Here is a 221576-nt window from a genome sequence, read left to right as displayed (position 1 = left end):
CCCCGACCTGCCGCTGCTCCCGATTCGGGAGTCGCGGACGGTTCGGGTCGAATAGAAAACCGCGGCGGCAGCCGCTTTTCGGTCGTTTTTGGTCGCGTTTCGCCTACTCTTCGCCCAACAGCGCCGCCCGCAACTCCGCCGGTCCAGTCACGATTTCGTCCGCCCGCGAGAGGTCGAGGTCGGCGTTCTGCCCGCCGCGATAGGCGATGGTGTACGCGCCGGACCGCACGGCGGCCTCGATGCCGTTTATCGAGTCTTCGATGACGACGCACTCCTCGGGGTCGACGCCGAACTCGGCGGCGGCGTGCTCGTAGATGTGGGGTTCGGGCTTACCGGGGTCGTCGATGTCGTCGGCCGAGACCACGAGGTCGAGCGGGTCGAGGCCGAACCGCTCGCGGACGGTCGAAATCCAGTCCCGCGGGGCCGACGAGACGATGGCTACCTGCTTGCCCGCCGCGCGGAGGTCCGAAAACAGTTCTTCCGCGCCGTCCATCAGGACGACGTGCTCGCCGTAGACGCTCTCTGAGTTCTCGTGGTACGCCGCGATGAACTCGTCTTTCGTGACGGTCGTCCCGTACTCCGCGTCGAGGTAGTCGTATATCTCGCGGAAGTTCATTCCCGTGATTTCCTCGTGGTCGGGGTCGCCGGACTCGATGGCGTCGACGAACACCCACTCGTCCTCGAAAGCGTGCCAGTACTGCTCGGAATCGACCAACACTCCGTCCATGTCGAACAGCACGACGTTCGCGTCCATGATTCGCCCTCGGCCGCGCCCGACCAAAGAGCTTCGTGCCGCGGCATGCCCGGTGAACCCTCGCACGTAGGTTCAAATCGGAACCGGCGACCACCCCGCCGCATGGATTCGATACGCGTCTTCGCCGGCGACTGCACCGTCAGCTTCGAAGGCTCCCGCGACCGCACCCAGCGGGGCCGGGTCGTCGTCGTGGCCAAGCCCGACAGAACCGTCCTCGTCCACGACGCCGGGGGCTACCAGCCCGTCGCGTGGCTGACCCGCGCCGACTCGCTGACCGTCGAGTCCGGACCGGGGTCGTTCGGCCTCGTGGCCCGCGCGGGCGACCAGACCCTCACCGTCGACTCGAACGACGTGACCGGCCGCGCCGAGTACCCCGCGAGCGACGCGGGCGTCCCGGTCGGCTCGCATCCCGACACCGGCGACCCGCTCGTCAGGACCAACGGTTCCGTCGTCGCCCTCGACTCGGGAACCGAGTACCGCCTGCCGGCGGGTGCGACCGTCCTCGACGAGACGTGCGACGACTGCGGGCTGCCTTTGATGCGCGTCGAGCGCGGCGCGCCGTTCGAGGTGTGCATCGACCGCCGGTGCGACCCGCTGGACGACCGCGTGAAAGCCCGGTTCGACGGCGAGTGGTCGTGTCCGGACTGCGGGTCGCCCCTCCGAATCATCCGGCGGAGCGGTCGCCTGCTCGCCGGCTGTGACGCCTATCCCGACTGCGAGACGGCCTTCTCGCTCCCCGCAGGCGTCGTCGGAGACGACTGCGACTGCGGCCTGCCGATATTCGAGACGGGTCGCGGCCGGCGGTGTCTCGACTCGACCTGCGAGGGCCGATGAATCGAGACGAGGGGCGACGGGCGTGGCCCCGTCGCTGGCGTCACGGCCGGCCGCGAGGGGTACGTCCGGGGTCGGGGCCGCGACCGCGACGAACCGGTGGCGGCGACGGCGGCCGCTCCGACACCCCCGCGGGCCGCGCCGCCGGCATCGCAGCCCCTTTGTCGTCGCCGCGCCCCGATTCGGGTATGCAAGGACGCCTCGAAGACGGCGTCGTCCACCTCCCGGGCGACGCTCGACAGCGGTTCCACGACTCCCGCGGCTACGGGAGACCCACCGGCGGCGACGACTTGGAGGTCGCGCCCGTCGAGGCCGCCCACCTGCTCTCGCGGGACGACATCGACGGCGTGGACGGGATGGGCCTGCGCGAACTCCTCGCGCGCACCGGGACCACCCTCGATTTCGTCGTCTACAAAGACCTCCGCGACCGCGGGTTCTACCTCTCGCCCGCCCGCGAGGGGTGGCCCGGCGTCGCGGACGCCGCGGGCGCGGACTTCCTCGTCTACCCCCGCGGGAAAGGACCGTGGGATGGCGAGGTCGAACACCGCGTCCGCGTCGTCGGCGAGCGCGAGTCCATCCCCGTCTCGTCGCTCGGAGACGTGGTGCTCGCCATCGTGGACGAGGACGGCGACCTGACCTACTTCGACACCGAAGGCTACGCCCCCGAGGGGACGGCCGCGGAGGACCTCCCCGGCGACCTCGACGCGGAACTCCTCTCGGACCGCGCGCTCGTCTGGGACGGCGTCGACCGCCTCTACCAGCGCGGCTTCTTCGGCCAGCGCCTGTACGGCAGAAACGCCGACAGCGGCCCGCTCCAGTTGTCGCTCCTCGAAGCCGCGTACCTCGCCCGCGCCGACGCGCTCGCCATCGACGAGAGCGACGTGGTCTCCCGCGGCCGCGACGTAGAGGGCGACCGATTCGACCGCCGGCTCGCGGTCTACGCCGCGCTCCGGGGGGCCAAGACGGTCCCCAAGAGCGGCTTCAAGTTCGGTTCGGACTTCCGCGTCTACACGGAGTTCGAGTCGGTCGACGACCTCTCGCACTCCGAGTTCCTCGTGCGCGTGGTCGCACCCGACCACACGTTCGTCCCGCGGGACCTCTCGCTCGACGTGCGCCTCGCCGGCGGTGTCCGCAAGCGAATGGTTTTTGCGCTGACCGACGACAACGGAGAGATAGACTGGCTTTCGGTCAGTCGGCTCACGCCATGACAGACGACGAACCCGCGGAGCGCATCCGCACCGATGGAGGCACAGCAGAGGGAGCAGATGACGTCGCCCTCGACCCGTGGGGCTCGTCGACCGTCTCCGACTACCGGAAGCTGTTCGAGGAGTTCGGCATCGAGGAGTTCGACGAGGTGCTCGACGAGGTGCCGAACCCGCACTACCTGATGCGCCGCGGGGTCATCTTCGGCCACCGCGACTACCGGCCGGTGCTCGACGCCATGCGCAACGGCGACGACTTCGCCGTCCTCTCGGGGTTCATGCCGACGGGCGACCCCCACATCGGCCACAAGCTCGTCTTCGACGAGATAATCTGGCATCAACAGCAGGGCGGCGACGCCTACGGCCTCATCGCGGACATGGAGGCGCACTCCGCCCGCGGCATCCCGTGGGACGAAATCAACGAGCACAGCCGCGACTACCTGCTGTCGCTCATCGCGCTCGGGTTCGACCCCGAGGCGGGCGAACTCTACCGACAGTCGGACAACGACCGCCTCCAGCGGCTCGCGTTCGAACTCGGCGGGAAGGCCAACTTCTCGGAGTTCCAGTCCATCTACGGCTTCGACGGCGAGACCAACGTCTCGCACATGCAGTCGGTCGTCACGCAGATGGCCGACATCCTCTACCCGCAGTTGGACGACCCCAAGCCGACGGTCATCCCGGTCGGGCCCGACCAGGACCCCCACGTCCGGTTCGCCCGCGACCTCGCCACCCGGATGCGATTCTTCAAGGTGACGGAGGCGTTCGCGAGCTTCGAACTCGACGACGCCGAGCGCCCGCTCGTCGCGGCCGCCCACGACGCCCGCGAGGAGTACGCCGAGGACGCCGACACGCCGCGGTGCGGTGAGGCGGCCGACTGGCTCGACGACGCCGACCTCGACGCGGCGGGCGTGCTCGTCTCCGAGTCGGTCCGCGACTCTGCGGTCGAGAAGCTCGAAAACGCCGGGATGGAACCGCTCCGCCCGCGGATTCGCTTCTTCGCCCGACAGGCGACCGACGAGGCGTTCGAGGCGCTCATCGAGGATATCGAGGGCGAAAAGCGCCGGTACGACCAGCACATCGACGCGTTCGATATCGGCGTCGACGAGGCCGAAGAGCTCGCCCGCGAGGTCGAGGCCCACCACGGCGGCTACGGCTTCATCCCGCCGTCGTCCATCTACCACCGCTTCATGACCGGCCTCACCGGCGGCAAGATGTCGTCGTCGATTCCGGCGAGCCACATCTCGCTGCTCGACGCGCCCGAGGAGGGCTACGACAAGGTCAAATCCGCCACGACCGGCGGCCGCGACACGGCCGAACAGCAGCGGGAACTCGGCGGCGAGGCCGACAAATGTCCGGTGTACGAGCTGTACGCCTACCTGCTGACGGGCGACGACGACGAACTCGCAAAGGAGGTCTACGACGAGTGCGTCGGCGGCGAGCGCCTCTGCGGCGGCTGTAAGGAGCAGGCGGCGACGATGATGCGCGAGTTCCTCGAAGACCACCACGAAAAGCGCGAGGAGGCCGAGGAGGTCCTCGACTCGCTGGACATCGACTTAGAGACGGAGCGGCGAGGGGTTGCCGCCGAGCACTAGCGAGGCGGCAACACTACCGACCGCTCACAACCCCACTTCTTCTCCCACGCCGCGCGCGCTCGACTTCTCGTAGAGGTACTCGGCGGTCGCGGCGTCGAGCACCGCCGACCCGACGCTCTCGACCACCAGAATCTCGTCGTCGCTCTCGCGGCCGGCGTCGCCCTCGAAGACGGCCGAGAGCGGAAGCAGGTCAGATTCGTCGAGGTCGGCCCCGCGAACGTCACCGATGTCGGCCACTTCCTCGGGCACGTCGGCGAACACCCGCGCGGCTCGCTCGAACGTCTCGGCGTCGAGTTCGCGCGCCTCGGGCGTGAAGGCTCCGACGGCGACGACGAGCGTTCCGGGGTCGAGCCACGAGCCGTCGAAGACGGGCGTCTCGCTGGTCGTCGCGGTGACGACGACGTTCGCGTCGGAGACGGCCGCTTCGGGGGAATCGACGGCCTCGGCGGGGATGCCGTCTTCGCGGAGGGCGGCGGCGCACGCCTCGCGGGAGTCGCTCGGGGAGTAGACGCGGACCGATTCCACCGCGGAACCGACGGCGATAGCGCGGCTCTGCCAGCGAGCCTGCGCACCCGCGCCGAGGACGCCGAGTCGGACCGGGTCGGTCCCGAGGGACTCCGCGGCCAGCCCGCCGATACAGCCCGTCCGGGCGCTGGTAATCGTCGTCCCGTCGAGGAGCGCGAGCGGGAGACCGGTCGTCGCGTCGGTGAGGACGACCTGCGCGTTCACCGTCGGAAGGCCGTGAGCGCAGTTTTCCGGGTGGACAGCCGCGAGTTTCGTCGCGTACACCTCGCGGCCGTGGATGTACGCCGGCATGGTGAGGCCGGTGCCGAGCGGGCCGTCCTGCTCCGTCGGTTCCGAACCCGAGCGCGTTTCCGTTCCCGCGCCCGCGACGCCGTTTCCGTTCGTCCCGTCCCGGACTCTGTCGATGTCGATACCCACCGGAAAGTGCGGCCGTGGCGGGCGTTCGACCTCGCCGCGGCCCTGCTTGACGAACGCCTCCTCGACGACCGGGAACAGCTCCGCGAGCGAGAGTAACCCGCCGACGGCGTCGGCGGAGAGAATACGGACCATACCCGAACTACTCTCCGCGGTCGTGTGAAAACATTGCGCCTCGCTAGTGTGTGACAGACAAACTCATGTCGGTGGAGAATCAGACACGACTATGCACGTCCTCATCGTCGGCGGCGGGGTCGTCGGGCTCGCGTGCGCCCACGCGCTGGCCGACCGCGGGGCCGAGGTCACCGTCTGTGAGGCGGGAACGCTCGGCGGCGGCAGTACGGGTCGCGCGGCGGGCGGCATCCGAACGCAGTTCTCGACCCGCGTGAACGTCGAACTCTCGCTCGCCAGCGTCCCGGTCTGGGAGTCCTTCGCGGACGAGTTCGGCGTCGATATCGACTACCGGCGGTCGGGCTACCTCTTTCTCGCCCGGACCGAGGAGACCGCCGCGGCGTTCAGAGAAAACGTCGCCATGCAGACCGACGCGGGCGCGCCGAGTCGCGTCCTCTCGCCCGCGGAGGCCGCCGAGTACCTCCCGGAACTCCGAACCGAGTCGTTCGTCGCGGCGACCTTCTCGGCGGCCGACGGCGTCGCAGACCCGCACTCCGCGGTGCAGGGCTACTCGGACGCGATTCGCGCCGCCGGCGTCGACGTTCGGACGAAGACGCCCGTGACCGACCTCGCTCGCGTCGGTGACGGCGGTGGCTCGGTCGATGCGGGAGCCACTCCCGACGCCGGCGGCTGGCGCGCCGAGACGCCGGACGGCCCCATCGACGCCGACGCCGTGGTCGTCGCGGCGGGCGCGTGGTCGGACCGGGTCGCGGCGCTCGCCGGCGTCGACCTCCCACTCGCGCCGCGCCGCCGACAGATAGCCGTCGTCGAACCCGAAGGCGACCTCCCCGCGGACGCCCCGCTGACCATCGACCTCGACACGGGGGCGTACTTCCGCCCGGAGCGGGAGGGGACCGCCATCGTCGGCGGGCACTTCTCTGAGACGGACCCCGACGTGGACCCCGACCGGTTCGACGAGTCGATGGACGTGGAGTGGGCGGTCGAGGCGACCGAGCGGGCCGACGACGCCGCGGCCTACTTCGGCCCGGAGACGCGGATTCGGAACGGTTGGGCCGGGCTGTACGCCGTGACGCCCGACCACCACGCGATTCTGGACGAGGCGGCCCCCGGTCTCGTCGTCGCCGCGGGCTTTTCGGGCCACGGCTTCCAGCACGCGCCCGCGACCGGCGAGGCCGTCGCCGACCTGTGTCTCGGCGAGGACGCCTGCGAGGTAGACGTGTCGGCGCTGTCGCTCGACCGGTTCGAATCGGGCGAGACGCTCCGCGAGCGGAACGTCGCGTAGGAGGGCTCGTCGGGCGGCGCGGCGCCGACGCGGAACGTTTTTACTCGGCACTCACAATCGGTCGCATATGGTATCCGAACCCAAGCGCGGGGCGCGAGCGAGCGAACCGACCACCGACGGGTTCGGAGTTTTCTTTCTGACCGCCTGAGGTCGGCGGACTCCGGCCGGGCGTCACCGCGCCCGCCGGACGAAACCGACCCCGCCGGTCAGCCCCGCCAGCGCGGCGAGGCTTCGAAACTGCTAACCGACCACCAGACGGCTAACGCCACAACGAACCAGATGCGACTTCCGGAATCACAGGTCGCGGTGTTGAACGCCGCGAGCGCCACGGACGAACGAACGATTGCACAGCTCGCGGAGGCGACGGACCAGAAGCCCGAGACGGTGACGGGCGCGGTCTTCGACCTCCGCGACGAGGGACTCGTCTCGGTCACGGAGACCACGGCGGAGTCCGTCGAACTGACCGACGAGGGCGCGGAATACGCCGATGAGGGCCTCCCCGAGGTCCGGCTCTACCGCGCCGCGCTCGACGTGGGCGGCGGCGACGCGGTCCCGATGGGGCAGGTCATCGGCGCGTCCTCCCTCGGCGGCCCGCAGGTCGATATCGCGCTGTCGAACTTCGCGCGTAAGGGCTACGGACACATCGACTCGGGCGAACTCGCGCCCGACGCGGCCGCCGACCCCGACGCCGACGAGGAGGCCGCCGCGCTCGCGGCCCTCTCTGCGGGCGAGTCCGTCGACGGCGACGTGCTCGACCAGCTCGAATCGCGGAACCTCGTGGTCCGCCACGAGCGCACCATCCGCGCCGTCACCCTCACCGACGAGGGCGTCACGGCGCTGATGGAGGGCGTCGAGGCGGCCGAGACGGTCGACCGCCTCACCCCCGAGATGCTCACCTCCGGCGAGTGGGAGGACGTGGAGTTCACGGAGTACAACGTCGAGGCCGACGCGCCCGAGGCCCGCGGCGGCAAGAAGCACATCCTCCGGCAGACCGCCGACCGCGTGAAGGACGTGCTCACCGGGATGGGCTTCGCCGAGATGGAAGGCCCGCACGCCGACGCGGACTTCTGGATCAACGACTGTCTGTTCATGCCGCAGGACCACCCGGCGCGCACCCATTGGGACCGCTTCGCCCTCGACGTGCCGCCGATGGAGGACATCCCCGAAGACCTCATCGACAACGTCCGCGACGCCCACTTAGAGGGCGTCGGCGACGACGGCGACGGCTACCACTCGCCGTGGTCCGAGGACTTCGCGCGGGCCATCGCGCTCCGCGGCCACACCACGTCGCTGTCGATGCGCTACCTTTCCGGCCACGAGGTCGGGGAGTTAGAGCCGCCCCAGCGGTACTTCTCGGTCGAAAAGGTGTACCGCAACGACACGCTCGACCCGACGCACCTCCTGGAGTTCTACCAAATCGAGGGCTGGGTGATGGCCGAGGACCTCTCGGTGCGCGACCTGATGGGTACGTTCGAGGAGTTCTACTCCCACTTCGGCATCACGGACATCCAGTTCAAGCCGCACTACAACCCCTACACGGAGCCGTCGTTCGAGCTGTTCGGCCGACACCCCGAGACGGGCGAACTCATCGAAATCGGTAACTCCGGCATGTTCCGCGAGGAAGTGCTTCGGCCGCTCGGCGTCGACTGCGACGTGATGGCGTGGGGCCTCGCCCTCGAACGCCTCTTGATGCTCATGTACGGCTTCGACGACATCCGCGACGTGCACGGAACGCTGTGTGACCTCGACCTGCTCCGCGAGACGGAGGTGCTCAAGTAATGCCCGTAGTCGACGTTCAACCCGACGAACTGCGCCGCCTGACCGGCCACGAAGACAAGTCCGACGAGGAGTTCAAAGACGACCTGTTCGCGCTCGGACTGGAGTTCGAGGGCGTCACCGACGACGGGGCGTTCCAACTGGAGTTCGGCCCCGACCGCCTCGACCGCCTGTCGGTCGAGGGCGTCGCCCGCTCGCTTCGCTACCAGTACGGCGACGCCCGCGGCGTCTCCGTGCCGAACACGAACGACCCCGACTGGACCTTCGTCGTCGATGACGACGTGCCCGACGAGCGCCCCTACGTCACGGGCGCGGTCGTCCGCGGGGTCGACTTGGACGACGCGGCGCTCGACTCGCTCATCCAGTTGCAGGAGAAACTCCACGCGACGATGGGCCGCAAGCGCGCCAAGGGAGCCATCGGCATCCACGACCTGACGATGCTGAAAGGCGACATGCTCTCGGAGAACGCCTCCGGCAACTCCATCACGTACACGGGCATCGAACCCGACGGCGACACCTTCGTCGCGCTCGACTCCAACGACGAACTCACGCCCGCCGAGGTGCTCGAACAGCACGACACCGGGCGGAAGTACGCCGACCTCGTGAGCGAGTACGACCGCTACCCGGCCATCTACGACGAAATCGGCCTGTTTTCGTTCCCGCCGGTCATCAACGGCCGCCGGACCGAGGTGTCGACGGACTCCCGCGACCTGCTCGTCGAACTCACCGGGACCGACCAGTGGACCATCGACCGGATGTGCAACATCATCTGCTACGCGCTGGCCGCCCGCGGGGCGACCATCGAGGATGTCGAGGTCCAGTACGAGGAGGGAACCGTCACGAAGCCCGACTTCGAAGTCGAGACGAAACGCGTCTCCCACGACCGCATCGAGACGGTCCTCGGCGTCGAGTTGGAGCTGGACGAAGTCATCGACCTGTTCGAGCGCTCCGGCCTCGACGCGGACGCCGAGTTGGGCGAGGAGACCGTCTACGAGGTCTCCATTCCGCCGTACCGCGTGGACGTGCTCCACCCGCTCGACCTCGTGGACGACGTGGGCCGCGCCTACGGCTTCAACGAACTCGAACCGCGCTACCCCGACGTGGGGACGGTCGGCCAGCGTCACGAGCGCTCCCGACTCGAAGACGCCGTCCGCACCTCGCTCGTCGGCCTCGGCTTCGAGGACCTGCTCAACTTCCACATGATTTCGGAGGAGGAGAACTACGAGCGCATGGACGTCGAGGTCGGTTCAGACTACCTCGGCGGCGGCGAACCCGCCTCCATCACCGAACCGTACAGCGAGGACTACACCATGCTCCGGACGTGGGTGTTGCCCTCGCTGACGATGGTGCTGGAGAACAACACCCACCGGGCGTACCCGCAGGACCTCGCGGAAATCGGCCACGTGGCCCACCGCGACGACGACGAGAACACCCGCGTCGCCGAGGCCCGCCACGTCGCGGCCGTCCTCGCCCGTCACGACGCGACCTACGAGGACGCGAAAGCCCGCCTCACGGCGCTCTGCCGTGACTTCGACGCGGAACTGGAGACGCCCGCGACCGACCACCCGTCGTTCATCGACGGCCGCACCGCCGCGGTGGTCATCGACGGCGAGGAAGTCGGCGTCGTCGGGGAACTCCACCCGAAGGTCATCGTCGACCACGACCTCGAACTGCCGGTCGCGGCGTTCGAGTTCGACCTGTCGGCGCTGGCGTAGGGGTTCAGGCGGTTGTTTTTGGTCCAGATTTTTGCGCGACGAGCGGTGCGAGTCGCGGAAAAAGGTGGGAGTATCGACCTGTCGGCGCTGGCGTAGGGGTTCAGGCGGTCGTTTTTGGTCCAGATTTTTGCGCGACGAGCGGTGCGAGTCGCGGAAAAAGGTGGGAGCATCGACCTGTCGGCGCTGGCGTAGGAGTTCAGGCGGTTGTTTTTGGTCCAGATTTTTGAGGGTCCACGAACCGAATCTGAATAACCTCGGGTAATTTCGCACCGCCAGTAATTCTTTTCATGCATTCTATCAGAACCCGATAGAAACCTTTAGGACGCGAGTCGTCGCGTTTCTTGTATGAACGATAATGAAGTACGCCGCGAGACGCTGGCGGTGACCCACGGCGAGCGGGGGCAGGCCCCGGCCCCGGGCGTCGAGGACGTCGTCGTTCCGGTCCACCTCTCGTCGACCTACGCGGTGCCGAGCATCGACCCCGACGCGGACTTGGAGACGCTCGACCCCGACGCGGGTGAGTACCTCTACTCGCGCCTGTCGAATCCGACGCGGAACGCGCTGGAACACCGGCTCGCGGCGCTCGAAGGGGCCGACCACGCGCTGGCGTTCGTCTCCGGCACGGCGGCCATCGCGGCGACGATGACCGCGGTGGTCCGGCCGGGCGACCACATCGTCGCGTTCGAGGACCTCTACGGCGGGACGAAGACGATGCTCAACCGGCTGTTCGCCGACCGGCTGAACGTGGACGTGTCGTTCGTCGACGCCACCGACCCCGAGAACGTCGCGGCCGCGATGCGCGAGGAGACGGCGCTCGTCTGGATGGAGACGCCGACGAACCCGCTCATGCACCTCTGCGACATCGAGGCCATCGCGGCCATTGCCGACGAGGGTGACGCGGTCTTCGGCGTGGACAACACGTTCCTCAGCCCGCAGTTCCAGAATCCGCTGTCGCTCGGGGCCGACGTGGTCGTCCACAGCACCACGAAATACCTCAACGGCCATTCGGACTCCATCGGCGGTGCGGTCGTCACCGACCGCGACGATGTCCTGGAGGAGCTCACGTTCCTCCAGCGCGTCGGCATGGGGTCGATGCTCTCGCCGTTCGACTCCTACCTGACGCTTCGGGGCATCAAGACGCTCCCCCTGCGGATGCGCCAGCACGAGGCCAACGCGATGGAAATCGCCGAATTCCTCGACTCCCACGAGGCGGTGACGCGGGTGCTGTATCCGGGACTGGAGTCCCATCCGCAGCACGACCTCGCAGCCCGCCAGCAGTCCGGCTTCGGCGGCGTGTTGTCGTTCGAACTCGACACCGACCTCGACGGGACCGCCGAGTTCCTCGGCGCACTCCGAGAGTTCCCGCTGGCGGTCAGCCTCGGCGGCGTCGAGAGCCTCATCGAGCACCCGGCGACGATGACGCACTCGCCGCTCTCGCAGACCGAACGCGACGCGCTCGGCATCTCCGATTCGCTGTTGCGGCTGTCGGTGGGCGTCGAGCACGTCGACGACCTGCGCTCGGACCTCGCGTCGGCGCTGTCGGTCCTCTGAGGAGTCCGGGGCTCGCACGGCCGAATTCCGTCCCCTCGGGCACTTAACCGAGGCGTTTAACAGTCCGCCCGGTTGTAGGTACGCCAACGCAATGCCGAGCGGAGAATACGACCCGGAAACCGTCGAGGCGAAGTGGCAAGAGAGGTGGGTCGACGAAGACCTGTACGCGTACCCGGAGCGTGCGGTAGACCCCGACACCGTCTTCTCTATCGACTCACCGCCGCCGACGGTGTCCGGAAGCTTGCATTGGGGCCACGTCTACGGCTTCACCCTCCAGGACTTCGTCGCCCGGTTCAACCGGATGCGCGGCGACGAGGTGTACTTCCCGTTCGGTTACGACGACAACGGCATCGCGTCGGAGCTCCTGACCGAAGACGAACTCGGCATCAAACACCAGGACTACGAGCGACGCGAGTTCCAGAAGCTCTGCCGCGAGGTCACGGCGGAGTACGAAGGCGAGTTCACGGAGAAGATGCAGAACCTCGGCATCTCCATCGACTGGGACCAGACGTACCAGACGATTTCGCCCGAGGTCCAGCGCGTCTCTCAGCTCTCCTTCGTCGATCTCTACGAGAAGGGCCGGCAGTACCGCCAGCGCGCGCCCGCCATCTGGTGTCCCGAGTGCGAGACCGCCATCTCGCAGGTCGAGACCGAAGACGACGAGCAGGGGTCGCACTTCCACGACATCGAGTTCGGCGTGGCCGATTCCGAGGAGTCGTTCGTCATCTCCACGACGCGCCCCGAACTGCTCCCCGCCTGCGTCGCCGTCTTCGTCCACCCCGACGACGACGACAACGCGCACCTCGTCGGCCAGGAAGCCGAGATTCCGCTGTTCGGACAGCGGGTTCCCATCCTCGAAGACGAGCGCGTCGACCTCGAAACGGGTACGGGCCTCGTCATGTGCTGTACCTTCGGTGACCAGACCGACATCGAGTGGTATCAGGCCCACGACCTGCCGCTCCGCGTCGCCATCGACGAGTCCGGCACGATGACCGAGGAGGCCGACGACTACGCCGGGCTCTCCGCCGACGAGGCGCGGGAGGCCATCGTCTCCGACCTCGACGACGCCGGGGCGCTCCTCGACAAGCGCGCCATCACCCACACGGTCAACGTCCACGAGCGCTGCGGCACGAGCGTCGAGTTCCTCGTCAAGGACCAGTGGTACATCAAACTGCTCGACAAGCGCGAGGAGTACCTCGAAGCCGGCGAGCAGATGGACTGGTACCCCGAGAAGATGTTCACGCGGTACAAAAACTGGATTGAGGGGCTCCAGTGGGACTGGGCCATCTCGCGGCAGCGCTCCTCGGGGATTCCGTTCCCGGTCTGGTACTGCGAGGACTGCGAGCACGTCGTCGTGGCCGACCGCGAGGACCTGCCGGTCGACCCGCTTTCGGACGACCCGCCGGTCGAGTCCTGTCCCGAGTGCGGCCACGACGAGTTCGCCGCCGAGGACGACGTGTTCGACACGTGGGCCACCTCGTCGCTCACGCCGCTCATCAACGGCGGCTGGGACTGGAACCCCGAGACGGAGACGATGGAACTCGAACGGCCCGAACTCTACCCGTTCGACATGCGCCCGCAGGGCCACGACATCATCTCCTTTTGGCTGTTCCACACGGTCGTCAAGTGCTACGAACACACCGGCGAGGTCCCGTTCGACAGCGTCATGATAAACGGGATGGTCCTCGACGAGAACCGCGAGAAGATGTCGAAGTCCGTCGGCAACGTCGTCTCGCCCGACGAGGTCTTAGAGAAGTTCCCGGTCGACGCCGCCCGCTACTGGGCCGCCGGGAGCGCCGTCGGCGACGACCTGCCGTACCAGGAGAAGGGACTCGTCGCGGGCGAAAAGCTCATGCGGAAGCTCTGGAACGCCTCGAAACTCGTCGAGAGCCTCACCGAGGACGCGCCCGCCGAGTTCGACCACGACGACCTGAAGGCCATCGACCGGTGGCTGCTCGCGTCGCTCGACCGCGAACTCGAGTTCGTCACGGAGAAACTGGAGAACCGCGAGTTCTCGAAGGCCCGCGACCGCCTGCGCAGTTTCTTCTGGCACACGTTCTGCGACGACTACCTCGAAATCGCCAAACAGCGCGTCCGCGAGGGCGACGACCCCTCGGCGGCGTACACGCTCCAGACCGCCCACAAGCGGTTCCTGGCCTGCTTCGCGCCCATCCTCGCGCACGTCACGGAAGAGCTCTGGCGCGACATGTACGACGAGGCGAGCGTCCACGACCAGTCGTGGCCCGAACCGCTCGGCCTCGACGCCGACGTGGCGGCCGGCGAGACGGCGATGGCCGTCGTCGGCGCGCTCCGCAAGTACAAAAGCGACAACCAGCTCTCGATGAACGCCCCGGTCGACCTCGTGGAAGTATACGGCGACATCCGCGGCTTCGAGGAGGACGTGAGCGGCGTGATGCACATCGAGAAACTCGAACTCCTCGACGAGGAGCCCGAAATCGAGTCGGTCGTGACCGGCGTCGATCTCGACTACTCGCTCGTCGGCCCCGAGTACGGCGCGCAGGTCCCGGACATCGAGTCCGCGCTCGAAGGCGACGACTACGAGGTCGAAGACGGCGTGATGCACGTCGCGGGCGTCGAACTCGACCCCGAGATGTTCACTATCGAGGAGTCTCGTGAGTACGTCGGCGACGGCGACATGCTCGAAGCCGGCGACGCCATCGTCATCGTCCAGCACGCCGACTGAGGCGGTCGTTCGGTCGGCTTCGTTCGCTCTCTTCTCGGTACCCGGTCGCCCAGCCCGCGGCTCGTCAGCCGTCGCGGCTCGGAACCGGTGTCTCGGTCTCAGATTCCGTCTCCGTCTCCGACTCAGCTTCAGCCTCGGTTTCGCCGCCACCATCGAAGGCGGCCAACACCGCGGCCGCGTCTTGGACGTGGGGAACCGTCATCGGGTGGTTCGCGTTCGCGTCGTCGGTGCGAGCCTCCTCGGGGTCGGGAACGGTGAGTCCCACGTCCGGTGTCGTGTCCACGCCGGTCTCGAACCGTATCGTCGCCGTGCCGAACAGGCGGTCGACGGCGTCGGTGGACACGCCGACCTCGGTGACCGCGTCGCGTTCGAGGCGGGCTTGCGGCTCGTCTAACAGCGCGTCGTGGGCGACGAGTACGTCGCCGTAGCACCGGAACTCGACGGGACCGGTTTCGAGATAGCGGGAGACCCCCCGGAGGGTTCCGAACGCGGCGGCGAGGGCGAGCGGCGCGAGCGCGAACGTCCACGCGCCGAAGAAGACGAGCGCGGCGGCGACGCCGTAGCACCACAGCACGCCGCTGGTGACCGTGTACCGGAGACTCTGGTAGGCCGCATCGGTGAGGGCGACCGCGCGGGCGGGCGCGGTTCGATAAGTCGGCGCTCCCGTCGGCTCCTCGACCGGAACCGGTTCTATCTCGGTCTCTTCGCTCCCGTAGAGGCGGTAGAAGACGCCCCGCGTTTCGCTCCGTTCGAGCTGGAGCGCGCGGAGGTCGTAGAGGAGTTTCAGGCCGACGAGAACCACGAGGAACACGTCGTTTTCGAGTTCGACCGCGAACGGCCCGAAGACGAACATCAGCAGTCCGGCGGCGAACAGGAGCTTGAACGGGGGAAGCAACACCGACCGCGCGGAGTGCTCGCGGTAGCCGCCCGCGGCGAAGTATTTGGTAACCGTTTCGACGCCCCGCCCGACGAACACACCCGCGCCGCCCAGCAGGATTTGTCCGGCGACCTCGTCGGTGACGACCGGGTCGGTCAGGCCGAACGCGACGAAGGCGACGGCGAGTTCGAGCGGGACGAGCAGGAACGCCGCGATGAGGAGCGTTGGGACGTTCCGCGGATAGAACTGCGGCAGGGGGCCGGGGAGCGAAACTGACCCTCGTTTGGCCTGCAACGGGCCGAACAGCCGGTCCCCGTCGCCGATGGCGTTGTTGGGGCGCTTGGCCGCGAAGGGTATCTTCACGAGCGTCCACCACAGCACGGCGGCGATTTCGGCGACGAACACGCCGAAGAGCGCGGCCGGTGCCCAACCGAGAAACAGGACGCCGAGCGGCGCGACGGCGTTCGAGACGAGAACCGCGAGCACGCCGGAGTCACGAGTGGAGGGCGGGCGCACGATTTGTCAAGCGACCGGGCGGAAAATCAGTCTTCGGTTCGGCACCGAGACGCGGGCGGTCGGTTCTCGCGGTGAGCGGTCGTCGCGGGCGACGTTACAGCCCCGACCCGACGGCGTCTGCCACGTCGTCGAAGCCGTCGCGGTCGAGCAGGTCGAGGAGGCCGCGGTTGATGTCGCGGGCGATAGACGGCCCCTCGTACACCAGACCCGTGTAGAGTTGGACCATCTCGGCCCCGGCGCGAATCTTCCGATAGGCGCTTTCGGCGTCCGAAACGCCGCCGACGCCCACGACGGGCACGTCGGTCCGCTCGGCGATGAAGCGAATCATGTTCGTGGCCTCGGCCTCGATGGGTTTCCCGGAGAGGCCGCCGCGTTCTGCTCGGTTCGGGTTCCGAAGAGTGTCGGGCCGCGAAGTGGTCGTGTTGCTGGCGATAACGCCGTCGAGTCCGAGGTCGTCGACGACTTCGAGCGCGTCCTCCACGGCGGGGTCCGGGAGGTCCGGCGAGAGTTTCACGAGCAGCGGGTCGGCACCGGCGTCGACGAGCCTCCCGAGAATCGCTTCGAGGGAGTCGCGGTTCTGCAAGTCGCGGAACCCTTCGCTGTTGGGACACGAGACGTTGACGACGAAGTAGTCCGCGCCGTCGGCAACGCGCTCGTAGGTGTAGCGGTAGTCCTCGGGGGCCTCCTCGGTGGGCGTCACCTCCGAGAGCGCGAGGTTGACGCCGACGGGGATGTCCGGGTGGGGTCCGGCGGCGAGGCGCTCTCCGACCGCGTCCGCGCCCTCGTTGTTGAGGCCCATACGGTTGATAAGCGCCTCGTCTTCGGGGAGGCGGAACATCCGTGGGCGCGGGTTTCCGGGCTGCGGCTCCGCGGTGACGCCGCCGACCTCGACGTGGCCGAAGCCGAGCGCCGAGAGGACGGTGGGTATCTCGGCGTTCTTGTCGAAGCCGGCCGCGACGCCGACCGGGTTCGGGAAGTCGAGGCCGAACGCGCGCGTGGCGAGTCGGGTGTCGTCGACGCGGTAGCGCCGCTCCAAGAGCGGTTCGGCGGGCGTACCGCGCGCGGCTGCGAGCAGGCCGTGAATGGTCCGGTGGGCGGTCTCGGGCGGGAGCGAAAACAGGAGCGGTTTGGCGAGTCGGTAGGTGTTCATTGCTGTCTGTCGGGCCGTCCGCTGGGGACGAGTCGGTTCGAGACGATACGGGTCACGCGCTTAGAAGTCGTGTTCGACCTGGTCTGGGTCCGCTTTCTGGATGATGATTTTGCCGTCCCGAACGCGGACGAACACCTCGTCTCCGATCTCCATCCCGGCGACCGCGAGTTCGTCTTCGTGGAGGTTGACGTGGACGTTGTGGTACTCGCCGTTCTCGTCTTTGGCGCCACTCGGACTGAGCTTCTTTTTCCGGACCATCTGGGGGTCTATCCGTTGGTTCGCCGCAGGGGATACATAAGTGTTGTCTCCGTCTCTCCGTGGAGTGGTGATTTTCGCCGCAACCGGACCGTCTCGCATCGAAACTCGTCGCCACCTCGGTGGGGTCGGCGGCCGGCAAATCGGTCGAGTTTATAAGTAACACGGCGTCGTCGGTCGAAATCCGGCGATATATTTATCATGTGCCATGTGGTTCATTGCCATAGAGGTGGAAAATCATGGTACGCGAGGACGGTAAGCGAAACTTCGTGCTCCGAGAGGAGGACGGTACAGAGACGAGTGTGTTTTCGGGCAGCATGCCGAGACAGGCGGCACTCAAGGCGGCCCGACGACTCGACCCCGCCGGCTCCGAGGACGACGCGAAGTCGGACGCGGTCGAGATTCGACTCCGGGAGAAAGGGACTGATAAAGTCCACATCTTCGACGCGTGGGCGTGGAACAGCAGCGCCCCCGAGGACAAGCCCGGCTGGATGGAGGGGAAGATTACCAAGGGGAACGTCTCAAAGAAGGGGATCGAACACCTCGACGAGTAATCCGACCGACGTTCACATTCTTACCGTGCGTACGCACGCGTAGCAACAAACGGGAGAGCAGTCGATACGCCTTTCAGATAGCGCCGCCAGCGTCTGCTTGCGCGACCGACACCCGGTCAGACCGCACGTGCGACGCGGGGGATGACCGACCGGCCTCCAGTCGCGCGATATCTATCTCTTCGAGAGGCATCGGTCGCCACGAGAGTCTGTCATCATCTTATGAGCAATCCCGCCATGAAACCGCATGACGAAGCGCCATCGGTTCGACGGCCTTTTATGTATCCCGGGCATTCGGATTAATGCGAAGAAGCGCACGGGGGTACTCCCCCCGACGGCTTCCACCGAACGCCCCTGACCCCAAGGTCGTCAGGCGCCCACCGGGATGACACACCGTCCCGGGGGTCGCCACGATACGACGGCCTTAAGTGGTCCAAGGCATTTCGGATGAATGCGAACGACACACCGCGATTGCAGGGCGATTCAACGCGTCCTGCCTCACCGGACCCGAACCGAACGAGGTTCGAAGGGTTTATACCCTCGAATCACTTCGATTCAGGTCCGAAGGAAATGAGGATTCCGCCCCTGCGGTACGCCGCAAGACGGTATCTGATGTTAGCCCTAGTAGTTCGGTGACATCCGAACGGATGTCACGCGAACTCGGACCTTTGAACGGTGATTTGACAGCATACCGCTGCCATTCACCCGCCAACACCCCGCGACCAGGTTTAAATGGTCGCGACCCATTCCGGTTGATCCTGCCGGAGGTCATTGCTATTGGGGTCCGATTTAGCCATGCTAGTTGCACGAGTTTAGACTCGTTGCGGAAAGCTCAGTAACACGTGGACAAACTACCCTACGGAGAACGATAACCTCGGGAAACTGAGGCTAATAGTTCATAGGGGAGTCGCGCTGGAAATGCCGACTCCCCCAAACGCTCCGGCGCCGTAGGATGTGTCTGCGGCCGATTAGGTAGACGGTGGGGTAACGGCCCACCGTGCCGATAATCGGTACGGGTTGTGAGAGCAAGAGCCCGGAGACGGAATCTGAGACAAGATTCCGGGCCCTACGGGGCGCAGCAGGCGCGAAACCTTTACACTGCACGCAAGTGCGATAAGGGGACCCCAAGTGCGAGGGCATATAGTCCTCGCTTTTCACGACTGTAAGGCGGTCGTGGAATAAGAGCTGGGCAAGACCGGTGCCAGCCGCCGCGGTAATACCGGCAGCTCAAGTGATGACCGATATTATTGGGCCTAAAGCGTCCGTAGCCGGCCACGAAGGTTCATCGGGAAATCCGCCAGCTCAACTGGCGGGCGTCCGGTGAAAACCACGTGGCTTGGGACCGGAAGGCTCGAGGGGTACGTCCGGGGTAGGAGTGAAATCCCGTAATCCTGGACGGACCACCGATGGCGAAAGCACCTCGAGAAGACGGATCCGACGGTGAGGGACGAAAGCTAGGGTCTCGAACCGGATTAGATACCCGGGTAGTCCTAGCTGTAAACGATGCTCGCTAGGTGTGACACAGGCTACGAGCCTGTGTTGTGCCGTAGGGAAGCCGAGAAGCGAGCCGCCTGGGAAGTACGTCCGCAAGGATGAAACTTAAAGGAATTGGCGGGGGAGCACTACAACCGGAGGAGCCTGCGGTTTAATTGGACTCAACGCCGGACATCTCACCAGCTCCGACTACAGTGATGACGATCAGGTTGATGACCTTATCACGACGCTGTAGAGAGGAGGTGCATGGCCGCCGTCAGCTCGTACCGTGAGGCGTCCTGTTAAGTCAGGCAACGAGCGAGACCCGCACTTCTAATTGCCAGCAGCAGTTTCGACTGGCTGGGTACATTAGAAGGACTGCCGCTGCTAAAGCGGAGGAAGGAACGGGCAACGGTAGGTCAGTATGCCCCGAATGAGCTGGGCTACACGCGGGCTACAATGGTCGAGACAATGGGTTGCTATCTCGAAAGAGAACGCTAATCTCCTAAACTCGATCGTAGTTCGGATTGAGGGCTGAAACTCGCCCTCATGAAGCTGGATTCGGTAGTAATCGCATTTCAATAGAGTGCGGTGAATACGTCCCTGCTCCTTGCACACACCGCCCGTCAAAGCACCCGAGTGAGGTCCGGATGAGGCCACCACACGGTGGTCGAATCTGGGCTTCGCAAGGGGGCTTAAGTCGTAACAAGGTAGCCGTAGGGGAATCTGCGGCTGGATCACCTCCTAACAACCGAGACCACCCCGACGGGGTGGCTCACACGCGATCTTCCGAGTTCACCAATGACACCCGTTCGGACACCTTAGAACTACTAGGGCTAACACGGGCCCATAGCTCAGTGGTAGAGTGCCTCCTTTGCAAGGAGGATGCCCAGGGTTCGAATCCCTGTGGGTCCATGGTAAGCGGTTCCCAACTCCGAAACAATCGTGCCCCTTAAGTGTGGCAAGACGTTTCGGATGAATGGAAACCGACGACAGATGCACCATCCCGCGCAAGCGAGGTTGGGAAGGGTCGAAAATTCGCCTCGGGTCGTCACCGAGGGGATTTGATGAAACCGTGTGTACGTGCAATCCAGGCGTCCACTGGACCCGTTCTCCGGGTCACAGTGACTATATCAACTGGCTACTGTGCCAGCTGGTGGATAGCTCGGCTCGAGAGCCGATGACGGACGTGCCAAGCTGCGATAAGCCTCAGGGACCCGCATGGAGGGAAAGAACTGAGGATCTCCGAATGGGAATCCCCACGCAATTGCCTCGCGCAATGGGGAACGTTCCGAATTGAAACATCTTAGTAGGAACAGGAAAAGAAAGCAATCCGCGATGTCGTTAGTAACGGCGAGTGAACGCGATACAGTCCAAACCGAAGCCTTCGGGCAATGTGGTGTACGGACTACCCATAACGGACCTGGATCTTATGTGAAGTCTCCTGGAACGGAGCGTGATACAGGGTGAAAACCCCGTAACATAAGAACCAGATCCCGGGGTTGTTCCAGAATAGCGGGGGTTGGATATCCCTCGTGAATTTTGCAGGCATCAACTGCGAAGACTAAACACTCCTCGAGACCGATAGCGAACAAGTAGCGTGAGCGAACGCTGAAAAGCACCCCGAACAGGGCGGTGCAATAGGGCTTGAAATCAGTTGGCGATAGAGCGACGTGGCATACAAGGTCACTCGACGAATGAACTGGGAGCGATCCCGTAGTAAGACTCGAGTGAAGCCGATGTTACGTCGTGCGTTTTGAAAAACGAACCATGGAGTGCATCTGACTGGCGAGTCTAAGGGGTGAACCCCCGGAGGCATAGGGAAACCGATACGGCCGCAGTCTTTGACCAGGGCCACCGTCTTCAAGGGCGGGGAGCCAACCGGATGCGACCCGAAACCAAGTGATCTACGCCGGAGCAGGGCGAAGCGTGGCGAAAGCTGCGTGGAGGCCCGTTAGAGTTGGTGTCCTACAATACCCTCTCGTGACTCTGGTGTAGGGGTGAAAGGCCCATCGAACTTGGCAACAGCTGGTTCCAACCGAAACATGTCGAAGCATGACCTCTGATGAGATAGTTCGTGAGGTAGAGCGACCGATTGGGAATCCGGACTCCGAGAGGAGTTCGCTTCCCTGTCAAACTCCGAACTTACGAACGTCGTAGACTCAGGGAGTCCGGTGTGCGGGGTAAGCTTGTGCACCGTGAGGGAGACAACCCAGAGCCAGGTTAAGGACCCAAAGTGTGGATTAAGTGTGATTGAAGATTGTCTCGAGCCCTAAACAGCCGGGAGGTGAGCTTAGAAGCAGCTACCCTCTAAGAATAGCGTAACAGCTTACCGGCCGAGGTTCGAGGCGTCGAAAATGATCGGGACTCAAATCCACCTCCGAGACCTGGCGGCGTGTCGTATGACACGATTCCGTAGGTTGGCATACTGCATGGGTGGAAGCACGGGAGAGATCTCGTGTGGACCGTGCAGCAACGAAAATCATGGTCTCAGTAGCAGCGAGAGTCGGGTGTGAACCCCGACGGCCTTACGCGCAAGGGTTCCTCGGCACTGTCAATCAGCCGAGGGTTAGTCGATCCTAAGTCTAACCGTAATTCGAATTAGATGAAAGGGAAACTGGTTAATATTCCAGTACCTTCTTGCACCAAACGTCGACGCTTTAGGAAACACCGAGCGGGGCCTTCGCCCCGTCGAATCACCGAAATTCGTGGAAGCCGTAACGGCACGAAGCGAACGAATGGTGAGACAGGGAAACTCGGCGGTACCTAGAGCCCGTGAAAAGACAAGCAAGAAGCTCGTACCGAGATCCGACACAGGTGCGCTGGCAGAGCAAGCCAAGGCCTGTCGGGATCAACCGACGTTAGGGAATTCGGCAAGTTAGTCCCGTAAGTTCGCGATAAGGGATGCCTGCTCTTGACCGAGCAGGTCGCAGTGACTCGGACGCTCCGACTGTCTAGTAACAACATAGGTGACCGCAAATCCGCAAGGACTCGTACGGTCACTGAATCCTGCCCAGTGCGGGTATCTGAACACCTAGTACAATAGGACGAAGGACCCGTCAACGGCGGGGGTAACTATGACCCTCTTAAGGTAGCGTAGTACCTTGCCGCTTCAGTAGCGGCTTGCATGAATGGATCAACGAGAGCGTCACTGTCCCAACGTTGGGCCCGGTGAACAGTACGTTCCAGTGCGGAGTCTGGAGACCCCCAAGGGGAAGCGAAGACCCTATAGAGCTTTACTGCAGGCTGTCGCTGAGACGTGGTCGCTAATGTGCAGCATAGGTAGGAGCCGTTACACAGGTACCCGCGCCAGCGGGCCACCGAGGCAGCATTGAAATACTACCCGTTAGTGACTGCGACTCTCACTCCTGGCGGAGGACACCGGTAGCCGGGCAGTTTGACTGGGGCGGTACGCGCTCGAAAAGATATCGAGCGCGCCCAAAGATTTCCTCACGCGAGTCGGGAACTCGTGGAAGAGCGCAAGAGCAAACGGAAGTCTGACAGTGACATTCCCAACGAGTGTCGCTGACGCGAAAGCGTGGTCTAGCGAACCTACGAGGTTCATTCATGGGACCCGTAGATGACAGAAAAGCTACCTTAGGGATAACAGAGTCGTCACCGGCAAGAGCACATATCGACCCGGTGGCTTGCTACCTCGATGTCGGTTCCCTCCATCCTGCCTGTGCAGAAGCAGGCAAGGGTGAGGTTGTTCGCCTATTAAAGGAGGTCGTGAGCTGGGTTTAGACCGTCGTGAGACAGGTCGGCTGCTATCTATTGGGGGTGTTAAGGAACTTGACGTGAACGTTCGTATAGTACGAGAGGAACTACGAATGGGTGCCACTGGTGTACCGGTTGTCCGAGAGGGCAGATGCCGGGCAGCTACGCACCACGGGGTAAGAGCTGAACGCATCTAAGCTCGAAACCCACACGGAAAAGAAGTTCCACTGAGGTCACTCGTAGAAGACGAGTTCGATAGACTCGGGGTGTACGCAACGAGGCAACGAGTTGTTAAGCCCGCGAGCACTAACAGACCAAGCCACATTCATACGCACTGAGACCCGAGAACGGGTCCAGGCGCAAACTGGATTGCACGAACACATTGGTAAGACGGCCCGACCGATATTGGTATGGCAACGGTTCGATTCCGTTGATCGGTATTAAGGCGGCCAGAGCGGTGAGGTTCCACCCGTACCCATCCCGAACACGGAAGTTAAGCTCACCTGCGTTCTGGTCAGTACTGGAGTGAGCGATCCTCTGGGAAATCCAGTTCGCCGCCCCCACTCATACTTCACAAAGCCCACTGGACGCGATGTCCAGTGGGCTTTGTTCATTTTATGCAGAGCGGCACGCACGGTCGCTCGCACACGCATACACAGAGCGACTGCGTCGGGCAGAGTCTCGAAAACGCCCGACTCAGGTCGCACACCGTCAGGCTTAAGCACAAGACCGGGATACCAGTAACTGCGCCAAGGTGGCAGAGTTCGGCCCAACGCATCCGCCTGCAGAGCGGAACCCCCGCCGGTTCAAATCCGGCCCTTGGCTTTTCCTTTCGGACGTTACGCCCGCGAGCGACGCGTCCCGGCATCGAATCAGTGAGTGGCGATGCTATCGCACGGGTCGTGTTTCGAGGGCGTGCGTCATCGTCGCCCAGTTCGCGTACGACCTCAAGGGCGTCGAGTGCCGTTTCCCGCGCTCGAACCCCCCGCTTTGACGGAGCAAAAGACCGTCGTGGCGCGCCGGGGTTAGGCGAGCGCCTCGGTTGCGTTCCCGACTCCGCGGAGTGACCCGGCGTGCTGTCGGTGACATCGACCTTCGAGCACCGCCGTCGGTACGGACTCGGCTGCCGTCGTGAGATACGAGCGTCCGTCGTCGGTTTTCCCGACTGCACGTACACGTCTCTGAGAGTCATCTTCGTGAATCCTTCTGCTCATCACCGTGTCGCCGCTCGTTCGCGGGTCGTCAAACATTTCTTGAGCATGTCGGCGGCAGCATCGCGGGCGGTTCGGAACGGGGAGACGAACCGTCGCCCCGTCAGCGGCGTGGTGTAGTCGCAGCCATCGAGACGAGGACTGCGGCGGTCAGGTCACGTTGTCGGGACGCGCGCCGTCGAGCGCGTCAAGGAAGTCGAACCGGAGACGAACGCCCCCGCTCTATCGCGTAGTCTCCTCGCGCGTCGCGGCCTCCCCCCGGTTCGGCGTCGCCGGACGGCTGATCCGTAATTCGTGACACGCCCGTTCGGCCGACAGATTCAAAAAGTCGCGTCAATCGGCGGCCGCGAGTGCCCGCCGGCCCACTGTATTGAGGGTGAGAGTCGCCGCCGGCGGTCGCGCGACGCGGTGACACGCTCCGAGGAAAAGTAATCGTTATACGCCGCGTGGCCCATGCCGAAACCATGCAACGACGCGCCGCGGTCATCTCCGTCGTGTTCTTCCTGGTCATCGGTGCCGGTGCATACTCGCTCATCGCGACTGCATCGACGCCGTCGGTCAGTTTCGAGAACCCAGAGTACTCGCTGGCACAGGGAGACGAGTTCTCCGTCCCCGGTAGCGACCAGACGTACACAGTGTCGTCGATAACCGAAGAGGAGGAGTCGGGCGGCCACGGTGGTGGGACCACGCTGGTCCGCTCCGGTGAACTCACGTACGTGAACGATTCGGCCCGGTACACGGAGACGTGGGACAACGAGAGCACCGTCACGCTTGACGGCACGGACTACCGTGTCGAAATCGCCAACGTCTCGGACCCCAGCGAGGCGACGCTGGTCGAACTGTACAACGAGACTGCAATCCTCCAGGCGGACTCGAACGCCGACAACGAGACCGTCACCCGTAACGGCGAGCGCTACGTCGTCGTCAACGACTCGACGCTCGTCTCGGTCGACGAGTACTTCCCGGCCAACGAGACGCGCACCGTCGCCGAGGGTGATTCCTTCGACTACAACAACCAGTCTGTCACCGTCGCCGCCGTCGAGACCTCCGGCGTGACCATCGAGTGGTTCGCCCCCGAGGAGAACACGGTCGCCGTCGACAACGAGGCGAACGTGACGATTTCGGACCAGCAGTACCTCGCGTACTTCCCGGACGGCGAGACGCTCGTCCTGACGCAGAACTACGACAGCTACCAGACGCAGCTGTCAGAAATCGACCACTTCCACGAGACCGAAAACGGCCTCTGGGGCGTCACTATCGTCTCGTTCACCACGGTGGTGCTCCTCACCGGTATGGCGTTCCTCCCGTCGCGGTACTGAACGCCACGTCCGTCACCGTTTTTCGCGCGCCCCGCTCGCTTCGAGCCACGCGACTCCGACTCCGACGGCGATAGCCGACAGCGACCCGAGTATCTGGAACGCCGCGACGACGACAACCGACTCGCTGGCGGCGTAGCGCCACGGGGCTCCCACGAGCGTTCCGAGACCGACGAGGACGAGGAACGCACCGACGGCCAGCGGGAGCCACGACGCCGTCCACGCGAGGGCTCGACGACTCATCATCCGAGAGAATCGATGCGCGAGGGGAAAAGCCAGACGGCGAACCGACGGCACGGAATGAGGCGGCGGGACAGTTCGGAACTGTGGGGCGAGGCGGACGGGGTTGGGACGGTCGTACGCGTCGAACGAGTCCTGACCTACCGCCGCAGGAAGTCGAGGAAGCGGTAGTCGTGGTCCGGCGTGTAGCTCCGAAACAGGAGGCTGTTCGTGAGAACGGACACCGACGACAGCGCCATCGCGCCCGCGGCGAACACCGGCTGGAGGAGGCCGAGCGACGCGAGCGGAATCATCGCGGTGTTGTAGCCGAGCGCCCAAAACAGGTTCTGCTTGATTTTGGCGAGCGTCCCCGCGGAGATACGGATGGCTTTCACCACGTCGAGCGGGTCGTCGCGCATGAGCGTCACGTCGGCGGCCTCGATAGCCACGTCGGTGCCGGAGCCGAGCGCCGTGCCGACGTACGCGGCGGCGAGCGCGGGCGCGTCGTTGACGCCGTCACCGACCATCATGACTCTCGTGCCGTCGGCCTGCAGGGACTCGACGGCGTCGGCCTTGTCTTCGGGGAGGACGCCGGCGCTGACGTTCTCGGGGTCGATACCGACCTGTTCAGCGACGGCGCGGGCGGTCCGCTCGTTGTCGCCGGTAATCATGTGGACGGTCGCGCCGCGGTCGCGGAGCGAGGCGACGGCGTCGGCGGCCGACGCCTTAATTTCGTCCGCGTCGGCGACGACGCCCGCGAGGTCGCCGTCGACCGCGACGAGCATCGCGGTTTTGCCGTCGCTTTCGAGGGTGCGGAGCGCGTCCTCGGCCGGCGTGGGGTCGACGCCCGCGTCCGAGAGGAGTTTGCGGTTGCCGACGAGGACGGGTTTCCCGTCGACGGTCGCGCGAACCCCGTGGCCGGGGACGTTCTCGAAGTCGTCCGGCTCCGCGAGGTCGAGGCCGCGGTCTTCCGCGCCGGCGACGATGGCGCGGGCAAGCGGGTGTTCGCTGTTGCGCTCGGCCGAGGCGGCGTACCGGAGCACGGCGTCTTCGTCGAGCGTCTCGTCGTCGGCGGTGACGACGCCGGAGCCGTCGGCGGCGGGGCCGACGGCGACCACGTCGGTCAGCGTCATCTCGCCGTTGGTGAGCGTGCCGGTCTTGTCGAAGACGACGGTCTCCACGTCTTTGACGCGTTCGAGCACGTCGCCGCCCTTGAACAGGACGCCGTTTTGCGCGCCGATTGCCGTCCCGACCATCGTCGCGGCCGGGGTGGCGAGGCCGAGCGCGCAGGGGCAAGCGATGAGCACGGCCGAGGCGAAGACGACGACGGCGAACTCGAACGTCGAGACCGCGCCGCCCGCGGCGACGGGGCCGCCCGCGACGAGTCCCCAGACGGGGAGCGACCGGATGACGTCCGCGAGCGCCTCGGGGAAGAGGAACCAGACGACGCCCCACAGGAGGGCGTTGGCGATGACCGCGGGCACGAAGTACGCCGAGATGCGGTCGGCGAGGTTCTGAATCTCGGGCTGGCGGCCCTGCGCCTCCTTGACGAGCGAGACTATCTGCTGGATTGCCGTCTCGGAGCCGACCTTGGTCGCTTCGACCACGAGGACGCCGTTTTGGTTCACCGTCGAGCCGACCACCTCGTCGCCTTCGGCCTTCGAGACGGGAACGGACTCACCGGTGACCATGGACTCGTCGACCGCGGAGTCGCCGTCGACGACGACGCCGTCGGTCGGAATCTTCTCGCCGGGGCGGACCTTCATGCGGTCGCCGACCTCGACCTCGTCGAGTGGAATCTCGCGTTCGGTCCCGTCGTCGTCGACGAGCGTCGCGGTGTCGGCTTCGAGTTCGAGAAGGGTCCGGAGCGCCTCCGACGCCTGTCCCTTCGAGCGCGCTTCGAGGTAGTTCCCGAGCGTGATGAACACCAAGATGAGCGCCGCGGTGTCGAAGTAGAGACTACCGGCGAGCAGTCCCACGAGGACGGCGACGGAGTAGACGTACGCGGTGGACGACCCCATGGCGATGAGCACGTCCATGTTGGCGGTGCGGTTCCGGACGAGCGCCGTGTAGGAGTTCTCGTAGAACTCGCGGCCGAGGTAGACCTGTACCGGCGTGGCGAACGCGAAGCCGACCCAGCCGACGGGGACGCCCGTGCCGGGAATCGTCTCGGGAAGGCCGCCGCCGAACAGTTCGACTGCGAGCATCGCGAGAAGCGGGAGCGACAGCGCCGCGCCGAACAGCGTCAGGCGCTTCTGCCGGCGAATCTCCTCGTTGCGGGCGGCGTCGCGGGCGTCCTCCGCGTCTCCCTCGTCGTCGCCGTCGTCCTCGCGGACGGGCGTGTAGCCGGCGTCTTCGACCGCCCGGTACATGTCGTCGAGGCTCGCGTCGGTGGGGTTGTAGGTGACGTGCGCCTCGTCGGTGGCGAAGTTGACCTCGGCGGCGACGACGCCCGGGACCGACTCCAGCGACTTTTGGTTGGCGTCGGCGCAGTTCGCACAGCTCATCCCGGTGATACCGATGGTTCGGGTCTCCGAGAGCGCCTCGTAGCCGGCGTCCTCGATGGCGTCGTATAGCTCGCCGAGCGATACTTCCTCGGGGTCGTACTCCACCGACCCCTCGTCGGTGGCGAAGTTGACGCTGGCGCTCGCCACGCCGTCGAGCGCCTCCAACGCCTCGCTGACGGTGCGCGAGCAGTTCGCGCAGCTCATCCCGCGGATGTCTAAGTGGGCCGTTCGGCTACTCATCTCACCTAGACGTACGTGCCCCTTGCTTACCTCGATTTCCCCTTCAGAACCGAACGTCGGAGCGGGGCGGAACTTTGGATTCGAAGCCGCCGATTCCGATACTCAGTCGCCGCCAGCGTCACCCGACCGCCGCCCGCCCGGTCAGTCGTCGTTCGCGCCGGCTTCGAGGCGGTCGTATCGGTCTTCGAACCGGCCGAGACAGGACGAACAGCAGAAGTGGTAGAGTGACCCGCCGATGCGGGCGCTCTCGCCCTCGCTCGTCACTGTGTTGCCGCACTCGGCGCATTCGAGGGCGAAGCCGGTCCCGTTGACCGTTGGCGTCCACTCGGCGGACTCCACGAGGCTCACCTCGTAGTCGCGGACCCGCGAGAGGTCGACGAGCTCGTCCAACTGGGCGCGGACGGACCCCCCGTCGAGTCGGGCGTGGGTGGTCACCTCTCCGTCCGCTGCGACGAACAGGTGTTGGACCGGGTCGGCCGCGCGGAGGGCGTCGCGGACCTCGTCGACGAACTCCGGGCGGACGGAGAGTCTGACGAGGACGGGCGTCCCGCCCGAGAGCGTCGACTGGTCGAGGTCGACGGTGAAGCGGCGGATGATGCCCTCTTCGCGGAGGCGGTCGATGCGGTCGGAGACCGCCGGCGCGGAGAGACCGACTTCGGCGGAGATGTCGCTGAACGGGCGACGGGCGTCTTCGGCGAGGAGTTCGAGGATATGGAGGTCGGTTTCGTCGAGCGCGCGCATGCATCCCGATAGGGACCACGATGTCATAGGTGTTCCTCGCGCTCGACTTTCGATTCGAAAGTCGAATCGGAACGGTAATCGAACTCTCGAAAGGACAATCCACTAAATCGAGAAGCCCCTACGTCGAACCGTATGTCGACTACGCTCACCGTCACCGGAATGACCTGCGAACACTGCGAACAGCGCGTCGCCGACGCCCTCGCCGGCGTCGATGGCGTCGAAGACGCGACCGCCGACCGCGAGGCGGAGCGCGCGACCGTCGAGGGGGACGCCGACACCGACGCCCTCGTCGCGGCCGTCGAAGACGCGGGCTACGACGCGAGCGCCTGAACCCGGACGAGTTGGGCCGGCCCGCGCGAGCGGAACCGACGACTCGAACGACCGGACGGCGCGACCGACGAGTCGGTTCGACGCGCCGACCTGAACCGTTTTAGCCGGCGACCCGCTACGCTCGACCATGCACGCGCGGTCGTGGGCGACCGTCCTGTTCGCGCTCGCCATCGGACTCCTCCTCGCGCTCGGCGTCGTTCGACTCGCCGCCGGCGATACCGGCGACTTCGCGCGGAACGCCGGTATCGCCGCCCTGCTGACCGTCTTCGCCGTCGCGCTGGTCAGAGACTGGGAGACGAACGCGGACTGAGCGCCTCGGACGGCGACCACCGTCCGCGTCGGTTGCGAAACATGTCAGTCAGTTATCCCTCGCTTCGGGTGCAGACGGTTACAAGAGGCCGCGGTTCTAACCCCGCCTGTGTCTCCCCCGAGCGACGACGACTTCCGCACGCACTCCCCGACGGACCCGATAGACGACACGCCCACCGTCTCGTGTTCGCGGTGCGGCGAGGAGTGGGACCTCTCTTACGAACTCGACGAGCTACAACTGGGAAACCAGTCGGTCGAGCAGTTCGCGCTCGACCACCGCCGCCACACTGGACACTTCCCGGACGACGTTTCGCCGTGGGTCGTCAGCTGTCGACAGTGTCCCGACGGCGAACAGTTCCTCTCCGAGGCCAGCGCCCGCCGGTGGGCCCGCACGCACGCCCGCCACACGCGACACGAGGTGTCGATGGACCACGCCGACGAGGACGGCGTCGTCATCGCGCCCGAGTGAGGTTCGCCGGGAGTCCGGTCACCTTCGATTTCCGGTGCCGGTCGTCGGCCGTGCGGCCGGCGGGACCGGTGGCGTCAGGTCGAGACGCATCTTCGTGTCTGCGCCGTCCGAGCTGACCGTCTCGAACCCGAGTTCGCGGTAGACGTGGACGGCCCGCTGATTCTCGGGAGCGACGTGGAGGACGAGCGCCTCGCGCCCGGCGTCGGCGGCGTCCGCGACGACGTGGCGACACAGTTCGGTTCCGATGCCGCGGTCGTGGCTGTCCTGGTGGACGAACACCGCGAGCTCCGGCTCCGGGTCGTCGCTCGCCACGTACGCGGCGTGGCCGACGATACCTCGGTCGGCGACGGCGACGAAGTTGCGGCCGCGGTCGACGAGGGCCGCGAGCCACTCGGCGATGCGCGGCCCCTCCGCCGGCGGCAGCCCCATCGACCGGGCGCCGGGGTCGTAGTCGCGGTACATCTCAGCGAGGGCGTCTCGGTCGGCGTCGTCGTACGGGCGGACGACGAGGCCACGACCGTCTTTGCTGACGAACCGCGGGCACCGAGGGGGACACTCCGGTGTCCCGACGCACCGACTCGCGTCCCAGAAGCCGTCGGAACCACTCGCGCCGTTCGGCCGGTCAACGTCCGTCTCTCCCATACGGGAACGGCGCGAGCGCGACCCTTGAGGGCGGCCGCCGATTCCCAGTTTCCGAGGATTCGAAAACCGGTCCGGATTTATAACGTTCCGGCGGTCCACGCTTCACATGTGAGGTGACAGACGATGGCCGCAACCGGCGAAATCGAGATGCTGGGGAACCGGATGGAGTTCGACTACGCCGAGGGCGTCACCGGCTACGTGCTCGTGTTCGCCCGTCTCGTCACGGGGTACTGGTTCCTCCACGCGGGGGTGACGAAGTACCTCGCCGCTGAGCCGTTTAACGCGGCCGGCTGGCTCGTCAACGGCACCACGGGCGCGCCCGGCCCGGTCCACGCGTTCCTCGCGTGGGTCGGCCAGACGCCGGTGCTGCTCGAATTCACGAACGTCATGGTCCCGTTGGGCGAGACGCTCATCGGCCTCGGGCTCGTCGTCGGGGCCGCGGTCCGCCTCGCCGCCGCCGGGGGCGCGTTCCTCATGACGTTCTTCTACCTCGGCAACGCCGAGTGGGGTCACGGCCTCGTCAACGGCGACCTGCTGGGGCTCGTGATGTTCCTCGTGGTCGGCGCGCTCGCGACGGGCCGCATCCTCGGCCTCGACGCGTACCTCGAAGAGATGGAGTTCGTCCGCCAGCGACCGAAGCTCCGGTACCTCCTCGGCTGAGGGGTCGTTCCGGCCGCGCTCGGCTACCGTTTCTCTCGGACAGTGTTTCCGAAGATTCCCGCGTCTCAGGCCTCTTCGAACCGGTTTTCGAGTGTCGGTGGATTTAGGAGTACCTAAAATCCGAAAGTGGTTTATTGTATTAGGGACGCCTAAAACGTATGAACGAAGACGGAGCCGACTTCGACCACGTCGCTCGCGGGTTGTTCTCACGGGGGCGGTCTGCGCCGTGACCGACCAAGGCACTGAACTCGACTCGGCGGACGTGGTGGTCGTCGGCGGCGGTCCCTCGGGATGCGCCGCGGCCGTCTTCACCGCGCGGTACGGCCTCGACACCGTCGTGTTCGACCGGGGGAACGCCGCCTTGCGTCGGTGTGCGTACCTCGAAAACTACCTCGGCTTCCCCGCCGGCATCGGCGTGGACACGTTCACCGCGCTCATACACGAACACCTCGCCGAGGTCGGCGCGGACTACGTCGCCGACATGGTCGTCTCGGTCGAGCGACCGGGCGACGAGAGTGAAGTCGCGGCCGCGAGCGAGGGCGAGTCGGACGTGTTCGACGCCGACGCTCGGCGCTTCGTCGTCCGCACGCAGGAGGGCCGCCGGGTCGAGGCCGACTACGTCGTCGCCGCCGCGTGGTACGACGGCGACTACCTCCGCGGCCTCGACGACGACGACGCGATGTTCGAGGAGCACGACCACCACGGTGAGGTCCACGAGCAGTTCGATTCCGACTACGCTGACGGCGACGGGCGGACTCCCGTCGACGGACTGTACGTCGCCGCGCCCTCGGGCGACCGGAACGCGCAGGTCGGCATCGCCGCCGGACAGGGCGGTCACGTCGCCCGGTGTCTCATCGAGGACCGCCGGCGCGAGCGCGGCTTCCCCGGCGACCTCGCGGCCCACTACGACTGGCTCCGCGCCGACACCGAGTTCCACGGCGAGTGGGGCGACCGCGACCGCTGGCGCGAGTGGTTCGACGGCGAGGTCCCGGACGACGCCGACCTCGACGACGAGCGCCTCGCGGAACTCCGCGAGTCCTACATCGACCGGGCGTTCGACACCCGCCGGACCGACCACGAGGTCGAGGCCGCGGAACCCCGCGGCATCCGGCGACTCGTCGAGACCATCGGCACCGAACGCGTCCTCGACGCGCTTCCCGACGAGGTGCTCGCTGACTACCTCGACGGGCGCGAACTCGGAGGTGTCGAGCAGTGAGCGGGACGACGCCGACCGAACAGTCTTCCGGGTCGGTGCTGACCCGGCTGTTCGGCTGGATCGACGGCTCGCTCCTGTCGCTTTGCCTCGCCAGCCTCGTCGTCGTCGTGGCCGGCGGCCTCGTGCAGGTCAGCTTCGGCGCGTTCTCGATGACCATCGGCGAGGCGTGGCGCGCCGTCTTCGACCCGGCGGTCATCTTCGACCCGCAGGTCTGGCAGGTGTTCCTCCTCGGCGGCGAACTGCCGGAACTCGGCCGCCGGACGCTCATCGTCTGGAACATCCGGCTCCCGCGGGTGTTCGTCGCCATCCTCGTCGGCGCGAACCTCGCGATTTCCGGCGCGATTTTCCAGGCGGTCACCCGGAACGAACTGGCGAGTCCGTTCATCCTCGGCGTCTCGTCGGGGGCCGGGCTGCTCATTCTCCTCACGCTCGTCGTCTTCTCGGGACTCGCGGCGTATCTCCCGCTTCTGGCGGCGCTCGGCGGGATGTTCGCGTTCGTCCTCGTCTACCTCATCGCGTGGAAAAACGGCACCTCGCCGGTCAGGCTCGTCCTCGCGGGCGTCATCGTCGGCACCGTCTTCCAGAGCCTCCAGACGGGGCTGTTCTTCTTCGTCGACGATATCGGCGTCGTCCAGTCCGCTATCGCGTGGACGACCGGCTCCCTCACCGGCACCGACTGGGAGCAGGTCCGCATGGCTCTCCCGTGGTCCATCATCGCCGTCGCGCTCGCGCTCGGTAGCTCCCGCCAGCTCAACGTCCTGCTTCTCGGCGAGCAGACCGCCCGCTCGCTCGGGATGTCCATCGAGAAGGTCAGATTCGCCCTCTCGGGCGTCGCGGTCCTCGCGGCCGCGGCGAGCATCGCCGTCGCCGGCATCGTCGGCTTCGTCGGCCTCGTCGTCCCGCACCTCGTGCGGAACGTGGTCGGCAGCGACTACAAGCGTCTCGTCGTCGGCTGTCTGTTCGCCGGCCCGGCGTTGATGGTCGCCGCCGACGTGGGCGCGCGCCTCGCGCTCAACCCGATTCAGCTCCCGGTCGGCGTCGTCACGGGCCTCGTCGGCGGGCCGTACTTCCTCTACCTCATGCGCAAACAGCAGAACATCGGTGAAGTGTGATGTCGAACCAGCAACCAGAGAACCCCCAACAGATGGCACAGCACGGCGAAACAGACGCGAATACGAGCGGAAACGAGCGCGTCGAAAGCGACTCCGACCGCGAGAGCGCGCTCGCCGGCGACGCGCTCGAACTCTCGTATCCGACGAGCGAGGAGCCGGTCGTCGAGTGCGACCGCATCGACATCCCCCGCGGCGAAATTACGGCGCTCGTCGGACCGAACGGCTCCGGCAAGAGCACGCTTCTGAAGTCGCTCGCCAAACAGCTCTCGCCCGACAGCGGCAGCGTCTACCTCGACGGGAAATCCATCAGCGAGTACGACGACAAGGCGTTCGCCCGCGAGTTGGGGATGCTCTCCCAACAGCACGACTCGCCCACGTCGCTCACTGTCGAGGACCTCGTCTACCACGGCCGGTACCCCCACCGGAGCTTCTTCGAGCAGGTCAGCGACGACGACCACGAGGCGGTCGAGCGCGCCATCGACCTCGCCGGCGTCGAGCACATCCGCGACAAGCAGATTGGCAACCTCTCGGGCGGCCAGAGCCAACTTGCGTGGATTGCGATGGTGCTCGCACAGGACACCGACGTGCTCCTCCTCGACGAGCCGACGACGTACCTCGACTTACACCACCAGCTCCGCGTGCTGGAGACGGTCCGCCAACTCAACGAAGAACGCGGCGTGACGGTCGCGGTCGTCCTCCACGACATCGCGCAGGCCGCGCGGTTCGCGGACTACCTCGTCGCCATGCAGGACGGCGAACTGTACGACTGGGGGCCGCCGCGCGAGGTCGTCACCGAGGAACTCCTCGCCGACGTGTTCCGGGTCGAGGCCGCGGTCAACTACTCGCCCGACCCGGAAATCGTCCCGAAGCGCTCGCTGTAACGGTTCGACGCGTTTCGGTCCGTGCCGTTGTGCGGCCTTCCGGCCGAACCGACTCCACACCCCTGAGTGCCTACTGGACGGCGACGATTTCGATGTCGAAGACGAGCGTCTTCCCCGCGAGTTCGTGGTTGAAGTCGACTTCGACCTCGTCGTCGCGGACGGCGGTCACGTCGCCGTGAAGCCCGTTTTCGGCGTGGACGTGCAGGCCGACCTCGGGCGTCTCACCGACCATCCCCTCGAACGTCTCGGGGTCGTAGGTTCGGATTCGGTCGGGGTCGAACTCGCCGTAGGCGTCTTCCGGCGGGACGGTCACGGTCGCTTCCTCGCCGGCCGACATCCCGACGACGGCCTCGTCCAGCCCCGGAATAATCTGGCCCGCGCCGACGACGAACGTCTGGGGGGCGTAGTCGTCGCGGTCCTTTTCTTGGGCCTCGAACAGGCCGTGTTCGACCGCCACCTCGTACCGCGAGGTGTTGAAGACGGTCCCGTCTTCGAAGCGTCCGACGTACGCGAGCGCGACGCGGTCTCCCGACTCGATTGCCATAGCGGGGGTCGGCGGAGGACGCGCATAAAAGTCGTCATCGAGGCATCCCACCGGGGGTTCGCGTCAGTCCCCCGGACTCATCTTCCGGGCGTGCTGCGGAGGGAGCCGAAGCTCGTCGAGGCCAGGGAGGTGTTCGATGTTGTAGACGACTTGCAGGTCGTCGGTCACCGGGAGGCTGATACACGACAGCCGGACGCCTTGGTCCAGCATCTCCTCGGAGAGGATGTGGTTCGAGGGCATCTTCACCTCGCCTGCGACGACCGCCACCGCGCAGTTCGCACACGCCCCGCCGCGGCAGGCGAACGGCCAACTGTGGCCGGCGTCCTCGGCGGCCTTCAGGAGGTTGGTCCGCGGCTCGACGAACACCTCGCCGTAGGCGTCGCCGTCGAGGCCGCTTTCGGCGGCTTTCTCGAAGAGGTCGTCGTCGGTGAGCGACCAGCCGCGCTCGGTGACCACGTCGTAATCGAGGAACTCGACTCGCGCCCCACGCCGTTCGGGTTCTGGCTCCGGGTCGGCGTCGCCGCCAGCGCCCTCGCCGCCGGTCTCGGCCCCGCTTCCGGCGTGGTCGTTCCGAGCGGTATCGGCGTCGTGCTGTCCATTTCGGGTCGCCCCCTCGTCGGTCGGTCGGCGGCCGTCCGTGTCGACGGGTTCGAGTTCGTCGCCGGGTTCGTAGCCGCCCCGAATCGCCTCGTATGCCGTCCGAACCGCCTGAAACTCCTCCGCCGACCCGCCGTGGTCGGGGTGGGCCGACTTCACCCGCCGACGGTACGCGTCGACGAGTTCGTCCTCGTCTGCGTCCGGGTCGATGCCGAGCGTTTCGAACGGGGAGTCCACATCGGGGCTAGTAGGAACTCGCGAGCATAAATCCACGGCCACCGGCCGTCTCGTCGTGGTTTAGTCCTCGAATCGGCGCGTGACGGGGACGACCGAGCGCGGCCGCGAGCCGCGGCGGTTTTGTAGCGGGCCTCGCTTGCTTCGGGTGTGAGACGCGGGGTTCGGTTCGTCGTCGGCGCGGGACTCGGCACCGGAGCGCTTGCGGCGTACCTCTGGTACGTCGGCCCGGAGGAAGTTGGCTCGCGCGTCGCGGCCGTCGCCCCGTGGGCCGTCGCCGCCGTCTGCGTTCTGATGCTCGCCGAGGCGACCGTCGACGGCCTCGGCGTCTGGGCGTCGGTGCGGCCCTTCCGAGGCGGGCTCTCGGCGCGGGCGAGCGTCCGGTTCGCGTTCGCCGGCGACTTCTTCGACGTGCTCAGCCCCGCCGGGCCGGTGAGTTCGGAGCCTATCATGGCGCAGTTCTTCGGCGTCGCGACCGAGACGAGTTACAGCGAGGCTCTCGGCGTCCGCGGCGTCGCCAAGTACGTCAAATCCGCCGCACAGCTCCTCCTATCGGTCGCGCTCGTCGGCGTCCTCTTTCTCGACGCGCCGGCGTCCCGGTTCGTCCTCGTGACGCTTGCCGGCGCGGTCGCCGCGCTGGTGGTCGTCGGCGCGGCGCTCGTCTGGGCGCGGGGCGTGCTGTCGCTGGTCGTCGTCGCGGCTCTGACCCCGGTCGTTCGCGTCGTCACTGGCGTCACCCGCCGAACCCCGCTCGGCCGCGACGCCGTCGCCGGCGCGGTCGAACGCTTCTGGGAGCGCGTCGTCCAGTTCCGAGACGCGCCGGAACTCCTCGGCGTCATCGCGCTCAGCGGCGTCTTCGAGCAACTGCTCACGTCGCTCGCGCTCTGGGTCGCGCTCGCCGGCACCGGCACGACGGTGGCGCTCATCCCCATCGTCGCCGTCATCCCGCTCCCGCAGGCGGCGAGCGTCGTCCCCGTTCCCGGGAGTCTCGGCGCCTACGACGTGCTCCTCGCGGGCGCGCTCAGCCTCACGACGGGCGCGCCGGCCGCGGCGGCGGCCGCGGCGGTGCTCGTCGTGCGGACGTTCGAACTCCTCGTCTCGCTCGGCTGCGGCGGCGTCGCGACCGGGTTCCTCCGCGGCGTCCGGGCCTGAGGCGCACTGACCGGCCCCCGGCTCCCCGTCGCGGCGGCGTGAGACGAGAGGAGAGGTGAGGAGAGAAAAACGAGTCAGTCGGCGGCGTGCTCGTGGATGGGGACGCTCGCCAGCCCGACCGCGCTCGACGCGGAGGACACCGACAGCGTCGCGTGCCAGCCGCCCTCGGCTGACGTGACGTGCAGGGAGACGGGCCTCCACGACGACGTCCGGCGGTAGAGTTCGAGGACGACCGGGAGCACCGGGAGCCGCCCCTCGCGCGCCGAGAGCGCGTAGCCTTCGAGGGTCAGTTCCGCGGCCCTCGTCGTCGCGTCCGGGCCGGACCGCCACGCAGAACAGGTGTACGATTCGACGAGGTCGAGCCGTTCCATCTCCGCTAGCGTCGCCGTCAGCGTCTTCGTCGCGTCGGGCCGCGACGCGAGGTTCGAGGCGGCGCGCTCCAGCACGTCCGCCTGTTCGGCCGACGCGAGGTGGACGTGGAGCGCGGTCGCCATGCTCTCCAACAGGCGCAGACAGAGGTCGTCCGCGCTGGACATCGTCTCCGCGAGGTCGAAGTACGCGTCCATCACCGCGGTCTCGACCGCCCGGTGGTCGGCGTCCACGAGCGCCTCGAACACCGCCGCCGCGACGCGGTGACAGAACTCGACCCGTTCGGAGCGGTCTCCATCGGCCGCACACTCCGTTCGGCCGCCCGCGTCGGTTTCGAGGTCGCAGGGTGGCTCGGGGAGCCCGGGCGTCGCCCCGGCGGTCGCCCAGCCCTCCGCGGTCGCGGTCGCGCCGCCGAAGCCGGGGTGGCTGTCGCGCTCCGAGACGATGAGGTCGTAGTACGGGACGTTCGGGTCGTACCGCCGGAGCGCGGAGCGATACTTCCTCGCCGCGCGTGCGGCGGCCTCGGCGGTCTCGCGGTCCTCGAACCGGAGGCCGTCGACCGGAACGGGTCGCTCTCCGGTCCGTCCGCAGACGAGCTCGTACGTCCCGTCGTCGCTCGCGAGCGATTCGATGTGGGTCCGAATCTGGGTGAGTGTCGTGCCGACCATGATGTCTCAGTGCGTTGGTTCGCGGGCCGTCGCCGCCCCGCGGTCCGTTCGTCGCTTGCTCGACACATTGTTTAGGCAGGCCTAAAACGTATTGGTTCGGGCGGTCTGCGGAGCGGCGATTCGCGTCGCCCGCCGCCGCGTCCGGCTCCGCTTTGCGAACCGTCTCGCCCCGTGCCTGTCCCTTCCCGTGACGCGGTCTCTGTCGGCGTCCCCCGTTCGGCCGGGGTCGGTGTCGCTCGCTGTCACCCTCGAATTTGGGTCTAATTTGTGCCTCTCTCGGGGGCAACTCTGCGTCGAGTTTGGCGAATCGTTATCCGCCGCTCCGCGAGTAGCTTCGATAGATGACGCACTCGACGAACTGCGGGACGAACACGCCCTCGATGGTCGGCCGCGGGACGACCGCGCCGGTCGCACGGACATGACGAACCACGCCACGAGAACGCAGGCGCTCCGGCAGACGACGACAGATGCACGTCACGAACACCGGCGGAGCAAGACGGGAACCCAGATGAGGCAGCTGCTGTGGTGGCTCGTCGGCGGGACTCGCGGCGGGAAAAACCGCCTCAGAATCATCCGCGCGCTGCACGAGCGTCCGATGAACACGAACCAGCTCTCGAACGAACTCGACCTGAACTACAAGACCGTCCAGCACCACCTGGAGATGCTCACGGAAAACGGGGTTCTCACCACCAGCGGCGAGGAGTACGGTAAGCTGTTCTTTCTGACGCCGGCGATGGACGACAATCTCGACCTCCTGGACGACATCGCGGAGCAGACCGAACTCGGAGACGAAGACGCCTGAACCCGTCTCCCGTCGCAGGCGCTCTCGCAGCGCAACGTCGGTGAGAGTTGTGCCTCATCTGGTCCCGAATTGGCCGTAAGTTCGGAAACCGAATTTTATCCCACGGCCCGCACCCCGAACTATGAGTTCTGATAGTGCACCCTCCAAGCGGGACCGACTCGAACAGTACCTCTCGACGCGCGCCTCGGAGGGCGCGTTCTACTTCAAGAGCAGACACATCACCGACGAGGTCGGACTGTCTTCGAAGGAAATCGGGTCGCTCGTCGAGTTGCTCCAGCGCGAGGCGGAGACGCTCCACATCTCGCGGTGGGGGTACGCCCGCAGTACGTCGTGGTACGTCGAGCCCGCCGACTGAGTTGCGAGGCGCTTGACTGGCGGCGGCGCAAAAGAATATTGGTGGGATTCCGGCCCGGTGTGGCAGGGCAACCGGGTCCGAGGCGGTGCGGAGGTCCGGGCCGGTAGGGGAGACGGGGAACGCGGCGGCCGACGACCGGCCGAGCGACCGAGGGGGAAGTGCTCGGCGGACGCGGCGCGCCGGCGACGGGGTCCGTTCCGTCACAGGGCGGGGAGTTCTGTTCCCCGTCTATTGCATGAGCTAACGGTGACATAGCGCTTTTCCGAACTTCGGGACAACACCGACCGAACTCCGGCCGAACTCCGTTCGGATTACACCCGATTCTCGAACGCGGTGGCCCGCGACTCGGTCACGACGCGTCGGGTGCCTCTTCGCCCGGCCGGTAGAACGTCCGGTGGAACATCTTGTACGAGTCGGTGATGGGGACGACGGTGTAGCTGTCGGCAACGTCGCTGTCTTGGAGGAGTTCGCGGACGTAGCTGTTGATGCTGCTCAAAGAAGACTGCCAGACGCGAATCAGCAGGTCGTACTCACCGATACATTCGGCGACCTCGTACACCAGCCCCTCGTCGAGGAGTCGTTCGATGAACGCCGTGATTTCGTCGTTCGTGGCGTGGTTATCGTAGGAGATGTGGACTTCCGCGTAGGGATAGTTGGCCGCCCGAAAGACCAACAGCGCGAAGATTTCGAGAATGCCGTCTTCTTGGAGCATCTTGCGCCGCCGCCGCGCGGCCGTCCGCGAGAGCCCGACGCGGTCGGCCAGTTCCGTGTCCGAGATTCGCCCGTCTTTGTTTAGCTCGCGGAAGATGAGAACGTCCTTTTTGTCCATCCGGTCTTCGAGAAGCTCGACAACGCGCGGGTCCTCCATCCACTCCTGCGAATCGGGCATTGCTAGTTTCACGGTTATATCGCTTAGCTTCATATATATGAATGTTTCTTCGAAATCTCCAAATCGGATACTAGGTTTGAACGAATCGTTTACTAAGTCCGGGGCGGCGGGCGACCGAAATCGCAGGCCGTCGAGAGAACGCGCGTTTCGGCCCCCAAACACTTTTACTCCGCGTTCACCGAGGGTGACGACATGGTTCGCGGAAAAATCAATCGAACGAACAAGGCTCTCGCGGATTGGGCCGACATCCTCACTGAAATCGACGAGCTCTCGGCGGAACTCGAAGAGTCCGGCTGGGAGGTGCTCGTCCTTCACCCAGGGGATGTTTCCACGACGGACGCGGCGGCGGCCGCCGATTCCGGATTTCGGCTCCTCGTTCCGGATTCCGAACTCGAAGCGCTCGAATCGACCGTTTCAGGGGCTGATACGTCGTTCGACCAGTTCGAAGTCTACCGCGCCCGCGACACGAACGTTCGCATCTTCGTCGTCATCGTGAAATCCGAGGAGACGATGGAAGCGGTCCTCTATCCCGTGTTTTACGACGCTAATACTGACTCTTCGTTCGTCGAAACGCTCCGGACCGAATCCGAGATTCAAACGACGGTGAGCGACCTCGGAAACAGTCGCCGCTGTTCGTTCCGACACCCCGAACCCGACCTGTTTCTCCCGCAGTAACTGCCCGCGGGGTCGCTGATTCCGCCCCGGTCTCGACCGCGCTCGCCGCGACGTTCTCGCGATTGGCACGCCGACTTCTGTCCACTAATATAATAACTAGCTGTGTGTCTATGTGCTCTATTGGGAGGGAATAGACTAAATTAGTACCTATCTCTGACTGATATGCCCATACGTCTATGTATCTGTGTTCTCGGCACTCTCCACAATTATTACGAATATATAATTAGATGAATCAACTTTATTTATCGACGATATATTTAATCACTAGGAAAGGTTTATACGAATGGGCTATCCACAACCCTCCATGCCAACCGGCAACATAGAACGCAGAAAACTGCTGAAGCTCATCGGCGCGGGAGCGACGAGCGTCGCCCTCGCTGGCTGTCAGGGGGCACAGCAGACCGAGACGACCGACGGGAGTTCCGGGAGCGACTCGACCGCGACCGAACAGACGAGCGACGGCGGAAGCGGTGGGAGCGGCGGCAACGACTTCCACTTCATCGCCGGGCAGGTGTTCGGGACGCTCGACCCCGCAGAGCAGGTCGACTACACGCAGGGGCTCGCGGCGCAGAACCTCTACGACGAACTCATCACGGTCGACGCCGAGACGCTCCAGCCGACCGCCCACATCGCGGAGAGTTGGGACACCGAAGACGAGGGGCAGACCTGGGTGTTCACGATTCGCGACGACGTGACGTTCTCCGACGGCACGCCGCTGACCGCCGACGACGTGGCGTACTCGCTCACCCGGATGCTGGAACTCCAGCGCGGCTACTCGTCGTTCTGGCTCGACTACCTCGACCCCTCGAACATCACCGTCCGCGACGAACAGACCGTCGCCTTCGAGTTCAATCAGGCGTACGGGCCGGCGCTGGCGACGTTCGTCCAGTTCTACATCGTCAACAGCGCCGTCGTCCAGGAGAACGAAACCGACGGCGACTACGGGAACACCTACCTCCAGAGCAACTCCGCCGGGTCGGGCGCGTACGTCCTCGACAACTGGGAGCAGGGCAACTCCATCGAGGCGTCGGCCTACGAGGACTACTGGAAGGGCTGGAGCGAGGACAGCTTCGACACGTTCCGCTCGACGGTCATCACCGAGGAGTCCACCATCAAGACGACGATGCAGCAGGGCGAAGGCGACATGACCGACCAGTACATGGGCACGCAGGCGTACGCCGAGATGGACTCGTACGACAACGTCCGCGTCCCCGAGGTGCCGCAGTTGCAGCTGTTCCACTTCCCGCTGAACTGCCGGAAGGCACCCACCGACGACATCAACGTCCGGAAGGCCATCGCCTACGCCTTCGACTACGACAGCGCCGTCAACGACATCATCGGCGGCGGCGGTATCGCGGCCGGGCCGGTTCCCCGCGAGATGGCGGGCCACAACGACGACCTCGCCCCGATGGAACAGGACCTCGACAAGGCCAAGGAGTTCCTCGACAAGGCGGACTACTCCGTCGACGAAATCAACGAAATCGGCCTCGAACACGTCGTCGTCGCCGGGACCGAACTCCAGCGCCAGATGGGGCTTCTCAACCAGGCCGGGCTGAACGAACTCGGTATCGACCTCGAAATCAACCCGCTTCAGTGGGCCCGCCTCACCGACCGCGCGACGAGCGCCGAGTCGACCGCCCACATGACGAACATCTTCCACACGGCGAAGATGCCGTCGCCGGACAGCCACACCTACCTGATGTACCACCCCTCCTCGTTCGGGTCGTACATCTCCCAGTCGTGGTACTCCACCGACGAAATCGCGGCCACCCTCGAAGAAGCGCGCAAGTCTACCGACCTCCAGTCGCGGCTGGAGAAATACGAGGAGGCGCAGGCGCTCATCGTCGAGGGCATGCCCAGCGTCTACATCGCCAACCCGCCGTACCGCATCGGCATCAACGAGAACGTCGAGGGCTGGCAGTACCGCGGCGTGATGTCGTTCGACTGGGACGTTCACTCGATGACTCGCAGCGGCGAGGGTCGCGCGGAGTAACCGTCTCCAGGCGGTTTCCGACGCCCCGATTCGGGGCGTCGACCTAACTCACCAATGTCATACGTAGATTACCTCGTTCGGCGCGCTATCCACTCGGTCCCCGTCATCTTCGGGCTATCAGTGCTCATCTTCCTGATATCCCGCGTGATTCCGGGCGACCCCGTTCGGTTGGCGCTCGGACCGGAAGCAACGCAACAGCAAGTCGCGGCGCTGCGGGCCGAGATGGGGCTTGACCAGCCCCTGCCGATGCAGTACGTCGACTGGCTCGTCGGCGTCGTGCAGGGCGACTGGGGGATGTCGCTGCGGACGAACAACAACGTCTTTTCCGACATCGTCGCTCGCCTGCCCGCGACGCTCGAACTCACCGTCGTCACGCTGTTTTGTGCCGTCCTGCTGGCGATTCCGTTCGGCGTCGTCGCCGGCACCAACAAGGACCGCTGGCAGGACCACCTCTCGCGCATCACCGCCCTGTTCGGCGTGTCGATGCCGCGGTTCTGGGTCGCTATCGTCCTCCAAATCGTCTTCGTCGTCAGCCTCGGGCTGTTGCCCCTCTCGGGGCGGCTCAGCGACGGCGTGGCTCCCCCGCCGGCGGTCACGCGCCTGTATCTGGTCGACAGCCTCATCGCCGGCCAGTTCGGGACGTTCCTCGACGCGGCCACGCACCTCGTGTTGCCGACCGTCGCGCTCGGCCTCGCCACGCTGGCGCAGGTGATGCGGCTCATCCGCTCGGACATGATTGACGAGCAGCGCAAGGACTACGTCCTCGCCGCGCGGGCCTACGGCCTTCCGAACACCCTCATCGAATACAAGTACATGCTGCAAAACGCCTTTACGAGTTCACTCACGGTGGTCGGCCTCGCGTTCGGTTTCCTCCTCGGGAACGCGTTCCTCGTGGAAATCGTCTTCGCGTGGCCGGGGATGGCGCGCTACGGCGTGCAGGCCATCCTCTATCAGGACTTCAACGCCATCGTCGGCGTCACCATCGTGGTCGGTATCGGCTTCGTGACCGCCAACTTCGTGGTCGACCTGCTGTACGGCTACCTCGACCCGCGGGTGCGGCTGGAGGAGGGATAGCCGTGTCCACGAAGACCTCCATCCCGTTTCTCGACACCGAGAGCGCCGCCCGAAAAGAGCGGCTTCGACAGCTCAAACGCGGCTTTCGGACCTTCGCGGGCAACAAGCTCTCGCTCGTCGGACTGGCGATGATTCTGACGCTCGTCGTCGCGGCGCTCCTCGCGCCGTACATCGCGCCGTTCCCCGAACACGCCGGCGCGGGCGTCTACTTCGACCAGGCGAGCGAGCCGCCGAGCGCGACGCACCTGATGGGCACCGACACGACCGGCCGCGACATCTTCAGCCGCGTCCTGTTCGGGGCGCGCCTGTCGCTCCTGATGAGCGGTATCGTCCTCTCTATCGCCATCTCCATCGGCGTGACGCTCGGCCTCATCGCGGGCTACCTCGGCGGCACGACGAACACCGTCATCATGCGGGTGACGGACATCTTCCTCGCCATCCCGCCCACGCTCCTCGCCATGGCGGTGGTCGCCGCGACCGGCGCGTCGCTGTTCAACGTCATGGTCGCCATCGCCTTCTCGTGGTGGTCGTGGTACGCCCGCCTCGTGCAGGGCGAGGTGCTCTCGATAAAGGAAGACGAGTTCATCGAGTCGAGCCGGGCGCTCGGGTCGGGGTGGGTGCGAACGACGTTCAAGGAGATTCTCCCGAACGTCGTCAGCCCCATCACGGTCAAGGCGACCCTGGACATGGGCTTCGTCATCCTCGTCGGCGCGGGCCTGTCGTTCCTCGGCCTCGGCGCGCAGCCGCCGACGCCGACGTGGGGCGCGATGATTGCACAGGGCCGCAACTACGTCACGAGCTTCTGGTGGATTGCCGTGTTCCCCGGGTTGGCGATTTCCTTCGCCGTCCTCGGGTTCAACTTCATCGGCGACGGCCTGCGCGACGTGCTCGACGTGGAGGTGGACTGAGATGGCGGACCCCATCTTGGAGGTGAAGAACCTCCACGTCCACTTCGAGACCCACGACGGGACGGCCGAAGTGATAAACGGTATCGATTTCACCATCGACCGCGGCGAGACCGCGGCGCTCGTCGGCGAGACGGGCTGCGGCAAGAGCGTTACCGTGAAGTCCATCATGGGCCTGCTCCCCGCGGCGACCATCCCCGAGGGCGAGATTCGCTACAAGGGCGAGGACGTGCTCTCGCTCTCCGACGCCGAGCGCCACTCGCGGCGCGGCAAGGAGATGAGCATGATAATGCAGGACCCGATGACGAGTCTCAACCCCGTCCTGACGGTCGGCGAGCAGATGATGGACGTGCTGAAGTGGCAGGGGCGGCCGCGCCTGTCGCTGTCGAAGCTCGTCCGCGACGCGCTGTCCACCGGTTCGAAGGCCGACCACAGGAAGCGGGCCATCGAGATGCTCGGCGAGGTCGAAATCTCGGCCCCCGAGCGCGTCTTCGAGAGCTACCCGGTCGAACTCTCCGGCGGGATGCGCCAGCGCGTCCTCATCGCCATCGCGCTCCTGTCGGAGCCGGACCTGCTCATCGCCGACGAACCGGGCACCGCCCTCGACGTGACGACCGAGGCGAAGGTGCTCGACCTCCTCGACGAACTCGTCGAAGAGCGCGACACGAGCGTCCTCTACATCACCCACGACCTCGGCGTCGCCCGCGAGGTCAGCGACCGCATCAACGTGATGTACGCGGGCGAAATCGTCGAGCAAGCGCCGACCGCCGACCTGTTTGCGAACCCCCAGCACCCCTACACCCGCGGGCTGCTGGAGAGCATCCCGACGCTCTCGACCGGCATCGGTGACGGCATCGAAGGGCACCTGCCCGACTACACGGACCCGCCGGCCGGCTGTCGGTTCGCTGACCGCTGTCCCCACGCGGAACCGGCCTGCCACGAGGCGTACCCGTACCCGCGGCAGACCGGCTCCGACCACGCCACCGCGTGCCACCTGTTCGGCGGCCGCCCGGCCCGCGAGCGCCACGAATCGCTCGCCGCCGACCCGGTCGATATCGGCACCGCGCCGTGGCTGGCCGCCGGCGGCGACGCCCCGAGCGGCGACGCGCCCGGCGATATCTCCGCCGACGGAGGGACGGACCAATGAACGACTCAGCGTACACGACCGACCCGACCGCAGGGGTACAGCGCGACCGCGACCTCGACGACCCGATGGTCACGGTCGAGAACCTCAAGAAACACTTCCCGCTTTTCGAGGGCATCCTCCAGAAGAAGGCGGGGGAGGTCCGCGCCGTCGACGGCGTGAGCTTCTCCATCGCGGAGGGCGAGACGTTCGGCCTCGTCGGCGAGTCGGGGTCCGGCAAGACGACCACCGGCCGGTCGATGCTCCGCCTGACGGAGCCGACGAGCGGGCGGGTCGAAATCGACGGCCAGAACGTCGTCGATCTCTCCGACGGCGAGCTCAAGCGGTTCCGTCGGAACATGCAAATCGTCCACCAAGACCCGTCGTCGAGCCTCAACCCTCGCCACCGCGTCAAGTCGATTATCGAGGCACCCCTGAAGATTCACGACTACGGCGACTCCGAGGCCCGGCTCGAACGGGTCGAGGAACTCTTGGACATGGTGGACCTCCCCCGGGAGTTCATGTACCGCTACCCCGGCCAGCTCTCGGGCGGGCAGAAACAGCGCGTCGGCATCGCCCGCGCCGTGGCGCTCAACCCGAAGTTCGTCGTCCTCGACGAGCCGACGAGCGCGCTCGACGTGAGCGTGCAGGCCCGCATCATCAACATCCTCGAGGAGATACAGGAGGAGTTCGGCATCACCTACCTGTTTATCACCCACGACCTATCGCTCCTGAAGAACGTCGCCGACCGAATCGGCGTCATGTACCTCGGACGGCTCGTGGAGGTCGGCGACGTGGACTCGGTGTTCGGGTCGCCGCAACACCCGTACAGCCGGGCGCTCCTCTCCGCCATCTCGACCATCAGCGAGGAGGACGAACTGGCGAAGCCCGACCGAATCACGCTCGACGGCGAGGTACCGGACCCGCGGGAGAAGCCGAGCGGCTGTGCGTTCCGGTCGCGCTGCGCCCACGAGTTCGACGCCTGCGCGGTCGAGGAGCCCGAACTGTACGAGCGCGGTCCGGACCAGGTCGCGCGGTGTTTCCTCCACGACGACCGATTCGAGGAGGGCGCGGAGTGGGAATGACCGGGGAACGCACAGACCGTCTCGCCGCCCTCCGGCGGGCGCGACGGAACCACCCGTGGACCGACGAACTGCTCCGGTCGTGCGCGTCGGACCCGGCGGCGTTCAAGGCCGCCCAGCCGGCGTGTTCGGCCTGTGACCGGCCGTGCCGCGACGACGAGGTCTGCGCCACGGCGGTGGCCAAATCCGACGGGCTGTTCGAATCGATGGGCCGCGACCAGACGTACCACCTGCTCGCGGCGGGCATGAAGCGACTCCGGGCGCGGGGGACCGCGACGCTTCGCGACGCCGACAGACAGCGGCCGAACGCCTTCCTCAGCGTGACGGCCGACGACGCAGACTCCCCCGAGGCACCCCAATGACGACAGACGACACGCATCCGGACGGCGCGCAGCCCGCGCCGACAGACGACGCACAGAGCCCGAAACCGGACGACACACGTCCCGCGCCGACCGACGGCGGGCGGGCGATAACGACCGACTGGGTCGAAGATATCGCGGTCGGCGGCGCGGTCCTCGGCGGCGGGGGCGGCGGCTCGCTTTCGAAAGGTATCGAGTTCGGTGAACTCGCCGTCGAGTACGGTCGGCCGACCATCGTCTCGGTCGCGGACCTCGACCCGACGGACGTGGTGTTGACCGTCAGCGGCGTGGGCGCGCCCGCCGCAACGGAGAGCCACGTCGACCCCGCGGACTACGTGCGCGCGGTCGAACTGTTGGTGGACAGACTCGCGGCCGACGGGACGACCGTCGGCGCGCTGATGACGAACGAGATGGGCGGGTTCGCCACCGTCAACGGCCTGCTCCAGTCGGCCGTGACGGGCCTCCCGCTCGTCGATGCCGCCTGCAACGGGCGGGCGCACCCGACCGGGCCGATGGGTTCTATCGGGCTGTCGCAGGACGCCGAGTCGGTGCAGGCGGCGGTCGGCGGCGTGCCGGGCACCGCCAGCCGATTGGAGACGGTCGTCGAGGCGGAACTCGGCACGGCGGCGTCGCTCGTGCGACACGCGGCCGAAGACGCCGGCGGCCTCGTCGCCGTCGCCCGCAACCCGGTCTCGGCGAGCTACGCCGAGGCGAACGCGGCGCTCGACACCTACGACCAGGCCGAGGCGGTCGGTCGCGCGGTCAGGTTCGCGGACGACGGCCGCGACGCCGCGGAACGCGTCGCCGACGTGCTCGGCGGCGAGGTGTCGCTCGTCGGTCCCGTCGAGTCGTTCGCGCTCGAAACGACCGGCGGCTTCGACGTGGGCGAGGTCGAAATCGAGGGGCGCGAACTCACCTTCTGGAACGAGTACATGACGCTCGAACTCGACGGCGAGCGCCTCGCGACGTTCCCGGACCTCATCACGACGCTCGACGCCGAGACGGGGATGCCCGTCTCGACGGCGGAACTCGCGGAGGGGCGGTCGGTTGCGGTCGTCGTCGCGCCCGCGGCGAACCTCTCTCTGGGCGCGGGGATGGCCGACCCGGCGCTCTTCGACCCGGTGGAACAGGCGGTCGGAAAAGCGGTCAAATCACACGTATTCAACTAACGACACTCATGTTCGACAAGATTCAGCAAGCCTACGACATCCTCAGCCGTCCCGACGCGGACGGCGAACTGGTACGCGACGCGCTCGAAACGTACGGCCTCGACACCGAGGTGACGACCATCTCGACCGACGAGGGGTCGACCGACTTCGTCAAGACGGTCGTCCCCGGTCGCGACCCGGACGCGCCGACGCTCGGCGTCGTCGGTCGCCTCGGCGGGGTCGCCGCGCGGCCGGCCGAACTCGGCCCGGTCTCCGACGCCGACGGGGCAATCGTCGCCCTCGCGGTCGCGCTCCACCTCGGTGAGATGCGCGAGCGCGGCGACGTGCTCGCCGGCGACGTTCGCATCGCCACGCACGTCTGTCCCGACGCGCCGACCTCCCCGCACGACCCGGTGCCCTTCATGGGAAGTCCGGTCGATACGCGTACTATGAACGAACACGAGGTGGACGAGGAGATGGACGCCGTCGTCTCCGTCGACGCCACGAAGGGCAACCGCGTCCACTGCGAGCGCGGCTTCGCCATCACGCCCACGGTCAAGGAGGGCTGGGTGCTGAAGGTGAGCGACAGCCTCCTCGACATCCAAGAGCGGGCGACCGGCCGCCCGCCGAGCACGCTCACGCTCACGATGCAGGACATCACCCCCTACGGCAACGACGTGCACCACATCAACAGCATCCTCCAGCCGGCGACGGCGACCGACGCGCCCGTCGTGGGCGTGGCGACGACGAGCGTCTCGCCCGTCCCCGGCTGCGGGACCGGCGCGAACTACCTCACCGACCTGCTCGACGCGACCGGGTTCGTCGTCGAGACGGCCAAGGACTTCACCCGCGGCCGCGCGTCGTTCTACGACGAGGCCGAGTACGACCGACTCACGTCGCTGTACGGTTCGATGGGTCGCCTCCAGACGTTGGGCGAGGGCGTCTGAGATGTCGACGCTCGGACTCGTGACCATCGGGCAGGCCCCCCGGACCGACGTGACGCCTGACATCGCGGCGGCGCTCCCGCCCGAGGTGGACATCGTTGAGGTCGGCGCGCTCGACCGGTTCGACTCGGCGGCCGAGGTCGAGGCCGCGGTCGGCCCGCGCGATGGACAGCCGGTGTACGTCTCGCGGCTGGCCGACGGCACGGCCGTCACCGTCGACCGCGAGTCGGTCGTCGAACTCCTCGGAGAGCGCATCCGCGACCTCGAATCCGAGGTGACGGCCATCGGCGTCCTCTGTACGGGTCACTTCCCGCGGTTCGACGTCAGCGTGCCCGTCTTCGAGCCGAGCGACCTGCTTTCGGCGTGGGTCTCGACCATCCTCGACGGGGGGACCCTCGGCGTCATCATGCCCAAGGAGGAACAGGAGGCCATGACGTTCGAGAAGTGGGCCGACTACGACCTCGTCACCGCCGCCGGGTCGCCGTACGCCGACGAAGACGAGGTGTCCGCCGCCGCCGCCGAAATCGGCACCGACGCCGACCTCATCGTGATGGACTGCATGGGCTACACGCCCGAGATGAAAGCGACCGTCCGCGAGATTACGGGCACGGGCGTCCTGCTCGGGCGGTCGGTGCTGGCGAAGACCGCCGAGGAGGTGCTCTGAATGGCCGACCATCGCGAGGTGGCGACGCGACTCCTCACCGAGAACATGAACGCCGCCCCCGGTGAGACGCTCCTCGTCGTGACCGACACCGACACGAACCACATCGGCCGGGCGCTGTTCGAGGCGGGGGTCGACCTCGGCTTGGAGTCCGGCCTGTTCGAGATTCCGCCGATGGAGCGAAACGGGATGGAGCCGCCGGCGTCGGTCGCCCGAGCGATGGAGTCGGCCGACGTCGTCGTCTGTCCGACCAGCGCGTCGCTGACCCACACGCGGGCGAGAGAGGCCGCGACCGAGGCCGGCGCTCGCGTCGCCACGATGCCCGGCATCACGGACCAGATGTTCAGCGCGGGCGCGATTACGGCCGACTACGAGGAGGTCGAACGCCTGACGGCGGCGCTCACGGAGAAGCTCACCGCGGCCGACGAGGCCCGCATCGAGGCCGGCGGCGCGTCGGCGACGATGTCGCTTTCGGGTCGCGACGGGATTCCGAGCGACGGCATCATTGCCGACCCCGGCGACTCCGGCAACCTCCCGTCCGGCGAGAGCTACGTCGCGCCGGTCGAGGGGACGGCCACCGGCACGCTCGTCTTCGACGGCGGCCTCGCGGGCGTCGGCGTCCTCGACGACCCGCTGACGGTCGAACTCGACGCGGGGCGTATCGCGTCCGTCGAGGGCGCGGCCGCCGACGAGTTCCTCGATGCGACGAGCGGCGACGACTGCGCCCGACGGGTGTGCGAACTCGGCCTCGGGACGAACCCCGCGGCGAGCATCATCGGGACCGTCCTCGAAGACGAGAAGGTGTACGGCACCTGCCACGTCGCCTTCGGGGACAACCTCGGCTTCGGCGGGACCATCGACTGCGACTCGCATCTCGACGGCGTCATCCTCGAACCGACGGTTTCGCTCGACGGCGACGTCGTCGTCGCCGACGGCGAGGTGCGCGTGTGAGCGACCTGGACCGGACGCCCTCGGTCGGTGACCGCGAGGGCACGGACCGCACGGAGCGCGCAGGCCACACAGACCACGCGGACCGACCCGCCCTCGCCGCGGCGGCCGACGAGGTTCCGGACCTCGCGCCGTGGTTGGCGCGCCGCGCCACGGTCCGCCAGTTCGACGCCGACGCCGAGATACCCGACGACGAGGTCCGCGCGATGGTCGACGCCGGGCGTAAGGCCCCGACGAGCGGGACGACCCAGATGTACTGTTTCGTCTGGATACGCGACTCCGACCGTCGCGAGCGGATTCACGAACTGTGTAGCCGCGGCACCGTGCAGGTCGAGGAGGCGAGCCACTTCCTTCTCGTCTGCATCGACCTCCGCCGGATTCGACTGTTGTTGGAACACCGCGACCGCGAGTTCCGGACGACGCCCGCAATGGGGCTGTTGGAGGGGTCGATAGACGCCTCGCTGGCCGCGATGGGCGTGATGCTGGCCGCCGAGAGCCGCGGCTACGGCGTCTGTCCCATCGGCAACATCCTGAACAACCTCACCGAAGTCGCCGCGACGGCCGACCTTCCGTCGGGCGTCCTGCCGATTTTCGGGCTCTGTCTCGGCGTCCCGCGTCACGGCGAGGCGACCGAGAACGCTCCGCGGGTCCCGCTCGACACGGTGCTCCACGAGGGCGGCTACCGCGACGCCACCGACGACCAACTCGACGCCTGCTACGACGCGATGAACGAGATGTACGGCGACAGCGTCTACGGCGACGACCGCCGCGAGTGGCAGGAGACGCTCGAACGCTACTGGGGGCCGAACGGCTTCATGAACCGCCGCGAGGGCGAACTGCTCGACGCGCTCCGCCAGCAGGGGTTCTTCGAGGCCCGCGGCATCGACGAGCCGGCGGACGCGGACGCGTTGGACGCGGAGTCGGATGCGCCGGACCCGGACGCCGACCGGAACGGCGGGGGTGCCGACTGATGGCCGAACTCGGCGTCCTCCGCGTGCTCACGCTGGACGACCCGGAGGAGATCGCCCGCCACGGGCGACTCGTCGAGCAGCAGTACCCGCACGTCTCGACGCTGTCGCGGTGTATTCCCGATCACCCCGAGGGGATTCCGAACGCGGCCGCCGAGGTCGACGCGCTCCCGTACATCGAGGCGCTCGGCCGCGAGATGGCGGCCGAAGTCGATGCGCTCTGTATCAGTTGCGCGCTCGACCCCGGCGTGGAGGCGCTCGGTGAAACGCTCGACATCCCAGTCGTCGGCGCGGGCGCGAGCGTGGCGGCCGTCGCGTCCGCCCGCGGCGAGCGCGTCGGGACGCTCGGCCTCGAAAACGGGGCCGGGTCGAGCATCCGACACCTACTCGGCGACCGACTCGCGGCCGAGGCAGTCGTCGAGGGCGCGGCGACGACGACCCACCTCACGACCGACGACGGGCGGGCGGCGATTCGCGCGGCGGTCGACCGCCTCGTCGACGCCGGCTGCGACGTCGTCGCGCCGAGCTGTACCGGCATCTCCTCGTCGGGCGCGATTCCCGACGCGCGGGCCGACGCTCCGATACCCATCGTCGACCCTGTCGTGGCGATGGGCGCGGTGGCGACGACCGCGGTCGCGCCGCCGCGTCCACCACGGCAGTAAGCTGCCGGACCACCCCGATGGCATTCCGCGCCGCTCGCGCCGCGCTCGGGGTCACGCGCGAGCGATTTTCTCGACAGTCGTCGGTCGATTGTACCGAGCCGCAGTAACGAGGTTCCGACTTCGAACGCTTCCGTCTCCGTGTTTCGAACCGCCCAAAGAGTCGGCCGGCCCCCGTCTCAGTCGTCGAGGTCGTCGTTTTCGAGCCGCCACGTGAATATCGCCCGGAGCACCGCGACGAGGCTGTTCGTCTCGCCGGCTCCCCAAATCGCCGTCTCCGAGCGGGGCTCCGACGGAGCCGCGTCTCTGCCGTTGACGAGCACGCTCACGATCGCGTCTCGACGGGCACGGCGAAGCAACTCAGCGAGATTACCGACGTACCGCGGACTCGCGTGTACGACGCGGTTCGCGTGCTGGAGGCGCAGGGGCTCGTCGAAGTCCAGCACTCGAGTCCGCAGCGGTTTCGGGCCGTTCCGCTCGCGGAGGCGACCGAGACGCTCCGTGCGCAGTATCAAAACCGAATCGACCGGCTCACGAACGCGCTGGAGCGGACCGACAGAATCGACTCGGACAAACAGGGCTCGGTTCAGGAAGTCTGGGCGATGTCCGGGGCCGAGGCCATCGCGAACCGAACGCACAAGCTCATCGACGACGCGGACGACGAAATCGTGCTCGTTCTCGGTGACGACTCGCTTCTGACCGACCGGTTCGTCGATGACCTGAACGCCCGAGCCGAGGCTGTGGACGTGCTCATCGGGGCGGCGACCGAATCCCTGCGACAGCAGGTGCGGGCGGCCGTCCCGAGCGCGACGACGTTCGTCTCCGGCCTTGAGTGGCTCCGCGGCGAGAAAACCGCCGAGAACCTCGCTATCGGCCGGCTCTTACTCGTCGACCGCTCGTCGATTCTCGTCAGCACCATCGTCCCCGCCACCGGCGAAGAACACGCGATTTTCGGCAGTGGGTTCCAGAACGGCCTCATCGTCATCTCGCGTCGGTTGCTGTCCCAGGGATTGCTCGGCCGCGACTCGGATTAATCCGCTCACGACGCTGCCGTTCGTTCGCACGTCGGTTCGCTCGACGACGCCTACAGTACGTCGTCCGGCAGTTTTTTTTTCGGTGGTCGTCGATGACGCGCAACAGCGGTTCGATATCGTCGAAGCGCGGACCTCTGCGGATATCGTACCAGTTCCCGCTCGGCTCGATGAGGCCCATCCGTTCGAGCTTCGGGAGGTGCACGTGGTACATCTCCAGTTTCAGTTCCCGCGCGTCGGTTCCTGGAAGTGTGTGGTCAGCGTCGAACGTGTTGTCGGGGCCCGCTCTGAGAAGCGCGAGAAGCAGTAGACGTCGTTCGACGTGTTGAATAGCCGTAAGTTGCGTGTCAAACGAGAGTGCCGTTGCTTCATCGTCCATGGTGCACGCGAATACGGCGGCAGTATTGTTCAATGCCACACAAATTCACGTAGTGGGTCTTTTTGATTATCCGAGTGAGGTGCGGGTATCTCAGTACGGTTGGACTCCTTTCGAGGACCCGAAACCGGCCGTTTCCGACTTCCCACCCGTTTTCACCTCCGATTCGGCGGCCGGGTGGCGGAAGGTGGACGCGCCGAGCGCCACAACCTATCACCCGCCTTTCTAGTTGTGATTTACTGATAGACTACCTACTAATAGTGAGCCATACCGAGAATTATTCATAAAGTAAAAAGATTGCTTTGTCTATAACCAAGAGTTAATTCAAAATCAGTCAATTTTATCACCCAAAAGCGGTAACCGTTGGTGTATGAGTGGCTCTGACCATAACTGGTGGCCAAACCAGTTAGACCTCGAAATTCTCGACCAGAACGCACAACAGACCGACCCGATGGGCGAGGAGTTCGACTACGCCGAGGAGTTCCAGAAGCTCGACTACGAGCAGGTGAAAGCCGACCTCGAAGAGCTGATGACCGACTCGCAGGACTGGTGGCCGGCGGACTACGGCCACTACGGTCCCCTCTTTATCCGGATGGCGTGGCACAGCGCCGGGACGTACCGCGCCCACGACGGCCGCGGCGGCGCGTCCGGCGGACACCAGCGTCTCCCGCCGATTAGCAGTTGGCCGGACAACGTGAACCTCGACAAGGCGCGCCGACTCCTCTGGCCCGTCAAGAAGAAGTACGGGAACCAGCTCTCGTGGGGCGACCTCATCGTCCTCGCCGGCAACGTAGCCCTCGAATCGATGGGCTTCGAGACGTTCGGCTTCGCGGGCGGCCGCGCCGACGACTATGTCGGCGACAAGGCCCCCAGTTGGGGTCCGGAAGACGAGTGGGAGACGACCTCTCCCGACCGCTTCGATGAGGACGGCAACCTCAAGGAGCCGCTCGGGAACACCGTGATGGGTCTCATCTACGTCAACCCCGAGGGTCCCAACGGCGAACCCGACCTCGAAGGCTCCGCGAAGAACATCCGCCAGACGTTCAGCGGCATGGCGATGAACGACAAGGAGACCGTCGCGCTCATCGCCGGCGGCCACACCTTCGGGAAGGTTCACGGCGCGGACTCCGGCGACAACCTCGAAGCCGAGCCCGAGGCGGCTCCCGTCGAGGAACAGGGCCTCGGCTGGAAGAACAACCACGGCTCCGGAAAGGGCCCCGACACCATCACCAGCGGCATTGAGGGCCCGTGGACCAGCGCGCCCACCCAGTGGGACATGGGCTACGTCGCCAACCTGCTCGACTACGAGTGGGAGGCCCACAAGGGCCCCGGCGGTGCGTGGCAGTGGCGGCCGGCCGACGAGTCGCCCGCGGACAAGATTCCGGACGCGGCTCCGGACGCGCACCTCCCCGACCAGTTCGTCGACCCGATGATGCTCACCACCGACATCGCGCTGAAGAAGGACCCCGACTTCCGCGCGGTGCTCGAGGAGTTCCGAGAGGACCCCGCGGAGTTCCAGGAGTCGTTCGCCAAGGCGTGGTACAAACTCCTCCACCGCGACATGGGCCCGCCGTCCCGGCTCTACGGTCCCGAGGTCCCGGACGAAGCGATGCTGTGGCAGGACCCCATCCCGGACGCCGACTACGACCTCATCGACGACGAGGACGCCGAGGAGCTCAAAGCCGAGCTTCTCGATTCAGGGCTCTCTGTCTCCCAGTTGGTCAAGACGGCGTGGGCCTCGGCGTCCACCTACCGCGACAGCGACAAGCGCGGCGGCGCGAACGGCGCGCGCATCCGCCTCGAACCCCAGCGTAGCTGGGAAGTCAACGAGCCCGACCAGCTCGCCGACGTGCTCGGCACCCTCGAAGAGATTCAGGAGTCGTTCAACGGCGCGCGGTCCGACGACACCCGCGTCTCGCTCGCGGACCTCATCGTGCTGGGCGGCGCTGCGGCCATCGAGGAGGCGGCGGCCGACGCCGGCTACGACGTCGAAGTGCCGTTCGAGCCCGGCCGGACCGACGCGTCGCAGGAACAGACCGACGTCGAGTCCTTCGAGATGCTCAAGCCCGACGCCGACGGCTTCCGCAACTACATCGCGGACGACGTCGACGAGCGCCCCGAGGACCTGCTCGTCGACAAGGCTGACCTGCTCGACCTCTCGGCGCACGAGATGACCGTCCTCGTCGGCGGCATGCGCGCGCTGGGCGCGAACTACCAGGACTCCGACCTCGGCGTCCTCACCGACGAGCCCGAGACGCTCACGAACGACTTCTTCGAGAACCTGCTCGACATGGACTACGAGTGGGAGCCGGTCTCGGACGACCAGTACCTGTACGAAGTCCGCGACCGCGAGACGGGCGAGGTCGAGTGGGAGGCCACCCGCTTCGACCTCATCTTCGGCTCGAACTCCCGCCTGCGCGCCATCGCGGAAGTGTACGGCGGCGACGACGGCGAAGCAGAGTTCGTCGAGGACTTCGTCGCGACGTGGCACAAGGTCATGAGCCACGACCGCTTCGACCTCGAATAACTGCGCTCCCCGCCGCGTTCGGTCGCGGTTGCGGCGCGCGAAATCGGTTCCCGCCGCGGCGTCTGCGGTCGCGGTCGCCGTTGCGGGCTGACGGCTGACTTTTTCGCTCGCTTTTTTCGCTCTCACTCGGTCCCCGAGCGACTGCCGGCGAGTCAGTCGTCGGCCGGAACCTCGCAGTCGAACGTTTCGAGCCGTGCTTGCAGGCCGCCGGTCTGGTCCCTGAGTTCGTCGAGTTGTTCCCGAACCCCCGAAATCGTCGCCGCTCTGGACTCGGCTTGGCTCGCCAGCGCGTCGCTCTGTTCTGCGATATCCCGCGAGCGGTCGGCGACGCCGATGATTGCGTCGACCACCTCTTCGGTCGTCCGCGCGCCGTCGTCGGTCGCCGTGGCGACCTCGTCGACCGACATATCGACGCTCTCGACGATGTCCGAGACCGCCGCGAACGCTTCTGCGGCGTCGGTCGTCGTCGATCGGCCCGTTTCGAGCTGCGCCTTCGTCTGTTTCATCTCCGTCTGTACGCGCGCCACGTCTTCGATTGTCTCGGTTATCGTCCGCTCGATGGCCGCCGAGTGGTCCTGAGTCTCGTCGGCGAGGGATTTCACCTCCTCTGCGACGACCGCGAACCCCTCGCTGCCGTCCGAGGCGCGGGCGGCCTCGATGTTGGCGTTGAGCGCGAGCGTGTTCGTCTGCTCGGCGATCGACTCGATGAGGTCGGTGCTCTTCGAGACGTCGTCCATCCGGTCGTCGAGCGACTCGACCAGCGACGCGAGTTCTTCGACGCTCCGTTCGACGCTCTCGATTGCCTCGATAGCCGCCGCCGCAGTTCCCGTGCCCGCCTCGGCGGCCTCCGCAGCGTCGCTCGCCTCGCCCGAGACCTGGTCGGCGTTCGCGGCGATTTCCTCGATTGTCGCCGACAGACTGCTCAGCTCGTCGGTCGTGGATTCGAGGTCGTGAGCCTGCTCGCGCACCTCCGTGGCGAACGACCCCACGTCGGCCGCGAGCTGTCGTTGCGTCCGTTCGAGCGTTTCGGCGTCGTCGTGAACCGACCGCGTCGTCCGCTCGACGGTCGCCGCGAACGCTCGGAGATCGACGATAGTCGACGAGAGGTCGCGCTTCATCGCCGTGAACGCGTCGCTGATGGCTTCGATGGCCTCGATATCCGACCCTTCGGGCGGGTTCGCGGTGAAATCCCCCTCCGAGACGGCGTCCATGGCCGCAGCGAGTTCGTCGGCCTGCACCATCAACTGCTCGTTCAGGCGCTCGACTTCGGCTTTCGCCTTCTCGCTGTCTTCGAGGCTCTGCATCCTCTGTCTGGTCTCCTCGCGGGAGCGCTCGACAGAGAACCAGTTCGTGACTAACGCCGACGCGAGCATGAGGATGAACACCGCGTGGACGAGCCCCCAGCCCATCGGGTTCGCGATGGCGTCGGGGTGGTTGTACACCGCTTCCGGGTGGTCCATGCCGAAGACGCCGTGCTGGATGGCGACGTACAGGATGCCGACGACGAACGGGAGCCAGTCCTCATAGACCGCGAGGACGGCCACGATGACGAAAAAGTGGAAGTGCGCCTCGATGTAGCCGCCCGAGAAGTAGACGAGCAGAGCCGAACACGTCAGCAACCCGATTGATGCGAAACCGCTCCGCATCCGGCGCGGGAGCCACGGGAGCCACGCGAACAGCGCCAACCCCACGACCGCTCCGACGCCAAGCAAGACGTGCTCGGCGGGCGCGGCGGCGAGCGTCGCACCCGTGACGTACGGCTCCGACCCGGTGAAGTTCCCGAGAAAGTACAAAAGCGGCGCGTGCGCCACGAGGAAGACGAGGATGTTTCGGTGACGCGCCCGCCACGACTCGCTCGGGATCGAGTCCCCCTGCGGGACGTATCTCACTGCGTCTCGGAGCCGCTGTCGCCACCGCCCCACACCGCGTCGAGGGTTCTGCGTGTCCGCTGTCGGCGTTCCCATACCCCTCCCCTTCGACTTCGGGGTGAAATGAATTGCCGCTCGTTTATCAGCGTTGATTCTGCTACCGGGAGAATTTCTCTCTAAAACCGATATATTGTGGTATTTGTAGGATTTCGACAGCCAATTATTTAACTTCCGACACGTTTCCGTGTGGTCGACGGAACCCGTCGTTTGATGGCTATCGGCGGGGGTAGCGTGCAGTGAGCATCCGACCAGAGTTGGGTGGTTCGGTACAAGGTGAGCCCTCTCGTTCACACGAAACGGCACAAAACGGACCCGACGGGATTCCCGCGAGCGAAGCGAGCGGGAAGTCGTCGGGGGAGTGAGGCCGAAGGCCGAACGGACCCGACGGGCTTTCGTACGGTGAATGGACGGAGTCTAGATTTCAGTGGATTGAGGGTCTGTACGGCGCATTTTTCAGCGTGGTCAACAAGTCTCATTTTTGGCTTCATTCCGTTCGAAATCTGAACGTCGGCATTTATCTCCCGGACAGAACGATTCGTTGTCAAACCGTCTCCTTGCTAGTAGACAACGGTGACTCGAACACGTTTTCTTGTTCAGTAGTTTAAATAGTAGTTTCACAAAATCTGGGATCACTGACTACTATTCCAAATTCTCCGGGTTGCTCTGTACATGCTGCGTCTCGTTTCCCAATCTTGTTCAATTGGTATATCCGTAGTTATACATGCTGGCGCCCAGTATTGGATGAAAATGCGGACGAAGAAGCTCCCAAAGGAGGTACCGGGGAAATACGTCGAGTACCATCCGCGTCCGTACTACTCACTAGACCCGCTTCCTCCAGAGCCGAAAATCGAACTCCCCGACGAGACACACGACCTCGTCGCCGACGCAGCCTACCAGATTGGCCGTGTCGATGGCATCAGTTCGACGGTCGATTTCGCTGCCGTCCTCTATACGACGCTCATCCGAATCGAGGCAGTCGAGTCGGCCCGAATCGAGGGCGCAGAAGTCGATTATCAGGACGTCGCCGCGTTCCACACGAAACACGAAGACAGCGCCGATGCAGAGGAACAAAGCAAGGACTTGCGTGAGGCCCTGAACTACGAGGAGGCGCTTCTGTACGGTATCGACCACGTCGAAGGCGGGGGCGAACTCACGCTCGATTTGATTACACATCTTCACGAGATGCTTCTCGATGGTGTCCGTAACGAGGGCGATGTCGTCGGAGAGTTCCGTGACCACATGGTCCGGCTCGATAGTCCAAACCCAGCCAAAGACCCGTTTATTCCTCCGTCGGCGTCGTCTCTCGATGACCTCATGTCTTCGCTCGTCGAGTACGTCGAGTCGGACGGTGAGTACCACTCACTCGTCGACGCCGCGATTATCCACTACTTCTTCGAGACGGTCCACCCGTTTTCGGATGGGAACGGTCGTCTCGGCAGACTCGTCATCATCCTCTATCTGGTTGACCAAGGCTACATCGAGAGTCCGTACATCTATCCGAGTGCCTACTTCAACCGGAACAAGGTCGAGTACGTCGAGAAGATGCGCGCCGTGAGCGAGCAGGGTGAATGGGTCGAGTGGATCGACTTCTTCCTCGAAGCGCTCCGGTCGCAGGCCGAAGAGTCGTACGACCGCACGTGGGCACTCAAAGAACTGCAGTCGAGGTACGAGACGGACTACGCCGGAAACACGTCGACAGACCAGTTCGCCCGCAAATTGCTCGAAATCCCGTACTTCACGGCGAACGACATCGTCCGGGAACTCGACGTATCACGTGGAACTGCGTACAACGTCATCGAGAACCTCGAAGACGCCGGTCTCATCGAAGAAGTGACCGGGGCCGAGTGGGGCCGAGAGTACAAGGCGGTCGACGTGTTCGACGTGTTCGAGTAGGCCGCTTCGGCGCGAAGGTTTAAGTCATAAACCGGGACCATCCCGGTTTATGAACCGTCGAACGTTCCTCACCTCGCTCGCACTCGCATCGACTGCCGGTTGTACGACGACGAAGTCTGATTCGGCCGTTGCATCGTCCGGGGAGGACACATCTCCATCCTCCGAGGCGACGACGAGTGGACCAGTACAACGCCCGGTTGGGGAGTCGTACTCACGGCCCGATGGTGCTACCATTGTGGTTGCATCCGCTCGGTTCACTGGAGCAGCACGGTTGGTCGACGGAACCACAATCAGCCCAGAGGAGGGTAACGCTTTGATCTTAGCTGACGCCCGGGCAACGAATACGGGTGAATCGGTCGTCGACCTCCCTTCTCGTGACTCCCTGGCACTTATCACCGGTGGGAGCCAGTACCGACCTCTCAAACCGAAGGGGAAACCGGGCGGGGAACCGACGCTGTCGTTCCCGTTCGGTGGGGCACTTTATGAAACAGTCGAAGACGCCCATCCTAACGCCACCGCGCTGGGCTGGGTTTTCTTCGAGGTCCCGGCTGACTCGACGGATTTCCGTCTATCACTCTCCGATTCACGTTCGTCTACCGTGGAAGCATATTGGGAAGGGTCGGTTGACCCGAGTTCACTCCCGGACATGGAGGTCACGTCGCTCGACGCCCCGGAAGAACACGTCAACGGTGGCGAAATAGAGTTCTCTGTGTCGGTGACTAATACAGGCGGAAGCCCTGGGCTGTTCAATCAACGGTTCTCTGTCGTGCGGAGCAACGTGCCGAACGCACCGGGCGGCATACTCGATGCGACGGTCGAACCCGGAGAGACGGTGACGATCAAAAAAACGCTTCCAGCAAAAGGGGTTCAAGACGTAACAATCGCAGTGCCTCCCGCGTTCGAGAAAACGACTCACGTCGTTCCCACGAAGGCACAGTTTGGAAGCTCTCACGAGCTACCGAACGGTGTCAAACTTCGGGTAGACAAACCGATAGTCAGTGATACGGTTTGGGTCGAGGAAAACGGAGGTGGCTTCGAGAACCGTTCGATCGACAGACGCTCGTTCGCTGTCTTCGAGATAACTGCGTGGAACCCGACGGATTCGACCATCTCAGAACCCGACAAGGACTGGTTCGAAGTCGAAGGCAACGGGTTCGTCGATTCGAATTCGAATCGTGGGTTCGCCCGTGGACTACGTGAACCAGTCGAGATGCCATACTTTCGTGGTTCGCGTGAGATTGCCCCCGGAGAAACGACGAATGGTGTCCTCTACTTCGACGTTCCAAAGAACACGAGTACTGGCGACATCGCTTGTCGAGTGAAATGGCCGGTGACGGAACGTGCGAACATGGTCTGTGAATGGAAGATGGGCGAATAACCCAGACGCACAGTTGCATCTCCCGATGAAAATTTGGACGAGACGTATTCGAATACCTTCTAGTTCGCTAAATGGTGTGCCTGAGCACCGAATGAAATCGCGGACAGCTCGTTCGTTGGATTGGTGAGTGGCTTTCTGGAGTCTCTGAGCACCAAATATACAGTTTTAGGAAATGATGGACTCGACGGAATGTAAGTAGTATGTACTGCTGGCATCCCAAATTCCGGAGACATCCTATTACCGCACCTCCCGAAGAACGCGACGACGAACCTCCATCCGCTCACGGTGCGTGCGCTTGTCGTAGTGCTTGTCAAGCACGTCCACAGACATGTTCATCCGCTCACTCACGATCTCGACCGGGACGCCGTCGTTCAGCGACTCGGTGATCGCACCGCGGCGAACGTCGTGCGGCGAGACCGTCGAAGGACAACGAGACGCTTTATCACGCCTATCGGCGGGCCTGCTGTTCCAGCAGTGAGGTCCGCTTCTGCGAAACCTATCGAACAGCGATAGGTGTGCGTAGGTGCTTCCGTATCCACACCAATAGAGTATAGTTACATGATTGTAACGGTGTGTTTGTTTTTCGAACCAGATAGTGTTTGGTAGAGCCTAAATCGCCTGAATTTTGTATTCTAGTGCGCGTTGTTAGAACCGAATGCGGAAACACGCAGATTGGTTGACACAGGCTGATGAGAGAATCCTAGAATTCGTTTCTGAATATGGGAACCATCCTCCAAAAGCGATCTGCGACCGATTAAGCGAGATTGGTGGTGGGATGAATTACAATCCGTCGTACATTCGCAGAGAATGTCGAAAGCTTGCTGACTATGGGCTTTTGAAAAACGTAGGGAGCGGGACGTACAGCCTCACGGAACTTGGTACTCAATTTCTCAACGGCCAAGTTGATGCATCAGAGATCACTGAGGACAGCGACGCAAATCAATGACCACCAGCCTCTTCCTAAAGTCAAAAGAGTACATCCCAGATCACGAATACTATGAGCACCACCCGTCGAAGACTCAATCAGTAAATATCGAAGTCAATCTCGAGGAGCCTTATTTCGAAGTCAAGACAAGAACGGAACACGACGAGCGGTACCAGACCCGAGAATACAGCGTCTACGTATATTTGGTACCGCACAAAGAGGAGCAACTTCTGCAACTCTTCAACTTTCTTCTCCAAGATAAACCAGATGATAGTGCAGAATCTGATTCACTTAATCTGAGTCTTAAGGAGGGTCACTACCACGACCGTCGTAACGACATTAAAAAGAGAATTAGCCATGTGCAGTTCTTCGCAAAGTGGAATCGTATTATAATCGAAACGATGTCTGGTGAGAACCCAGTCATTCCTTATTACAATATTGCCAACTACAACGCCCCAAAAGACCGCGATAATTTGGAAAAGTTACAGGAATTCATTACAAAGCTGAAGTCAAGACAAGACTCGAGAGCAGGTATTTCGCTAACGGAACTTGAGGCAGGTATCATTAAACAACTCGAAGATACCAAGTACGGTTCAGAGGCTGTTAAACATCTGTCTGAGGGTGATGGATGTCTGAGAAACAACCTACATCACCCAGCACTCACCTCGTATATACACGCGATTGAGTGGGCTGCAATAGCATATTTGGAAGATGCTTGCGAAGTTGATATCATCGGTAGAGAACAAGATGGCAACCTGTACTATTTCGCTAAGGGTGCTAATTCTGTAATTTCAGAACTGAAATCGAATACTACAATCGATCAAAAGACAATATCGAAGATTAAAAGCATGAACCGGGCAGAAAGAAGGTGGATGGCGCATCACAAGTCCGGTGAAGTGCTTGAATCAGAAGTTATTGCAATCCGCGAGCGGCTGTTTGAGTTGCTTAGACAATTGTTTTGACAGTCGGATTCTCTGCGAAATATATGCACTGGGGGGTGTTTTGCGTGGTTCTTGGGTAAACAAGCGTGGATCTTTTTTATACTTCGATGCCTGTGACGATAATCATCTCGGAGATCTTGACTGTTCGCTCCAAATCTATGCACAGCAATTTCGTTCACGCTGCTGATAGTGCGTACATCGAGGATATCGTATACATTCACGCCTGATCCCGGGGAGTCAGATGAAATCTATGCCTTCTAGATCTCTGGTCTGATTTAGTTCTGAGCAGCCTGCGCGTCATATACTCACCCTCATTTGAACCCGGTACTTCGGATAAGTCTCAAATAATGGAATATTTGTTCCACCTCCATTTTAGGCCGCCCTAGATGTTCTTGGAATTATACTGCTAGAACGCATCTGAAGGCCGTGATGTGGCTATTTTCCAGAACATGTAATCCAGAGTGACAGTATTATGTGTATCTTACATGTGTTGTTCATTCAGGGAAACTACTATATATGTTGGTGCGCTGCTAGCTAGCGAGAAAGATAGGTAAATCGCAATATCATCTGAGCCTTCCGAGGAGGACTCGGTTCCCGTTGCAGCGGGATCCGGGCACGCCCGAACCCAAGCCCTCACTCAGGAGAATACAATTCAGTTCTTTTACTGAGTGCAGATATAGATTTGGGTCGGCGAGATATATCCCCAAACCCCTAACAAATTGACCGCAAAATACGACCGACTAGCAGCACGAATTCGAGATCACGATATAAACCAAGGGTATACCCCCACGGTTGGTGACCAAATCACGTGTGCAATACAGTTGTACAAGAGAGACTTCGTTGAATCTAGTGGCAACGAAGTAGCGAAGTCTGAGATTGAAGAGTGGACTAACATCAAACTGAGCCACGATGTTGACTCAGTAATGAGCAACCTTTCCGAGACGGATGTCGTTAGTGTAGATGATTCTGGTGGGAAATTCGTTCTCAACAAAAGGCTGGACAAGGCGTTCTGGTCTTTCGAGGAGAATGTGACCGAAATTGATCGCATCCTTGATGAGGAGATCGAGGCACTCATCAACGACATTCGAGAGCGAGAGAAGACAGCACAACTCGCAGCAGATGGTGGTGAGGAGGACAGAAACTCACCATCGCTCCGTGAGATTGTTGCTGACGTTTTAGAAGTCGAACCGTTTGAGGTCGAACTAGCTCTACTTGAGAATCAATCGGCATACGAAAAGCTCGGAATGTACAGCTCGGTTACTAACCGCTTAGACTCCGAAGACGATCTCAAGATGGGCGATGGGTACGGATACATGGGCTGGCACTTTGTCGCTCATAAATACCAACTCAACAAGACGGGTGAGAGACTGGTCGAAAACGAACAACTAGACCAGGACTGGCAGTAAACCAACTGTAATCTCTTTCTACAGGCTTAGGGTAGTGTAGTTTCAGAGCAATCGATCCGGCGAATCTCTTGCCCGACCAGTCCTTGAACCAGCTCAGTCTCATGAAGCGGCTGGATCGGGCCGTCCTCCGGCACCGGTCGAACGACGTAGACACCTTTGCCGAGTCGCTGGACGTGCATGTTCTGGTCCTCGCGGTCCTCTTCGTCGGCAGCGATGACGCCATCGAGGACGAGATCGTCGCGGTCGAGTGCAACAAGCGGAGTGCCGTCGTGGTTTCGGAGCTTGCGGAATACCATTGTTGACACCTCACCGGCCACCCAATCCTACTTAGTTCTATCTCCAAAGTCACCCATTACGAATGCAGGCCGTGGTCGGTGTAGACCGTGAAATTACTAGACCGCGTACACTTCGAGCAACGGCCACCACCACACACCCCCTTGGCGACGTATAATTACTTACAGTATGGTTCGATTTGGTGGGGTTCCGGTGGTGGCCGGTCCCCGGTGATAACTCGATTTCGGGTGTTGGAGTGCTCGAGGAACTGCGAGATTGACGTGGGTCAAAGGTCACTCTGAGAGACGCGACTGGTGCTGGAAACAGCTGTCGCTCAGTCTTCTACTGCCGTTCAAAACAGGTGAGGAAATTCGTTCGCGAGTTACTCGTGAAGCGCGTCGAGCAGCTCGAAGTCCTCTTCGATGAACCGAGCAATCCGCTCTTCGTGGTCGTCGGATTCCTCGTCGGAGTGAGAGAGACTCATTGATTGAATAAATCAATGAAGTAGACCGGCTTGAGTCTTTCCGTGGTTCACGGCTCGAGTTTATCGTGGTCGAGATCTCCTGTTTCCAGCCAGATAGCGAGTTCTTCGGTATCGAAACGGCGAATTCGCTTCATCACCTGTATCGCGGTTTCTCCTGTGTCTGCTGGCTTCGCCCCATGGCGGTCCAGGTAGTCGCGCATCGTCAGCCATGCAGTCCGCTTGTTTCCGTCTTCGAAGTAGTGTTCCGTTGCGATTTCGCGCAGAAGTGCAGCGGCACGGGGGTATACCGGTTCGGACTCTGAGACCCTTCTGAGTAGCCGTTTGAATTTCAACCTCGGGGCAGCGACGCGCGTCCCACGATATTTGAGATCCCAATGCTCTTCCACAAGCTCGTGAGTCGTTAAGATCTCTTTGGCGGTGGGGAGTTCGTCGCTCACTACACCCGAGTCTACAGTAATTGGACATAAATGGGACGCTACGCGTCGCCCGACTAGGCGTGACGTTTCGAGCCCCTCTTCGCGTGCATCACCTGGAGGTGCGGAGGCGGAGGGTTATTTTTCCACAGTTGTGACGTTAGTCACACTCCCTAAGGGGGCTTTCCCGCCGAGCGGGACAGTACCCGCTCGATCTCCCTGAGCGCGGCCGCTCATGGGGAATCGAGGCTCCACCCGAAAACAGGGTTCAGCCCAAAATCGGTGAGTAGTATATAAAAGAAGGAACCGACCGAGAGCGTTGCCACTCAGGAGGCCACCGGCTACAGGTGCTTCCGAGCGACCGTGCTCTGCACGGGGCCGTACGCCCGGTCATAGGTCACAATCGCGTTGAGGAACCGCCGAGAGTCGAGTCCGGCGTCACACCACGCGCTGTATCCCTCCTCGAGCACGTCGGGCAGGTACTCGCCGGTCGCCGTGGAGTTCTTCGACTGAGTGAGCACCGTCCGGATACGAATCCGTACGCGGTCGTCTCGGTCGTCCATCCCGGCGACGACTTCCGCGCCGTAGCGGTTCAGCCAGTTCTGCAGCGCACGACCAGACCGCTCCAGGTCGCGGGGGTCGACGTTCAGTACGTTCTCGATCCGACCGGCGACCGAGTCCACCACGTCGTCCGCGATGCTCACCAGCTCGCGCACTTCCTGCGCGGTCTTCGAAGAGACCCACCTTACGACTCCACCATCGTTTTCGAGGAGTCCCGAGAGACGCTGCAGAACGCGGTAGATCGTCGTGGAGGACCAGCCGGTAGCAGTCGTGAGCCGGACGTTTTCTACATATAGAAAACGCCAAAAAATTGGACGCACCCGACGGGATTCCCGCGAGCGAAGCGAGCGGGAAGTCGTCGGGGGAGTGAGGCCGAAGGCCGAACGGACCCGACGGGATTTGAACCCGCGACATCTTGGTCCGGAACCAAGCACTCTGTCCACTGAGCTACGGGCCCTCAGCGGAGAGAGCTACACGGCACCGACGTAAAACCGTTGTGGAACCCGCGCCGGCGGCCGATTACGTTCCGGTCGCGTCGGCGTCGACGACGCTGTGTTTCCACGTCCCGCGGGTGAACCACGCCGTGGCCGCAATCGCGCCGAGAATCTGTCCGACGGCCATTCCGAGCCAGATGCCGGTCTCGGCGAAGCCGAACTGGAACGAAAGCAGGTAGACGATGGGCACGCGGCCCAGCCAGAGCGCGAACAGCGAGAAACCGAGGGCGGTCTTCGTGTTCCCCGCGCCGCGGTACGCGCCGAGGACGACCTGGAGGACGCCGATGAAGCCGAACTCGACAGCGCGGATGCGGATGTACTCGACGCCGAGGTCGATGGTTCGGGCGGCCGAGGCGGTCCCGGTCTGGAGGAAGAACGCGACGACGGGTTCGGCGAAGACGTACGCGAGCACGCCGGTGGCGAGCATGACGCTCGCGCCGACCTTGGCGGCGAGCCAGACGGCGCTCTCGGCGCGGTCGGGGTTCCCCGCGCCGAGATTCTGGCCGACGATGGTGTTGGTCGCCCGGCCGAGACCGAGCGCTGGGAGGAACACGAGCGACGTGAGACGGTTGCCGAGGCCGAACGCGGCGACGACTTCGGGGGCGAAGGTGACGACCATCGCGGTGAGGGTGATGAAGCCGAGGGCGGTGGCGGACTGCTCGATGGCGCTCGGGACGCCGATATCGACGATTTGCTTGATGTACTCGAACTGCGGGCGGAAGTCAGCGAGTTGTACGTCGGGGCCGGCGCTCGTCCCGAAGATGACGTAGATGCCGATGACGGTGGCGACGGCGCGCGAGAGGACCGTCGCGTACGCCGCGCCGGCGACTTTGAAGCCGTCGAAACCCGTGGCGGCGAAGAGTTCGGCCTGCAGTCCCTCCTGCCCGAGCATCGAAAACAGCGGGTTGGCGTCGAAGCCGAAGATGAACACCGGGTCGATGACGACGTTGATGAGGACGCTGATGAACATCACGACCATCGGGGCGCGGGTGTTGCCGTAACCGCGCATGAGCGCGGAGAAGACGAAGAAGCCGAACAGGAACGGCAGGCCGAGGAAGAACACGCGCATGTAGTCGCCGGCGAGGGGGATGACCTGTCCGGCGGTCGCCTCCGAACTCGGGAGGACGCCGAGCATCGCGTCGGTGGCGAAAAAGCCGATAACGCCGACGACGACGGCGATGACGGTGATGAACGTGAGCGTCTGTCCGGCGACGGTCCCGGCGGAGCCCTCGCTTTTCGCGCCGGTGTACTGCGCGACGAGCGTGCTGCCGGCGACGGTGAAGCCGCCCCCGACGGAGATGAGAAGGAAGATGAGCGGAAACGCGAGGCTGATGGCGGCGACGGCGTCGGTCGAGAGCCGGCCGAGCCAGACGGTGTCCGCGAGGTTGTACGCCACCTGGAGGAGTTCGGTGACGATAATCGGCCACGCCAGTTCGAACATCGGCCGTTTGAGGTCGCCTTCGGTGAGGGAACCTCCTTCGGGGAGGGACACTGAACAGGTGAGACACGCGGAGACCGTTTGAAAGCGTCGATAGGCGTCGTCGCCCGAGGAGACCGTCGGCGGCGGGCGGGAGCGATTCTCACGTAACCGACCGCAGCCGACGATGCGGGAGCTATTCGCAGAAGCGGCGATGACGGCTCACGAACGGATGGCGTCGCGAGAAAAGGTGGGTGGTTGCGGTCGTCGCGTTACGGGGCTTCGCCGGTCTCGATGGCGAAGTCGGCTTTCGGGTAGGCGACGCAGGTGAGCGTGTACCCGTTGTCCATCTCTTCGTCGGAGAGGGTCTCTTGGGTGTGGTGCGTGATGTACTCCTCTGCTGGGCCGTCGGTAATCTTTGCGGCACAGGAGACACACGAACCCTGTCGGCACGCATAGGGGAGGTCCATCCCGGCGTCTTCGCCCTGGTCGAGCACCGTCTCGTTGCTCGCCAGCTCGATGGTCTCGCCCTGCTTGACGAACTCGACTTCGAAGTACTCGACTTCGTCTTCGGGTATGTCGGCGGGACTCGGTTCTTCCTCCGCTTCCTCGCCTTCGAGTTCAGCGCCCTCTTCGCCGCCACCGACCGCGGCGACGCCGCCGCCGCCCCCGATAGAGCGGTTCATCGGCTCGGGGAAGTCGGTCTCTGCGACGGTCGCCGCGCGGCGTTCGAGGACCTCCTGTGTGATGTCGGCGGTCGGCTCCCAGCCGGTGCCCTTCGAGTAGTGCAGGGCGACGGCGAGGAGTACCAGGACCAATCCGGCCCCGACACCCACCAGACTGATGACTGCCATACCGGCGGATATGGAGGGAGGGGTTAAGGAAATTGTGATTGTGGCGGCACCCGCGGGCGGTCGATTTCGCCGCCGAGACGAGGGTTTCACCGGGGTTCCCACAATATCGGGGGGCGAGAACGGCGCCCGTCTCGGGCGCGCCGAGAGCATCGCCGGGCACGACCGGTAGTTCGCGGCCGCGTCAGTCGTCCTTCCGCGCGACCTCGTGGCGGCCGAAGCCGTACCGGAGCCGGTTGGCGAGGCGGCGGGAGAAGCGGTCGTCGGCGCGGGAGCCGAACCGCTCGGCCAGCGACTGGTAGATGAGCGGGACCGGAACCTCCTGTTCGAGCGCCTCTTGGACCGTCCACGTGCCGGTCGAGCCGCCCGCGACGTGGTCGTCCACGTCGCCGAGGTCGCTGCCCTCCTCGCGGAACGCCTCCTCGCAGAGTTCGAGGAGCCACGAGCGGATGACCGCGCCGTTGTTCCACGTCTTGGCGACCGATTCGAGGTCGAGGTCGTAGCGACCCTCGGCGAGCAGTTCGAAGCCCTCGCCGTACGCCTGCATCAGCGCGTACTCGACGCCGTTGTGGACCATCTTTACGTAGTGGCCGGAGCCGGAGTCGCCCATGTGGCCGTGGCCGTCGGGACCGGTCGCCACGGCGTCGAAGACGGGCGTTAGTTCGTCGTAGGCCCACTGCGGGCCGCCGACCATGAGCGAAAAGCCGAGGTCAGCACCGGCGGGGCCGCCGGAGGTGCCGCAGTCGAGGTAGGCCGCCGAGCACGCCTCGGCGCGCCGCACGGACTCCTCGAAGTGTGAGTTGCCGCCGTCGACGACCACGTCGTCACCGTCGAGGTGCGGGTCGAGGTCGTCGAGCGTCGCGTCCACCGCGTCGCCCGCGGGGACCATGAGCCAGATTCGCTTGTCGTCGTCGAGCCGGTCGACGAGGTCGGCGACGCTGTCCGCGGGTTCGGCACCCGCGTCGGCGGCCGCCGCGACGGCTTCCGCCGAGAGGTCGAAGGCCACGACCTCGTGCCCGGCATCGAGCACTCGGTCGACTACGATGCGCCCCATCCGGCCGAGGCCGATGACGCCTAGTTGCATGCGTCGGCATCGTCCGCGGGGGGTGGTAGTGGTTGTGGTTTGGCGCGTGCGCGGCCGTCCGCCGAGGCGATACCGCCGGAGCCGGCCGCCCGCTCAGAGCCGCGCCAACAGCGCCTCGGCCAATCGGTCGCCGGCGGCGTCGTCGGTCCGGAAGAACAGTTCGGGTTCGATGAGTTCGACTTCGAGGAGGAGGAAGTCGTCGCCGCGTTCCACGCCGTCGACGCGGGCGTACAGCGGCGGGTCGCCGCCGAGGTGGGCCGAGACGGCGTCGACGACGCACCGGGCGTTGTCGCGCAGCGTCTCGCTCGGCTCCTCGACGTGGACGCTCCCCCCGTGTTTCTCTTGGACGCGGTAGTCGCCGGGCTCGGGGCGCTTGACCACCGCGTGGCTGAACTCGTCGCCGAAGAAGACGAGCGACCACTCGCCGTCTTCGATGTCCGGTGCGAACTCCTGAACCAGCACGTCCTTCTCCGCGACGAGGTCGTCCACCCACGGCTGGGCGTCGGCGGCCTCCGCGCGGCTCAGCTGTCTCGTCTCGAATGCGCCCGCGCTCACGGCGGGCTTGACGACGAGTTCGTCCCACCCTCGCGTCTCGAAGACGGCTTCGAGAGACACGTCGCCGCCGCGTTCGACGTACTCGGTCGGCAGCGTCGAGACGCCGGCGTCGGCGAGGTCCCGCAGGTAGAACTTGTGGCTGTTCCAGTCCAGCGTCGCCGGCGGGTTCCACACCGCGCAGTCGGCGTCGGAGAGGCGGTCGACCCACGCGGCGTAGGCCCTCGGATGCCGGTAGTAGTCCCAAATCGACCGGACGACCACGGCGTCGAAGTCGCTCCAGTCGACCGACTCGTCGGACCAGACGACCGGCTCCGCCGACACGTCTCGCTCCCGGAGCGCCGCGAGGAACGGGGCGTCGTCGTCGACGAGTCCCGGGAGGTCCTCGGAAGTGGCGAGTGCGATGGAAGTCACGGGAGAGAATGGTAAATATCGGGCGATAAGGGTTCTGTAACGCTCGGCACGTCCGCCGAAACCCCCCCCGCGTCGAGGTCGCGGTGGATGGCCTCGCGCCCGCAGCCGCCGACGTTTTCACCGCCCCGCGCGAGGGTCGCGTATGGACGAACGCATCCACGAGCACGCCGCGGTGCTCGTCGACTGGAGCGCGCGAATCGAGGCCGGCGACGACGTGGTCGTCTCCGTCGGTGAAGGGGCTCACGACCTCGCGGTGGCCGTCGGCGACGCCCTCGGCGAGCGCGGCGCGAACGTCGTCACGACCTACGCCTCCGAGGAGGTCCAGCGGGCGTACCTCCGCGCGCACGACGGCGACTTCGAACTCCCCGAACACGAACTCGCCCTCTACGAGGCCGCCGACTCGGTGCTCTTCCTCGGCGGCACCCGCAACACGGCGGCGACCGCCGACGTACCGACCGAGACGCGCCAGGCCTACGGCCGCGCCACGAGCGAGGTCAAAGAGGCGCGCATGGACACCGACTGGGTCTCGACGGTCCACCCGACCCGCGCGGCGGCCCAGCAGGCGGGAATGTCCTTCGAGGAGTACGCCGACTTCGTCTACAACGCGATTCTCCGCGACTGGTCGGCACTCGCCGAGGAGATGGCGAACATGAAAGACGTGCTCGACGCCGGCTCGGAGGTTCGCATCGTCAAGGCCGACACCGACCTCACGATGTCCATCGAGGGGCGGATCGCCGTCAACTCCGCGGCGTCGGTCGCCTACGACTCCCACAACCTCCCGTCGGGCGAGGTGTTCACCGCGCCCGTCGAGGACGCCGTCGAGGGCGAGGTGTTTTTCGACGTGCCGATGACGCTGGAGGGCCAGCGCGTCGAGAACGTCCACCTGACGTTCGAGGGCGGCGAGGTCGTGGACTTCTCCGCGGGCGCGGGCGAGGACGCGCTGGCCGGCATCCTCGACACCGACGAGGGCGCGCGCCGACTCGGTGAACTCGGCATCGGCATGAACCGCGGCATCGACCGCTTTACCGACAGCATCCTCTTCGACGAGAAGATGGGCGACACCGTCCACCTCGCGGTCGGTCGAGCCTACGGCGCGTGTCTCCCGGAGGGCGAAGACGGCAACCAGTCCGCGGTCCACACGGACATGATAACCGACATGAGCGAGGACTCGCGCATCGAAGTCGACGGCGAGGTCGTCCAGCGGAACGGCACGTTCCGGTGGGAAGACGGGTTCTGAGCCGTTATCGCCCCGTTTTCTGACTACCCTCCCGCTGGGGCTGCGATTAAGATACCATGTTCACCGATAACGCTGCGCTTACTAAAACCGTCTGAGGACGTAGCGCTCAGTCATGGCGCGATTCGGCCGAACGAGGCGGCGGTTCCTCGAACTGGTGGGAAGTGGTGCGGTAGTGGGTGTCGCTGGCTGCCTCGGCGGTGGTGGCGGCCAACAGGAGACCGAGACGGAGACGACAACGACCGAAACGATGGACGACGACCACGGCGAGGAGCGTCCCGAGGGCGTCTCCGCGGAGGAGTTCGAACGCGGCCCGGTTCCGGAGGCCTACCGGGCGGCGCTCTCGCAGGCGAACGAGCGGCGGAACCCCGACGACCTGTTCACGAAGGAGGCGGTCAAGTTCCAGGAGGCGGACGACGCCGTCGAGGCGGGGCTCACCGAAGCCGGACGAGACTGCGGTAACTGCGCGGAGTACATCCCGGACAAGAACGGCGACGGCTTCGGTGCCTGCGCGAAGGTCGAGGGCTACGTCGACCCCGAAGACTGGTGTTCGCTCTGGGAGTCTATCGAGGAGGCTGAAGGCGAAACCGAATGACACGAACAGTGGCTGCCCGAGTACGCCGCTTGGCTTGCTGGTTTCCGGACGGTTCAGTCTTTATTGAGAAGTAGTCCATTTCACTAAATGAACTCCACATTCAATTTAGTTGAACGCACCAATATTGTTATTCAAACACGGAAATGACCAGTATCCGATGCCGACTGACCCAGCCAGCACCGCGTTGACTCGTCGCCGCGTCCTCAAAGGAACTGCCGGAGCCGCAACCGCGCTCGTAGGTCTTCCCGCCTTCAGCGGCGTCGCAGCCGCGCACTTCCCGCTCGAACTCGACATCGATATCCAGCCCGAGAACGCGGACAACTACCTTGACTTGGACGTTCACAAGACCGTCTCCGTCGCTGTCAAGCGGACCGAGTTCCTCAACGGCGACGGTGAACGCGAGACGTTCGACCCCGCGGAGGAGGCGAGCCGCTACCGATTCGGCTCGAAGAACGCGCTCGAACGCGGCGACGGTGCCCGGCCCGTCGGTGACGGCGAACGAACCACGATAGGGGGCGGCCACGGCACCGAGACGGACGCACTCGTACTGGAGTTCCCGGTTGACGACACCGGACTTGATGGCGGCGAGGAAGCCGCCTGGCTCTACTGGGAGCGAGACGAGTCGGGGAACCACGGCTACGCGGGCGTCGACACAGTCAACGTCTACGGCTCGTCGGACGTGAACCGAGGGCTACTGCGGTCGCTGCTTCGTGCGCTGCGGGGGTCCAATCGCGGTCCGCCTCGAGAATAGCGGCTGACGGGTGACGGGGGCCCTGACGGGAACGCCGCTCGCGGGGACGCCCCGACGAGAGCGACATCGATGGGTGGTAACGCCGTCCTTCCGACCCCGTCTCACTCCCACGTCGCGTCGGGGCTCTGAAGTGACCCACCGCACTCCTGACAGACTCGTTGGTGAGCGCCTTCCACAGACCGGGAGCCGCAGGTTGGACACTCGCGCCGGGTCCGCTTCACGAGGGAGGTCGGTTCGACTCTGACCAAGGCGTCGGTTCGCCGCGTCGCGAGCGCCTCGGTTCTACGTTCGACCAGCGCCGTCGTTGGTCGCTTCACGAGTTCCCGCGGTCGGGCCGCCACCAACTCCCGTGATTCCGCCGTGACGAGGGCTGTGGGCCCCCGCGTGACGATATCGTTGCTCATGTTTCGAGTTATGTCGTGTTCCAAGTTAACTGTTGTCTGGGTGGGTGGTTCCCCCTGACGACGCCGAATTCGGCCGTTTCACCCCGATTCGGTGGGTGCGGCCCCGAGACGCGCTTTCGACGTACTTTTTATCCGCGACCGTTTTCATCCGCGCATGGCAGAATTCATGGTCGTCGTCGCCGACCCCGACTCCGGTGCGACCTACCAAGTCGACGTCGAAGGACAGGACGCAAACCGATTCCTCGGCCGCGACCTCGGTGACGAGGTCGACGGCGCGGCCGTCGGTCTCGACGGCTTCACGCTCGAACTGACGGGCGGTTCGGACAAGGCCGGCCGACCGATGCACCCCGACGTGCCCGGCGGCGCGCTCAAGGAAATCCTCGCCGAAGACGGCATCGGCTACAAGCCGTCCCGCGACGGCGAGCGCAAGCGCGTCACCGTCCGCGGCCGCGAGGTCTCCGGCGAGACCGTCCAGATTAACGCGAAGGTCGTCGCCGGCGAGGGCGACGTCGCCGCCGCCTTCGGCGAGGGCGACGACGAAGAAGCCGACGAATAACGCCGTCTCACTCCTCTCTTCCCCGTGCCAGAGCAACTGCCCTCCGACCATCCGTCGGTCCAGACGTTCCGCGCGCACATCGCCCGCAGCGGCGGCACCCGCCGCCCCTGTCTACGCGTCCCCGACGACGTGCTCGCCGCCGACGGCGATTTCGTCCGCCTCCACCTCGGCGGCACCGCCTACCACGCCCGTCTCTCGGCCGACGCCTCGGGACTCGTGATTCGCGGCGCGTACGACAACAAGCGCCTCGCGCGCACCCCGAACGACGGCGAGAACCGACTCGTCGAGTGGTGCCGCGAACACGACCGGGCCGACGGCGACGCCGTCGAACTCGACGAACTGGACGACGGCTACCAGTACGGCCTCCGGGTTCCGGGTGTCCGACAGGTGTACCGCATCACCGAGCGGCCGAACGACTCGCTTTCGAACATCGCCGAGCAGTTCGGCCTGTCCGACGAGTGACCGGTCGGGCTCCGAGACACGCCGCTTTTACGCGCCGACCGCCCTAGGCGGGGTATGAGCAAGGTAACGGAGTACCTCGCAGGCGAGCGCCTCGACGACGTGGCGCTCTATCTCACCCACGAGTACCTCGACAGCCAGGGCAAACTCCCGAACATGGGCGTCGAAGTCGAAAACGGCTACGTGCTCGTCGTCCCCGGCGACGACGGTCGCCGGGCCTTCGCGGCCGGCACGGGCATGGACGCCATGGAGTTCGCACAGACCGCCATGGGCAACGACGGCGACATCGACGACGACCTGAGCGGCGGCACCTGCCCCGAGGCGGCCGCCGAGGAGAACCACGAGGTGAAGTTCATCTTCTCCTTCGCCGAGGAGCAAAACGAGGAGGTCGGCGGCATCTACGAGGACGGCGACGTGGTCCACGCCTACGCCAAATGTACCTGCGGCACGACGTACTCCGACCGCTGGGTCGTCGACGACGCGTAACCGACCGACCGGGTTCGGCGCTGATTTTCCGATTCGGCTTCGCTCTCCGAGTCGCGTCCGACGTTACCGTTCGGTCTCGACGCCTTCGTCGTCTTCGGCGTCATCGTCGGCTTCCGCGTCGGCCGCGGCTTCCGCTTCCGCTTCCGCCTCCGCGACCGCGTCTGCGACCTGCTCGAACGCCCGGAGGATGACGCGCTTCGTCGTCGCGCCCTGCGTCGTCCAGTGGTGGGCGTAGTCGAGCATGTCGTCGTAGATGTCGGGCTTACAGCCGGCGGCCTTCGGGTGGCCGCCGCCGTTGACGAGGTCCGCGACCTCGTGACAGCGCTCGAAGTCGTCGGAGCCGCGAATGGAGGCGCTTCCGGCGGGCTTGACGACGACCGCCGCGTCCGCGCCCGCCTTGCGGAGGGCGTCCGCGACCTCGTTTTGCGAGCAGCGGCCGTAGGTGACGCCGACCGTCCAGCCGCCGACGGTCTTCAGTTCGGCACGGTCGACGGCGGCCTGAATGAGGTTCTCCTTTTCGACGCGGCGGTGGGCGATGTACTCCTCGACGACCGGCGGGAGGTCCGCGCCGTACGCGCCGACGACGGCGACGTACTCCTCTTTCGAGGTCCAGTAGGCGTAGTCCGCGAGGTCCTGACTCCGCTCGTCTTCGTTCAGCCAGAGGTCGTGGTCGCGGGTGACGGCCGCGAGGTCCGAAAACCGCTCGTCGAACTCGTAGTCGAGTTCGCGGAGCGTCACGTCGGTCGAACACTCCTCGTCGGACTCACCGACGACGAGGTCGACGCCGGCCTCGCGGACCGCCTCGGCGACCTCCGGCTTCCACTGGTGGTGGTCGTACCAGTGAATCTCGCCCGCCGTCTCGACGAGCGCGGCCAGTTCTTCCTCGACGTACTCGAACTTGTCCGGACAGAGGTCGCAGACGTACACCTCGACGCCCTCGGGGGCGTAGTCGGCGACGCGCTGGAGGTCGTCTTCCAGCGAGTACGGACTCGACCCCATCAGCGCGACCGGCGATTTCGGGCGCTCTTCTTCGTCTTCTCCGGCGAGGGCGGGTTCCTCGTCGTCTTCGTCCTCGTCCTCGTCGTCGCTGAGTTTCTCCTCGATGCGTTCTTCGAAGTCGGCCACGTCGAGGGCGGCGTCGTAGGCCTCCCGGAGGAGGGCGACACAGCCGAGGCCGTCGGCGTCGGTGTCGGTGACGACCGCGACCGACGCGTCTTCGAGTTTCGCCTTGGCGCGCTCTTCGGCGCGTTCCTCGTCGAACGACTCGGGGTAGAAGAAGCCGGCTCCGGGGAGCACGGACTTGCGGGGGAGCGAGAGCTGAGAACTGTCGATGAGCTCGTCTTCCATACGCTGAACTCGGGCGCGACGGGGAAAACTCCTCCCGATTCCGTCGGCGGAGACCGCGCCGAACGTCCCGCGGGCCGCGACCGAACCGAGCTACGCGGCCCGCTCAGGCCGCCTCGTCGCTCAGCAGGGAGTCCGTCGTCCCCTCCTCCAGCTGGCGGACCGTCAGCACCGGCACCGGACAGGTCCGGACGACGCGCTCGGCGACGCTGCCGATGAGAAAGCGGTTCTCGCCGTGTCGGCCCCGGGTTCCCATGGCGACGGCGTCGGCGTCGACCTCGCGGGCGTAGTTCGAAATTTCGGCGGCGGGGCGGCCCTCGCGCACCGCGACGGTCACCTCGCGGTCGGTCGCGGCTTCGACCTCCGCGAGCGCCTCCTCGCCGCGTTCGGTGAGCGCGTCGCGCATCTCGTCGCGGAGCCGCTCCGGCGCGGTCTCCACGTCGCCGGCGTCGATGACGTACAGCGCGTGGACCGACGCGTCGAACCGCTCTGCGAGGTCGACGGCGACGCTGACCGCCCGGCGGACGCTCGCCGAGCCGTCGGTGGCGATGACGATGGTGTCGAACATGGCTTCGGGTTCACGGCGCGGCGGCATAAAACCAGTCTGGGGCGGCCGGCAGCCGGGACCGTGGGGTGAGTTTTTTGTCGTCCCCCGACGCAGGTGGGGACATGTCACCGCGCCCGCTCTCTATCGACCTCGTTCTCGTGCCGGTCGACCAAAGCGAGGAGGCGACGCGCGCGGCGGAGTACGCCGCCGCCGTCGCGGCCGAGTACGACGCCGCGGTCCACGCCGTCCACGTCCTCGGCGAGGACGTCGTCCGCGCCATAGAGCAGGGCGTCGTCGACGAGGACGCCGTCGCCGAGGACAGCAAGGCCGTCACCGACACCGTGTCGGCGCTCGCAGAGACCGCCGACGTGCCCGTCACCACGTCGGTCGCCTACGGCTTCTCGCGGACGAGCAAGCTCCGCCACCCCGGCAGCGTCGTCCTCGACACCGCAGAAGAACTCGACGCGGACTTCATCGTCGTGCCCCGAGAGCCCGTCTCGGGCGACCCAGGCGAGGTGCTCGCCAAGGCCGCCGAGTACGTCCTCCTGTACGCCAGCCAGCCCGTGCTTTCGGTCTGAATCCTGTCCGAATCCTGAATCGTTGGTCGTTGTCGCGGCTCGCCGCCGCCCTCAGCCGCCCTCGTCGTCCGGCGGTTCAGCGAGTCGGATGGTCATCTCCAACTCGAAGCTCTCGGCGTCGCTCGTCTCGAAGCCGACGGTCTGGTAGAGGCCGACCGCCGCGCGGTTCCACCGCTCGACCGTGAGCCACACCTTCTCCACGCCGGCCTCCCGGCCGTGGCCGAGCAGCGCCTTGATGAGCCGCGTCCCGATGCCGGCGCGCTGGTACGTCTGGTGGACGAAGATGGCGAGTTCGTAGGCGTCGCCGTCGGGGACGAGCGTCGCGTGGCCGGCCACCTCGTCGCCGTCCCACGCGATGACGTTCAGGCAGTCCTCGTCGAGGATGTTCTCCAGCCAGTCGCGGATGCGGTCCTCGCGGCCCGGCGGGATGCCCTGCGCGCGGTCCGAGGGGTCGAACGCGTCGTACATCTCGACGAGCGCCTCCAACTCCTCGTCTGAGCCGTCGTGCGCGCGCACCTCGATGGTGCGGTCTTCCCCGTCGGTGAACGACAGCGGCGGCGCGTCGTACGGGTCGGCGACGGCGTCGGAGAACGTTCGGTCGCTCATCGTACTAGGGTGACGGTCACGTGGGAGTTCAGCAGGACGAACTCCGCGATGTTGCCGATCTGTATCTTCCCCATCGGGCTCGTCTCGCCGCCGCCGAGCACCAGTTGGTCGAACCCCTCGTTTTCGGCGAGGTCCACGAGGGCGCTCCCCGGGTCGCCGTCGAGCGCGCGGACGGTCGCGTCGACGCCGCGCTCGTCGAGCAGTTCCGTCACCCGCGTTTCCATCTCCTCGCGCGAGCGCTCGCCGGACGGGTTGTCGACGATGGCGACCGTGAGGTCGTCGCCGACCTCGGCCGTCCGTTCGACCGTCGTTTCGAGCGCCCGCATGGAATCGTCGCTGCCACCGATTCCGAGCAGTACCTTCATGATTCCCAATCTCGCGGGCGCGATAGAAAACCCTTACCCGGAAACGGGGGGCGACATCCCCGTCGGCGGGGGACCGAACATCGCGGAACCCTTTTCGGCCGTGCCGCGGTAGCCCGCGGTATGACAGACGAGTCCGACGAGTTCGAGACGGGCGCGAGCGACGCCGAGGAGACGGCTCGCCCCGACGCGGACCCGCGAGCGGCGGCGGACGAAGCGGCGGCGGACACGGAGCCGGCAGACCCAGCCACCGACTCGGAGACTGCGGGCGCGGAACCGACGGACGACGCCGGAGCCGATGCCGACGCCGAAGACGCGACTGAATCCGAGGCCGGTGACGCCGGTCCAGACGCCGGAGCTGACGCCGACGACGCGGTTCCCGAGGACGTACAGAAGTACGCCCGGTTCAAGAAGGTCGACGGCGCGCAGTACGACCGCGTCAACGACTTCCTCCGCGAGCGGACCTACGTGACGGCCCGCGAGTGGGCAATCGCGCGACTCTGCGCGGACTTCCGGACCGAGACGGGCGTCGAGATGACGAAAATCGGGAACAACCTCCCCGAACTCGTTCCCTTCATGACCGATACCTACACCCCGCAGGCGGTCAATCAGGCCCGGTCTGCGTTCCGCGACAAGGTTCGGAAGTCGGGCGCGACGTTCCTCTACGGCGCGATGTCGGGCTTCTTCACGGCCGAGGAGCTCGACGAGATGATGTACGAGGTGACGGAAATCGCCAAGTTCCTGCTCGAAGTCGAGGGCGTCGACCTCTCGGTCGAAGAGGAACTCGAAGCCGAAGAGCGCATTTCGAGCGTCATGCGCGAGGTCCGCGAGGCGAGCACGGAACTGCGGCAAGAGGAACTGTCTGACGAGGAGTGACGCCCCGCGGTCCGTGCGACTCCGCACCGGTTTCCCCCCGGACCGACGCCGCGCCGACTCGAAGTCAGGGGAAAAGCGGGTCCGGTTCCGACTGGACTAACTCGACGCGTCGGTCCGCCTCGACTGGCCGAACGTAGAGCCGGAGTTCGTCCTGTTTTCGCGCCTTCGTCGCCATCGCGTCCACCTCGCCCAACTCGTAGTACAGCGGGACGACGACGGCCTTCGACGCCGCGGCGTCCTGCACGACCGAGACGACGAACACGGTGTCGTCCTCGCGGGCGCGGTACACGTCGTAGCGGTCGAACGCGGCCGACTCGACCCACGACGACAGCGACTCGAACTCGCTTCCGGGGACGAGCACGTCGAAACCGACGCGCTCCGTCGCCTCCGGCAGGTTCGCCGGCGGCAACACCGACACGTCGCCGGGATGGAGCACGAGCGTCTCCCAGCCCTCGTCTTCGTACTCGGCCGCGGTCGCCTCGGCGTCCTCTACCACAGTCTCCCAGAACGACAGCAGTCCCGTGAGTGCGTGTGGTTCGTCGGCGTCCGCGTTCGGGTCGCGGCCTCGCGGCGGCGTCCGCTCGTCGGTCATGCGTGTCACTCCCTCGGGGAGTCGGACGGGAAAAAGATTCGCTTGCGTCGGGTTCGTCCGTTCCGGCGGGCCCCCGACACCCGGCGGCGGCGGAACTGCTATCTATCTCCCCGCCGACAGTCGGCCCGATGCGATGGTCACTCCGCGCGGTCCTCGGGTCGCTCCAACTCCCCGTCGCCGGGGCCGGGGTCGCGCTTCTCGCGTTCGTCTGGCGGACCGCCGTCACGATGCCCCCGCCGCCGCCCGGAAGCGACGGCTTCGCCCACGGGCTCGCGGGCTTTTTCCTCCTCGCGTTCGGTGTCGTCGGCTTCATCCTCCTCGCTGGTGGCCTGCTCATCCCGCCGGGACCGGGCTACGGCGTCGAGTTCACTCGCAGACAGCGCTGGCTGTTCGCCTACGCGCTGGTCGCGCCGGCGCTCGCCGTGGGTGGCTTCCTCGGGACCGTCGTCCTGTCGTCCGCGCTCGGCGGCCTCGGCGGCCTCGCCGGGTCGGTCGTCCCGCTGGTCGCTCTGACAGCGCCGCTCGCGGTGCTCGTCGGCGTCGGCTGGAAGGGCGCGCAGGTCGCGGCCGCGCGGGTCTGAGCGGGCCGGCCACCGGTCGGTTCCCGCCTCCGGTCAGTCGCGGACGTTCTCGCCGGCGACCGCGCCGAAATCCTCGCCGTCCCAGACGAACTCGCCGCGGAGCATCGTCCACTCGGGGAAGACGCCGGTGTGGCCCTCGAACGGGGTCCACTTGCAGTTCGAGTGGAGGTCAGCGCCGCGAATCTCGCGGGCGGCGTCGAGGTCGTACAGCGCGAGGTCGGCGTCGGCGCCCGCCTCGATTCGACCCTTGCGCGGCAGGTCGAACACCGCGGCGGGGTTCGCGGCGACCACGTCGCGGACGCGCTCGGCGGTGAGGTCGCCGGCGACGACTGCGCCCAGAAGGAGGGGAACCATCGTCTCGACGCCGGGGACGCCGCTCGGGGCGTCGAGAAGCGACTGTTCTTTCTCCTCGCGGGTGTGCGGCGCGTGGTCCGTGGCGACCATGTCGATGCGGCCGTCGGCGAGGCGCTCGAACATGGCCTCGCGGCGCGCCTCGGAGCGGAGCGGCGGGTTCATCCGGCCGTAGGTGCCCAACTCGTCGAGGTCGTCGCGGGACAGAAACAGGTGGTGCGGCGTCGCCTCGCAGGTCGCGCCGCCGTCGCGGGCGGCGTCGACGCCCTCGGGCGTGCTCGTGTGGGCGATGTGAATCTGCGCGCCGGTCTCGCCGCCGACGCGGACGGCCCGCTCGACGGCGACCGCCTCGGCCTCGGCGGTCCGGTAGGCGCTCCACGCGTCGGCGTCGGCGTCGCGGCCGACCCCGCCGAGGTCGCCCTCGATGGCGGAGTCGTCGAACAGGTCGGCGTCCTCGGCGTGGACCGTGACGGGCACGCCCGCCTCGCCGGCGCGCTCTGCGGCCTCGGCAAACAGGTCGGCCTCGATGCCCATGTCGCCGGTCGAGTCGGCCAGGAACACCTCGCCGAGGGCGAAAAGCGGGCGCTCGAACAGGCTGTCGGGGTCCCAGTCGGCGGTGACGCCGCCGTTGATACCGTAGTCGATGCAGGCGTTCGCGGCGCGCTCGGCCTTCGCGTCGAAGCCCGCGCCGTCGGTCGTCGTCGGGTCGGTGTTCGGCTGGTCGGCGACGGTCGTCACGCCCCCCGCGGCGGCGCTCCGCGCGCCGGTCTCCCACGTCTCCTTGTGCTCGAATCCCGGTTCGCGGAAGTGGACGTGTACGTCGATAGCGCCCGGCAGAAGCAGGTTCCCTTCGGCGTCGACGGTCTCCTCGTCAGCGACGGGGTCGAGGTCACCGACCGCCTCGACGGTTCCGTCCTCGACGCGGACGTCGACGGCGCGGCCGTCGGCCAGCGTCGCGTTCTCGATTCGCATACGAGGGGGTGCGACGCGCCGGGTGCTAAGTCCGGCGGTTCGGGGAGTGACGGGGCCGGCGGTTCGGGGAGCGGTCGCAGTCAGTCGCTCACGCGAGGTCGGCCGCGTTTTCGACGCGCGTCTCCGCGTCGCCAACGAAGACGGCTTCGAGGGCGTCGCAGACCGCGTCGGAACCGGCCGGGCCGCCGGCGTCAGCGACGCTCCCCACCGAATCCGGGTCGAAGGGAACGTCGATAGCCTCGTAGACGGGCGCGAGCACGTCGGCTATCTCGTCGCGGTCGGTGACGACGACCACGCCGGAGACGAGCGCGCTCTCTTTTCGAACGCGCTGGGCGAGGCCGCAGAGCTTCCCGCCCGCTTGGACCGAGTGGTCGCCGGGGCAGTACGACGCCGGGGGCTCGCCCCGCCGCGCGGGGACGCCGAGGCTCCGCAGGGCGCGGACGACGGCGGTCGTTCCGGCCTCGTACCGCGCGTCGAGGCCGCTCCGGGCGTCGTCGAGGGGAACCGCGTGGGCGAACGCGACGGTGGTTCCCGTGTAGGCCACGGCGCGGCCGCCGACGGAGCGCTCGATAGCGGGAAAACCGCGTTCCTCGGCGGCGGCGACGGCCTCGTCGTACCGCGGGGCGCGGGTGTCGCGCCTGCCGAACGCGAGCTGTCGGTGCGGCGTCCACGCGCGGAACGCCGGTTCGCCCGTGTCGCCCGCCTCGCGGAGCATGGCCGCGGTGACCGCCCGGTCCGCCTCCCGGTCGGGCCCGCGACCGCGGATGACGCGCATACCCGAGAGAAACACCCCGACGTACCTAAGCGCACCCGTCCCGTCCCGACGACCATGCTGCGACTGCCGCGGCCGATGCTCTTGCGCTTCGAGCGCTTCTCGCTCTACAACTCGCCGTACCCCGCCCACGACGGCGGGTGTGCTATCGACCTCTACGTCGCCGCCGACGACCCGGTGGCCCGCTCGCCCGTCGCGGGCGTCGTCCGAGAGACGCGGACCGTCCGCGCGCCCGACAAGCCCTACGCCCACGACGACGAGTACCTCATCCTCGTCGATGTCGACGCCGACGCCACCGGACTGGGCTGGCTCGGTGACCCCGACGACGACCCCCGCGACGGACTGGTCGCGCGCATCCTCCACGTCGACCCCGGCGTCGACGCGGGCGACGAGGTCGCGGTCGGTGACTCGCTGGGACGGCTCGTCCGCTCCGGCTTTTTCGCGCCGTGGGTCTCGAACCACGTCCACGTCGGCTTCCGCCCCGCGGACGCGAACCACCATCGCGCTCGGGGGTCGCTCCCGGTGTCGCCCGACGTGACCGTCTCGCCGCTCGACTGGGACGGGACGGGAACCGTCGTCGAGACGGCCGAGACGTTCGTCGTCCTCGACGCCCCGACCCGCGCCGACGCGGGGGTCGCCCCCGGCGAGTTCGTCGGCCTCGCCAGCGACGAGGGCGTCGTCCTCGACGGCGGTCTCGCCCACTACGGCTTCGGGGGCGCGCTCTCGCCCGTCGAAGACGGACAATCGCTGTCGCTCCTCGGCGAGCGGGTCGGCCGGGCCGCCGGCCGCGACGTTCCGTGGGCCGACTTCGACGTGCTCGTCGACGGCGTTCGAATCACTGGATTGTCACTATTCGCGTCTCGCGTCGACTTCGGGAGCAAACTCGTCTGTCCCGGTCACGGCTTCACCACCGGCGACGAGGTGTCGGTCGAGATTCGCCCCAGCGCCGACCCGATTCGACTCGACTGACGGCGGCAGAAGTGTCATAGAATTGGATTTTTAACCCTCTCCGGCGCGGCTGCCCGACACCTCCATTTTGTGGCTCCATTTTTAAACACCTTTACTATGAAAGGATTAGTCTCCGCAAAAAATATCCTTCGGTCGCCCGTATTTTTCTCCGTTCGTGAGACCCGACATACGAGCGCGTGCCGTCGCTTCGGTTTTCGATGCAGCCGCTGCCACCGCGCTGCGATGACCGGCGACCACGCCAGTGGGTACGAGGTCGAACTCGGCCACCCGCTGGCCGGGGCCTCGCCCGACGGAACGTTCGAAGACCCCGAGTTCGAACTCACGTTCGTCGGCGGTATCCCGGTGACGGACGAGCCGGTTCCCTACTTCGTCGCCCGCGGCAGCGACCGCGAGGCGCTCGACGACCTGCTCGACGACCACGCGAGCATCGAGCGCTTCGAACCGATATCCGACGGGCCCGAGGGACGGCTTTACCGCTGCGAGTGGGCGACCCGCGACGGCGACATCCTCTCGGCCATCCGCGAGTGCGATGGCATCGTCCGGCAAATGGTCGGCACGAGGTACGGCTGGTCGCTGTCGGTGTACTTCCCGTCGAACGAGCTGACCACCCGATTCCACGACGCCTGTCTCTCCCGCGATATCGACATCGACGTGCGCCGCGTCGAACCGGCCCGCCTCGACGAGCGTTACCCCCCGAACACCGGCCTCTCGGAGAAACAGCTGACGGCGCTTCGGCTCGCCTTCGAACGGGGCTACTTCGAGACGCCGAAAGAGACGGGCCTCGACGACATCGCGAGCCGGTTGGGTATCACCGAACAGGCGCTCTCACAGCGGCTTCGTCGGGCGCTCCGAAACCTCGTCGGGTCGACGATAGACGACCTCGACCGCGATTCGCGGTCCGAGTGAAGAGCCGATGATGCGTCAAAACGGGACCGTGGTGGGGCGCGGCAACCGGGCGCGAGATGCCACGACGGGAGTCGATTTCGCCACCGGAACGGCGCGACTCGCGGCTCTCCGGCGGTGCGCCCGTGTGGGGGTGCCACCGACGCATATCGGTACGCCGATTCTAGTAATATATCTGACCCTTGTGTGGACAATCGGTATTTAAGCGGCGTCGAAGTAATCGGGATACTCCGAGGCGAACGCCCGTAGTTCGTCGTACGTCGGCGGCGACCCGGTTCTGACGAAGTGTCCCGCGACCGCGTTGCCGACGACGAGCGACTCCGCGCGACCGAGGTCGAGGACGTGCGCGAGCGCGAGGCCCGCGTTGAAGTGGTCGCCCGAACTCGTCGTCAACACCGGGTCGTCCGTCCGGGGGACCCCGACGGTCGCGGTTCCCCCCTCGTCGACGAGGTGCGCCTCCTCGATGCCGTGGCCCGCGAATCGACTGACGCCGAGGTGGTCGAACGCCGCCTGCGACTCCCGGCCGAAGTCGTCGCTCTCGACGCCCGCCAGCCGCGCGAGATAGCGCGTCTCGTAGCGGTTCGCGGAGACGACGACGCGCACCGCGTCGTCCAGCGCCGACACCTGCTCGACGCCCGCGGCGACCACGTCGGGCTCTCGCTTTCTGAGGTCGCCGGGGTCCAAAAGCAGCGTCTCCGGCGGGTCCGACAGCGTCGGCCACAGCTCCTCGCGGAGGCCGCGGGCCACATCCGGTAGCTCGGGCATCTCCGACCAGTAGCCCATCCCGACGAGTTCGGCCCCGTCGATCAGTTCGGCCAGTCGGTCGAGGCCGACGCGCGACTCGATTCCGGCCCAGTCGAGCGTCATCAGCGCGCCGATTTCGGTGAGCATCAGCTTCCCGTCGTCGAACTCGACGGCGTCGGTGTAGCCGGGCGACCCGAGCGTCTCCAGCGGGAGGTGGCCGAACTCCTCGACGAACGGCTCTTCGACCGGGTCGCCGAGACAGCCGACGACTCCGGGCTCGAACCCCATTCGGTCGAAGGCGCGCGCGAGGTGGCTCACGTGTCCGCCGGTGCGGACGCCGTCTTGAATCCACTCGAAGGTGAGCGAACTCTCGGCTTCGACCGAGTCGTTCACGCGGTCAGCGAACGCGTCGAGCGTCGGCACCCGCTCGTAGGTATCTGCCGACTGTCGCTCGGAGACGAACTCCCGAACGCGGTCGATGTAGCCGTCGAATCCGAACAGCACCCGCCCGCCGTCGACGCGCTCGGGCAGCGACTCCCGACACGAGTCGGCCGCGCGGACCGTCGTCTCGTCTGGTGTTTCCATGGCGCTCCGTTCGGACGACCCGCAATTAGTGTTGCCGCCGCCGCCGACACTCTCGCCCCGTCAGCGGTCGCTTTCGGTCGTAATTTCGAACCGCGCGCCGCCGTCGTCGCTCTCGACGAACCAGACGCTCCAGCCGTGGGCGTTCACGACGCTCATGACGACGCTGAGGCCGAAGCCGGTCCCCTCGGAACTCGTGGTGTAGCCCGCCTCGAACATGCGGGGGCGGTCGTCCGGCGGAATCCCCGGGCCGTCGTCTTCGACGTAGAAGCCGGCGCGGTCGTCGAGGGGGCCGACCCGGACGGTCACGTCGTCGCCGCCGTGGCGAATCGCGTTCGAAAAGAGGTTTTCGAGGAGCTGTCTGAGCCGCCCGCGGTGGGCTTCGATCGGGAGTTCGCCGTCGGTGACGAGCGTCGCTTCCGGCGCGTCGCTCGCGGCGGTCGTCCACGCCGCCTCGGCGACGGCCCCGAGTGACAGTCGCTCCGCCTCCTCGACCGTCTGACCGTTGCGCGCGAGCGCCAGCATGTCCTCGACGATGCCGGCCATCCGCTCGTGGGCGTCGGCGACGCGGTCCAGTTCGTCGCCGTCGTACCGCTCGCGGGCGAGGTCGAGATAGCCCATCGCCGCGTTCAGCGGGTTCTTGAGGTCGTGCGAGACGACCGACGCGAACGATTCGAGCTGTTCGTTCTGGCTGGCGAGTTCGCGCTCGCGCCGCCGCAAGAGCTGTTCGCGTTCGACCCGGTCCAAGACCGCGCGGGTGTTGGCGGCCAACACCTTCGCCAACGCGATGCGCTGGTCGGCCAGCGAGTCGTCGCCGAGGGACGCGACGAAGAACACGCCGTGGTCGTGAATCGGCACGATGAGTTCCTCTTTGACCCCGGCGTCGCGGACGAACCGTCGCGGGTTCGAGTCCACGTCCCGGTAGAGATTGTGCTCGCCGCGTTCGAACACCTCCCACGTCAGCCCGGCCCCTCGCGGAATCGGCGGCACGTCACCGAACACGTCCCACGCCTCGTCGGTGAACGCCGTCGGGACGAGCGCGTCCTGCGACTCGTCGTACAGGAGGACGCCGCTGATCGCGTAGTCGAGGACTTCGGTGGCGGCCTCGCGGACGATTTCCGCGACTTCCTCGCGGCTCGTCGCCCCCGTCAGCCGTCGGGTCGACGCGTGCAGCGCGTTGAGCCGCTGTTCGTACCGCTTTCGCTCCGTCACGTCCGTCGAGATGCCGACCGCGCCCGCGACCTCCCCGCCGTCGTCGACGATGGGCGAGACGGTGAACTCGGCCACGTAGTTTTCCTCGGGAAACGACAGTTCGATTTCGAACCGCTCGCGCTCGCTCTCGCCGCCGAGGACGGCGTCGAGCGCGGACTGGGCGCGTTCGTACTGGTCGGCGGCGAGATAGCCGGCGTCGCGGAGCGCCGAGACGTGTCGGCCGACGAACGTCGACATGGGGATGGTCGTCCGCGAGAGCGCGGCCTCGTTGATGAACTGGACGACACCCGCCTCGTCGACCACGTACGCGCCTTGGCCGATGCTCTCGACGATGGTCTCGTAGCGCTTGAGCCGCTCCTCGTAGCTCCGCTGTTCGGTCACGTTCCGCGAGGTGACGACGAAGCCGTCGACCGAGGTGTCGGCCTGATTGCTCCCCACGGATTCGAGCCACGTCCACGACCCCTCGGCGTTCCGCTGGCGGTACCGGACGGGGTCGGTCCCGTCGGCCCCGGTCTGGAGCGCGCGCTCGAAGACGGCCTTGACGCGGTCCCAGTCGTCGGGGTGAATCAGGTCGGCGACGCGCTCGTCGACGAGTTCGTCCTCGTCGAACCCGAGCACCTCGGTGACGGAGGGGCTCTGGTACTTGATTCGCCCGTCGGTTCCCACGAGGGTCACGAGGTCCCGAGCCAGCTCCACGAGCCCGCGGAACTGCGCCTCCGTGGCCCGCTGCTCGGTCACGTCGCGCATCGAGACGAGGACGGCGTCGGAGCCGTGGTAGTCGATCTCTCTGACGTTCGTCGAGCACTCGCGGGCCGCGCCGTCGGCGTCGACGAGACGAATCTCGTAGCTCGCGGGTGCGTCGCCGCCCTGTCGTCGCGTCGTGGCGATGGCGGCGGCCCGCTCGCGGTCGTCGGGGTGGACGATACTCGACACCGACCGCTCGGCGAGTTCGCCGTCGCGCAGGCCGGTAAGCTCGGTCAGCCGGCGGTTCCAAAAGCGAAACTCGCCGTCCTGCGCGACGAAGATGGCGTCGTGGCTCTGTTCGACGACGGTCCGATACAGCGAGTCCGAGTTCCGCCCGGCCGACGCCCACTGCGTGAACTCGATGGCCCGCTCGACCCGCGCGGCGACCGAGGCGACCGCTTCCGGCGTCTCCGGGTCGCTGATGGCGATTGCGCCGCCGTCGTGGGCCGATTTCGGGGTGCTTTCGGTCAGAAAGAACACCGGGACCACGCCGATTCGGTCGCGGACGCCGGAGACGAACTCGGCGTCGAGAGCGCCGCGGACGACGACGCCGCCGACTCCGGCGTCGAGGGCACTGAACACGTCGCCGCGGTCGGCGCACGTCGAGGTCGTGAACCCGCGTCGCCCGAGGGCGTCGACGAGGCCGTCGGGGCACTCGTCGACCAGCACGACGCGGGAATCGCTCATACCCGTATCACTCCGTGAAACTGTATATATTTCACTCACCACCGGATTGACAAGTGCTCCACGGCTCCCGTCCGCTCGGCTCACTCGCCGGTCGGCTTCCCGCTCGCAGTCGCCTCGGTGCGGCCCACTCGGTGCTCGCAGGGCCGGCGAGGCGACCGCCTGCTCGCGCTGCTCGCAGGGCCGCCGGGGTTGCCACCGACCGTCGGTTACATACTATTTGGCACACTCGTTCGTGATATGGCCGACGACTTTCCCGCCGAGGCCGCGGCAATCGTCCAGCGACACATCGAGGACGAACACGGCTACCTGTCGTGGCTCAACACCCGCGTCGACGCCATCGAGCGCGGCCGCATCGTGATGACCATCCCGTACGACGAGAAGCTCACCAACACCGTGTCGCCGCCGACGATTCACGGCGGTATCGCGGCGACGCTCATCGACACCGCGGGCGGCATCGCCCTCCGGACGATGCTCGACGACCCGCTCGCCGGCGGCGTCGCCACCATCAATCTCAACGTGAACTACCTGCGGCGGGCGTCGGGTGACCTGACCGCGGTCGCTGAGGTCGTCCGCGCCGGCGGCTCGGTCGGCGTGAGCACCATCACCGTCGTCAGCACCGACCCCGAGGAGGATTCGGACGTGGCCGCCCGGCAGTCGCCGTCGAGCGACTGGAACGACGCCGTCGCCACCGGACAGGGCGCGTATCGGCTCTTTCGGGAGTGAGACGCGGTCCCCCCGGGCGACGCCGAGGGTCTGACCACGGTCGGCGGGACCGTCGGCCTACTCGAACGCCACGTCCGCGAGCGTCGCCGTCTCACCGAACAGCCAGTCGGCGTGGTCGACGGCGTACGCCTTGTGCGCTTCTTCGATGTAGCCGAGCGCGTCGGTGACGAGAATCGGCCGGTAGTCCCGCAGGCCGGCGCTCCCGGCGGTGTGGAGGACGCAGACGTTCGCCAGCGTGCCGCAGATGAGCAGGTCGTCGATGCCGTGGCTGTCGAGCCAACCCGCCAACTGCGTCCGGTAGAACGCGTCGTAGGTGTGCTTCTCGACGACGAGGTCCTCGTCGCGCACATCGAGGTCGTCGTGGAGGGCGGCGTCCCACGTCCCCTCGACGACGTGTTCGCCCCAGCGCTCGAACTCGTCGTAGTAGTGGTTGTCGTCGAACTGCTCCGGCGGGTGCACGTCGCGGGTGTAGACGACGCGCGCGCCGGCGTCGCGGGCGGCGGCAACGAGGTCCGTGACGGGGCCGACCGCGGATTCGCTTCCCGGCGCGAACAGGCTCCCGTCGGGGTGACAAAAGCCGTTCTGCATATCCACGACGACCACCGCGGTTCGTTTCGGGTCGAGTGCCATGCGCGTGGGTTGCGCCGGGACGACCAAAACAGTACGCGCCGGTCAGATTCGACCCGCCCGACGCGACCGGCCCGAACCGCATCGCGGTCCGCCGGTTCGACGCCCGAACCCGACAAGGTACTTCACTCCGGAGTCTAAGGGTACGATATGCGAACCACCGGTCTCCGCGCCGTTTTCGCCGCCGTACTCTTGGTTCTCGCCGGCTGTGCCGCTCCCACGGCCGCGCCCGGCGGCGACGCGTCGCCCGCGACCCCCGACCCGGACAGAGACGGCTTCGACGACCCCGACCAGGACGTGCTCGGCTGGGAGAACGGCTACTGGTACGACGAGCCAATCGCCGTCGACCAGTCCGACGGCCTCAACGACTCCGAGATGGAGGCGTACGTCGCCCGCGGGATGGCCCGCGTCGAACAGCTCCGGCAGTTGGAGTTCGACGAGCGCGTCCCCGTCAGCGTCGTCTCCCGAGACGACTACCGGAGCGCCAACGCCGGCGGCTCTGCCGCCTCGGACTCCGAGTACAACCGCTGGAACGACCAGGTGTGGGAGGCGCTTTTCATCGCCGGTGAGTCGACCGCGAGCGCGAGCGCCATCTCCGAGACGACCGGGAGTTCGGTCCTCGGCTTCTACTCGCCGTCCGACGGCGAAATCAAAATCGTCACCGACTCCCCGGGCGAGCCGACCATCGACAACGCCACGCTCGTCCACGAACTGGTCCACGCCGCACAGGACCAGCGGTTCGACCTGACCGACGCCCGATTCCGAAGCGAGACGCAGGACGGCGACCTCGCCACCGACGGCATCGTCGAGGGCGACGCCAGCTACGTCGAACGACAGTACAGCGAGCGGTGCGCGGCCGGGACGTGGGACTGCGTCGCCACGCCCGACACGGAAAACAGCGGCGGCAGCCCGAACCTCGGCGTCCTGATTACCATCTACCAGCCGTACTCCGACGGCCCGGTGTACGTCCACGACCTCTACGAGCGGGGCGGCTGGGAGGCCGTCAACGACGCCCTTCGCGACCCGCCGGCGTCCACCGAACAGACCATCCACGTCACCGACGAATCGCCCCGTCCCATCTCCTTCGTCGACGAGGGGACGAACGGCTGGACCACCTTCCCCGACCAGGGCGTCGAGGGCTCGGACACGGTCGGAGAGGCGTCGATGTTCGCGATGTTCTGGTATCAGGCCCGCACGTCCGGCGCGGAGACCGTCCGCGTCCAGTCCATCCTCGACACGAACTCGCGGTACGACACGTACAACTACGACGCCGAACCGTCGAACGGCTGGGCGAACGACCGCCTGTTCCCCTACCGCAACGCGGCCGGCGCGGAGACCGACTACGGCTACGTCTGGGTGACTGAGTGGGACACCGACGACGACGCGCGGGAGTTCCACGACGCGTACCTGAACATCCTCAGCGCCCACGACGCCGCCCAGCCGGACGACGGCGTCTACGTCATCGAGGACGGCTCGTTCAACGACGCCTTCCGGGTCGTCCGCACGGGCGACCGCGTCGTCGTCGTCAACGGGCCGACGCCCGCCGACGTGGACGAGATTCGGCCGGGGCTCGCCGGCTGAGTCGGCTCCGCGTCTCACTCGGATTCTCCGTCTCGTTTCGCTCTCCCGGTGACAAAACACTTGCCGCGGGGCGACGCCGACCGTGATATGGCCCGCTTTCGAGCCCTCCCGCTGGTGGCGCTCGCCGCGCTTATCGTTCTCGCCGGCTGTGTCGGTGTCCCGACTATCGACACGTCGAGTGAGTCGCCGTCGGCGACGACGAAGCCGGCGACTGCGACGACGACGGCGGAACTCACACCGACCGATTCGGCGACTACCACGGAAACCGGCGAGTGGTACTTCGACTGCAACGCCACGCTTTCGGTCGACCCCGCGGATGAGGTTCCGAGCGACGCGACCGTCTTCGACTACGCGAACCTCTCGACAGAGCGGCGCGCGGAGTTCGACGCGGCGGTCGGCGGGTCAACCTCCGCGGAGAGCGCCGACGCCGCGTCGTTTCCCGAGCGGACCGACGCCTACGAGTTCTGGGTGGAGCGACCGTACGTCAGGTACGAAAACGAGACGTACACCTCCGTGGTCGCCATCTGCTGACCCCCGCGGCGAGGCGCTTTTTCCCCTCCCGCCCGTGGATTCGCTATGAACCGCCGCCTCGCCGCCGTTTTCTCCGCAGTTCTGCTCGTCGTCGCCGGCTGTGCCGCCCCCGTCGCAGACCCGAGCGCCGCGAGCGACAACTCGGACGCCGCGGTCGGGGGCGCGGACCCGGACCCGGATGCCGACCGGTCGTGGCCCGACGACCCGCCGACCGACCGGCTGGGCTGGGAAGCCGGCTACTGGTACAACGAGTCCATCGCGGTCGACCAGTCCGACGGGCTGAACGACTCCGAGATGGAGGCGTTCGTCGCCCGCACGATGGCCCGCGTCGAGGTCGTCCGCGAACTGGAGTTCGAGGAGTCCGTGCCGGTCGAGGTCGTCTCGCGCGCCGAGTTCCGAAACGAGTCCGACGCGTCGACCGACCCGGTCCACGGCGACTGGAACGACCAGGTGTGGGAGGCGCTGTTGCTGGTCGGTGAGGACCGGACCATCGACGAGGTGTTCGACGAACTGTACGGCGGCGTGGTACTCGGCTACTACGACCCCTCCGAGGACCGAATCGTCGTCGTGAGCGACGACAGCCAACCGACCATCGACCGTCGGACGCTCGCCCACGAACTGGTCCACGCCGCACAGGACCAGCAGTTCGGCCTGGACCGCTCGCCGTCGACGCAGGACGCCCAACTCGCCCACAGCGGGCTGGTCGAAGGCGACGCCCGCTACGTCGACGGACTGTACGAAGCCCGCTGTGAGGCCGACTGGGACTGCGTCCCCCGGCCCTCGGGCAGCGGCTCGGGCGGCGGGTCGGTCGACTACCCGGTGTTCATCACCATCTACACGCCATACAGCGAGGGGCCGACGTTCGTCTCGGACCTGCGCGACCGCGGCGGGTGGGCGGCCGTTGACGACGCCTACGCGAACCGCCCCACCTCGACCGAGCAGGTGCTCCACCCGAACCGCTACCCCGACGAGCGCCCGGTCGAGGTGACGGTCGAAGACCGCTCGTCGGCGGCGTGGACGCGCTACGACACCGACCCCGCCGCCGACACGGTCGGCGAGGCGTCCATCTTCGCGACGTTCTGGAAGCACCGCGCCGTCGACCGGGCGGGGCTCCAACGGGACCCCGGCGCGTACTCGCCGTACAACTACACCGCCGAACCCTCCGAGGGCTGGGCCGGTGACGCGGTGGTTCCCTACCGCCCGGCGTCGGACGAGACGTACGAGGCGAACCCTCACGAACGCGGCTACGTCTGGCGGACGGTCTGGGACACCGAGGCGGACGCCGAGCAGTTCGAGCGGGCGTACGTGACCGACACGCTGGAGCGCAGCCTCAACGCGTCGGTCGCGGGCGAGGACACCTACCGCGTCGACGACGGCCCCTTCGCGGACGCCTATCGGGTGACGAGAGACGGCGACACGGTCACCGTCGTCAATGCGCCGACGGTGGAACAGTTGGACGAGGTTCACCAGCGAAGCTAGGAGAAAGCACTTGTGAATTGACTGACAGTCTCTCCGTATGCCCAGCCGACTCGGTCGCTTCGCGCTCGTCGCCTCTTTGCTCGTCCTGTTCGTCGCGGCCTTCCTCTTCGCCACCGGGTCGCTCGTTCCGTGGTCGAACAGTTGCGGTCAGTCTCTGGGAGTCGACCCAGCCGACGACGTTCCTGCGGACGCTGACGTCGTTCCGTACGGCTCGCTTTCGCCAGAGGAGCAAGCGCTGTTCGACGACGCGCTTTCCGAGTCTCCCGCGGGCTTTCACGACCGTCGGTGGAGTGTCGGCAATGGATACGTGAAAAAAGACAACACCACCTACCGCACGAGCATCCTCGTTTGCTGATCGGTCCGTCCATCGCGGTGAAGAAAATTCCTCTTCGACGTACGTGACCGATTATACAGCTTTTTCATCGGCCGGGTGGAATCCGCGCCAATGAGTGACTTCGATATCGTCGGTCCCGAGGCCATCCGCGAGGGCGTCGCGACCGACGCCTACTTCGAGCGGACCGAGGCGACCCTCCGACACGCGGGCAAGAACCCCCGCGTCGTCGCCGAGGTGACGGCCGACCAGTTCCCCGACGGCGACTTCGAGCTGTTCGCCGGCGTGAAGGACGCCGCCGAACTGCTCTCCGGCCGCGATATCGACGTCGACGCCATGCCCGAGGGCACGCTGTTCGACGGCGGCCCCGTGATGCGAATCGAGGGCGATTATCTGGAGTTCGCCCGGCTCGAAACCTCGCTTCTCGGCTTCCTCTCGCACGCGTCGGGCTGTGCGACGGCCGCGCTCGACGCCCGCACGGCGGCCCCTGACTCGACGGTGCTGTCGTTCGGCGCGCGACACGTCCACCCCGCCATCGCCGCGATGGTCGAGCGGAGCGCCCTCGTCGCCGGCCTCGACGGCTTCTCGCACGTCGCCGCCGGCGAGATTCTCGGGAAGGAGGCGTCGGGGACGATGCCTCACGCGCTCCTCATCGCCTTCGGGCGCGGCAATCAGGCCGAGGCATTCCGCGCGTTCGACGAGGCCGTCGACGAAGACGTGCCGCGGGTCGCCCTCTGTGACACCTACGGCGACGAGACCGAGGAGGTGCTCCAGGCGGTCGAAACCCTCGGCGACGACCTCGACAGCGTCCGCCTCGACACCACCTCCTCGCGCCGCGGCGACTTCCGTCACATCGTCCGCGAGGTCCGCTGGGAACTCGACGCCCGCGGCCACGAGGACGTGGGCATCTTCGTGAGCGGCGGTCTCGGCCCGGCCGAACTTCGGCACCTCCGCGACGTGGTCGAGGGCTTCGGCGTCGGCGGCTACATCTCGAACGCCGACCCGGTGGACTTCGCGCTCGACATCGTCGAGGTCGACGGCGAACCCGCGGCCAAGCGGGGCAAGCTCTCGGGCGTCAAAGAGGTCTACCGCACGGCCGACGGCGGCCACCACGTCGGCCTCCGCGGGCGGCCCGGCCCGACCGACGGTGAGTCGCTCCTCGAACCGCTCATCCGCGACGGCGAGGTCGTCTCCGAGTTCGACTTCGACATCGACGCGGCCGCGACGCGGGCCAGCGAAGACGCCGAGTTGGTCGGATTCGGCGGGGTCAGCGGGGAGTAAGCACGCGTTCTCGTTTTGCGGCGGCGACGCTCGGAGCCGCCGCTCGCCGGTCGTAGCCCTCCCTCCGAGAAGTCGAGTTGTCGTCGCGACGACTTACAGCGCTTCGACGCTCCCGCCGTCGTCGCGCTCGCGGAAGACCTGTCCTTCGAACAGGGTAATCATGGTGTCGTCGTCCTGCCACGCCAGCGGCGACAGACCGGCTTTGCGGCAGGCGTTCGTGAGGAACTCCTCTTTCGACCAGCCGAGTTCGACGGGCAGCGTCGGATACATCCAGCCGTGGGTGCCGCCGGCGTCGATGGCGATGCCGTGGGTGCCGAGTTCGATGTCTGCGACTGGGTCGTTAGTCAGCGTGTAGTTGTTGACGATACAGACAGAGATGTTCAGGTTCGGCAGTTCGGGTGCTTCGATTTCGGTCTGGCACGAGTCGCCCGAGGCGGCCTTGATGGCGGCGTCGACGATGGCGTGACCGAGTTGGTCTTTCCCCCGATATGCGCCCGCACAGCCCCGCAGTCGACCGCGCCCCCGTGTCGACTTGATGCGGACAAACGCCCCGGTTCGAGCGTAAAACGCGTCGCGCATGCTGCCCGGTTGTTCTCTCTGCCCGTGAAGAACGTACGATTCGACCGATTCCCGCGCTAGTTCGACCGCCCGCGCCCCATCATCGTAGGTGAGGTGTACGGTCTGCGCCTCGGACATATTACCATTCAAGTTCTGTGGTGACTTCAACGCTTCCCTCGGATGTTATCCTGTTGTTATGTAGTTTCGTTGCAACATAACGTGCGGCTAAACCCCGGTAGGACCCCGTTAATCGAACCGCTTATCCGACCGACCTGACTAGGGTAGGTCGGCAGAGAGAGCCCAGTTCCCGTGCCCGAGACGGGCATGAGGAAAGTCCCCCCACCGTCCGAACGGGTGACCGGGCGCAAGCCCGGAGTCGGAGACGGCTGGCGCTGGAACAGAAACGAGACCGCTCGACCCGACCGATGATGCGCGTGCGACGGCCCCGTCGTCGCCGGCGCGGCCGTCACGGCCGCGTGCGAACCGACCCGTAAGGGAAGGGAGCTAACCCGCAGAGGGATGAGATGGCGTCGCCATCTCCGACGGTCGAGAACGGATGGAACGGCGAATCCTCACCGGTGCAAGTCCGCGCCGCGAAGGTAGTTCGGACGGCGCGTCGGGTTCGCCCGTCGCGCCCTCGGGGGCTCGCCCTGAGAAGGACGCGGACGCTGAGCCGAATGCTGGGACGAACAGAAGGGGGCTTACTCCTCTCAGCCGCTTTCGAACCCCGAGCGACCGCTTTGTCGGTCGAGCCGTTTTCGCGCCGTCGGGAAACGCTCTTGACCGTTCGCCGCCGCACTCTCGGTATGCGCGGTTCGACTCTCCTCGTGGCGGTGCTCGTCGTCCTCGCCGGCTGTGCCGCGCCGGTGTCGCCGGGAACCGACGGGACGACAGCGACGACTGCCACGTCCCCGGCTTCGCCGCCGACCACCGACTCGGCAACCGAGACGCCCGCGGCGACCGCGACCCCGACGACTTCGCCTCCGTCGACGACCGCGACCGCGACTCCGACTGCCGCGCCCACCGCGTCGCCGACGCCCGAACCCACAACGACGTTCACGCCCGCGCCCGGCTACGGTCCGTGGGGGTCCGAGCCGGTCGTCGTCGCCGTCGAAGCGCCCGATGACGGCCGCGACTACGCCGCGCTCGTGCGCGAGGCGACGGCGTTCTGGGAGGGGAACGACTCGCGCTACCTGGAGTACGAAATCGACTACGAGGTCGACGCCGACGCCCGCGACCCGGACCTCGTGGTCCGCTTTACCGACGACATCCCGGAGTGCAGCGGGCTGGACGACGCGGCCGGCTGCGCGCCCTACCTCACCGACGCGTGGCAGATTGACCGCCCCGAGACCGTCTACATCCGCACGGGATACGGCGACGACTCGACGGTCGATATCGTCGCACACGAACTCGGTCACACGCTCGGACTCGCCCACGGTGACGAACCCGCTGACCTGATGAACGCCACGGGCATCCTCTACACGCTCCCGCGGACGAACGCGACCGAGAAGGCGTTTCCGTGGGACGACCCGAACTTCACGGTCCACATCGACGACACGAACGCCTCGGACCCCGACGCGGCCCGCGAGCAGGTTCGCCACGCGCTCGACTACTTCGAAGGCGGCGCGCCGGGGATGCCCGACAACCTCACCTACACCTACGTCGACGACCCCGCGGACGCCGAGGTGCGCATCTCCTTTGCGGACACCTCGCCGTGCGCCGCGGGCGCGGCCTCCTGCGCCATCGCCGGCGGCTACGACCCGGACGGCGACGGCGCGTTAGAGACCTACGGCAGCTACCGGGTCGTCCTCGTCGACCTCGACACCGAGGCCGTCGGCTGGCACGTCGGCTACTGGACCGCCCACTACCTCGGCGCGGAGGCCGACGACGACAAGCCCGAACCGTTCCGGAACGCGACGTACGGCGAGCGCCGGAGCGAGTGGTGGGCGTAGCGCCGGCGTCGCGTCGCCAGCCGAGCGCTCTGCGCCGCAAACGGGGGTTCTCACCCGGACGAATCGGCCGAGTCCTTCTTTGGCATGGCCCCCGTAGAGAGAGCCGTGACCCCCACCGACAGGCACGGCGACACCCATCCCGCGTTCGACGAGGAGTCGTTCCGCGACGCGCTCGCCGAGTTCGGCGGAACCGACGCCGAGCGTCGGGTCGTCGCGCGGCAGGCCCGCGACCTCGCGGACTCGGGGCAGGCCGAGGCCGACCGCGGCGCGCCGCTCACGGGCGACGAAATCGTGCGGAACATGCGCGACGCGCCCGAGGGCGGCCCCGCGACGCGCTGGAACTGGTGGCTCGGCGCGCTCGAAGCCGCCTACGGCGGCTACCGCGAGTTCCAAGTCCGCCGCATCCCGAAACCCTGAACGTCGCCGCTCGCTCGCGTTGCAGCCCTGTCGGTCGTCGTTTTCGCTGCTGTCCAGCGGTGCGCCGCGGCCACCCCCGCTCGGCCGCCGTCTCCCGCAGTTATCTGTCGTCCCTCCGAGGACGTATCCCGTCGAACGGCCTCCGTTCCCGACCGTTCAAAACCAAAGCAGATTACACGCTTGTTACAGAACAGGTGTGTAACGCGTACGACCAACCCTACCGGTGATGCCTACTCTACAATGACTGACAACTACGACGTGATTATCGCGGGCGCGGGCCCCGCAGGTGGACAGGCGGCACGAGACCTCGCCGCCCGAGGCTACGACGTGTGCGTCCTCGAAACCGAGTCCGAAGACGAGTTCCCCTCCAGAAGCAACAAATCGACCGCCGGGACGTTCCCGTCGACGATGGCCTCGTTCAACATCCCCGACGAGGTCGTGATGAACTTCACCGACGACGTCGTCCTGGAGTCCCCGAACCACCACTACCACCGCCACCAGCCCGGTGCGGTCCTCGAGTTTGCCGACTTCAAAAACTGGCTCGTCGACGAGGCGGAGGCCGACGGTGCGGAGTACCGCTTCGACGCGCGCGTCTCCAAGCCCATCATGGAGGGCGGCGAAATCGTCGGCGTCCGATACAACGGCGACGAGGAGGTGTACGCCGACATCGTCATCGACGCCACCGGCCCGAGCGCGCCGCTCGCCAAGGCGCTCGACCTGTGCGACCTCCGCCGCGAGAAGCAGGCCATCGGCATCGAGTACGAGTTCGAGGGCATGGACCTCGCGCCCGACGGCTACGGCGACCTCACCGACGCGATGATGCTCCGCCTCGACCACGACATCGCGCCCGGCGGCTACTCGTGGATATTCCACACCGGCGGCGACACCGCGAAGGTCGGCGTCTGCTACATCCAAAACGAGGGTCACCGCCACAACGCCAAATCGGGCTACACCATCGACGACTACCTCCAGTACTGGACCGAGTCCGACCCGCGCTTCGCGGACGCAGAGCGCATCGCGGGCAAGCAACACCGCGGCTCCGCCCACATCCAGCTTCCGGGTCGCATGAGCACGGACAACTTCATGGCCATCGGCGACACGGTCCCGACGGTCGACCCGCTGTGGGGCGAGGGCATCGACAAATGCATGCGCTCGGGCCGGGTCGCGGCCGCGACCGCCGACCGCGCGCTCACCAACTCCGAGCGCGACACCTCGGCGTCGGAGCTCGCCATCTACGACCAGCTGTGGCACGACCGCGTCGCACCGAAGGTAAAAAACCGCCTGTTCATGACGGAGATGCTCTACCGCGCCTCCAACGAGCGCTACGACAAACTGCTCGAAGACCTCCACCGCCTCCCCGACGAGCAGTTAGACGCCGCGAACGGCGGCAGCCCGCTCGCCATGCTCCGCATGCTCAAATTCGAGGACCTCTCCATCCTCGCGTCCACCGCGAAAGACTGGTTCTCGAACTGAGCCGCCGGGCGACACGCGCGCCTCTCCGTCCCCAGCGTTCCCGCTCGTCTCTCACCGCTCGTCTCTCATCGCCCGGTTTCGCCTTCGCTCACTCGCCGCCTTCGCCGCCGTCACCGAGTGTCGCCAGCGCGTCAGTCAGCGCCGCCCGCGCCGACGCGACGTGTTCGTCGGCCGCCTCGTCTTCGGTTCCGTCGACGTTCGAAAGCAGGTGTTCGACGTGGCCGAGTCGCGTCCGGACCACCTCGTCGTCCGGGAGCGAGCCGACCGCGAGGTCGCCCGCGACGGCCTCCGCCTCGCCGAGCCACCGGCTCGCGTCCTCGCGGACGGGGCGGGTCGCCGTCGCGGCGAGGCGGTCGTGGAGCGTCGTCACCAGTCGGTCGAGGTCGTCGCGGTCGGATTCGGCGTCGGTATCGGCGTCGGCGTCGGAACTAGCGTCGGGGTCAGGGTCAGGGTCTGGGTCGGAGCCGGTCACGCCTCGGGAGACGGCGGCCGGCGTGAAAAGCGTCGAGCCCGCGAGCCCGCCGAGTCCCGCTGGCCTCGCGGGACCGACGAGCAAAAGCCCCTCCGGTCGGTACTGCCGCCAATGAAACTCCAGTTCCTCGGCGGGGCCGAGGAGGTCGGGCGCAGCGCGATTCTCGTCAACGACTCGCTGTTGCTCGACTACGGGATGCTGACCGGGAACCCCCCGCAGTTCCCCGTCGGCTCCGTCGAGCCCGACGCCGTCGTCGTCTCCCACGGCCACCTCGACCACGTCGGGACGGTCCCCGCGCTCCTCTCGGGCGACGACTGGCCGGCAGTCCATTGGACGCCGCCGACCGACGAACTCGCTCGGACCCTCGCGCGCGACACGCTCAAACTCCACGGCGGGAGCTACAACTGCCCGTTCACCGAGACGCACGTCCGGCGGATGACCCAGCAGTCGGAACACCACGACTACGGCGAACCGTTCGAGGCCGCCGGCCACGAGGTCACGTTCTACAACGCGGGCCACATCCCCGGCAGCGCCCACGTCCTCGTCGACGACGGCGAGACCCGCCTGCTCTACACCGCCGACTTCCACACCGACGACCAGCGGTTGGTCTCGGGGACGACCGCCCGCCCGGACGCCGACGTGGTCATCTGCGAGTCCACCTACTCCGACGTGGAGCACGAGGACCGCGCGACCGTCGAAGAGCGGTTCGTGGAGTCGGTGCGGACGACCGTCTGGGAGGGCGGCACCGTCGTCGTCCCCGCGTTCGCCATCGGCCGGACGCAGGAGCTTCTCATGGTGCTCGACGCCCACGACATCGACTGCTACGTCGACGGCATGGGGGTCCGCGTGCTGAAGATGCTCAGAAATCACCCCGACTACGTCCGCGACGCGGCGGCGCTCAAGCGGGCGAAGTCGAACGCCAGAGTCGTCTCGGGCCGAGACGGCCAGCGAAAGCGCATCGCCCGGGAGAACTCGGTCATCGTGACGACGAGCGGGATGCTCTCCGGCGGGCCGGCGATGACGTACATCCCCGAGATTCGGGGCGACCCGACGAACAAAATCTGTCTCACCGGCTATCAGGTCGAGGGGACGCCGGGCAGGGAACTGGTCGAACGCGGCCGGTGCGAACTCAACGGCGGCGTCGTCCCGGTGGCCGCCCGCGCCGAGATGTACGACTTCTCGGCCCACGCCGACCGCCACGGGCTTCTGTCGTTCCTCGACGACTACCGCGACGCGCCGGTGTTCGTCAACCACGGCGACCGCTGTGCGGCGTTCACCGGGGAGCTCCGCGCCGACGGCTACGAGGCCGAAGCTCCCGAAATCGGGGCGACGGTCGAGGTCTGAGGCGCGCCGGCGGCGACCCGTAGCGGGTCGAACCGACCGCTCCACCGACCTATTCGGCGTGCTCGTCGTCGTCCGGAACCGTTATCGACCGGCTCGCAGCGACGCACGCGGACACGCGGAGTCGGGTCCGCTGCGACCGGAACCGACCGATAAACGAACGGAACTTCCCGTCGGATTCCTCCGAAGCCATGGTTTTAGGTTGGCCTAAATAAATATAGTCGTTGCGGTGAGTGCGCACTGTCTTCAGCGGGTCGGCCGCGCGCCGACTTCCCGCGACCGCCTCCCGGGGGAACCCCTTCGTTTCGCCTGCAACGTCCGGAGAGTCTCGATTTCCGACGCGTCAGTCGCGGTCGAGTCGTTCGCGGCGGCGGGCGAACTCCTCGTCGTCGATGTCGCCGCGGGCGTAGGCCCGGCGGAGTTCGTCGAGCGCGCCGTCGCTCCCGTCGTCCCCGTCGCGCAGGGCGCGGAACAGGAGGACGCCGCCGCCGACGACGGCCGCGAGGACGAGCAGTTGACCGAAGATTCCCATCCCCCACATCCACCACGGGACGGTCCCGCCGGTTCCGCCGTGCATCCACGTGTCGTGCATCCAGCCGCCGCCCCACCCCATCGGCATGCCGCCGCCGAAGCCGGCCATCCCGACGAGGGCGGGGAGCGCGAACAGCGCGGCCAGCGCGAGCAGGACGATACCAGCGAGTCGCCTCGAGTCGTTTGTCGTCGTCATAGCGTTCACCGAGGCGGCGGGTGCCGCCTCACAGGTGACAGTACGCGCTCCCCGTTTAGGTCGATTGTCGCTTCGGGCCTTCGGCTCCGCCGCCGGTAAAGATTGGATTTCTCCGGTTTCCGCCGCCCGCGCTTTGGAATCTTCGACGTGGGCGGGCGCGGCGGTCGCGCTCTCCGCCGGTCATGATTTCCCGCCGACAGCTGTCGGTTCATACTTGAACCTCGCTGTCCTCTCGCCGGTATGCCTGGTCGGTTGCACGTCCTCGTCGTCAGCGAGGACGCCGCCGTTCGCGAGCGTCTCGCCGACGAGCTTCCCGACTCGGTCGGTGACGCGACGACCGATGTCCGCGTCTCGACCGCCGACAGCCTCGACGCGGTCCACGCGGAACTCGAACGCGCCCGTATCGACTGTGCCGTCGTCTCGGCCGGGGTCACCGACGCGGAGGGTCTCTCGCTCGCCTCGACGCTCCGCGCCGACGGCGTCCCGCGCGTCTCGGTAGCGGGGTCGACCGCTGCCGACTGCGACCTCGACACGCTCGGCCGCGAGGTCTACGACGCCGCCCACAGCGCCGTCGGCTCGCTCGACTACCGCGCGCTCTTCGAGGCCGTCAACGTCGGCCTCGCGGTTCGCAACCTCGAAACGCTCGAACTCGTCGACATCAATCAGCACTATCTGGACATCCTCGGTATCGACCGCCAGTCGGTCATCGATACGAGTCCCCTCTACGTGACCGCGGATATCGCCGGATACGACGCCGAGCGCGCTCTCCGCGAGGTCGAGGCCGCCCGCGAGGAGGGCGGAGCCGTCTTCACGTGGCCTATCGAGGGCGCGTCGGGCGGCACCGTCTGGATTCGCGTCAGCCTCACCGTCGCCGAGATTTCGGGGCGGGACCGACTCATCTCGACGGTCGAGGACGTGACCGAAGAGCGCCGACGCGAGCGCGACCTCGCGGCGTTCAAGGAGGCGGTCGACGCCGTCGACGCCGGGGTCACCATCACGGAGCACGACCGACACGTGTACGTCAACCAGACCGCGGCCGACATCTGCGGCTACTCGGACCCCGAGTCGATGCTCGGGACGGGCTGGGGCCACCTCCACGACGAGCCGGAACTCGAACGCCTCAGAGAGACGATTCCCCCCGCGCTCGAAGCCGACGGCGAGTGGCAAGGCGAGGTGGCGATTCGCCGGCGCGACGACGGTGACCTCGTCCCGGTTCGGTTCTCCATCACGTCCCTCGAAGGCGACCGCAACGTCGTCGTCTTCCAGAGCCTCTCCGAGCAGAAAGCGCGCGAGGCCGAACTCGAACGGAGCCGCGACTTCCTCGAACGGACCCAGCGCATCTCGAAGGTCGGCGGCTGGGAACTCGACCTCGTGACCGACACGCTGGCGTGGAGTGACCAGACGAAGCGCATCCACGAGGTGCCGCTCGACTTCGAGCCGACGGTCGACGACGCCATCGAGTTCTACGTCACCGACGACCGGGACCGAATCCGCGAGCTGTTGGACCGCTGTCGGTCCGAGGGCGTTCCGTGGGAAGAAGAGTTCCGACTGGTGACCGCCGAGGGGGCGGAGCTGTGGGTCCGCACCCACGGCGAGCCGGTCATCCGGAACGGACGCGTGGCGGCGCTCAGGGGGACGATACAGGACGTGACCGCCCGCCGAACCCGCGAGCGCGAACTCGAACGGACGAACGCCGAACTGGAGGCGCTCAACCGCATCGTCCGCCACGACATCCGCAACGACATGGCCGTCGTCGTCGGCTGGGCGGAGCTACTCAGAGAACACGTCGACGAGGAGGGCGCGGACATCCTCTCGCGCATCCTCTCGACGGGCCGCCACACTACCGAGATAACCGAGGTCGCCCGCGACCTGATGGAGACGATGAGCGGCGGCGGCGTCGAGACCCGGCCGATGTCGCTCGCCAGCGCCGTCGACCGCGAGCTCGCGGTCCGCCGCGAGGCGTTTCCCAACGCCACGTTCGCGGTCGACGGCGAGATACCGGACGTGGCGGTGCGCGCGAACCCGCTCATCGCGTCGGTGCTCGGGAACCTCCTCAACAACGCCGTCCAGCACAACGCCGACGACACCGTCGTCACCGTCTCGGCGGCCGTAGACGACGACGCCGGCATGGCGGTCATCCGCATCGCCGACGACGGCTCGGGCATCCCCGACGCGCGGAAGTCGGTGGTCTTCGGCAAGGGCGAAAAGGGACTCGAAAGCACCGGGACCGGCCTCGGACTCTACCTCGTCCACCAGCTGGTCGACTCGTTCGGCGGCGAGGTCCACTTCGAGGACAACGAACCCACGGGCACGGTCGTCGTCGTCTCGCTCCCGCTCGCGTCGGCGGACTGAGCCGACCGCCCGGTCTCAGACCGTGTCGGTCGGCTTGTGGGACTCAGCCATCTCGGTCGCGGCGGCCGCGTAGGCTTCTCTCGTCTCCTCGTCGCCGACGCGGCCCAGTTCGTCCTCGGGTACGTCGACGGCGGCGTAGGTGTCGCGCACGTCGGACTCGAAACTCGTCAGCGAGCGCTCCTTCCGGTGGTAGCGCGTCCCGTCGGGGGTCGCGTACACGAGGATGATGATGTTCTGTTCGTCGTCCGAGTAGGTCCGTTCGACCAGCCACGTCCGCACGTCGTTCGACATGGTCGGTCGTACGTGGTCAACCGTGATACTCCCTCGGCCGATTCTCAGTCCTCGATACCCAACTCGTCGAGGAGCGTCTCCAGCGTGTAGCTCTGGAGCGCCCGGTGGCTGTCGCGCATCGAGGAGATGACGAACGTCGAGTTCGTTCGCTCGACCTCCGGCGTCGCCTCGAAGTCGCTGATGAGGCGCTCCACGCGGTCGGAGTCCGCGAGATGGGCGACGACGATGAAGTCCGTCTCTCCCATCGTGAAGTAGAGTTGCGTGACGCCCTCTATCTCTAGCAGTTTGTTCCCGACTTCCTCGTACGACCCGCTGTAATCCGCCAGTACTTCCACGACCACGGTGACGCCGAGTCCGAACGCCTCTAAGTCGATGTCGTAGAGGTCGTTTTCGATGACGCCGTCGTCTTTCAGGTTGTTCAGACGGTAGTGGATGGTCGACACGGGGATGTCCGTCGCTTCGTGTAGCTTCTCGGGACTGCCCGTCCCGAGGTCCGCGATGGCCTTCAACAGGCGCACGTCGCGTTCGTCCATACCCTCCCGTTGCGGTCGGTGACGTAAGTCCTTGTTCTGTCCGCCGTTTTCGCCACCTCTCATCCGCCATCGAACCATCACGAATTATATGGCGTTTGATACAGTAAAATATAGAATATCTATTCTAAACTTCAACTCAAACACAAACTCTTGTAGAAGACTTTAACAACCCGCGTCCCTGAGAGATGAAACAGATTCGACTATGACGCGAACCACTTGGAGAAACGTTCCGACGACGCCCCTGCTTTTCGTCGCGCTCGCGGCGATGTGGGGCACCTCGTTCGTCGCCATCGAGGTCGGCCTGGAGTTCTTCCCGACGCTCTCTTTCGCCGCGCTCCGCTACGAACTCGCCGGCCTCGTGATGCTGGCGTACGCCCTCTACTCGACCGACCGCTGGCGGCCGAAAACGAGGGACGAACTGCTCGCGACCGCCATCGGCGCGGTGTTCATCATCGCCGCCCACCACGGTCTGCTCTACCTCGGCCAGGAACACGTCCCCGGTGCGGTGGCCTCTATCATCATCAGCCTCTCGCCCATCCTGACCGCCGTCTTCGCCTCGTTCATCCTCACCGAGCGGTCGCTTGGGCGGTCCGGCACGGTCGGCCTGGTCGCCGGCTTCGCCGGCGTCGTCCTCGTCGCTGACCCCGTCTCGGCGCTTTCGGGGGCGTCCGGCTCGACGCAGGGCCTCGGCATCGTCCTCCTCTTCCTCGCCGCGGTGTCGTTCGCGCTCGGCGCGGTCCTCACCCGCCCGCTCCGGACGGACCTCCCGGTCCAGTCGATGCAGGCGTGGGCGATGCTCGGCGGCGGCGTCCTGCTCCACGGCTGGGCGCTCGCCGACGGCGAGTCGCTTTCGGCCATCGAACTCGCCCCCGTCGGCATCGCGTCGTTCCTCTATCTGACGCTCGTCTCCGGCGCGGTGGCGTTCCTCCTCTACTTCGAGCTTCTGGACCGCCTCGGCCCGACCGAACTCAACCTCATCGGCTACGTCGAGCCCGTGGTCGCGGCGCTCATGAGTTGGGTGCTCCTCGGCCACGTCATCGACACGACCGCGCTCGTCGGCTTCGGAGCCATCTTCTTCGGCTTCGCGGCGATGAAAAAACAGACGCTGGTCTCGGTCGCCGTCGCGGTCCGGCGGCGGGTCGCCGCGTAAGTTCTGTTTCGGTTTCTGGCTCTGTGTTCTAGGTCTGTTGCAGTTCTGAGCACTTGTGCGGAGTCGAATGACGCTGACCGAAACGGTACTCACTACCGACTGCTCGGGTATTCCATCCCGTTCACGCTAGAGTAACTACTGAGCAGAACTGTGAATTGAGCTTGATTTATACATCAAGTTACCCTACTGATAGTATGGCTCTGAATCCCCTCCTCGTATCTCCCTTGGTGACATTCGTCGCTATGGGAGTCGTCTATGCCGACGCTAAACGTCGGAAGTTCAGACCACGTATGCGATTGTGGTGGACTGTTGGTGTCGGCCTCATCAGCCAAGCGGGATTCCTCGCTGTATTCGTGTTTGATAACTTCTTGTTTCGGGCATACTCTCTCGTATTGGGAGCGCAAGTAGTCGTTCGGTCACCTCACGAACTGCTAGTATCTCTCTTCGCAATCGGGCTGAGTGTTAGTGCAGCGGCAGTCCTCGTCTATGGGATAGGAAGTCGTTTTGGTCCTCTCAGAACCGGACCATCGTGAACGTGATTCGTCGCTTTCCTGCACCGAGCGAGAGATTCCCTTGGCGCGGATGCAACCGACTTGCGTCCCTCTTCAGCACAGCGTCAACAAAGAACGAGAACCTCGACGCGCCCGTTGTCTCACTCCGCTTCCGCGGGGACGCTTCCCCGGAGGCCGACCACCCGGGCCACGCTCTCGCGCTGGACGAGGACGAACCCCGAGAGGATGACGCCGAAGCCGAGGACGGTCGCCGGCGAGACGGACTCGCCGAGGAACGCCCACCCGGTGACGGTGGCGACGACCGGCATCGCGTAGGCGACGAGGTTGCCGCGGACCGGGCCGGCCTCCGAGAGGAGCGCGAAGTAGACCGGGTAGGCCGCGGCGGTCGCGGGCATGCCGACGTAGAGAATCGCGGCGACGAGTTCCGGCGACCACGCGACCTGCGCGACCGACTCGCCGAGACCGAGGCTCGCGGCGTGGATGCCGACGGCGGCGGCCGCCATCGCCCACGCGGTCTGCGGGAGCGTCCCGATAGAGGGTCCGACGCGCTTGAGCAGGACGGTCCCGAAGGCGACCGACAGCGCCGAACAGACGATGAGCGCCTGTCCGACGCTCCCGCCGCCGAGGACGCTCTGGGGGCCGACGATGACGACGACGCCGACGAGTCCGAGCAGGATGCCGGCGGCGTCGACAGCCGAGATGCGCGCGTCGTCGAGCAGCAGGACGGCGAACACCGGGGAGGCGACGGGCATGATGCTGTACATCACGGCCGCCGCGCCGGTCGTCGCGTGCTGCTGGCCGAGGAAGAGAAACACGTTGTTCGCCCCGAGGACGAACGCGGCGCTGGCGAGGATGCCGAGCGCGTCGGCGCGGGTCCGCGGGAGCCAGTAGCCGCCGCGGACGGCGACGAGCGTCAGGAGGACGACGGCGGCGACGTCGACGCGGAAAGCCGCAAAGAGCACCGGCGGGACCGAGCCGATGGCCGCCTTGATGCCGACGAACGAGGTGCCGAACAGCGCCGCGGCCGCGACGAAGAGGACGAGGGTCCGGTGACGGCTCACGCCACCACCCCCCGCGCTGTGGCCGGCGTTCGATTCGCCGGGCGGGCGCGGGAGGTGGAGTGCGGTCGACGCTCGGTGCGTGGACGGCGTAGAGGCGTCGTCTGTATCACAACACATCCTGCGACTTCCGAAGGCATATGTCTAACGATTGGTCTAGTTGCAGTACGATTCGAACATTCGAGACACGCTTTCACACGATTCGTTGACCAAACCGGGATAGAAACTCTCATGGGTGGTGTTGCCACGAACCGTCGGGTCGTGCGGACGGTCGCGCCGCTCGGGGCGTCGAACTGTCGTCGAAAATCGGAGGGCGGCGGTCAGTCCTGCTGTTCGGCTTCGACGCGGTCGGCGTGTTTTTCGAGGTCGGCCGCGAGCGTCCGGGCCTCCTCGGGCGACAGCGTCAGTTTGTCCGCGTGCGGCGCGAGCGCGTCGAGCTGCGTCCAGTCGAGTTCGAGTTCGAGGGTAATCTCGTCGGGGTGCTTCCGCGGCGAGGTGACGTTGCACACGGCGAACGCCGACTCCTCGAAATCGTGGCCCGTCGCCGACGCGTCGACGAGGTCCAGCGTCGTGTAGGCGTTGACCTTCAGGATTCGGTCTGGCATCTGTGAGTACTGTTGGGTGTCGTCCTAAATAGGTAGCGCGGCGGCGTCGTCACCGAGGCGGCCCGCTCAGTCGTCGCTCGGGATGGGTGTGCCGTCGGCGCGGGTCGGCGCGGGACTCGCGTCCATCGAGTCGTCTTCCGCGTAGGGGTACCACGTGCGCTTCGTGTTGTGCATCATCGGGTCCTCGTAGCTGGTCTCTTCGGGTTCGACTAGTTCGGCCAGCTCCTCTTCGTCCGTCCGGGCGACGAACTCGCGGAACGTCTCGTCGCCCTCGCGGCGCTCCTCGAAGTTCGCGAGCAGGTTCTTGATGGCACCCGGCACCTCGTCGACGGGGACGCGCTGGGTGACCCACTCGGCGAAGTTCGGGTTCTCGCCGAGGCCGCCGCCGAGGCCGATGTCGAGCGCCTCGACCGGTTCGCCGTCCTTGCGGGTCTTCATGCCGCGGAGGCTGATGTCCGCAATCTGCGGCTGGGCGCAGGAGGCCGTACAGCCCGAGAGGTGGATGTGGAAGTCCTCGACACCCGCGGGGAGGTCGACGTTCTCCTTGAGCCAGCGGGCGTAGCGGACCTGCCGGTTTTTCGTCTCCACGATGGAGAGCGAACAGAACTCGGTGCCCGTACAGGCGATGGAGCCGCGCATGAACGGGTGGGGGTCGGGCGAGTAGTGGTCGAGGAGGTCCTCGTCCTGCAGCGCGTCGAGCTTTTCTTCGGGCACGTCGGTGATGATGACGTTCTGGCGCTGCGTGATGCGAATCTCGCCGGAGCCGTACTCGTCGGCGACGCGGGCGAGTTCCTTCGTGTCGTCGACGCCCATGCGGCCGACGAGCACGTCGAGTCCGACGTAGTAGTTGCCGTCGGCCTGTTCGTGGATGCCGACGTGGTCGGAGTGGCCGCCGTCGGCGTAGCCGGAGTTGTAGGAGTACTCCGAGCGCAGGTCCTCGCCGGCGGTCTCCAGTTCGAAGTCGACGAACTCCTCCTGGAGGACGTCGCGGAACTTCTCTGCGCCCCACTCATCCATCAGGAACTTGATGCGAGCGTTGTAGCGGTTGTCGCGGTCGCCGTTCTCGCGGAACAGCGCGGAGATGGCTCCCGACACCTCGGGGGCCTGCTCGGGCGTCACGAACACGTCGATGTCGCGGGCGAGCCGCGGCTCGTTCCGCGAGAGGCCGCCGCCGATGCGGATGTTGAAGCCCTTCGTCTCCTCGCCGTCTATCTCCTTGGTCGCGGGTTCGAGCGCGAGGTCGTTGATGTCGCCCTGACCGCAGCCCTCGCGGCAGCCGGTGACGGAGACCTTCCACTTGCGCGGGAGGTTCGAGTGGTCGTCGTTGCCCTTGAACGTCTCGTTGAGCTCCATCGCGACGGGGAGCGCGTCGACGTGCTCGTGTTTGTCCTTGCCGGCGACGGGACAGCCGACGATGTTGCGCCACGAGTCACCGCAGGCCTGCTGGGTCGACAGCCCGACCGATTCGAGCTTGTCGAAGATTTCCGGGATGTCCTCCAGCTTAATCCAGTGGAGCTGAATCGACTGGCGGGTCGTCCAGTCGACGTAGCCGTTGCCGAAGATGGGGTTCTCGGCGGGGCCGCGGGCGTACTCGTCTGCGACCTCCGCGACGACTTCGGTCTGGCCGGGCGTCAGCACGCCGTTCGGCGTCCCGATGCGCATCATGAAGTACGACTCCTGGCCGTTGCGCTGGTGGTACAGCCCCCACCATTTGAAGCGCTCGAACCAGGCGTCTCGCTCGTCTTCCGGGATGGAGTCCCAGCCCTGCTCGGCGAACTCCAGCAGGTGCTCTCGTATCTCGTTACCGTAGACCTCCGACTTCCAGCGTTCGACGTCCGTGGGCATTCGTATGAATGTCCATATACGTGCCCACGTAAGGCCCCGAGCGTACCGTCAACCCTTCCCGGTGCTGCCCAAAAGCGGAGAATGTTGCCTATTCGTTGTCGTCGCCGCGTCGAACCGGGAGGACGACCCGCTCGCGGTCGATATCGACGAATTCGCCCTCGCGGAGCCTGCCGACCGGGACCCAACCGGGCACGCCCGTCTGGCCGCAGGCGATGCACTGGCCGTACACTTTCGCGGCGACGGTTCTGCCGTCCGCGCCGACGTCGAGGACGTTCTCGACGACGAAGTCGGGGAGCTCGCACCCACAGAATGACGGGTCGTCGAGCCGCCAGAGCTCGCTCACGCTCACTTCTCTGGCGTCGTTCACGGAGACCCACGCCCCGTCGTCGAGGACGCGCAGGGAGACGCTCATACCCCACCCTCCGTGCTCCGGCTACCTATGCGGGACGGCGCCCGCAATCCCCGCGGGGGAGCGCGACGGCCGCTTCGGCGGTCGTTCCACCGTTGTCGTGCGATTGTGGCCGAAACCCGCCGTCAGAGGTAGGAGCAATCCGTTCCGGTAGCCGGGAGTGGGGGTACACATTACAGGTGCGGATTCCCTTATGCGGGTTCGACCGGTACGTGGTGGTGATGAGTGACCACCGCACCGCCGTCCGACAACACGCCTCCGCCGACGTCGCCCCAGAGCTGTTCGAACAGTCGCAGGAGGGGGACGCATGACCGGCGAGGCAGAACTCGAATCCGAACTCGACCGCGACCCCGATGCCGAGGCGGACCCGTCCGCCGAGGCGGAAGACGAAGACCCCGCGGCCCACCTCAAGGACCTCGAAGACGGCGCGGGCTGCACCGAAATCTGGTCGCACCTCTCTGAGTCCCGCGAGGAGTAACCCGTCCGCCGACCGCCGGAACTCGCCCGTCCGAACTCCGCCTCCCGACCGCTCGCGCGCGAATCTCGCCTCTCGGGGAGACGTTTTTAAGCCCGAACGCGTTACCGATTCGTAGATGACGAACGACGAACGCCGACGAACGACCGAGGTTCCGGCCGACCGGCGCGAACCGGTCGGTGAACCCGTCGTCCGCGGCGACCCCGCCGTCACGGGCGACCGCGCCCGCGAGGCCGTCGGCTTCGACCCCACCGACCCCGACAGCCTCGCCGAGGCCGCCAGAACGGTTCGCTCGTTTTCGGAGTCCACCGCCGGCGACGACGACCACGTGTTCATGCTCCGCGGGGCTGCCGCCTGCGCCGCGCTCGTCCGCGGCGTCGGCTCCTACAAGCGCGCCGCCGAGCGCGCCGGCGGCGACGTATCCGTCTCCTTCATCCGCAAGTGGGCCCGCGTCCACGACCTCCCGCAGTCGGTTCGCCGGCACGTCGCTCGCGGCCGCATCGCGCCCACGGCCGCAAAGCACATCGCCCGCGTCTCCGGCGACGCCCGACTCCACCTCGCGTGGGCGACGCTCGACGCCGGTTTGACCGTCCGCGAGGTCCGCCGCCTCGCCAGCGAGGTCAACGACGGCACGCCGGCCGTGGACGCCCTCGCCGACCACGGCGTCGACATCGGCCGGCTCGACGTGACGCTGCCGGCCGACGTGTACCTCGAACTCCGCCGCCGCGCCTCGCTCGAAGACACGCCGCCTGGCGACGTTGTCGCCGACGCGCTCGACGACTACCTCGACTGAAGGAACCGCGTCGCCGTCTCCCGAATCACCTCGCGCGCCACCTCGACTTCCGCCCATTCGACGGTCTCGTCCGGAAAGTGCGCCTGGTCGATGTCGCCCGGGCCGAACAGTACCGTCGGAATCCCCGCCTCGACGTAGTGCCGCGAGTCCGCCCCGTAGGTCGCGCCGACCGGCTCGTCGTCGCGGCCGTCGGCCCGGAGCGCCGCGCGCAACGACTCCACGACCGGCTCGTCGGCGTCGATTTCCGCCGGCTCGAACTGCACCGAAAACCGCTCGAACGCCGGCGGGTGCGCCGAGAGCCACTCGTCGTCGGCGACGACGCGCGCCAGCCGCTCCTCGAACGCGGCTTCGACCTCTTCGACCGTCTCGCCCGGCGCGACGCCGAGTCGCCACTCCGCGGTGAGCGTCCCCGCGACGCTCGACGCCCACGTTCCCGCCTCGACGCGGCCGACGCAGACGGGCCACGGAATCGGGTAGTCGAAACGCGGGTGCTCGACCGCGTCGGTCCGCTCCGCTTCGAGGTCGAAAAACGCCGCCCGAATCGCCTCGAACTTCTCGATGACGTCCACCCCGCGCCACCGCGAGGCCGCGTGCGCCGTCCGCCCGGTCAGGTGGAGGCGCTTCATCACCGACCCCTCGGTGGCGACGACCGGCTTGAGCCGCGTCGGCTCCGCGACGACCGCGGCGTCCCGCTCGAAGGGATAGGGGTTGTCGAGCGCGGCCGCCGCGGCCCCGATACCGCCGTCTTCCTCGCCGGCGACGCTCTCGACCACGACCCGCCCGTCGAGGGCAACATCGCCCGCCGCCGCGGCGTCCCGGAGGTCGAGCGCGGCGAAGACGCACGCCGCGAGCCCCGCTTTCATGTCGGCCGCGCCCCGGGCGCTGACGGTGCCGGCGTCGTCGTCCCAGTCGGGCAAATACGGGTCGTGGGACCACAGTTCTCTGTCGGCTGGTACCACGTCGACGTGGCCGTTGAGGACGATGGTCCGGCCCGCGTCGGGGTCGCCAAACTCGACCACGCCGGCGACGCTCGGGCGGTTCGCGGTGTCGATGTCGTCGGAGTCGTCCGGGAACGACGGGTGTTCGGCCAGTCGCTCCGGGTCGGCGGTCCACTCGTAGGTGTCGAACTCGAAGTCGTGCAGTCGGTTTTTGACCCACTGCTGGGCCGGTGCTTCGGCGCGGGCGACGCTCTCGAACCGGAGTAGCGTGTCCACGAAGTCGCGCAGGTCCATATTGTGGGGGACGGGAACGGGGTACAAAGCAGGAGGGGGCGGCGAAAATAAACGCTTATCAGTATCCCCATTTAAAGAAAATCCGAGGGCTGGTAGCTCAGTTAGGCAGAGCGTCTGGCTTTTAACCAGACGGTCGGGGGTTCAAGTCCCTCCCAGCCCGTTTCTGCGACGAACTACGTGCGGAGTGACACGGCTTTCTAATTCCTACGTCTCCGAGTGATAGCTTCACCAAGCCGTGTTGCACATACGTTGGCTACTGCCACTCCGTGGCCGTCGCTCTTGTCAAACTGACACTTTGTGAGGATATCTTTCTATAAGGAGAGAACCCTGCCCCTTAGGGCGGGAGTGACTCCGACACTTCTCACGCAATCACCGTCGATTGCAGGCGGGATATTCAACGACAGGTCGGCTGAGCCCGCCCTGCGATTTTCGGGTTATTCGAGGCCGAGGAGCGTCGCGGCCTCGTCGAGGAACTCGGCGTACACCGACATCGCGTCCTCGATGGGTTCGGGCTCGGTCATGTCGACGCCGGCGGTTCGGAGCACGTCGAGTGGGTACTCGCTGCCGCCGAGCGCGAGCGCCTCGCGGTAGTCCGCCGCGGCGGACTCGCCCTCCTCGCGGATGCGCTCGACGATGGCCGCCGCCGCGGAGATGCCCGTCGCGTACTGGTAGACGTAGTAGTTGTAGTAGAAGTGCGGAATCCGCTCCCACTCGCGGGCGATGCGGTCGTCGGTCGCCGCGGGCTCGTAGTACGCCGCCTTCAGGTCGCCGTACAGCTCGTCGAAGCGGTCGGGCGTGAGCGCGCCGTCGTTCTCGATTATCTCGTGAATCTGGAGTTCGAAATCCGCGAACATCGTCTGGCGGAACAGCGTCGAGCGGAACCGTTCGAGGTACTCGTCGAGGACGTGCGTCCGGAGTTCGTCGTCGTCGACGTTCTCCAGGAGGTACTCGGTCAGGAGCGTCTCGTTGACCGTGGAGGCGACCTCGGCGGTGAAGATGTCGTAGCTCGCGTCGTGCCACGGCTGGGCGTCGTTGGCGAGTTCGGAGTGCATCGAGTGGCCCAGTTCGTGGGCGAGCGTGAACATCGACGCCGCGTCGTCCTGGTAGTTCATCATGATGAACGGCTGGGTGTCGTAGGTGCCCGCGGAGTACGCCCCGGAGCGCTTGCCGCGGTTCTCGTACACGTCGACCCAGCGGTCCTCGAGGCCCTCGGCCATCCGCCGTTGATACGCCTCGCCGAGCGGTTCGACGGCCTCGACGATGTACTCTTTCGCCTGCTCGTACGGAATCTCGGGGCCGTGGTCGCCGGTGAGCGACACGTACAGGTCCCACATCTTGAGTTCGTCCGCGCCGATGGCCTCCCGTTTCAACTCGGCGTGGCGGTGGAGGTGGCCGAGGTTGTCGCGGACGGTGTCGAGCAAGTTGTCGTACACCTCGACGGGGACGTTGGGGCCGTCGAGGGCGGATTCGCGAGCGGTCTCGTAGTCGCGGATGCGCGCGGTCTTCACGTCCTTCTTGACGCTGTTTTTCAGCGAGGTGCCGACGGCGTTGCGAACGTCGGCCCAGCGGTCGTAGAACTCCTCGTGGACGGTCCGGCGGAACTCGCGGTCGGGGTGTTTCTGGAGCTTCGTGAAGTTACCCTGCGTGATTTCGACCGACGTGCCGTCGGGCCGTTCGACGGTCGGGAACTCCAGGTCGGCGTTGGCGAGCATCGAGTAGATGTCGCTCGACGCGCCGGTCACGTCCGAGAGGTCGGCGAGGACTTCTTCGACCTCCGCGGAGCGGGTGTGTTCTTTCGTCCGGAGCACGTCGTCGAAGTAGTGCTCGTAGGCCGCTAACTCGGGTTCTTCCTCGACGAACTCGTCGACGCCGTCGCGGCCGAGTGCCTGCAGTTCGGGGTCGAGGTAGCTGACCGCGCTCCGCGCCTTCGACGCCAGTGCCTCGGCGCGACCGGCCTGCGCTTGGTACTCCTGGTTCCGGGTGTCCTGACTGCTGCGGAGGTTCGCGTAGGAGACGACCATCGACACCTCGCGGAGCACCTCCTCCATCGTTTCGAGGAGTTCGAGGAGCGTCTCGGGGTCCTCGGTGGCGCGGCCCTCGTAGCTCGCCAGTTCGGGGACGCGCTCTGCGACGTCCTCGTACGCCGCCTCCCACTCGTCGTCGGACGCGTAGATGCTGTCGAGGTCCCACTTGTACTCCTCGTCGATGTCGCTCCGCTCGGGAACCGAACTCATGTCGGGTACTGTGACGCGCGCGCGGCTGGTAAGCCTTATCAATCGACCGGCGAAGCGGGGACGAGGAGGGCGGCCGCGTCGCGGTTAGTGTCGGGTCGCTCTCGCTTCTCGGACCTGCGAACCGTCCCGGACTAAGTCCTCACAGTGCGGACAGACGCGGGGGGCGTCCATGCCCTCCGGGGCGAACACCCTGACGTAACCTTCCGTGACGAAAGAATTGCAGTTCTGACATGTAGGCATGGCGGTCGTGCGTACCACGTCAACTGAGTTAGATGTTGTGGGCGATTTTCGGCATCCGACACCGACCCCGACCGCGGCGGGTCGCCCGAGTCGACGCGGCCCCCGGCGGCGCAAACCACTTTGACCGGCGGGCGTGTGGAACTGCCATGGACGACCTCTCTCCCGCGGTTCGCGAGGCGTTCGCCCGGACGTGGGTCGACGACCGCCCGTGGGCGTTTCTCACCGATTTGACCGCCATCGGCGACCGGATGGCCGGCGGGCCGGGCGACCGCCGCGCGAGCACGCTCGTCGCCGACGCCCTCACCGACGCGGGCGTCCGGCGCGTCGAGTTCGACCCCTTCGAGATGGCGCGCTGGACCCGCGGCGACACGACGTTCGACCTCACCGCGCCCGACGAACGGCGCTTCGAGGCCGTCGCGCTTCCGTACGCTCCCCCGGCGACCGTCTCCGGCCCGCTGGTCGATGTCGGCTACGGCACGCCGAGCGAAATCGACGCCGCCGACGTGGACGGCGCGCTCGTCGTCGCCAGCACGACCACCCCCGCAGGCGGCCGGTTCGTCCACCGGATGGAGAAGTTCAACTACGCAATCGACGCCGGCGCGGTCGGCTTCGTCTTCGTCAACCACGTCCCCGGCCAACTCCCGCCGACCGGGGCGCTCCGCTACGACGAGGAAGCCGCCGCCCCCGCGGTCGGCGTGAGCGCCGAAACCGGGTCGTGGCTGACCGACTACGCGGCCCGCGGCGGCGAAGCGACCCTCGCGGTCGACGCCGAGACGACGCCCGGCGAGAGCCGGAACGTCGAGGGTCGCGTCGGCCCCGACACCGACCGCGAACTCCTCCTGTGCGCCCACTTCGACGCCCACGATATCGCTGAAGGCGCGCTCGACAACGGCTGTGGCATCGCGGTCGTCGTCACCGCGGCGCGACTCCTCGCTGAGATGGACCTCGCTCTCGGCGTGCGCGTCGTCGGCGTCGGTGCGGAGGAACTGGGGCTAACCGGCTCCGAACATCTCGCGGACCGCCTCGACCTCGACCGCGTCGCCGCCGTCGTCAACGTCGACGGCGCGGGTCGGTTCCGCGACCTCGTCGCCCACAGCCACACCTCGGAGGCGACCGCCGCGGTGGCGACCCGCGTCGGCAACGAGACGCGCCACCCGGTCGACATCGAACCCGAACCGCACCCGTTCAGCGACCAGTGGCCGTTCGTCCGCGCCGGCGTCCCGGCGCTCCAGCTCCGGAGCGAAAGCGGCGAGCGCGGCCGCGGCTGGGGCCACACCCACGCCGACACCCGCGACAAAGTCGACGACAGAAACGTCCGCGAACACGGGATGCTGACCGCGCTCATCGTCCGCGAACTCGCCGCGACCGCCGCCGACGGGGAGATTCCCCGACTCGACGACGACGAACTCGCCGCGGCGTTCCGCGACGCCGATTTCGAGACGGGAATGAAGGCGGCGGGCATCTGGCCCGACGGCTGGGAGTAGCGCCGGTCAGTCGTCTTCGGCCGACTCGGACCTCTCGCCACCGTCGTCGGCGTCGCTGACTTCGACCGTCAGGTCCGTCGCTTCGAGCGCGCTTTCGGTCGCGGCCTCGACGACCATCCCGGCCCCGATGACGACGTGGAACATCCCGTAGACGAACGTCGGCACGGCCACGAGGAGATAGAGCGCGAGGCCGGCGATACCCGTCATGCCGGCGAGAAAACCGCCGACGGCGTTGCCGACGCCGATGATAAACAGGCCGAAGACGATGCGGAGGGTGGCGTCCCACGCGGTGGGTCGGTCCATGTATGAGCCGACTGCGAGCCGCGTGATGTGTCTATTGGTCGATACGCGGCGCGGGGGCGCGGTGCGGACCCGCGGTGAAGGCCGCGGGGTCACGGGGGTTCTCCCGCGCGTCAGCACACCGCGAGCAGTTCGTCAAGCGAGTCGAGTTCGTAGGTCGGCTCGGCGGCCAACTGGTAGCCGTCGCGGTGCGGTCGGCGGATGAACGCCGAGTCGATGCCGGCGCGGTCGGCCGCGACCACGTCGACGTTGCTGTCACCGACGTAGAGCGCCGAATCGACGCCGAGTTCGCCCATGGCGCGCTCGATGTAGTGCGGGTCCGGCTTCTTCACCCGCGCGCCCTCGACGGTCGGGTCGCGGCCGTAGGCCACCTCGAAGCGGTCGCCGATGTCGAACACGTCCAGAATGTGCTCGATGGTCGCGTGTTGGTTGTTGCTCACAACCGCCAGCGGGTGGTCGATGTCGTCGAGGGCGGCCACGTCGTCGTACAGCGGTTTCGTCCCGTTTTCCAGACACGCCCGCTGGGTCGCCGCGGCGTGGGTCTCGTGGTGCGACCAAAAGTCGTCGACCGGCACGTCGTGGACCGCGCAGATGCGGCGCAGATGCGTGAGGCCGCCGTTGATGACGCCGTCGACCGTCTCGGTCGTCGGCTCCACGTCGAACTCGTCGAACGCCCGCCTGACCGCCTCCCGCTGGACTTCGAGCAGCGTCGGCTTCGTCAGCACGCCGTCGTTGTCGAAGATGACAGCGTCGTAGCACATGGTCGAACCGTTCGGCCTCGACCGACGATAACGTTGCTATGTGCGACCCCGACCGCTCCGGAGAGCTATTGACCCCTCACGCGTCGGTCAACCGCGGTCTTCGCCGTCGCCGACGCGTCTAGCATCGCCCGCCCGCTCGACTCCCTCGCGGATGCGCGAGCCGACGCGCCAGCCGATACGGTCCGCCAGCGCCCGCTCTTCGAACGCCGACGCGGCGCTCTCGGCGGCCATCGCGTCCACGTCGAACTCGACTTCCGGGTAGTCGACCGCCGTGAGAAGCAGGGGCGTCGGCGGCGCGGGTGCGATGCCCTCGGGGCCGTCGAGGTGGTTGGCACCGAGCGCATCGTCCACCTTCGAAAGCGGGGCCGCGCCCGACCCGACGGCGCGGACGAGCGAGACGAGTCGGCGGACGAGTTCGCGGGCGAAGCCGCCGGCCTCGACGCGCACGAGGAGGAAGTCGCCGTCGCGGGTCAGGCCGCCGTCGATAGTCCGGACGGTGCCGTGGTCGTCGGGCGTGAGGTTGTGGAAGTCGTGGTCGCCGCGGAGAGCGTCGAAGGCGGCTTTCGCCCGGTCGTCGTCGAACCCCTCCGTCGGCGCGTGGAGGTCGTAGACGTACTCGCGGCGGGTCGGCCGGTGTCGGGCGTGGAAGTCGTCGGGGGCGTCGGCGGCGGCCCACGCCCGGACCGTCCCCGGGAGCTCCGAGTTCAGCGCCCGCGGCGTACACCAGTCGGGACAGTCGAAGGCGACGGTCTGGGCGAGCGCGGAGACGCCCGCGTCGGTCCGTCCGGCGGCGGCGTAGCCGGTCGGTTCCTCGTCGTCGTCGCAGACGCCGAGCGCGCGGCAGGCGTCGAAGAGGGCGTCTTCGACGGTCGGCACGTCCGGCTGTCGCTGGAACCCGTGGTACGGGCGTCCGTCGTAGGCGACGCGGAAGGCGCGCATGGCGGGTGCTTGCCCGGCGGACTACTTAACCGACGCCACCTGCGCCGTCGCCCCCGCCCGACCGCATCGCTCACTCGCAGTCGACCTGTGAATCCTCGCTTCGGACGGAGAGCACCGGCACGTCGGCCAGTCGAAGCACGCGCTCGGTGACGCTCCCGAGCAGGTAGCGCTCGATGCCGCGGCGGCCGTGGGTGCCCATCACGATGAGGTCGGCGTCGACCTTCTCGGCGTACCGAAGAATCGCCCGGTGCGGCGAGCCGTGTTCGACGGCCGTGACGACTTCGACGCCGACCGATTCGGCCGCCTCGACGGCCTCGGAGACGATGCGCTCGCCTTCCTCCTCGTAGGCGCGGACGAGGCCGCCGGCGTCGAGTTGGGTCGCGTGGAGGGCGCGCTCGTCGACGACGTAGAGGGCGTACAGCGTCGCGTCCGTCGCCGCCGCGAGGTCGAGCGCGCGGTCGAGCGCCTCGTCGGCGGGGCCGCTGCCGTCCACCGGGACGAGAATCCCGTCGTACATGTCGCCCGCCCGTACGACGGGCGGAAACAAAAGGGCGTGCGCCGGTATCGGGGCGCGGGAATTGCGGCGGCGATGGTGGCGGTCGGGAACGGAACGGCTTGCGTCGGTCTACTCGTAGTCCTCGTAGGTCGGTGCGTCGCGGTCGCCGGGGAAGTCGTCGACGGCGACGGTGGTCTGGTCGCCGCTGGCCATGTCCTTGACCGTCACCTCGCCGTTTTCGAGGTCGCGCTCGCCGACGATGACGACCGTGTCGGCGTTGACGGAGTCGGCGTAGGACATCTGCGCGCCGAAGCTCCGGTCGGACACGTCGACCTCGACGACGTTGCCCGCCGCGCGGAGGTCGCGGGCGATGTCGGAGGCGACGCCGCGGGTGTCACCGACGGTGAGGAGGTAGTAGTCGGTCGCCAGCTCCTCGTCGGGCCAGACGCCGGCGCGCTGGCAGAGCAGTTGGAGCGTCGCGCCGCCGATGCCGACGCCGACGGCGGGGGTGGGCTGGCCGCCGAACGACTCGATGAGGTCGTCGTAGCGGCCGCCGCCGAACGTCGCCCGCGACACGTCGCCCGTGGAGTCGAAGCACTCGAAGACGACGCCGGTGTAGTAGTCCAGCCCGCGGGCGGTCGAAAGCGACACCTCGCAGAACTCGCCCGCGCCGAAGTCGTCGGCGGCGGCGAGGACGTTCCGGAGGTTCTCGACCGCGGATTCGACGTCGTCGCCGCCGAACGCCGCGATTTCGTCGAGGTCGCCGCGCTCGATGAGGTCGGCGAACTCGTCGGCCTGGTCGTACGAGAGGCCGGCGTCGGAGAGGAGGCCGAGGTACTCCGCGCGCTCGACTTTCTCGGATTTGTCGACGGCGCGGACCGCGTCGGCGACGTCCACGTCGGCGTCGAACGACCGGAGCAGGCCCCCGAGGATGTCGCGGTGGGAGACGCGGAACTCGAAGTCGTCGGCCGTGAGGCCGAGGTCGGTCAGCGCGTCGGCGCAGAAGGCCAGAATCTCGGCGTCGGCCTCCGGCTCCGAGGAGCCGAAGATGTCGGCGTTGGTCTGGTAGAACTCGCGGAAGCGACCCTGCTGGACCTGCTCGTAGCGCCAGAAGGGCCGGGTCGAGACCCACTTGATGGGCTTCGACAGCGCCTGCTGTTTGGCGACGACCATCCGGGCGACCGTCGGCGTCAGCTCCGGCGTGAGCGCCACCTCGCGGCCGCCTTTGTCCTCGAAGGCGTACAGCTCCTCGACGATTTCCTCGCCGGACTTGTCGACGTACATCTGGGTCCGTTCGAGGTGGGGCGTCCCGATTTCGCGGAAGCCGTAGCGGGCGGCGGCGGTCTCGACGGTGTCGACGACCTCGCGCCGGGCCGACATCTCGCCGGGGTAGAAGTCACGAAATCCCTTGAGTCGGTCGTACATGGGCGTTGGTTGGCGCAGGTCGCGCTTGAAACCTGTTGTTCGGGGCGACGGCGACTACCCGACGAGGGCGCGGAGCGCCGCCGCGTCGCCGAGGGCGATGAGCGAGACGCCGGCGACCGCGAGGACGGCGGCGACGAGGCGCGTGCCGAACCGCGCCTCTCGGAGGACGACCCCGCCGAGGACGACGGCGACGATGGCCTGCGTGTTGACGATTGGCGAGGCGACGCTCGCCGGCACCAGCCCGAAGGCCGTCGAGGTGACGTGTTCTCCGACGGCGACGAGCGCGCCCGCCGCGGCGAACTTCGGGAGGTCGCCGCGGACGCCCGGCCACTCCCGCACTGCGACGGGGAGGACGGCGAGGGCCGCGCCGACGAACAGCACCGGGACGAACACGCTCGTCGGGATGCCGAGTTCTTGTAGGGCGACGCGTTTGCCCACGTCGCTGACGGCGTAACAGGCCGCGCTGGCGAGCGCGAGTTGGGCGGGCCGCGACCGGACGGCGCGTCTGAGCGGGTCGAGGAACGCCCCGCCCTCGTAGTTCGCGACGTAGACGGCGACGGTGGCGACCGCGACGCCGAGGACCTGAACACCCGTCAGGAACTGGTTCAGAAACAGAATCTCGATGGGGAGGACGAACACCGGGACGAGCTTGTTGATGGGCGCGACGTAGGACACGTCGCCGGCTTCGAGGGCGTCGACAAACAGGATGAGCGCGACGCCGACGAGAGCGGCCGTACCGGCGACGATTCCGACGCCCGTCGCGCCGAGTTCGGCCAGCGAGGGGACTGCCGCGGGGTCGTACGTCACCGCCGTGACCGGGAGGTACAGGAGGACGGCGAAGGCGTTGACGACGACCGTGAGAACCGCCCCGGAGTAGCCCGGGAAGTACCGCTTCAGGGCGAAGATGTAGACGCCCCAGACGAACGCGGCGAGAACGGAGTAGGCGATGCCGGGGTCCATGCCTCACCCGGCGCGCGGCGGCGTGAAAAACGACGCGGTACGAATCGGGGGCGCGCCGGGGGAGCGGGTGTCCGGGCCGGGACGGCGTCAGAACGCGGGGCCGCCCTCAGCGCCGGCCGTGGACGTAGCTCTGGACGTGGTCCGGGAACACCTCGTCGACCGCCGCCTGCCCGTGTTCGGCGGCGATGAGGTGGCGGAGTTCGCCCTCGTAGTCGGCCTTCGGAATCTCCTCGGACGGGCCGGTCTCCACGTCGAGATGCGACTCGACGAGGCGGTCGACCGCGCCGCGGCCGAACCCCGAAAGCGGCGAGAGGTAGTCGACGCCGTGGCGGTCTTCGAGGCTCTGGGCCTGCGCCCGCGAAATCGAGGGGACGCGGTCGTCGCGGCGGGTGCCGTCGGCGACGGCGTCGAAGTCGAGGCCGCAGACCGCTTCGAGCGCGTGTTCGTGGACGTGTTGGATGCCGCCTCGGGGGTAGCCGTCTTCGACCATCCGGGCGGTCGCCGCCGCCGCGACCTCGCGGTCGAGCTCCAGCGTCTCGAAGGCGTAGCCGAGTTCGGCCGCCGCGTCGCGGGCGTGAGTCCAGTCTTCCGTGACCCCGAAGTGGGCGGTCACGAGCGTCACGTCGTAGAAGGTGTCGAGAAGCAGCGCGGCGAGCGAGGAGTCCTTGCCGCCGCTGTAGAGGAGCGCGAGTTCCACGTCTTACCGGCGGCGGATGTTGAAGCTCTTCGACTCGGGCTGCAGCTCCTTCAGGAGCGCCTTCATCTTGTCGTCGTCGATGCGGCCCTGAATGCGCCCGCTCTGGGCGAGGGCGACGATTTGGCGTTCGACCTGCTCCGCGAAGTCCGGCTTGGACATCTGCACGGCGTTGAGGCGCTGGCGGGCCTCGTCGGTCAGATGCTGTTTGAGAAGCGCCTGTTTCTGCTGTTCGGCGCGCTGTTGGGCCTCCTCGGCCTGCTGTTGCTCCGCGGAGCCCTGTCCGCCGCCCTGCTGTTCTTGGAGTTCCTGCATCTTCTTCTTTCGAAGCTCCTCCAGTCGCTCATCGTCGGGACTGCCACTCATACCCTAGCGCACGGTCCGATGTCTGAAAACCATTACGGACCCGCATACAGACGGCTCTCGAGGAATCTGCCGTCGAAGAAGAACTCTCGGTGTGTGTCGGCGGCTCTACGCGTAGCGTTCGAGTTCCGGACGGTCGAGGTCGGAGAGCACGTCGGACGCGGCGTTGTCGAGGAAGCTCGTCCCCTCGGCGGTGATGCGGCGACCCTCGCCCTTGGCGGTCTCGACGAGGCCCTCCTCTTCGAGCTGCTGGAGGAGCGTGCGGATGATGTTCTTGCTGCCGGCGTCGCTGTGCGCACCGGAGACGCTGTATCGGTTGGAGCCGCGCTTGAGGCCGCCGTACTCGGTCGAGAGACGGTCGACGCCGACGGGGCCGTTCATGGCGACCTTGCGGAGCAGGCTCGCGCCGCGGACGTACCAGAAGTCGTCCTGCTGGGGCGGGAGCTCGCGGGTCTGGCCGCTCTTCGCGAAGGCCATCCAGTCGGGTTGCTCGATACGGTCCTCGAGTCGTCCGGCGACCTCCTCGATGAGGGCGTCCGCCGGGACGTCATAGATGGTTACCATGGCTATTGGTTCATAATCGCGGCGTTTAAAGGCATCGTATTCGCCCGATACGGGCGGTTGGAGGCTCCTGCGCCCCGACCGGCGTGCGCCGGGGTGACAGCCCGTATCGCGCCGTCAGGACCGCCACCCGCGCGCGCTCTCCGTGCTCATCACGAGGCCGCCGAGGACGACGGGCACCCAGTAGATGAACCCGCGGAAGACGACGACGCCCGCGGTCGCCACGTCGAACGAGACGGCGGAGCTCGCGGCCGCGACGAGGATGGCGAGCGTCCACTCGATGCCGCCAGCGCCGCCGGGAAGCGGCGTCACGCCGGCTATCGCCCCGATGGGGACGACGAACAGCGCGATGGAGAAGGCGATGGGCGCGCCGATAGCGTGGAACGCAACCCAGAGCGCGACCATCTGGCAGAACCATCCGATTCCCGACAGACCGAGTGCGACCGCCAGCCCCCGCGGGTTCCGGCCGACGCGCTCGATGGAGCGGAAAAAGCCGTTGATGCGGCGCTCGATGCCGTCGTTCGACGGCACCGACACCCGCGGGACGTACCGCGAGACGGTTCGGATGACCGGCGTCAGCGCGCCGATGAGCCGGCGTTCGAGGTCGTAGCGGCGTTTCCACGCGGTGTAGACGGCCGCCGGGACGCCGACCGCGAGGCCGACCACGGCGACGAGCGCGATTTCGAGGTTGCGGCCGAGCGTCACCTCCGTGGCGTAGTAGCCCGCGCCGATGAGCGCGATGGTAATCGAGGGGACGAAGTTGATGGTGTCGACGCTGGCGATGGCCGCCAGCCCGGTCTCGTACTCGGTGTCGGCGCTCCGGGAGATGAGCAGCGCGGTTACGGGCTCGCCGCCCGCCTGCCCGAACGGGGTGATGTTGTTCGAGAACGTCGCGCCCGTGAAGATGAGAAACGAGCGGACGAGCGAGACGTCCACGCCGAGCACGCCGAGGACGGTCTTCAGCGACGCCCCCCACGAGACGAGCCACACGAGCGTGATGGCGAGGATGGCGGCCAGGTAGGTCGGCTCGGCCATCGTCACCCGGGCGACGAGTTCGTCCACGCCCGCGAAGTAGAACAGGACGGCGAAGACGGCGATTGCCGCTGCGAAACCGAGCACCGTCGCGCGGAGGTTCTCGCGGGCCATTTGCTGGGGATGCGTCTACGACGGGCATTAAGTCACCGGATTCGACGGCCGAGAAACAGGTCTCGCGTCGCCGCCGTCGGGGACTCGCGGCCCGCGCCGCCGCTCGCTGGCGGATAGATGGACATTTCCGCTCCGCCCGACACGTCCGGATATGGACGAGCGCGCCGCCCTCAGACTGCTCGCCGCGGACCTGCCGGACGCCGGCGACGACGCCGCCGTCGTCGACGACCTCGTCGTCACGACCGATATGCTCCACGAGACGACGGACTTCCCCGCGGGGACGACCCGCTACACCGCCGGCTGGCGGGCCGTCGGCGCGTCGCTGTCGGACGTGGCCGCGATGGGCGCGAGCGCCACCTGCGCCGTCGCCGCCTACGCCGCCGTCGAACTCGACGAGACTGAACTCGGGGATTTCGTCCGGGGCGCGCGGGACGTCTGCGAGGCGGTCGACGCGTCGTACGTCGGCGGCGACCTCGACACCCATCGGGAGTTCACGACGGCGACGACGGCCATCGGCCGCACCGACGACCCGGTTCGCCGCTCGGGCGCGGAGCCGGGCGACCTGCTCTGCGTCACGGGCGAACTCGGCCGGTCGGCCGCCGCCGTCCGCCTGTTCGAGGCGGGCGAGACCGTCCGCGCGAACGACCTGTTCCGGTTCACGCCCCGCGTCGCCGCCGGCGTCGGCCTCCGCGGGTCGGCCACGTCGATGATGGACTCCAGCGACGGCCTCGCCCGCTCGGCCCACCAGCTCGCGGAGGCCGGCGACTGCGGCTTCGAACTCGACTTCGACGCGCTCCCCGTCCACGACGCGGTCGAGGAGGTCGCGGCCGACGCCGACGACAGACGCGACCTCGCGGCGTTCTTCGGCGAGGACTTCGAACTCGTCTTTACGCTCCCCCAAGCCGCGCTCGACGCCGCCCGCGACGCGACCGACGTGCCGCTCACGGTGGTCGGAAAAGCCGTCGAAGAATCCGCAGACGCAGTCGTCGTCGCCGACGGTGAAGCAGTGCCGGACCGCGGTTACACCCACGGCGGCGGTGAGTAGAATCCTGTTTTCGCGGCGGTGTCGAGTCCGCGCGCCGCCTTATCCCGGAATGACCTGAATCGGCACGAGGAGGAAACACGCCGCGCCGAGGGCGAACGTAACGAGGCCCACGGCCATCCGCGCAGGGCCGAGCGGCGTCTCGTCTATCGGCTTCGCCGGGCCGTTGTAGGCGATGAACGTCGACATCAGCCCCCAGAAGAACCACAGGCCGACGGACTGGTTGAGACCGAGCCCCCGGATGTAGTGGAGATACCCCGCGATACTGAACAGGACGAGCGGGACGGCCGCCGCGAGCGATTCTTGGCGCTCACCGAGCATCGCCCGGACCATGTGGCCGCCGTCGAGTTGGCCGACCGGGAGCAGATTGAGGACGGTGAAGAACATCCCGACCCAGCCGCCGATGACGACGGGGTGGACGACGGTCCGGGGGTCGGCGTACTCGGTCGGGCGACCGAGCACGGTCGCGATGGCGTCGAGGAGCGGTGGATTGTTGAAGACGATCATGTCTCCGGACCGGGACAGGACCTCGGTCGGGACGGTCATCGGCTCGAGCGAGAGGCCGATGACGGTGACGACGATAGTCGCACAGAGCCCGGCCAGCGGGCCGGCGACGCCGATGTCGAACAGCGTCTTCCGGTCGGGCATCTGTCCGCGCATACGGATGATGGCACCGAGCGTACCGAACGGGAAGATAAACGGGATGAGGTAGGGAAGCGAGACGTTGACACCGTGGTATCGGCCGACCGCGTAGTGGCCGAGTTCGTGGACCGACAGGACGCCGAGGACGGCGGCGGTGAAGGGCCACGCCCGAAGCATCACGAGCGGGTTCGCGACGATGTCCGACAGGGGGATGTAGTACCACGCGTGCGCGCCGACGAACAGCGTCGAGAGAATCGTCAACGCGAACAGCGTGATGTTCTTCCACGGGATTTCTTCGACGCCTTGCGAGGTCGGTTCGACGATGACCACGTCGGTCTCTCCGAGCCCGGACACCTGCGCTTCCACGTCGTAGCCGGCCCCCCGGAACGCCGACCAGATTTCGCGGACGAGCATCTGCTCGGGGACGAGCGACTCGCCGTAGTAGATACGTCGGCGACCGTCTGACCGCACCTCGTGAACGTCGAAGACGGCGCGAAGTGCCTCCACCGGCGGTCCGTCCGCCGATTCGGACTGTTCCATCGGCGTGCAGTATGCGGGCGACGTGCATAAATCCCGTGACGGAGGCCTGACCCGACCGGGCGACGACGGCGCGAGAGGCCTGCCGCTCCGGCCGTGTGGGGTGCGTCGAAGCGGAACGCGAAGGCAGAAAGTGTGGTTGGTTCGCGGGTCGGGCGGTCGTCGGCGGGGGCGTGCGGGGGAGGGCGGGGGAGGGCGTTCCGGGGTCGCGTCGTGAGTTCGGGTCGCTGCGCCCTGGGGAGGGGGGTCAATTCGCCGGGGTCACGAATCGCGAGGGCTGTTGAGTCGCGTCTCGGTTCGGGTTCCGAGCGCGCTTGGCGGGGTTGTCACGGGGCCATTAGGGGCTGTCGGGGTCTGTCGCGGGGTCGGGTTCTTTCGTCCGGGGACCGGGCGGTGCGCGCCGTCCTGGCGCTGGCGTCGGTCGGGGCGGGCAGTGCGTGCTCTCAGGCGGTCTCGACGCGCCACGTGGTCGCGCTCGTGTACGACCACTTCTCGATGGTCAGGTCCGTCGCGGAGTCGCGGAGCTTGACCATCAGGGCGCCGATTTCCTTGGGAGACAGGCCGACGTCGTCGGCGATGAATTTGCTCTTGAAGTACATCTCGCCGTCTTTCGCACGGTCGAGCAGGTACTGCTTGAGGCGGTCTTCCTTGGAGCTATCGTCGGTGGAGGGGGGTACTGTTGCGCTCATCTGGTACACCTCACTTCCACCTATCGCCCCATTACCTGTTATAAAGGGAGGTCCGTTAGAATTAGTTCGGCCGCTTTCAGCCTGAATCGTTGCAAACGGTACATTTTAGGAATCTTTGAAATCGGCTTAGATTTTTTAGAACCGGTTTTAAGAGATTCTTTCTGAGAATACCGACTGATTTCATGTGGGTGAATACCCCGTTTTTCGCCCGTCTGACGCCGCATTTTGCGGCAATAAAATCCGTAATATCGCTCGATTTTCGCCCCGTCGGGACTATCCGCATCTCCTGAGTTATCCGCGGCGTCTCAGCGGTCGTGGACCCAGAACTCCTCGTCGGTGGTCGTCTCCTTCTTGAAAATCGGCACCTCGTCTTTCAGGCGGTCGATGCCGTCTTCGACCGTCCGGAACGCCTCTCGGCGGTGCCCCGCGAGGACGACGACGAACACGATGTCCGCACCGTCTTCGACGACGCCCACCCGGTGGTGCATGAGGACGCGGAGGACGCCGTCGCGCGCCTCCAGTTCCTCGGAAATCGCGTCCATCTTCGACTCCGCGACGCCGTCGTACTTCTCGAATTCGAGGCTCAGGGTCGGGTCGTCGTCCTCCGACTCCTTCGCGCGCACCCGCCCGGTGAACGTCGCAATCGCCCCGGCGTACACTTCGAGCGGGTCGGCCTTCGCGCGCTCGACCAGCGTTTCGAGCGTGATGTGCGGTTCGTGGGAGTCTATTTCGGCGGCGAGAGACGCCACGTCCGCGGCGTCGGCCGTTTCAGCCTCCGCGACGACGTTCGCCGCGTCGGCACCCGCGAGCGCGACCGTCGGGACGCGCGCGTCGGGGAACCCCGAGAGGAGCGCGTAGTCGTACTCGGCCGAGAGGTCGTCGAGGAGTCCGTCGAGGTCGCGGTCGTCGCCGGTCCCGACCCAGTTACCGTCCGGCGAGAGCCCGTACGCTGCGGCGACGCCGTCTGTCGACTCCGGTTCGGTCGCGCTCTCGGGGAGCGATTCCACGGTGGCGACGCGGCCGTCCAACTGCGCGGCGAGTCGGTCGCAGAGCGTTGTCGCGCCCGCGCCGACGATTCCGAGGACGTGCATACCCGAAGGACGGCCCGCGCCGGTTTAAGATTGCTCCGTGCCGGCCTCGTCGGGCTCGGGCGTCGGCTCCGGTTCCCGCGCCTCGGAGCGCGGGCGGGTCCGGTAGAGGTGGACGGCGATGGCCGCGCCGACGAGTCCGAGGAGCGTCGCCAGCCACGGGGCCGCCGCGCCGACGGGCGTGTCGGCGGTCGCGGGCAGCGTGTCGAACTGCCAGAGCGCCCAGCCGACCGAAAAACAGGCCGCCAGCGCCCAGTTGAAGACGGTTCGGCGGTCGACCTCGTCGCGGCGGTGGCGGACGAGCATCGCGCCGAGCGCGAGCACCCAGCCGACGACGATGAGCGTAACCGTCTCCACGGTGACGAGTCGCATACCGGTAGTCGCCGCGAGAGTGGTTTAAAGCCCCCGACACGGGCGTCTCGCAGTTGATAACCCTTAAGATGCGGTCACGGATACCCGTGTGCAATGAGAGTCGTCATCTCCATCGGCGGAAGCGTGCTCGCGCCGGACCTCGACGCTCGACGCGTGGAGGGTCACGCCTCCGTCGTCGAAACGCTCGCGCGGGACGGGTGCGAAATCGGTGCAGTCGTCGGCGGCGGCGGCGTCGCCCGCGACTACATCGGCGCTGCCCGCGACCTCGGCGCGAACGAGGTCCAACTCGACCAAATCGGCATCGACGTGACCAGAATCAACGCCCGCCTGCTCATCGCGGCGCTCGGCTCGCAGGTCGACCCCAAGGTCGCCCACGACTACGAGGACGCCGGCGACGCCATCCGGCGCGGCGACATCTCGGTGATGGGCGGCGTCATGCCCGGCCAGACCACCGACGCCGTCGCGGCCGCGCTCGCAGAATACGTCGACGCCGACCTGCTCGTCTACGCGACCAGCGTCGACGGCGTCTTCAGCGCCGACCCGAACAGCGACCCCGACGCGACGAAGTTCGAGGAGATGACCGCCGCGGAACTCGTCGACGTCATCGGCGACATCGAGATGAACGCCGGGTCGTCCGCCCCGGTCGACCTCCTCGCCGCGAAGCTCATCGAGCGCGCGAAGATGCGCACCATCGTCCTCGACGGCACGGACCCCGACCGCATCACGCCCGCCGTCCTCCGCGGGGAGCACACGGGCACCGATATCATCCCCGAGGGCGGCGACGAACCCACCTACTGGGCTCCCTGAGATGACGACGGACGAACCCTCCCGCGGCGACGCCCCCGCCGCGGACGCGACCGACGCCGATGCCGACGGTGATGCCGACGCCACCCACCACGGCTTCTGGGCCGACGAGATCGCCGACGAAATCGAGGCACGCGACCCCGACGAACCGGTCGTCGTCAAAGGTGGCGTCTCCCCCTCGGGCGTGGCCCACCTCGGCAACTTCAACGAGATTATGCGCGGCTACTTCGTCGCCGAGGTGCTCCGCGAGCGCGGCCACGAGGTCCGACAGGTGTTCACCAGCGACGACAAGGACCCCCTCCGGAAGCTCCCGCGAAAGCTCGCGGACGCCGACGGCAACATCGTCGGGCTCGGCGAGGTCGACGCCGGCGCGCTCGGCCGCAACCTCGGCAAGCCGTACACGTCGATTCCGGACCCGTTCGGCGAGGCCGAGTCGTACGCGGCGCACTTCGCGGCGCTCCTGAAGGCCGACGCCGACCGCCTCGGCGTCCCGGTGGAGATGATTTCCAACACCGAACTGTACGAGAACGGCGACTTCGACCCCGTGGTCGAACACGTCCTCGAACACGCCGATACCGCGCGCGAGGTGCTGGGCGAGTACCAGTCGAAGGTCGACGAGGACTACGTCCCCTTCAACCCCGTCTGCGCCGAGTGCGGTAAAATCACGGAGACGGTCACGGACATCGACCTCGACGCCGGCACCGTCGAGTACGTCTGTACCGACATGACCGTCGGCGACAACACCATCGACGGCTGCGGCCACGAGGGGACCGCGACGTTCCGCGAGGGCAAACTGCCGTGGCGCTTCGAGTGGCCCGGCCAGTGGCAGGTCCTCGGCGTCGATTTCGAGCCGTTCGGAAAGGATCACGCCGAGGGCTCGTGGCCCTCCGGCAAGGACATCGCCGAGAACGTCCTCGGAATCGAGCCGCCGGTGCCGATGGTGTACGAGTGGTTCACGCTCAACGGCGAGGCGCTGTCGTCGTCCGCCGGCAACATCGTCACCGTCGCGGAGATGCTCGACCTGCTCGAACCCGAGGTGCTCCGGTACTTCTTCGCGCTCAACCCGCGGAAGGCCCGCGACCTCGACCTCACGCGGCTCGACCAGCTCGTCGACGACTTCGACCGCTTCGAGCGCGCCTACTTCGGCGAGGTCGACGACGAGAGCCTGACCCGCTTCGCCGAGCGCGCCTACCCGTTCGTCGTCGACGAGGTCCGCGAGGACCGGGTTCGACTCCCGTACACGTTCGCGGCCGTCCTCGGCATGACCGACGACGAGGACCTCCGCGTCAAGATGGCCCGCAGCGAGGGCTTCTTCGACGAGGACACTCCCGACGAGGTTGTCGAAGAGGCGCTCGACCGGGTCGAACGCGCCCGCCGCTGGGCCGAGAAGATGGACAACCAGTACAACTACCGCTTGCAGGTCGACCTCCCCGAGTTCGACTTCGAGCCCGCGGTCGAGGCCGCCCTCGACGACCTCGCGGAGTTCGTCGCCGAGGGCCACGACGGCGAGGCGATTCAGGGCGAAATCTACGAGACTGCGCGCCGCCACGACATCGAGATGGGCGACTTCTTCGCCGCCGGCTACCGGCTGTTCTTCGACGCCGAACAGGGGCCGCGACTCGGCGAGTTCCTCGGCGAGCTAGAGCGCGACTTCGTCGTCACGCGACTCCGCCGCGAGGACTAACCTCGCCCGAACCGCAGGGCACGGTTCGCTGTTTCCTTCGATTTTCACACTCGTCGCCCCGCGAGCAACGCCACCGCGCCGAGCGCCGAAACCGCGAGCGCGCCGACCCCCGCACCGAAGCCGGGGATGCCGGTGTCGGTCGTCTCCTCGGTGGTGGTCGAAGATGCCGCGTCCTCGACGACACCCTCGCGTTCCGCGAGCGCGCTCGACTCGTTGCGGACCGAGACGGAGAACGTCGTCCCCGGCGGAATCTCCGAGAAGTCCAGCGTCGCCGAGAAGTTCCCGTCCTCGCCGACGACGGCCTCGCTCGTCTTGAGGACCCGCGGGCTCGTGTCGCCGGCCGACTGGACGCGGACCGAGAGCGTCGTCCCCGCTTCGAGGTCGCTCGTCCCCCGAATCGTCGCGTCTTCGGCCTGCGTGACGGTCACGTTCCCGCCGGTCGTCGCGAGAGACACCGACGGGGCGTCCTGTGCTGCGGCCGCGGTCGCCCCGCCGACGAGCGCGGCGCAGACGACGGCGGCGACGACGAACCAACGGAGTCGGATTCGTTCGAACATGCCATCCGACACTACTCGAATCCGTGAAAAATAGATACTCAAATGTCAAATCGCTCTTTGAGTCACCGGCGGCGCGCGGGCGATGACTCGGTCGGGTTCAGTTCTCCTCGATGGCGTCTATGACGACCGCGCCGACGACGGCGAGTCGCGGGTCGATTCGCTCGCGGTCCACGTCGACGGTGTACTTGTCCCGGAGCGAGAACTGCCCGTCTACCGCGCCGACTTCCTCGCCGGCCGCGTCCTCGATGCGGTACGAGAAGGGAATGAGCGTCGTAACGAGCCGTCTGGCGACCGCCATCGGGACGCTGTCCTCGACGATTCGCCCCGCGACCGAGCCGTCGGGGCCGAGCAGTTGGTAGGTGTGTTTGGCGAACGAGAACGCGCCGCGTTTGACCGCGCCGACGCGCTCGTCGGTCCGGCTGTCGACGATGTCGTAGGCGGCAGACACGTCGAGGACGCTGTCGGCCTTGACGCGGAAGCGTTCCTCGCCGGTGTCGTGGTCGTTCAGACGGAAGTCCTCTTTCAGTTTGAACTTCTTTTGTTTCGCCGAGAGGATGGGGTCGTCACCCTCGTAGACGACGTACTTGTTGCTGATGGACACCTTCTGTCGGACCTCGTAGCGGGAACTGTCGAACACGGTTTCCGTTCGTCGCCGGGGTGGCTAAAACCCTTCTGGGGGACGACTTATGTCCCCGACGCGCGTACGGTGAGACGGGCTCGTTCCCCGCGAACGACGCCTACCGCGGCCTCGCCGCATCACAGTTCACATGTCTCTCATCGACTTCATCCGGTCCGTGGAGGAATCGCAAGACGAATTCGACGTCGAACTGGAGGAGTTCGACGCCGACTCCGAACAGGGAACCATCGACGACGACACCTCGGGCGGCCGCTCGTGGGGTCGGCTGCTCCTCGTCGCGTTGCTCCTCGTGGGCGTCGCCTACGCCGTCTCGCGGCTTCGCTCGTCGTCCGGCGACTCCTTTACCGACATCGCGCTCGCCGACGACCCCGCCGAGGGCGACTCGGCGGCCGACGAGGGGACCGGCGTGGACGACGACGCGACCGACGACGAGGACGCCACGGTCACCGTCGAACACGACCCCGAGGCGGAAACGGACGACGCCGCGGCCGACGACGAGGCGGCCGAGGCGGACGAGACGGGCGACGCGAGCGACGAGGAGACCGACGCGGACGCGGACGACGACGGCGCGGTCGAAGTCGAAATCGAGTCGCCCGGTGACGACGGCGACGACGAGGAGTAACGCGACACGCTCGTTTCGGGTCGGGTTCGGTTGCGGTCGTCATTCGCGGCCGCCAACGCCTGCCCTCGGTCTCGAAGGCGGGACCGTAACCCGAACGGTGGGACCGTAACCCGAACGCCTTTTGGCGCGCGCCGCTTCCCTTCGGGCGATGAACACGCTGCTTTGGGTTCTCGCCGGCTTCATCGCCTACTCTCTCCTCGCGGCGCTGTTGCGTGCTCGCGGTATCCTCCCCGAGTACGTCCGCGTCCAGGGTCCCCTTACGACGGTCCACACCCGTCGCGGCCGCGAACTCCTCGACAGAATCGCCGCCCCCAAGCGGTTCTGGCGGGCGTGGAGCAACGTCGGCCTCGGTATCGCCCTCGTCATCATGGTCGGGACGTTCGTCCTCCTCGTCTTTCAGGCGGTCGTCATCCTCCAGAATCCGCCCGCCCCGACGCAGGTGAACCAGCCGCAGAATTTCCTCGTCATCCCCGGCGTCAACGACTTCCTCCCGCTTTCGGTCGCGCCCGAAATCCTCTTCGGCCTCCTCGTCGGTCTCGTCGTCCACGAGGGCGGCCACGGCGTCCTCAGCCGCGTCGAGGGCATCGACGTGGAGTCGATGGGCGTCGTCCTCCTGACGATACTCCCCGTGGGGGCGTTCGTCGAGCCCTCCGAGGAGAGCCAGCGCCGCGCCGACCGCGGCGGCAAGTCGCGGATGTTCGCCGCCGGCGTGACGAACAACTTCGCCGTCACGCTCGTCGCGTTCGCCCTGCTTTTCGGCCCGGTCATCGGCTCTATCTCGGTCGCGCCGGGCGTCGCCGTCTCCGGCGCGTACGCCGGCTCACCGGCCGACGCGGCGGGTATCTCGGGCGGCGACCGTGTAACCGCCGTCGAGGGCACGCCGGTCAACACGACGCAGGAACTCGACGCCGCGCTCCTCGCGACCGACGCGGGGACGGTGTCGGTCGAACTCGACGGCGAGCGGACCGTCTCGGTCACGCGCGAACTCGTCGTCGCCGGCTCCGTCGCCGGCAACCCCGCGAACCTGACCGTCGAGTCCGGCTCCGACCCGATTCGCGTGACCGCGGTCAACGGGACCGCCGTCTCGACGCGCGCCGACTTCGAGTCGGCCGTCGGCGACTCGCGGTTCGCCCGCCTCGACACCTCCGCCGGCGAGCGCACCATCCCGGTGGGTGCCTACATCACGGTGGTTTCCGAGAACCAACCGCTGTACAACGCCACGGGAACGACCCAACCCCTCATCGTCTCGTCGTTCGACGGCGAGCGAATCACCTCCTCGACGGAGCTTCAGCAGGCGCTCGACCGGACCGACCCCGACCAGACGGTGCCCGTCGAAGTCTACCGCGACGGCGGCTTCGAGACGGTGCAGGTGACGCTCGGCGAGAACGACCAGGACGGCAACGGCTTCCTCGGCGTCAGAATCTTCCAGGGGACGAGCGGCCTGGTCCTGACCGACTTCGGCACGCAGGAGTACCCCGCGGGGACGTATCTCTCGCTTCTCGGCGGTGACGGCGGCGACGGCGGCCTCGCGACCGCCTTCGCCGGATCGCCCCTCCAACTCGTCTACGTGTCGCTGCTCTTGCCCCTCGCGTCGGTCGTCCTCGGGATTCCGAACTTCCCCGGATTCACCGGGCAGGTCGTCAACTTCTATCAGGTCGGCGGCCCGCTCGGCTTCCTCGGCGGCGGCGTCTTCATCGTCGCCAACGTCCTGTTCTGGACGGCGTGGATTAACCTCCAACTGGGGCTTTTCAACTGCATCCCCGGCTACCCGCTCGACGGCGGCCGCATCCTGCGGACCTCGGCCGAGGCCGTCGTCTCGCGGCTCCCGGTCGACGACCCCCACACCGTCGTCCGCACCATCACGACCTCCATCGGCCTCACGATGCTCGCGTCGCTCGTGCTCATGATATTCGGGCCGACGCTCCTCGGCTGAGCGTCTCGGTCGGCCTGTCCGGTCCGGTCGCCCCGGTCAGTCCGGTTGCCCCGGACACCCCGGTCGGTCCCGCCCCGTCGCGCTTCGACGGTTCTCGAACCGCGAAAACGACTCGCAACTTCAATACCGGATGACTCCCTAGGCCACGGTATGGTAGAGGCCCCACAGACCGACGAGGGCTGGTTCGCGCTGCACGACTTCCGAACCGTCGACTGGGACGCGTGGCGTGACGCGCCCGAACACGAGCGCCGCCGCGCAATCGAGGAGGGCGTCGCGTACCTCGACGCCCACGAGGCGGTCGAGGACGCCGAGGCGGGCGCGTCCGCCGTCTTCTCCGTCCTCGGCCACAAGGCGGACTTCGTGGTCGTTCACTTCCGGCCGACGCTGGACGACATCTCCCGGGCCGAACGGCAGTTCGAGCGGACCGCGCTCGCGGCCTTCACCGAACAGCCGACCTCCTACGTCTCCGTCACCGAGGTGTCCGGCTACGTCTCGGACGACTACTTCGAGGGCAACGAGGAGGACATCGACGCCGGCCTGCTGCGCTACATCGAGGGCAAACTCAAGCCCGACATCCCCGAGGACACCTACATGTCCTTCTACCCGATGTCGAAGCGCCGCGGCGAGGAGCACAACTGGTACGACCTCTCGTTCGACGAGCGCCGCGACCTGATGTCGACCCACGGCGACACCGGCCGGCAGTACGCCGGGAAAATCAAGCAGGTCATCGCCTCCTCGGTCGGCTTCGACGACTACGAGTGGGGCGTCACCCTGTTCGGTGACGACCCGACCGACATCAAGGACATCGTCTACGAGATGCGCTTCGACGAGGTGTCCTCGAAGTACGGCGAGTTCGGCCAGTTCTACGTCGGCCGGCGCTTCCCGCCGTCGGACCTCGGCGCGTTCCTCGCGGGCGACGGCGTCCCGACGAGCGAGTTCGAAGACGAGTCCCACCACGACGCGCACGCGCACGGTGAGGGCGGCCACCACGGCGGCGACAGTCATCATCACGGAGAAGGTGGCCACCACCACGGCGAAGGAGGTGACGGTCACCATCACGGTGGCGAGAGCGACGACGGCGGCCACCACGGCGGCGACGGCGACGACGAGGCCGCAGACGAGGACATCCGGGGACAGCTCGAAGACCTGAACATCTACGCCGGCAAGCCCCACGGCGAGGACGTGTACGCGACGGTCCTCTACTCCGAGGCCGACGCCGACGAGCTGTTCGAGGAGGTCGAGGGGCTCCGCGGCAACTTCGACCACTATCCGACGCACGTCAAGACGGCCGTCTACGAGGCCAACGAGCGCGGCCGGGTCGCCGTCGTCTCCATCTGGGAGACGGCGTCGGCCGCCGAGACCGCCGCGGGCTTCCTCTCGGAGCTCCCCGGCATCGTCGAGCGCGCCGGCGAGGAGTCCGGCTTCGGCACGATGGGGATGTTCTACACCGTCAAGTCCGAACACCGCGGCGACTTCGTCGAGAAGTTCGGCACCGTCGGCGGCCTCCTCGAGGAGATGGACGGCCACTTCGATACGGACCTGATGGTCAACGTCGAGGACGAAGACGACATGTTCATCGCCAGCCAGTGGCGCTCGCAGGACGACGCCATGGAGTTCTTCCGCTCCGACGCGTTCCGCGACACGGTCCAGTGGGGCCGCGACGTGCTGGCGGACCGGCCGCGACACGTGTTCTTAGCGTAACTTCGCGACCGTCGGGAGCGGGGTGAGGAACCCCCATTCGGGGGTGACGAACCCTTTTGGTCCAGATTTTGCCAGCGAGCGGAGCGAGCGCAGGAAACGGTGGCGTGTACGTGCTGGCGGACCGGCCGCGACACGTCTCCCTCGCCTGACGCGGGAACGCCGAAAACGAGACGCAGCTTTTTCTACGCGAGCGCGGCGCGAACGTCTCGAAGCTTCGGGCGCACTTTGTCGGTGCCGACGTTGTACGCGAAGTACAGCGCCACCGCGCCCATCACGACCGCCCACGCGGCGATTTCGACGTTGCCCTGTTCGAAGGTGAGGAACGCGAAGCGCTCGATGTACGCCCCGGCGAGCGAAAGCCCCGCGCTCCCGAGACCGAAGACGAGGAGTTCCAGAAGGTCCGGCAGGAGTTCGACGACTGAGGTACGCATAGTCGTCCCGCACTCGGTCGAGCGTTGTGGCTTTTTTGGTCTCGGACCACCGAACTCGGCCGCGAGGCGCGCTCGGACTCTGCCACGGTCGCCTGAATAGCCCGTGTCCGGCCGACTGCCGCTCCGTCAGCGCTGTTCGAGGGCTCGTTCTCGCGTCGCCGGAGGGCGATTTCGCCCGCGACTGTGACTGCGACCCTGCCCCGGCGACGTAGCTCTCGGTTTCGACCAGCGTGTCGAGGCGGCGCTCGAACTCCTCGTCGGAGGGGTCGACGGCGGCGTAGCGTTCCCGCAGGCGCTCGATGGGCGATTCGTCGTCGACCGGGTCGTAGGTGCGCCCGTCGGTCGTCCGGGCTCACCCGCCTTCGCCGTCGGACTCGCCGCGGAAGCGACGCAGGACGCGCCGCCCGCCGTAGGCCAACACCGCCGTCGACGGGGCGATGGTGAGGAACCAGACGACTGCGAGATGCACTTCGAGGCCTATCGGCCGAACACGTCTCTCGAAATACAAAAACTGCGTCCGAGCGAGATGGGTTAGTTTCTGTTCACGTTGCCGTTGCCGCGACCTCGTCCGTCGTCGATTCGTTTCGGGTTATCGGCGTTGTCGCCGCCGTTAGCGCCCGTCACGGACGTATTTCGCGGCCCCGACCACGCCGGTGAGGAGCGTCAGCGCTATCCAGCGGCCGGCGTCGTCGCCGCGCTTCTTGGCGTCGAGGCTGACCAGCCACGCGAGCGCGACGTGGGCGACCGCGGTGACGCTGAGGAGGGTTTTCAGGCGACCCATCAGGCTTCGTTCCGTGCGCCTTTCGCGACGCGCTTGTCGAGACCGGCCGCGCGGATGTCGTCGCCGTCGACCGACGAGCGGAGCGCGTCCATGCCGTCGAAGCGGTCGATGCCGAAGTTGTCCGCGTACAGTTCCTCGACGCGGGTCAGCTCCTCGTCGGTGAGTTTCGGCACGTCGGAGGCCTTCGCCCACTCGTCGATGTCGTCTTTCGTGCGGAACGTCGGCGTGACGGCCGCCGTCTCGTCGTAGCCGAGGAGGTAGGCGATGGACGCCTGCGCCATGGTCCGCTCGCCGTCGCGTTCGAGGAAGCGGAGTTGTTCGAGCTTCTCCCAGCCCGTCTCGTACCACTCGTCGGGGCGGAAGCCGCGGTGGTCGCCGGAGCCGAGTTCGGTCTCGGGGCGGACCTGCTCGTTCAGGAGGCCCGAGGAGTGCGGCACGCGGGCGATGAGGCTCGTCGGGGAGCCGGTCTCGCGGATGGTGTCGAGGAAGTGGTTGCCCACGTCCTGCTCGAAGGCGTTCCAGACGATTTGGAGCGCGTCGAACTCCTCTTCGATGGCCATGTCGCCTTCGGCCAGCCAGCCGATGGAGGGGCCGAGCGCCCAGCCGGTGGCCTTGATGAGTCCCTCCTCTTTCAGTTCGTCGAGGGCTTCGAGCACGTCGGGCGTGACCTCGTCGACGTTCGCGTTGTGGAGTTGCAGGAGGTCGACGTACTCCATGTCGAGGCGTTCGAGGCTCTTTTCGGTCGCCTCGCGGACCCACTCGCCGGTGATTTCCTTGGGGAGTTCGCCGTGGCCGGCCTGCGGGTTGTTGTAGAAGTCGTAGCCGATTTTGGTGGCGACGGTGACCTCGTCGCGGTAGTCGGAAAGCGCCTCGCCGACGACCTCCTCGGAGTGGCCGTGGCCGTACACGTCACCCGTGTCGAAGAAGTCGATGCCCTGCTCGATGGCGTGGTGGAGCATCTCGATGGAGTCTTCGTCCGAGCGGTCGCCCCACCAGTCGGTCCCGACGACCCACGCACCGAAGCCGACCTCGCTGACTTCGATTCCGGAGGTGCCGAGTTCGCGGTAGTGCATGCCCGGCCCTACGAATTGGGGCGACTTATTCCGTGTGTTTTGTTCCCGTACGCTGGGAATCCCGCCGCGGGCGGGCGCTCTGATTTCCGTTCACCAACGCTCGAAACCAGACAGAATTGCCCGGAGGAAGCCTGACGCGGGGTTCGCACAACCGAATCCATTTGAATCTCGACGGCTTACGACGGTGCAATGACGAAGGTCCACGTTTCGCTTCCGGAGGACGCCGAAGAAGGCTTACAGGCGTTCATCGACGAGGTCGACGGTCGGCTCGCCTCGGACGAAGACACCTGTACGGTCGTTCGAGACACCCTCATCGACCTGTTCGGCGACCGCGAGGCGTGGGAGCGCTGGCAGAACGGCAAGCCCGTCTCGCCCGCGACGCGGGTTCGACTGCAAGGGTACGACCCCTGTAACGCGACGCTCGAAGCCGAGTACTACGCCGAGAAAGACGAGGCGAAGTTCAAGCGTTCGAAGCACCTCCAGTGGCTCTGGCGGCAGTTCGACGCGACGCCGATGGCCGACAACGTCGCCTTCGCCCTCCGGTTCCGACAGATGCTCGCGGACCACCTGTTCGCGGAGGCCGGCGACAACCTCCGCATCTTCAAGGGCGTCACGTTCTCCTACGGCCACAACATCTCCGTCGGTGACAACACGGTCATCCACGACGACGTCCACCTCGACGACCGCGGGAAACTCACTATCGGCGACCGCGTCTCCATCTCCGACAGCGCCCACATATACAGCCACTCGCACGACACCGTCGACCAGACCGAGGTCAGAAACTACCACACGACCATCGGCGACGACGCGCGCGTCACCTACGACGCGATGGTGAACGCCGGCGTCTCGGTCGGTGAGAACGCCATCGTCGGCGCGCGGTCGGTCGTCCAGGGCGACGTGCCCGCCCACCACATCGCGGTCGGCTCGCCCGCCAAGAGCGTGAAAGTAAAGCCGGGCTTCGAAGAGGTCGCTGAACCGCTCGACGCCGGGGGCGAGCGCCGCGCCGACGAGCGCGAGATTCCCTACGAACTCCCAGACGACATCGAGGCATTCGACGAGTTCGACCGCGACCTCGACGGCCCGGTGGACTCCCACCGGCGCGAGTAACTCGTTTCGAGGCGAACCCGCCGCGTCGACATCGCCCGCGACCAGCGCCGAGAGCGTCAGCAGACCCGTTCGACCGAAGAACCGATATAGCATGCTAACGTAAGTCAATGTGTGATGGACTCCTGGGGTTGGATCGTCGTCTACGCCCTCGGGTTGACCCTGCTCCAGCTTCTGGTCTATCGATACCTCGTCAACGGTGGTGAGCCGACGGTAGGCGAGGGGTCCGGTCGGGACTCCGCCCGTACGGACCGCTACACCCACCCCGAAATCGCGGCGTCGCTCGACGACGGCTCGCAGACCGGCGTGCAGACGACGCCGACGGGCGAGCGCATCTGCCCGAACTGCGGGGCCGAAAACGAGGCTGACACCACCTTCGACCTCTGCTGGAACTGCACCCGACGGCTCCGCTGACGACTCGTAGCCGAGTCCGTTTTACCAGCCCTCGCCTAACTACGCGTATCATGGCCGACGACGACGAACTCCACGGCGAAATCGACGCGCTCGCCCGCGACATCGAGCGGGCGATTCTCGAATTCGACTCGGCCCTCGAACGCCACGCGATGATTCGACAGACCGCCCGCGAGCCGGTGTTCCGCTCGGAGTCACCGGAGTTCGACGACGTGCAGAACCTGTTTTTCTGAGTCGGCGCGGTGGGTTACGTTTCGAAGACGAGAGTCTGTGCGCCGACCGGGAATCCCGCGAGTGGAGCGAGCGGGACGTTGGCGAGACGGCGTCTCGTCGAAACTGAGCAAACCGAAGGTTTGCGAAGGTCGGTCGGCAAACGACCGCGAGGGAGTACCGTGAGTGAAACGAACGGTACGTCGGTGAGACTTTGTCTCACCGGAAGTGCGCCGACCGGGAATTGAACCTCACTCGCAACGCTCCGCGTTGCTCGCTGATTCAATTCCATCGGGTCGCATACACACTCGACAGGGACGAGCAACACGCAAAGCGGTTGCTCGTTCGTTGTCTCGGTAACATGCGCTGACCGGGAATTGAACCTGAGCCAGACGCTCCTCCTCGCGTTGCTCGTCGGCTGCGACTGGCAGGGTTCAGATTCCCTGCGCATTTCGTCTCACTACGTTCGACAGAAATGCGCCGACCGGGAATTGAACCCGGGCTCCGAGCTTGGGAAGCTCGTGTCCTACCACTGGACCATCGGCGCTCACATTCGTTCGCCCCGTGGCTGACTTCACTCCGTTCAGTCACCCATCGGCGCGCTACGCTTCGAACCGTCTTCCGAAGCAAAAATTCGTAGACTGCGGGGGCACTTGAACGTAGCGCTTCACCCCATCACACCCCGACAAAAACTGGACGGCCGTCCATTGTTTTCGCGTGACACATGGCTATTTGGGCTCCCGGTTCCAAGCGAGGCCCATGACATCCGTCGACGTTCTCTCGGAGGACGCCCCGTTCGACCTCCTGCTGTCCGACGAGGAACTCGAAGCGCACCGCGAACACATCACGACCTTCATCGAAGACACCGTCGAGGCCGCCGGCGCGGACGGGGCCGTCATCGGTCTGTCCGGTGGCATCGACTCGACGCTCACCGCCTTCCTCGCCGTCGAAGCGCTCGGGAAGGAGAACCTCCACGGCCTCATCATGCCGAGCGTGGCGAACGCCGAGGACATGATGAGCGACGCCGAGGGCGTCGCCGAGATGCTGGAAATCGAGTACGACGTGGTCGAAATTCAGCCCATCGCCGAGACGTTCTTCGACACGTTCCCCGAGGCGGCCGACGACCGCATGGCCGCCGGAAACGTCTACGTCCGCACGCGGGCGGTGCTCAACTACTTCGTCGCCAACCACGAGAACCGTATCGTGCTCGGGACGGGCAACCGCGCCGAGGCGATGACCGGCTACTTCACGAAGTACGGCGACCAGGCGGTCGACTGCAACCCCATCGGGAACCTCTACAAACAGCAGGTCCGCCAGTTGGCCGCCCACGTCGGCGTGCCGGAAGACCTCGTGTTACAGACGCCGTCGGCCGAGATGTGGTCCGGCCAGACCGACGAGGGCGAACTCGGCCTCACCTACGACGCGCTGGACGCGATTCTCGCGCTCCACGTGGACGGCCCGCTCTCGAAGTCCGCGACGACCCGCCACCTGGACGTGACCGAAGAACAGGTCGACCGCGTGGTCGGACTCGTCGAGGGGAGCGCCCACAAGCGGTCGATGCCGCCCGCGCCGTCGGCGCTCGACGTGTAGGTCACCGCGGCTCCGCCGACCGCCGACCGCCGACCCGCCCGCGGAATTCACTTTTCTCGCGACGCCGCGATGTCGTCGACGTTCGCCCGATGCAGCTCCGCGAAGCCGGCGGCCTCCCGTTCGAGCCGCTCGTCGCGGTCGCCGCGATCGCGCAGTCGCTCCTTGATGATTCGGAGCGACCGGTGGTCGTTTTCCGCTATCGCGGCCGCGACCGCGCGCGGGTCGTCGACGATTCGGGAGACGAGACCCATCCGGAGGGCTTCGTCGGCGTCGACGACGCGGCCCGAAAGCGAGAATTCGAGGGCGTGACCCTCGCCGACGACGCGCGGAAGGCGGACGGTCCCGCCCCACGCGCCGAACAGGCCGAGTCGGACGCCCGGTTCGCCGAGGGTCGCACGCGGGGTCGCCACCCGAACGTCGCAGGCGAGCGCGAGTTCGACGCCGCCGCCGCGGGCCGCCCCGTCGATGCCGGCGACGACGACCGAGTCGGCGGCTTCGATGGCGTCGGCGACGCGTTGGCCGCGTTTTGCGAACGCCTCGGGGTCGTCGAGGTCGGTGACGCTGTCGAGGTCCGCGCCGGCGCAGAACGCCGGGCCGCTCCCCCGGAGGAGAACGACCGGTGCGTCGGCACCCGTGACCGCGGCTTCGAGGTCGTCGAGGTCGGCCGGTCTGAGTGCGTTCCGTCGCGCCGGGCGGTCGATGGTCACGACCCGGAGGTCGCCGTCGTCCGTCGTCCGTATCATACGCCCGTTGTGCCGTGGTTTTCCAAAGGTCTTTGCCCTCCCAACCGTAACTCTCGGCCGATGGACGACGCCGTGCGAGCCCGCGAGGCCGCGCGAGAGGCCCTCTCCGACATCGAGCCCGAGGCCCTCCGCGCGGCGCTGGACGAACGCCTCGACGCCGCCTCCTTGACGCCGGCAGTGCTCACGTTCGTGAGCGCGCGGGCCGTCGAACCGAAGGTCGACCTGAACGGGCTGGCCTCCCGCGCGGCCGGAGTGCAACTCATCTACGAGGGCCTTCGGCTCACTCGGTCGCTCGCCCACGACGAGCCGTGGTCGCAGCTCGACACTCCCGAGGCGGACACCGACGCCGACCTCGACATCCTCGCGGCCGACGTGCTCGTCTCGCGCGGCTTCTACCTTCTCGCCCGGACCGAGGCCGCCGACCACGCCGTCGAGACGGTCCGCGCCTTCGGCCGCGACCAGACCCGCCGCCGCTCGGCCGCCGAGTCGGAGCGACCGGACCTCGACGGCGAACTCGAAGTGAACATCTGCACGCTCGCCGTCGTCGCCGGCACCACGGCCGTCGGCTCGGCCCCGCCGACCGCCCTCGTGGAGTACGCCGCCGGGCTGGCCGACACCCACGACGGCGACTTCCCCCCGGCCGACGAGACCGTCTCCGAGGGGACCGTCGAGCGCATCGCGGCGCTCTACCGAGGGGGCGGTGGCGACGACGCGGTCACCTCCGCCGCCGACCGCTAATCGACATACGCTACCACGGTTCCGGGGCGATTCGAATCGAAACCCCTAAAGAGGAACCCGGACAACCAAGGAATGCCTGCCTGGGTAGCTTAGCGGTAAAGCGCGTCCTTGGTAAGGACGAGACCCCGGGTTCAAATCCCGGCCTAGGCTCTTTTCGAACTCCAACTGTCGAGCGAGGCGTCTCGCCGCCGAGCAGTTGCTGGATTCCGGTTGAGACTGAACCGCCCCACTCGCACTCTCACTCCTCCCAGTCCCACCACTCTCCAGCACCTTTTGAACTCAACACGTTCGCCTTCGAATACCGTTCAGCCTCCGCCTCAGTCAACGCCGTCGCCCACGAGACTCGCTCGCCTTCCGCACCCGGGCCTCGGCTGTCGAATTCGGCGTACTCGACCGTCGACTCAGCGTTCGGCCGGGACCAGTTGTGCCATCCGGCCGGCAGTACGTGCGAGCCCATCCGGGTGCGGATAAACGCGGTTCGGGCGTGATTCCGCCACGGGCGACCGAGATACGCTTCGGACACGTCGGCGTCGGCGGTCAGTTCGCAGTCGAGAAAGACGAAGCCGAAGGGCTCGCTCGCCGGCGTCGAGGCCGCCGTCACGTACGAGTCGGCTTTCGAGTGGACGCGACAGTCCTCGAAGACGGCGGTCGCACCGCCGAAAACGAAGTCGGTCGTCCCCTCGACGTAGCAGTCCGAGAAGTACTGGCGAGCACCCTCGCCGGCGGCGTAGACGGTGTCTTGGTGGCCGAGGAAGCGGCAGTTCTCGAAGACGGCGCGGTCGGCGTCCACGTGGAGGGCGACGGCCTGTCCGACCGGGCCGGCGCTGTTCTCGACGGTCAGGTCGCGGGCGCGGAAGTCGTTGCCGCGGACTTTCAGCGTGTAGGTGAAGAAGGTGCTGTTGCGCCCGCGGTCGATTCGCTCGAAGTGGTCGTCGTGGGTGATGACCGTCCCCTCGGCGCTCTCGCCGACGAGGGTGATGTCGGGGTTCCACGCGTGGACTTCGACTTTCTCGTCGTACACGCCGTCTCGGACGAGGATGCGGATTCGCTCCGGCGGAAACGACTTCGCGCCGTCGATGGCGGCCTGAATCGTCTCGTAGTCGCCGCTGCCGTCCTGCGCGACGACGTAGTCGTACCCGCCGGGGTCGTCGGGGTCGTCGACACTCTCGGGGTCACCGGAATCGTTGGCGTTCTCGGTGTCGTCGGATTCGCCGGCGTCGTCGGCGCCGTCAGCGTTCCCGAGAGTCCCGACCGTCCCGGCGGCGACGGCGAGGCAACCGACAGCAACTGCGAGAGCCATGACTAGTGAGAGCATGAGCCGTACCACTCTCTCCGATGCTATACGCTTCGGGGGTAGCGGTGGTTCTCACGGCGGGGACGCGAGCGGTTCATCCCTCGTACCGCGCCGACGCGAACGGGTTCGTCTCCCCAGTTCGTCGTCGGGCACTGCGGGGGCGTCGTCGCTCCGCTGGTCGGTGTCAGAGGGAGCGCTGACGGCGGCGAGGCCGTCGTACGCGTTCGAAAAACAGGTGCGACGCAGCGGAAGTGGGTGCGATTCAGCGGAAGTCGCGGACGAACCGCTCGGGCATGAGGTCGACGACGTGGTCGGGCATCGCCGCGACGGCGGTCTCGGCAATCGCAACCATCGGCTTGCGGAGCAGGACGTAGACGCCGGAGACGGCGACCGCGGCGATGACGAGCGTCTCCGCGAGGCCGTCGAAGACGAGCACCGGCGGGACGGCGAACGCGAGCGTCAGCGCGAGGTCCTCGGGCGCGCCGTCGTAGCGAATCAGGCGCTTCGGAGCGAGCCACCGGCCGTTCCAGTGGTCGTAGACGGCGCGCTCGGAGGTGCCGAGCCACGGCTTGAGTTCGAGGCCGCCGCCGAGCACATCCGACGCGGAGTGGAGCGCGGCCGCCGCGAGGAACAGCGCGACGGCGAGCGTCGTGGTCGTCGGGTTCAGCGCGGCGACCGCGACCGCGGGCACGGCGAGCGCGCTGAAGTACACGGGGAAGTGGAGGGTTTTCCGGTGGCCCGCGTACAGGTCGAAGTCGGGGAACAGGCCGCCGAGTGCGGCCGCGAGCACCGGGAGCATCCCGGCCTCGGGGACCAGCGCCCACACGGCGGTGCCGAGGACGACACCCGCGAGGGCGTGAGTGGTGGCCATCATCGGTGGGGCGTATGCAATCTGGAGGAAAAACGGTGTCGGTGGTCGTGCTAGCTAGTACCACAGTCAAATTTAGGGCGCTCAGGCCGTAGCACACCGCGATGGTCTCCCGTCGATTCGAACGGCTCGCGGGGCGGGTGATTCAGGCCGCCATCCTGTGTATCTTGCTCGTCGGCATCCACACGCGGAATCTGAGCGTCGTCGTCAACGCGGTGCTCGCGCTGGGCGCGACGTTCCTCCCCGCGGTGCTCCGCCGCGACTGGCAGATTCGGCTCCACCCGCTTCTCGGTCTCTGGTTGGCGCTGGCGGTGTTGCTCCACGCCGTCGGCATGCTCGGCCCGTACAACTACATCGACTGGTGGGACCACGTCACCCACACGCTCTCGGCGACCGTGGTCGCGGCCGTCGGCTACGTCACCGCGCGGGCCGTCGACGAGTACACCGAGGCCGTCCACCTCCCCGACCGCTTCATGTTCGTCTACGTCCTGCTTTTCACGCTCGCGGCCGGCGTGTTCTGGGAGGTGTTGGAGTTCGGCGCGCGCCTTGCCGCCGAAGCCATCGGCTCTGAGGCTGTCCTCGTCCAGTACGGACTCAGCGACACCATCGTCGACCTCGTCTTCGACACCGTCGGGGCGGTGCTCGTCGCCCTCTTCGGGACGCCGCCGCTCGCGGACACCATCGATTCGGTCAGGGAACGCCTCGAACGGACTCGGTCCTGACGGGGCCATCTTTTAGCCACCTGGTGTGCATACTACTACCATGAATTTCGTTATCGTTGGGTACGGTCGCGTGGGCTCGCGGACCGCCCGAGTGCTCCGCGAGGAGGGCCACGACGTGACGGTCGTCGACAACAACGACAAGAAGGTCGACCGCGCCCGCGACGAGGGGTTCGAGGCCGTCCTCGGCGACGGCGGCACCGAAACCGTGCTGCGGGAGGCCGGCATCGAGGGGGCGGACGCCGTCGGCGGGCTGACCGGCGACCCGAACATCAACTTCGCGGCCTGCATGCTCGGCAAAGAGTACGACTGCCGGACGGTCATGCGAATCAGCGAGGACTACCGCCAGGAGATTTACGAGCGCTACGCCGACGACGTGGACGAGATTATCTACCCCGAACGCCTCGGCGCGGCCGGCGCGAAGACGGCGCTTCTCGGCGGCGACTTCAACGCCATCGGCGACCTGACCGACCAGCTTCGGCTGACGACGGTCAGCGTCCCCGACGGCGCGCCCGTCGTCGGCGAACACGTCGCCAACATCGACCTCGGTTCGGACGGTCGCGTCTACGCCCACGGCCGGGAGCGCGAGCCGATGACGATTCCGCTTCCGGGAACCGTCGTCGAGCCCGGTGACCAGCTCGCGCTCTTAACGGAGCGCAACGCGTTGGACCGGGTTCGGTCGAAACTGCTCGGCTGACGCCGAACCGACGCTTTTCGTGTCGAGGCCCGTCGCAACCGAGACGCTTCGCTGCGGTACAGTCTGCCTCGGAAAACAGCGCCGTGGTGGCGGCGCCGCGCGTCGTACCGGGGGAACCAGAACGACGATGGTGGTGGTGGTTTTCGTGCCGGGCGCGCCGGTGGGAGGATGGGAACGAAGGCCGAATACGCGCCCCATACTCGGGTACGTATGGGGAACCTTAAATCTGCGTCAGACGGGAGTCACACGCCATCTACCCGCAATATGTGCTGTTATACCGCCGACGAGGCCGCGGCGGTCAGCCCGCGTTCAGTAGACGAGTTTCCCCTCGACGAACTGGCGGACTCGTTCGTCGTCCGGCGACTCGAACACCGCGTCGGTCGGACCCGACTCGATGCACGTCCCGCCGAGGATGACGGCCGTCCGGTCCGACACCCGCCGGGCCTGTTGCATGTCGTGGGTCGCGAGTGCGACGGCGATGCCGCGGTCCCGCGCCGCCCGCATCGCTGACTCGATGGCGGCGGTGTTCCGCGGGTCGAGATTCGATGTCGGCTCGTCCAGCAGCAACACGTCGGGGTCGGGCGCGAGCGCCCGCGCGATGGCGACGCGCTGGGCCTCGCCCGCCGACAGCGAGCCGGCGTCGCGGCCGACTTTGTCGAACATTCCGACGGTTCGAAGCGCGTCTCTGACCGTCTCGGACGGCTCGTCGCGGCCGAACAGTCCCTCGACCGCGTCGCGGACGCGAGCTGACCACGACCGACGGACTCGGAGCCCGTAGGAGACGTTCTCCTCGACCGTCGTCGAAAAGAGGCTCCGCGTCTGGAACGCCATCCCGACCCGGCGTCTGACCGCCAGCCGGCGGGCCTCGGGGAGGTCCCACACGTCGTCGCCGCCGACCTCGACCGTTCCTTCGTCGGGACGCTCGAACATGGCGAGCAGTCGGAAGAGCGTCGTCTTCCCCGTCCCCGAGGGGCCGACGACGGCGAGAATCTCGCCCGGTTCGACGGCGAGCGAGATATCCTCCAGCACTGCGCCGTCGCCGAAGCCGTGGCTGAGGTCGCGGGCCGCGAGTCGGGTCTTGCTCCGCCGCGCGCCGTTCGCCGCCGGGTCGGGCGTTGCGGTCTCGTCGGGCTTCTCGGAACCCGAATCGCCGGCACCCGGTCGCTCGGTCGTCATCGTCCCCTCCCGTTCCGTCCCGGGGTCCGGTCGCGAAAGCGCGCGCCGAGGGCGTTCACGCCGAGGACGAGCGCGAGCAGGATGGCTCCGAGGGCGATGCCCGTCTCGACGTTCCCCTTCCGCGCCTCGACGGTGATGGCCGTCGTGAGCGTCCGGGTGAACGACGTGCTGTCCGAGAAGACGATGTTACCGCCGACGATGAGGACCGAGCCGACCTCGCTGATGGCGCGGCCGTAGGCGGCCAGAAGCGCCGTGACGATGCCGTAGCGCGCCTCGCGGACGACCAACAGGGCAACGTCGGTCGAGGTGCCGCCGGCGGCGAACGCGGCGTCTCTGAGGTCCTGCGGAACCGACTGGACCGCCGACAGCGAGACGCTCACGAGGACGGGGAGCGCGAGGATGGTCTGCGAGAGAATCATCGCCTCGGGCGTAAACAGCAGTTCGAACGTCCCGAGCGGCCCGGACCGGGACAGCACCAAGAGGACGACGAGCCCCACGACGACGCTCGGAAAGCCCATCCCCGTCGAGATGACGGAGGTGACGACCGACTTCCCGTAGAAGTCGCGGAACCCGACCGCCAGCGAAATCGGGAGGCCGAGCGCGGCGCTCAGCGCGACCGCCGCGGTACTCACGTACAGCGAGACGGCCGTGATGCTGACGAGGTAGGTGAGGTTCAGGTCGCCGAGGGCGAACACGGGCGGTGGTGGGGTCCGGTCGGACTAAAAGTCCTCGGGGACGTGCTGTGCCACCCACGACTCGAACTGCGCGTCGGAGACCGACGTCGACGACGAGGCGTTCTCCCCGCCGTCGTAGCTCTCGGGGACGTACTGGCCGAACTGCGGGTCCTCCGAGAGCGCGTTGGGGAAGAACAACTGCGACCCGTTGGCCGTGTAGTTGCTGATTATCTCCTGTCCCTCGGGGCTCGTGAGGAAGCCGGCATAGGCCATCGCCAGCGAGTAGTTCACGTCGGGGTACTTCGCGGGGTTCACCGGGATGACGCCGTAGGGGTTCTTCAGGATGGTCGGGCCGCCCTTGAGCGGGCCCTGCACCTGAATTTCGAGGTCGATGTTGTCCCGCGTCGCGAGGAACGTCCCGCGGTCGGAGAGCGTGTACGCGCCCGACTGGTCGGCCTGCACGAGCGTGTCGCCCATGCCCTTGCCGATTTCTCGGTACCACGTCCCCGACGGCTCGACGCCGGCGGCCTCCCAGATGAGCAGTTCCTTCTTGTTCGTCCCGGAGTCGTCGCCGCGGGAGACGAACGTCGCCTCCGCGTCCGCGATGGTCGCGAAGGCGTCGGTCGCGCTCTCCATCCCGGAGATACCCGCGGGGTCGTCCGCCGGCCCGACGACGACGAAGTCGTTGAACATCACGTCGCGGCGGTTGACGCCGTAGCCATCTTGCAGGAACTCGTCTTCCGCGCCGCGGGCGTGGACGAGAATCACGTCCGCGTCGCCGTTTCGCGCCGTCTCGATTGCCGCGCCGGTCCCCTGTGAGATGGTTTTCACCCGAGCGTTGAACTTCTCCTCGAACACCGGGTTCAGGGCGTCGAGCAGCCCTGTGTCGTACGTGCTCGTCGTCGTCGCCAGCGTCAGCTCTTGGGTCGAACCGTCACCGCTTTCGCTCCCGCCAGAGCCCTCGGCGGTCTCGTTGTTCGCCTGCGGGGGACTCGTGTTCCCCGTGCATCCGCTCAGTCCGAGAACCGCACCGACACCGGCAGCCTGTAAGAAACGCCGTCGCTCTATCGCCATGCATTGTGGTTCACCGAACGCGAATTAACTGTTTCCCACGCAACGTAATCACAAATAATTTCAATACCGGTGTATCGTAACGATTCGACCCCGAAACCGGTTGCGTCGGATTCTTTTCGACTCGTCCCGTGGAGACGGCCATGAGCTGGGAGTCGCTTTTCGCCCGCGCCGCCGCCTACGAGACCACCGAAGCCGACATCAGCGAGGCGCTTCGCGCCCGCCGAGGCGACGATGCCTGAGACGGAGCCCTCGCCCGCGCGGGTCGTCGCCGACGCCGACGTGCTCGCGGCCGACCTGCTCGTCGATGGCCCCGCGAGAGCGGCGCTCGACCACCTGCGGCGACACTCGTGGACGACGCTCGTCGCCAGCGACCCGCTCCTCGACGACGCCGAGGCGGTCGTCTCGTCGCTCGCGGACGCCGACCTCGCGGCCGACTGGCGAGGGAAAACCGACTCGTGGGCCGAGCTCGTCGCCCATCCGGACGGCGACAACCCCGCGCTGGCGTCGGCCTACCGCGGCGGCGCGATGCATCTCCTCACGTTCGACGACCGACTCAGCTCGGCGCGGGCGGGCGCGGCGCTCGGCGGTCGCTTCCCGGTCAGCGTCCGCCATCCGAAGGCGTTCGCATCGCTGTTCGCGCCGGAGAGTCTCTACGCCGAGGTCGAAGGCGGGCCGTACCCCGGGCCGGACCGCGACCCGCGAGCGTAGTCGCTCGCGCCGCCCCAATCGACCACCCGTGTCGGCTCTGTCGCTGACCGCCTGTCAGGTCAGTCGTTGAGGATTCGGGTCACCGCGAAGATGGCGAGGACGGTCACGAGACCGAAGCCGACGGCAACACCGAGGCCCTGCGAGGCGTCACCGAAGAACACCGCGATGGCGGCGAAGACGGCGATGCCGTAGCCGCTGGCCGCGCCGGCGGCGACGACGTTCGCTCGGTTCATGCGTCTCCGTACGCGCCCGCGGTGCCTGAGCGTGCCCCCCCGCGATTGTGGGTCGTGACGGGGTCGAAGTCGGGGCCGGGGCGAGGGTCGGCTCTCACTCGGGCGGTGCGCGCGCGGTCGGTCTCGCAGGGGTCGGTGACGAGTGGGAGGGAGTCGTCGCAGTCGGGAACCATCACGGCTAATGTGGCACCGCCGAACGTATCAAACTGTTCGCTCGCGAGCCGGGTTCGGCGTCAGTTTCCGTCCCCGGACTCTCCGGCGCGCTCGACGGTACAGCCGAGCGATTCGAGCTTCGTCGCGGCCGCCGCCACGTCGTCCGCCCGGACGAGCACGTGGTCCGTCGAGTACGCCGACAGCGCGAATATCGAGATGTCCTCCTCGGCGAGCGCGCCCGCGACCTCGGCCAGAAACCCGACGAGTTCGAACGGCAGGACCATCTCGAAGGTGAGTCGCTTCCAGCCCCGCTCGACCTCGACGGCGCTCGTCTCGTCGACGCGTCCCTCCTCGACGACGACCGTCGTCTCGGTATCGTCTCGAATCGTCGCGAAGGCGTCCGGGTCACCCCGTTCGGTCTTGACGACCGCGTAGGTCGCCGCCGAGACGGTCACGGTCCCGCCCTCGAAGAAGTCGCTGGTGTCCATGCGTCTCGGGGTCGCTCCGGCGAGGTAAACGTAGCGGCTGGCGACGCGGTCGACGACTCCCGTTCAGCGTCTGGCCGACAATCAGCGACTTTCGACGAACGTCTCGCTACCGCTCGGCGTACTTCCGTCGGACGCTTCGCGCCCGACGACGTTTGCTTCGCTCACTCCGTTCGCTCAGCAAACCACGTCGCGAACTTCGCTAACGCCCGCCCGCGATGGGAGATGCCGTTTTTCTCCTCGGCGGTCATCTCCGCGAACGTCGCGCCGTCGTGTTCGAAGATAGGGTCGTAGCCGAAGCCGCCCTCGCCGCGCGGCGGGACGATGCGACCGTTGACGCTCCCCGTAAAGAGCTTCACCGGGAGCGCCTCCGTCTCTTCTGCGTCCTGTTCCGCGCCGCGGGCGGCCGCCACGGTCCGGTCGTCGCGGTCTATCGGGTCCGGACTCGCCTCGAACGGCTCGCCGTCGCAGTACGCGAGGACGCAGCGGAACGAGGCCCGGCGGGGCTCGTCGAGTTCGGCCGCGGCCAGTCGGTGGACCGCCTCGACGCCGAGGGTGTCTTCGACGTACGAGGAGTACGGGCCGGGGAAGCCCTCGAAGCCGTCGATGAAGAGCCCGGCGTCGTCCACGAGCACCGGGTCGTCGGCGTAGCGGTACGCCTCGCGCGCGCCGTGGGCCGCGATGGGGCCGAGTTCGGACGCCTGCACCTCGGTGTAGTCGAAGTCGAGTTGGGTCACGTCGTCGTCGAGGTACGAAAGCGCCTCGCGGACCTTCCCCGCGTTCGTGGTGACGTATCGGAGCATGCCCGCCCCTCCGCGGGCGGACGTGGAAAAGTCGTCGGTGTCGGTCGCTTCGCCTCAGTCGACGATGACTTCGACGGGGCCGTCGTCGGCCTCGGCCTCGTCTTCCGTCTCTTCGGCCTTCTGGCGCTCGTTCCAGAGGAGGCCGCCGGCGACGAGGAGGACGACCCACGACCGCCAGCTCGCGAGGTTCAGCGTGTAGCCGATGCCGAACGGCTTTTCGACCAGCATGCCCTTGCCGGGCTGCCAGTACGACGAGAGCAGTCGGCCGGCGCTCGGGCGCTCGAAGTTGTACGGGATGCCGAAAAGCGTTCCGCGCTGCGGTTTGTCTGCCATGTGTGACGGATACGCCGGCTCGGGATAAATCGTTTTGGCCTTCCGACGAGTTCGGCGGCGGCCTACCGGTACCGACCGCGGGACTCGACCTCGCGCAACCGGGCGATGACCTCGGCCGAACCGACGGTCTCGTAGCCCGCTTCGAGCGCGTCGATGAGAGGGTCGGCGTCGGCGGCCGTCCCCTGGACGCTCTGGGCGAACACGTGGAGGTCCATCGCGTGGTCCTCGACGTGACCCGTGTGGAAGCCGAGACCGAAGTCGATGAGGTACACGCGCGGTTCCCCGCCCGGTCCGGTCCCGACCCGGACGTTCCGCGTCGTCGGGTCGCCGTGGACGATACCGGCCTCGTGGAGTCGCGCGAGGTACTCGCCGACGACGCGGACGGCGTCGGGGTCGAGCCGTTCCGCGAGGTCGGCGTCACCGACCCGTTGGAACGTGATGACGCCGTCGACGGGGTCCACGTCGCGGACGACGGGCGTCCGAACGCCGGCGCGTCGGGCGTCGCTCGTCAGCCGCGCCTCCGCCTTCGTACGCTCGCGGCGGAGTCTGTCGTCCAGTTCCGGGTGGCGGTACGTCTTCGGGACGCGCCGCTTGACGACCTCCTCGGTACCGATGTCGACGGTCGCCTCGGCCCCGCGAATCGCGCCGTCGTCGGTGTAGGCGCGCGCGACCGACTCGTCCGCGCCGCGCCACGTCACGTCGACCTGGTCGGGCCGGAAGTTCGGGTCGACCGTCGACTCTTCGACCGCGAGCGTGTCGCCCGCGGCGAGCATCCGCGCGCCGAGGGCGGCTATCATGCCGGCGTTGTCGCGGAGGAACCGCGGTTCGGGCGCGTGGAACTTCGCGCCGCGCTGGTCGCACATCTCCGCGAGCATCTCGCGTAGGCGGGCGTTCTGGCCCACGCCGCCGCCGAGGACGAGTTCGTCCGTCCCCGTCAGCGACAGCGCGCGCTCGGCAACCTCGGTGAGCATGGCGAAGATGGTCTCTTGGAGACCGGCGCAGATGTCGGGGACGGGCGTGCCCGCGTCCGCCTCGTCCTTCGCGGCGCTCATGATGCCGGAAAACGAGAAGTCCATCCCTTTGACGACGTACGGCAGTTCGACGTAGTCGCCGTCCTCCGCGGCCGCCTCGACCTTCGGGCCGCCGGGGTGGGTCCAGCCGACGTGGCGGGTGAACTTGTCGAGGGCGTTGCCGACGCCGGTGTCCATCGTCTCGCCGAGGACGCGGTAGCGGCCGTTGTGATAGCCCAAGAGGTGGGCGTTCGCGCCCGAGGCGTTCAGACAGACCGGCGAGTCGAACCCCGATTGGTAGCGGCCGATTTCGAGGTGTGCGACCATGTGGTTGACGCCCAGCAACGGCACGTCGAGCGTCTGGGCGACCGAGCGGGCCGCGGTGCCGACGATGCGGAGACACGGCCCCAGACCGGGGCCGCGAGAGAAGGCGACGCCGTCGACGACGGGGCCGTCGCCGTCGTGTCGCGCCGCGGCGTGTTCGAGCGCGGTCTCGACGACCTCGGGGATGGCGGTCCCCATGTGCTCTGCGGCCTCGCGCGGGTGGATGCCGCCGCTGTCGGGCTGGTACGGGTCAGATTCGATGAAGACGTGGTCGGCCGCGGGGTCGGGCGTCCGCCCGGTACCGGAGCGGAGCGCGTCGGGGTCGTCGGTTTCGAAAACCGCGGCGCTCGCGGCCCACGCTGTACCTTCGATTCCGAGAATGCGCATCGAGTGTGAAGAAACGGCGGTCGGAAGCCGGGACTACGCCTCTTCGGCTTCGACTTCGGCGTCGGTAATCTTGTTGCGCTCGAGCATGTGGTCCTGCTCGACATCGCGCGCGAACTCGGGGCTCTCGTAGACCTTCGCGTAGCCCGCGGTCTTGCGCATGCCGAACTTCGTGTCGAGTTCGTGGACGACGACCTCGTCGGAGTCCTTGTTCAGCTTGGCCGCCAGCGAGTCGCGGACCGACAGGCGGGACGGCGTCGCTTCCTCGTGGACGATCTCGAATCGAACGTCCGTTCGGTGCAACATGGGGTTCTCCTCCTCGGAGATGATTTCGATATCCATGGTTCAGTTACCAGTAATTCCCCCCGAAGCAAGTAAAAGGATTTCGAAGGGACGAGCGCGCCCGCGTCTCAGGCGTCGATGGGCGCGACGACGGCGTCGAAGTCGCCGTCGAACCGCGCGAGGAGGTCCCGCATCTCGCTTTTGGCCGCGTCGGTGACGGCGACGCGGACCATTCCCTCGTCGGGCTGGCCGTAGACGACGGTCGAACCGACGGGCGCGGCGAGCACCGCCGGGAGCGTGGCGAGGTCCTCTTCGCCCTCGACGAGGAGCGTCGTCGGCTCGGGGTCGTCGAGCGCGGCCACGAGCGCCTCGACGAGGGCGACGGAGACGGTGCCCGGCTCGTTTTCGACCTCGACGAGGCGGCCGGTCTCGACCGCCTGCCGAATCTCCTCGCCGACGGCCTCGCGTTTCGTCTTGCCGTCGACGACGGCCACGTCCGGCGGGCGACCGGCGCGGCGGAGGTGGAAGGTGACGACGTCGCCGACGGCGACGAGCGGCGCGCCGGCGTCCTCGCTGGATGCGTCTGCCAGCAGGTCGTCGGCCTCGGCGTACACCGGGCCGAACGGCTCTTTGAACGCCGCCCGAAGCGCCGTCGGCAGGGTGAGCATCCTCAGCGGACCTTCAGCGCGTAGCCGCCGGGCTCGGTGACGTTCATCTCGGTGGCGATTTCGCTGTCTTCGGGGTGGGTGATGACGACGTAGCCCGCCCAGTCCTCGGTGAGACTGCTCGACCCGCAGTTCTCGCACGTCTGTTTGTCCGGGTCGTTGACGAAGTGACACTCGCGGCAGGCGAGACGGGGCTTCGCCATTAGTTACCCTCCGCCGAGGCCTCGCTCTGCTGGCGCTTCGATTCGAGCCAGCCGTGCTTGCCGAGCCCCGGCTGTTTGGCCGTGAGGCCGATCTTCGAGTCGCGCGGGTTGCGCTCGTCGATGCTCTTGGTGACGATGCGGGCGCGAACCTCGTCGTCGACGGCGAGCGTCTGGTTGGACTCGGTCGACGCGAGCTGTTGGTTCTCGCCGTCGTAGGCGAGGTATTCGTCGGATATCTGCGAGACGTGCAGCAGCCCGTCGACCGGGCCGATGCCGACGAAGGCACCGAACTCGACGACTTCGACCACGATGCCGTCGACGACCTCCTGCATGTCTGGGTCGTAGGTGATGGCGTCGAAGTCGGCCTCGTAGTAGACGCCGGGGCGGTTGGGCAGCACGGTGCCCTCGCCGATGTCGTTGACGTTCACGACGCTCACGACGCTCCCCACGTCCTCGTCCATCCGTCCTTCCAACTTGTCCTGCAACAGTCGCTTGACCCGCTCGGGCGTCACGTCGCCCAGGTGTCGGGGTGGGACTTCGACTGTATCTTTGAGTCGTACCCGTTTGTACATAGTTTCGTTAAGGTTCCGTGATTGCCAGCGTGGCGTGCCCCCGGATGCCGACGACGGGAATCCCGCAGTCGAGCACCCGGTCACGGAGGGGCTTGTCGTTCGTGACGACGTAGTCGACCTCGCCCGATTCGGCAAGTTCGACGACCGCGTCGTCGGCGTACGATTCCTCGGTTTCGACCGCCCGGCACCGGGTCGCCAGGTCCGCGCCCACGCTCGCCGCGACGCCTTCGGTCCCGCCGCCCGACGAGAGCTTTTCGAGCTCGTCGAGGACGGCCGTGGGGACCACGAGGTCCGCGTCGGCCGCGAGCAGCCGGTCGAGTTCGTCGAACACGCGGACGTCGAGTTCGACCGGCATCATGAGCGCGTTCGTGTCCATGACGACTACGGTGGCGGTCACGTCACTTGAGCGTCCCGATACCGATGAGCCGCCAGCGAGCGCCCACGCGGCGGTTGATGGCGATTTTCGCGCCCTCCTCGGCGCAGACGGGGCGCTTGAGCGAGACTTCCGCCTCGCCGCTTCGCGCGCTCGTCACCGCGCCGACCGTGGTCGCGGTGCCGACGGTGAGCATCAGGGGCTCACCGGTGGATATCTCGTCGATACCCTCGCCTTCCTCGGCGCCGACGACGCGGTCGAGCAGTTCCACGTCCATGGTGAACTGCTCGCGCGTCGGCGGGAGCGTGCCGGGCTCGCCGGCGACCTGTCCCGCGAGCGCGTCGCCCTTCGTGAAGCTCGGGTCGAGACCGGTCCCGACGCCGCAGAGCCCGCCGGGGCGGACCTCGTCGACCATGTTGCCGCCCGCCTGGAGCGAGCGGATTTCGGTCGTGATGGAGCGCCACTCGGTCTGGCCCTCCTCGTCGACCTCGCGGCCGGGACGGAGTTCGAGTTCGTCGCCTTCGTCGAGCTTGCCGGCGACGACGCTGCCGCCGATGACGCCGCCCGAGAGCCCCTCCCAGGTCGTCCCCGGGCGGTTGATGTCGAAACTGCGCGCGACGAACATCCGACTGTCTTCGGTCTCGTCGCGGTCGGGCGTCGGAATCTCCTCCTCGATGGCCTCGATGAGGAGGTCGAGATTGACCTCCTGCTGGGCGCTGATAGGGACGATGGGCGCGTCTTCGGCCACCGTACCCTCCACGAACTCCTGTATCTGTTCGTAGTTGTCGACGGCGCGCTCGCGGTCGACGAGGTCGACCTTGTTCTGCGCGATGACGATGTTCTCGATGCCGATGATGTCGAGCGCCATCAGATGCTCGGCCGTCTGGGCCTGCGGCACGTCCTCGGTCGCGCTCACGAGCAGGATGGCGCCGTCCATGATGGCGGCACCAGAGAGCATGGTCGCCATGAGCGTCTCGTGGCCGGGCGCGTCGACGAACGAGACGGTGCGGAGTACGTCCGTCTCCTCGCCGTCTTCCGTCTCCTCTTCGACCGTGTAACACTCCGGCGCGTCAACGCCGGGAATCTGACGGAACGTCGCGTCGGCGTACCCGAGTCGGATGGAGATACCGCGCTTCATCTCCTCCGAGTGCTGGTCCGTCCACGAGCCGGACAACGCTTGAACGAGCGTCGTCTTTCCGTGGTCGACGTGACCGACGAGTCCGATGTTCACCTCCGGTTGTTGTGGGTTTTTCGTCACCATTGACCTCCTGAGAGTAATCTTGCGTGAACTTGGCTCCGAACGACTGATAAAGGTGCTGTTCTCGGAGCGGCGACGCTGTGGCCGCGTCGGGCGGTCACACACCGCGCGCGGCGACTCAGCGGCGTCTCCCGGTCCCGGCGACGGCTCGAAAAATGGGTGGTCGTGCCCCCCGGCACGACGGTTCGCGAACCGATTCGAGTAACCCCTCGAATCGCTGTCGGCTCCGGGTGTTGCCGGTTATTCGACGCCCGCGACGAGCGACTGAAGCTCCTCGCGGTAGGCGTCGGGCGTGAGGCCGAGGTCGATGTCGACCGAGACTTCGATAGCCTCGGTCGGCTCCTTGGTCACGCTGAGTTCGATGTTCTCACCGGGGTGTGCGCCGCCGGCGACGAGAATCGTCCCGCCGTGCTCCCAGACGGCCAGCATCCCGCTGACGTCGAACTCCTGTCCCTCGATGGTGAACTCCTTTTCCTCGGTGAACGGGAACGTAATCTCGTCGAAGGCAATCGTGGCTTCGTACTCGGTCACGCGCGCCGACTCGCCGGTGTCGACCGTCGTCGACCGCGTGCCCGTCTGTTCGATGTCCGTGACATCCACGTCCTCTAACTGCCCCTCGTAGTTCGCCCGCGCGTGTTCTTCGACCAAGTCGACGACCGTCCCGCGGGCCGCTTTCGGGAGGTTCGACAGGCTCGGGTCGAGCGTCACGCGCGTCGCGAAGAACAGCGAGAACTGCCCCTCGGCCTGCCCGAGCGTCTTCTCCTTCAGCGTCTCCGAGAGGTCCATGTCCTCGTAGACGAGCGTCTCGAACGCCGCGGAGACGCTCGCCGGGCCGACCGACTGCTCGAAGGCCGGGTCCAAGGAGTGTCCCCCGATGTACTCCCAGCCGCCGGCTTCGAGCGCCGCCTCGGGAACCTGCGGCGGTGCCCGCGCAGCGCTCGCGGTCATTCCGGAACTACAACCGGCGAGACCTGCGAGTCCCGCGCTGGCCGCGATTCCGAGGTACGCTCTCCGCCTGATACTGTGGGTTTCGTTGTTTTCCCCCTTCATCGGTCAGTACTGCCGCGCTCTCTCTCAAATAGGTACCCCCCCGAAAATCAGATACGAGAACACCGACACGACCCGACGGCCGTGGGAGCGACCTTTTTGCCGCTCCGCCACCGAGCGTGTCACGTGCCCGTTCCGGCGTCGTCGCCCTCGGAGTTCGCCTTCGAACTGGCGCTTTGCGCCCACCTCGAACAGACGACGGACTGGCTCCCCGCGCGCCAACTCGGTGCGTCGGTTGCCTCGCCGGGAAGCCGCATCATCGACGTGTGCGCCGTCGTTCCCGGGCCGGGGTTCGACGACCGCGCCCGCATCACCGACCGCGCGATTCCCGCGGCGGCCATCGAGAGCGACGTGGGAGCCGGCAGCGCCGTCTTCTGGCGCGACGGCTTCGACTGCCACCCCGGCCGCGCCCGGCGCGCCACCGACCGCGCCGTCGAGGTCGGCTTCTTCGAGTCCGAGCGCCGCCGGAGCAGGGAGTACGTCCGCCGCGCCGCCCGCTATCCAGACGACTGGTTCGCCCGGCTCGTCGGCATCGAGAACAAACCCGACCTCGGAAGCCCCGGCGACCTGCTCAGACAGCTTCGCCTCGACGTGAGCCTCGCGGTCTTCGACGAAGTGATTCTCACGACTGAGAGCTATGTTACCGGCGCGCACCTCAACCGCATTCCAGAGGAAGTCGGCGTCTGGCGCTTCGACCCCGACACCGGCGACCGCGAGGTGGTCCGCGAGCCCCGCCCGCTTTCGCCCGACTCGACCGGCGTCGAACCCGTCGAGTACCACTCGCTGCACACCGACGTGGCGCTCGTCTCGCCCGCAGAAAAGCGAACCGCACGCCTCCGGCTCGCCGAGCGCGCCTACGGCAAGGGATGGCGCGCCTACGACCTGCCGGGCTGTGCCCGCGCCCGCGTCGACGCCGACGGCCGCCCGGTCTGCGACCACTTCGACCACGTCGTCGACCCCGGTTCGGAGTGCGGCACGGACTGTCCGGCGTTCGAGGCGGCCGACCCGCCCGAACTGGACCGCGACGGCCTCCGCGAGTCGCGGACGGACTGGGTCGCTGACCCGCCCGGCGCGGTCCGCAGACAGTCGGGACTCGACCGGTATCGCTGACGCCTCACTCCGCGTCCGCCCGCCGCTCCATGTAGTTCCAGTAGGCGACGAGCGCGACGCCGATGACGGCGACGAAGACGACTTGGACGACGACGCCGACGAGGTCCAGCCGACCCGTGTCGACGTAGGTCAGGACGAAGTTTCCCGCGGCCGCGACGACGCCGGCGACCATGAGATATCTGAACGCCGTGTCCTCGGCGACGGCTCGCAGCTTCACAGTTCGTACACCTCGCCGTCGACCGCCAGCGGCTCCTCGAACGCCTCGTCGGCGGGATAGTAGTGGGCGACGTGGACGAGGCGGGTCTCGTCGGCGTCGAGTTCTTCGCCGAGCGCGATGGCCCCCTCGCGGGTCATGTGTTTCGTGCCGAAGGTCCGCGCGACCCCGTTTTCGTCGTAGTCGTCGCCGCCGATGGGGTGGTACTCGCAGACCGACGCGGGGACGATGGCCTCGGCGAGAAGCAGGTCTGGATTCCGGAGTACGTCGCGGGACGCCTCGGGAATCGCGTAGGTCGTATCTCCCGAAAGCGAGAGCTTCGCACCCGTCTCGGGGTCCTCGATGGCGACGCCGTAACAGACCAGCGGCGGGTGGACGACCGGTACGAACGTCACGTCGAGGCCGCAGGCGCGGAACGACTCGAACGGCGTCCGGTCTTCGACCGAGATGCGGTCGAGGTAGTCGAACTTCGAGCGAATCGCGTCGGCGACGCTCTCGCCCGTGACCGGGTCGACCTCGTCGGCGGCGTGGACCGAGAGGTCGTCGAGCAGGCGGTAGACGTTCCCGAGACCGTCGAGGTGGTCGAAGTGGATGTGAGTTACTAAGGCCTCGTCGGGGAGCGGCACGTCCTGCGTGAGAAACTGGTGGCGGAAGTCGGGACTGAAGTCCACGAGGAGCGACTCGCCGGTCCGCTCGTTTTCGACGTGGACCGAAAAGCGCGTCCGCTCGATGCCTCGCTCGCGGGCCGCGAGGCAGGTCTCGCAGTCGCAGCCGACGGTGGGCGTCCCGGTCGTGTCGCCGGTCCCGAGGAGGGTCACGCGCATTGATTCAACCACGGGGACGGCGAGGTATAAACGTGGCCGACGGCGGCGAGTCAGGACCGGTATATCTGCCGGAATTCGACCACGGGGTGGAACGTCCCCGAGAGCGTCGCCGCTTCGAACTGGAGGTTCGCGGTAACCGTTCGCGGAACCGCCGAGACGAGCGCCTCGAATTCGACGGACGGCGTTCGCGTTTCACCGCTCCGATTCGGCCACACCTCGTAGCCGAGCATCACCCGCCTCTCGCCCCCGTCGTTGTACCCAATTCCCGGGCTGATGTTCTCTCCCGACTCGACGCCGAGTCGCTCCCGCGCCGTCGCCATCGCCTCGGCTCCCGCGACGGTCCCGCCGACTCGCGTCACCCACGACGATGCCGGTTCCCGCTCGTATATCGGCTCTCTCGTCGTTCCCGACTCGTTCACGTGTTTGCGATAGCCGGTGCGCCGTCGAATCTCCGCACCATCCGGATAGTAGTCGTACTTCGAGGACGCTCGGTAGTCGCGCGAGAGCGTAATCGGGTCCCCGGAGGCGGGCGCGGGATTCGGCTCAGGTTCGGGGAGGGGCGTCGCGGTGGACGATTCGGGGTCCGATGTGCACCCGGAGAGCGCCGTCAGAACCCCGCCCGCCGCAATCGTCCGAACGAATCGGCGTCTGGTGGAGGGCATCGGCTCGCCGTTTGCGGTCCACTAGTAAATATTTTGTCAGAAACGTGGCCTTACTGCGCCGCGCCGGCGTCTTTCTGCGTCTCGCCTTCGTGTTCGTCCGCGTGGTCGTGGTCGTGACTGTGGTCGTGACCGTCTCCGGACGCCGACCCCGCGACGAGCTCCGACGAGTCGGACATCATGTCGAGGTTCTTCAGGTTGTCGCGCTCTTCGAAGTCCGCGACGGCCTCGAGCAGGTCGTCCTGCGTGAGTTCCATCCGCTCTTCGGTGAGCGCTTCGAGGACGGCCTCGCGGAGGACGAGTCGGAGGTCGGAGCCGGTCAGGCCCTCCGTCACGTCCGCGATGGCCGAGGGGTCGAACTCGTCGATGTCCATCCGGTTCGTGATGACGCGGAGGATGTCGGCGCGCATCCCGCGGTCCGGCTTGGGGAAGTTGACGATTTCGTCGAAGCGCCGCCACGCCGCCGAGTCGAGCTGGTCGGGGTGGTTGGTCGCGCCGATGAGGATGACCTCGTCGCGAATCAGCGAGATGTCGTCGATGCTCTTGAGCAGCGTGTTGACCGCGCGCTTGAGCGCCGCGTGCTCGTCCGACCGGCGGGTCTTGGCGACCGAATCGAACTCGTCGATAAAGAGGATACACGGCGACAGGCGCTTCGCCACTTCGAACGTCTTCTCGACGTTTTTGGCCGTCTCACCGAGGTACTGGCTCGTAATCATCGAGAGCTTCACCTCGACGAACGGCAGGCCGAGTTCGTGGGCGAGCGCCCGCGAGACGGTGGTCTTGCCGGTCCCCGGCGGCCCGACGAACAGGATTTTCCCGATTTCGCGGAGGCCGATGTCCGCGAGGTACTCGCGGTGTTCGATGGCCTTCATCAGCTTGTGAATCTCGCCCTCTTGGTCCGTCGTGAGCACGAGGTCGTCGAGCGTCATCTCGATTTCCTCGGGCGCGCGGACCTGCACGAGGTCGAGCATCTCGGCGTCGTCCTCGTCGTCGAAGTACTCGTCGAGCAGGCTGTCTATCCACACGCGGTCGGCGTGAATCGGCCGGGTCTGTTCTCTCGCGTCCGCGTGGGTCACGTCCACGTCGTCGCGGTCCTCGACCGACTTCGCCACCGTCGGGTTCGTCACGAGCCGGTCGTAGTCGGCTCGCTTGACGAACCACTCCAGCGCCATCTCGGGCTGCGTCAGCGAGAGGCGGCCGGAGAACTCCTCACGTTGGGTGAACATGAGGTCGGAAATCGCGTCCCAGGGGTGTTCGACGCCGGTCGCCTTCCGCGCGACGGACTCGGTCACGACGAGCGGTCGCTCGATGCCGGCCGCCGACGAGTCGTCCTCGTCGCCGTCGTCCTCGGCGTCCGCCCAGAAGACGCGTCGATACCGCGGGGGAAGGTCGTTTTCGTCAAGCGTTCGGTCGTCAGTGTAGAGGTGGGCCGTCAGCAGAAACTCGACAACCTCGAGCGCCCGTTCACTCATCCCCCAGAAATTGCCCGGGGAGACGCATAAGAGCGTCGGAGCGCCGCCGGGAGCCGCGCGCGACCGAACTGCCTCGATGGCAAGGAACGAGACGCTGAACCGCCATCGGATATTAATTCCAGAAAAATAATTCAAAAATATATTCTAAAACGGATTGATTACGCGATTATATTCCTTCTATTCGATTGTATATTGGTTCTTTCTTCAGAACAATCGGGGAAAATATGTCTTCTTAAACGATTAGGTCTTTATGGTTATCTTCCGCCACTGTGAGCCAAGAAAGTGAAATGATATTCACGAACGGCACGGGATATATGCCCGAATGCGGTGCATTCGACGCGAGCGGTGGGTGGTGAGTCGCGTGGCGAAACAAGTCCCCACGACCTGCATGCGCTGTGCGGTCGGTTGCGGTCACGTCCACCTCGGCTCCGATACGGCGTACGGTCTCGACGCGGTCCGGGGCGACCCCTCGCATCCCGTGAACAACGGGCTGGCCTGCGGTCGCGGCATCCGCGAGTCGGCCGACCCCGACGGCTCGTGGCTCACGCGACCGCTCGTCAGGGAGAACGGCGAACTCCGGCAGACCTCGTGGTCGGACGCGCTTTCGCGCGCGGGAGACGCTATCAGCGACGCGATGGCCGACGACCCCGACGAGGTCGCCGTCCTCGGCAGCGGCCAGCAGACGAACGAGGCCGCCTACGCCCTCGGAAAACTCGCTCGCGGCGGTATCGGCACCAGACACTACGACGCGAACACGACGCTCTGCATGGCGAGCGCGGTCAAATCCTACTACCGCGCCTTCGGGAGCGACGCGCCCCCGCCGACCTACGACGACATCCCCGAGGCCGAGACGCACCTCGTTTGGGGGGCGAACCCGGCGGTCGCCCACCCCGTGATGTTCCGGTGGATTCGCCAGTCGGCCGACGACGGCGACCTCGTCGTCGTCGACCCCGTCGGGACGAAGACCGCAGGAATCGCCGACGACCACGTCGCCATCGACCCCGGCGGCGACCTCGCGCTGGCGCAGGCGGTTCTCGGCCGTCTCGTCGAGACCGACCGCGTTGACGAGGCGTTCGTCGAGGAACATACCGAGGGGTTCGACCGCGTCGTCGACGAACTCCCGTCGGTCGAGGAGGCGGCGTCGGAGGCCGGCGTCACCCTAGATGAGGTCGAGAAACTGGCGTCGCTCCTCGACGCCCCCACGCTCGTCTACTGGGGCATGGGCGTCAACCAGAGCGTCCGGGGCACCGCGACCGCCGGCGCGCTCGTGAACCTCTGTCTCGCCTCCGGCAACCTCGGCCCCGGGTCCGGCCCCTTCTCGCTCACCGGGCAGGCGAACTCGATGGGCACCCGCGTGGTCTCCTCGAAGGGGACGTGGCCCGGCCACCGACCGTTCGAACACCCGGACCACCGCCGGACCGTCGCCGAGGCGTGGGACGTGCCCGTCTCCCGGCTCCCCGACGACAACGGACCCGGGCCGGTCGGCATGTTCGAGTCGTCGCCGTCGGTGGTCTGGACCGTCGCGACCAACCCGCTCGCCGGGTTTCCGGACGCGACGGCCGCCCGCGAGGTCCTCGACGACTCGTTCCTCGTCGTGCAGGACGCCTTCCGGTCCGAGACGGTCGAACTCGCGGACGTGGTGCTCCCCGCGGCGACGTGGGGAGAGTCCGAGGGGACCACGATGAACATGGAGCGGACGGTCTCGCGGGTCCGCGCGGCCACCGAGACGCCGCCGGGCGTCAGGCAGGACCTCGACATCATCGCCGACGTGGCCGCCCGCGTCGCGCCCGGACTGCTCCCGAGACCGTCGGTCTCGCCGAGCGAACTGTTCGACGAGTTCGCCGCGCTCACCGAGGGGACCGACGCCGACTGCTCGGGGCTGTCGTACACGCGACTCGACGGCGAGCGCGCCGTCCGCTGGCCCGCGCCGGACCCGACGAGCGAGGGCGGATACCGCTACTACGACGACGCCGACGGGGAGTCGGACGACCCGACGTGGTCGTTCCCGACGGCGTCCGGGAAGGCCCAGTTCAGCGCGCTCTCGGGGTCGTCGCTCCCCGAACCCGCCGACGAGCCGTACCCGCTGACGCTCACGACCGGCCGCGAGGCCGACGGGTACAACACCGGGGTCCGCACGCGGAGCGACACGCCGGACCAGCCGGTCGCTCGCGCGCATCCCGACACTATCGACGCGCACCGCGACGCGGTCGTCGACCCCGAGGGCGACCGCCGAACCACCGTCGTCTCCCGTCGGGCGTCGGTCCCGGCGACGCTCGACCCCGACGACGCCGTCCCGCCGGGCCTCGTCTGGCTCTCTATTCACCATCCCATGACAAACCGACTCACAAGCCCCGCGGTCGACCCGCAGTCGAACGAACCGAACTTCAAGCAGTGCGCCGTCCGCCTCGAACACCCCGAGACGACAGCCGCCTCCGACCGCCTCGCCGCCGAGGTGAGCGACTGATGGCGTTCGTCGCCGCCGGCGGACGGTCCCGCGAACTCGAACCCACCGCCGCCTGAGAATGGCAGACGCGTCGCACCCACACCTCGACACCGGCCGCGCGGGAATCATCCTCGCCGGCGGCCGCTCGACCAGATTCGGCGGCATCGACAAGGCGACGGCTACGGTCGGCGGACAGCCCATGATTCATCGGGTCGCCGCCTCGCTCGACCCCGTCGTCGACGAACTCGTCGTCAACTGTCGCGCCGAACAGCGCGACTCGCTGGCCGGCGCACTCTTGGACTTCGACATCCGGTTCGCGGAGGACTCGCATCCCGACCGAGGCCCCGTCTTCGGCCTGCGAACCGCCCTGCGGGCGACGAGCGCCGAGTACGCGGCGGTCCTCCCGTGCGATATGCCGCTCGTCCCGAGCGGGTTCATCTCGCATCTCTTCGGCCGCTTGCAGGGCAGCGCCGGCGTCGTCCCGCGGGTCTCCGAGACGACCCAACCGCTCCCCGCGGTCGTTCACTGCCGCGCCGCCGAAGTCGCCTGCACCGACACTATCCGCGACGGCGACGAGCGCCTCCAGACCGTGATGTCCGCGCTCGACGTGACCGTCCTCGACGACCGCGAAGTGGAGGCTCACGCCGGAACGCACGCGTTTCACAACGTGAACTCCTTCGACGACTTGCGCGCGCTCACCCCTCGCCGGTGAGCCGCGTTCGAGGCACATACTACATTATCGTCCATTATGGTATGTTTAGATTGTCGAATAAACAGCCTGATTTCTGCCCAGAATATGACCTTATATTCGGGGTATCCGGTTATAAAATGGACGAATAGTGAACATAGGATCTATTTCTACACATTATCAACGAATACGCTTATCAACTTCTATCGAGTCGTGTTATCACGAAACATGACCAAGTTCGCAACCAAACGCACACGGATAGTGGACGATTGCCCACTGGTGGTCGGTAATGGCGAGTAAGAAGGAAGCCTGGAAGTCGGAGCTCTACGGCGACGCGGTCCGCGACAAAATCGAGGAGTTCGCGGAAAAGGGGGTTGACGCCATCCCCGAAGAGGAGCGAGACAAGTGGTTCACTCGCTTCAAGTTCTGGGGCGTCTTCCAGCAGCGGACGGGTCAGGACTCGTACTTCATGATGCGGCTGACGAACGCCAACGGCGTCCTCGAACCGGGGCAGCTTCGCGCCATCGGTGAGGTCGCGCGCGACTACGCCTCCGGCCCCGTCGAGAACCCCGAGTTCGGAGACGCGTGGATCGACCTGACGACCCGCCAGTCGATTCAGCTCCACTGGCTCGAACTCGAAGACATCCCCGAGGTCTGGGAGAAGCTCGAAGCGGCGGGCGTCTCCTCGCGCTCTGCGGGCGGCGACACGATGCGGAACATCACCGGCTGTCCGGTCGCCGGCCGCGACAAGCACGAACTCGTCGAATCCCAGCCGCTTCTCGACCGCTTCCAAGAGGACCTCCGCGGGAACGACGCGCTGTCGAACATGCCGCGGAAGTTCAACATCAGCGTCACCGGCTGCCGCGAGGGCTGCGCGCAGGACTCGATAAACGACGTGGGGCTCGAACCCGCGAAGAAGGAGCTTGACGGCGAGACGGTCACCGGCTTCAACGTCCGCGTCGGCGGCGGCCTCGGCTCCCGAAAGCCGCGCGTCGCCCGCGACCTCGACATCTTCGTCGCCGACGAAGAGCGGGCCTACGAGGTCGTCCGCGGCTTCGTCGAACTCTACCACGAACACGGCAACCGCGACGTTCGGGCCCGCGCCCGCAGTCGCTTCTTCGTCGACGAGTGGGGAACGGAGAAGATTCGCGACCTGCTCCAGGAGGAGTACGTCGACTTCGAACTCCGGTCTGCGGGTGAGAACATCCGCGACGAGTACAGCTACAACGCGGGCCGCCCGGAGTCCGCCGGCAAACACGACCACGTCGGCGTCCACGAGCAGGCCAACGGCGACTACTACGTCGGCCTCAGCGTCGCCGTCGGTCGGCTCACGGCGTCCGACGCCATCGAGCTGGCCGACATCGCTGACGAGTACGGTTCCGGCGAAATACGGCTCACTCGCCGCCAGAACCCGCTTCTGATGGACGTGTCGGAGGAGAAGCTCGACGACCTGCTCGCAGAGCCGCTCCTCGGCAAACACACGCCCGTCCCGAACCCGTTCCAGCGCGGCACGGTCGCCTGTACCGGCACGGAGTTCTGCTCGCTCGCGCTCACGGAGACGAAAGCCCGGACCGCCCGGATGCTCCGGTGGCTCCGCGACAACGTGGACGTGCCCGACGACGTGAGCCAACTGAAGATTCACTACTCCGGCTGCACCGCCGACTGCGGGCAGGCGAACACGGCCGACATCGGCCTGTTCGGCATGCGCGCCCAGAAGGACGGCGAGATGGTCGAGGCGATGGACATCGGCGTCGGCGGCGGCATCGGTGAGGAGCCGTCGTTCGTCGACTGGATTCAACAGCGCGTCCCGGCCGACGAAGTGCCGGGCGCAATCGCGTCGCTCGTGGAGGCGTTCGCGGAGCGCCGCGAGCCCGGACAGACGTTCCGCGAGTGGGTCGACGCCGAGGGGACCGAGGCGGTCACGGAGTACTGTGTGCCCGAGGAGACGGAGTTCGACGCGCCGTACATGCACGACGCCAAGCAGTCGTGGTACCCGTTCGCCGAGGACGAAGCGCAGTCCGAACAGGCGGTCACGAGCGACTGAGTATGACCGAACGCATCGCCCACGACGACCCGGCTGACGACGCCGAGGCCGACGCCGACGCCGACACCCGCGTCGCCGACGCGCCGTTCGAGCACGCCTCGGCGGATGTCGCGCCGGAGCTCTTCCCGGCGGAACCAACGGCTGCCGACGCGGGTACCGGCGGAACCCCCGGTCGGCCGGACAGCGACTCCGCCACCCGTTCCTGAGTTCCGAGAGTCGGTGCCGTCGTCTCCACGTTCACCGCTTTCTCGGCGTTTTTCGACCCGGTGAACAACTCGCCGCGACGAATAGCGAGTTCTAAACTATTTATGGTGTTCGAACCCGGATGCTGTGTCATGCCAGAGCCAGTCATCGCGGCCGCGTACCGCACGCCGTTCGGCAAGGCGGGCGGCGTGTTCGAAGACGTTCGAAGCGAGGACCTCTCGGTCACGCTCATCGACCACATCCTCGACGAACACGGCGTCGCCCCCGACGACGTGGAGGACCTGATGTGGGGCGTCGCCCAGCAGCGCGCCGAACAGGACAACAACGTCGCCCGCGTCATCGCGCTCCTGTCGGCCCTCGGCGAGGGGACGCCCGCGACGAGCATCAACCGCTGGTGCGCCTCCTCGATGCAGGCCATCATCTCCGCGTCCGACGCCGTCGCCGCCGGCAACCGCGAGTGCATCGTCGCCGGCGGGGTCGAGAGCATGTCCCGCGTGCCGATGGACGGCGATTCCTACGAGCACCTCCACCCCGAACTGAGCGAGCAGTACAACATCTTCCAACTCCAGATGGGGATGACCGCCGAGAAGGTCGCCGAGGAGTACGAGGTCTCCCGCGAGGCCCAAGACGAGTTCGCGTTCCGGAGCCACCAGCGCGCCGCCGAGGCGACCGACTCGGGTCGCTTCGACGACGAAATCGTCCCGGTCGAGACGGACGACGGCGTCGTCACCGAGGACGAGGGCATCCGCCGCGACACCTCGATGGAGATTCTCGGCGGCCTCGACCCCGCCTTCTCGGGCGACGGCTCGGTCACCGCCGGCAACTCCTCGCAGATAACCGACGGCGCGGCCGCCGTCCTCGTCACCAGCCGCGAGTTCGCCGAGGACCGCGGCCTCGACGTGCTGGCCTCGGTCGGCACGAACAACGTCGCCGGCGTCGACCCGACGGTCATGGGCATCGGCCCGGTCCCGGCCACCCGCGGCCTCCTCGACCGCGCCGGCACCGACATCGACGACTACGGCCTCGTCGAAATTAACGAGGCGTTCGCCAGCCAGTGTGAGTACTCCCGGCGCGAACTCGGCATCGACGCGGACAGTCTCAACGTCAACGGCGGCGCAATCGCGCTCGGCCACCCGCTCGGGGCGTCCGGCGCGCGCCTGCCGGTGACGCTCATCCACGAGATGCAGAAGCGCGACGTGGACCGCGGCCTCGCGTCGCTCTGCGTCGGCTTCGGCCAAGGGGCGGCAATCGAGTTCAGCAGATAGCTGCGGGCTCGGCTGCGTTTTGTTTTTCCAGCCCCCCGAGACGTATCGTTGCTCCCCGCCCGATGTATATCACAATCGTCCGTGCCAATTCCGTCACGTTCATACTCCCGTCGTCGAGAGTATCTCGGTAATGAACCTCACGACGACCGCCCTGTCGGGGACGTTGGCGGCGCTGGTGGCGGCGGCGGCCTCCGCGGGATTCGGATTCGTCTCGAGCCCCGCTCCCGGCGCGTCCGTCTGGGTCGCCCTCGTCGCGCTCACCGCCGGCTACTGGGCGGTGTTCGTTCGGTGGGCGCGGCGCTGAGCGGTCGGGGACGACGCGAAAAATCGAACGAGCGGCGGGCGGCGAGAGCCGCTATTCGGGGTTGACTAGCTCTTCTGCGTCCCGGACGGCCTCGCGCTCGCCGATGATGGTGATGCGGTCGCCTTCCTGGAGTGTGTACTCCGCGTTGGGGACCGTCGTGTCACCGTTCCGCGAGACGAGCGTGACGAGACAGCCGTCCGGCAGTTCGGGGCCAACCTCGCGGATGGTCCGACCGATGAGTCGCTCGGCGGTGACCTCGACCTCTTGAACGTCGCCGGAGCGACCGATTTCGCCCATCCAGTTCGACATCGACGGGCGCTCGATGTAGTTGTCGAGCGCCTGCGCCGTGGCGATGGTCGACGAGATGGTCCGAACGCCGAGTTCTTCGAACGCCTCGACGTTGTCGGGGTTGTTCGCCCGCGCGAGGACGCTCTCGGGGTCGAACTTCGAGTTCGCCAACTGCGCGACGAGCAGGTTCACGTCGTCGTCGCCGGTCGCGGCGACCACGAACTTGGCGTTCGCGGCCCCCGCGGAGCGCAAGACGCTCGTGTCGGCTCCGTCGCCGTGATGGACGGTAAAGCCCATGTTCCGGGCCGTCTGGACTACTTCTTGGTCCTGCTCGATGAGGACCACGTTCTCTCCGCGGTCTGCGAGGCGTTCGGCGAGCGCACGGCCCACTTTCCCGCCTCCGATGATGAGTACACGCATTGGGATGACGTCGAGATATTCTGCGATCCGGCGAGCGAGACCGGCCTCGAAGACGACGGTCGTCAGGATGACGAGGAACACCGTGCCGACGAGAATCGAGGCGCTCTGGTTCAGCGCGGCGGCCTGCTGGGCCATTCCCTCGGCCGCCAGTCGCGTCGCCTCCTCCTGCAGGGCGATGGCGAACAGCGAGGCCACGGACGCGGGGATGATTCCGCGCGGGCCGACGAAGCTCATGAAGAGCTTCTCTTCTCTCGTAAAGCGGTCGCCGCGCGCCGAGACGAAGACCAAAAACGGCCGAATCACGAGCGCGACGGCGGCGACGACGGCGAGGCCGCCGACGCCGAGATTCAGGAGGTTCTGGAAGTCCAACAGCGCCGCGAGGGCGATGAAGACGAACGACAGCACGAGCAGCGTGATGTCGCCTTTGAACGCCGAAATCTCCTCTTCGTACGGCACGTCCGCGTTGCCGAGGAGGATGCCGGCGGTCGCCACCGCGGCGATGCCGGCCTCCGTGGCGACGTAGTCGGCGGCCGCGTAGGATACGAGCGCGCCGGCGAGGACGAGCAGGCGCGCGTTCTGCGGCGCGTTGCCCGGCGAGAGGTCGACGTACCGGAGCGCGTAGTACAGCGACCCGGCGACGATTGCGCCCACGATGACGCCGACGCCGAGGCGCTCGGCGAACAGCGTCACGAGAGCGTCGGGACTACTGACGCCTTCGAGGATGGCCTCGAAGATGACGACGGCGACGATGGCCGCCGTCACGTCGTTGACGATACCCTCCGTGTCGAGCGCCGCGCCGACCCGGTCGCGGACCGGGACGACTTCGAGAATCGGCGCGATGACCGTCGGTCCCGTCGCGACGAGGAGCGCGCCCACGAGGAACGACAGCGGCCACGGCGCGCCGAGCGCGTAGTGGACGACGACGCCCGTCGCGACGAACGAGATTATCGCTCCGACGGTGACGAGCCGGAACGTCGCGGCCGGCGCTTCCCGTAGCTTGTCGATTCGAAGGTGGAACGCGCCCTCGAAAACGATGATAGCGACCGAGAGACCGACGATGGCCTGTAGTGCGTTCCCGAACGAGTCGGGAGAGATGACGCCGAGGACCTCCGGGCCGAGCAGGATGCCCGACGCGATGAGGAACACGACGCTGGGGACCTGAAAGCGGTCCGAAAGCACCTGCGAGACCACGCCGATGCCGATTATCGCGGCGACGAGCGGGATGAGGTTCGCCCCTCCTGCTGCGGCCACTTATATCGCCTCCATGGATTCGGTTCATGTGACGACGGAAGATAAAACCATACATCTCGGGCGGTATTTCCGCCGCCTTGTGGATACGTATGCCCGCAAAACGCTCGAAAAAGTTTAGGCTGTCAGATTTCACTGGGTCGCATCCCGCTCGCGACTCCGTCGCTCCTCGGTCCGGCGGTCCTCGTCGTAGATGAGAGACACTTCGTCGGCGTAGCGGTCGAGGATGTTCCGGCGCTTTTTCTTCATCGTCGGCGTCATCAGGTCGTTGCCCTCCGAGAACTCCTCGGGCACGACGCGGAACTGCTTGATTCGCTCGTAGGACTCGAAGTTCTCGTTGGCCGCGTCCACCTCGGCCTCGATGCGCTCGTACACCCGGTCGTCGCGGCAGATGGCTTTCGGGTCGTCCGGGAGGTCGATGCCCTCCTCGGCGGCCCACTCCCGTAGGCCATCGAAACTCGGGACGATGAGCGCCGAGACGAACTTGCGGCCGTCGCCGAGGACCATGCACTGTTCGACCACCGGCGAGGAGGCGAACGCGTCCTCGATGGGGCCGGGCGCGACGTTTTTTCCCGTCGAGAGGACGAGAATCTGCTTGGCGCGCTCGCGGAAGGCGATGTAGCCGTCGGGCCGGCGTTCGACCACGTCGCCGGTGCGGAACCACCGGCTGCCTTCGTCGTCCCCGACGAACGCCGCCTCGGTCTCCTCGGGGTCGTTCCAGTAGCCCTCGGTGACGCTCGGCCCGCGGACGAGCAGTTCGCCCACCTCGCCGCCCGCCTCGCCGAGTTGGTCGCCGACGACGGTCGTGTCGAGTTTCGTCTCGACGTTCCGAAGCGGATAGCCGATGGTGCCGATTTTCGGCGCTTCGGGTGGGTTGACCGAGATGACCGGCGACGTTTCGGTGAGGCCGTACCCCTCGTAAATCGGGAGGCCCATCGCGTGGTAGAGCGCGCACAACTCGGCCGAGAGACTGCCGCCGCCGCTGATGAAGAAGTCGAGGTTGCCGCCGAGCGCGTCGCGCACCTGCCCGAACACGAGACGGTCGGCGAGGCGGTGTTTCGCGGTGAGCAGGTAGCCCGGCGCGTCGGTCGTGTGGTACGCCCGCCCGACGCCGACGGCCCACTCGAAGACGCGCTTTTTCGCCGGCGACTCGCCGGCCTGCGCCCGAATCGCGTCGTACAGCTTCTCGTACACGCGAGGGACGCTCGTCCCGACCGTCGGCCGGACGAGTTGGAAGTCCTCGCGGAGCGTATCTGGACTTTCGGCGTAGGCGACGGCCGCGCCCGCCGCGAACATCATGAAGTGGCCGGCCATGCGCTCGAAGACGTGGGCGAGCGGCAGGAACGACAGCGCCACCGAGTCGGGGCCGATGACCGGCGTGTCGCCTTTGTCCGGGCGCGGACCGAAGCGCCGATAGCTCTCGTTGACGTTCGACCGGAAGTTCCAGTGGGTGAGTCGGACACCCTTCGGCTGGCCGGTCGTCCCCGAGGTGTAGATGAGGCTGGCGAGGTCGTCGGTGTCGCGTTCGTCCAGCCACGATTCGTAGGCCGCCTCGTCGTACGCTTCCTCGCCGCGGCGATACAGTTCCCCCAGCGTCAGCACGTCCTCGCGGTCGTCGTGCCCGTCGTACTCGTCGACGACGACGATAAACCGCAGGTCCAACTCGTCTTCGACGGCGAGCACGCGCTCCAGTAGCGCCTCGTTTTCGACCACGACGGCGTCCGCGCCGGGGTCGGAAAGCAGGTACTGCGTCTGTCGCTCCGACGACGAGGTGTACACCGTGGTGACGACGCCGCCCGCGCCGAGGACCGCGAAGTCGGTCTGCGCCCACTCCATGCGCGTGTGCGAGAGGACGCCGACGCGGTCGCCGCTCTCGATGCCGAGGTCGCGGAACCCCGCCGCGAGGCGGCGGACGATGCCCCGCATCTCGTCGTAGGTCAGGCCGGCGTAGTCGCCGTCGGGGGCCGCCGGAACGACGCCCTCGGCGACCAGTGACCGCCGGTAGACGCCGCCTTTGTATCGCTGCGCGACCCGCGAGGCGTTCCGCGAGGCGCTCGCTTCGAACATCCGTGGGAGGGTCGTCCGCTCGATGACAGGGTCGTCGAACGCCGCCTCCGCGTCCCGCCAGTCCATGTCCTGTTAGTTGTAATTCACCATTTAAAACTATGTACGTTCGGTCTGTTGAAAGCCCGCGATACCGCGGGGAAACGCTGATTGCGACCCGCTCGCGTCACTCGTCGTCGCCGATGTAGTCGAGGTAGCCGAGCACGCCGCGGGTGTTCAGGCGCTCTTCGTCGCGGGCCTTTCGCTCGCCCCACACCTCGTCCATCTGGGTGTGTTCGACGAAATGGTCGATGACGGCCTCGTCGTCGCCGAGCTCCGCGCGCTTCTGTCGGATGGCCTCGACCCACTCCACGAGGACGCGCTTGTACGCCTCCGCGAGGTCGGCGTCGTAGGGTCTCGGGCCGAAGTGGCCGAAACAGACCGTCTCGGGGTCGATGTCCTCGATGGTTCGCACGTCGTCGAGCGCCTTCTGGAGGTGGAACTGCGAGGGCGGCGAGGTCTGGCGGAGCGTCCGCGACTGCGGTTCCCAGATGCCGAGCGCGTCGCCGACGAACAGCACGTCGTCGCCGTCGTCGTGGAACATCACCTGATGCGGCGCGTGGCCGGGCGCGTGGTGGACCGTCAGCGTCCGGTCGCCGAGGTCGATTTCGTCGCCGTCGGTGAGGCCCTCGACGCGTTCGTCGTCGATTGGGAGCGGTTCGTCGTAGAACCGCCACTGGTCTTCGACGGCCGCCTTCGTACCCTCGATGAGTCGCGAGGGGTCAACGAGGTGCGGCGCGCCGAGTTCGTGGGTCATCACGGTCGCGTCGGGGTAGCGCTCGGCGAGGTAGCCCGCGCCGCCCGCGTGGTCGAGGTGGACGTGCGTCGGCAGGATGTACGCGAGGTCGTCGACGCCGACCTCGTCGAGCATGGCGAAGATGTGCTCACGGTCGGCGGCGATGCCGGTGTCGACGAGCGCCGGCTTCTCGGCGTCGACGAGGTAGACCGAGCCGTACTTCTCCACCTCGTACATGCCCGTATCGACGTAGTAGATATCAGTGCTGTCCGGGACGGGTTCGACGTCGCCAATCGCCATGGTTGACGCCCGTCTCCGGGGGAGAAAAGCGTTCGGTCGCCCTGACCCCCTATGTTGATTACGGGCGACTGCAAAGCCGTCTCCATGTCCGAACAGGGTGGCGAACCGCTTCCGGATGTCGATATCACGGACATCTCTCCGATGGCGTGGCGACTGCTTAGAGTCGCCGCCGGCTACAACCAGCGGGCCGTCGAACGCGCCGTCGACGACCTCATGCAGGCGCACATCTCGATGCTCGAATCCGGAAGCCGCGGCCTCTCACTGTCGCGCCGGCGCGCCCTGCTCGCGCTCTACACCGCGGAACTCGACGATGAACAGGTCCGCACGCTCGTCGAGCATTTCTAACCCGACGCGGCCAGTCCGAAACGCCCTCTCTCCGTCTGCTAAGTTCATCCGTTTGAGCACTGCAACCACTGATATACCGCCGTTCGCTACCGCATTGAAAATGATTAAGTAATACTATCGTTAGAGATACGCTGTATCAATGATACGCGGTGTTACAAAGACTGCTCGCGGACGATTCGCCGTCTTCACGCTCGCCCTCGTCGCGTCCCTCGCGCTGGCCTTCGGGCCGTCGCTTGAGGGACTCTCGACGCGGGGACAGTACGCATTAGCGACGATGGTGTTCGCCGGCATCCTCTGGGTGTCCGGCGCGCTTCCCCTCGCGGTGACGGCGTTGTCGATACCGGTGTTGCTCACGGCCTACGGCGTCTACGGCGATATCGACCCGGCGCTGGCGGGCTTCGCTGACCACCTCATCTTCCTCTTCATCGCCGGCTTCATGCTGGCGAACGCGCTCCAGAAGTACAACATCGACCGCCGCATCGCGCTGTGGCTCATGGCCGTCATGGGGTCGTCGCCGCGGCGGCTCATCCTCGCTATCATGCTCGCCACGGCGTTCCTGTCGATGTGGGTCTCGAACACCGCGACGACGGCGATGATGACGCCCATCGCGCTCGGCGTCCTCGCGCAGGTGCTCGGCCGCGAGGAGGTCTACGAGGCCGACGCCGCCGAGGGCTCCTTCTCGAACATGCAGATAGCGACGCTCCTCGGCACCGCCTACGCCGCGAGCGTCGGCGGGGTCGGCACCCTCATCGGTACGCCGCCGAACGCGGTCGTCGCCACCCAGCTCAACGCGCTGCTCGGCTACGAAATCGGCTTCGTCGAGTGGCTCCTCGTCGGCCTCCCAATCGTCGCCATCACCCTCCCCATCGTCTGGTACCTCCTCACGTTCCGCTTCTACCCGCCCGAGGTCGACGACGTCGAGGGTGCCCGCGACCAGGCGCGCGAGTACCTCGCCGACCAAGGCGCGCTCTCGACCCGCGGCCGCCGGGTCGCGTACATCTTCGCCGCCACGGCGGGGCTGTGGGTCGTCGGCGGCCTCGACCCCGTGTTCGAGTTGTTCCTCTCGGACCCGGTGTTCAACACGCTGTTCGGGACCGCCGAGGGGGCGACGCTCCTCGGCGTCGAGGGGCATCAAGGCCTCCTGTACTACGTGATGGTCGGGATGGTCTCCATCCCGACGCTCGTCCTCGCGGACACGATGGAGTGGGACGAACTGGTCGACATCGACTGGGGGACGATTCTCCTCTTCGGCGGCGGCATCTCGCTGGCCGACGCGTTCGCCTCCACGGGCGCGACGAAGTGGCTCGCCGAGGCCGTCTTCGGCTCTCTGACCGGCGCGCCCATCATCCTCGTCGTCGGCGCTATCGTGCTCCTCGTCATCTTCCTCACGGAGATGACCTCGAACACCGCGACGGCGACCATCATCGTCCCCGTGCTCATCGGCATCGGGAGCATCTTCGCGGCGACGCTCGGCCTCACCGAGGTCTCCGCGGCGGTGTTCCTCGCGGTCAGCGGGGCCATCGCGGCCTCGTTCGCCTTCGCGTTGCCGGTGGCGACGCCCCCGAACGCCATCGTCTTCGGGAGCGGCCACATCAAGCAGTCCCACATGATGCGGGCCGGGGCCGTCCTCAACGTCGTGATGACCGGCGTGCTGACCATCCTCATCTGGTTCCTCTTCCAGTTCGTCTGGCCGGCGTTCCTCTGGTAGTCGCTCCGTCGGCTTCCGACCGCGGCGGCCGCTCTCACCGCGGTGTCGGGGCGTTCCGCCGACGCCGTGTCGTCGCGCGCATCCGGCGCGGATTTCTCGCGTTCGCCCGCCGCGTGCTCGCCCCCGTTCCTCAGCGATGCGATACGATTTTCCCGCCCGCCCGGAAATCACAGCCCAATGATTGACAGGCAACTACTCCGCGACGAACCGGAGCGAGTTCGCGACGCGCTCGCCGCCCGAAACATGGAGGACGTGGACATCGACCGCGTCCTCGACGTGTACGACGAGTGGCGCTCGCTGAAGGCCGAGGGCGACGACCTCCGCCACGAGCGCAACGAGGTCAGCCAGCGGATCGGCCAGCTGAAACAGGAGGGCAAAGACGAGGAGGCGCAGGAAGCCATCGACCGCTCGGGCGAACTCAAAGAGGAGCTTCAGGAGCTCGAAGCCCGCGCCGACGAGCTCGAAGCGGAACTCGACGAGGCGCTCATGGAGCTGCCGAACCTCCCCCACGAGTCGGTCCCCGTCGGGGCCGACGAGGCCGACAACGAGGAGGTCCGCCGCGTCGGCTTCGACGACCTGCGCGAGCTCCCCGACGAGGTGACGCCGCACTACGACCTCGGCGAGGAACTCGACATCATCGACGAGGGTCGCGCGGCCAAGACCACCGGCTCGGGCTTCTACTTCCTGAAAGGCGAGGGCGCGATGCTCGAACACGCGCTCGTGCAGTTCATGCTCGACGTGCACCGCGAACAGGAGTACGTCGACCTGTTCCCGCCGATTCCGGTCAAGACCACCTCGATGGAGGGCACCGGCCAGCTCCCGAAGTTCGCGGAGGACGCCTACCGTATCGGCGGCGCGGAGACCGAGAACTACGACGACGACGACCTGTGGCTCTGTCCCACCGCGGAGGTGCCGGTGACGAACATGTACCGCGACGAGATTCTGCTGAAGGACGACCTCCCGCTGAAGCATCAGGCGTACACGCCGAACTTCCGGCGCGAGGCGGGCGAACACGGCACCGAGACCCGCGGTATCGTCCGCGTCCACCAGTTCAACAAGGTCGAACTCGTCAACTTCGTCGAGCCCGACGAGTCGTACGACCGGCTCGACGCCCTCGTCGACGAGGCCGCCGAAGTGCTCGACCGCCTCGGCCTGCCGTACCGCGTCCTCTCGCTTTGCACCGGCGACCTCACCTTCGCGTCGGCGAAGACCTACGACCTCGAAGTGTGGGCCCCCGGCACGGAGTCCGAGGACGCCCCCGAACAGGGCGGCCGCTGGCTGGAAGTGTCGTCGGCCTCGAACTTCGAGGACTTCCAGGCGCGCCGCGCGGGCCTCCGCTACCGCCCCGAGCGCCACGAGTCGGCGGAGTACCTCCACACGCTCAACGCCTCGGGCACGGCCGTCGGCCGCGTGATGGTCGCGCTGCTCGAATACTACCAAAACGAGGACGGCACGGTCGACGTGCCCGAACCCCTCCAGCCCTACATGGGCGGCCGCGAGGTCATCGAGGGTCACGAGCCCGTCGGCGAGGCCGCCGTCGGTGCGGGTAAGAAGGACTGAGCGACTGACGCACGCCGCGACCCGAGTTCTCCGATTTCCAGCGACGCCCCGTCAGTTCGCCGTCGAGGATTTGACGAACGTCTTCAGCTCCGAGAGCTTCCCGTCGCGCGCTCGAAACCGGTCGAGAAAGACGAACAGCTCGTCGCCATCGCCGTCTTCGAGGTGGCCGCGGACGACGATTTCGTCGTCGGACTTCGACTGGATGTAGCGTTCGATGACGTGTCGCGTGTCCTTCTGCGGCCGGTCGTCCCGCATGAACGTGACGAACTCCTCGCGCCCCGAGAGCGTCATATCGCCGCGGTGCTGGACGAACCCCGGTTCGAGGAGGTTCCGAAGCATGTCGTATCCGTGGTGGTCGAGCGCCGTGTAGTACTGCCGGGCCAGATACGTCGCGTCGGGGTGCACGCTCTGTCTTCGTCGGCGGGCGGGAAGAATCCGACGCCGGCGCTGCCGGCCCTGTCGGTGTTGCCGTCGAACGCCCCCGCCGACACCGCGTTCGGGACGCTTTTCTCCGCCAGCCGCGTACCGCGGCTGTGGACCTGCACGTTCGATACGAGGGCGACGACGACCCGAAGAAGTGCACGGCGAAGAAGCTCGAACGCTTCGACATGGCCGTCCTCCACGGCTCCGACCGCGAGACCCCCTACGGCGTCGTGCTCAACCCGCACGCCGACAGGGCGCTGTCGCCCGCCGACGCCGACACCGGCGCGCTCGTCGCGCTCGACTGCTCGTGGGAGTCGGCCGGCGAGGCCATGTTCTCGCTCCCCGGCGAGCACCGCGCGCTCCCGTATCTCGTCGCCGCCAACCCCGTGAACTTCGGCCGCCCGATGCAGCTGACGACGGTCGAGGCGATAGCCGCCGCGCTCGTCATCTTCGGGGAGAAGGGGCGCGCCGAAGACGTGCTCTCGAAGTTCAACTGGGGCCACACGTTCCTCGAACTCAACGAGGAGCCGCTGCGCCGGTACTCGGAGTGCGCGGACTCGACCGAGGTCGTCGAAATTCAACGGGAGTACCTCGAACGCGGCGAATAGCCGTTGCGACGCCCTCTCAGATTCAGCGATTCAGCTTCAGCCTCAGCCCTTCACCCACGCGCCGACGGCTCCGGCGATGGCGCTGTCGATGGCGAAGATGAGCGTCAGCACGACGCCCGCGACGAGGACGCCGACGCCGCCGAGGAGGCCGCCCAGCGGCCCGCCGGTGAGTCCGAGTAGACTCCCGAGGAGCGCCGCGAAGAGCGTTACGACGATACCCGAGATGGAACCCGCGACGAGGCCGTTCCACGCGCCGTTACCGAGCGTGCCGCCCGCGAGATAGCCCGCCGCGAAGCCACCGAGCAGCCCCGCGCCGATTTGGCCGACGACGGGGAGCGCCAGCCCGCCCGTGCCGACGACGACGATGACGACGAAGCCGACGGCGACAGCTTTCCAGTCAGTCATGCGTCGAGGTAGGCCGCGGGCGGGCAAGAACTTCGTGGCGGCCCGGGTGGGGACCGTCCCGCCGTCCGCGTCCCCGCGTCCCCGCGCCGACCCCCTGCGACCCCTTCGCTTCCGGTCGAACCGTGCGGGAGACCTGCACGGCGAATCCCCCGCTCGAAGCGCCGAGCCCCAAACGGACGCGCTTTTACGGCTCGGCCATGTAGCGGACTGCAATGATTTTCGAGTCTCTCCCGACCACGCCCCGGTCGGACGAACTCATCGACAAGGCCTTCTCGCGGGCCGCGCGCACGGGGCGAGCGAAGCAGAACAAGTTGGAGGCTCAGCAGTCGATGCTCCAGACGGCGTCGAACATCCTCTCGGACAACCTCGAAAACGTCGTCGTCGAGTGGCCCGACTTCGAGACGGTCGACCCCTTCTACTACGAACTCGCCGACGCCATCGTCGACGTCGACGAGGTCCGAAAGAGCCTCTCGGAAGTGATGTGGGCCTCCCGGCAGGTCGACAACATCGCCCGCGAGTACCAGCCGAAGCTCCGCAAGACCGACGCCGACCTCGCGCGCAAGCACCGAAAGCAGGCGTTCGCCCGCATGGCGAGCGTCGTCGAGGAGGTCGAAGACGACCTGCTCCGCATCGGCGAGGCGCGCGACGCCCTGAAGGACCTCCCCGACATCCGCCCGGACGAACCGGCAATCGTCGTCGCCGGCTACCCGAACGTCGGCAAGTCCTCGTTCGTCAACGACGTGACCCGCGCGTCGAACGAAATCGCCCGCTACCCCTTCACCACGAAGGGCGTCCAAATCGGGCACTTCGACCGCGACCGCATCCGCTACCAGATTATCGACACGCCGGGGCTGCTCGACCGCCCCGAAGACGAGCGCAACGACATCGAGCGGCAGGCCGTGAGCGCCCTCGAACACCTCGCGGACGCCGTCCTCTTCGTCGCCGACGCCAGCGGGGCGTGCGGCTACCCCATCGAGTCGCAGCTCGAACTCCGCGACGCCGTGAAAGCGCGCTTCGAGGAGCGCGACATCCCGGTGCTCACCGTCTGTAACAAAAGCGACCGCTCGACCGACATGGACGCCGACCTCTACATGAGCGTCGAGACGGGCGAGAACGTCGAGGCCGTCCTCGACGCCGCGGTCGAGGCCATCGGGTTCGAGCCCGACATCCCGCCGTCGCGCAACGAGTAAGCGCCTCGGTTTTCCGGTGCTGTCGTTTTCGTCACGCCGCCACGCCCGGAGAGCCGCGGCTACGCGATGAGTGTCGGAGAAGGAGGATGCGGGGCGGGTCGGTCCGCGAACCGAGAGTTCGGTCAGCGGGGCGCGGGCGCTTACTCGGCTTCGTAGACCATCTGGACGGTCGCCGAGACGGTCACGGGGCCGGGCGAGAGTTCGGTCGAGCCGGACGACCCGCGGGCGGCGTCCTCGGCGTAGGCGACCGGGTACGGGCCGGGCGAGGCGCTGCCGCCGACGGTAGCGGTGTGGACGCCCGCGACGGTCAGGCCCGAGGCGCTGGCGACCGCGTCGGCGTCGGCCTTCGCGGAGTCGACGGCGCGGGTCAGGGCCTTTTCGCGGAGTTCGGCGCGCTTCTCGTCGGTGAGCGTGAAGGAGACGCCGCGGATTTCGCTGGCACCGGCACCGACCGCGAGGTCGATGACTTCGCCGGCGCGGTCGGGAGCGACCTCGACGCGGAGGGTGTGGGCGGCGCGGTAGCCGAGGAGTTCGCGTTCCTGACCGCTGTAATCGTACTCGGGGTAGATGTTGAAGCCGGTCGTCTGGACGGCGTCCTCGGCGATGCCGGCGTCGGTGAGGGCGTCGCGGACGGCGGCCACGTCGTCGGCGACGGTGCCGCGGGCCTCGTCGGCCGAGTCCGCGGTGGTCGTCACGGCGATGGAGACCACGGCGAGGTCGGCGTCGGCGGTCACTTCGCCGGTGCCGGTCGTGGAGATGGTCGTCGCGTTCGTCGCGTTTATCGCGTCTGCGCCCCCGTCGGCGGTCGTCTGCAAGGGTGCCGAGAGGCAGCCCGCGAGGAGGACGAGGCCGACGAGGAATATCGGAGCAATCGTGCGTCGTTGCATACCCATCGTACGTCGGTTCAGCTATTCAAGCCGCGCTAGAGACAAAGAGCGATTGTAGCCTTCGAAACGCGTGCCAACCCCCGGCAGCGAACTACTCCACGACGGCGACGTAGCGGACTTCGACGTCGATTTCGCTCGCCCCCCACGGCGACAGCGGTTCGGGGGCAACGGCGTTCACCCGCCTCGTGAGTTCGCGCTCGACCATCGGCGGGTCGGAGGCCGGGTCGTAGCCGACGGTCACGACGATTCCCTCCGGCTCTTGCAGCGGCCCGCTGTCGTACCGCAGTTCCATCGACAGCAGGCGGGCGTCGGTGTCCGAAAGCGCGTCTTCGATGGCGTCGTGCGCCTCCGACTGGAAGTCGGCGTTCCGGTAGGTCGTGTAGGTGACCGCGCCGAGGAACGACGAGAGGACGAGCAGGCCGACCCCGATGACGGCGATGCGGAACAGGGCGGCCCGGCGGGCGTCGTCGCGGCGAATCCAGCGTTCCGGTCGGTAGCCCTGCTGCCAGAGGACGCCGATGGCGACGAAGTTGACCGAAAGGATGTTGACGAGGACGAGGATGGCCGAGCCGACGACGGCCTCGGGCGCGCCCCACGCGATGCCGATGCCGACGACGGCGGTCGGCGGGACCAACGCGGCGGCTATCATGACGCCGACGAGCGCGGTCGAGACGCCGGAGGAAAGCGAAATCGCGCCCGCTGCCCCCGCGCCGAGCGCGATGACGAGCGACAGCACGTCGGGCGCGAGGCGCTCGTCCACCTCGGGAATCGACAGCACCTCAGCCGGTGACAGCGGGACCGCCCCGGTCTGTTTGAGCAGGAAGGCGAAGACGGCGGCCGCGCCGACCGCGAGGACGCCGCCGAGCGCTTGCAGGCGAACCCCGCGGGCGAACATCTCGTCGTCGTCGACGACGGTGCCGACGCTCGCGGACATCGCGGGACCGACGAGCGGGGCGATGACCATCGACCCGACGACCACGGCCGGCGAGTCGAGGAGCAGGCCCGCGGTGGCGACGAGCGCCGAGATAACCGTCATGAGCACGTACGTCGACACCGACGGCGCGAGGTCGGCGGCCTTCGAGGCCAACTCCTCGCGGGCGATGCGGTCGCCGTTCTCGTCGTCTTCCTCGTACTGCTCGCGCAGTTGGTCGAACCGCTTCGAGGCGACCGTCTCGGCCGCGACGACGACGGTGTAGGCGTCGCGCTCGACGCCCGCCTCGCGGAGCCGCGCCAACACCGGCTCGACGGCCTCCTTCGGGACCGGGAAGGTGACGACGGCGACGAAGCCGCGGCCGGAGGTCTCCTCGGAGACGGCGTAGTCGACGCCCTCCTCGTCGAGCGTCCGCAGGACGGCCTCGCGCTTGCCGGTCGGCACCAACACCTGTACGAGTCGCACGGCCTCACGTCGGCCCGGGCGGTGAAATAAGCAGGGGCTCGGCTATTCGTCGGACTCGTCCGACTCGTCGCGCAACCGCCGGAGGACGGGCATCTCGTCGAGGCGCTCGTCGGGGAGCGCGTTCCAGTCGATTCCCTCGGGCCGCGGATACGGGGTCTCGGTTCGGACCTGCCGGTCGGGGGTGACGACGAGGTCCATCGGCACGTCGTGGGCGTCCGGCTCGGGCAGGTCGTCGCGGACCTGTCGCTCGTGGACCGTCGTCGCCACGGTCGTCTCCTCGGAGACGGCCCCGAGACCCCGCAACACCGCGTATTCGAGGTCGCTGAACCCCTCGCCCTTCCCGACGCGAGCGCCCGCCTCGGAGACGGCGACCGACCCCGAGACGACGAGGTCGATGGATGGCAGGGCGTCGGGGCCCACCTTGTCGGCGTAGGTCTCGACGTGCGAGACGGTCGGCGCGCTGTCGAGTTCGTCGTCGTCGATGCGCGCGGGGTCGAGTTCGTAGAAACACTCCTCGTCGCGGAGTCGCGGGACGGCCATGTAGACGGTCTTGTCCTCGCGGAGCGCCCGCCGCCTGACGGGGAGTTGCGGCGCGTCCGGGTTGGCCTTCACCGCCTCGGCGTCGGCCCACTCGGGCGTCGCCGCGAGTCGCTCGGCGGCCGCCGTCGCGTCGTCGAAGTTCGGGATGCGGCCGTGCGGCGGGAAGGGAAACCGGGCCGCGCCCGACGATTCGAGGTCGTCCCACACCGTCGTTCGGAGCGTCGCTTTGTCCATCGCGTCGCCGTCGCGTACTCGCGCCGGAAAGATAGCTCCCCCGCTCGGGCCGCGGTGTCTCTCGTCGCGGGGGCGGAACCGGCAGGTCGGCGGGTCGGGGCGCTACGAGAGGTCGGCCGCCGACTGCGACAAGAGCACTTTCCGGAGGACGGTGTCGGCCCCGCGGCGGACGCGCTCGGAGGCGGCCTGCGGGCTGATTCCGAGTCGGTCGGCCACCTCGTTGAGCGTGGTTCGCCGCGGAACCTCGAAGTACCCCTCGGAGACGGCGGTGACGAGCGCCTCCTGTTGTTCGTCGGTGATGTCGAAGTTGTAGACGCCCGGCTCGCCCTCCGCGAGGGTGTAGATGCGCTCGACGTGGAACTCGATGCCCTCGTCCTGACAGCGGTTGTGGAACTCGGTGAGCGCCGCGTGGTCGTTGAACCGGAGGCGGAACAGCCACGGGTCGTTGCCGTGGGCTTCGAGAATCGTCGCCTCGCTGTCGGTGAGTACCCGGGTCAGACTCGACGTGGTCTCTCCCCAGTTGACCTTGTACAGCACCCGGTCTTCGACGCGGGCGACGGCCGCCAAATCGTCGACGAGCCGGTCGTCTCGGACGACGCGCTCGAACGCCTCGAAGTCCGTACCGTGGGCCCAGAAGAACGGCATGACCTCACCGCCGGTTGGGACGACGCGCTCGAGTTCGAGGTGGACGCCGTTCGACACGGCGGTGACTCTCCCGAGGTCGAAGCTCTCCGAGTCAATCGTCAACTCGACGATTACGGCCATTTCTGGCTCTCATTCAGCAGCCGCTGTATTGAACACCTATGTCAACCGAAAATCACTACCGCACCCGGAGGTGGCGCTCGGACACCGGGACGCGCTCGTGTTCGGCAGGATTTCGGCCGATAACGTTCGTGTGTGACCGCAGCCCACTCGGACGCGCACCCACCGATTTCCCGGATGCACTACTTCAATGACCGGACTGTGAAAGCAGAAAGAGAATGCTGGCTTGCTAGCTATGAGCCCTCGGGGGACGTAGTTGTGAACGCACACAGACATCGACAGCCGTACGCCGCCCGACAGCGCCGTGGTGGTGCAGCCGCGCACGGGCGTGTGACTGACGAGCCGCGCTCTCGACGGTACCGGTATCGGGTGGTGTTCGCCGGGTGCCCGGAGCGGGGCCTGTCAGCGACTCGCGGAAGCCGCGTTATCTCGGCGTCTCGCGCCCGTCGCGCGACGCTCGTTCGGATTCGACGGGGGTTGCGCCGATGGTAGCCACAGCGTCCCCCCGCCTCGACGAGGCGTTCGACGCCCTCGGAAACGTCCATCGGCGACGGTTGCTGTTGGGCCTGCGCCGACGGCGACGCGCGCGCCTCGACGCGGCAACGCGGGACGCGGCCGTTGGTGGCGGCCGCGACCGCGACCGACTGAAGGTGGAACTGTTCCACGTTCACCTGCCGAAGCTCGCTGACGCCGGCTTCGTCGACTGGAACCGTCGTCGCGGTTCCGTCGCGTGCGGCCCTCGATTCGACGAAATCGAGCCGCTGCTGCGATTCCTCGACGACGACGCCGGCGAGCTATCGGCCGGCGGCCGTGACTGACGCGGCCGACTTGCGTACGCGTCGTCGGTGAGTCGTCGTGGGGGGCGACTCGCCCGGAGACGTGATTTTTTCGACGCCGACGCCGCAGACCGGCGGGTCCGTTCCGCCCACCTTATCCGTCGCGGTGGCGAATCGCCTGTATGTTCGAAGACCGACCGAACCGCGACGAAATCGTCCTCGTCGGGCGGTCGAACGTGGGGAAGTCAACCCTGATGCGAGAGCTGACGGGTCACAGCAAGTTCACGACGGGCAAGAAGCCCGGCGTCACCCGCAAGCCCAACCACTTCGACTGGAACGCGGTGAGTTTCATGTTCACCGACCTCCCCGGGTTCGGCTTCATGTCCGGCGTCGACCGCGACACCCGCGAGGCCATCAAGACCGACGTGGTTCAGTACATCGAGGAGCACGCCGACGACATCCTCGCGGCGGTCCTGGTCGTCGACGGGAAAAGCGTCATCGACATCATCGACCGCCACACCACCGAGGACTCCATCCCCCACGACGTGGAGATGTTCTTCTTCCTCGACGAACTCGACATCCCGACCGTGGTCGCGGTCAACAAGATGGACAAGGTCGACGACCGCGACGAGCGCCTGAACGACCTCTGTGACCGCCTCGGGCTGTTCCCGCCGTGGAAGCAGTGGCGGAACGTCATCGCGCCCATCACGGCCAAGCGCGGCGACATCTCCCACCTCGAAGAGGCCCTGCGGTCGCACCTCCACGAGCAGGGCCGCGACGACCTGTTCAAGTTCCTCTGAGCGAGGCGCTGACGCGCCGACATCTCGACCCGTCGTCCCGCGAACTCACGCTACCCGGTTCGTGAGCGGGTCGCCGGCGGCTATCTTCTCGACGTTCTCTCCCACGAGCGCCGCGATGTCCTCGTGGTACTTCCCCGTCGCGGCGCTCGCGTGCGGCGTGACGAGCACCTCGTCGAACTCCCACAGCGACGACTCCGCGGGCAGCGGTTCCGTCTCGAACACGTCGAGCGCCGCGCCCGCGATGTCGCCGCCGTCGAGCGCCGCCACGAGGTCGTCCTCGTCGACGACGGGGCCGCGCGCGACGTTCACAAGGTAGGCGTCCTCGCGCATCGCGTCGAGTTCCGGCGCGGCGACCATGCCCTCGGTCTCCGCGGTTAGCGGCATCGCCAGCACGACGAATCGGGCGTCGGCGACGGCCTCGTGAAGCCGGTCGGGGGTGAACACCGTCGAGACGTGCTCGACCGGGTCACCGGAGCGCCGGACGCCGACGACTTCCATCCCGAGGGCGGCCGCGCGGTCGACGACGCCCCGGCCGAGCGTGCCGAGGCCGACGACGCAGACGCGCTCGCCGTCGAGGGTGAACGGTTCCTTGTAGCGCGGGAGGTTCCACTCGCGGTCGCGCTGGGCGTCTCGGTAGGCGTGGAGGCGGCGGGCGAGCGTCAGCATATAGGCGACGACCGTCTCTCCGACCGTGGTCCCGTGGACGCCGGTGCTGTTCGTGAGGGCCGTGCCGGCCGCCTCGTAGGCGTCCACGGGGAACTCGTCGTAGCCGGCGCGGACGCAGTGGACCCAGTCGGCGTCGACGAAGGCGTCTCTGTGGCCGAACGTGGCGACCGCGTCGCCCGGCCCGAACTCCTCGTCGTCGCCGACGCGCTCGACGGGCACGCCGCGGCCCGAAAGCGCCTCGACGAACAGCCCCGGGGGCATCGTCCGACCGACCGACTCGTCGACCGCGATGCGTTCGATGTGCATGGCCGAGGGGTCGCGGCGGCTCACGAAGGACGTTGCGGCTTCGGCGTCGGTGTCCGGTTTTCGGGTGTCCGACGAGAGCCCGTTCGGTCCCAGCAGGTGGCCCGGTTCGCGAGAAGCGCGTACGCGACGCTCCGGGGCAACGAGATTCGGAGCGACAGAGCGACGGGTCGTCAGTAGTTGGTGGCTCGGATGAAATCTATCATCACAAGGGGCTGAGTGGGGGTAACCTTCGTCATCGCCACCGAGTCGGAGTCTGCGGCGGACGCCCAAGAATCCACCCTTTTGCCCCCGCCGGCAGTGGTCCCGGCGGTTCCCAGAACCCCGCACTCCCGACTCAGCCGTCCCACGCCGCCAGCGCGGCGTGTTCGGCCGCGACCGCGCCGATTTCGTCCGCGTCCAACACGCCATCCTCGGTGACGACGCCCGGGAGCAGGTCCGCGGGGACGACCTCGAAAAGCGGGTTCTCTGTCCGTATCGCGGCCTCGCCGTCGTATCGGTCTCCGGCCTCCTCGCCGACGAACTGGTCGTCGCCGCGCACCTTGTCGCGGGCGCAGACGGCGAACACGGGCACGTCGGCGCGGGCGGCCGCGAGCGCGACGGGGAGGCTTCCGACCTTGTTGACGACGCCGCCGGACGCGAGCACCGAGTCGGCTCCGACGAGGACGGCGTCGACTTCGCCGGCCGCGACGAGTCCGGGGAGCGCCGCGTCGGTGGTCAGCGTCACGTCCCGTCCGTCGCGGGCGAGTCGTTCCGCGACGCCGACGCCCTCGCCGCCGGGTCGGGATTCGGAGACGAGGACGGCGACTGCGGCGGCCTCGGCGGCTTCGAGCGCCGCGAGGACGGTCCCCGACCGCGAGAGCGTGGCGAGTCGGTCGACCCCGCGCTCTCTGATGAGTTCGGCGGCGCGAGTGGCTGCCGCGTCGTCGGCTTCGGCGGCGGTGTCGATAGCCGCCTCGGCGCGTCGGCGGACCGATTCGGGGTCGGGGTCCGCTTCCGCCATGACGCGATTGACGCGGTTCTCGACGGCGGCCATGCTCGGTCGGGCGTCGCGGAGTCGCCGGGCGACCGACGCGAGCGCGTCCCGCGAGTCCGTCTCGGCGGCGGCGTCGCGCAGGACCTCCAGCGCCCGGAGCGAAATCCACGCCGAGCCGTGGGTCTCGTCGCCGGCGACGGTCTCGACCGCGGGCGCGACCCGGCGGTAGGTCGCCCAGAGTCCGGGGACCGTCTCGCGGTCCCGCATCTCGGTCGGGTGGACCCACTCGACCGCGGCGAGTTCCTCGTTGGTGTCGATATCGCGGCTCTCGGCGTCGAACAGGAACGGGTGGACGGTCCACTCGCGGCCCTCGTCGGTGACCGTGAGGGGTTCCCCAGCACGGACGAACTCGGCGTCGGCCTCGCGAACGCCGACCTCCTCGGCGAGTTCGCGCCGGGCGTCGCGCTCGGCGTCTTCGGGGTCGCCCTCGACGTAGCCGGAGACGCCGGCCCAGCGGCCCTGATACGTTCCGACGGCGTCGCTCCGGCGGGCGAGGAGGACGCGACCGCCGTGGCGGAGGAAGACGGTGACGACGTGTGGCATATCCTGACTTACGGCCGCGACTGACAAAACGACTATTCAGGCCGGTCGCGTGGTGTCGGTATGCGACTCGCTATCCTGAGCGACACGCACGTTCCGGGGCGGGCCGACGGGATTCCCTCGTGGGTCGAAGCCAGGGTCCGCGAGGCCGACCTCGTGATTCACGCGGGCGACTTCGACTCGCCGGACGCGCTCGCGCGCTTCCGCGACCTCTCGGCGCGGTTCGTCGGCGTCCGCGGGAACGTCGACCCGCCGGGCATCGACCTCCCGTTCGTCGAGGTCGCGGAGGTCGGCGGCGTCACGTTCGTCGTCACCCACGGCACGGGCACGCGGACGGGCTACGAGTCCCGCGTCGCCGACGCGGTCAGAGACGCCGCGGGCGACGGCGCGGTCGGCGTCGCGGGCCACATCCACGAGGTGGTCGACGAGACGGTCGACGGCGTCCGCGTCCTCAATCCGGGCACCGCGACGGCGGCGAATCCGGGCGACGACGCGACGATGATGGTCGGCACGGTCACCGACGGCTCGGTGTCGGTCGAGGTCGTCCGCGACGACTGAGGTCGGCGCGTCGTCGCGCTGTCTCGCAGCCGAGCCGCTTCCGGTCGCCCGCCTGCGATACCGGCCCGGTTCGCCAGCATCCCGTCGTTTTTCACCGCCCTCGCCCTCCGAAGCGGTATGGAGCTGTTTCCCGTCTCCGGCGTGCCCGAGATTCGCGAGGGCGACGACCTCGCCGCCCTCGTCTCCGAGCGCGTCGACCTCCGGCCCGACGACGTGGTTTGTGTCGCCTCCACCGTCGTCTCGAAGGCCGAAGGGCGGTTCGCGGACCTCGACGACTTCCCGGCCGGTCCGCGGGCGCGCGAACTCGCCGCCCGCCTCGCCGAACTGACCGGCGACGAGAAGGACCCGCGGTTCGCGCAGGCGGTCCTCGAAGAGAGCGTCGACCTCGTCATGTCGGAGCCGTTTCTCCTGACGGAGACGCGGTTCGGCCACGTCGGCGTCAACGCCGGCATCGACCGCTCGAACGTCCCCGACCACGACCTGCTGTTGCTCCCGAAGCGCCCGAGCGAGTCGGCAGAGCGCATCCGCGCCGGCGTCGACGCCGACCGGGTAATCGTCACCGACACCTGCGGCCGGCCGTTCCGACACGGCCAGCGCGGCGTCGCCATCGGCTGGGCGGGGCTGAGCGCCTCGCGCGACTGGCGCGGCGAGGCCGACCGCGACGGCCGCGAACTCGGCGTCACCGTCGAGAGCGTCGTGGACGAACTCGCCGCGGCCGCCAACCTCGTGCAGGGCGAGGGCGACGGCGGCACGCCCGTCGTCGTCGTCCGCGACTTCGAGTGGGGCGACCACGGCGAAAGCGACGCCCACTTCCGCGACATCGACGGCGACTTCGTGCGACAGGCGCTCCGCGAGTGGCGCTACGACCCCTGACGACTCGCATCACCATTCCACGCACACACCGCGCTCACACTACATTCACACCATGCTCGGACTCGAACTCACCCCGGAACATCCCGTCGACGACCTCGTCGAACTGGGCGCGCAGGCGGAACGCGAGGGCTACGACTCGTGTTTCGTCTCGTGTCACTACAACAACCGCGACCCCTTCGCGGTCCTCGCGCGACTCGCGGCCGAGACCGACGACATCCGCCTCGGCCCCGGCGTCGCCAACCCCTACGAGCGACACCCCGTGACGCTCGCCGGCAAAGTGGCGACCGTCGCTGAAGCCTCGGGCGGTCGCGGCCTGCTCGGCATCGGCCCGGGCGACCCCTCGACGCTCCGCAACCTCGGCCTCGAAGACGAGCGCGGCCTCCGCTCCGTGCTTGAGGCGTTCAAGGTCGCACAGCAACTCTGGGACGGCGAGCGCGTCAGCCACGACGGCACGTTCGAGGCGGCCGACGCCGGCCTCAACTTCGACGTGCCCGGCGAGGTGCCGGTGTACGTCGGCGGCGAGGGCCCGCACATGTGCCGCATGGCCGGCAAGCACGCCGACGGCCTGCTGTTCAACGGCTCGCACCCCGACGACCTCGCGTGGGCCAGAGAACAGGTCGATATGGGCGTCGAGGACCGCCCCGACTCCCGCGGCGAGTTCACCCTCGCCGCCTACGCCAGCGTCTCCGTCTCGGAGGACGCGGACGCGGCCCGCGAGGCCGCCCGCCCGCCGGTCGCCTTTATCGCCGCGGGGGCGGCCCCGCCGGTCCTCGACAGACACGGCATCGACGCCGACCGCGCGAGCGACATCGGTGAAAAGATTTCCGCCGGCGACTTCTCCGAGGCGTTCGGCCTCGTCACGCCGGCGATGATAGACGCCTTCTCGATGGCCGGCACGCCCGACGACGTGGCCGACCGGATGGACGCGGTGCTCGAACACGCCGACGGCGTCGTGGTCGGGTCGCCGGTCGGCCCCGACCTCGAAGAAGCGATTACTCTCGCTGCGGCGGCCTACCGCTCGACGAACCGACGCCGATGATGCCGAGTTCCGCGCCGAGTGCGCCGAGGGCGACGTAGGCGAACGCGCCGACCGAGACGACCATTACGGCACCCCCGGTGAGGATGAGAAACGGCGACAGGATATCGCTCGTCGCCACGCTCGCGAAGTTGAACACCAACTCGATGAGGCTCTGCAGAATCGCGATGACGAAGTCCGTCAGTGTTGCCATGCGCCACTCTCGGGATTCGGAGGTATTTATTGTGTGGGTTTCGCACGGCGTGCCTCCCGCCGTGTGAGTCCCCGATGGCTCGCGGTTCACGGCGTCGGTCGGCATCGATAAGGACCGCGGCCACGGACGCTGAGTCATGCCGAACCGCTCGCTCGACGACTTCGCCGGCAGTGACGACGGACCGGCCGACGAACCCGATTCAGCCGACACTCTCGATTCAGCCGACGGCCCCGAACTGACTGACACCGCGACTCCGGGCAATGAACCGACCCCGGCCACCGAATCGGCTACTGCCGGCAACGCCGACGATTCCGACGCTGACGATGCTTCCGACCCCGCCGATTCCGACGCCGACGACTCCGACGCACCCGATGTGAGCACGCTCGCCACCTACCGATGGACCCCTGAAGCCACGGCCTGCCCGCAGTGCGGCGAGTCGGTACAAAAGCGGTGGCTCGACGGCGACGAGTACGTCTGTCTCGATTGCAAGGACTGGTAGCGGCCGGCCGAGCCATCGCTGTACCTATTCAGTAACTATCTCCGCACGAGCTACCGCGCCACTTCGCACGACTGCGACGGGATGGCTCGGCAACTTGCTCTCGTCGAGTCCCTACCCGAGCCGGCCGCTCCGCCGGCCGAACCCGCGGACGAACGTCTCCTCGTCGATGGCGAGCACCGTGGGCCGGCCGTGCGGGCAGGTGTAGGGCGTCTCGCACGACCCGAGTCGCTCGACCAGTCTGGCGGCCTCGTCGTCGGTGAGGTCGTCGCCGGCTTTGATGGACGGATGGCACGCGAGGTCTTTCAGCAGTTCGTCCCGCGGGTCGGCGTCGTCGCCGGCGGCGATGTCGGCCACCACGTCCGCGAGCGCGTCCGGGGCGAACGGGCGACCGAGCGGTGCCGGGACCGCTTCGACGCGGTACGTTCCGGTTCCGCCCCCCTCTCCGAACTCGACGACGCGGAAGCCCAGCTTTTCGACGAGGTCGCGGTTCGCGTCGAGGAGCGCCGCGTCGGCCGGCGACAGCGAGACGGTCGCCGGCGGGTCGACGGCGACCGTCTCGATGCCCGCCGATTCGACCGCCCGGCGGAGTCGCTCGTAGTTGATGCGCTCGTGGGCCGCGTGCTGGTCGACGACGAGGAGTTCGTCGTCGGCCTCACAGAGCAGGTACAGGCCGCGGAAGCGCCCGATGACGCGGAGGTCGTCGAACACCGACGCGGCCTCGACGGGCGCGAGCGAGCTATCGAGGTCCATCGCCACCTCGCCGCTCCGCCGGAGGTCGGCCGTCGAGAGCGCGTCGCGGACGCTCGCTTCGACCGCCTCAGCGACCGCGTCGGCGTCTCTGAAGCCCACCTCGTCCTTCGCGGGGTGGACGTTGTGGTCGACCCACGCCGGCGGCAGGCGGAGTCGGACGACGCCGACCGGTTCGCGCCCGTCGGGAAGCAGCGTCCCGTAGCCGTCGGCGACCGCCCGCCGGAGTCGCGGTTCGGCGAGCGCGCGGCCGTTGACCGAGACGTGGACGTGGTCGCGCCGGGAGCGCGTCACCTCGGGGTGACAGAGCGCGCCGTCGACTTCGACCGCGGCCGTCTCGCCGGCCGCGGAGACCTCCCGCGACGCGTCGAACGTCGAGGCGTGGCTCGCGGCGTCGCGACCGTACACCGCCAAGAGCGCGTCCGAGAAGCGGTCGGTGCCGGGCGTCGCGAGCGTGTCGCGGCCGTCGTGTCGCAGGACGAACCGCACGTCCGGCCGCGTGAGCGCGTAGCGCGTGACGACCGCCGAGACGCGGGCGAACTCGGCTTTCGACGACGCCAGCGACTTCTTCCGCGCCGGGCGGTCGGCAAACAGGCCGGTCACGTCGACGGTCGTCCCGCGCGCCCGCCCCGCGGGCGAGACGGTCTTGTCGCGCTCGCCATCGGGCGCGTTCTCCCCGCCGTCGACCGTGACCCGCGTCCCCCGCGGGCCGCCGTCGTTCGTCGTCAGTTCGAGGCGGGCGGCGGCCGCGGCGATGCTCGGCAGCGCCTCGCCTCGGAAGCCGAGCGTCTCGACGGTTTCGAGGTCGTCGGCCGCCGCAAGCTTGCTCGTCGTGTGTCGCTCGACCGCGAGCGCGGCGTCCGACTCGGCCATCCCGCGGCCGTCGTCTGCGACGCGGATTCGGTCGGTGCCGTCGCCGCCGACCTCGATTTCGACGGTCTCAGCGCCGGCGTCGAGCGCGTTTTCAATCAGTTCGACCACGACGCTCGCGGGCCGGGCGACGACCTCGCCGGCGGCGATTTTCGACCGCGTCTCCGGGTCGAGTCGGTGAATCATTCGAGTCTTCCTTTGAGCTCAGACAGGAGGTTCAGCGCCTCCAGCGGCGTTGTGTCCACGAGGTCGGCCTCGCGGAGCGCCTCGGCGACGGCTTCGAGTTCGGGGTTCGGTTCGGTCGTTGCGGCCGTCGCAGTTGCTCGGCTCGGGGTCTCCGTCTGACCGTGACCGTTCTCCAACCCATCGACGTAGGCGGCGAGCGTGCCGTCTTCGGCGGCCTCGTCGGGTTCGCCGTTCCCGGCGGCGACGACGCCGTCCCTTCCTGTGTCGCCCGCGCGCTCGGCGTCGGCGTCGGTCTCGGGTTCGTCCACGAGGGTTCGCGCCCGCTCGACCACGCTCGCGGGTACGCCGGCCAACTGCGCCACTTCGACCCCGTAGGACGACGAGGAGGGGCCGTCGGCGACGCTGTGGAGGAACGTGACCTCGCCGTCGCGCCGCGCGGCGGTGAAATGGAGGTTGAACACGCCCTCGCGGTCGTCGGCCGCGTCGGTGAGGTCGTGGTAGTGGGTCGCAAACAGCGTCGTCGCGCCGACCTCGTCGTGAAGGAACTCGGTGGCCGCGCGGGCGATGGCGAGGCCGTCGGCGGTGGAGGTGCCGCGGCCGACCTCGTCGAGGAGGACGAGCGAGTCGCCGGTGGCGTTGTGGAGGATTTCGGTCAGCTCGCTCATCTCGCGCATGAAGGTGGACTGGCCGCCCGCGATGTCGTCGGACGCGCCGATGCGGGTGAACACGCGGTCGAGAACCGGCAGTCGGGCCGACTTCGCGGGGACGAACCCCCCGACCTGCGCGAGGACGCAGACGAGCGCCACCTGCCGCATGTACGTCGATTTCCCGGACATGTTTGGGCCGGTGACGAGCGCGACGCTCCCCCGCGGGAGGTCGGCGGGGTTCGGGACGAACTCGTCCTGCGCGCGCTCGACGACGGGGTGTCTGCCGCCGTCGATGCGGATGCCGGCGTCCTCGTCGGTCGGGCCGGCCGAGGAGGCGGCGTTCCGGTGGAACTTGGGGCGGGCGTAGTCGTTCGCCACCGCCACGTCCGCGAGCGTCCGGAGCACGTCGAGGTCCGCGAGGGCGTCGGCGACGGCCTGAATCCGGGCCGATTCGGTCGCCACGTCGGCGCGCACCTCGCAGAACAGGTCGTATTCGAGGGCGTCGGCGCGGTCCGAGGCGCGGAGAATCTCGTCTTCGCGCTCCTTCAGTTCGGGCGTGTAGAACCGCTCCGAGTTCTTCAGCGTCTGGCGGCGCTGGTAGTCGTCGGGGACGCGGTCGAGGTTCGGGTTCGTCACCTCGATGTAGTAGCCGTGGACCTGATTGTAACCGACTTCCAGCGAGTCGATGCCGGTGCGCTCCTGCTCGCGGGCTTCGAGGTTCGACACCCACTCGCGGCCCGCCTCGGCGGTGCCGCGGACGTCGTCTAACTCGGCGTCGAAGCCGTCGGCGATGACGCCGCCCTCGGTAATCTCCTGCGGCGGGTCGGAGACGACCGCGTCGCCGACGAGGTCGCGCACGTCTTCGAGTTCGTCCAGCGAGTCGCGGAGGTCCGCCAGCAGGTCGGAATCGGTTCCGGCGAGCGCATCGCGGATTTCCGGCACTCGGTCGAGCGTCGTCTTTAGCGAGCGCAGGTCGCGGGCGTCGGCGCGCTCCCGGGAGACGCGGGCGACCAGCCGTTCGAGGTCGTACACCGACGAGAGGTGCTCTCGGAGGTCGGCGCGGGCGAGGGCGTCGTCGCAGAGGGCCTCGACGGCGTCCAGTCGGGCCTCGATTCGCTCGCGGTCGACGAGCGGGCGGCGGAGCCACGCCTCCAGTCGGCGGCGGCCGAGCGCGCAGGCCGTCTCGTCGAGGACCGAAAACAGCGTGCTTCCCGCGCGGGCGCTCCGCGACTCGAACAGTTCGAGGCTCCGGATGGCCGTCGCGTCGAGTTGGAGGAACTCGCGGGGGTCGAACCGCGTGATGCGGGTGACGTACGCCAGTTGCGAGTCGCCCTGCGCGTACTCGGCGTAGGCGAGCGCCGCGCCGACCGCCCGGAGTTCGGCGGCCGACTCGACCACGGCGTCCGGTCGGGGCGCGTAGGCCGACAGCGTCTCGCGGGCCGCGTCGGCGTCGAACGCCTCCGGTTCGAACGGCGTCTCCATCGGGTCGAACGGGAGGTTCGGGAGGTCGCAGTCGGGACCGACGACGAGTTCGGCGGGCGCGAGGCGCTCCAGTTCTTCGAGCGCCAGCGCGCGGTCGGCCCCGGTGACGAGGCACTCGCCGGTCGAGACGTCCACGACGGCGAGGCCGTAGGTGTCGCCCTCGGCGTCGCTATCGCTACTCCCGCCGTCGCCGCCCCGAGCGACCGCGCCGAGGTAGGTCGCCCGCCCGGCGTCGAGCAGTTCCTCGTCGACGACGGTGCCGGGCGTGATGAGTTGGGTGACCGCGCGGTCGACGAGGCCGGACGCCTCCTCGGCGTCTTCGACCTGTTCCGCGAGCGCGACCCGGTAGCCGGCGTCGAGCAGGCGTTCGAGGTAGCCCGCGGCGTTGTCGATGGGGATGCCGGCCATCGGCCACGTCCCGGTGGAGTCCTCGCGTTGGGTCAGCGTCACCTCGCAGGTGCGGGCGACGGCCTCCGCCGCGCCGCAGAACGCCTCGTAGAAGTCGCCGACCTGAAACAGCACGACGGCGTCGTCGTGTTCCTCGCAGAGGTCGGCGTACTGCGAGAGCATCGGCGTCAGGTCGTCCCGCACTGCCAGCATCTCCGGCGGCGCGCCGTACACCGCCTCCCGCTTGGCGTCCGCGTTCATACTCACACCCGGGTCGCCGAACAATAAAAACGGCCGGGAACGCCCCGGTCGGCGGCCGTCGCCCCGAGTTGTCCCCCGCGATTGCGCGTGTGTACTCCTGACGGGGTCAGTGTGGACACCCAGCAAGGTTAGGTAGACCGAGGCAGTACTAACACGCAGAGACCCGTCGGCGGTGCGGACGGTCGGCGGGGCATCCGGAATATCAATGACTGATGCACATGCAGACGCCGACTTCGACCCCGCGCTCTCGGTCGAGGCGGTGTCGGACCTCGCGACACGAATCTCCGAGAACGTCGAACGGGTCATCGTCGGCCACCACGACGCCATCGAAGACATCATCGTGGCGCTGTTCGCTCGGGGCCACCTCCTCTTGGAGGACGTGCCGGGCGTCGGCAAGACGATGCTCGCCCGCGCTATCGCCACCTCGATAGAGGGCTCGTTCGAGCGCATCCAGTTCACGCCCGACCTCCTCCCGTCCGACGTGACGGGCGTGAACGTGTTCAACCAACAGACCAGCGAGTTCGAGTTCCGCGAGGGGCCGGTCTTCGGGAACGTCGTCCTCGGCGACGAAATCAACCGCGCGCCGCCGAAGACGCAGGCCGCGCTCCTCGAAGTCATGGAGGAGCTTCAGGTGACCGTCGACGGCGTCACCCGCCGCGTCCCCGACCCCTTTACCGTCATCGCCACGCAGAACGACGTGGAACCCGACCGGACGTACGACCTCCCGCTGGCCGAACTCGACCGGTTCATGAAGAAAATCCACCTCGGCTACCCGAACGAGGCCGAGGAGACGGAACTGCTCGGCCGCGTCTCCGGCCACCACCCCATCGAGTCGCTCGAACCCGTCGCATCGGCGGGCGACGTGCGCGACGCCCGCGAGCGCATCCTCGACGTGACGGTGAGCGAGCCGGTCCGCAGCTACGTTTCTCGGCTCGCCGCCGACACCAGAGCGCGCGCCGACCTCGGCGTGAGCCCCCGTGGCTCCATCGCCCTCGTCCGCGCCGCGCAGGCCCGCGCCGCCCTCGACGCCCGCGACTACGTCGTCCCCGACGACGTGCAACGCGAGGTGCGGAGCGTCTGGGCCCACCGCATTCGGACGACCGACGAGCGCGCCGGCCGCGACGTGGCCCAGCGGGCGCTCGACACCGTCCCGGTCGAGTGAGACCGATGCGGCTCACGCTCCGCGGCTGGGTCGCCGTCGCGGTCGTGGTCGTCGGCGTGGCCAACGCCGTCGCCTACGGCCCCCGGGCGCTCAACGCCGTCGTCGTCCCGGTCGCCGTCGGCCTCGTCGTCGGCGCGGTGCAGGTCTGGCGCGTCTCGCCGCCCCGCGTCGAACGCGTCGCGTCCGACGACGGCTTCCCGGGCGGGACCCACACCGTCTCGCTCGATATCGACGCCGACCGGCCGTTTCCGGCCACCGTCTCCGACGCCCTCTCGCCCGGTCTCGACGGCGACACCGCGGTCGATTCGGTCGTCGGCGACGGCCGCATCGACTACGAGGTGACCTACCGCGGCCGCGGCCCGGCGACGCTCGGCCCCGCGACCGTCGTCGCCCGCGACATCCTCGGGCTGTTCTCGAAATCGTTCACCGCCGGCGGGACGACCGAGGTGCTCGTCTTCCCGCGAGTTCGGTCGCTCGGCGCGACCGCCCGCCGCGACCTCTCGGCACTCGCGGACGCGGGGCGAACCGACGAGCGCGCCGAGTTCGACCGCCTGCGGGAGTACGTCCCCGGCGACCCGCTCCGCGACATCCACTGGAAGTCGAGCGCCAAGTCCGGCGACCTCGTGGTGAAAGCCTACGCCGACCGGGTTACGGCCGACGCGGTGCGCGTCTCGGCCGGCGCGACCGACGGCCACGAGGACGACGCGGCGGAGGCGGCCGCGACGCTCTGCTGTGCGCTCCTCGACGCCGGCGTTCCGGTCCACCTCACCTCGCCCGCGGGGGTCGTCGAGGCGACGCCCGGCGACCGACGGCGCGTCCTCGGCCACCTCTCGCGACTCCGCTCGGGGTCGGTCCCCGACGAGACCGCCGCGGTCGTCGTCAGCGGCGACGCCGGGAAGACCCGGGTCGCGCTCGGCGGCCGCGAGACCACGTTTGACCGCCTGCGCGCCGACAGCGACGCGGCGGATGGGTCGAACCGGAATCCGGTGAGTCGCGTCGGAACCCGCCGACCCGACTCGGGGGTATCGGCGTGACGGTCGCCGGCGAGTCGGCGTCGGCGTCCGCTTCAGCCGACTCGACAAACACCGTCTTCGGCGTCCCCGCGGGCCTCCTCGCCACGGCGGCGTCGTTGGTGCTCATCGGCGCGTTCCTCGCGGTCGTCTACGACATCACAGACGTCGTGGGCCGCCGCGACCAGTTCGTCCTCCTCGCCGCGGGGACGCTCGGTCTCGCCACCGTCGTGGGCTGGACGCTCCGCCCTCGCTACGCGCTCGGCCTCGCGGTTCTCATCGCCGGCGGCGGCTTCGCGGCGTACTTCCTCGCGCTCCCCGAGAGCCAGGTCGCGCTGCTCTCGCCGGAGCGCCTCTTGGCCGACACGTTCGCGCTCCTCAGCGGTCTCTCGGCGCTCCGGCTCCTGTCGGCCGACGTGTGGGCGCTCGCGGTGACGCCCGGCCCGGTGTTCCTCGCGTGGTATCTCGCGGTCCGCGGGCGAATCGCGCCGGCCGTCGCGGTTGCCGGGAGCGGCCTCGGCCTGTTCGTCCTCACCACCGACGCCACGGGGACGCTCACGCTCCTCGGCGTCGGCGCGGGCATGGCCGCGGTCGGCTTCGACGGCATCGATCGCTTCGGGAGCGCCGGCGGCCAACTCGACGTGCTGACGGTCGTCCTCGCCGCGATGGTCGTGCTCTCTGCTACCGTCACGGTCCTCCCCGGCGCGGGCGGGTCGCCGGTCATCCCCGACGGGGGCGTGGCCGAGGAGCCGACCGTCGAAGCCAGCCTCGTGAGCGCCGACGACCGCATCTCAATCGTCGGGAGCATCAGTCTCTCGCCGCAGGTCCGCTTCGAGGTCCAGAGCACCTCGCCGGACTACTGGCAGACCGCGACGTTCGACCGCTACACCGGCGACGGCTGGGTCAGGACCGGCGACACCCGCGACTACGAGGGCGGCCGGTTGGCCGGTCCCGAAGGCCCCTCGCGGCTGGTCCGCCAGACCGTCACGCCGGCGACGCCGCTCGACTCGATGCCCGCGGCGTGGCGGCCCGTCGCCGTCTCCGGCGACATCGAAAACGAGACGCTCGTCACTCAACAGGGGAACCTCCGGCCCGACCGCACCGTCGAAATCGGGGAGACCTACAACGTCACGAGCGAGGTCCCGCAGTACACCCCGGCGTCGCTCCGGCGGACGGGAACCGACTACCCCGACGAGATACGCGAGCGGTATCTCGCGCTGCCCGACAGCACGTCCGACCGCGTTCGCGACCGCGCCGCCGAAATCGCGGGCGACGCTGAGACGCCCTACGACAAGGCCGTCGCGGTCGAGGAGTGGCTCGAAGCCAACAAGGAGTACTCGCTTCGGGTGTCTCGGCCCGACGGCGACATCGCCGAGTCGTTCCTCTTCGAGATGGACGCCGGCTACTGCACCTACTACGCCTCGACGATGGTCGTGCTCCTCCGCTCGGAGGGCGTCCCCGCGCGGTTCGTCACCGGCTACACGACCGGCGAGCAGGTCGGTGACGACCGCTACGTCGTCCGCGGCCTCGACTCCCACGCGTGGGTCGAAGTCTACTTCGAGGACACCGGCTGGGTGCGCTTCGACCCGACGCCCGCCGGCCCCCGAGAGGACGCGGAATCGACGACGCTCAGCGACGCCCGCGACGAGGGCCAGACGGGCATCGACACCGACGAGACGGACGCCGAGTCCAACGAGACCGACGAGCCCACGCCGACCGCGACCGACACCGAGACGCCGACCGAAAACGGGACCGAGACGAACGCGACGCCCGCCGGCGGCAGCCCGCCGGCCCCCGGTATCGACGAGCGCCTCGGCGTCACCCCCGCGGGCGACGGCGCGGCCGAAGACGACGAGGGCGGCGGCCTCCTCCCCGAACTACCGTCTCGGGAGACGCTGTTCGTCGGTCTCGTCGGCCTCCTCGGCGTCGCCGCCGGCGTCAGGCGAACGCGGCTCCCGGCGCACCTCCGGTTTGCGACCGCGGCGTACCAGCGGCGCACCGACTCGCCGGCCGACGACGTGTTCCGGGCGTACGACCGCCTCGAACTCGCCCTCGAACGCGAGTACCGGCCGCGTCGCCCCGGCGAGACGGTCAGGGCGTATCTCGACTCGCTGTCCCGCGTCGGCGTCGACGAGCGGACCCGACAGGTCGGCCGACTCTACGAGCGCGCGAAGTACGGCGACGGCGTCACCCGCGCCGACGCCGACGAGGCCGTGGCCGCGGCGAACGCCGTCGTCCGCGGTCGTCTGCCGCTCGTCAGACGCTGGACGGACTGAGCGGCGCGAAGAACCGCGTCACTTTTTCTGCGTGCGCTCGCACGAACGCTCAATGGCGACACGAGACGCTGTCTTCGCACTCCTGTGTGCCGCTCTCTGCGTGCTCGCCGTGGTCGCGCCGACCGCGGCCGCACAGGAGAGCACCGCGAGCGGTCCGGGCGTCGAACCGCTCGTCCAGCAGGGCGTCGAACCCGACAGCACGCGAATCGTCGTCGAGGTCTCCGAGCGCGGCGACGCCCGTTGGGAGATTCAGTACTGGACCCGGCTCGACGACGAGAACACGACCGAGGCCTTCCAGTCGCTCCAAGACGACGTGCGGGCCAATCCCGACGACTACACCGCGGCGTTCGCGGAGCGCATCGCCTCGACCGTCGGGGCCGCCGAGAACGCCACCGGCCGGGAGATGAACGCCACGAACGTCTCGGTTTCGGCGGAGACGCGGTCGCTCCCCGATAGCTTCGGGGTCGTCAGCTACTCCTTCGAGTGGTCCAACTTCGCGGCGGTCGACGGCGACCGACTCGTCGTCGGCGACGCCATCGAGGGCTTCTTCCTCGACAGTAGCTCCCGACTCATCCTCTCGTGGCCCGACGACTACGGCGCGACGACCGTCGAGCCCGCGGGCGACGAGACCCGCGAGAACGCGGTCATCTGGCGCGGCACCCAGACCGAGTTCGTCTCGGGCGAGCCGAACGTCGTCCTCGAACGCGGCGCTGGCGGTTCGGAACCCTCGGCGACGCCCACGCCCACACCGACGCCGGGCGACTCCGAGACGCCCGCCGCGGGCGACGACCCGTTCCCGACGACGACCGCGCTCATCGTGCTCGCGCTCGTCGTTCTCGTCGGTGCCGGCGCGGTCTATCTCCGCTCGCGGGGCGCGCTCGGCGGCGGCGACGGCGGTGCAGATGCAGTCGACGCGACCGGCGGGACGGACGCCGACGCACCCGCCGACTCGACCGCCGCGAGCGCGGGCGAAGCCGGTTCGGAGCCGGCGGCCGACGACGCCGCGACGGCCGCGGCGACCGCCGGTGCCGGTGCAGATACCGCCGACGCCGACGATACCGACGAGTCCGACGCGAGCGACGACGGCGAGCCGAGTCCGCCGCCGGAACTCCTCAGCAACGAAGAGCGCGTCCTCCGACTCATCGAGTCCCGCGGGGGCCGCATCAAGCAACAGGAGGTCGCGGGCGCGCTCGACTGGACCGACGCGAAGACGAGCAAGGTCGTCCGCGGGATGCGCGACGAGGGGACCATCGAGGGCTTCCGCCTCGGCCGCGAGAACGTCCTGCGACTGCCCGAAGACGACGACGGAGGCGCGGACGCTCCCGACGGCGACGGCGACTCGAACGGGGTATAAATTTCTTACGACCGTTTCGGTCGGTGGTCGGTGCCTAATCGGGAGACGGCGGCGACCTACGGGTGGCTCGCAAACTGCCGTTGACTGGGGTTGATTCGGGGGCACGACCGCACGCTTATATCGGAACGGAGTTCCAAAACGAGGGTGATGAGCCGACGAACCGCTGTGCTTGCCGTCGCTGCCGCCGTGTTGCTGGCGACGGTGGGCGCACCGCTCGCTCTCGCCGCCTCGGCCGGACCGATGGGAACGGCGGCCGCGGCCACCGATGGCTCGGCCGCCGCGCCCGTCGCACAGACGACCGCGAACGACACCGCGACCACCGACACGGCGGGCAACGACAGCGCCGCGTCGTCGGAGACGCTTCCCGGGCAGCGCCTGTCCGCCGTCATCGGCGTACAGGGCTCGGAGACCAACGGCGAACTCGAACGCCGCAGCTTCGACGCGCGCTTCGCGAACGCGAACTCGAACGCCTCGAAGGCCGCGGTCGTGGCCACGCAGGTCGAGACGGTCCGCGAGCGCCTCACCGAACTCGAACAGCGCAGGGACCGCCTCGAAGCCCAGCGCGAAAACGGCACGCTCTCCGAGGGCCAGTACCGCGCGCGGCTGACCCGGACGGTTGCCGACATCGAGCGCACTCGGAGCATGCTGAACCAGACGACTGACGCCGCCTCGACGGTCCCCGCCCAAGAGCTCTCGGCCCGCGGCGTCGAGACGGCCGAACTCGACCGGCTCCGCACGAACGCGAGCGAACTCACCGGACCCGAAGTAGCCGAAATCGCCCGCGGAATCGCGGGGAACCCCGGCAAGGGCATCGGCCGCGAGCGCGCCGCAAACGAGACGGACGCCGGCGACGGCGGGCGACCGGATGACCCGGGGCGGAGTGACGCCCCGGGAAACTCGCGTTCTGAGGCGAGCGACCGCGCCGCGGACGCCCGCGCCGACGCCGGGAACGCGACCAACGGAACCGAGACCGACGGAAACGCAACTAACGGAACCGTGACCGACGTGGCCGGCGGCGAATCCGACGGGGCCGCCGACGGCGCGGACCGCGGCAACGCCCCGGAGACGCCGCCCGGGAACGACAAGCGGGCGAAGGACGCCGACGGGAGCGATGTCGCGGCACCCCCCGCCGACGAGCAGTCCGACGACGATACGGCCGCGACCGACGACGATACGGCCGCGACCGACGACGATACGACCGCGACCGACGACGATACGACGGACGACGAATCGGAAACGTCGTCCACGGACGACTCGGGCGCTTGAGGGCGCGGACGGCGACCCCGCCTCCCGATACTGTTTAATATCCCCATCTTGTAGGTCCACACTGTAATGTCGGAAGTCTGCTCGACGTGCGGGCTCCCTGAAGAGCTCTGCGTCTGCGAGGACGTGGCGAAAGAGTCTCAGGAGATAGTCATCCGCATCGACGAGCGCCGCTACGGAAAAGAGGTTACAGTCATCGAGGGATTCGACCCGAGGGACGTCGACATGGACAGCCTGTCGTCGGACCTCAAGTCGAAGTTCGCTTGCGGTGGAACCGTCGAAGACGATTCCATCGAACTCCAAGGCAACCACCGCGGCCGCGTGGAGGACTTCCTCCGCGAAAAGGGGTTCAACGTCGCGTGACCGACCTCTGAGTTAGCCCGCCGTCGAGATTTTTTCGAAGCAAGTCAGCGCGCGCGAGCCGTTAGTCCGCCAATTTCCCGACCGTTCGCGTCTCCAGTCGCGTCACCGCCCAGCGACGCCGTTCAGTTCCTCTCGTCGCCGTCTTCTTCGTCGCCGTCCGCACCCTCGTCGAGACCCTCTTCGAGCGGGCCGTCCCACGCCGCGAGCCCGCCGGCCATGCTCTCGATGCGGGCGTCTTCGGTCCCCTCGTAGGCCGACAGCAGGCGGACGGCCTGCACGCTCGCCTCGCCCCGCGGGCAGACGGTGACGATGCGTTCTGCGCCCGCGACGCGGTCGAGATGCGAAACGAGGTTCGAAAGCGGGACGTTGATGCTCCCCGGCACGTGCCCGAGCGCGAACTCCGCCTCCGTGCTCACGTCCACGACGAGCGGCGGGTCCTCGCCGTCGAGGAGTTCTTCGACTGCTGCGGGGGAGACCTCGTCGACCATTTACAGCAGGCCCTCGTCGCGGGCGAAGAGCACGCCCTCGACGGTCGCGTCGTTCGTCGGCGGTTCGGTCGCCCGCTCGATGGCTTCCTCGACCGGCACGGCGCGGACCGAGAGGAATTCGTTGTCGTCGAGGTCGCGCTCGACCGGCGTGAGGCCCTCGGCGAAGACGAAGCCGCGGCGGTGTCGGAGGACGCCCGTCGAACACCACACGTCACCGATGACCGACACCGAGTCGGCGGCGAAGCCCGTCTCCTCGCGGAGTTCGCGCACCCCGGCGTCGGTGAACGACTCGCCCTTCTCGACGACGCCCGCGGGGAGTTCGAGCTGCGTCTGGCGGATGTTCGGCCGGTACTGCTCGACGAAGACGACGTGGTCGTCCGCGACCGCGACGACGACGACCGCGGTCGCCAGTTCGGCCCAGTAGTAGCGCTTCGTGGTTCCGTTGGGCTGTTCGACGAGGTCGTAACCGCCGGTGAACCAGCCGGTGTCGTACTCGGTTTCGGACTCCAGTACGCGCCACTCCGGATCGGGCAGGCGCTCGTGTCGGCGGCCGTCACCGGTCATCGGTCCGCCCCGACCGCGTCGCCCTCGGAGTCAGTCTCGCTCCCGTCGCCCTCGGCTTCCTCTCCGAGCAGCGCGTCGCGGTAGACGCGGCCGAAGGCGTTGCGCCGGAGGGTGCTGACGGCGGCGTCCTCCTCGTTTTGGAACGTCGTTGCCAGCACGGTCTCAGCGAAGGGGACCGCGTGCCACGCGACGCGCTCTACGTCGGGGTTGCCGAGTTCGACCACCTCGTAGTCCTCGTGGGTCGAACGCCAGTCGTCGAACTCGGCGCGCGTGCCGACCGTGACCGAAAGCGACTCCGCGAACAGCGCGTTCCGGACGGTTTCGATTACGTCGCCGGTGACGCGTTCGCTGTACTCCTCGCGGTCGAACTCCATCGCCTTGGCCGTCTCGCGGACGACCACCTGTGCGGTCGGTCCGACGCGGTCGAAGGCGGCCTCGGCCTCGTCGAGCGACGCCGGCGCAATCGTCCCGTGGGTTTCCATCGCCAGTCGGTTCGGGGTCCGGACTTACGACTCTTTCCTGTCCGCGCCGTCGGTCTCCTCGCCGCGGTCGTCGGCATCGGTGGCGTCGCGGGCGTCGTCGCCGTCCCGCGGCGCGTCCTCACGCTCGCCGTTTACGCCGTCCTCGCCGTCGTCAGCGACCATCTCGCGGGTGAGCGACTGCGCCTCCTCGAAGATGCGCGCGGCGTCACCCGACAGCGACTCCGACCCGCCGGCCCCGCCGAACGGTTGCGGCTGTCGGTCGGGGATGTCGTGGTCGTGTTCCTGTCCGTGCGGGTGAGCATGGCCGGGGCCGCCCGTGCGGTCGACCGTGTCCTCGAACACCTCGTCGAACTCGCGTTCCTCCGCGAGGTCGGCCACGAGCGGGCCGAGCGAGTCGGCGTTCAGGTCGGCCCACTCGGGAGCGTGTTCGTCTAGCCACGTCTCGTGGTCGTCGCCGTGGACGATGGCCTGTAACGCGAGGTGGTTCGCGAGGTGCGTCTCGTCGCGTTGCGGCGCGTCGCAGACCGGACAGGCGTATCCCATGCCCGGCGGTAGCGGCTCTGTGTACCAAAACCCGTCGCACTCTCGCGTCGTTCCGTGCCGCGTCGCGTTGCGGCGCACCGTGTCGCGGCGCGTCGCAGCGCGTCGGCGTCGGTCTCGAAAGAAATGGAGCCGCGTCGCCCGCGTGGTGATGGTGGTGGTGGGTGCGGGCGACGGTCGGCAGTCGCGGCACCCCCGTGGAGCGTCGCGTCGTGTGGTGGTTGTGGTGGTGGGATTACCGATCCGTTCGTGTGTCGATGCGTCAGGCGGGCGTGACGATGACCGTGCCGTCGGCCCAGACGGTCACGTCGCAGGCAGCGTACCGGAACCCGATTCGACCGCGAGCGCCGCCGTCGGTCGCCGCCACCCGCGCCAGCGGGGCGAACAGTTGACAGAGCGCGTCGGGGTCGATAGCCTCGGACAGCGGTGGGAGGTCGATGGCGTCCACGCCGTGCAGTTGAGCGGTCGCGGTGACGACTGTCACCGCCAGAGCGTCTCGTCCGCTCCGGTCGTGTCGGGCGACGACCTCGTCGGTCGACCCCGTATTCCATCCCACATCGTTGCCCGGTAACACGCGAGTTTCGTCCATGGTTCGGTTCGCGCCGGCGCCTCGCCGACATCCGCACCGATGACGCTCGCGGGTATATCGGTCGCTGCTATCCAACTAGTGGTGGCGCGCGCGCCACCTCTAGGTACCTAGAACCGTCACTGAAAATCAGTTGGTATCGCTGGTCTACACGTGGTACGTCGTCACTCGAAGACGCGTTCGACCAGTTTTCGCTCGGCCGCGCGCAGGTGGTACTGGTAGGTCGGCGCGCTGATGTCGAACGTCTCGGCGAGCGTCTCGGCGGTGCTGCGGCGCGGCCACTCGTAGAAGCCGGCGAGGTGGGCCGCCCGAATCGACTCGTGCTGGCGGCTCGTCCACGCCTCGCGCATCTCGGCGGCGAACGTCTGGGGCGACTCGGCCCCGGCGGCGGTCCGCCGCGACAGCAGACTCGTCCCGGGGTAGTTCGAGTCGAGCGCGTCGACGAACGACCGGACTCGGACGCGCGTCGGAACCTCGGCGGTGAGCGTGGTCTGCGTGGGCGTCGCGTCGAGCGCGCGGAGCGTCGCCTCCGAGGCGTACAGCGTCTCGAACAGCGACTCCCGAGGGAGGCGGAGTTCGAACAGCGACCCCGAGGCGTCGGTCGAGACGTGGCGCACGCGCGTCGCGATGTCCCGCCCGGCGGCGACGACGTCCTCGGGCTCCGCGTCGCTGGCGACGAAGGCGATGACCGAGCCGTCGGACTGCGGGATGACGCCGCTGAGACTCGCCGCGCGGCCGACCCGCCGGGCGAGCCGCGATATCGACAGCCGGTCGCCGCCGAGCTGTACCTGTACGTTCGTCCGGCGCTCGGTCAACATGGCGTCGGCGCGCCCCGTGGCCGCGAGCGCGTAGCCGACCGCCTCCCCCAGTTCGGTGAGTAGGCCATCGTCGTCGTCGAAGGCGCTCGCCCCGGTCGCGTGGACGACGAACAGCGCCTCCACTTGGCCGTCAGCGACCGCGGGGATGACCGCGATGGCTCGGAACCCGTAGCTGAGGGCGTCGCCGCGGTGGTCTGCCCACGCGGGGTCGTCGAGCACGTCCGCGACCACCTGCTTCTCTCGGCTCTCAACGGCGGCTTCGAGCAGCGAACACAGCGGGTCCGCGGTCGCCACCTCTCCGAGCCGGTCGGCGTAGGCGGTGTCCGCGCCGTGGACCGCGTCGCTCGGCGGGCGGTACGCCTCGTCGATGTCGCTGACCTCGGCGTGCCAGACGACCGTGATACCGTCGGTGTCGACGAGGTGTTCGGCAACTTCCGACAGCGCCGCACCGCGGGTCGGCGCGCGGATGAGCGACTGGTTGATGTTCCGGATGGTCTCGTTGATTCGGTCGAGCCGGGTGAGCGCCTCGTTTTGGGCTTCGAGCCGGCGGTCGCGCTCGCGGAGCTCCGCCTCGGCGTCGATGCGTTCGAGCAGCTCCTCGACGGTCGCGGAAAGCAGGTTCACGAGCTCCACGTCGACCTCGTTCGGCGCGACGGTGCCGGGATGGCCGGTGACGAGCACGCCGTGGCGACCGAGCGGTGCGGCGATGACGCGCTCGACGCCGTCGACGACGCCCCCGTCGGGCGCGAGTTCGACCACGCGGACCTCGCCGGAGACGAACGCGTCCCAGACGCCGCCGCGGTCGAGGCCGCCGTCGGGCGGTTTGTCGCCGAGGCCGGTCCCCGCCGCGCCCACGCGGACGAGGCTCGTGTCCGCCTCGTCGAAGACGAACAGCTCCGTTCGGGCGTCACCGAGCACCTCGTCGCAGGCGTCGGCGGCCGCCCGGAGGACGGTCTGTCTGTCGGTCGCGCCCATCATCTCGCGGGTCCGGTCGTGGAGCGTCGCCAGCAGGCGCTCGTAGCGGTGTCGCTTCGTCACGTCGCGGAGGACGCCGACCGAGCCGACCTCCTCGCCGCCGACGACGAGCGGCGTTCGGTGGTTCTCGACCCGGACGACCTCGCCGTCGGGCGTCCGGAGTTCGAGTTCGACGATGCCTCGCGACGCGGCCGCGAACGCCTCGTCGCTCCCGTCGGTCGCGGTGGCGTGCTGGGCGAGCAGGGCCGTCGACGAGCCGATGACGCGGTCGCGGTCGAGGCCGGTCAGCCGCTCGAACGCCGGGTTGACGGCCGCGAACCGCCCCTCGTCGTCCAGCGCGTACACCGCGTCGGCGACGGCCGCCAGCATCCGCCCGTACTGCTCGGCTTCGACCTCGTGTTCCAACCGCTCCGTGATGTCGGTGAAGTAGACGGACAGCCCCGTCTCGGAGGGGTACGCCCGAACCGCGTACCACGTTTCGAGGCGCTCGTAGTAGGTCTCGAAGGTCGCGGGCTCCTGTCGCTCCATCGCGCGCTCGAACTCCTCGCGGAAGACGTTCGCCTCGGGCACGGAGTCCCAGATGCGCGTCCCCAGCACCGACGCGGCGGACATGCCAAGCCCGTGTTCGGCCGTCGAGTTGACGTACGTGACCCGCCAGTCCGCGTCGAACCCCATCACCGCCTCGTCAATCCGCGCTAACACCTCCGAGAGTGCCCCTTTGAGCTCGTGACGCTCGCTCGCCGCGCCGACGACGGCCGCGATGTTCTCCAAGAACAGCACGTCGTCGTCGCAGAACTGCCCGCAGGCGACGCCGTGGACGTTGATGACTCCCCAGCAGGTCCCGTCGCCGCCGATGGCTGCGCTCATCCCGCTTTTCGGTCCCGACGGGGCGCTGTCGGCCGCGCGCTCGAAGCGCTCGTCGTCGTCGAAGTCGTCGACGAGGGTCGAACGGCCGGTCCGGTAGGTCTCGGCCGCCTGCGTCCCTCCGACCGCGGCGGGTCCGTGACTCCGGTCCGCCGACCAGCCCGCGGCGGCGGCGACGCGAAACGCGCCGTCGTCGAGCCCCTCGAAGATAGTGACGGAGTCCGCGTCGAGCACGTCGCGGACGCGACGCGCGGCGTGGTCGAGCGTCGAGTCGAGGTCGGCGGCGGTCAGCGCCCGCGTGCCGACTTCCGAGACGACGCGCTGTTGTTCGATGCGGTCTCGGTGGTCCCGTGCGAGGGTGCACTCGCCGAGCGCCCGCTCGACGCGGAACGCCAGCCACGACATCGTCTCGGGGTCGTCGTCGTCGCGGACGACGTAGTCCGTCGCGCCGGCTTCGACCGCGCGCGCCGCGACCTCGCGGTCGGCGGCCGCGACGACGACCGGGACGTCGATGCCCTGCGCGTAGATGTCGCGGACGAACGCCCCCTCGTCGCCGGTCGTCGTGGGTGCGGTGAAGACGATACACGAGACGGCCGCGGCGGCGGCGACGAGCTCCGCGCGCGCCGCGGCGGGCGAGCGGACGTGGCGGACGACCGTCGTCTCGTCGAGCAACGACAGCGACGAGTCGAGCGACGCCGCGAACGCGTCGTCGTCACTCACACAGAGGACGGTGGGGGGCGGTAACACAACTCGTGTACGCGGCTCGTCGTGATAAGCCCTCGTTCGACCGTCTGCGGTCCTGTCAAGCGCTTTGCCACTCGGCTACGTCGAGGACCATGACGTACGCGTCCTCGCCGTCGCCGTAGTAGCTCGGCACTCGGCGGGCGGGTTCGAAGCCGAGGCTCCGGTAGAGGCCGATTGCCGGCTCGTTCGAGGCGCGGACTTCGAGTTTCACGACCGTCGCGCCCGCGATGGCCATCGCCGTCAGCGACTGGACGAGCAACTGTCGGCCGAGACCGTTCCCGCGGGCCTTCGGGCGGACCGCGAGGTCCTTCACGTGGCCGATGTCGTTGCCGTGGTTGGGCATCACGTCGGCGACGACGTAGCCGAGCACCTCGTCCCCGCGGGCGGCGACGAGGAACGCGGGTTCGTCGACGAACATCTCGAACGCGGAGTACGGCCACGGCTCGGAGAAACAGGTCCGCTCGATGCGGAGCACGTCGAGGAGGTCCGCCCGGTCGACCCGCCTGACGACCGCGTCGTCGGCGAGCGCGTCGTCGAACGCCGTCACGCCCGGCGCTACGTGGTTGGCACGCAAAAGCCCGACGGCACGGGCCTGCGGGAATCGGGAGGAACGCTCACGGTCGCGGGCGGGTCACCCCGCCGGCCGCGCGATGGCCGCCGCTCGCCGCGCGAAAAAGTGAGAAGGTGACGTTGGTCGCGTTCAGTCGTCCGCGGGGGCAGCGCCGCCCTCGGCCTGCTGCTTCGTGAGGGGGAGCTTGCCGCCGGCGGTGAGGATACGACGCTCGCGTTCGGAGGCGTGCAGGTTCGCCGTCGCTTCCCAGTCGTCGTTCACGCGGATGGTGAACTCTTCCTGGCCGGCTTCGACGGCAGCGGCCACGTCGTCGACGATTTCGACGTCGTCGCCCTGCTCGATCTTCTCGTAGGTCTCCTCGTCGATGGCGAGGGGGACGATACCGAAGTTGAACAGGTTCGCCTTGTGGATGCGAGCGAACGACTGCGCGAGGACGGCCTCGATGCCGAGGTACATCGGACACATCGCGGCGTGTTCGCGGGAGGAGCCCTGCCCGTAGTTCTCGCCCGCGACGAGGACGCCGGAGCCGGCATCCTTGGCGCGCTGGGCGAACGTCTCGTCGACGCGCGAGAGCGTGAAGTCCGAGAGGCGCTCGATGTTCGAGCGGAACTTGAGGATGTCGGACGTCGCCGGGATGATGTGGTCGGTCGTGATGTTGTCCTCCATCTTCAGGAGGGTCTCACCCGAGATGTTGGAGCCGAGGGGGTCCTGCAGCGGGACCTCGCCGATGTTCGGGCCCTTGATGAGCTCGTCGTCGATGGCGTCTTCGGCGTAGATGAGGTCCGTCTTCGAGCCGTCGTACTTGTCGGGGAGTTCGATGCCGGGGGCGTCGAGGCCGAGTTCGTCGGCGAGGTCGCGCGGGTCGACGATTTCGCCCTTGAGCGCCGCGGCGGCGGCGACCTGCGGCGAACAGAGGTAGACGTTGTCGTCTTCGATGCCCGAGCGGCCCTCGAAGTTGCGGTTGAAGGTGCGCAGCGAGACGGAGTCGGAGGCGGGGACGTGGCCGATACCGATACACGGACCACAGGTCGCCTCGGAGACGTTGACGCCGGCCGCCATCATCTCAGCCGTCCAGCCCTCGCGGGCGAGCATCTCGCCGGCCTGCTTCGAACCGGGTGCGACGATCATCTCGAGGTGCTTTGCGACCTCTTGGTCCTTGACCATCTTCGCGGCCGGGAGGACGTCCTCGTAGCCGCCGTTGGTACAGGAACCGACGAGGACCTGCTCGACCTTCTCGCCGGCGACTTCGCGGACCGGCACCACGTTGTCGGGCATGGACGGGCAGGCGATGAGCGGTTCGAGGTCGCCGAGGTCGATGACGATTTCGTCGGCGTATTCGGCGTCGTCGTCGGCCGTCAGCTCGACGTACTCGTCGCCGCGGCCCTGGCGCTCGAGGTAGTCTTTGGTCTTTTCGTCGGTCTCGAACAGCGACGAGGTGGCACCGAGCTCGGTCCCCATGTTGGTGATGGTGGTTCGCTCGGGCACGGTGAGCGACTCAGCACCGGGGCCGGTGTACTCGAACACCTTGCCGACGCCGCCCTTGACGGTCTCGCGGCGGAGCATCTCGAGGATGACGTCCTTCGCGGAGGACCACTCGGGGAGCTCGCCTTCGAGGCGAACGTTCACGACTTCCGGCATCTCGACGTAGTACGCGCCGCCGCCCATGGCGACGGCGATGTCGAGGCCGCCGGCACCGATGGCGAGCTGGCCGAGGCCGCCGGGGGTCGGCGTGTGGGAGTCCGAGCCGAGGAGCGTCTTGCCGGGCGCGGCGAAGTTCTCCTTGTGGACGTTGTGGCAGATACCGTTTCCGGGGCGGGAGAAGTGGGCACCATATGTCCCGGCCGCGGAACGGAGGAAGCGGTGGTCGTCCGTGTTCTTGAAGTCGAACTGGTAGGTCTGGTGGTCGCAGTACTGGGCCGCGAGTTCGGTCTGGGCCTCGTCGAGGTCGAGCGCCTCGAACTGGAGCCACACCATCGTCCCGGTCGTGTCCTGCATCAGGACTTGGTCGATTTCGATTCCGATCTCCTCTCCGGGGGTGAGGTCACCCTCGACGAGGTGGTCCGAGAGAATCTTTTCCGTGAGCGTCTGTCCCATAACACCCGAACGTCGATGGTCCTCGGATATAAATCCCGCGTACTTCCCTATCTTCGAACGTGAACGATAGCGCCGTCTCTGGATTTCTAGCGTCTAAGGGCCATTAAACTCCTTGTTGGTTCTCCAATGTGACTGGTCACCGCGGGGGTCGTCACCGACCCAAACGGCGAGCGATTTCGACCCCGTTGTGGCCCCGAACGCGGGGGTCGTGTGAAGGGTGATGACGGCCGAGGTTCGGCACAGTTTTGCGCCCGCTGGCCGGGGTTCGGATATGCACCGCGCTGGCTCGTTCGTCGCACAGCACATCTCGCCGGTCACGGCCGAACAGGTCCAACCCAACGGCGTCGACCTGACGCTCGAAGCGGTCCTCGAACAGGTCGAACCGGGTCGCCTCGGTCGCGAGGGAAAGACCGTCGGGGAGCGCCGCGCCCTCGACTGCGCCGACCCGGACACCGAGACGTACCGACTCGACCCCGGCGGCTACGTCCTCCAGTACGCCGAGACGGTCCACATCCCGGAAGACCACGTCGGCTTCATCTACCCGCGGTCGTCGCTCATGCGGAACTCCTGTATGCTGAACACGGCCGTCTGGGACGCCGGCTACGAGGGGAAAGGCGAGGGCCTCTTGGAGGTCCACCACCCGGTCGAACTCGAACGCGGCGCGCGCGTCGCCCAAATCGTCCTCGCGGACGCGACCCACGACGAGACCTACGACGGCAGCTATCAGGGCGAACGGACCCGCTGACGACCGCCGACCGCGACTCTCGGAAGCGGTCGCTCGCCGGATACTACCGGATGAATACCGACATCCCGATTCACGGGACGTTCTCGGCGATGACGAATTCCTTTCAAGTCGATGGGCGTCGTATCCCTTCTCGCGGAGGGTATGTCGGGCCGAAACGAGGGGCGACCTGTACACACCGAACCTCCGCAACTTCCTCCTTCCACATCTTCGCCTTCGTCGCTTCGCGCGTTCCTGCGAACCGCTCGTACCCGTGAGCCGCGGCGTCGCGCTGCCGGCCTTCGATTCGCCGCCGCGAGCGAGCGCCACGGGACCACCGCCACCTAAAGCGGCTTCGAGCGCGGCAGTCGGGTTCTCTGACCCAAAGGCACATTTACGCGCATACCTAAGTGAGGCCAATCACTGATGTCACGGAGTCCATCTCTCCCGGAACGTCCTCATCTCGATCTGGACCCCGAGATGTCGGATGCAGAGCGGCTGTCTGCACTCCGCCAGCACTTCGAACGCATGGTCGACGTCAACCGCGAACTCGACCAGCGGCTCCAGAACGCCGACGACCGCCACGCCGAGTTGGTCGACGAGGTCGACCAGATGAAAGCGCGCAACGAGGCGCTGAAGACGGCCTCGTACTACATCGCCACGGTCGAGGAGCTGACCGACGACGGCGTCATCATCAAGCAGCACGGCAACAACCAGGAGGTCCTGACCGAGTTCGCACCGAACCTGAACATCGACGACATCGAGCCCGGCGACCGCGTCGCCATCAACGACTCGTTCGCCGTCCAGACCGTCCTCGACGACGAGACGGACGCGCGGGCGCAGGCGATGGAGGTCGTCGAGTCACCGACGGTCACCTACGACGACATCGGCGGCATCGACGAGCAGGTCCGCGAGGTCCGCGAGGCGGTCGAACAACCCCTCGAAAACCCCGAGATGTTCGCTGAGGTCGGCATCGACCCGCCGTCGGGCGTGCTCCTCTACGGCCCGCCGGGCACCGGGAAGACGATGCTCGCGAAGGCCGTCGCCAACGAGACCAACGCCTCGTTCATCAAGATGGCCGGCTCCGAACTCGTCCAGAAGTTCATCGGCGAGGGCGCGCGGCTGGTCCGCGACCTGTTCAAGCTCGCCGCCGAGCGCGAACCGGTGGTCATCTTCATCGACGAAATCGACGCCGTCGCCTCGAAGCGGACGGACTCGAAGACCTCCGGCGACGCCGAGGTCCAGCGCACGATGATGCAGCTGCTCTCGGAGATGGACGGCTTCGACGACCGCGGCGACATCCGCATCATTGCGGCGACCAACCGCTTCGACATGCTCGACGAGGCCATCCTCCGGCCCGGCCGGTTCGACCGCCTCATCGAGGTGCCCAAGCCCGCCGTCGAGGGACGCCGCCACATCCTCGACATCCACACCCGCGACATGAACGTTGCCGACGACGTAGACCTCGACGCGCTCGCCGAGGAACTCGACGACTACTCCGGCGCGGACATCGCGTCGCTCACGACCGAGGCCGGGATGTTCGCCATCCGCGACGGCCGGACCGAGGTGACGGGAGCGGACTTCGACGCCGCCCACGAGAAACTCTCGAACGTCGACGAGTCCGGTACCGGCCCCATCTCGGGCTTCACGGACTACCAGTACTGAGGTCGGCGGCCGGGGACCGCCGCCGAGGGCGGTCGCCGGCGCCTCCCGTTCCCCCGCTTTCGAGCGCCGGTATTCGTAACCCCCTTTTCCGCCGCCGCGAGAGTTCGGACATGAACACGATTCGCGTCGTCCGCGGGGTCGGCACCGCCCCCACGGAGATGGCGTCGTACGACGCCGCGCTCGCCGCCGCCAACATCCACAACTACAACCTCGTCGCCGTCTCGTCGGTCGTCCCCGCCGACGCGACCGTCGAGGCGGTCGACGTGGCTCCCGACCTCGGCCCGGCGGGCAACCGACTGACCGTGGTGCAGGCCCGCGAGACCACCGCGACGCCCGGCGAGACGGTCGTCGCCGGCCTCGGCTGGGCGACCGGCTCCGGTCCCGGGCTGTTCTACGAGGCGTCCGGAACCGACGAAGACAGCGTCCGCGCGGCCGTCCTCGACGGCCTCGAAGCGGGCCGGAACCTCCGCGAGTGGTCGTTCGATGACGAGGAAGTCGCGCTCACCACCGGCACGCACGAGGGCGAGGGCTACACCACCGCGGTCACGGTCGCGGCCTACGGGCAAAGCGAGTCAGTCTTCTGATACGCCGCGCTGACCGACGGACTCATCAGCGTTTGTGAGTATTGCTCGGGCATGAGTGGTGATGCGCCGTTCGACCTGTCCCCGAGGCGAGTGGCGCTTATCTACGCCGCCTTCGGTTTCCTCTGGGTCGCGACGAGCGACAGTCTCGTGGAGGGACTTCCGAACCACGAGTTCATCCAGACGGCGAAGGGGTGGCTGTTCGTCGTCCTCTCGGCGCTGTTGGTGTACGTTCTCGTCGACCGGAGCCAGTCCAAACTGGACCGGACCTCCGAGCAACTGGAATCGACGCTCGCACACACGAGCGTCCTCCATCGAATCCTCAGACACGACATCAGGAACGCCTGCACCGCCATTCTCGGCTACGCCGAACTGGTCGAGTCGCGGGACGACGCGGACGCGAACACCGACCCTGTCGAGGCGATTCGAGAGCGAGCGAGCCGACTGGTCGAGGTGAGCGACGAGGTCGCGCTCCTCCGGACCGTCGAGCTCGCGGAGGGGAACGAGGTCGACGTCGACCTCACGTCTGCGGTCACAGACGCCGTCGAGGACCTCGAAATGGAGTACCCGGCGGTACAGGTCTCGGTCGCCTCGCCGGAGACGCTCGTCGCGCGGGCGCACCCGGCGCTCCCGCGGAGCATCGCCGAACTACTCGATAACGCCGTCGTCCACTCCGACTGCGACGACCCGGAGGTACACGTCGGCGTCTGGCAGCTCGGCGGGGTCGTCGGGGTGACCGTCACCGACAACGGTCCCGGCATCCCGGACGCCGAGCGCGAGGCCCTGCTTTCGGGCTCGGAGACGCCGCTTTCGCACACCAGCGGCGTCGGCCTCTGGCTGGTCCGCGCCATCGTCGACGCCTCCGGCGGGTCGCTCGATATCTCGACGCCGAAGTCCCACGGGACCGTCGTCACCGTCTCGCTTCCGCGACCGGCCTGAGGGCGTCGTCACCGCGTCGTCATCCGCTTTCGATTCGCCCGCCGCGTCGGTGACCGACGACGGCTTTTTACACGTCCTTCCCGTATCGCAGACGACTGATGAACGGGAACAACCCATATGCGGGCGCTCCCGGCGTGACTGGGGCCGGCCAGGCGTCGGCCGACCGAGAACTGACCGTCGACCAGATGGACGCGCTCCGGCGGGCCGTCGCCGGTATCGTCTCGCGGACGGAGTCGTACCTCCCCGAGGGCTTCGCCGTCGGGTCGGAGCTCTCGACCGGGTCGACCGGGCCGCTCGCCACCGTGGCCGTCCACCCGCCGGTCGGCCACCCCGTCAGCGCCGGCTTCTCGCCGGACGCCGACGAACTCGACGCCGGACTCACCGACGAAGACCGAAACGAGGTCGCCCGCGGGCTGGCCGCGACCGCGGCGTTTCAGGTGATGAGCGCCGTCGGAGACGACCTCACCCCCGCCGCTCGGTAACCCCGAACCACCCCCGCCGCCGCCGGGGTCCGAGTGGCCACTGACGCGCGGCTGCGCCCTGCCGACCGCTTTCTCGTTGCTGTTCCGTCGCCTCGGCTTGCGTTTCAGCGCCGCACTCTCGTCAGTTCAGAACGAGAACAATACACTTCACGGAGGCGGTCGAAAGGGAGGTATGGTTTCGCTTTTCGGCTACGCGGACGAGATTGGCCCGACGACGCTCATCATCGTCGGCTTCCTGCTGTTTGTCTTCCCCGAACCGGCGACATCGGCCCTCGGCGCGGGGCTGATGCTGTTCGGCGCGGCGTACTGGTTCTGGGAGTGGAACCGCCCCTGAGCGCAAGGCGAGCGAGCGACCTCGCTCAGACGCTCCCGCGACGACGGTTCCGACCGGCGTCGTCACGGACGCGAGTGGTGACGCCGTCGAGCGGGGCGTCGGTCTCGGCGGACGCGCCCGGGCCGCTGGTCGGACCCGCCGCCGACTTCGGTGTCGCAACGAACAACCCGTAGGCGAGCACGGCCGCCGAGACGAGGCCGCTCGCGCCCACGACGGGCGAAAGCGGGAGCGGCGAGAGCGTGCCGACCGCCGTCCCGACGACGAGCGGGAGCGGCAGTGCGGCGAGAATGGCGTCGTACCGCGTCGCTTCCGAGACGATGCTGTCGCTATGGGATGTTCGTGTGCGCATGATACCACTCAGCGGCGAATACGAACGTGTGAATATTAGCTATTTCGCCCGACGGGAGGGCCATGCGGCTCACGGGTGCGGTGAACCAACGGAACAATCGGGTCGCGGTTAGTCGTCTACTTGCCCCAGAATTAAGTCGCTGATTCTTCACGCTGTATAGAAGAAAAGCTCAGTCAGAATAGCTAAAACATCAGATAGCTGGCAGCTACTAAATCGACACTCCACATAGTACTCCGTGTGAGCGAAACAGAAGATGACCAGAACCCAAGTGATGATGACGGGTCAGGTCAGGACGGAGAAGAGGAGAACGAGAACAATCGCACACGAGTCAGACTTCAGGCGCACGGCCTCGAAGTCGAAGTCGAATCGCAGGACGCTTCGTTCGAAGAAGTCGCCGAGTTTGCTTCTGAAGAACACGAGCAAATTCGTCGGGACGCTCTGATTGGCGAGTATCAGCAACTCGAAGAGAGAAATCTCCACTCTGCACTTCTCGGCGGTGGTGAGTGATATGAGCGTGCGCTTGATGAACAATCACGGCTTGTTGAGCCTCCCACTCATCTTTGTGCTAAATATCGCAGTAACGATGGCGGCGGTGATGCTCGTGCATATTAACGAAGTCGTCGCTGGCCTGTTGCTCTGGTTCTATTCGTTCTACCTTCTACTTCAAACCAAACTGATGGTGGTGTTTGTGGTCGTGGGGTTGGTCGGCGGACTCATCGTCTCAGGATTCACGCCTGAGATATCACAGGGGCTTGTTCTGTACTCGATTGGGTTTCTCGCTGTGAGTAGTATCGTGGCGCACGGACTCGCAATCGGATTTACGGCGGTGACTGGAATATGAGACGACGCAACTACATCACGACACTAGGAGCATCGTTCGTCTGCCCACTCACGACGGTTCAAGAAGTCCGTGCATCTGCTCACTCAGACGAGAAGGTAGGGGAAGACGGACTTAGTGAAGCCGAGAAACACCCTGTCTACTACACCATCGACATACCCGCCATCGAACAACAAATACTGCACATCTCGATTCACGCTGATATGCTCGCCCAAACAAATCTTCTGCGGGCGAAGTCAGAATCGCACACGGTCGGCATCAACCTCTCCTATCACGAGCCATCTGATGAACAGTGGGAAGTCCTGAATCTCTCCGTCCAAGATG

222 protein-coding genes, 6 tRNA genes, 3 rRNA genes, 1 other RNA gene and 2 pseudogenes (2 of these 234 only partly in view) are annotated in these 221576 nt (G+C 67.2%); 122 read left to right on the top strand and 112 right to left on the bottom strand.

What is annotated here, in order from left to right:
• Positions 1–55, top strand: partial view of a DEAD/DEAH box helicase gene (locus ACSR87_RS07415; protein ID WP_498530034.1) — the end only. It extends 2288 nt beyond the left edge of the window; 55 of the gene's 2343 nt are visible here — the last part of the coding sequence; its start codon lies beyond the left edge, outside the window; the stop codon is at positions 53–55.
• 48 nt (positions 56–103) lie between these two features.
• On the opposite strand, the gene ACSR87_RS07410 is transcribed toward ACSR87_RS07415, so the two are convergent.
• The gene (locus tag ACSR87_RS07410; protein ID WP_498530033.1) at positions 104–754 is read right to left on the bottom strand and encodes an HAD family hydrolase; all 651 of its coding nucleotides are present in this window, start codon (positions 752–754) and stop codon (positions 104–106) included.
• A gap of 102 nt (positions 755–856) precedes the next feature.
• Here ACSR87_RS07410 and ACSR87_RS07405 point away from each other — a divergent pair, with 102 nt between their 5' ends.
• The 3 genes from ACSR87_RS07405 to ACSR87_RS07395 all read left to right on the top strand — a co-directional run bounded on the left by ACSR87_RS07405 (position 857) and on the right by ACSR87_RS07395 (position 4379).
• Positions 857–1588 carry an Sjogren's syndrome/scleroderma autoantigen 1 family protein gene (locus ACSR87_RS07405; RefSeq protein WP_498530032.1) on the top strand — a complete coding sequence of 244 codons (732 nt, stop codon included), beginning with the start codon at positions 857–859 and terminating at the stop codon, positions 1586–1588.
• A gap of 185 nt (positions 1589–1773) precedes the next feature.
• Positions 1774–2793 (top strand): tRNA-intron lyase, encoded by a 1020-nt coding sequence (gene endA / locus ACSR87_RS07400; protein WP_498530031.1) that lies wholly within the window; start codon positions 1774–1776, stop codon positions 2791–2793.
• On the top strand, positions 2790–4379 hold the full coding sequence (locus tag ACSR87_RS07395; protein WP_498530030.1) for a tryptophan--tRNA ligase: 1590 nt from the start codon (positions 2790–2792) through the stop codon (positions 4377–4379). Before endA ends, ACSR87_RS07395 begins: the two co-directional genes overlap by 4 nt.
• A 24-nt stretch (positions 4380–4403) precedes the next feature.
• On the opposite strand, the gene ACSR87_RS07390 is transcribed toward ACSR87_RS07395, so the two are convergent.
• The gene (locus ACSR87_RS07390; protein WP_498530029.1) at positions 4404–5453 is read right to left on the bottom strand and encodes an ornithine cyclodeaminase family protein; all 1050 of its coding nucleotides are present in this window, start codon (positions 5451–5453) and stop codon (positions 4404–4406) included.
• A gap of 91 nt (positions 5454–5544) precedes the next feature.
• On the opposite strand from ACSR87_RS07390, the gene ACSR87_RS07385 reads away from it, so the two are divergent.
• From ACSR87_RS07385 to ACSR87_RS07365, 5 genes are all read left to right on the top strand, one after another.
• On the top strand, positions 5545–6732 hold the full coding sequence (locus ACSR87_RS07385; protein ID WP_498530028.1) for an NAD(P)/FAD-dependent oxidoreductase: 1188 nt from the start codon (positions 5545–5547) through the stop codon (positions 6730–6732).
• Between the two features lie 279 nt (positions 6733–7011).
• Positions 7012–8511 (top strand): phenylalanine--tRNA ligase subunit alpha, encoded by a 1500-nt coding sequence (gene pheS / locus ACSR87_RS07380; RefSeq protein WP_498530027.1) that lies wholly within the window; start codon positions 7012–7014, stop codon positions 8509–8511.
• Positions 8511–10223: a phenylalanine--tRNA ligase subunit beta gene (gene pheT, locus ACSR87_RS07375; protein WP_498530026.1), complete on the top strand. Its 1713-nt coding sequence runs from the start codon at positions 8511–8513 to the stop codon at positions 10221–10223. The genes pheS and pheT overlap by 1 nt, the downstream gene beginning before the upstream one ends.
• 345 nt (positions 10224–10568) lie before the next feature.
• Entirely contained in the window at positions 10569–11774 is a 1206-nt protein-coding gene (locus tag ACSR87_RS07370) for a trans-sulfuration enzyme family protein (RefSeq protein WP_498530025.1), read from the top strand.
• A gap of 91 nt (positions 11775–11865) precedes the next feature.
• Entirely contained in the window at positions 11866–14478 is a 2613-nt protein-coding gene (locus ACSR87_RS07365) for a valine--tRNA ligase (RefSeq protein WP_498530024.1), read from the top strand.
• A gap of 64 nt (positions 14479–14542) precedes the next feature.
• On the opposite strand, the gene ACSR87_RS07360 is transcribed toward ACSR87_RS07365, so the two are convergent.
• The 3 genes from ACSR87_RS07360 to ACSR87_RS07350 form a co-directional block, all read right to left on the bottom strand.
• Positions 14543–15871, bottom strand: a complete 1329-nt coding sequence (locus ACSR87_RS07360; RefSeq protein ID WP_498530023.1) for a DUF6498-containing protein — start codon at positions 15869–15871, stop codon at positions 14543–14545.
• A 94-nt stretch (positions 15872–15965) separates the two neighbouring features.
• Positions 15966–17021 (bottom strand): quinone-dependent dihydroorotate dehydrogenase, encoded by a 1056-nt coding sequence (locus ACSR87_RS07355; RefSeq protein WP_498530022.1) that lies wholly within the window; start codon positions 17019–17021, stop codon positions 15966–15968.
• Between the two features lie 60 nt (positions 17022–17081).
• Positions 17082–17279, bottom strand: a complete 198-nt coding sequence (locus tag ACSR87_RS07350; protein ID WP_004044784.1) for a hypothetical protein — start codon at positions 17277–17279, stop codon at positions 17082–17084.
• A gap of 236 nt (positions 17280–17515) precedes the next feature.
• Here ACSR87_RS07350 and ACSR87_RS07345 point away from each other — a divergent pair, with 236 nt between their 5' ends.
• The 7 genes from ACSR87_RS07345 (at position 17516) to ACSR87_RS07315 (ending at position 25547) form a co-directional block, all read left to right on the top strand.
• Positions 17516–17830 carry a non-histone chromosomal MC1 family protein gene (locus ACSR87_RS07345; protein ID WP_004044781.1) on the top strand — a complete coding sequence of 105 codons (315 nt, stop codon included), beginning with the start codon at positions 17516–17518 and terminating at the stop codon, positions 17828–17830.
• A 742-nt stretch (positions 17831–18572) separates the two neighbouring features.
• Positions 18573–20046 (top strand): 16S ribosomal RNA (locus ACSR87_RS07340).
• 97 nt (positions 20047–20143) lie between these two features.
• Positions 20144–20215 (top strand) — tRNA-Ala (locus ACSR87_RS07335).
• 217 nt (positions 20216–20432) lie between these two features.
• A 23S ribosomal RNA gene (locus tag ACSR87_RS07330) occupies positions 20433–23345 on the top strand.
• Positions 23346–23458: 113 nt separating this feature from the next.
• A 5S ribosomal RNA gene (rrf, locus tag ACSR87_RS07325) occupies positions 23459–23580 on the top strand.
• The 16S, 23S and 5S rRNA genes sit together here with 2 tRNA genes alongside, the layout of an rRNA operon.
• 185 nt (positions 23581–23765) lie before the next feature.
• A tRNA-Cys gene (locus ACSR87_RS07320) sits at positions 23766–23842 on the top strand.
• 850 nt (positions 23843–24692) lie between these two features.
• A complete protein-coding gene (locus ACSR87_RS07315; RefSeq protein WP_008574618.1) occupies positions 24693–25547 on the top strand; it encodes a DUF8231 family protein in 855 nt (284 codons plus the stop codon).
• Between the two features lie 12 nt (positions 25548–25559).
• On the opposite strand, the gene ACSR87_RS07310 is transcribed toward ACSR87_RS07315, so the two are convergent.
• The 3 genes from ACSR87_RS07310 to ACSR87_RS07300 form a co-directional block, all read right to left on the bottom strand.
• Positions 25560–25790 (bottom strand): DUF8123 family protein, encoded by a 231-nt coding sequence (locus ACSR87_RS07310; RefSeq protein ID WP_498530021.1) that lies wholly within the window; start codon positions 25788–25790, stop codon positions 25560–25562.
• 134 nt (positions 25791–25924) lie between these two features.
• Positions 25925–28510 (bottom strand): heavy metal translocating P-type ATPase, encoded by a 2586-nt coding sequence (locus ACSR87_RS07305; protein ID WP_498530020.1) that lies wholly within the window; start codon positions 28508–28510, stop codon positions 25925–25927.
• Between the two features lie 141 nt (positions 28511–28651).
• Positions 28652–29251 carry an AsnC family transcriptional regulator gene (locus ACSR87_RS07300; protein WP_006601050.1) on the bottom strand — a complete coding sequence of 200 codons (600 nt, stop codon included), beginning with the start codon at positions 29249–29251 and terminating at the stop codon, positions 28652–28654.
• Between the two features lie 132 nt (positions 29252–29383).
• Between ACSR87_RS07300 and ACSR87_RS07295 the strand changes: the two genes are divergently transcribed.
• The 3 genes from ACSR87_RS07295 (at position 29384) to ACSR87_RS07285 (ending at position 30359) form a co-directional block, all read left to right on the top strand.
• Positions 29384–29581, top strand: a complete 198-nt coding sequence (locus tag ACSR87_RS07295; RefSeq protein WP_004063107.1) for a CopZ family metallochaperone — start codon at positions 29384–29386, stop codon at positions 29579–29581.
• Positions 29582–29708: 127 nt separating this feature from the next.
• The gene (locus tag ACSR87_RS07290) at positions 29709–29891 is read left to right on the top strand and encodes a DUF8073 family membrane protein (protein ID WP_498530019.1); all 183 of its coding nucleotides are present in this window, start codon (positions 29709–29711) and stop codon (positions 29889–29891) included.
• Positions 29892–29999: 108 nt separating this feature from the next.
• Positions 30000–30359: a DUF8062 family protein gene (locus ACSR87_RS07285; protein WP_004041638.1), complete on the top strand. Its 360-nt coding sequence runs from the start codon at positions 30000–30002 to the stop codon at positions 30357–30359.
• An 18-nt stretch (positions 30360–30377) separates the two neighbouring features.
• On the opposite strand, the gene ACSR87_RS07280 is transcribed toward ACSR87_RS07285, so the two are convergent.
• A complete protein-coding gene (locus ACSR87_RS07280; RefSeq protein WP_498530018.1) occupies positions 30378–31001 on the bottom strand; it encodes a GNAT family N-acetyltransferase in 624 nt (207 codons plus the stop codon).
• Between the two features lie 123 nt (positions 31002–31124).
• On the opposite strand from ACSR87_RS07280, the gene ACSR87_RS07275 reads away from it, so the two are divergent.
• The 4 genes from ACSR87_RS07275 to ACSR87_RS07260 all read left to right on the top strand — a co-directional run bounded on the left by ACSR87_RS07275 (position 31125) and on the right by ACSR87_RS07260 (position 34870).
• Positions 31125–31661 (top strand): quinol oxidase, encoded by a 537-nt coding sequence (locus ACSR87_RS07275; RefSeq protein ID WP_498530017.1) that lies wholly within the window; start codon positions 31125–31127, stop codon positions 31659–31661.
• 226 nt (positions 31662–31887) lie between these two features.
• The gene (locus ACSR87_RS07270) at positions 31888–32877 is read left to right on the top strand and encodes an FAD-dependent oxidoreductase (RefSeq protein ID WP_498530016.1); all 990 of its coding nucleotides are present in this window, start codon (positions 31888–31890) and stop codon (positions 32875–32877) included.
• Entirely contained in the window at positions 32874–33989 is a 1116-nt protein-coding gene (locus ACSR87_RS07265; protein WP_498530015.1) for a FecCD family ABC transporter permease, read from the top strand. Before ACSR87_RS07270 ends, ACSR87_RS07265 begins: the two co-directional genes overlap by 4 nt.
• Positions 33989–34870: an ABC transporter ATP-binding protein gene (locus ACSR87_RS07260; RefSeq protein WP_498530014.1), complete on the top strand. Its 882-nt coding sequence runs from the start codon at positions 33989–33991 to the stop codon at positions 34868–34870. Before ACSR87_RS07265 ends, ACSR87_RS07260 begins: the two co-directional genes overlap by 1 nt.
• 70 nt (positions 34871–34940) lie before the next feature.
• Here the strand turns inward: ACSR87_RS07260 and ACSR87_RS07255 are convergent, their stop codons facing one another.
• Entirely contained in the window at positions 34941–35414 is a 474-nt protein-coding gene (locus ACSR87_RS07255) for an FKBP-type peptidyl-prolyl cis-trans isomerase (protein WP_498530013.1), read from the bottom strand.
• Positions 35415–35477: 63 nt separating this feature from the next.
• The gene (gene fer, locus ACSR87_RS07250) at positions 35478–36248 is read right to left on the bottom strand and encodes a ferredoxin Fer (RefSeq protein WP_498530012.1); all 771 of its coding nucleotides are present in this window, start codon (positions 36246–36248) and stop codon (positions 35478–35480) included.
• 147 nt (positions 36249–36395) lie between these two features.
• Here fer and ACSR87_RS07245 point away from each other — a divergent pair, with 147 nt between their 5' ends.
• Positions 36396–37397 (top strand): lysylphosphatidylglycerol synthase domain-containing protein, encoded by a 1002-nt coding sequence (locus tag ACSR87_RS07245; protein ID WP_498530011.1) that lies wholly within the window; start codon positions 36396–36398, stop codon positions 37395–37397.
• Between the two features lie 74 nt (positions 37398–37471).
• Here the strand turns inward: ACSR87_RS07245 and ACSR87_RS07240 are convergent, their stop codons facing one another.
• Positions 37472–38434 carry a DUF7551 domain-containing protein gene (locus ACSR87_RS07240; RefSeq protein ID WP_498530010.1) on the bottom strand — a complete coding sequence of 321 codons (963 nt, stop codon included), beginning with the start codon at positions 38432–38434 and terminating at the stop codon, positions 37472–37474.
• 508 nt (positions 38435–38942) lie between these two features.
• Between ACSR87_RS07240 and ACSR87_RS07235 the strand changes: the two genes are divergently transcribed.
• Positions 38943–39236, top strand: a complete 294-nt coding sequence (locus tag ACSR87_RS07235) for an ArsR/SmtB family transcription factor (protein WP_498531047.1) — start codon at positions 38943–38945, stop codon at positions 39234–39236.
• 121 nt (positions 39237–39357) lie between these two features.
• Entirely contained in the window at positions 39358–39591 is a 234-nt protein-coding gene (locus tag ACSR87_RS07230; RefSeq protein ID WP_148416256.1) for a DUF7123 family protein, read from the top strand.
• A gap of 349 nt (positions 39592–39940) precedes the next feature.
• Here the strand turns inward: ACSR87_RS07230 and ACSR87_RS07225 are convergent, their stop codons facing one another.
• Positions 39941–40480, bottom strand: coding sequence for an Lrp/AsnC family transcriptional regulator (locus tag ACSR87_RS07225; RefSeq protein WP_008577827.1), 540 nt, complete (start codon positions 40478–40480; stop codon positions 39941–39943).
• Positions 40481–40672: 192 nt separating this feature from the next.
• Between ACSR87_RS07225 and ACSR87_RS07220 the strand changes: the two genes are divergently transcribed.
• The 13 genes from ACSR87_RS07220 (at position 40673) to ACSR87_RS07160 (ending at position 53022) form a co-directional block, all read left to right on the top strand.
• A complete protein-coding gene (locus tag ACSR87_RS07220) occupies positions 40673–41155 on the top strand; it encodes a DUF7529 family protein (RefSeq protein ID WP_498530009.1) in 483 nt (160 codons plus the stop codon).
• Between the two features lie 304 nt (positions 41156–41459).
• Positions 41460–43148, top strand: coding sequence for an ABC transporter substrate-binding protein (locus ACSR87_RS07215; protein ID WP_498530008.1), 1689 nt, complete (start codon positions 41460–41462; stop codon positions 43146–43148).
• Positions 43149–43202: 54 nt separating this feature from the next.
• Positions 43203–44222: an ABC transporter permease gene (locus ACSR87_RS07210; protein WP_498530007.1), complete on the top strand. Its 1020-nt coding sequence runs from the start codon at positions 43203–43205 to the stop codon at positions 44220–44222.
• 2 nt (positions 44223–44224) lie between these two features.
• Complete coding sequence (locus ACSR87_RS07205; protein ID WP_498530006.1) at positions 44225–45130, top strand: ABC transporter permease; 906 nt, start codon at positions 44225–44227, stop codon at positions 45128–45130.
• Position 45131: 1 nt separating this feature from the next.
• Positions 45132–46274 (top strand): ABC transporter ATP-binding protein, encoded by a 1143-nt coding sequence (locus ACSR87_RS07200; protein ID WP_498530005.1) that lies wholly within the window; start codon positions 45132–45134, stop codon positions 46272–46274.
• Positions 46271–47335, top strand: coding sequence for an ABC transporter ATP-binding protein (locus ACSR87_RS07195; RefSeq protein ID WP_498530004.1), 1065 nt, complete (start codon positions 46271–46273; stop codon positions 47333–47335). Before ACSR87_RS07200 ends, ACSR87_RS07195 begins: the two co-directional genes overlap by 4 nt.
• Positions 47332–47694 (top strand): hypothetical protein, encoded by a 363-nt coding sequence (locus ACSR87_RS07190; RefSeq protein ID WP_498530003.1) that lies wholly within the window; start codon positions 47332–47334, stop codon positions 47692–47694. Before ACSR87_RS07195 ends, ACSR87_RS07190 begins: the two co-directional genes overlap by 4 nt.
• Positions 47691–48860, top strand: coding sequence for an S-methyl thiohydantoin desulfurase family protein (locus tag ACSR87_RS07185; protein WP_498530002.1), 1170 nt, complete (start codon positions 47691–47693; stop codon positions 48858–48860). Before ACSR87_RS07190 ends, ACSR87_RS07185 begins: the two co-directional genes overlap by 4 nt.
• A gap of 8 nt (positions 48861–48868) precedes the next feature.
• Positions 48869–49786 (top strand): DUF1177 domain-containing protein, encoded by a 918-nt coding sequence (locus ACSR87_RS07180; RefSeq protein WP_004063088.1) that lies wholly within the window; start codon positions 48869–48871, stop codon positions 49784–49786.
• Between the two features lies 1 nt (position 49787).
• A complete protein-coding gene (locus tag ACSR87_RS07175; protein WP_498530001.1) occupies positions 49788–50447 on the top strand; it encodes an AroM family protein in 660 nt (219 codons plus the stop codon).
• Positions 50448–51395, top strand: coding sequence for an aminopeptidase (locus ACSR87_RS07170; protein WP_498530000.1), 948 nt, complete (start codon positions 50448–50450; stop codon positions 51393–51395).
• A complete protein-coding gene (locus ACSR87_RS07165) occupies positions 51392–52363 on the top strand; it encodes a nitroreductase family protein (protein WP_498529999.1) in 972 nt (323 codons plus the stop codon). Before ACSR87_RS07170 ends, ACSR87_RS07165 begins: the two co-directional genes overlap by 4 nt.
• Positions 52363–53022, top strand: coding sequence for an aspartate/glutamate racemase family protein (locus ACSR87_RS07160; protein WP_498529998.1), 660 nt, complete (start codon positions 52363–52365; stop codon positions 53020–53022). The genes ACSR87_RS07165 and ACSR87_RS07160 overlap by 1 nt, the downstream gene beginning before the upstream one ends.
• Before the next feature lie 176 nt (positions 53023–53198).
• Here ACSR87_RS07160 and ACSR87_RS07155 read toward each other — a convergent pair.
• Positions 53199–53351, bottom strand: a pseudogene (locus ACSR87_RS07155) (TrmB family transcriptional regulator); the annotation flags it as partial.
• On the opposite strand from ACSR87_RS07155, the pseudogene ACSR87_RS07150 reads away from it, so the two are divergent.
• Positions 53352–54053: pseudogene (locus ACSR87_RS07150) on the top strand (TrmB family transcriptional regulator); the annotation flags it as partial.
• Here ACSR87_RS07150 and ACSR87_RS07145 read toward each other — a convergent pair.
• Positions 54001–54429 carry a hypothetical protein gene (locus ACSR87_RS07145; RefSeq protein WP_498529997.1) on the bottom strand — a complete coding sequence of 143 codons (429 nt, stop codon included), beginning with the start codon at positions 54427–54429 and terminating at the stop codon, positions 54001–54003. The pseudogene ACSR87_RS07150 and the gene ACSR87_RS07145 overlap by 53 nt on opposite strands.
• Positions 54430–54796: 367 nt before the next feature.
• Between ACSR87_RS07145 and katG the strand changes: the two genes are divergently transcribed.
• The gene (gene katG / locus ACSR87_RS07140; RefSeq protein ID WP_498529996.1) at positions 54797–56953 is read left to right on the top strand and encodes a catalase/peroxidase HPI; all 2157 of its coding nucleotides are present in this window, start codon (positions 54797–54799) and stop codon (positions 56951–56953) included.
• Between the two features lie 152 nt (positions 56954–57105).
• Here the strand turns inward: katG and ACSR87_RS07135 are convergent, their stop codons facing one another.
• Positions 57106–58842 (bottom strand): methyl-accepting chemotaxis protein, encoded by a 1737-nt coding sequence (locus ACSR87_RS07135; RefSeq protein WP_498531046.1) that lies wholly within the window; start codon positions 58840–58842, stop codon positions 57106–57108.
• 786 nt (positions 58843–59628) lie between these two features.
• Between ACSR87_RS07135 and ACSR87_RS07130 the strand changes: the two genes are divergently transcribed.
• The 5 genes from ACSR87_RS07130 to ACSR87_RS07110 all read left to right on the top strand — a co-directional run bounded on the left by ACSR87_RS07130 (position 59629) and on the right by ACSR87_RS07110 (position 65424).
• Complete coding sequence (locus ACSR87_RS07130) at positions 59629–60774, top strand: Fic family protein (RefSeq protein WP_498529995.1); 1146 nt, start codon at positions 59629–59631, stop codon at positions 60772–60774.
• A 49-nt stretch (positions 60775–60823) separates the two neighbouring features.
• Complete coding sequence (locus tag ACSR87_RS07125; protein WP_498529994.1) at positions 60824–62152, top strand: hypothetical protein; 1329 nt, start codon at positions 60824–60826, stop codon at positions 62150–62152.
• Between the two features lie 655 nt (positions 62153–62807).
• Positions 62808–63098 (top strand): winged helix-turn-helix domain-containing protein, encoded by a 291-nt coding sequence (locus tag ACSR87_RS07120; protein ID WP_498529993.1) that lies wholly within the window; start codon positions 62808–62810, stop codon positions 63096–63098.
• Positions 63095–64039, top strand: coding sequence for a hypothetical protein (locus ACSR87_RS07115; protein ID WP_498529992.1), 945 nt, complete (start codon positions 63095–63097; stop codon positions 64037–64039). Before ACSR87_RS07120 ends, ACSR87_RS07115 begins: the two co-directional genes overlap by 4 nt.
• Positions 64040–64941: 902 nt before the next feature.
• Positions 64942–65424 carry a hypothetical protein gene (locus tag ACSR87_RS07110; RefSeq protein WP_498529991.1) on the top strand — a complete coding sequence of 161 codons (483 nt, stop codon included), beginning with the start codon at positions 64942–64944 and terminating at the stop codon, positions 65422–65424.
• Between the two features lie 26 nt (positions 65425–65450).
• Here the strand turns inward: ACSR87_RS07110 and ACSR87_RS07105 are convergent, their stop codons facing one another.
• The 8 genes from ACSR87_RS07105 to ACSR87_RS07070 form a co-directional block, all read right to left on the bottom strand.
• Entirely contained in the window at positions 65451–65720 is a 270-nt protein-coding gene (locus ACSR87_RS07105; RefSeq protein WP_498529990.1) for a DUF8053 family protein, read from the bottom strand.
• 508 nt (positions 65721–66228) lie between these two features.
• On the bottom strand, positions 66229–66618 hold the full coding sequence (locus ACSR87_RS07100) for a Fic family protein (RefSeq protein WP_498529989.1): 390 nt from the start codon (positions 66616–66618) through the stop codon (positions 66229–66231).
• Positions 66619–66935: 317 nt separating this feature from the next.
• Positions 66936–67298 (bottom strand): hypothetical protein, encoded by a 363-nt coding sequence (locus tag ACSR87_RS07095; protein WP_498529988.1) that lies wholly within the window; start codon positions 67296–67298, stop codon positions 66936–66938.
• Between the two features lie 241 nt (positions 67299–67539).
• Positions 67540–67612: transfer RNA gene (locus ACSR87_RS07090), tRNA-Arg, on the bottom strand.
• 62 nt (positions 67613–67674) lie between these two features.
• Positions 67675–69141 carry an MATE family efflux transporter gene (locus ACSR87_RS07085; RefSeq protein ID WP_498529987.1) on the bottom strand — a complete coding sequence of 489 codons (1467 nt, stop codon included), beginning with the start codon at positions 69139–69141 and terminating at the stop codon, positions 67675–67677.
• A gap of 197 nt (positions 69142–69338) precedes the next feature.
• On the bottom strand, positions 69339–69920 hold the full coding sequence (locus ACSR87_RS07080; protein ID WP_498529986.1) for a 2Fe-2S iron-sulfur cluster-binding protein: 582 nt from the start codon (positions 69918–69920) through the stop codon (positions 69339–69341).
• Positions 69921–70101: 181 nt separating this feature from the next.
• A complete protein-coding gene (gnd, locus tag ACSR87_RS07075) occupies positions 70102–71001 on the bottom strand; it encodes a phosphogluconate dehydrogenase (NAD(+)-dependent, decarboxylating) (RefSeq protein WP_498529985.1) in 900 nt (299 codons plus the stop codon).
• A gap of 93 nt (positions 71002–71094) precedes the next feature.
• On the bottom strand, positions 71095–71967 hold the full coding sequence (locus ACSR87_RS07070) for an ATP-grasp domain-containing protein (protein ID WP_498529984.1): 873 nt from the start codon (positions 71965–71967) through the stop codon (positions 71095–71097).
• A gap of 142 nt (positions 71968–72109) precedes the next feature.
• Here ACSR87_RS07070 and ACSR87_RS07065 point away from each other — a divergent pair, with 142 nt between their 5' ends.
• From ACSR87_RS07065 to ACSR87_RS07040, 6 genes are all read left to right on the top strand, one after another.
• On the top strand, positions 72110–73204 hold the full coding sequence (locus tag ACSR87_RS07065) for an aminopeptidase (protein WP_498529983.1): 1095 nt from the start codon (positions 72110–72112) through the stop codon (positions 73202–73204).
• Between the two features lie 112 nt (positions 73205–73316).
• Complete coding sequence (locus tag ACSR87_RS07060; protein WP_498529982.1) at positions 73317–73796, top strand: high-potential iron-sulfur protein; 480 nt, start codon at positions 73317–73319, stop codon at positions 73794–73796.
• Between the two features lie 157 nt (positions 73797–73953).
• Entirely contained in the window at positions 73954–74547 is a 594-nt protein-coding gene (locus ACSR87_RS07055; RefSeq protein ID WP_498529981.1) for a hypothetical protein, read from the top strand.
• Between the two features lie 558 nt (positions 74548–75105).
• Complete coding sequence (locus tag ACSR87_RS07050; RefSeq protein ID WP_498529980.1) at positions 75106–75507, top strand: 30S ribosomal protein S6e; 402 nt, start codon at positions 75106–75108, stop codon at positions 75505–75507.
• Positions 75508–75531: 24 nt separating this feature from the next.
• Positions 75532–75969, top strand: coding sequence for a DUF7112 family protein (locus ACSR87_RS07045; RefSeq protein WP_498529979.1), 438 nt, complete (start codon positions 75532–75534; stop codon positions 75967–75969).
• 54 nt (positions 75970–76023) lie between these two features.
• Positions 76024–76452 carry a DUF5807 family protein gene (locus ACSR87_RS07040; RefSeq protein ID WP_498529978.1) on the top strand — a complete coding sequence of 143 codons (429 nt, stop codon included), beginning with the start codon at positions 76024–76026 and terminating at the stop codon, positions 76450–76452.
• 63 nt (positions 76453–76515) lie between these two features.
• Here ACSR87_RS07040 and ACSR87_RS07035 read toward each other — a convergent pair whose 3' ends face one another.
• Entirely contained in the window at positions 76516–77799 is a 1284-nt protein-coding gene (locus ACSR87_RS07035; RefSeq protein ID WP_498529977.1) for a DHH family phosphoesterase, read from the bottom strand.
• 103 nt (positions 77800–77902) lie between these two features.
• Positions 77903–78364: a universal stress protein gene (locus tag ACSR87_RS07030; RefSeq protein WP_008574693.1), complete on the bottom strand. Its 462-nt coding sequence runs from the start codon at positions 78362–78364 to the stop codon at positions 77903–77905.
• A 101-nt stretch (positions 78365–78465) separates the two neighbouring features.
• Between ACSR87_RS07030 and ACSR87_RS07025 the strand changes: the two genes are divergently transcribed.
• Positions 78466–78921 (top strand): universal stress protein, encoded by a 456-nt coding sequence (locus ACSR87_RS07025; RefSeq protein ID WP_004041708.1) that lies wholly within the window; start codon positions 78466–78468, stop codon positions 78919–78921.
• Positions 78922–78972: 51 nt separating this feature from the next.
• On the opposite strand, the gene ACSR87_RS07020 is transcribed toward ACSR87_RS07025, so the two are convergent.
• Both ACSR87_RS07020 and ACSR87_RS07015 read right to left on the bottom strand, forming a co-directional pair.
• Complete coding sequence (locus tag ACSR87_RS07020; protein ID WP_008574696.1) at positions 78973–79527, bottom strand: GNAT family N-acetyltransferase; 555 nt, start codon at positions 79525–79527, stop codon at positions 78973–78975.
• Positions 79524–79892: a universal stress protein gene (locus ACSR87_RS07015; protein ID WP_004041703.1), complete on the bottom strand. Its 369-nt coding sequence runs from the start codon at positions 79890–79892 to the stop codon at positions 79524–79526. Before ACSR87_RS07015 ends, ACSR87_RS07020 begins: the two co-directional genes overlap by 4 nt.
• A 120-nt stretch (positions 79893–80012) precedes the next feature.
• Here ACSR87_RS07015 and ACSR87_RS07010 point away from each other — a divergent pair, with 120 nt between their 5' ends.
• A complete protein-coding gene (locus ACSR87_RS07010; protein WP_498529976.1) occupies positions 80013–80765 on the top strand; it encodes a DUF5806 family protein in 753 nt (250 codons plus the stop codon).
• A 64-nt stretch (positions 80766–80829) separates the two neighbouring features.
• Here ACSR87_RS07010 and ACSR87_RS07005 read toward each other — a convergent pair whose 3' ends face one another.
• Positions 80830–81357 (bottom strand): DUF7529 family protein, encoded by a 528-nt coding sequence (locus ACSR87_RS07005; RefSeq protein ID WP_498529975.1) that lies wholly within the window; start codon positions 81355–81357, stop codon positions 80830–80832.
• A 128-nt stretch (positions 81358–81485) separates the two neighbouring features.
• Here ACSR87_RS07005 and ACSR87_RS07000 point away from each other — a divergent pair, with 128 nt between their 5' ends.
• On the top strand, positions 81486–81938 hold the full coding sequence (locus ACSR87_RS07000; protein WP_498529974.1) for a hypothetical protein: 453 nt from the start codon (positions 81486–81488) through the stop codon (positions 81936–81938).
• Positions 81939–81971: 33 nt separating this feature from the next.
• Here ACSR87_RS07000 and ACSR87_RS06995 read toward each other — a convergent pair whose 3' ends face one another.
• Positions 81972–83261: a dihydroorotase gene (locus tag ACSR87_RS06995; protein WP_498529973.1), complete on the bottom strand. Its 1290-nt coding sequence runs from the start codon at positions 83259–83261 to the stop codon at positions 81972–81974.
• 88 nt (positions 83262–83349) lie between these two features.
• Positions 83350–84036, bottom strand: a complete 687-nt coding sequence (locus tag ACSR87_RS06990; RefSeq protein ID WP_498529972.1) for a lipoate--protein ligase family protein — start codon at positions 84034–84036, stop codon at positions 83350–83352.
• Positions 84037–84090: 54 nt separating this feature from the next.
• Between ACSR87_RS06990 and ACSR87_RS06985 the strand changes: the two genes are divergently transcribed.
• Both ACSR87_RS06985 and ACSR87_RS06980 read left to right on the top strand, forming a co-directional pair.
• Positions 84091–85002, top strand: a complete 912-nt coding sequence (locus ACSR87_RS06985; protein WP_498529971.1) for a DUF8155 domain-containing protein — start codon at positions 84091–84093, stop codon at positions 85000–85002.
• A 222-nt stretch (positions 85003–85224) separates the two neighbouring features.
• Positions 85225–85908, top strand: a complete 684-nt coding sequence (locus ACSR87_RS06980; RefSeq protein WP_498529970.1) for a helix-turn-helix domain-containing protein — start codon at positions 85225–85227, stop codon at positions 85906–85908.
• A gap of 198 nt (positions 85909–86106) precedes the next feature.
• Here ACSR87_RS06980 and khk read toward each other — a convergent pair whose 3' ends face one another.
• Complete coding sequence (gene khk, locus ACSR87_RS06975; protein WP_498529969.1) at positions 86107–87234, bottom strand: ketohexokinase; 1128 nt, start codon at positions 87232–87234, stop codon at positions 86107–86109.
• Between the two features lie 60 nt (positions 87235–87294).
• Positions 87295–89874, bottom strand: a complete 2580-nt coding sequence (locus ACSR87_RS06970) for a sensor histidine kinase (protein WP_498529968.1) — start codon at positions 89872–89874, stop codon at positions 87295–87297.
• A gap of 237 nt (positions 89875–90111) precedes the next feature.
• On the opposite strand from ACSR87_RS06970, the gene ACSR87_RS06965 reads away from it, so the two are divergent.
• Positions 90112–90597: a PaaI family thioesterase gene (locus ACSR87_RS06965; RefSeq protein ID WP_004041693.1), complete on the top strand. Its 486-nt coding sequence runs from the start codon at positions 90112–90114 to the stop codon at positions 90595–90597.
• Between the two features lie 57 nt (positions 90598–90654).
• On the opposite strand, the gene ACSR87_RS06960 is transcribed toward ACSR87_RS06965, so the two are convergent.
• Positions 90655–91227 carry a cysteine hydrolase family protein gene (locus ACSR87_RS06960; RefSeq protein ID WP_498529967.1) on the bottom strand — a complete coding sequence of 191 codons (573 nt, stop codon included), beginning with the start codon at positions 91225–91227 and terminating at the stop codon, positions 90655–90657.
• Between the two features lie 147 nt (positions 91228–91374).
• Between ACSR87_RS06960 and ACSR87_RS06955 the strand changes: the two genes are divergently transcribed.
• The 5 genes from ACSR87_RS06955 (at position 91375) to ACSR87_RS06935 (ending at position 96427) form a co-directional block, all read left to right on the top strand.
• Positions 91375–92805 carry an Hvo_1808 family surface protein gene (locus ACSR87_RS06955; RefSeq protein ID WP_498529966.1) on the top strand — a complete coding sequence of 477 codons (1431 nt, stop codon included), beginning with the start codon at positions 91375–91377 and terminating at the stop codon, positions 92803–92805.
• Between the two features lie 87 nt (positions 92806–92892).
• On the top strand, positions 92893–93336 hold the full coding sequence (locus ACSR87_RS06950) for a DUF7979 domain-containing protein (RefSeq protein ID WP_498529965.1): 444 nt from the start codon (positions 92893–92895) through the stop codon (positions 93334–93336).
• Positions 93337–93381: 45 nt separating this feature from the next.
• Positions 93382–94815: an Hvo_1808 family surface protein gene (locus ACSR87_RS06945; RefSeq protein WP_498529964.1), complete on the top strand. Its 1434-nt coding sequence runs from the start codon at positions 93382–93384 to the stop codon at positions 94813–94815.
• Between the two features lie 37 nt (positions 94816–94852).
• The gene (locus ACSR87_RS06940) at positions 94853–95170 is read left to right on the top strand and encodes a DUF7979 domain-containing protein (RefSeq protein WP_498529963.1); all 318 of its coding nucleotides are present in this window, start codon (positions 94853–94855) and stop codon (positions 95168–95170) included.
• Between the two features lie 90 nt (positions 95171–95260).
• Positions 95261–96427, top strand: a complete 1167-nt coding sequence (locus ACSR87_RS06935) for a nicotinate phosphoribosyltransferase (RefSeq protein ID WP_498529962.1) — start codon at positions 95261–95263, stop codon at positions 96425–96427.
• Positions 96428–96520: 93 nt separating this feature from the next.
• Here ACSR87_RS06935 and ACSR87_RS06930 read toward each other — a convergent pair whose 3' ends face one another.
• Positions 96521–97123, bottom strand: a complete 603-nt coding sequence (locus tag ACSR87_RS06930; RefSeq protein WP_004041686.1) for a TIGR00296 family protein — start codon at positions 97121–97123, stop codon at positions 96521–96523.
• 150 nt (positions 97124–97273) lie between these two features.
• Between ACSR87_RS06930 and rnpB the strand changes: the two genes are divergently transcribed.
• The 4 genes from rnpB to ACSR87_RS06910 all read left to right on the top strand — a co-directional run bounded on the left by rnpB (position 97274) and on the right by ACSR87_RS06910 (position 100827).
• Positions 97274–97701, top strand: an RNA gene (rnpB, locus tag ACSR87_RS06925) — RNase P RNA component.
• A 90-nt stretch (positions 97702–97791) separates the two neighbouring features.
• Entirely contained in the window at positions 97792–98937 is a 1146-nt protein-coding gene (locus ACSR87_RS06920) for a zinc-dependent metalloprotease family protein (protein ID WP_498529961.1), read from the top strand.
• A 105-nt stretch (positions 98938–99042) separates the two neighbouring features.
• Positions 99043–99354: a WNWW family protein gene (locus ACSR87_RS06915; RefSeq protein ID WP_498529960.1), complete on the top strand. Its 312-nt coding sequence runs from the start codon at positions 99043–99045 to the stop codon at positions 99352–99354.
• A gap of 240 nt (positions 99355–99594) precedes the next feature.
• Complete coding sequence (locus tag ACSR87_RS06910) at positions 99595–100827, top strand: digeranylgeranylglycerophospholipid reductase (protein WP_498529959.1); 1233 nt, start codon at positions 99595–99597, stop codon at positions 100825–100827.
• A gap of 88 nt (positions 100828–100915) precedes the next feature.
• On the opposite strand, the gene ACSR87_RS06905 is transcribed toward ACSR87_RS06910, so the two are convergent.
• A complete protein-coding gene (locus ACSR87_RS06905; protein WP_498529958.1) occupies positions 100916–101299 on the bottom strand; it encodes a DUF8152 family protein in 384 nt (127 codons plus the stop codon).
• Positions 101300–101410: 111 nt separating this feature from the next.
• On the opposite strand from ACSR87_RS06905, the gene ACSR87_RS06900 reads away from it, so the two are divergent.
• The gene (locus tag ACSR87_RS06900) at positions 101411–102643 is read left to right on the top strand and encodes an MBL fold metallo-hydrolase (RefSeq protein ID WP_498529957.1); all 1233 of its coding nucleotides are present in this window, start codon (positions 101411–101413) and stop codon (positions 102641–102643) included.
• 49 nt (positions 102644–102692) lie between these two features.
• Here the strand turns inward: ACSR87_RS06900 and ACSR87_RS06895 are convergent, their stop codons facing one another.
• Both ACSR87_RS06895 and ACSR87_RS06890 read right to left on the bottom strand, forming a co-directional pair.
• The gene (locus ACSR87_RS06895; protein ID WP_498529956.1) at positions 102693–102833 is read right to left on the bottom strand and encodes a hypothetical protein; all 141 of its coding nucleotides are present in this window, start codon (positions 102831–102833) and stop codon (positions 102693–102695) included.
• A 150-nt stretch (positions 102834–102983) separates the two neighbouring features.
• A complete protein-coding gene (locus ACSR87_RS06890; protein WP_498529955.1) occupies positions 102984–103367 on the bottom strand; it encodes an SHOCT domain-containing protein in 384 nt (127 codons plus the stop codon).
• A gap of 240 nt (positions 103368–103607) precedes the next feature.
• Here ACSR87_RS06890 and ACSR87_RS06885 point away from each other — a divergent pair, with 240 nt between their 5' ends.
• The gene (locus ACSR87_RS06885; RefSeq protein WP_498529954.1) at positions 103608–105719 is read left to right on the top strand and encodes a PAS domain S-box protein; all 2112 of its coding nucleotides are present in this window, start codon (positions 103608–103610) and stop codon (positions 105717–105719) included.
• 15 nt (positions 105720–105734) lie between these two features.
• Here ACSR87_RS06885 and ACSR87_RS06880 read toward each other — a convergent pair whose 3' ends face one another.
• Both ACSR87_RS06880 and ACSR87_RS06875 read right to left on the bottom strand, forming a co-directional pair.
• Positions 105735–106010 carry a DUF7967 family protein gene (locus ACSR87_RS06880; RefSeq protein ID WP_498529953.1) on the bottom strand — a complete coding sequence of 92 codons (276 nt, stop codon included), beginning with the start codon at positions 106008–106010 and terminating at the stop codon, positions 105735–105737.
• Positions 106011–106054: 44 nt separating this feature from the next.
• The gene (locus ACSR87_RS06875) at positions 106055–106543 is read right to left on the bottom strand and encodes an Lrp/AsnC family transcriptional regulator (RefSeq protein ID WP_004041677.1); all 489 of its coding nucleotides are present in this window, start codon (positions 106541–106543) and stop codon (positions 106055–106057) included.
• A 202-nt stretch (positions 106544–106745) separates the two neighbouring features.
• Here ACSR87_RS06875 and ACSR87_RS06870 point away from each other — a divergent pair, with 202 nt between their 5' ends.
• Positions 106746–107693 carry a DMT family transporter gene (locus ACSR87_RS06870; RefSeq protein ID WP_498529952.1) on the top strand — a complete coding sequence of 316 codons (948 nt, stop codon included), beginning with the start codon at positions 106746–106748 and terminating at the stop codon, positions 107691–107693.
• Between the two features lie 652 nt (positions 107694–108345).
• Here the strand turns inward: ACSR87_RS06870 and ACSR87_RS06865 are convergent.
• The 4 genes from ACSR87_RS06865 to ACSR87_RS06850 form a co-directional block, all read right to left on the bottom strand.
• Positions 108346–109266: a DMT family transporter gene (locus ACSR87_RS06865; protein ID WP_498529951.1), complete on the bottom strand. Its 921-nt coding sequence runs from the start codon at positions 109264–109266 to the stop codon at positions 108346–108348.
• Between the two features lie 317 nt (positions 109267–109583).
• Positions 109584–109868: a DUF6360 family protein gene (locus ACSR87_RS06860; protein ID WP_498529950.1), complete on the bottom strand. Its 285-nt coding sequence runs from the start codon at positions 109866–109868 to the stop codon at positions 109584–109586.
• Between the two features lie 66 nt (positions 109869–109934).
• Positions 109935–111713: a nitrite/sulfite reductase gene (locus tag ACSR87_RS06855; protein WP_498529949.1), complete on the bottom strand. Its 1779-nt coding sequence runs from the start codon at positions 111711–111713 to the stop codon at positions 109935–109937.
• 88 nt (positions 111714–111801) lie between these two features.
• A complete protein-coding gene (locus ACSR87_RS06850) occupies positions 111802–112125 on the bottom strand; it encodes a DUF8134 family protein (protein ID WP_498529948.1) in 324 nt (107 codons plus the stop codon).
• 304 nt (positions 112126–112429) lie between these two features.
• Here ACSR87_RS06850 and ACSR87_RS06845 point away from each other — a divergent pair, with 304 nt between their 5' ends.
• Together ACSR87_RS06845 and ACSR87_RS06840 are read left to right on the top strand one after the other, a co-directional pair.
• The gene (locus ACSR87_RS06845) at positions 112430–112600 is read left to right on the top strand and encodes a DUF8595 family protein (protein WP_188148408.1); all 171 of its coding nucleotides are present in this window, start codon (positions 112430–112432) and stop codon (positions 112598–112600) included.
• A gap of 115 nt (positions 112601–112715) precedes the next feature.
• Positions 112716–113390 carry a DUF7119 family protein gene (locus ACSR87_RS06840; protein WP_004063041.1) on the top strand — a complete coding sequence of 225 codons (675 nt, stop codon included), beginning with the start codon at positions 112716–112718 and terminating at the stop codon, positions 113388–113390.
• On the opposite strand, the gene ACSR87_RS06835 is transcribed toward ACSR87_RS06840, so the two are convergent.
• Positions 113378–114622 (bottom strand): M20/M25/M40 family metallo-hydrolase, encoded by a 1245-nt coding sequence (locus ACSR87_RS06835; RefSeq protein WP_498529947.1) that lies wholly within the window; start codon positions 114620–114622, stop codon positions 113378–113380. The two genes, ACSR87_RS06840 and ACSR87_RS06835, sit on opposite strands and share 13 nt — an antisense overlap.
• An 86-nt stretch (positions 114623–114708) precedes the next feature.
• Here ACSR87_RS06835 and ACSR87_RS06830 point away from each other — a divergent pair.
• Positions 114709–114782 (top strand) — tRNA-Lys (locus ACSR87_RS06830).
• Between the two features lie 274 nt (positions 114783–115056).
• Here the strand turns inward: ACSR87_RS06830 and pepF are convergent.
• Both pepF and ACSR87_RS06820 read right to left on the bottom strand, forming a co-directional pair.
• Positions 115057–116856 (bottom strand): oligoendopeptidase F, encoded by a 1800-nt coding sequence (gene pepF / locus ACSR87_RS06825; protein ID WP_498529946.1) that lies wholly within the window; start codon positions 116854–116856, stop codon positions 115057–115059.
• An 84-nt stretch (positions 116857–116940) separates the two neighbouring features.
• Complete coding sequence (locus ACSR87_RS06820) at positions 116941–117096, bottom strand: DUF7563 family protein (protein WP_013035426.1); 156 nt, start codon at positions 117094–117096, stop codon at positions 116941–116943.
• Positions 117097–117242: 146 nt separating this feature from the next.
• Between ACSR87_RS06820 and ACSR87_RS06815 the strand changes: the two genes are divergently transcribed.
• Positions 117243–118580 carry a M28 family peptidase gene (locus ACSR87_RS06815; protein WP_498529945.1) on the top strand — a complete coding sequence of 446 codons (1338 nt, stop codon included), beginning with the start codon at positions 117243–117245 and terminating at the stop codon, positions 118578–118580.
• Between the two features lie 6 nt (positions 118581–118586).
• Here ACSR87_RS06815 and ACSR87_RS06810 read toward each other — a convergent pair whose 3' ends face one another.
• The 10 genes from ACSR87_RS06810 to ACSR87_RS06765 form a co-directional block, all read right to left on the bottom strand.
• Positions 118587–118883, bottom strand: a complete 297-nt coding sequence (locus ACSR87_RS06810; RefSeq protein WP_498529944.1) for a hypothetical protein — start codon at positions 118881–118883, stop codon at positions 118587–118589.
• A gap of 110 nt (positions 118884–118993) precedes the next feature.
• The gene (locus ACSR87_RS06805) at positions 118994–119641 is read right to left on the bottom strand and encodes an HAD family hydrolase (protein WP_498529943.1); all 648 of its coding nucleotides are present in this window, start codon (positions 119639–119641) and stop codon (positions 118994–118996) included.
• An 87-nt stretch (positions 119642–119728) separates the two neighbouring features.
• Positions 119729–120580, bottom strand: coding sequence for a tRNA pseudouridine(38-40) synthase TruA (gene truA / locus ACSR87_RS06800; RefSeq protein WP_498529942.1), 852 nt, complete (start codon positions 120578–120580; stop codon positions 119729–119731).
• A 70-nt stretch (positions 120581–120650) separates the two neighbouring features.
• Positions 120651–121097: a universal stress protein gene (locus ACSR87_RS06795; protein WP_498529941.1), complete on the bottom strand. Its 447-nt coding sequence runs from the start codon at positions 121095–121097 to the stop codon at positions 120651–120653.
• A gap of 108 nt (positions 121098–121205) precedes the next feature.
• Positions 121206–122501: a histidine--tRNA ligase gene (gene hisS / locus ACSR87_RS06790; protein ID WP_498529940.1), complete on the bottom strand. Its 1296-nt coding sequence runs from the start codon at positions 122499–122501 to the stop codon at positions 121206–121208.
• A 54-nt stretch (positions 122502–122555) separates the two neighbouring features.
• Positions 122556–123461, bottom strand: coding sequence for an EamA family transporter (locus ACSR87_RS06785; protein WP_004063032.1), 906 nt, complete (start codon positions 123459–123461; stop codon positions 122556–122558).
• Positions 123462–123567: 106 nt separating this feature from the next.
• Complete coding sequence (locus tag ACSR87_RS06780; RefSeq protein WP_004063031.1) at positions 123568–124158, bottom strand: DUF7411 family protein; 591 nt, start codon at positions 124156–124158, stop codon at positions 123568–123570.
• A 3-nt stretch (positions 124159–124161) separates the two neighbouring features.
• Entirely contained in the window at positions 124162–124521 is a 360-nt protein-coding gene (locus ACSR87_RS06775; RefSeq protein ID WP_498529939.1) for a DNA-binding protein, read from the bottom strand.
• A gap of 105 nt (positions 124522–124626) precedes the next feature.
• Positions 124627–125082, bottom strand: coding sequence for a 30S ribosomal protein S19e (locus ACSR87_RS06770; protein WP_004041740.1), 456 nt, complete (start codon positions 125080–125082; stop codon positions 124627–124629).
• Positions 125083–125196: 114 nt separating this feature from the next.
• Complete coding sequence (locus ACSR87_RS06765; RefSeq protein WP_115803272.1) at positions 125197–126225, bottom strand: lysylphosphatidylglycerol synthase transmembrane domain-containing protein; 1029 nt, start codon at positions 126223–126225, stop codon at positions 125197–125199.
• Between the two features lie 151 nt (positions 126226–126376).
• On the opposite strand from ACSR87_RS06765, the gene thiL reads away from it, so the two are divergent.
• Entirely contained in the window at positions 126377–127270 is an 894-nt protein-coding gene (thiL, locus tag ACSR87_RS06760) for a thiamine-phosphate kinase (protein WP_115861226.1), read from the top strand.
• A 39-nt stretch (positions 127271–127309) separates the two neighbouring features.
• Here thiL and ACSR87_RS06755 read toward each other — a convergent pair whose 3' ends face one another.
• The 4 genes from ACSR87_RS06755 to ACSR87_RS06740 all read right to left on the bottom strand — a co-directional run bounded on the left by ACSR87_RS06755 (position 127310) and on the right by ACSR87_RS06740 (position 130595).
• A complete protein-coding gene (locus tag ACSR87_RS06755; protein ID WP_498529938.1) occupies positions 127310–128449 on the bottom strand; it encodes a site-2 protease family protein in 1140 nt (379 codons plus the stop codon).
• Positions 128450–128889: 440 nt separating this feature from the next.
• Positions 128890–129135 carry a DUF7123 family protein gene (locus tag ACSR87_RS06750; RefSeq protein ID WP_008574797.1) on the bottom strand — a complete coding sequence of 82 codons (246 nt, stop codon included), beginning with the start codon at positions 129133–129135 and terminating at the stop codon, positions 128890–128892.
• Between the two features lie 305 nt (positions 129136–129440).
• Positions 129441–130226, bottom strand: coding sequence for a molybdopterin synthase (locus ACSR87_RS06745; RefSeq protein WP_498529937.1), 786 nt, complete (start codon positions 130224–130226; stop codon positions 129441–129443).
• 24 nt (positions 130227–130250) lie between these two features.
• A complete protein-coding gene (locus tag ACSR87_RS06740) occupies positions 130251–130595 on the bottom strand; it encodes a hypothetical protein (RefSeq protein ID WP_498529936.1) in 345 nt (114 codons plus the stop codon).
• A 93-nt stretch (positions 130596–130688) separates the two neighbouring features.
• Between ACSR87_RS06740 and pyrH the strand changes: the two genes are divergently transcribed.
• Complete coding sequence (pyrH, locus tag ACSR87_RS06735) at positions 130689–131402, top strand: UMP kinase (protein ID WP_004041748.1); 714 nt, start codon at positions 130689–130691, stop codon at positions 131400–131402.
• 1 nt (position 131403) lies between these two features.
• On the top strand, positions 131404–133083 hold the full coding sequence (gene lysS / locus ACSR87_RS06730; RefSeq protein WP_498529935.1) for a lysine--tRNA ligase: 1680 nt from the start codon (positions 131404–131406) through the stop codon (positions 133081–133083).
• A gap of 44 nt (positions 133084–133127) precedes the next feature.
• Here the strand turns inward: lysS and ACSR87_RS06725 are convergent, their stop codons facing one another.
• Together ACSR87_RS06725 and ACSR87_RS06720 are read right to left on the bottom strand one after the other, a co-directional pair.
• Positions 133128–133640 (bottom strand): BGTF surface domain-containing protein, encoded by a 513-nt coding sequence (locus tag ACSR87_RS06725; RefSeq protein WP_498529934.1) that lies wholly within the window; start codon positions 133638–133640, stop codon positions 133128–133130.
• Between the two features lie 97 nt (positions 133641–133737).
• Positions 133738–134277, bottom strand: coding sequence for an LURP-one-related family protein (locus ACSR87_RS06720; RefSeq protein ID WP_498529933.1), 540 nt, complete (start codon positions 134275–134277; stop codon positions 133738–133740).
• Positions 134278–134407: 130 nt separating this feature from the next.
• Here ACSR87_RS06720 and ACSR87_RS06715 point away from each other — a divergent pair, with 130 nt between their 5' ends.
• The 3 genes from ACSR87_RS06715 (at position 134408) to ACSR87_RS06705 (ending at position 138533) form a co-directional block, all read left to right on the top strand.
• The gene (locus ACSR87_RS06715; protein WP_498529932.1) at positions 134408–134899 is read left to right on the top strand and encodes a hypothetical protein; all 492 of its coding nucleotides are present in this window, start codon (positions 134408–134410) and stop codon (positions 134897–134899) included.
• A 148-nt stretch (positions 134900–135047) separates the two neighbouring features.
• On the top strand, positions 135048–136832 hold the full coding sequence (locus ACSR87_RS06710) for a site-2 protease family protein (protein ID WP_498529931.1): 1785 nt from the start codon (positions 135048–135050) through the stop codon (positions 136830–136832).
• Between the two features lie 150 nt (positions 136833–136982).
• A complete protein-coding gene (locus ACSR87_RS06705; protein WP_498529930.1) occupies positions 136983–138533 on the top strand; it encodes a heme-binding protein in 1551 nt (516 codons plus the stop codon).
• 182 nt (positions 138534–138715) lie between these two features.
• On the opposite strand, the gene ACSR87_RS06700 is transcribed toward ACSR87_RS06705, so the two are convergent.
• From ACSR87_RS06700 to ACSR87_RS06690, 3 genes are all read right to left on the bottom strand, one after another.
• Positions 138716–138964: a DUF8151 family protein gene (locus tag ACSR87_RS06700; protein WP_008574811.1), complete on the bottom strand. Its 249-nt coding sequence runs from the start codon at positions 138962–138964 to the stop codon at positions 138716–138718.
• Positions 138965–139574: 610 nt separating this feature from the next.
• Entirely contained in the window at positions 139575–139745 is a 171-nt protein-coding gene (locus ACSR87_RS06695) for a hypothetical protein (protein WP_498529929.1), read from the bottom strand.
• The gene (locus ACSR87_RS06690) at positions 139745–140818 is read right to left on the bottom strand and encodes an aldo/keto reductase (RefSeq protein WP_498529928.1); all 1074 of its coding nucleotides are present in this window, start codon (positions 140816–140818) and stop codon (positions 139745–139747) included. Before ACSR87_RS06690 ends, ACSR87_RS06695 begins: the two co-directional genes overlap by 1 nt.
• A gap of 189 nt (positions 140819–141007) precedes the next feature.
• Between ACSR87_RS06690 and ACSR87_RS06685 the strand changes: the two genes are divergently transcribed.
• The 3 genes from ACSR87_RS06685 (at position 141008) to ACSR87_RS06675 (ending at position 142566) form a co-directional block, all read left to right on the top strand.
• Entirely contained in the window at positions 141008–141925 is a 918-nt protein-coding gene (locus ACSR87_RS06685) for an acyltransferase (RefSeq protein WP_004063016.1), read from the top strand.
• Positions 141926–142039: 114 nt separating this feature from the next.
• Positions 142040–142336, top strand: coding sequence for a DUF7577 domain-containing protein (locus ACSR87_RS06680; protein WP_008574820.1), 297 nt, complete (start codon positions 142040–142042; stop codon positions 142334–142336).
• 50 nt (positions 142337–142386) lie between these two features.
• Positions 142387–142566 (top strand): hypothetical protein, encoded by a 180-nt coding sequence (locus ACSR87_RS06675; protein WP_004041759.1) that lies wholly within the window; start codon positions 142387–142389, stop codon positions 142564–142566.
• Between the two features lie 453 nt (positions 142567–143019).
• Here ACSR87_RS06675 and ACSR87_RS06670 read toward each other — a convergent pair.
• Positions 143020–143090: transfer RNA gene (locus ACSR87_RS06670), tRNA-Gly, on the bottom strand.
• A gap of 212 nt (positions 143091–143302) precedes the next feature.
• On the opposite strand from ACSR87_RS06670, the gene ACSR87_RS06665 reads away from it, so the two are divergent.
• Positions 143303–144133: an NAD+ synthase gene (locus ACSR87_RS06665; RefSeq protein WP_498529927.1), complete on the top strand. Its 831-nt coding sequence runs from the start codon at positions 143303–143305 to the stop codon at positions 144131–144133.
• A 47-nt stretch (positions 144134–144180) separates the two neighbouring features.
• Here ACSR87_RS06665 and ACSR87_RS06660 read toward each other — a convergent pair whose 3' ends face one another.
• Positions 144181–144876, bottom strand: a complete 696-nt coding sequence (locus ACSR87_RS06660) for an enoyl-CoA hydratase/isomerase family protein (protein WP_498529926.1) — start codon at positions 144874–144876, stop codon at positions 144181–144183.
• 60 nt (positions 144877–144936) lie between these two features.
• Here ACSR87_RS06660 and ACSR87_RS06655 point away from each other — a divergent pair, with 60 nt between their 5' ends.
• Positions 144937–145614 carry a DUF7114 family protein gene (locus tag ACSR87_RS06655; RefSeq protein ID WP_498529925.1) on the top strand — a complete coding sequence of 226 codons (678 nt, stop codon included), beginning with the start codon at positions 144937–144939 and terminating at the stop codon, positions 145612–145614.
• 78 nt (positions 145615–145692) lie between these two features.
• A tRNA-Thr gene (locus tag ACSR87_RS06650) sits at positions 145693–145764 on the top strand.
• Between the two features lie 88 nt (positions 145765–145852).
• Here the strand turns inward: ACSR87_RS06650 and ACSR87_RS06645 are convergent.
• Both ACSR87_RS06645 and ACSR87_RS06640 read right to left on the bottom strand, forming a co-directional pair.
• Entirely contained in the window at positions 145853–146929 is a 1077-nt protein-coding gene (locus tag ACSR87_RS06645) for a pectinesterase family protein (protein ID WP_498529924.1), read from the bottom strand.
• Between the two features lie 241 nt (positions 146930–147170).
• Positions 147171–147782, bottom strand: a complete 612-nt coding sequence (locus ACSR87_RS06640; protein ID WP_008577851.1) for a metal-dependent hydrolase — start codon at positions 147780–147782, stop codon at positions 147171–147173.
• Between the two features lie 98 nt (positions 147783–147880).
• On the opposite strand from ACSR87_RS06640, the gene ACSR87_RS06635 reads away from it, so the two are divergent.
• Entirely contained in the window at positions 147881–148498 is a 618-nt protein-coding gene (locus tag ACSR87_RS06635; protein ID WP_405312099.1) for a DUF2238 domain-containing protein, read from the top strand.
• Positions 148499–148538: 40 nt separating this feature from the next.
• Entirely contained in the window at positions 148539–149192 is a 654-nt protein-coding gene (locus ACSR87_RS06630; protein ID WP_498529923.1) for a potassium channel family protein, read from the top strand.
• A gap of 309 nt (positions 149193–149501) precedes the next feature.
• Here ACSR87_RS06630 and ACSR87_RS06625 read toward each other — a convergent pair whose 3' ends face one another.
• The 3 genes from ACSR87_RS06625 to ACSR87_RS06615 are packed head-to-tail and all read right to left on the bottom strand — an operon-like array spanning position 149502 to position 152116.
• Complete coding sequence (locus ACSR87_RS06625) at positions 149502–150368, bottom strand: ABC transporter ATP-binding protein (protein WP_498529922.1); 867 nt, start codon at positions 150366–150368, stop codon at positions 149502–149504.
• Positions 150365–151063: an ABC transporter permease gene (locus ACSR87_RS06620; protein ID WP_498529921.1), complete on the bottom strand. Its 699-nt coding sequence runs from the start codon at positions 151061–151063 to the stop codon at positions 150365–150367. The genes ACSR87_RS06625 and ACSR87_RS06620 overlap by 4 nt, the downstream gene beginning before the upstream one ends.
• A 24-nt stretch (positions 151064–151087) precedes the next feature.
• Positions 151088–152116 carry an ABC transporter substrate-binding protein gene (locus tag ACSR87_RS06615; protein WP_498529920.1) on the bottom strand — a complete coding sequence of 343 codons (1029 nt, stop codon included), beginning with the start codon at positions 152114–152116 and terminating at the stop codon, positions 151088–151090.
• A gap of 231 nt (positions 152117–152347) precedes the next feature.
• Between ACSR87_RS06615 and ACSR87_RS06610 the strand changes: the two genes are divergently transcribed.
• On the top strand, positions 152348–152824 hold the full coding sequence (locus ACSR87_RS06610; protein ID WP_498529919.1) for a PIN domain-containing protein: 477 nt from the start codon (positions 152348–152350) through the stop codon (positions 152822–152824).
• 59 nt (positions 152825–152883) lie between these two features.
• On the opposite strand, the gene ACSR87_RS06605 is transcribed toward ACSR87_RS06610, so the two are convergent.
• The 12 genes from ACSR87_RS06605 to ACSR87_RS06550 all read right to left on the bottom strand — a co-directional run bounded on the left by ACSR87_RS06605 (position 152884) and on the right by ACSR87_RS06550 (position 160850).
• Positions 152884–153057 carry a hypothetical protein gene (locus tag ACSR87_RS06605; RefSeq protein WP_498529918.1) on the bottom strand — a complete coding sequence of 58 codons (174 nt, stop codon included), beginning with the start codon at positions 153055–153057 and terminating at the stop codon, positions 152884–152886.
• A gap of 233 nt (positions 153058–153290) precedes the next feature.
• A complete protein-coding gene (locus tag ACSR87_RS06600; protein ID WP_498529917.1) occupies positions 153291–153698 on the bottom strand; it encodes an ACT domain-containing protein in 408 nt (135 codons plus the stop codon).
• Positions 153699–153859: 161 nt separating this feature from the next.
• Positions 153860–154498, bottom strand: coding sequence for a non-canonical purine NTP pyrophosphatase (locus tag ACSR87_RS06595; protein ID WP_498529916.1), 639 nt, complete (start codon positions 154496–154498; stop codon positions 153860–153862).
• Between the two features lie 54 nt (positions 154499–154552).
• Positions 154553–154831: a DUF5808 domain-containing protein gene (locus ACSR87_RS06590; protein ID WP_004041775.1), complete on the bottom strand. Its 279-nt coding sequence runs from the start codon at positions 154829–154831 to the stop codon at positions 154553–154555.
• Between the two features lie 62 nt (positions 154832–154893).
• The gene (locus tag ACSR87_RS06585; protein ID WP_498529915.1) at positions 154894–156552 is read right to left on the bottom strand and encodes a bifunctional N(6)-L-threonylcarbamoyladenine synthase/serine/threonine protein kinase; all 1659 of its coding nucleotides are present in this window, start codon (positions 156550–156552) and stop codon (positions 154894–154896) included.
• 33 nt (positions 156553–156585) lie between these two features.
• The gene (locus tag ACSR87_RS06580; RefSeq protein ID WP_004041777.1) at positions 156586–156891 is read right to left on the bottom strand and encodes a 30S ribosomal protein S24e; all 306 of its coding nucleotides are present in this window, start codon (positions 156889–156891) and stop codon (positions 156586–156588) included.
• Positions 156892–156959: 68 nt separating this feature from the next.
• Positions 156960–157499, bottom strand: coding sequence for a GTP-dependent dephospho-CoA kinase family protein (locus ACSR87_RS06575; protein WP_498529914.1), 540 nt, complete (start codon positions 157497–157499; stop codon positions 156960–156962).
• Between the two features lie 2 nt (positions 157500–157501).
• Positions 157502–157699 carry a transcription elongation factor subunit Spt4 gene (spt4, locus tag ACSR87_RS06570; protein ID WP_004041779.1) on the bottom strand — a complete coding sequence of 66 codons (198 nt, stop codon included), beginning with the start codon at positions 157697–157699 and terminating at the stop codon, positions 157502–157504.
• The gene (locus ACSR87_RS06565) at positions 157699–158271 is read right to left on the bottom strand and encodes a DNA-directed RNA polymerase (RefSeq protein ID WP_004041780.1); all 573 of its coding nucleotides are present in this window, start codon (positions 158269–158271) and stop codon (positions 157699–157701) included. Before ACSR87_RS06565 ends, spt4 begins: the two co-directional genes overlap by 1 nt.
• 7 nt (positions 158272–158278) lie before the next feature.
• The gene (locus ACSR87_RS06560; protein WP_004062994.1) at positions 158279–158647 is read right to left on the bottom strand and encodes a PIN domain-containing protein; all 369 of its coding nucleotides are present in this window, start codon (positions 158645–158647) and stop codon (positions 158279–158281) included.
• 22 nt (positions 158648–158669) lie between these two features.
• The gene (locus tag ACSR87_RS06555; protein ID WP_498529913.1) at positions 158670–159905 is read right to left on the bottom strand and encodes a translation initiation factor IF-2 subunit gamma; all 1236 of its coding nucleotides are present in this window, start codon (positions 159903–159905) and stop codon (positions 158670–158672) included.
• A gap of 237 nt (positions 159906–160142) precedes the next feature.
• Positions 160143–160850: a DUF6517 family protein gene (locus ACSR87_RS06550; RefSeq protein ID WP_498531045.1), complete on the bottom strand. Its 708-nt coding sequence runs from the start codon at positions 160848–160850 to the stop codon at positions 160143–160145.
• 225 nt (positions 160851–161075) lie between these two features.
• Here ACSR87_RS06550 and ACSR87_RS06545 point away from each other — a divergent pair, with 225 nt between their 5' ends.
• On the top strand, positions 161076–162059 hold the full coding sequence (locus ACSR87_RS06545; RefSeq protein ID WP_498529912.1) for a DUF5787 family protein: 984 nt from the start codon (positions 161076–161078) through the stop codon (positions 162057–162059).
• 4 nt (positions 162060–162063) lie between these two features.
• Here the strand turns inward: ACSR87_RS06545 and ACSR87_RS06540 are convergent, their stop codons facing one another.
• From ACSR87_RS06540 to ACSR87_RS06525, 4 genes are read right to left on the bottom strand one after another with little or no spacing between them, the layout of a single operon-like run.
• Positions 162064–162276 (bottom strand): hypothetical protein, encoded by a 213-nt coding sequence (locus ACSR87_RS06540; protein WP_004062991.1) that lies wholly within the window; start codon positions 162274–162276, stop codon positions 162064–162066.
• Positions 162273–163097 carry an MBL fold metallo-hydrolase gene (locus ACSR87_RS06535; protein WP_498529911.1) on the bottom strand — a complete coding sequence of 275 codons (825 nt, stop codon included), beginning with the start codon at positions 163095–163097 and terminating at the stop codon, positions 162273–162275. Before ACSR87_RS06535 ends, ACSR87_RS06540 begins: the two co-directional genes overlap by 4 nt.
• A 50-nt stretch (positions 163098–163147) precedes the next feature.
• Positions 163148–163759: a hypothetical protein gene (locus ACSR87_RS06530; RefSeq protein WP_498529910.1), complete on the bottom strand. Its 612-nt coding sequence runs from the start codon at positions 163757–163759 to the stop codon at positions 163148–163150.
• A 50-nt stretch (positions 163760–163809) separates the two neighbouring features.
• The gene (locus ACSR87_RS06525; RefSeq protein ID WP_498529909.1) at positions 163810–165228 is read right to left on the bottom strand and encodes an ATP-binding protein; all 1419 of its coding nucleotides are present in this window, start codon (positions 165226–165228) and stop codon (positions 163810–163812) included.
• A gap of 361 nt (positions 165229–165589) precedes the next feature.
• Here ACSR87_RS06525 and nasA point away from each other — a divergent pair, with 361 nt between their 5' ends.
• The 6 genes from nasA to ACSR87_RS06495 all read left to right on the top strand — a co-directional run bounded on the left by nasA (position 165590) and on the right by ACSR87_RS06495 (position 172176).
• The gene (gene nasA / locus ACSR87_RS06520; protein WP_498529908.1) at positions 165590–167692 is read left to right on the top strand and encodes an assimilatory nitrate reductase NasA; all 2103 of its coding nucleotides are present in this window, start codon (positions 165590–165592) and stop codon (positions 167690–167692) included.
• A gap of 58 nt (positions 167693–167750) precedes the next feature.
• Positions 167751–168383, top strand: coding sequence for a molybdenum cofactor guanylyltransferase (locus ACSR87_RS06515; protein WP_004062986.1), 633 nt, complete (start codon positions 167751–167753; stop codon positions 168381–168383).
• 265 nt (positions 168384–168648) lie between these two features.
• The gene (locus ACSR87_RS06510) at positions 168649–170403 is read left to right on the top strand and encodes a nitrite/sulfite reductase (RefSeq protein ID WP_498529907.1); all 1755 of its coding nucleotides are present in this window, start codon (positions 168649–168651) and stop codon (positions 170401–170403) included.
• Between the two features lie 2 nt (positions 170404–170405).
• Complete coding sequence (locus ACSR87_RS06505; RefSeq protein WP_498529906.1) at positions 170406–170609, top strand: hypothetical protein; 204 nt, start codon at positions 170406–170408, stop codon at positions 170607–170609.
• A gap of 129 nt (positions 170610–170738) precedes the next feature.
• Positions 170739–171872, top strand: a complete 1134-nt coding sequence (locus tag ACSR87_RS06500) for a thiolase family protein (protein WP_498529905.1) — start codon at positions 170739–170741, stop codon at positions 171870–171872.
• Positions 171873–172002: 130 nt separating this feature from the next.
• Complete coding sequence (locus ACSR87_RS06495) at positions 172003–172176, top strand: hypothetical protein (protein ID WP_498529904.1); 174 nt, start codon at positions 172003–172005, stop codon at positions 172174–172176.
• Positions 172177–172227: 51 nt separating this feature from the next.
• Here ACSR87_RS06495 and ACSR87_RS06490 read toward each other — a convergent pair whose 3' ends face one another.
• The 3 genes from ACSR87_RS06490 to ACSR87_RS06480 form a co-directional block, all read right to left on the bottom strand.
• Complete coding sequence (locus ACSR87_RS06490) at positions 172228–174135, bottom strand: cation:proton antiporter domain-containing protein (protein ID WP_498529903.1); 1908 nt, start codon at positions 174133–174135, stop codon at positions 172228–172230.
• Positions 174136–174264: 129 nt separating this feature from the next.
• Positions 174265–176265, bottom strand: a complete 2001-nt coding sequence (locus ACSR87_RS06485) for an AMP-dependent synthetase/ligase (protein WP_498529902.1) — start codon at positions 176263–176265, stop codon at positions 174265–174267.
• Positions 176266–176362: 97 nt separating this feature from the next.
• Positions 176363–177271, bottom strand: coding sequence for an MBL fold metallo-hydrolase (locus ACSR87_RS06480; RefSeq protein ID WP_498529901.1), 909 nt, complete (start codon positions 177269–177271; stop codon positions 176363–176365).
• 84 nt (positions 177272–177355) lie between these two features.
• Between ACSR87_RS06480 and ACSR87_RS06475 the strand changes: the two genes are divergently transcribed.
• From ACSR87_RS06475 to serS, 3 genes are all read left to right on the top strand, one after another.
• Positions 177356–177616: a DUF8599 family protein gene (locus ACSR87_RS06475; protein ID WP_498529900.1), complete on the top strand. Its 261-nt coding sequence runs from the start codon at positions 177356–177358 to the stop codon at positions 177614–177616.
• 139 nt (positions 177617–177755) lie between these two features.
• Entirely contained in the window at positions 177756–179324 is a 1569-nt protein-coding gene (locus ACSR87_RS06470; protein ID WP_498529899.1) for an SLC13 family permease, read from the top strand.
• Positions 179325–179501: 177 nt separating this feature from the next.
• Entirely contained in the window at positions 179502–180884 is a 1383-nt protein-coding gene (serS, locus tag ACSR87_RS06465) for a serine--tRNA ligase (RefSeq protein WP_498529898.1), read from the top strand.
• Between the two features lie 51 nt (positions 180885–180935).
• Here the strand turns inward: serS and ACSR87_RS06460 are convergent, their stop codons facing one another.
• Positions 180936–181289 carry a nuclear transport factor 2 family protein gene (locus ACSR87_RS06460; RefSeq protein ID WP_498529897.1) on the bottom strand — a complete coding sequence of 118 codons (354 nt, stop codon included), beginning with the start codon at positions 181287–181289 and terminating at the stop codon, positions 180936–180938.
• A gap of 128 nt (positions 181290–181417) precedes the next feature.
• On the opposite strand from ACSR87_RS06460, the gene ACSR87_RS06455 reads away from it, so the two are divergent.
• Positions 181418–181915 (top strand): DUF367 family protein, encoded by a 498-nt coding sequence (locus ACSR87_RS06455; protein WP_498529896.1) that lies wholly within the window; start codon positions 181418–181420, stop codon positions 181913–181915.
• Positions 181916–181957: 42 nt separating this feature from the next.
• On the opposite strand, the gene ACSR87_RS06450 is transcribed toward ACSR87_RS06455, so the two are convergent.
• Positions 181958–182320, bottom strand: coding sequence for a DUF5518 domain-containing protein (locus tag ACSR87_RS06450; RefSeq protein ID WP_498529895.1), 363 nt, complete (start codon positions 182318–182320; stop codon positions 181958–181960).
• Between the two features lie 212 nt (positions 182321–182532).
• On the opposite strand from ACSR87_RS06450, the gene ACSR87_RS06445 reads away from it, so the two are divergent.
• Complete coding sequence (locus ACSR87_RS06445; protein ID WP_089776887.1) at positions 182533–183510, top strand: NOG1 family protein; 978 nt, start codon at positions 182533–182535, stop codon at positions 183508–183510.
• Positions 183511–183650: 140 nt separating this feature from the next.
• On the opposite strand, the gene ACSR87_RS06440 is transcribed toward ACSR87_RS06445, so the two are convergent.
• The 4 genes from ACSR87_RS06440 to ACSR87_RS06425 form a co-directional block, all read right to left on the bottom strand.
• Positions 183651–184397, bottom strand: a complete 747-nt coding sequence (locus ACSR87_RS06440; RefSeq protein ID WP_498529894.1) for an SIMPL domain-containing protein — start codon at positions 184395–184397, stop codon at positions 183651–183653.
• A 91-nt stretch (positions 184398–184488) separates the two neighbouring features.
• Positions 184489–185793 (bottom strand): TIGR00341 family protein, encoded by a 1305-nt coding sequence (locus tag ACSR87_RS06435; RefSeq protein ID WP_008577863.1) that lies wholly within the window; start codon positions 185791–185793, stop codon positions 184489–184491.
• A gap of 42 nt (positions 185794–185835) precedes the next feature.
• Positions 185836–186567 carry a 5-formyltetrahydrofolate cyclo-ligase gene (locus tag ACSR87_RS06430; protein ID WP_498529893.1) on the bottom strand — a complete coding sequence of 244 codons (732 nt, stop codon included), beginning with the start codon at positions 186565–186567 and terminating at the stop codon, positions 185836–185838.
• Between the two features lie 102 nt (positions 186568–186669).
• Positions 186670–187332 (bottom strand): helix-turn-helix domain-containing protein, encoded by a 663-nt coding sequence (locus tag ACSR87_RS06425; RefSeq protein ID WP_498529892.1) that lies wholly within the window; start codon positions 187330–187332, stop codon positions 186670–186672.
• Positions 187333–187814: 482 nt separating this feature from the next.
• Here ACSR87_RS06425 and ACSR87_RS06420 point away from each other — a divergent pair, with 482 nt between their 5' ends.
• Both ACSR87_RS06420 and engB read left to right on the top strand, forming a co-directional pair.
• Positions 187815–188147 (top strand): DUF7344 domain-containing protein, encoded by a 333-nt coding sequence (locus ACSR87_RS06420; RefSeq protein WP_498529891.1) that lies wholly within the window; start codon positions 187815–187817, stop codon positions 188145–188147.
• A gap of 140 nt (positions 188148–188287) precedes the next feature.
• The gene (gene engB / locus ACSR87_RS06415) at positions 188288–188905 is read left to right on the top strand and encodes a GTP-binding protein EngB (RefSeq protein WP_498529890.1); all 618 of its coding nucleotides are present in this window, start codon (positions 188288–188290) and stop codon (positions 188903–188905) included.
• Between the two features lie 45 nt (positions 188906–188950).
• Here the strand turns inward: engB and ddh are convergent, their stop codons facing one another.
• Complete coding sequence (ddh, locus tag ACSR87_RS06410; protein ID WP_498529889.1) at positions 188951–189877, bottom strand: D-2-hydroxyacid dehydrogenase; 927 nt, start codon at positions 189875–189877, stop codon at positions 188951–188953.
• Positions 189878–190211: 334 nt separating this feature from the next.
• A complete protein-coding gene (locus ACSR87_RS06405; protein ID WP_498529888.1) occupies positions 190212–191453 on the bottom strand; it encodes an eIF2B alpha/beta/delta subunit family protein in 1242 nt (413 codons plus the stop codon).
• 60 nt (positions 191454–191513) lie between these two features.
• Between ACSR87_RS06405 and ACSR87_RS06400 the strand changes: the two genes are divergently transcribed.
• The 3 genes from ACSR87_RS06400 to ACSR87_RS06390 all read left to right on the top strand — a co-directional run bounded on the left by ACSR87_RS06400 (position 191514) and on the right by ACSR87_RS06390 (position 193920).
• Complete coding sequence (locus tag ACSR87_RS06400; protein ID WP_498529887.1) at positions 191514–192008, top strand: metallophosphoesterase family protein; 495 nt, start codon at positions 191514–191516, stop codon at positions 192006–192008.
• 117 nt (positions 192009–192125) lie between these two features.
• On the top strand, positions 192126–192881 hold the full coding sequence (locus tag ACSR87_RS06395) for a coenzyme F420-0:L-glutamate ligase (RefSeq protein WP_008574909.1): 756 nt from the start codon (positions 192126–192128) through the stop codon (positions 192879–192881).
• Between the two features lie 52 nt (positions 192882–192933).
• Positions 192934–193920: a 5,10-methylenetetrahydromethanopterin reductase gene (locus tag ACSR87_RS06390; protein ID WP_498529886.1), complete on the top strand. Its 987-nt coding sequence runs from the start codon at positions 192934–192936 to the stop codon at positions 193918–193920.
• Here ACSR87_RS06390 and ACSR87_RS06385 read toward each other — a convergent pair.
• On the bottom strand, positions 193874–194110 hold the full coding sequence (locus ACSR87_RS06385) for a DUF8024 family protein (RefSeq protein ID WP_008574911.1): 237 nt from the start codon (positions 194108–194110) through the stop codon (positions 193874–193876). The two genes, ACSR87_RS06390 and ACSR87_RS06385, sit on opposite strands and share 47 nt — an antisense overlap.
• A 136-nt stretch (positions 194111–194246) precedes the next feature.
• Here ACSR87_RS06385 and ACSR87_RS06380 point away from each other — a divergent pair, with 136 nt between their 5' ends.
• Positions 194247–194609: a DUF7573 domain-containing protein gene (locus ACSR87_RS06380; protein WP_008574912.1), complete on the top strand. Its 363-nt coding sequence runs from the start codon at positions 194247–194249 to the stop codon at positions 194607–194609.
• Between the two features lie 111 nt (positions 194610–194720).
• On the opposite strand, the gene mutL is transcribed toward ACSR87_RS06380, so the two are convergent.
• Positions 194721–196412 (bottom strand): DNA mismatch repair endonuclease MutL, encoded by a 1692-nt coding sequence (gene mutL, locus ACSR87_RS06375; RefSeq protein ID WP_498529885.1) that lies wholly within the window; start codon positions 196410–196412, stop codon positions 194721–194723.
• Positions 196409–199189 (bottom strand): DNA mismatch repair protein MutS, encoded by a 2781-nt coding sequence (mutS, locus tag ACSR87_RS06370; RefSeq protein ID WP_498529884.1) that lies wholly within the window; start codon positions 199187–199189, stop codon positions 196409–196411. Before mutS ends, mutL begins: the two co-directional genes overlap by 4 nt.
• Positions 199190–199394: 205 nt before the next feature.
• Between mutS and ACSR87_RS06365 the strand changes: the two genes are divergently transcribed.
• From ACSR87_RS06365 to yciH, 6 genes are all read left to right on the top strand, one after another.
• A complete protein-coding gene (locus ACSR87_RS06365; RefSeq protein WP_498529883.1) occupies positions 199395–200351 on the top strand; it encodes an AAA family ATPase in 957 nt (318 codons plus the stop codon).
• 5 nt (positions 200352–200356) lie between these two features.
• Positions 200357–201385 carry a DUF58 domain-containing protein gene (locus tag ACSR87_RS06360; protein WP_498529882.1) on the top strand — a complete coding sequence of 343 codons (1029 nt, stop codon included), beginning with the start codon at positions 200357–200359 and terminating at the stop codon, positions 201383–201385.
• Positions 201382–203637 carry a transglutaminase domain-containing protein gene (locus tag ACSR87_RS06355; protein WP_498529881.1) on the top strand — a complete coding sequence of 752 codons (2256 nt, stop codon included), beginning with the start codon at positions 201382–201384 and terminating at the stop codon, positions 203635–203637. The genes ACSR87_RS06360 and ACSR87_RS06355 overlap by 4 nt, the downstream gene beginning before the upstream one ends.
• A 52-nt stretch (positions 203638–203689) precedes the next feature.
• Positions 203690–204991 (top strand): DUF7345 domain-containing protein, encoded by a 1302-nt coding sequence (locus ACSR87_RS06350; protein ID WP_498529880.1) that lies wholly within the window; start codon positions 203690–203692, stop codon positions 204989–204991.
• Positions 204992–205138: 147 nt separating this feature from the next.
• On the top strand, positions 205139–206257 hold the full coding sequence (locus ACSR87_RS06345) for a DUF7096 domain-containing protein (RefSeq protein WP_498529879.1): 1119 nt from the start codon (positions 205139–205141) through the stop codon (positions 206255–206257).
• A 66-nt stretch (positions 206258–206323) separates the two neighbouring features.
• Complete coding sequence (gene yciH, locus ACSR87_RS06340) at positions 206324–206617, top strand: stress response translation initiation inhibitor YciH (RefSeq protein WP_004041826.1); 294 nt, start codon at positions 206324–206326, stop codon at positions 206615–206617.
• Positions 206618–206739: 122 nt separating this feature from the next.
• Here yciH and ubaC read toward each other — a convergent pair whose 3' ends face one another.
• The 8 genes from ubaC to ACSR87_RS06300 all read right to left on the bottom strand — a co-directional run bounded on the left by ubaC (position 206740) and on the right by ACSR87_RS06300 (position 215343).
• Positions 206740–207105, bottom strand: a complete 366-nt coding sequence (gene ubaC, locus ACSR87_RS06335; RefSeq protein WP_498529878.1) for a rhodanese-like domain-containing protein UbaC — start codon at positions 207103–207105, stop codon at positions 206740–206742.
• Positions 207106–207669 carry an NUDIX hydrolase gene (locus ACSR87_RS06330; RefSeq protein WP_498529877.1) on the bottom strand — a complete coding sequence of 188 codons (564 nt, stop codon included), beginning with the start codon at positions 207667–207669 and terminating at the stop codon, positions 207106–207108.
• Positions 207666–208151, bottom strand: coding sequence for a DUF5809 family protein (locus ACSR87_RS06325; protein ID WP_498529876.1), 486 nt, complete (start codon positions 208149–208151; stop codon positions 207666–207668). The genes ACSR87_RS06330 and ACSR87_RS06325 overlap by 4 nt, the downstream gene beginning before the upstream one ends.
• 24 nt (positions 208152–208175) lie before the next feature.
• Positions 208176–208694, bottom strand: a complete 519-nt coding sequence (locus ACSR87_RS06320; protein ID WP_498529875.1) for a DUF5810 domain-containing protein — start codon at positions 208692–208694, stop codon at positions 208176–208178.
• 259 nt (positions 208695–208953) lie between these two features.
• The gene (locus ACSR87_RS06315; RefSeq protein WP_498529874.1) at positions 208954–209280 is read right to left on the bottom strand and encodes a HalOD1 output domain-containing protein; all 327 of its coding nucleotides are present in this window, start codon (positions 209278–209280) and stop codon (positions 208954–208956) included.
• 161 nt (positions 209281–209441) lie between these two features.
• Positions 209442–212654, bottom strand: a complete 3213-nt coding sequence (locus tag ACSR87_RS06310) for a GAF domain-containing protein (protein ID WP_498529873.1) — start codon at positions 212652–212654, stop codon at positions 209442–209444.
• A gap of 82 nt (positions 212655–212736) precedes the next feature.
• Positions 212737–213225, bottom strand: coding sequence for a ribosomal protein S18-alanine N-acetyltransferase (rimI, locus tag ACSR87_RS06305; RefSeq protein ID WP_498529872.1), 489 nt, complete (start codon positions 213223–213225; stop codon positions 212737–212739).
• A 153-nt stretch (positions 213226–213378) separates the two neighbouring features.
• A complete protein-coding gene (locus ACSR87_RS06300; RefSeq protein WP_498529871.1) occupies positions 213379–215343 on the bottom strand; it encodes an aconitate hydratase in 1965 nt (654 codons plus the stop codon).
• Positions 215344–215614: 271 nt separating this feature from the next.
• Between ACSR87_RS06300 and ACSR87_RS06295 the strand changes: the two genes are divergently transcribed.
• From ACSR87_RS06295 to ACSR87_RS06270, 6 genes are all read left to right on the top strand, one after another.
• On the top strand, positions 215615–216088 hold the full coding sequence (locus ACSR87_RS06295) for a deoxyuridine 5'-triphosphate nucleotidohydrolase (protein WP_004041836.1): 474 nt from the start codon (positions 215615–215617) through the stop codon (positions 216086–216088).
• Positions 216089–216490: 402 nt separating this feature from the next.
• Positions 216491–217729, top strand: coding sequence for a proteasome-activating nucleotidase Pan2 (gene pan2, locus ACSR87_RS06290; protein ID WP_498529870.1), 1239 nt, complete (start codon positions 216491–216493; stop codon positions 217727–217729).
• A 110-nt stretch (positions 217730–217839) separates the two neighbouring features.
• Entirely contained in the window at positions 217840–218313 is a 474-nt protein-coding gene (locus ACSR87_RS06285; RefSeq protein ID WP_498529869.1) for a pyruvoyl-dependent arginine decarboxylase, read from the top strand.
• Between the two features lie 90 nt (positions 218314–218403).
• The gene (locus ACSR87_RS06280) at positions 218404–219249 is read left to right on the top strand and encodes a sensor histidine kinase (protein WP_498531044.1); all 846 of its coding nucleotides are present in this window, start codon (positions 218404–218406) and stop codon (positions 219247–219249) included.
• Between the two features lie 98 nt (positions 219250–219347).
• Positions 219348–219731, top strand: a complete 384-nt coding sequence (locus ACSR87_RS06275) for a DUF5811 family protein (protein WP_004062941.1) — start codon at positions 219348–219350, stop codon at positions 219729–219731.
• A 172-nt stretch (positions 219732–219903) separates the two neighbouring features.
• Positions 219904–220065 carry a hypothetical protein gene (locus ACSR87_RS06270; RefSeq protein WP_004062940.1) on the top strand — a complete coding sequence of 54 codons (162 nt, stop codon included), beginning with the start codon at positions 219904–219906 and terminating at the stop codon, positions 220063–220065.
• A gap of 25 nt (positions 220066–220090) precedes the next feature.
• Here ACSR87_RS06270 and ACSR87_RS06265 read toward each other — a convergent pair whose 3' ends face one another.
• Positions 220091–220414 carry a DUF8015 family protein gene (locus tag ACSR87_RS06265; protein WP_498529868.1) on the bottom strand — a complete coding sequence of 108 codons (324 nt, stop codon included), beginning with the start codon at positions 220412–220414 and terminating at the stop codon, positions 220091–220093.
• A gap of 237 nt (positions 220415–220651) precedes the next feature.
• Between ACSR87_RS06265 and ACSR87_RS06260 the strand changes: the two genes are divergently transcribed.
• The 3 genes in view from ACSR87_RS06260 to ACSR87_RS06250 are tightly spaced (at most 1 nt apart) and all read left to right on the top strand, a layout consistent with a single transcriptional unit that may run on beyond the window.
• Positions 220652–220921 carry a hypothetical protein gene (locus tag ACSR87_RS06260; RefSeq protein WP_498529867.1) on the top strand — a complete coding sequence of 90 codons (270 nt, stop codon included), beginning with the start codon at positions 220652–220654 and terminating at the stop codon, positions 220919–220921.
• Position 220922: 1 nt separating this feature from the next.
• Positions 220923–221255, top strand: a complete 333-nt coding sequence (locus ACSR87_RS06255; RefSeq protein WP_498529866.1) for a hypothetical protein — start codon at positions 220923–220925, stop codon at positions 221253–221255.
• Positions 221252–221576, top strand: partial view of a hypothetical protein gene (locus tag ACSR87_RS06250; RefSeq protein WP_498529865.1) — the 5' portion only. Its footprint extends 317 nt past the window's final position; 325 of the gene's 642 nt are visible here — the first part of the coding sequence; the start codon lies at positions 221252–221254; the stop codon falls past the right edge of the window. The genes ACSR87_RS06255 and ACSR87_RS06250 overlap by 4 nt, the downstream gene beginning before the upstream one ends.

The organism is Haloferax sp. SDI50, from assembly GCF_059802635.1.
This window is presented reverse-complemented; position numbering and strand designations above follow the sequence as displayed.

What these genes read in the sequence shown, in the direction of transcription:
- endA (WP_498530031.1), top strand. Translation starts at nt 1,774, where the DNA reads ATGCAAGGACGCCTCGAAGACGGCGTCGTCCACCTCCCGGGCGACGCT.
- ACSR87_RS06635 (WP_405312099.1), top strand. Translation starts at nt 147,881, where the DNA reads ATGGTCTCCCGTCGATTCGAACGGCTCGCGGGGCGGGTGATTCAGGCC.
- ACSR87_RS06275 (WP_004062941.1), top strand. Translation starts at nt 219,348, where the DNA reads ATGAACGGGAACAACCCATATGCGGGCGCTCCCGGCGTGACTGGGGCC.
- ACSR87_RS07200 (WP_498530005.1), top strand. Translation starts at nt 45,132, where the DNA reads ATGGCGGACCCCATCTTGGAGGTGAAGAACCTCCACGTCCACTTCGAG.
- ACSR87_RS06560 (WP_004062994.1), bottom strand. Translation starts at nt 158,647, where the DNA reads ATGGACACGAACGCGCTCATGATGCCGGTCGAACTCGACGTCCGCGTG.
- ACSR87_RS07395 (WP_498530030.1), top strand. Translation starts at nt 2,790, where the DNA reads ATGACAGACGACGAACCCGCGGAGCGCATCCGCACCGATGGAGGCACA.
- ACSR87_RS06325 (WP_498529876.1), bottom strand. Translation starts at nt 208,151, where the DNA reads ATGGAAACCCACGGGACGATTGCGCCGGCGTCGCTCGACGAGGCCGAG.
- ACSR87_RS06420 (WP_498529891.1), top strand. Translation starts at nt 187,815, where the DNA reads ATGGTAGCCACAGCGTCCCCCCGCCTCGACGAGGCGTTCGACGCCCTC.
- ACSR87_RS06715 (WP_498529932.1), top strand. Translation starts at nt 134,408, where the DNA reads ATGTCTCTCATCGACTTCATCCGGTCCGTGGAGGAATCGCAAGACGAA.
- engB (WP_498529890.1), top strand. Translation starts at nt 188,288, where the DNA reads ATGTTCGAAGACCGACCGAACCGCGACGAAATCGTCCTCGTCGGGCGG.
- ACSR87_RS06680 (WP_008574820.1), top strand. Translation starts at nt 142,040, where the DNA reads ATGGACTCCTGGGGTTGGATCGTCGTCTACGCCCTCGGGTTGACCCTG.
- ACSR87_RS06970 (WP_498529968.1), bottom strand. Translation starts at nt 89,874, where the DNA reads ATGAGCGATTCCCGCGTCGTGCTGGTCGACGAGTGCCCCGACGGCCTC.
- ACSR87_RS06690 (WP_498529928.1), bottom strand. Translation starts at nt 140,818, where the DNA reads ATGCACTACCGCGAACTCGGCACCTCCGGAATCGAAGTCAGCGAGGTC.
- pan2 (WP_498529870.1), top strand. Translation starts at nt 216,491, where the DNA reads ATGTCACGGAGTCCATCTCTCCCGGAACGTCCTCATCTCGATCTGGAC.
- ubaC (WP_498529878.1), bottom strand. Translation starts at nt 207,105, where the DNA reads ATGGTCGACGAGGTCTCCCCCGCAGCAGTCGAAGAACTCCTCGACGGC.
- ACSR87_RS06940 (WP_498529963.1), top strand. Translation starts at nt 94,853, where the DNA reads ATGCCCAGCCGACTCGGTCGCTTCGCGCTCGTCGCCTCTTTGCTCGTC.
- ACSR87_RS07355 (WP_498530022.1), bottom strand. Translation starts at nt 17,021, where the DNA reads ATGAACACCTACCGACTCGCCAAACCGCTCCTGTTTTCGCTCCCGCCC.
- ACSR87_RS06405 (WP_498529888.1), bottom strand. Translation starts at nt 191,453, where the DNA reads ATGCCACACGTCGTCACCGTCTTCCTCCGCCACGGCGGTCGCGTCCTC.
- ACSR87_RS07125 (WP_498529994.1), top strand. Translation starts at nt 60,824, where the DNA reads ATGAACCGTCGAACGTTCCTCACCTCGCTCGCACTCGCATCGACTGCC.
- ACSR87_RS07000 (WP_498529974.1), top strand. Translation starts at nt 81,486, where the DNA reads ATGCGATGGTCACTCCGCGCGGTCCTCGGGTCGCTCCAACTCCCCGTC.
- ACSR87_RS06840 (WP_004063041.1), top strand. Translation starts at nt 112,716, where the DNA reads ATGACGAACGACGAACGCCGACGAACGACCGAGGTTCCGGCCGACCGG.
- ACSR87_RS06705 (WP_498529930.1), top strand. Translation starts at nt 136,983, where the DNA reads ATGGTAGAGGCCCCACAGACCGACGAGGGCTGGTTCGCGCTGCACGAC.
- ACSR87_RS06515 (WP_004062986.1), top strand. Translation starts at nt 167,751, where the DNA reads ATGGCAGACGCGTCGCACCCACACCTCGACACCGGCCGCGCGGGAATC.
- ACSR87_RS07410 (WP_498530033.1), bottom strand. Translation starts at nt 754, where the DNA reads ATGGACGCGAACGTCGTGCTGTTCGACATGGACGGAGTGTTGGTCGAT.
- ACSR87_RS06395 (WP_008574909.1), top strand. Translation starts at nt 192,126, where the DNA reads ATGGAGCTGTTTCCCGTCTCCGGCGTGCCCGAGATTCGCGAGGGCGAC.
- ACSR87_RS07025 (WP_004041708.1), top strand. Translation starts at nt 78,466, where the DNA reads ATGTCACCGCGCCCGCTCTCTATCGACCTCGTTCTCGTGCCGGTCGAC.
- ACSR87_RS07405 (WP_498530032.1), top strand. Translation starts at nt 857, where the DNA reads ATGGATTCGATACGCGTCTTCGCCGGCGACTGCACCGTCAGCTTCGAA.
- ACSR87_RS06640 (WP_008577851.1), bottom strand. Translation starts at nt 147,782, where the DNA reads ATGATGGCCACCACTCACGCCCTCGCGGGTGTCGTCCTCGGCACCGCC.
- ACSR87_RS07225 (WP_008577827.1), bottom strand. Translation starts at nt 40,480, where the DNA reads ATGCCCGATTCGCAGGAGTGGATGGAGGACCCGCGCGTTGTCGAGCTT.
- ACSR87_RS07040 (WP_498529978.1), top strand. Translation starts at nt 76,024, where the DNA reads ATGAGCAAGGTAACGGAGTACCTCGCAGGCGAGCGCCTCGACGACGTG.
- ACSR87_RS06600 (WP_498529917.1), bottom strand. Translation starts at nt 153,698, where the DNA reads ATGGACACCAGCGACTTCTTCGAGGGCGGGACCGTGACCGTCTCGGCG.
- ACSR87_RS06985 (WP_498529971.1), top strand. Translation starts at nt 84,091, where the DNA reads ATGCTGCGACTGCCGCGGCCGATGCTCTTGCGCTTCGAGCGCTTCTCG.
- lysS (WP_498529935.1), top strand. Translation starts at nt 131,404, where the DNA reads ATGACGACGGACGAACCCTCCCGCGGCGACGCCCCCGCCGCGGACGCG.
- ACSR87_RS06495 (WP_498529904.1), top strand. Translation starts at nt 172,003, where the DNA reads ATGAACCTCACGACGACCGCCCTGTCGGGGACGTTGGCGGCGCTGGTG.
- ACSR87_RS07385 (WP_498530028.1), top strand. Translation starts at nt 5,545, where the DNA reads ATGCACGTCCTCATCGTCGGCGGCGGGGTCGTCGGGCTCGCGTGCGCC.
- ACSR87_RS07315 (WP_008574618.1), top strand. Translation starts at nt 24,693, where the DNA reads ATGCAACGACGCGCCGCGGTCATCTCCGTCGTGTTCTTCCTGGTCATC.
- hisS (WP_498529940.1), bottom strand. Translation starts at nt 122,501, where the DNA reads ATGTACGACCGACTCAAGGGATTTCGTGACTTCTACCCCGGCGAGATG.
- ACSR87_RS07175 (WP_498530001.1), top strand. Translation starts at nt 49,788, where the DNA reads ATGTCGACGCTCGGACTCGTGACCATCGGGCAGGCCCCCCGGACCGAC.
- ACSR87_RS07170 (WP_498530000.1), top strand. Translation starts at nt 50,448, where the DNA reads ATGGCCGACCATCGCGAGGTGGCGACGCGACTCCTCACCGAGAACATG.
- ACSR87_RS07020 (WP_008574696.1), bottom strand. Translation starts at nt 79,527, where the DNA reads ATGAGCGACCGAACGTTCTCCGACGCCGTCGCCGACCCGTACGACGCG.
- ACSR87_RS07370 (WP_498530025.1), top strand. Translation starts at nt 10,569, where the DNA reads ATGAACGATAATGAAGTACGCCGCGAGACGCTGGCGGTGACCCACGGC.
- ACSR87_RS06965 (WP_004041693.1), top strand. Translation starts at nt 90,112, where the DNA reads ATGGCCGACGACTTTCCCGCCGAGGCCGCGGCAATCGTCCAGCGACAC.
- ACSR87_RS06955 (WP_498529966.1), top strand. Translation starts at nt 91,375, where the DNA reads ATGCGAACCACCGGTCTCCGCGCCGTTTTCGCCGCCGTACTCTTGGTT.
- ACSR87_RS07185 (WP_498530002.1), top strand. Translation starts at nt 47,691, where the DNA reads ATGACGACAGACGACACGCATCCGGACGGCGCGCAGCCCGCGCCGACA.
- ACSR87_RS06870 (WP_498529952.1), top strand. Translation starts at nt 106,746, where the DNA reads ATGACGCGAACCACTTGGAGAAACGTTCCGACGACGCCCCTGCTTTTC.
- ACSR87_RS06805 (WP_498529943.1), bottom strand. Translation starts at nt 119,641, where the DNA reads ATGTGCTACGACGCTGTCATCTTCGACAACGACGGCGTGCTGACGAAG.
- ACSR87_RS06350 (WP_498529880.1), top strand. Translation starts at nt 203,690, where the DNA reads ATGGCGACACGAGACGCTGTCTTCGCACTCCTGTGTGCCGCTCTCTGC.
- ACSR87_RS06920 (WP_498529961.1), top strand. Translation starts at nt 97,792, where the DNA reads ATGCGCGGTTCGACTCTCCTCGTGGCGGTGCTCGTCGTCCTCGCCGGC.
- ACSR87_RS07015 (WP_004041703.1), bottom strand. Translation starts at nt 79,892, where the DNA reads ATGAAGGTACTGCTCGGAATCGGTGGCAGCGACGATTCCATGCGGGCG.
- ACSR87_RS07350 (WP_004044784.1), bottom strand. Translation starts at nt 17,279, where the DNA reads ATGGTCCGGAAAAAGAAGCTCAGTCCGAGTGGCGCCAAAGACGAGAAC.
- ACSR87_RS06430 (WP_498529893.1), bottom strand. Translation starts at nt 186,567, where the DNA reads ATGGACAAAGCGACGCTCCGAACGACGGTGTGGGACGACCTCGAATCG.
- ACSR87_RS06885 (WP_498529954.1), top strand. Translation starts at nt 103,608, where the DNA reads ATGCCTGGTCGGTTGCACGTCCTCGTCGTCAGCGAGGACGCCGCCGTT.
- ACSR87_RS06850 (WP_498529948.1), bottom strand. Translation starts at nt 112,125, where the DNA reads ATGAGCGTCTCCCTGCGCGTCCTCGACGACGGGGCGTGGGTCTCCGTG.
- ACSR87_RS06610 (WP_498529919.1), top strand. Translation starts at nt 152,348, where the DNA reads ATGCCTGAGACGGAGCCCTCGCCCGCGCGGGTCGTCGCCGACGCCGAC.
- ACSR87_RS07235 (WP_498531047.1), top strand. Translation starts at nt 38,943, where the DNA reads ATGAGGCAGCTGCTGTGGTGGCTCGTCGGCGGGACTCGCGGCGGGAAA.
- ACSR87_RS06910 (WP_498529959.1), top strand. Translation starts at nt 99,595, where the DNA reads ATGACTGACAACTACGACGTGATTATCGCGGGCGCGGGCCCCGCAGGT.
- ACSR87_RS07005 (WP_498529975.1), bottom strand. Translation starts at nt 81,357, where the DNA reads ATGACCGACGAGCGGACGCCGCCGCGAGGCCGCGACCCGAACGCGGAC.
- ACSR87_RS07195 (WP_498530004.1), top strand. Translation starts at nt 46,271, where the DNA reads ATGAACGACTCAGCGTACACGACCGACCCGACCGCAGGGGTACAGCGC.
- ACSR87_RS06785 (WP_004063032.1), bottom strand. Translation starts at nt 123,461, where the DNA reads ATGGACCCCGGCATCGCCTACTCCGTTCTCGCCGCGTTCGTCTGGGGC.
- ACSR87_RS06845 (WP_188148408.1), top strand. Translation starts at nt 112,430, where the DNA reads ATGACCGGCGAGGCAGAACTCGAATCCGAACTCGACCGCGACCCCGAT.
- ACSR87_RS07240 (WP_498530010.1), bottom strand. Translation starts at nt 38,434, where the DNA reads ATGGTCGGCACGACACTCACCCAGATTCGGACCCACATCGAATCGCTC.
- ACSR87_RS07160 (WP_498529998.1), top strand. Translation starts at nt 52,363, where the DNA reads ATGGCCGAACTCGGCGTCCTCCGCGTGCTCACGCTGGACGACCCGGAG.
- ACSR87_RS06695 (WP_498529929.1), bottom strand. Translation starts at nt 139,745, where the DNA reads ATGGGTCGCCTGAAAACCCTCCTCAGCGTCACCGCGGTCGCCCACGTC.
- ACSR87_RS06835 (WP_498529947.1), bottom strand. Translation starts at nt 114,622, where the DNA reads ATGGACCTGCGCGACTTCGTGGACACGCTACTCCGGTTCGAGAGCGTC.
- ACSR87_RS06500 (WP_498529905.1), top strand. Translation starts at nt 170,739, where the DNA reads ATGCCAGAGCCAGTCATCGCGGCCGCGTACCGCACGCCGTTCGGCAAG.
- ACSR87_RS06675 (WP_004041759.1), top strand. Translation starts at nt 142,387, where the DNA reads ATGGCCGACGACGACGAACTCCACGGCGAAATCGACGCGCTCGCCCGC.
- ACSR87_RS06750 (WP_008574797.1), bottom strand. Translation starts at nt 129,135, where the DNA reads ATGAGCGCAACAGTACCCCCCTCCACCGACGATAGCTCCAAGGAAGAC.
- pheS (WP_498530027.1), top strand. Translation starts at nt 7,012, where the DNA reads ATGCGACTTCCGGAATCACAGGTCGCGGTGTTGAACGCCGCGAGCGCC.
- ACSR87_RS06990 (WP_498529972.1), bottom strand. Translation starts at nt 84,036, where the DNA reads ATGCGCGTCATCCGCGGTCGCGGGCCCGACCGGGAGGCGGACCGGGCG.
- ACSR87_RS07310 (WP_498530021.1), bottom strand. Translation starts at nt 25,790, where the DNA reads ATGATGAGTCGTCGAGCCCTCGCGTGGACGGCGTCGTGGCTCCCGCTG.
- ACSR87_RS06295 (WP_004041836.1), top strand. Translation starts at nt 215,615, where the DNA reads ATGCACCGCGCTGGCTCGTTCGTCGCACAGCACATCTCGCCGGTCACG.
- ACSR87_RS07065 (WP_498529983.1), top strand. Translation starts at nt 72,110, where the DNA reads ATGGACGAACGCATCCACGAGCACGCCGCGGTGCTCGTCGACTGGAGC.
- ACSR87_RS06815 (WP_498529945.1), top strand. Translation starts at nt 117,243, where the DNA reads ATGGACGACCTCTCTCCCGCGGTTCGCGAGGCGTTCGCCCGGACGTGG.
- ACSR87_RS07260 (WP_498530014.1), top strand. Translation starts at nt 33,989, where the DNA reads ATGTCGAACCAGCAACCAGAGAACCCCCAACAGATGGCACAGCACGGC.
- ACSR87_RS06895 (WP_498529956.1), bottom strand. Translation starts at nt 102,833, where the DNA reads ATGGCTTCGGAGGAATCCGACGGGAAGTTCCGTTCGTTTATCGGTCGG.
- ACSR87_RS06575 (WP_498529914.1), bottom strand. Translation starts at nt 157,499, where the DNA reads ATGCTCACCCTGCCGACGGCGCTTCGGGCGGCGTTCAAAGAGCCGTTC.
- ACSR87_RS06480 (WP_498529901.1), bottom strand. Translation starts at nt 177,271, where the DNA reads ATGGCGATTGGCGACGTCGAACCCGTCCCGGACAGCACTGATATCTAC.
- ACSR87_RS07220 (WP_498530009.1), top strand. Translation starts at nt 40,673, where the DNA reads ATGGTTCGCGGAAAAATCAATCGAACGAACAAGGCTCTCGCGGATTGG.
- ACSR87_RS07365 (WP_498530024.1), top strand. Translation starts at nt 11,866, where the DNA reads ATGCCGAGCGGAGAATACGACCCGGAAACCGTCGAGGCGAAGTGGCAA.
- ACSR87_RS06745 (WP_498529937.1), bottom strand. Translation starts at nt 130,226, where the DNA reads ATGCACGTCCTCGGAATCGTCGGCGCGGGCGCGACAACGCTCTGCGAC.
- ACSR87_RS06685 (WP_004063016.1), top strand. Translation starts at nt 141,008, where the DNA reads ATGACGAAGGTCCACGTTTCGCTTCCGGAGGACGCCGAAGAAGGCTTA.
- ACSR87_RS06365 (WP_498529883.1), top strand. Translation starts at nt 199,395, where the DNA reads ATGACTGATGCACATGCAGACGCCGACTTCGACCCCGCGCTCTCGGTC.
- mutS (WP_498529884.1), bottom strand. Translation starts at nt 199,189, where the DNA reads ATGAACGCGGACGCCAAGCGGGAGGCGGTGTACGGCGCGCCGCCGGAG.
- ACSR87_RS06450 (WP_498529895.1), bottom strand. Translation starts at nt 182,320, where the DNA reads ATGACTGACTGGAAAGCTGTCGCCGTCGGCTTCGTCGTCATCGTCGTC.
- ACSR87_RS07345 (WP_004044781.1), top strand. Translation starts at nt 17,516, where the DNA reads ATGGTACGCGAGGACGGTAAGCGAAACTTCGTGCTCCGAGAGGAGGAC.
- ACSR87_RS06270 (WP_004062940.1), top strand. Translation starts at nt 219,904, where the DNA reads ATGGTTTCGCTTTTCGGCTACGCGGACGAGATTGGCCCGACGACGCTC.
- ACSR87_RS06255 (WP_498529866.1), top strand. Translation starts at nt 220,923, where the DNA reads ATGAGCGTGCGCTTGATGAACAATCACGGCTTGTTGAGCCTCCCACTC.
- ACSR87_RS06900 (WP_498529957.1), top strand. Translation starts at nt 101,411, where the DNA reads ATGAAACTCCAGTTCCTCGGCGGGGCCGAGGAGGTCGGGCGCAGCGCG.
- gnd (WP_498529985.1), bottom strand. Translation starts at nt 71,001, where the DNA reads ATGCAACTAGGCGTCATCGGCCTCGGCCGGATGGGGCGCATCGTAGTC.
- ACSR87_RS06425 (WP_498529892.1), bottom strand. Translation starts at nt 187,332, where the DNA reads ATGGCCGTAATCGTCGAGTTGACGATTGACTCGGAGAGCTTCGACCTC.
- ACSR87_RS06755 (WP_498529938.1), bottom strand. Translation starts at nt 128,449, where the DNA reads ATGGAACAGTCCGAATCGGCGGACGGACCGCCGGTGGAGGCACTTCGC.
- mutL (WP_498529885.1), bottom strand. Translation starts at nt 196,412, where the DNA reads ATGATTCACCGACTCGACCCGGAGACGCGGTCGAAAATCGCCGCCGGC.
- ACSR87_RS06945 (WP_498529964.1), top strand. Translation starts at nt 93,382, where the DNA reads ATGAACCGCCGCCTCGCCGCCGTTTTCTCCGCAGTTCTGCTCGTCGTC.
- ACSR87_RS06950 (WP_498529965.1), top strand. Translation starts at nt 92,893, where the DNA reads ATGGCCCGCTTTCGAGCCCTCCCGCTGGTGGCGCTCGCCGCGCTTATC.
- pyrH (WP_004041748.1), top strand. Translation starts at nt 130,689, where the DNA reads ATGAGAGTCGTCATCTCCATCGGCGGAAGCGTGCTCGCGCCGGACCTC.
- ACSR87_RS06740 (WP_498529936.1), bottom strand. Translation starts at nt 130,595, where the DNA reads ATGCGACTCGTCACCGTGGAGACGGTTACGCTCATCGTCGTCGGCTGG.
- ACSR87_RS06300 (WP_498529871.1), bottom strand. Translation starts at nt 215,343, where the DNA reads ATGGGACAGACGCTCACGGAAAAGATTCTCTCGGACCACCTCGTCGAG.
- ACSR87_RS06445 (WP_089776887.1), top strand. Translation starts at nt 182,533, where the DNA reads ATGATTTTCGAGTCTCTCCCGACCACGCCCCGGTCGGACGAACTCATC.
- ACSR87_RS07275 (WP_498530017.1), top strand. Translation starts at nt 31,125, where the DNA reads ATGGCCGCAACCGGCGAAATCGAGATGCTGGGGAACCGGATGGAGTTC.
- ACSR87_RS07035 (WP_498529977.1), bottom strand. Translation starts at nt 77,799, where the DNA reads ATGGAAGACGAGCTCATCGACAGTTCTCAGCTCTCGCTCCCCCGCAAG.
- ACSR87_RS06550 (WP_498531045.1), bottom strand. Translation starts at nt 160,850, where the DNA reads ATGACCGCGAGCGCTGCGCGGGCACCGCCGCAGGTTCCCGAGGCGGCG.
- ACSR87_RS07230 (WP_148416256.1), top strand. Translation starts at nt 39,358, where the DNA reads ATGAGTTCTGATAGTGCACCCTCCAAGCGGGACCGACTCGAACAGTAC.
- ACSR87_RS06470 (WP_498529899.1), top strand. Translation starts at nt 177,756, where the DNA reads ATGATACGCGGTGTTACAAAGACTGCTCGCGGACGATTCGCCGTCTTC.
- ACSR87_RS07295 (WP_004063107.1), top strand. Translation starts at nt 29,384, where the DNA reads ATGTCGACTACGCTCACCGTCACCGGAATGACCTGCGAACACTGCGAA.
- ACSR87_RS07180 (WP_004063088.1), top strand. Translation starts at nt 48,869, where the DNA reads ATGTTCGACAAGATTCAGCAAGCCTACGACATCCTCAGCCGTCCCGAC.
- ACSR87_RS06485 (WP_498529902.1), bottom strand. Translation starts at nt 176,265, where the DNA reads ATGGACTGGCGGGACGCGGAGGCGGCGTTCGACGACCCTGTCATCGAG.
- ACSR87_RS07300 (WP_006601050.1), bottom strand. Translation starts at nt 29,251, where the DNA reads ATGCGCGCGCTCGACGAAACCGACCTCCATATCCTCGAACTCCTCGCC.
- ACSR87_RS06475 (WP_498529900.1), top strand. Translation starts at nt 177,356, where the DNA reads ATGTCCGAACAGGGTGGCGAACCGCTTCCGGATGTCGATATCACGGAC.
- ACSR87_RS07145 (WP_498529997.1), bottom strand. Translation starts at nt 54,429, where the DNA reads ATGGACGATGAAGCAACGGCACTCTCGTTTGACACGCAACTTACGGCT.
- ACSR87_RS06890 (WP_498529955.1), bottom strand. Translation starts at nt 103,367, where the DNA reads ATGACGACGACAAACGACTCGAGGCGACTCGCTGGTATCGTCCTGCTC.
- ACSR87_RS07190 (WP_498530003.1), top strand. Translation starts at nt 47,332, where the DNA reads ATGACCGGGGAACGCACAGACCGTCTCGCCGCCCTCCGGCGGGCGCGA.
- truA (WP_498529942.1), bottom strand. Translation starts at nt 120,580, where the DNA reads ATGCGCGCCTTCCGCGTCGCCTACGACGGACGCCCGTACCACGGGTTC.
- ACSR87_RS07305 (WP_498530020.1), bottom strand. Translation starts at nt 28,510, where the DNA reads ATGAGTAGCCGAACGGCCCACTTAGACATCCGCGGGATGAGCTGCGCG.
- ACSR87_RS06855 (WP_498529949.1), bottom strand. Translation starts at nt 111,713, where the DNA reads ATGCCCACGGACGTCGAACGCTGGAAGTCGGAGGTCTACGGTAACGAG.
- ACSR87_RS06530 (WP_498529910.1), bottom strand. Translation starts at nt 163,759, where the DNA reads ATGCCCTCCACCAGACGCCGATTCGTTCGGACGATTGCGGCGGGCGGG.
- ACSR87_RS07110 (WP_498529991.1), top strand. Translation starts at nt 64,942, where the DNA reads ATGAGCAACCTTTCCGAGACGGATGTCGTTAGTGTAGATGATTCTGGT.
- spt4 (WP_004041779.1), bottom strand. Translation starts at nt 157,699, where the DNA reads ATGGCGAAGCCCCGTCTCGCCTGCCGCGAGTGTCACTTCGTCAACGAC.
- ACSR87_RS06595 (WP_498529916.1), bottom strand. Translation starts at nt 154,498, where the DNA reads ATGCTCCGATACGTCACCACGAACGCGGGGAAGGTCCGCGAGGCGCTT.
- ACSR87_RS06725 (WP_498529934.1), bottom strand. Translation starts at nt 133,640, where the DNA reads ATGTTCGAACGAATCCGACTCCGTTGGTTCGTCGTCGCCGCCGTCGTC.
- ACSR87_RS07215 (WP_498530008.1), top strand. Translation starts at nt 41,460, where the DNA reads ATGCCAACCGGCAACATAGAACGCAGAAAACTGCTGAAGCTCATCGGC.
- ACSR87_RS06860 (WP_498529950.1), bottom strand. Translation starts at nt 109,868, where the DNA reads ATGCCAGACCGAATCCTGAAGGTCAACGCCTACACGACGCTGGACCTC.
- ACSR87_RS07290 (WP_498530019.1), top strand. Translation starts at nt 29,709, where the DNA reads ATGCACGCGCGGTCGTGGGCGACCGTCCTGTTCGCGCTCGCCATCGGA.
- ACSR87_RS06555 (WP_498529913.1), bottom strand. Translation starts at nt 159,905, where the DNA reads ATGGTGACGAAAAACCCACAACAACCGGAGGTGAACATCGGACTCGTC.
- ACSR87_RS06400 (WP_498529887.1), top strand. Translation starts at nt 191,514, where the DNA reads ATGCGACTCGCTATCCTGAGCGACACGCACGTTCCGGGGCGGGCCGAC.
- pheT (WP_498530026.1), top strand. Translation starts at nt 8,511, where the DNA reads ATGCCCGTAGTCGACGTTCAACCCGACGAACTGCGCCGCCTGACCGGC.
- ACSR87_RS06810 (WP_498529944.1), bottom strand. Translation starts at nt 118,883, where the DNA reads ATGGACCGACCCACCGCGTGGGACGCCACCCTCCGCATCGTCTTCGGC.
- ACSR87_RS06795 (WP_498529941.1), bottom strand. Translation starts at nt 121,097, where the DNA reads ATGTACGACGGGATTCTCGTCCCGGTGGACGGCAGCGGCCCCGCCGAC.
- ACSR87_RS06440 (WP_498529894.1), bottom strand. Translation starts at nt 184,397, where the DNA reads ATGCAACGACGCACGATTGCTCCGATATTCCTCGTCGGCCTCGTCCTC.
- ACSR87_RS06380 (WP_008574912.1), top strand. Translation starts at nt 194,247, where the DNA reads ATGCCGAACCGCTCGCTCGACGACTTCGCCGGCAGTGACGACGGACCG.
- ACSR87_RS06525 (WP_498529909.1), bottom strand. Translation starts at nt 165,228, where the DNA reads ATGAGTGAACGGGCGCTCGAGGTTGTCGAGTTTCTGCTGACGGCCCAC.
- ACSR87_RS06665 (WP_498529927.1), top strand. Translation starts at nt 143,303, where the DNA reads ATGACATCCGTCGACGTTCTCTCGGAGGACGCCCCGTTCGACCTCCTG.
- ACSR87_RS06930 (WP_004041686.1), bottom strand. Translation starts at nt 97,123, where the DNA reads ATGTCCGAGGCGCAGACCGTACACCTCACCTACGATGATGGGGCGCGG.
- ACSR87_RS06960 (WP_498529967.1), bottom strand. Translation starts at nt 91,227, where the DNA reads ATGGCACTCGACCCGAAACGAACCGCGGTGGTCGTCGTGGATATGCAG.
- ACSR87_RS06345 (WP_498529879.1), top strand. Translation starts at nt 205,139, where the DNA reads ATGAGCCGACGAACCGCTGTGCTTGCCGTCGCTGCCGCCGTGTTGCTG.
- ACSR87_RS06765 (WP_115803272.1), bottom strand. Translation starts at nt 126,225, where the DNA reads ATGGCCCGCGAGAACCTCCGCGCGACGGTGCTCGGTTTCGCAGCGGCA.
- ACSR87_RS07130 (WP_498529995.1), top strand. Translation starts at nt 59,629, where the DNA reads ATGCGGACGAAGAAGCTCCCAAAGGAGGTACCGGGGAAATACGTCGAG.
- ACSR87_RS06385 (WP_008574911.1), bottom strand. Translation starts at nt 194,110, where the DNA reads ATGGCAACACTGACGGACTTCGTCATCGCGATTCTGCAGAGCCTCATC.
- ACSR87_RS06710 (WP_498529931.1), top strand. Translation starts at nt 135,048, where the DNA reads ATGAACACGCTGCTTTGGGTTCTCGCCGGCTTCATCGCCTACTCTCTC.
- pepF (WP_498529946.1), bottom strand. Translation starts at nt 116,856, where the DNA reads ATGAGTTCGGTTCCCGAGCGGAGCGACATCGACGAGGAGTACAAGTGG.
- ACSR87_RS06585 (WP_498529915.1), bottom strand. Translation starts at nt 156,552, where the DNA reads ATGCGCATTCTCGGAATCGAAGGTACAGCGTGGGCCGCGAGCGCCGCG.
- ACSR87_RS06390 (WP_498529886.1), top strand. Translation starts at nt 192,934, where the DNA reads ATGCTCGGACTCGAACTCACCCCGGAACATCCCGTCGACGACCTCGTC.
- ACSR87_RS06315 (WP_498529874.1), bottom strand. Translation starts at nt 209,280, where the DNA reads ATGGACGAAACTCGCGTGTTACCGGGCAACGATGTGGGATGGAATACG.
- ACSR87_RS07255 (WP_498530013.1), bottom strand. Translation starts at nt 35,414, where the DNA reads ATGGCAATCGAGTCGGGAGACCGCGTCGCGCTCGCGTACGTCGGACGC.
- ACSR87_RS07390 (WP_498530029.1), bottom strand. Translation starts at nt 5,453, where the DNA reads ATGGTCCGTATTCTCTCCGCCGACGCCGTCGGCGGGTTACTCTCGCTC.
- ACSR87_RS06330 (WP_498529877.1), bottom strand. Translation starts at nt 207,669, where the DNA reads ATGACCGGTGACGGCCGCCGACACGAGCGCCTGCCCGATCCGGAGTGG.
- ACSR87_RS07050 (WP_498529980.1), top strand. Translation starts at nt 75,106, where the DNA reads ATGGCAGAATTCATGGTCGTCGTCGCCGACCCCGACTCCGGTGCGACC.
- ACSR87_RS07055 (WP_498529981.1), top strand. Translation starts at nt 73,954, where the DNA reads ATGCCGACTGACCCAGCCAGCACCGCGTTGACTCGTCGCCGCGTCCTC.
- ACSR87_RS06285 (WP_498529869.1), top strand. Translation starts at nt 217,840, where the DNA reads ATGAACACGATTCGCGTCGTCCGCGGGGTCGGCACCGCCCCCACGGAG.
- ACSR87_RS06660 (WP_498529926.1), bottom strand. Translation starts at nt 144,876, where the DNA reads ATGATACGGACGACGGACGACGGCGACCTCCGGGTCGTGACCATCGAC.
- ACSR87_RS07010 (WP_498529976.1), top strand. Translation starts at nt 80,013, where the DNA reads ATGACAGACGAGTCCGACGAGTTCGAGACGGGCGCGAGCGACGCCGAG.
- ACSR87_RS06615 (WP_498529920.1), bottom strand. Translation starts at nt 152,116, where the DNA reads ATGGCGATAGAGCGACGGCGTTTCTTACAGGCTGCCGGTGTCGGTGCG.
- ACSR87_RS07060 (WP_498529982.1), top strand. Translation starts at nt 73,317, where the DNA reads ATGGCGCGATTCGGCCGAACGAGGCGGCGGTTCCTCGAACTGGTGGGA.
- ACSR87_RS06580 (WP_004041777.1), bottom strand. Translation starts at nt 156,891, where the DNA reads ATGGATATCGAAATCATCTCCGAGGAGGAGAACCCCATGTTGCACCGA.
- khk (WP_498529969.1), bottom strand. Translation starts at nt 87,234, where the DNA reads ATGGAAACACCAGACGAGACGACGGTCCGCGCGGCCGACTCGTGTCGG.
- ACSR87_RS06645 (WP_498529924.1), bottom strand. Translation starts at nt 146,929, where the DNA reads ATGCTCTCACTAGTCATGGCTCTCGCAGTTGCTGTCGGTTGCCTCGCC.
- ACSR87_RS06535 (WP_498529911.1), bottom strand. Translation starts at nt 163,097, where the DNA reads ATGCGCGTGACCCTCCTCGGGACCGGCGACACGACCGGGACGCCCACC.
- ACSR87_RS06625 (WP_498529922.1), bottom strand. Translation starts at nt 150,368, where the DNA reads ATGACGACCGAGCGACCGGGTGCCGGCGATTCGGGTTCCGAGAAGCCC.
- ACSR87_RS06565 (WP_004041780.1), bottom strand. Translation starts at nt 158,271, where the DNA reads ATGTACAAACGGGTACGACTCAAAGATACAGTCGAAGTCCCACCCCGA.
- ACSR87_RS07030 (WP_008574693.1), bottom strand. Translation starts at nt 78,364, where the DNA reads ATGTTCGACACCATCGTCATCGCCACCGACGGCTCGGCGAGCGTCCGC.
- ACSR87_RS06320 (WP_498529875.1), bottom strand. Translation starts at nt 208,694, where the DNA reads ATGGGATACGCCTGTCCGGTCTGCGACGCGCCGCAACGCGACGAGACG.
- ACSR87_RS06700 (WP_008574811.1), bottom strand. Translation starts at nt 138,964, where the DNA reads ATGCGTACCTCAGTCGTCGAACTCCTGCCGGACCTTCTGGAACTCCTC.
- ACSR87_RS07080 (WP_498529986.1), bottom strand. Translation starts at nt 69,920, where the DNA reads ATGGCAGTCATCAGTCTGGTGGGTGTCGGGGCCGGATTGGTCCTGGTA.
- ACSR87_RS06775 (WP_498529939.1), bottom strand. Translation starts at nt 124,521, where the DNA reads ATGAGTGGCAGTCCCGACGATGAGCGACTGGAGGAGCTTCGAAAGAAG.
- katG (WP_498529996.1), top strand. Translation starts at nt 54,797, where the DNA reads ATGAGTGGCTCTGACCATAACTGGTGGCCAAACCAGTTAGACCTCGAA.
- ACSR87_RS06880 (WP_498529953.1), bottom strand. Translation starts at nt 106,010, where the DNA reads ATGTCGAACGACGTGCGGACGTGGCTGGTCGAACGGACCTACTCGGAC.
- ACSR87_RS07105 (WP_498529990.1), bottom strand. Translation starts at nt 65,720, where the DNA reads ATGGTATTCCGCAAGCTCCGAAACCACGACGGCACTCCGCTTGTTGCA.
- ACSR87_RS07120 (WP_498529993.1), top strand. Translation starts at nt 62,808, where the DNA reads ATGCGGAAACACGCAGATTGGTTGACACAGGCTGATGAGAGAATCCTA.
- ACSR87_RS06505 (WP_498529906.1), top strand. Translation starts at nt 170,406, where the DNA reads ATGACCGAACGCATCGCCCACGACGACCCGGCTGACGACGCCGAGGCC.
- ACSR87_RS07280 (WP_498530018.1), bottom strand. Translation starts at nt 31,001, where the DNA reads ATGGGAGAGACGGACGTTGACCGGCCGAACGGCGCGAGTGGTTCCGAC.
- yciH (WP_004041826.1), top strand. Translation starts at nt 206,324, where the DNA reads ATGTCGGAAGTCTGCTCGACGTGCGGGCTCCCTGAAGAGCTCTGCGTC.
- ACSR87_RS06995 (WP_498529973.1), bottom strand. Translation starts at nt 83,261, where the DNA reads ATGCGAATCGAGAACGCGACGCTGGCCGACGGCCGCGCCGTCGACGTC.
- ACSR87_RS06770 (WP_004041740.1), bottom strand. Translation starts at nt 125,082, where the DNA reads ATGGTAACCATCTATGACGTCCCGGCGGACGCCCTCATCGAGGAGGTC.
- thiL (WP_115861226.1), top strand. Translation starts at nt 126,377, where the DNA reads ATGGACGAGCGCGCCGCCCTCAGACTGCTCGCCGCGGACCTGCCGGAC.
- ACSR87_RS06265 (WP_498529868.1), bottom strand. Translation starts at nt 220,414, where the DNA reads ATGCGCACACGAACATCCCATAGCGACAGCATCGTCTCGGAAGCGACG.
- ACSR87_RS06875 (WP_004041677.1), bottom strand. Translation starts at nt 106,543, where the DNA reads ATGGACGAACGCGACGTGCGCCTGTTGAAGGCCATCGCGGACCTCGGG.
- ACSR87_RS06605 (WP_498529918.1), bottom strand. Translation starts at nt 153,057, where the DNA reads ATGAACCGAGCGAACGTCGTCGCCGCCGGCGCGGCCAGCGGCTACGGC.
- ACSR87_RS07210 (WP_498530007.1), top strand. Translation starts at nt 43,203, where the DNA reads ATGTCATACGTAGATTACCTCGTTCGGCGCGCTATCCACTCGGTCCCC.
- ACSR87_RS06510 (WP_498529907.1), top strand. Translation starts at nt 168,649, where the DNA reads ATGGCGAGTAAGAAGGAAGCCTGGAAGTCGGAGCTCTACGGCGACGCG.
- ACSR87_RS06820 (WP_013035426.1), bottom strand. Translation starts at nt 117,096, where the DNA reads ATGCCTACATGTCAGAACTGCAATTCTTTCGTCACGGAAGGTTACGTC.
- ddh (WP_498529889.1), bottom strand. Translation starts at nt 189,877, where the DNA reads ATGCACATCGAACGCATCGCGGTCGACGAGTCGGTCGGTCGGACGATG.
- ACSR87_RS06980 (WP_498529970.1), top strand. Translation starts at nt 85,225, where the DNA reads ATGACCGGCGACCACGCCAGTGGGTACGAGGTCGAACTCGGCCACCCG.
- ACSR87_RS06630 (WP_498529923.1), top strand. Translation starts at nt 148,539, where the DNA reads ATGAATTTCGTTATCGTTGGGTACGGTCGCGTGGGCTCGCGGACCGCC.
- ACSR87_RS06360 (WP_498529882.1), top strand. Translation starts at nt 200,357, where the DNA reads ATGCGGCTCACGCTCCGCGGCTGGGTCGCCGTCGCGGTCGTGGTCGTC.
- serS (WP_498529898.1), top strand. Translation starts at nt 179,502, where the DNA reads ATGATTGACAGGCAACTACTCCGCGACGAACCGGAGCGAGTTCGCGAC.
- ACSR87_RS06655 (WP_498529925.1), top strand. Translation starts at nt 144,937, where the DNA reads ATGGACGACGCCGTGCGAGCCCGCGAGGCCGCGCGAGAGGCCCTCTCC.
- ACSR87_RS06590 (WP_004041775.1), bottom strand. Translation starts at nt 154,831, where the DNA reads ATGGCAGACAAACCGCAGCGCGGAACGCTTTTCGGCATCCCGTACAAC.
- ACSR87_RS07115 (WP_498529992.1), top strand. Translation starts at nt 63,095, where the DNA reads ATGACCACCAGCCTCTTCCTAAAGTCAAAAGAGTACATCCCAGATCAC.
- ACSR87_RS06935 (WP_498529962.1), top strand. Translation starts at nt 95,261, where the DNA reads ATGAGTGACTTCGATATCGTCGGTCCCGAGGCCATCCGCGAGGGCGTC.